The sequence below is a fragment of the Marinobacter adhaerens HP15 genome, assembly GCF_000166295.1.
GTDB classification, from domain to species: Bacteria; Pseudomonadota; Gammaproteobacteria; order Pseudomonadales; family Oleiphilaceae; genus Marinobacter; species Marinobacter adhaerens.
Window position 1 is genome coordinate 4,062,947 of the sequence record NC_017506.1, and the last position, 229,862, is coordinate 4,292,808.

At 58.8% G+C, this 229,862-nt stretch carries 214 protein-coding genes and 1 riboswitch (2 of these 215 running past the window's edge); of the genes, 121 read left to right on the plus strand and 93 right to left on the minus strand.

Annotated features, from left to right (window positions below; all coding sequences use genetic code 11):
* A protein-coding gene (locus HP15_RS18965; protein ID WP_014578958.1) for an LOG family protein crosses the window boundary here: on the plus strand, positions 1-384 show its 3' portion. It extends 177 nt beyond the left edge of the window; only the last 384 of its 561 coding nucleotides appear in the window; its start codon lies off the left edge, out of view; the stop codon is at positions 382-384.
* A gap of 31 nt (positions 385-415) precedes the next feature.
* On the opposite strand, the gene HP15_RS22040 is transcribed toward HP15_RS18965, so the two are convergent.
* The 3 genes from HP15_RS22040 to HP15_RS18975 all read right to left on the minus strand — a co-directional run bounded on the left by HP15_RS22040 (position 416) and on the right by HP15_RS18975 (position 1,774).
* Positions 416-589: a hypothetical protein gene (locus HP15_RS22040; RefSeq protein ID WP_169702187.1), complete on the minus strand. Its 174-nt coding sequence runs from the start codon at positions 587-589 to the stop codon at positions 416-418.
* A gap of 102 nt (positions 590-691) precedes the next feature.
* Positions 692-1,435 (minus strand): spermidine synthase, encoded by a 744-nt coding sequence (locus tag HP15_RS18970; protein ID WP_014578960.1) that lies wholly within the window; start codon positions 1,433-1,435, stop codon positions 692-694.
* Positions 1,436-1,441: 6 nt separating this feature from the next.
* On the minus strand, positions 1,442-1,774 hold the full coding sequence (locus tag HP15_RS18975; protein WP_014578961.1) for an ankyrin repeat domain-containing protein: 333 nt from the start codon (positions 1,772-1,774) through the stop codon (positions 1,442-1,444).
* 114 nt (positions 1,775-1,888) lie between these two features.
* On the opposite strand from HP15_RS18975, the gene HP15_RS18980 reads away from it, so the two are divergent.
* The 3 genes from HP15_RS18980 to HP15_RS18990 all read left to right on the plus strand — a co-directional run bounded on the left by HP15_RS18980 (position 1,889) and on the right by HP15_RS18990 (position 5,401).
* A complete protein-coding gene (locus tag HP15_RS18980) occupies positions 1,889-2,512 on the plus strand; it encodes a YbhB/YbcL family Raf kinase inhibitor-like protein (RefSeq protein WP_014578962.1) in 624 nt (207 codons plus the stop codon).
* Between the two features lie 177 nt (positions 2,513-2,689).
* Positions 2,690-3,541: a UDP-2,3-diacylglucosamine diphosphatase gene (locus HP15_RS18985; protein WP_014578963.1), complete on the plus strand. Its 852-nt coding sequence runs from the start codon at positions 2,690-2,692 to the stop codon at positions 3,539-3,541.
* Between the two features lie 180 nt (positions 3,542-3,721).
* The gene (locus HP15_RS18990; RefSeq protein ID WP_041645897.1) at positions 3,722-5,401 is read left to right on the plus strand and encodes an ABC transporter permease; all 1,680 of its coding nucleotides are present in this window, start codon (positions 3,722-3,724) and stop codon (positions 5,399-5,401) included.
* Between the two features lie 7 nt (positions 5,402-5,408).
* Here HP15_RS18990 and HP15_RS18995 read toward each other — a convergent pair whose 3' ends face one another.
* On the minus strand, positions 5,409-6,524 hold the full coding sequence (locus HP15_RS18995; RefSeq protein WP_014578965.1) for an ABC transporter ATP-binding protein: 1,116 nt from the start codon (positions 6,522-6,524) through the stop codon (positions 5,409-5,411).
* A 193-nt stretch (positions 6,525-6,717) separates the two neighbouring features.
* Here HP15_RS18995 and HP15_RS19000 point away from each other — a divergent pair, with 193 nt between their 5' ends.
* Both HP15_RS19000 and HP15_RS19005 read left to right on the plus strand, forming a co-directional pair.
* On the plus strand, positions 6,718-7,740 hold the full coding sequence (locus HP15_RS19000) for a Fe(3+) ABC transporter substrate-binding protein (protein ID WP_014578966.1): 1,023 nt from the start codon (positions 6,718-6,720) through the stop codon (positions 7,738-7,740).
* A 143-nt stretch (positions 7,741-7,883) separates the two neighbouring features.
* Positions 7,884-8,576 carry a TVP38/TMEM64 family protein gene (locus HP15_RS19005; RefSeq protein ID WP_014578967.1) on the plus strand — a complete coding sequence of 231 codons (693 nt, stop codon included), beginning with the start codon at positions 7,884-7,886 and terminating at the stop codon, positions 8,574-8,576.
* Positions 8,577-8,592: 16 nt separating this feature from the next.
* Here the strand turns inward: HP15_RS19005 and HP15_RS19010 are convergent, their stop codons facing one another.
* The 4 genes from HP15_RS19010 to HP15_RS19025 are packed head-to-tail and all read right to left on the minus strand — an operon-like array spanning position 8,593 to position 10,994.
* Positions 8,593-9,765, minus strand: coding sequence for an ADP-ribosylglycohydrolase family protein (locus HP15_RS19010; protein WP_014578968.1), 1,173 nt, complete (start codon positions 9,763-9,765; stop codon positions 8,593-8,595).
* 43 nt (positions 9,766-9,808) lie between these two features.
* The gene (locus HP15_RS19015) at positions 9,809-10,120 is read right to left on the minus strand and encodes an EthD family reductase (RefSeq protein WP_014578969.1); all 312 of its coding nucleotides are present in this window, start codon (positions 10,118-10,120) and stop codon (positions 9,809-9,811) included.
* Complete coding sequence (locus HP15_RS19020) at positions 10,117-10,383, minus strand: zf-HC2 domain-containing protein (RefSeq protein ID WP_008176876.1); 267 nt, start codon at positions 10,381-10,383, stop codon at positions 10,117-10,119. Before HP15_RS19020 ends, HP15_RS19015 begins: the two co-directional genes overlap by 4 nt.
* The gene (locus HP15_RS19025) at positions 10,377-10,994 is read right to left on the minus strand and encodes an RNA polymerase sigma factor (RefSeq protein WP_014578970.1); all 618 of its coding nucleotides are present in this window, start codon (positions 10,992-10,994) and stop codon (positions 10,377-10,379) included. The genes HP15_RS19020 and HP15_RS19025 overlap by 7 nt, the downstream gene beginning before the upstream one ends.
* Before the next feature lie 254 nt (positions 10,995-11,248).
* On the opposite strand from HP15_RS19025, the gene HP15_RS19030 reads away from it, so the two are divergent.
* The 8 genes from HP15_RS19030 to HP15_RS19065 all read left to right on the plus strand — a co-directional run bounded on the left by HP15_RS19030 (position 11,249) and on the right by HP15_RS19065 (position 21,961).
* A complete protein-coding gene (locus tag HP15_RS19030) occupies positions 11,249-13,438 on the plus strand; it encodes an FAD-dependent oxidoreductase (RefSeq protein WP_014578971.1) in 2,190 nt (729 codons plus the stop codon).
* Positions 13,425-14,396 (plus strand): radical SAM protein, encoded by a 972-nt coding sequence (locus HP15_RS19035; RefSeq protein ID WP_014578972.1) that lies wholly within the window; start codon positions 13,425-13,427, stop codon positions 14,394-14,396. Before HP15_RS19030 ends, HP15_RS19035 begins: the two co-directional genes overlap by 14 nt.
* 436 nt (positions 14,397-14,832) lie before the next feature.
* Entirely contained in the window at positions 14,833-16,236 is a 1,404-nt protein-coding gene (locus HP15_RS19040; protein ID WP_014578974.1) for a sodium:solute symporter family transporter, read from the plus strand.
* A gap of 4 nt (positions 16,237-16,240) precedes the next feature.
* The gene (locus HP15_RS19045; protein WP_014578975.1) at positions 16,241-17,191 is read left to right on the plus strand and encodes a metallophosphoesterase family protein; all 951 of its coding nucleotides are present in this window, start codon (positions 16,241-16,243) and stop codon (positions 17,189-17,191) included.
* A 148-nt stretch (positions 17,192-17,339) separates the two neighbouring features.
* Complete coding sequence (gene ectA, locus HP15_RS19050) at positions 17,340-17,855, plus strand: diaminobutyrate acetyltransferase (protein WP_014578976.1); 516 nt, start codon at positions 17,340-17,342, stop codon at positions 17,853-17,855.
* Between the two features lie 207 nt (positions 17,856-18,062).
* Complete coding sequence (ectB, locus tag HP15_RS19055) at positions 18,063-19,331, plus strand: diaminobutyrate--2-oxoglutarate transaminase (protein WP_014578977.1); 1,269 nt, start codon at positions 18,063-18,065, stop codon at positions 19,329-19,331.
* Positions 19,332-19,381: 50 nt separating this feature from the next.
* Positions 19,382-20,824: an aspartate kinase gene (locus HP15_RS19060; RefSeq protein WP_039882177.1), complete on the plus strand. Its 1,443-nt coding sequence runs from the start codon at positions 19,382-19,384 to the stop codon at positions 20,822-20,824.
* Positions 20,825-20,962: 138 nt separating this feature from the next.
* Entirely contained in the window at positions 20,963-21,961 is a 999-nt protein-coding gene (locus HP15_RS19065; RefSeq protein ID WP_008176892.1) for a sigma-70 family RNA polymerase sigma factor, read from the plus strand.
* Positions 21,962-21,994: 33 nt separating this feature from the next.
* Here the strand turns inward: HP15_RS19065 and HP15_RS19070 are convergent, their stop codons facing one another.
* The 5 genes from HP15_RS19070 to pdxH are packed head-to-tail and all read right to left on the minus strand — an operon-like array spanning position 21,995 to position 24,790.
* Positions 21,995-22,453, minus strand: coding sequence for a DUF3429 domain-containing protein (locus tag HP15_RS19070; protein ID WP_014578978.1), 459 nt, complete (start codon positions 22,451-22,453; stop codon positions 21,995-21,997).
* Entirely contained in the window at positions 22,450-22,755 is a 306-nt protein-coding gene (locus HP15_RS19075) for a DUF6482 family protein (protein WP_014578979.1), read from the minus strand. The genes HP15_RS19070 and HP15_RS19075 overlap by 4 nt, the downstream gene beginning before the upstream one ends.
* Before the next feature lie 57 nt (positions 22,756-22,812).
* Complete coding sequence (locus HP15_RS19080; protein ID WP_014578980.1) at positions 22,813-23,394, minus strand: DNA-3-methyladenine glycosylase I; 582 nt, start codon at positions 23,392-23,394, stop codon at positions 22,813-22,815.
* A 33-nt stretch (positions 23,395-23,427) separates the two neighbouring features.
* Positions 23,428-24,186, minus strand: coding sequence for a 4'-phosphopantetheinyl transferase family protein (locus HP15_RS19085; protein ID WP_041645900.1), 759 nt, complete (start codon positions 24,184-24,186; stop codon positions 23,428-23,430).
* Positions 24,155-24,790 carry a pyridoxamine 5'-phosphate oxidase gene (gene pdxH / locus HP15_RS19090; protein WP_008176900.1) on the minus strand — a complete coding sequence of 212 codons (636 nt, stop codon included), beginning with the start codon at positions 24,788-24,790 and terminating at the stop codon, positions 24,155-24,157. Before pdxH ends, HP15_RS19085 begins: the two co-directional genes overlap by 32 nt.
* Before the next feature lie 234 nt (positions 24,791-25,024).
* Here pdxH and HP15_RS19095 point away from each other — a divergent pair, with 234 nt between their 5' ends.
* Together HP15_RS19095 and HP15_RS19100 are read left to right on the plus strand one after the other, a co-directional pair.
* Positions 25,025-26,311: an MHYT domain-containing protein gene (locus tag HP15_RS19095; protein ID WP_014578983.1), complete on the plus strand. Its 1,287-nt coding sequence runs from the start codon at positions 25,025-25,027 to the stop codon at positions 26,309-26,311.
* A gap of 79 nt (positions 26,312-26,390) precedes the next feature.
* Positions 26,391-29,216, plus strand: a complete 2,826-nt coding sequence (locus tag HP15_RS19100; RefSeq protein ID WP_014578984.1) for a DUF748 domain-containing protein — start codon at positions 26,391-26,393, stop codon at positions 29,214-29,216.
* A 2-nt stretch (positions 29,217-29,218) separates the two neighbouring features.
* Here HP15_RS19100 and HP15_RS19105 read toward each other — a convergent pair whose 3' ends face one another.
* The gene (locus HP15_RS19105; protein ID WP_014578985.1) at positions 29,219-30,007 is read right to left on the minus strand and encodes a substrate-binding periplasmic protein; all 789 of its coding nucleotides are present in this window, start codon (positions 30,005-30,007) and stop codon (positions 29,219-29,221) included.
* Positions 30,008-30,150: 143 nt separating this feature from the next.
* On the opposite strand from HP15_RS19105, the gene yfbR reads away from it, so the two are divergent.
* Entirely contained in the window at positions 30,151-30,744 is a 594-nt protein-coding gene (gene yfbR / locus HP15_RS19110) for a 5'-deoxynucleotidase (protein ID WP_014578986.1), read from the plus strand.
* A 14-nt stretch (positions 30,745-30,758) separates the two neighbouring features.
* On the opposite strand, the gene HP15_RS19115 is transcribed toward yfbR, so the two are convergent.
* Both HP15_RS19115 and HP15_RS19120 read right to left on the minus strand, forming a co-directional pair.
* Positions 30,759-31,793, minus strand: coding sequence for an SPFH domain-containing protein (locus tag HP15_RS19115; RefSeq protein ID WP_014578987.1), 1,035 nt, complete (start codon positions 31,791-31,793; stop codon positions 30,759-30,761).
* Between the two features lie 2 nt (positions 31,794-31,795).
* Positions 31,796-32,254, minus strand: a complete 459-nt coding sequence (locus HP15_RS19120; protein WP_041645902.1) for an NfeD family protein — start codon at positions 32,252-32,254, stop codon at positions 31,796-31,798.
* Positions 32,255-32,458: 204 nt separating this feature from the next.
* Between HP15_RS19120 and HP15_RS19125 the strand changes: the two genes are divergently transcribed.
* The 3 genes from HP15_RS19125 (at position 32,459) to HP15_RS19135 (ending at position 35,310) form a co-directional block, all read left to right on the plus strand.
* On the plus strand, positions 32,459-33,274 hold the full coding sequence (locus tag HP15_RS19125) for an SDR family NAD(P)-dependent oxidoreductase (RefSeq protein ID WP_041645903.1): 816 nt from the start codon (positions 32,459-32,461) through the stop codon (positions 33,272-33,274).
* 101 nt (positions 33,275-33,375) lie between these two features.
* The gene (locus tag HP15_RS19130) at positions 33,376-34,476 is read left to right on the plus strand and encodes a GGDEF domain-containing protein (protein WP_014578990.1); all 1,101 of its coding nucleotides are present in this window, start codon (positions 33,376-33,378) and stop codon (positions 34,474-34,476) included.
* 48 nt (positions 34,477-34,524) lie between these two features.
* Positions 34,525-35,310, plus strand: coding sequence for a class II glutamine amidotransferase (locus HP15_RS19135; protein WP_014578991.1), 786 nt, complete (start codon positions 34,525-34,527; stop codon positions 35,308-35,310).
* A gap of 132 nt (positions 35,311-35,442) precedes the next feature.
* On the opposite strand, the gene HP15_RS19140 is transcribed toward HP15_RS19135, so the two are convergent.
* Positions 35,443-36,348 carry a metal-dependent hydrolase gene (locus tag HP15_RS19140; protein ID WP_014578992.1) on the minus strand — a complete coding sequence of 302 codons (906 nt, stop codon included), beginning with the start codon at positions 36,346-36,348 and terminating at the stop codon, positions 35,443-35,445.
* Positions 36,349-36,573: 225 nt separating this feature from the next.
* Between HP15_RS19140 and HP15_RS19145 the strand changes: the two genes are divergently transcribed.
* Positions 36,574-37,680: a helix-turn-helix domain-containing protein gene (locus HP15_RS19145; RefSeq protein ID WP_014578993.1), complete on the plus strand. Its 1,107-nt coding sequence runs from the start codon at positions 36,574-36,576 to the stop codon at positions 37,678-37,680.
* A gap of 367 nt (positions 37,681-38,047) precedes the next feature.
* Positions 38,048-38,455: an NINE protein gene (locus HP15_RS19150; RefSeq protein WP_014578994.1), complete on the plus strand. Its 408-nt coding sequence runs from the start codon at positions 38,048-38,050 to the stop codon at positions 38,453-38,455.
* A gap of 9 nt (positions 38,456-38,464) precedes the next feature.
* Here HP15_RS19150 and HP15_RS19155 read toward each other — a convergent pair whose 3' ends face one another.
* Entirely contained in the window at positions 38,465-39,832 is a 1,368-nt protein-coding gene (locus HP15_RS19155) for a WS/DGAT/MGAT family O-acyltransferase (protein WP_014578995.1), read from the minus strand.
* Between the two features lie 188 nt (positions 39,833-40,020).
* On the opposite strand from HP15_RS19155, the gene HP15_RS19160 reads away from it, so the two are divergent.
* Both HP15_RS19160 and HP15_RS19165 read left to right on the plus strand, forming a co-directional pair.
* Positions 40,021-41,097 (plus strand): efflux RND transporter periplasmic adaptor subunit, encoded by a 1,077-nt coding sequence (locus HP15_RS19160; RefSeq protein WP_227499669.1) that lies wholly within the window; start codon positions 40,021-40,023, stop codon positions 41,095-41,097.
* Positions 41,097-44,261: an efflux RND transporter permease subunit gene (locus tag HP15_RS19165; RefSeq protein WP_014578998.1), complete on the plus strand. Its 3,165-nt coding sequence runs from the start codon at positions 41,097-41,099 to the stop codon at positions 44,259-44,261. The genes HP15_RS19160 and HP15_RS19165 overlap by 1 nt, the downstream gene beginning before the upstream one ends.
* Positions 44,262-44,396: 135 nt before the next feature.
* On the opposite strand, the gene nirD is transcribed toward HP15_RS19165, so the two are convergent.
* Positions 44,397-44,765, minus strand: coding sequence for a nitrite reductase small subunit NirD (gene nirD, locus HP15_RS19170; protein WP_041645905.1), 369 nt, complete (start codon positions 44,763-44,765; stop codon positions 44,397-44,399).
* Positions 44,766-44,952: 187 nt separating this feature from the next.
* Positions 44,953-47,460 (minus strand): nitrite reductase large subunit NirB, encoded by a 2,508-nt coding sequence (gene nirB, locus HP15_RS19175; protein ID WP_014579000.1) that lies wholly within the window; start codon positions 47,458-47,460, stop codon positions 44,953-44,955.
* A gap of 362 nt (positions 47,461-47,822) precedes the next feature.
* Here nirB and HP15_RS19180 point away from each other — a divergent pair, with 362 nt between their 5' ends.
* Complete coding sequence (locus HP15_RS19180) at positions 47,823-49,121, plus strand: nitrate regulatory protein (protein ID WP_014579001.1); 1,299 nt, start codon at positions 47,823-47,825, stop codon at positions 49,119-49,121.
* 12 nt (positions 49,122-49,133) lie between these two features.
* Here the strand turns inward: HP15_RS19180 and HP15_RS19185 are convergent, their stop codons facing one another.
* The 8 genes from HP15_RS19185 to HP15_RS19220 all read right to left on the minus strand — a co-directional run bounded on the left by HP15_RS19185 (position 49,134) and on the right by HP15_RS19220 (position 55,975).
* Positions 49,134-49,832, minus strand: coding sequence for a hypothetical protein (locus tag HP15_RS19185; RefSeq protein ID WP_014579002.1), 699 nt, complete (start codon positions 49,830-49,832; stop codon positions 49,134-49,136).
* A 108-nt stretch (positions 49,833-49,940) separates the two neighbouring features.
* The gene (locus HP15_RS19190; RefSeq protein ID WP_041645909.1) at positions 49,941-50,459 is read right to left on the minus strand and encodes an Hcp family type VI secretion system effector; all 519 of its coding nucleotides are present in this window, start codon (positions 50,457-50,459) and stop codon (positions 49,941-49,943) included.
* Positions 50,460-50,673: 214 nt separating this feature from the next.
* A complete protein-coding gene (locus tag HP15_RS19195) occupies positions 50,674-52,398 on the minus strand; it encodes a bifunctional protein-serine/threonine kinase/phosphatase (protein WP_041645910.1) in 1,725 nt (574 codons plus the stop codon).
* Between the two features lie 77 nt (positions 52,399-52,475).
* Positions 52,476-53,324: a formate/nitrite transporter family protein gene (locus HP15_RS19200; protein ID WP_014579005.1), complete on the minus strand. Its 849-nt coding sequence runs from the start codon at positions 53,322-53,324 to the stop codon at positions 52,476-52,478.
* A 336-nt stretch (positions 53,325-53,660) separates the two neighbouring features.
* Positions 53,661-54,401: an energy transducer TonB gene (locus HP15_RS19205; protein WP_014579006.1), complete on the minus strand. Its 741-nt coding sequence runs from the start codon at positions 54,399-54,401 to the stop codon at positions 53,661-53,663.
* Positions 54,401-54,808, minus strand: a complete 408-nt coding sequence (locus HP15_RS19210) for an ExbD/TolR family protein (protein WP_014579007.1) — start codon at positions 54,806-54,808, stop codon at positions 54,401-54,403. Before HP15_RS19210 ends, HP15_RS19205 begins: the two co-directional genes overlap by 1 nt.
* On the minus strand, positions 54,805-55,200 hold the full coding sequence (locus HP15_RS19215; RefSeq protein WP_041645911.1) for an ExbD/TolR family protein: 396 nt from the start codon (positions 55,198-55,200) through the stop codon (positions 54,805-54,807). The genes HP15_RS19210 and HP15_RS19215 overlap by 4 nt, the downstream gene beginning before the upstream one ends.
* Complete coding sequence (locus HP15_RS19220; RefSeq protein WP_014579009.1) at positions 55,187-55,975, minus strand: MotA/TolQ/ExbB proton channel family protein; 789 nt, start codon at positions 55,973-55,975, stop codon at positions 55,187-55,189. The genes HP15_RS19215 and HP15_RS19220 overlap by 14 nt, the downstream gene beginning before the upstream one ends.
* A gap of 186 nt (positions 55,976-56,161) precedes the next feature.
* Between HP15_RS19220 and HP15_RS19225 the strand changes: the two genes are divergently transcribed.
* Complete coding sequence (locus HP15_RS19225) at positions 56,162-58,510, plus strand: sensor domain-containing diguanylate cyclase (protein WP_169702189.1); 2,349 nt, start codon at positions 56,162-56,164, stop codon at positions 58,508-58,510.
* Here the strand turns inward: HP15_RS19225 and HP15_RS19230 are convergent.
* Positions 58,493-59,263 (minus strand): sulfite exporter TauE/SafE family protein, encoded by a 771-nt coding sequence (locus HP15_RS19230; protein ID WP_014579011.1) that lies wholly within the window; start codon positions 59,261-59,263, stop codon positions 58,493-58,495. The genes HP15_RS19225 and HP15_RS19230 overlap by 18 nt on opposite strands.
* Positions 59,242-60,381: a lysozyme family protein gene (locus HP15_RS19235; RefSeq protein ID WP_014579012.1), complete on the minus strand. Its 1,140-nt coding sequence runs from the start codon at positions 60,379-60,381 to the stop codon at positions 59,242-59,244. The genes HP15_RS19230 and HP15_RS19235 overlap by 22 nt, the downstream gene beginning before the upstream one ends.
* A 52-nt stretch (positions 60,382-60,433) precedes the next feature.
* On the opposite strand from HP15_RS19235, the gene HP15_RS19240 reads away from it, so the two are divergent.
* Together HP15_RS19240 and HP15_RS19245 are read left to right on the plus strand one after the other, a co-directional pair.
* On the plus strand, positions 60,434-61,921 hold the full coding sequence (locus HP15_RS19240) for an amidase (protein ID WP_227499670.1): 1,488 nt from the start codon (positions 60,434-60,436) through the stop codon (positions 61,919-61,921).
* 131 nt (positions 61,922-62,052) lie between these two features.
* Positions 62,053-62,670, plus strand: coding sequence for a hypothetical protein (locus tag HP15_RS19245; protein WP_014579014.1), 618 nt, complete (start codon positions 62,053-62,055; stop codon positions 62,668-62,670).
* A 17-nt stretch (positions 62,671-62,687) separates the two neighbouring features.
* Here the strand turns inward: HP15_RS19245 and HP15_RS19250 are convergent, their stop codons facing one another.
* The 4 genes from HP15_RS19250 to HP15_RS19265 form a co-directional block, all read right to left on the minus strand.
* On the minus strand, positions 62,688-63,818 hold the full coding sequence (locus tag HP15_RS19250; protein ID WP_169702190.1) for a HupE/UreJ family protein: 1,131 nt from the start codon (positions 63,816-63,818) through the stop codon (positions 62,688-62,690).
* Entirely contained in the window at positions 63,815-64,933 is a 1,119-nt protein-coding gene (locus HP15_RS19255) for a tetratricopeptide repeat protein (RefSeq protein ID WP_014579016.1), read from the minus strand. Before HP15_RS19255 ends, HP15_RS19250 begins: the two co-directional genes overlap by 4 nt.
* Positions 64,934-65,009: 76 nt before the next feature.
* Positions 65,010-65,246 (minus strand): hypothetical protein, encoded by a 237-nt coding sequence (locus HP15_RS19260; protein WP_041645913.1) that lies wholly within the window; start codon positions 65,244-65,246, stop codon positions 65,010-65,012.
* 13 nt (positions 65,247-65,259) lie between these two features.
* Positions 65,260-66,744, minus strand: coding sequence for a DUF4331 domain-containing protein (locus tag HP15_RS19265; protein WP_014579018.1), 1,485 nt, complete (start codon positions 66,742-66,744; stop codon positions 65,260-65,262).
* Between the two features lie 154 nt (positions 66,745-66,898).
* Here HP15_RS19265 and HP15_RS19270 point away from each other — a divergent pair, with 154 nt between their 5' ends.
* Together HP15_RS19270 and HP15_RS19275 are read left to right on the plus strand one after the other, a co-directional pair.
* The gene (locus tag HP15_RS19270; protein ID WP_041645914.1) at positions 66,899-67,456 is read left to right on the plus strand and encodes a sigma-70 family RNA polymerase sigma factor; all 558 of its coding nucleotides are present in this window, start codon (positions 66,899-66,901) and stop codon (positions 67,454-67,456) included.
* Positions 67,453-68,154, plus strand: coding sequence for an anti-sigma factor (locus HP15_RS19275; RefSeq protein WP_014579020.1), 702 nt, complete (start codon positions 67,453-67,455; stop codon positions 68,152-68,154). The genes HP15_RS19270 and HP15_RS19275 overlap by 4 nt, the downstream gene beginning before the upstream one ends.
* Before the next feature lie 7 nt (positions 68,155-68,161).
* On the opposite strand, the gene HP15_RS19280 is transcribed toward HP15_RS19275, so the two are convergent.
* Positions 68,162-69,583 (minus strand): HDOD domain-containing protein, encoded by a 1,422-nt coding sequence (locus HP15_RS19280; RefSeq protein ID WP_014579021.1) that lies wholly within the window; start codon positions 69,581-69,583, stop codon positions 68,162-68,164.
* Between the two features lie 211 nt (positions 69,584-69,794).
* On the opposite strand from HP15_RS19280, the gene HP15_RS19285 reads away from it, so the two are divergent.
* The 3 genes from HP15_RS19285 (at position 69,795) to HP15_RS19295 (ending at position 72,438) form a co-directional block, all read left to right on the plus strand.
* Entirely contained in the window at positions 69,795-70,802 is a 1,008-nt protein-coding gene (locus HP15_RS19285; RefSeq protein ID WP_008176987.1) for a methionine ABC transporter ATP-binding protein, read from the plus strand.
* Positions 70,802-71,467: a methionine ABC transporter permease gene (locus HP15_RS19290; RefSeq protein WP_008176989.1), complete on the plus strand. Its 666-nt coding sequence runs from the start codon at positions 70,802-70,804 to the stop codon at positions 71,465-71,467. Before HP15_RS19285 ends, HP15_RS19290 begins: the two co-directional genes overlap by 1 nt.
* A gap of 188 nt (positions 71,468-71,655) precedes the next feature.
* Positions 71,656-72,438, plus strand: a complete 783-nt coding sequence (locus tag HP15_RS19295; RefSeq protein WP_014579024.1) for a MetQ/NlpA family ABC transporter substrate-binding protein — start codon at positions 71,656-71,658, stop codon at positions 72,436-72,438.
* Between the two features lie 78 nt (positions 72,439-72,516).
* On the opposite strand, the gene HP15_RS19300 is transcribed toward HP15_RS19295, so the two are convergent.
* Both HP15_RS19300 and HP15_RS19305 read right to left on the minus strand, forming a co-directional pair.
* On the minus strand, positions 72,517-73,170 hold the full coding sequence (locus HP15_RS19300; protein ID WP_014579025.1) for a peroxiredoxin: 654 nt from the start codon (positions 73,168-73,170) through the stop codon (positions 72,517-72,519).
* Between the two features lie 122 nt (positions 73,171-73,292).
* A complete protein-coding gene (locus HP15_RS19305) occupies positions 73,293-74,654 on the minus strand; it encodes an alanine/glycine:cation symporter family protein (protein ID WP_014579026.1) in 1,362 nt (453 codons plus the stop codon).
* 182 nt (positions 74,655-74,836) lie between these two features.
* Here HP15_RS19305 and HP15_RS19310 point away from each other — a divergent pair, with 182 nt between their 5' ends.
* Both HP15_RS19310 and fghA read left to right on the plus strand, forming a co-directional pair.
* Positions 74,837-75,268: a CBS domain-containing protein gene (locus HP15_RS19310; protein ID WP_041645917.1), complete on the plus strand. Its 432-nt coding sequence runs from the start codon at positions 74,837-74,839 to the stop codon at positions 75,266-75,268.
* A 29-nt stretch (positions 75,269-75,297) separates the two neighbouring features.
* Positions 75,298-76,140 (plus strand): S-formylglutathione hydrolase, encoded by an 843-nt coding sequence (fghA, locus tag HP15_RS19315; protein ID WP_014579028.1) that lies wholly within the window; start codon positions 75,298-75,300, stop codon positions 76,138-76,140.
* Positions 76,141-76,154: 14 nt separating this feature from the next.
* Here fghA and HP15_RS19320 read toward each other — a convergent pair whose 3' ends face one another.
* Positions 76,155-77,279: an HD-GYP domain-containing protein gene (locus tag HP15_RS19320; RefSeq protein WP_014579029.1), complete on the minus strand. Its 1,125-nt coding sequence runs from the start codon at positions 77,277-77,279 to the stop codon at positions 76,155-76,157.
* 5 nt (positions 77,280-77,284) lie between these two features.
* On the opposite strand from HP15_RS19320, the gene HP15_RS22415 reads away from it, so the two are divergent.
* Positions 77,285-77,509 carry a hypothetical protein gene (locus HP15_RS22415; protein ID WP_169702191.1) on the plus strand — a complete coding sequence of 75 codons (225 nt, stop codon included), beginning with the start codon at positions 77,285-77,287 and terminating at the stop codon, positions 77,507-77,509.
* Between the two features lie 47 nt (positions 77,510-77,556).
* Positions 77,557-78,567: a GGDEF domain-containing protein gene (locus HP15_RS19325; RefSeq protein ID WP_014579031.1), complete on the plus strand. Its 1,011-nt coding sequence runs from the start codon at positions 77,557-77,559 to the stop codon at positions 78,565-78,567.
* Here the strand turns inward: HP15_RS19325 and HP15_RS19330 are convergent.
* Positions 78,531-79,952 carry an MATE family efflux transporter gene (locus HP15_RS19330; protein ID WP_014579032.1) on the minus strand — a complete coding sequence of 474 codons (1,422 nt, stop codon included), beginning with the start codon at positions 79,950-79,952 and terminating at the stop codon, positions 78,531-78,533. The two genes, HP15_RS19325 and HP15_RS19330, sit on opposite strands and share 37 nt — an antisense overlap.
* An 85-nt stretch (positions 79,953-80,037) precedes the next feature.
* On the opposite strand from HP15_RS19330, the gene HP15_RS19335 reads away from it, so the two are divergent.
* The 3 genes from HP15_RS19335 (at position 80,038) to HP15_RS19345 (ending at position 84,201) form a co-directional block, all read left to right on the plus strand.
* On the plus strand, positions 80,038-80,910 hold the full coding sequence (locus HP15_RS19335) for a carboxylate/amino acid/amine transporter (RefSeq protein WP_041646450.1): 873 nt from the start codon (positions 80,038-80,040) through the stop codon (positions 80,908-80,910).
* Between the two features lie 152 nt (positions 80,911-81,062).
* A complete protein-coding gene (locus HP15_RS19340; RefSeq protein ID WP_041646451.1) occupies positions 81,063-82,637 on the plus strand; it encodes a methyl-accepting chemotaxis protein in 1,575 nt (524 codons plus the stop codon).
* Between the two features lie 166 nt (positions 82,638-82,803).
* Positions 82,804-84,201 (plus strand): sodium-dependent transporter, encoded by a 1,398-nt coding sequence (locus tag HP15_RS19345; protein ID WP_014579035.1) that lies wholly within the window; start codon positions 82,804-82,806, stop codon positions 84,199-84,201.
* Positions 84,202-84,295: 94 nt separating this feature from the next.
* Here the strand turns inward: HP15_RS19345 and HP15_RS19350 are convergent, their stop codons facing one another.
* The 4 genes from HP15_RS19350 to dctP form a co-directional block, all read right to left on the minus strand.
* Positions 84,296-84,889, minus strand: coding sequence for a hypothetical protein (locus HP15_RS19350; RefSeq protein WP_227499671.1), 594 nt, complete (start codon positions 84,887-84,889; stop codon positions 84,296-84,298).
* Positions 84,890-84,988: 99 nt separating this feature from the next.
* Positions 84,989-86,299: a TRAP transporter large permease gene (locus tag HP15_RS19355; protein ID WP_014579037.1), complete on the minus strand. Its 1,311-nt coding sequence runs from the start codon at positions 86,297-86,299 to the stop codon at positions 84,989-84,991.
* Positions 86,296-86,835, minus strand: a complete 540-nt coding sequence (locus tag HP15_RS19360; RefSeq protein WP_041646454.1) for a TRAP transporter small permease subunit — start codon at positions 86,833-86,835, stop codon at positions 86,296-86,298. Before HP15_RS19360 ends, HP15_RS19355 begins: the two co-directional genes overlap by 4 nt.
* Positions 86,836-86,929: 94 nt before the next feature.
* Positions 86,930-87,976, minus strand: a complete 1,047-nt coding sequence (dctP, locus tag HP15_RS19365; protein WP_014579040.1) for a TRAP transporter substrate-binding protein DctP — start codon at positions 87,974-87,976, stop codon at positions 86,930-86,932.
* Between the two features lie 434 nt (positions 87,977-88,410).
* Between dctP and HP15_RS19370 the strand changes: the two genes are divergently transcribed.
* The 5 genes from HP15_RS19370 (at position 88,411) to HP15_RS19390 (ending at position 93,828) form a co-directional block, all read left to right on the plus strand.
* Positions 88,411-88,851: a PaaI family thioesterase gene (locus HP15_RS19370; RefSeq protein WP_014579041.1), complete on the plus strand. Its 441-nt coding sequence runs from the start codon at positions 88,411-88,413 to the stop codon at positions 88,849-88,851.
* Between the two features lie 57 nt (positions 88,852-88,908).
* Entirely contained in the window at positions 88,909-90,111 is a 1,203-nt protein-coding gene (locus HP15_RS19375; RefSeq protein WP_014579042.1) for an acyl-CoA dehydrogenase family protein, read from the plus strand.
* Positions 90,112-90,148: 37 nt separating this feature from the next.
* Positions 90,149-90,916, plus strand: coding sequence for an SDR family NAD(P)-dependent oxidoreductase (locus HP15_RS19380; protein WP_014579043.1), 768 nt, complete (start codon positions 90,149-90,151; stop codon positions 90,914-90,916).
* Between the two features lie 152 nt (positions 90,917-91,068).
* Positions 91,069-92,133, plus strand: coding sequence for a phosphotransferase (locus HP15_RS19385; RefSeq protein ID WP_014579044.1), 1,065 nt, complete (start codon positions 91,069-91,071; stop codon positions 92,131-92,133).
* A gap of 30 nt (positions 92,134-92,163) precedes the next feature.
* Positions 92,164-93,828 carry a long-chain fatty acid--CoA ligase gene (locus tag HP15_RS19390; protein WP_014579045.1) on the plus strand — a complete coding sequence of 555 codons (1,665 nt, stop codon included), beginning with the start codon at positions 92,164-92,166 and terminating at the stop codon, positions 93,826-93,828.
* Between the two features lie 20 nt (positions 93,829-93,848).
* Here the strand turns inward: HP15_RS19390 and HP15_RS21750 are convergent, their stop codons facing one another.
* The 3 genes from HP15_RS21750 to HP15_RS19405 all read right to left on the minus strand — a co-directional run bounded on the left by HP15_RS21750 (position 93,849) and on the right by HP15_RS19405 (position 96,899).
* Complete coding sequence (locus HP15_RS21750) at positions 93,849-94,259, minus strand: helix-turn-helix domain-containing protein (RefSeq protein WP_081449856.1); 411 nt, start codon at positions 94,257-94,259, stop codon at positions 93,849-93,851.
* A 296-nt stretch (positions 94,260-94,555) separates the two neighbouring features.
* Positions 94,556-95,692, minus strand: a complete 1,137-nt coding sequence (locus HP15_RS19400) for an acyl-CoA dehydrogenase family protein (protein ID WP_014579047.1) — start codon at positions 95,690-95,692, stop codon at positions 94,556-94,558.
* A 10-nt stretch (positions 95,693-95,702) separates the two neighbouring features.
* Complete coding sequence (locus HP15_RS19405; RefSeq protein WP_014579048.1) at positions 95,703-96,899, minus strand: acyl-CoA dehydrogenase family protein; 1,197 nt, start codon at positions 96,897-96,899, stop codon at positions 95,703-95,705.
* A gap of 286 nt (positions 96,900-97,185) precedes the next feature.
* Between HP15_RS19405 and HP15_RS19410 the strand changes: the two genes are divergently transcribed.
* From HP15_RS19410 to oadA, 4 genes are all read left to right on the plus strand, one after another.
* A complete protein-coding gene (locus tag HP15_RS19410; RefSeq protein ID WP_041645919.1) occupies positions 97,186-97,512 on the plus strand; it encodes a hypothetical protein in 327 nt (108 codons plus the stop codon).
* 72 nt (positions 97,513-97,584) lie between these two features.
* On the plus strand, positions 97,585-98,184 hold the full coding sequence (locus HP15_RS19415; RefSeq protein WP_014579051.1) for a CBS domain-containing protein: 600 nt from the start codon (positions 97,585-97,587) through the stop codon (positions 98,182-98,184).
* Positions 98,185-98,735: 551 nt separating this feature from the next.
* Positions 98,736-100,157 (plus strand): acetyl-CoA carboxylase biotin carboxylase subunit, encoded by a 1,422-nt coding sequence (locus tag HP15_RS19420; protein ID WP_014579053.1) that lies wholly within the window; start codon positions 98,736-98,738, stop codon positions 100,155-100,157.
* A 21-nt stretch (positions 100,158-100,178) separates the two neighbouring features.
* Positions 100,179-101,978 (plus strand): sodium-extruding oxaloacetate decarboxylase subunit alpha, encoded by a 1,800-nt coding sequence (gene oadA, locus HP15_RS19425; RefSeq protein WP_014579054.1) that lies wholly within the window; start codon positions 100,179-100,181, stop codon positions 101,976-101,978.
* 74 nt (positions 101,979-102,052) lie between these two features.
* Here the strand turns inward: oadA and HP15_RS19430 are convergent, their stop codons facing one another.
* Positions 102,053-103,222, minus strand: coding sequence for an acyl-CoA dehydrogenase (locus HP15_RS19430; RefSeq protein WP_014579055.1), 1,170 nt, complete (start codon positions 103,220-103,222; stop codon positions 102,053-102,055).
* A 183-nt stretch (positions 103,223-103,405) separates the two neighbouring features.
* On the opposite strand from HP15_RS19430, the gene HP15_RS19435 reads away from it, so the two are divergent.
* Complete coding sequence (locus tag HP15_RS19435) at positions 103,406-104,767, plus strand: hypothetical protein (protein WP_041645921.1); 1,362 nt, start codon at positions 103,406-103,408, stop codon at positions 104,765-104,767.
* A gap of 22 nt (positions 104,768-104,789) precedes the next feature.
* Here the strand turns inward: HP15_RS19435 and HP15_RS19440 are convergent, their stop codons facing one another.
* The gene (locus HP15_RS19440) at positions 104,790-105,719 is read right to left on the minus strand and encodes a 2-hydroxyacid dehydrogenase (protein WP_014579057.1); all 930 of its coding nucleotides are present in this window, start codon (positions 105,717-105,719) and stop codon (positions 104,790-104,792) included.
* Between the two features lie 276 nt (positions 105,720-105,995).
* Between HP15_RS19440 and HP15_RS19450 the strand changes: the two genes are divergently transcribed.
* The 5 genes from HP15_RS19450 to HP15_RS19470 all read left to right on the plus strand — a co-directional run bounded on the left by HP15_RS19450 (position 105,996) and on the right by HP15_RS19470 (position 113,155).
* A complete protein-coding gene (locus tag HP15_RS19450) occupies positions 105,996-106,820 on the plus strand; it encodes an IclR family transcriptional regulator (protein ID WP_014579059.1) in 825 nt (274 codons plus the stop codon).
* A gap of 287 nt (positions 106,821-107,107) precedes the next feature.
* Positions 107,108-109,201 (plus strand): 3-hydroxyacyl-CoA dehydrogenase NAD-binding domain-containing protein, encoded by a 2,094-nt coding sequence (locus HP15_RS19455; RefSeq protein WP_041645923.1) that lies wholly within the window; start codon positions 107,108-107,110, stop codon positions 109,199-109,201.
* Between the two features lie 164 nt (positions 109,202-109,365).
* The gene (locus tag HP15_RS19460) at positions 109,366-110,550 is read left to right on the plus strand and encodes an acetyl-CoA C-acyltransferase (RefSeq protein ID WP_041645925.1); all 1,185 of its coding nucleotides are present in this window, start codon (positions 109,366-109,368) and stop codon (positions 110,548-110,550) included.
* 72 nt (positions 110,551-110,622) lie between these two features.
* Positions 110,623-111,729 carry a zinc-binding dehydrogenase gene (locus tag HP15_RS19465; RefSeq protein WP_014579063.1) on the plus strand — a complete coding sequence of 369 codons (1,107 nt, stop codon included), beginning with the start codon at positions 110,623-110,625 and terminating at the stop codon, positions 111,727-111,729.
* Positions 111,730-111,739: 10 nt separating this feature from the next.
* On the plus strand, positions 111,740-113,155 hold the full coding sequence (locus HP15_RS19470) for an aldehyde dehydrogenase family protein (protein ID WP_014579064.1): 1,416 nt from the start codon (positions 111,740-111,742) through the stop codon (positions 113,153-113,155).
* Between the two features lie 149 nt (positions 113,156-113,304).
* On the opposite strand, the gene HP15_RS19475 is transcribed toward HP15_RS19470, so the two are convergent.
* Positions 113,305-113,886: a QsdR family transcriptional regulator gene (locus HP15_RS19475; RefSeq protein ID WP_014579065.1), complete on the minus strand. Its 582-nt coding sequence runs from the start codon at positions 113,884-113,886 to the stop codon at positions 113,305-113,307.
* A gap of 160 nt (positions 113,887-114,046) precedes the next feature.
* On the opposite strand from HP15_RS19475, the gene HP15_RS19480 reads away from it, so the two are divergent.
* From HP15_RS19480 to msrB, 3 genes are all read left to right on the plus strand, one after another.
* Positions 114,047-114,748, plus strand: coding sequence for a response regulator transcription factor (locus tag HP15_RS19480; protein ID WP_014579066.1), 702 nt, complete (start codon positions 114,047-114,049; stop codon positions 114,746-114,748).
* Positions 114,749-114,750: 2 nt separating this feature from the next.
* Complete coding sequence (locus tag HP15_RS19485) at positions 114,751-116,250, plus strand: sensor histidine kinase (protein WP_014579067.1); 1,500 nt, start codon at positions 114,751-114,753, stop codon at positions 116,248-116,250.
* Between the two features lie 79 nt (positions 116,251-116,329).
* Positions 116,330-117,553 carry a peptide-methionine (R)-S-oxide reductase MsrB gene (msrB, locus tag HP15_RS23025; RefSeq protein WP_014579068.1) on the plus strand — a complete coding sequence of 408 codons (1,224 nt, stop codon included), beginning with the start codon at positions 116,330-116,332 and terminating at the stop codon, positions 117,551-117,553.
* A 1-nt stretch (position 117,554) separates the two neighbouring features.
* Here msrB and HP15_RS19495 read toward each other — a convergent pair whose 3' ends face one another.
* Positions 117,555-118,283: a 3'-5' exonuclease gene (locus tag HP15_RS19495; RefSeq protein ID WP_014579069.1), complete on the minus strand. Its 729-nt coding sequence runs from the start codon at positions 118,281-118,283 to the stop codon at positions 117,555-117,557.
* Positions 118,276-120,150, minus strand: a complete 1,875-nt coding sequence (locus HP15_RS19500; RefSeq protein WP_014579070.1) for a putative nucleotidyltransferase substrate binding domain-containing protein — start codon at positions 120,148-120,150, stop codon at positions 118,276-118,278. The genes HP15_RS19495 and HP15_RS19500 overlap by 8 nt, the downstream gene beginning before the upstream one ends.
* A gap of 122 nt (positions 120,151-120,272) precedes the next feature.
* A riboswitch (cobalamin riboswitch) is annotated at positions 120,273-120,495 on the plus strand.
* Between the two features lie 135 nt (positions 120,496-120,630).
* Between HP15_RS19500 and HP15_RS19510 the strand changes: the two genes are divergently transcribed.
* The 6 genes from HP15_RS19510 to HP15_RS19535 all read left to right on the plus strand — a co-directional run bounded on the left by HP15_RS19510 (position 120,631) and on the right by HP15_RS19535 (position 126,455).
* Positions 120,631-122,469, plus strand: a complete 1,839-nt coding sequence (locus tag HP15_RS19510; RefSeq protein WP_014579072.1) for a TonB-dependent receptor plug domain-containing protein — start codon at positions 120,631-120,633, stop codon at positions 122,467-122,469.
* 30 nt (positions 122,470-122,499) lie between these two features.
* Positions 122,500-123,384, plus strand: coding sequence for a cobalamin-binding protein (locus HP15_RS19515; protein ID WP_014579073.1), 885 nt, complete (start codon positions 122,500-122,502; stop codon positions 123,382-123,384).
* Positions 123,371-124,345, plus strand: coding sequence for a FecCD family ABC transporter permease (locus HP15_RS19520; protein ID WP_014579074.1), 975 nt, complete (start codon positions 123,371-123,373; stop codon positions 124,343-124,345). The genes HP15_RS19515 and HP15_RS19520 overlap by 14 nt, the downstream gene beginning before the upstream one ends.
* Complete coding sequence (locus HP15_RS19525) at positions 124,345-125,109, plus strand: ABC transporter ATP-binding protein (protein WP_041645928.1); 765 nt, start codon at positions 124,345-124,347, stop codon at positions 125,107-125,109. Before HP15_RS19520 ends, HP15_RS19525 begins: the two co-directional genes overlap by 1 nt.
* A 70-nt stretch (positions 125,110-125,179) precedes the next feature.
* Entirely contained in the window at positions 125,180-125,530 is a 351-nt protein-coding gene (locus HP15_RS19530) for a RidA family protein (RefSeq protein ID WP_008177087.1), read from the plus strand.
* 76 nt (positions 125,531-125,606) lie between these two features.
* Positions 125,607-126,455, plus strand: coding sequence for a sulfurtransferase (locus tag HP15_RS19535; protein ID WP_014579076.1), 849 nt, complete (start codon positions 125,607-125,609; stop codon positions 126,453-126,455).
* 29 nt (positions 126,456-126,484) lie between these two features.
* Here the strand turns inward: HP15_RS19535 and HP15_RS19540 are convergent, their stop codons facing one another.
* Positions 126,485-127,009, minus strand: coding sequence for a cytochrome b (locus tag HP15_RS19540; RefSeq protein WP_014579077.1), 525 nt, complete (start codon positions 127,007-127,009; stop codon positions 126,485-126,487).
* 63 nt (positions 127,010-127,072) lie between these two features.
* Positions 127,073-127,426 carry a hypothetical protein gene (locus tag HP15_RS19545; protein ID WP_008177093.1) on the minus strand — a complete coding sequence of 118 codons (354 nt, stop codon included), beginning with the start codon at positions 127,424-127,426 and terminating at the stop codon, positions 127,073-127,075.
* A 217-nt stretch (positions 127,427-127,643) separates the two neighbouring features.
* Between HP15_RS19545 and HP15_RS19555 the strand changes: the two genes are divergently transcribed.
* Together HP15_RS19555 and HP15_RS19560 are read left to right on the plus strand one after the other, a co-directional pair.
* Positions 127,644-128,369: a response regulator gene (locus tag HP15_RS19555; protein ID WP_014579078.1), complete on the plus strand. Its 726-nt coding sequence runs from the start codon at positions 127,644-127,646 to the stop codon at positions 128,367-128,369.
* Positions 128,366-129,784 (plus strand): sensor histidine kinase, encoded by a 1,419-nt coding sequence (locus HP15_RS19560; RefSeq protein WP_014579079.1) that lies wholly within the window; start codon positions 128,366-128,368, stop codon positions 129,782-129,784. Before HP15_RS19555 ends, HP15_RS19560 begins: the two co-directional genes overlap by 4 nt.
* 6 nt (positions 129,785-129,790) lie before the next feature.
* On the opposite strand, the gene HP15_RS19565 is transcribed toward HP15_RS19560, so the two are convergent.
* The 9 genes from HP15_RS19565 to HP15_RS19605 all read right to left on the minus strand — a co-directional run bounded on the left by HP15_RS19565 (position 129,791) and on the right by HP15_RS19605 (position 138,382).
* Positions 129,791-130,021, minus strand: coding sequence for a hypothetical protein (locus HP15_RS19565; RefSeq protein ID WP_014579080.1), 231 nt, complete (start codon positions 130,019-130,021; stop codon positions 129,791-129,793).
* 33 nt (positions 130,022-130,054) lie between these two features.
* On the minus strand, positions 130,055-131,803 hold the full coding sequence (locus tag HP15_RS19570) for an ArnT family glycosyltransferase (protein WP_014579081.1): 1,749 nt from the start codon (positions 131,801-131,803) through the stop codon (positions 130,055-130,057).
* 9 nt (positions 131,804-131,812) lie between these two features.
* Positions 131,813-132,481 carry a TVP38/TMEM64 family protein gene (locus tag HP15_RS19575; RefSeq protein WP_014579082.1) on the minus strand — a complete coding sequence of 223 codons (669 nt, stop codon included), beginning with the start codon at positions 132,479-132,481 and terminating at the stop codon, positions 131,813-131,815.
* 1 nt (position 132,482) lies between these two features.
* Positions 132,483-133,250 (minus strand): glycosyltransferase family 2 protein, encoded by a 768-nt coding sequence (locus HP15_RS19580; protein WP_014579083.1) that lies wholly within the window; start codon positions 133,248-133,250, stop codon positions 132,483-132,485.
* 93 nt (positions 133,251-133,343) lie between these two features.
* Entirely contained in the window at positions 133,344-134,756 is a 1,413-nt protein-coding gene (locus tag HP15_RS19585; protein ID WP_014579084.1) for an ATP-binding protein, read from the minus strand.
* The gene (locus HP15_RS19590; RefSeq protein WP_041645930.1) at positions 134,753-135,436 is read right to left on the minus strand and encodes a response regulator transcription factor; all 684 of its coding nucleotides are present in this window, start codon (positions 135,434-135,436) and stop codon (positions 134,753-134,755) included. The genes HP15_RS19585 and HP15_RS19590 overlap by 4 nt, the downstream gene beginning before the upstream one ends.
* 22 nt (positions 135,437-135,458) lie before the next feature.
* Positions 135,459-137,006, minus strand: a complete 1,548-nt coding sequence (locus tag HP15_RS19595; protein WP_014579086.1) for an ArnT family glycosyltransferase — start codon at positions 137,004-137,006, stop codon at positions 135,459-135,461.
* Entirely contained in the window at positions 136,990-137,964 is a 975-nt protein-coding gene (locus HP15_RS19600) for a glycosyltransferase family 2 protein (protein ID WP_014579087.1), read from the minus strand. The genes HP15_RS19595 and HP15_RS19600 overlap by 17 nt, the downstream gene beginning before the upstream one ends.
* Positions 137,965-137,968: 4 nt before the next feature.
* On the minus strand, positions 137,969-138,382 hold the full coding sequence (locus HP15_RS19605) for a GtrA family protein (RefSeq protein ID WP_049784505.1): 414 nt from the start codon (positions 138,380-138,382) through the stop codon (positions 137,969-137,971).
* Between the two features lie 218 nt (positions 138,383-138,600).
* On the opposite strand from HP15_RS19605, the gene HP15_RS19610 reads away from it, so the two are divergent.
* The 8 genes from HP15_RS19610 (at position 138,601) to HP15_RS19645 (ending at position 147,907) form a co-directional block, all read left to right on the plus strand.
* A complete protein-coding gene (locus tag HP15_RS19610) occupies positions 138,601-139,311 on the plus strand; it encodes a thermostable hemolysin (RefSeq protein WP_169702192.1) in 711 nt (236 codons plus the stop codon).
* The gene (locus HP15_RS19615; RefSeq protein WP_041645933.1) at positions 139,295-141,481 is read left to right on the plus strand and encodes an AMP-binding protein; all 2,187 of its coding nucleotides are present in this window, start codon (positions 139,295-139,297) and stop codon (positions 141,479-141,481) included. The genes HP15_RS19610 and HP15_RS19615 overlap by 17 nt, the downstream gene beginning before the upstream one ends.
* Positions 141,468-142,250, plus strand: a complete 783-nt coding sequence (locus HP15_RS19620) for an SDR family oxidoreductase (RefSeq protein ID WP_014579091.1) — start codon at positions 141,468-141,470, stop codon at positions 142,248-142,250. The genes HP15_RS19615 and HP15_RS19620 overlap by 14 nt, the downstream gene beginning before the upstream one ends.
* The gene (locus HP15_RS19625) at positions 142,247-142,867 is read left to right on the plus strand and encodes a tetratricopeptide repeat protein (RefSeq protein ID WP_014579092.1); all 621 of its coding nucleotides are present in this window, start codon (positions 142,247-142,249) and stop codon (positions 142,865-142,867) included. Before HP15_RS19620 ends, HP15_RS19625 begins: the two co-directional genes overlap by 4 nt.
* Positions 142,868-142,954: 87 nt before the next feature.
* Positions 142,955-144,475, plus strand: a complete 1,521-nt coding sequence (locus HP15_RS19630; protein WP_014579093.1) for a sensor domain-containing diguanylate cyclase — start codon at positions 142,955-142,957, stop codon at positions 144,473-144,475.
* Between the two features lie 82 nt (positions 144,476-144,557).
* Entirely contained in the window at positions 144,558-145,424 is an 867-nt protein-coding gene (locus HP15_RS19635; RefSeq protein ID WP_041645935.1) for an MBL fold metallo-hydrolase, read from the plus strand.
* An 8-nt stretch (positions 145,425-145,432) separates the two neighbouring features.
* A complete protein-coding gene (locus HP15_RS19640; protein ID WP_014579095.1) occupies positions 145,433-147,166 on the plus strand; it encodes a SulP family inorganic anion transporter in 1,734 nt (577 codons plus the stop codon).
* Between the two features lie 81 nt (positions 147,167-147,247).
* The gene (locus HP15_RS19645) at positions 147,248-147,907 is read left to right on the plus strand and encodes an energy-coupling factor ABC transporter permease (protein WP_008177124.1); all 660 of its coding nucleotides are present in this window, start codon (positions 147,248-147,250) and stop codon (positions 147,905-147,907) included.
* An 11-nt stretch (positions 147,908-147,918) separates the two neighbouring features.
* On the opposite strand, the gene HP15_RS22785 is transcribed toward HP15_RS19645, so the two are convergent.
* The 4 genes from HP15_RS22785 to HP15_RS19660 all read right to left on the minus strand — a co-directional run bounded on the left by HP15_RS22785 (position 147,919) and on the right by HP15_RS19660 (position 152,017).
* A complete protein-coding gene (locus tag HP15_RS22785) occupies positions 147,919-148,680 on the minus strand; it encodes an EAL domain-containing protein (protein WP_227499801.1) in 762 nt (253 codons plus the stop codon).
* Positions 148,638-150,050 carry a diguanylate cyclase domain-containing protein gene (locus tag HP15_RS19650; protein ID WP_227499672.1) on the minus strand — a complete coding sequence of 471 codons (1,413 nt, stop codon included), beginning with the start codon at positions 150,048-150,050 and terminating at the stop codon, positions 148,638-148,640. Before HP15_RS19650 ends, HP15_RS22785 begins: the two co-directional genes overlap by 43 nt.
* A 168-nt stretch (positions 150,051-150,218) precedes the next feature.
* Positions 150,219-150,749 (minus strand): response regulator transcription factor, encoded by a 531-nt coding sequence (locus HP15_RS19655; protein ID WP_014579097.1) that lies wholly within the window; start codon positions 150,747-150,749, stop codon positions 150,219-150,221.
* A complete protein-coding gene (locus tag HP15_RS19660) occupies positions 150,746-152,017 on the minus strand; it encodes a sensor histidine kinase (protein ID WP_014579098.1) in 1,272 nt (423 codons plus the stop codon). Before HP15_RS19660 ends, HP15_RS19655 begins: the two co-directional genes overlap by 4 nt.
* A gap of 137 nt (positions 152,018-152,154) precedes the next feature.
* On the opposite strand from HP15_RS19660, the gene HP15_RS19665 reads away from it, so the two are divergent.
* The 16 genes from HP15_RS19665 (at position 152,155) to HP15_RS19740 (ending at position 169,984) form a co-directional block, all read left to right on the plus strand.
* On the plus strand, positions 152,155-154,164 hold the full coding sequence (locus tag HP15_RS19665) for a TonB-dependent receptor domain-containing protein (protein ID WP_227499674.1): 2,010 nt from the start codon (positions 152,155-152,157) through the stop codon (positions 154,162-154,164).
* Between the two features lie 259 nt (positions 154,165-154,423).
* Entirely contained in the window at positions 154,424-155,872 is a 1,449-nt protein-coding gene (locus tag HP15_RS19670) for a YfcC family protein (protein ID WP_041645936.1), read from the plus strand.
* A 36-nt stretch (positions 155,873-155,908) separates the two neighbouring features.
* Entirely contained in the window at positions 155,909-157,138 is a 1,230-nt protein-coding gene (locus HP15_RS19675) for an arginine deiminase (RefSeq protein ID WP_014579102.1), read from the plus strand.
* Positions 157,139-157,156: 18 nt separating this feature from the next.
* The gene (locus tag HP15_RS19680) at positions 157,157-158,158 is read left to right on the plus strand and encodes an ornithine carbamoyltransferase (RefSeq protein WP_014579103.1); all 1,002 of its coding nucleotides are present in this window, start codon (positions 157,157-157,159) and stop codon (positions 158,156-158,158) included.
* A gap of 1 nt (position 158,159) precedes the next feature.
* Entirely contained in the window at positions 158,160-159,068 is a 909-nt protein-coding gene (arcC, locus tag HP15_RS19685) for a carbamate kinase (protein ID WP_014579104.1), read from the plus strand.
* Positions 159,069-159,080: 12 nt separating this feature from the next.
* Positions 159,081-160,472: a F0F1 ATP synthase subunit beta gene (atpD, locus tag HP15_RS19690; RefSeq protein WP_014579105.1), complete on the plus strand. Its 1,392-nt coding sequence runs from the start codon at positions 159,081-159,083 to the stop codon at positions 160,470-160,472.
* Entirely contained in the window at positions 160,469-160,879 is a 411-nt protein-coding gene (locus HP15_RS19695; RefSeq protein ID WP_014579106.1) for an ATPase, read from the plus strand. Before atpD ends, HP15_RS19695 begins: the two co-directional genes overlap by 4 nt.
* Positions 160,876-161,181 (plus strand): AtpZ/AtpI family protein, encoded by a 306-nt coding sequence (locus tag HP15_RS19700; protein ID WP_014579107.1) that lies wholly within the window; start codon positions 160,876-160,878, stop codon positions 161,179-161,181. The genes HP15_RS19695 and HP15_RS19700 overlap by 4 nt, the downstream gene beginning before the upstream one ends.
* Complete coding sequence (locus tag HP15_RS19705; RefSeq protein WP_041645938.1) at positions 161,171-161,464, plus strand: hypothetical protein; 294 nt, start codon at positions 161,171-161,173, stop codon at positions 161,462-161,464. Before HP15_RS19700 ends, HP15_RS19705 begins: the two co-directional genes overlap by 11 nt.
* Complete coding sequence (locus HP15_RS19710) at positions 161,464-162,153, plus strand: F0F1 ATP synthase subunit A (RefSeq protein WP_014579109.1); 690 nt, start codon at positions 161,464-161,466, stop codon at positions 162,151-162,153. The genes HP15_RS19705 and HP15_RS19710 overlap by 1 nt, the downstream gene beginning before the upstream one ends.
* Positions 162,150-162,437, plus strand: coding sequence for a F0F1 ATP synthase subunit C (locus HP15_RS19715; RefSeq protein ID WP_014579110.1), 288 nt, complete (start codon positions 162,150-162,152; stop codon positions 162,435-162,437). The genes HP15_RS19710 and HP15_RS19715 overlap by 4 nt, the downstream gene beginning before the upstream one ends.
* 3 nt (positions 162,438-162,440) lie before the next feature.
* Entirely contained in the window at positions 162,441-163,208 is a 768-nt protein-coding gene (locus HP15_RS19720) for a F0F1 ATP synthase subunit B family protein (RefSeq protein ID WP_014579111.1), read from the plus strand.
* On the plus strand, positions 163,201-164,736 hold the full coding sequence (locus HP15_RS19725; RefSeq protein WP_049784506.1) for a F0F1 ATP synthase subunit alpha: 1,536 nt from the start codon (positions 163,201-163,203) through the stop codon (positions 164,734-164,736). The genes HP15_RS19720 and HP15_RS19725 overlap by 8 nt, the downstream gene beginning before the upstream one ends.
* Positions 164,720-165,622, plus strand: a complete 903-nt coding sequence (locus HP15_RS19730; RefSeq protein WP_014579113.1) for a F0F1 ATP synthase subunit gamma — start codon at positions 164,720-164,722, stop codon at positions 165,620-165,622. The genes HP15_RS19725 and HP15_RS19730 overlap by 17 nt, the downstream gene beginning before the upstream one ends.
* 67 nt (positions 165,623-165,689) lie before the next feature.
* A complete protein-coding gene (locus HP15_RS19735) occupies positions 165,690-166,757 on the plus strand; it encodes an efflux RND transporter periplasmic adaptor subunit (protein WP_014579114.1) in 1,068 nt (355 codons plus the stop codon).
* On the plus strand, positions 166,754-169,984 hold the full coding sequence (locus tag HP15_RS19740) for an efflux RND transporter permease subunit (RefSeq protein WP_014579115.1): 3,231 nt from the start codon (positions 166,754-166,756) through the stop codon (positions 169,982-169,984). Before HP15_RS19735 ends, HP15_RS19740 begins: the two co-directional genes overlap by 4 nt.
* Positions 169,985-169,994: 10 nt before the next feature.
* Here the strand turns inward: HP15_RS19740 and HP15_RS19745 are convergent, their stop codons facing one another.
* The gene (locus tag HP15_RS19745; RefSeq protein WP_014579116.1) at positions 169,995-171,050 is read right to left on the minus strand and encodes a GGDEF domain-containing protein; all 1,056 of its coding nucleotides are present in this window, start codon (positions 171,048-171,050) and stop codon (positions 169,995-169,997) included.
* A gap of 119 nt (positions 171,051-171,169) precedes the next feature.
* Positions 171,170-171,619, minus strand: a complete 450-nt coding sequence (locus tag HP15_RS19750; protein WP_014579117.1) for a potassium channel family protein — start codon at positions 171,617-171,619, stop codon at positions 171,170-171,172.
* Positions 171,620-171,772: 153 nt separating this feature from the next.
* Here HP15_RS19750 and HP15_RS19755 point away from each other — a divergent pair, with 153 nt between their 5' ends.
* From HP15_RS19755 to HP15_RS19775, 5 genes are read left to right on the plus strand one after another with little or no spacing between them, the layout of a single operon-like run.
* On the plus strand, positions 171,773-173,011 hold the full coding sequence (locus HP15_RS19755) for an efflux RND transporter periplasmic adaptor subunit (RefSeq protein ID WP_014579118.1): 1,239 nt from the start codon (positions 171,773-171,775) through the stop codon (positions 173,009-173,011).
* The gene (locus HP15_RS19760) at positions 172,980-176,168 is read left to right on the plus strand and encodes an efflux RND transporter permease subunit (RefSeq protein WP_049784507.1); all 3,189 of its coding nucleotides are present in this window, start codon (positions 172,980-172,982) and stop codon (positions 176,166-176,168) included. Before HP15_RS19755 ends, HP15_RS19760 begins: the two co-directional genes overlap by 32 nt.
* A 10-nt stretch (positions 176,169-176,178) precedes the next feature.
* Positions 176,179-176,862, plus strand: a complete 684-nt coding sequence (locus HP15_RS19765; RefSeq protein ID WP_014579120.1) for an ABC transporter ATP-binding protein — start codon at positions 176,179-176,181, stop codon at positions 176,860-176,862.
* A 7-nt stretch (positions 176,863-176,869) separates the two neighbouring features.
* Positions 176,870-179,140, plus strand: a complete 2,271-nt coding sequence (locus HP15_RS19770) for an FtsX-like permease family protein (RefSeq protein ID WP_014579121.1) — start codon at positions 176,870-176,872, stop codon at positions 179,138-179,140.
* Positions 179,137-180,216: a lipocalin-like domain-containing protein gene (locus HP15_RS19775; RefSeq protein WP_014579122.1), complete on the plus strand. Its 1,080-nt coding sequence runs from the start codon at positions 179,137-179,139 to the stop codon at positions 180,214-180,216. Before HP15_RS19770 ends, HP15_RS19775 begins: the two co-directional genes overlap by 4 nt.
* 18 nt (positions 180,217-180,234) lie before the next feature.
* Here HP15_RS19775 and HP15_RS19780 read toward each other — a convergent pair whose 3' ends face one another.
* From HP15_RS19780 to HP15_RS19820, 9 genes are all read right to left on the minus strand, one after another.
* Positions 180,235-181,443 carry an ammonium transporter gene (locus HP15_RS19780; protein WP_014579123.1) on the minus strand — a complete coding sequence of 403 codons (1,209 nt, stop codon included), beginning with the start codon at positions 181,441-181,443 and terminating at the stop codon, positions 180,235-180,237.
* 222 nt (positions 181,444-181,665) lie between these two features.
* On the minus strand, positions 181,666-182,589 hold the full coding sequence (locus HP15_RS19785) for a flagellar motor protein MotB (RefSeq protein ID WP_014579125.1): 924 nt from the start codon (positions 182,587-182,589) through the stop codon (positions 181,666-181,668).
* A 2-nt stretch (positions 182,590-182,591) separates the two neighbouring features.
* Positions 182,592-183,362, minus strand: a complete 771-nt coding sequence (pomA, locus tag HP15_RS19790; protein WP_014579126.1) for a flagellar motor protein PomA — start codon at positions 183,360-183,362, stop codon at positions 182,592-182,594.
* Positions 183,363-183,430: 68 nt separating this feature from the next.
* Positions 183,431-183,850 (minus strand): YkvA family protein, encoded by a 420-nt coding sequence (locus HP15_RS19795; RefSeq protein ID WP_014579127.1) that lies wholly within the window; start codon positions 183,848-183,850, stop codon positions 183,431-183,433.
* Between the two features lie 78 nt (positions 183,851-183,928).
* The gene (locus HP15_RS19800; protein ID WP_008177157.1) at positions 183,929-184,186 is read right to left on the minus strand and encodes a TIGR03643 family protein; all 258 of its coding nucleotides are present in this window, start codon (positions 184,184-184,186) and stop codon (positions 183,929-183,931) included.
* Between the two features lie 70 nt (positions 184,187-184,256).
* Positions 184,257-184,850 (minus strand): tRNA-uridine aminocarboxypropyltransferase, encoded by a 594-nt coding sequence (locus tag HP15_RS19805; RefSeq protein ID WP_227499675.1) that lies wholly within the window; start codon positions 184,848-184,850, stop codon positions 184,257-184,259.
* 6 nt (positions 184,851-184,856) lie between these two features.
* Complete coding sequence (locus tag HP15_RS19810; RefSeq protein ID WP_041645940.1) at positions 184,857-186,518, minus strand: phytoene desaturase family protein; 1,662 nt, start codon at positions 186,516-186,518, stop codon at positions 184,857-184,859.
* Positions 186,509-187,015: a DUF6231 family protein gene (locus HP15_RS19815; RefSeq protein WP_014579130.1), complete on the minus strand. Its 507-nt coding sequence runs from the start codon at positions 187,013-187,015 to the stop codon at positions 186,509-186,511. Before HP15_RS19815 ends, HP15_RS19810 begins: the two co-directional genes overlap by 10 nt.
* 16 nt (positions 187,016-187,031) lie before the next feature.
* Complete coding sequence (locus HP15_RS19820; RefSeq protein ID WP_014579131.1) at positions 187,032-188,354, minus strand: DASH family cryptochrome; 1,323 nt, start codon at positions 188,352-188,354, stop codon at positions 187,032-187,034.
* A gap of 168 nt (positions 188,355-188,522) precedes the next feature.
* Between HP15_RS19820 and HP15_RS19825 the strand changes: the two genes are divergently transcribed.
* The gene (locus HP15_RS19825; RefSeq protein ID WP_014579132.1) at positions 188,523-189,635 is read left to right on the plus strand and encodes an S-(hydroxymethyl)glutathione dehydrogenase/class III alcohol dehydrogenase; all 1,113 of its coding nucleotides are present in this window, start codon (positions 188,523-188,525) and stop codon (positions 189,633-189,635) included.
* A gap of 83 nt (positions 189,636-189,718) precedes the next feature.
* On the opposite strand, the gene HP15_RS19830 is transcribed toward HP15_RS19825, so the two are convergent.
* The 6 genes from HP15_RS19830 to HP15_RS19855 form a co-directional block, all read right to left on the minus strand.
* Positions 189,719-190,315 carry an antibiotic biosynthesis monooxygenase gene (locus HP15_RS19830; protein ID WP_014579133.1) on the minus strand — a complete coding sequence of 199 codons (597 nt, stop codon included), beginning with the start codon at positions 190,313-190,315 and terminating at the stop codon, positions 189,719-189,721.
* Positions 190,316-190,390: 75 nt separating this feature from the next.
* On the minus strand, positions 190,391-191,719 hold the full coding sequence (locus HP15_RS19835) for a DUF1329 domain-containing protein (RefSeq protein ID WP_049784508.1): 1,329 nt from the start codon (positions 191,717-191,719) through the stop codon (positions 190,391-190,393).
* A 15-nt stretch (positions 191,720-191,734) separates the two neighbouring features.
* On the minus strand, positions 191,735-193,648 hold the full coding sequence (locus HP15_RS19840; protein WP_014579135.1) for a DUF1302 family protein: 1,914 nt from the start codon (positions 193,646-193,648) through the stop codon (positions 191,735-191,737).
* Between the two features lie 43 nt (positions 193,649-193,691).
* Positions 193,692-196,157 (minus strand): efflux RND transporter permease subunit, encoded by a 2,466-nt coding sequence (locus HP15_RS19845; RefSeq protein ID WP_014579136.1) that lies wholly within the window; start codon positions 196,155-196,157, stop codon positions 193,692-193,694.
* 11 nt (positions 196,158-196,168) lie between these two features.
* Positions 196,169-197,161 carry a WD40/YVTN/BNR-like repeat-containing protein gene (locus HP15_RS19850; RefSeq protein WP_014579137.1) on the minus strand — a complete coding sequence of 331 codons (993 nt, stop codon included), beginning with the start codon at positions 197,159-197,161 and terminating at the stop codon, positions 196,169-196,171.
* Between the two features lie 256 nt (positions 197,162-197,417).
* Entirely contained in the window at positions 197,418-199,124 is a 1,707-nt protein-coding gene (locus HP15_RS19855; protein WP_014579138.1) for a sigma-54-dependent Fis family transcriptional regulator, read from the minus strand.
* 382 nt (positions 199,125-199,506) lie between these two features.
* On the opposite strand from HP15_RS19855, the gene HP15_RS19860 reads away from it, so the two are divergent.
* From HP15_RS19860 to HP15_RS19940, 17 genes are all read left to right on the plus strand, one after another.
* The gene (locus HP15_RS19860; RefSeq protein WP_014579139.1) at positions 199,507-199,767 is read left to right on the plus strand and encodes a phenol hydroxylase subunit; all 261 of its coding nucleotides are present in this window, start codon (positions 199,507-199,509) and stop codon (positions 199,765-199,767) included.
* Between the two features lie 50 nt (positions 199,768-199,817).
* A complete protein-coding gene (locus HP15_RS19865) occupies positions 199,818-200,819 on the plus strand; it encodes an aromatic/alkene monooxygenase hydroxylase subunit beta (RefSeq protein WP_014579140.1) in 1,002 nt (333 codons plus the stop codon).
* Complete coding sequence (locus HP15_RS19870; protein WP_014579141.1) at positions 200,816-201,085, plus strand: MmoB/DmpM family protein; 270 nt, start codon at positions 200,816-200,818, stop codon at positions 201,083-201,085. Before HP15_RS19865 ends, HP15_RS19870 begins: the two co-directional genes overlap by 4 nt.
* A gap of 14 nt (positions 201,086-201,099) precedes the next feature.
* Positions 201,100-202,647, plus strand: a complete 1,548-nt coding sequence (locus HP15_RS19875; protein ID WP_014579142.1) for an aromatic/alkene/methane monooxygenase hydroxylase/oxygenase subunit alpha — start codon at positions 201,100-201,102, stop codon at positions 202,645-202,647.
* 65 nt (positions 202,648-202,712) lie between these two features.
* Entirely contained in the window at positions 202,713-203,072 is a 360-nt protein-coding gene (locus HP15_RS19880; protein ID WP_041645942.1) for a phenol hydroxylase subunit P4, read from the plus strand.
* A gap of 10 nt (positions 203,073-203,082) precedes the next feature.
* On the plus strand, positions 203,083-204,144 hold the full coding sequence (locus HP15_RS19885) for an NADH:ubiquinone reductase (Na(+)-transporting) subunit F (protein WP_014579144.1): 1,062 nt from the start codon (positions 203,083-203,085) through the stop codon (positions 204,142-204,144).
* A 13-nt stretch (positions 204,145-204,157) separates the two neighbouring features.
* Positions 204,158-204,493 carry a 2Fe-2S iron-sulfur cluster-binding protein gene (locus HP15_RS19890; protein ID WP_014579145.1) on the plus strand — a complete coding sequence of 112 codons (336 nt, stop codon included), beginning with the start codon at positions 204,158-204,160 and terminating at the stop codon, positions 204,491-204,493.
* A 5-nt stretch (positions 204,494-204,498) separates the two neighbouring features.
* Positions 204,499-205,422 (plus strand): catechol 2,3-dioxygenase, encoded by a 924-nt coding sequence (locus tag HP15_RS19895; RefSeq protein ID WP_014579146.1) that lies wholly within the window; start codon positions 204,499-204,501, stop codon positions 205,420-205,422.
* Between the two features lie 33 nt (positions 205,423-205,455).
* A complete protein-coding gene (locus tag HP15_RS19900) occupies positions 205,456-206,916 on the plus strand; it encodes a 2-hydroxymuconic semialdehyde dehydrogenase (RefSeq protein WP_014579147.1) in 1,461 nt (486 codons plus the stop codon).
* Between the two features lie 7 nt (positions 206,917-206,923).
* Positions 206,924-207,781 (plus strand): alpha/beta fold hydrolase, encoded by an 858-nt coding sequence (locus HP15_RS19905; RefSeq protein WP_014579148.1) that lies wholly within the window; start codon positions 206,924-206,926, stop codon positions 207,779-207,781.
* Positions 207,781-208,566, plus strand: a complete 786-nt coding sequence (gene dmpE, locus HP15_RS19910) for a 2-oxopent-4-enoate hydratase (protein ID WP_014579149.1) — start codon at positions 207,781-207,783, stop codon at positions 208,564-208,566. The genes HP15_RS19905 and dmpE overlap by 1 nt, the downstream gene beginning before the upstream one ends.
* Before the next feature lie 26 nt (positions 208,567-208,592).
* Positions 208,593-209,528: an acetaldehyde dehydrogenase (acetylating) gene (locus HP15_RS19915; protein WP_014579150.1), complete on the plus strand. Its 936-nt coding sequence runs from the start codon at positions 208,593-208,595 to the stop codon at positions 209,526-209,528.
* 13 nt (positions 209,529-209,541) lie between these two features.
* Positions 209,542-210,579, plus strand: a complete 1,038-nt coding sequence (gene dmpG / locus HP15_RS19920) for a 4-hydroxy-2-oxovalerate aldolase (RefSeq protein ID WP_014579151.1) — start codon at positions 209,542-209,544, stop codon at positions 210,577-210,579.
* Positions 210,576-211,370, plus strand: a complete 795-nt coding sequence (gene dmpH / locus HP15_RS19925) for a 2-oxo-3-hexenedioate decarboxylase (protein WP_014579152.1) — start codon at positions 210,576-210,578, stop codon at positions 211,368-211,370. Before dmpG ends, dmpH begins: the two co-directional genes overlap by 4 nt.
* Before the next feature lie 9 nt (positions 211,371-211,379).
* Positions 211,380-211,571: a 4-oxalocrotonate tautomerase gene (locus tag HP15_RS19930; RefSeq protein ID WP_014579153.1), complete on the plus strand. Its 192-nt coding sequence runs from the start codon at positions 211,380-211,382 to the stop codon at positions 211,569-211,571.
* A gap of 51 nt (positions 211,572-211,622) precedes the next feature.
* Entirely contained in the window at positions 211,623-212,318 is a 696-nt protein-coding gene (locus HP15_RS19935) for a class III extradiol ring-cleavage dioxygenase family protein (protein WP_041646471.1), read from the plus strand.
* A gap of 28 nt (positions 212,319-212,346) precedes the next feature.
* A complete protein-coding gene (locus HP15_RS19940; protein ID WP_041645945.1) occupies positions 212,347-213,288 on the plus strand; it encodes a ketopantoate reductase family protein in 942 nt (313 codons plus the stop codon).
* Here the strand turns inward: HP15_RS19940 and HP15_RS19945 are convergent.
* Together HP15_RS19945 and HP15_RS19950 are read right to left on the minus strand one after the other, a co-directional pair.
* The gene (locus HP15_RS19945) at positions 213,285-214,310 is read right to left on the minus strand and encodes a peptidoglycan -binding protein (protein WP_008177163.1); all 1,026 of its coding nucleotides are present in this window, start codon (positions 214,308-214,310) and stop codon (positions 213,285-213,287) included. The two genes, HP15_RS19940 and HP15_RS19945, sit on opposite strands and share 4 nt — an antisense overlap.
* Positions 214,307-215,035, minus strand: a complete 729-nt coding sequence (locus tag HP15_RS19950) for a MotA/TolQ/ExbB proton channel family protein (protein ID WP_014579156.1) — start codon at positions 215,033-215,035, stop codon at positions 214,307-214,309. The genes HP15_RS19945 and HP15_RS19950 overlap by 4 nt, the downstream gene beginning before the upstream one ends.
* Before the next feature lie 95 nt (positions 215,036-215,130).
* Here HP15_RS19950 and HP15_RS19955 point away from each other — a divergent pair, with 95 nt between their 5' ends.
* Positions 215,131-215,577 (plus strand): acyl-CoA thioesterase, encoded by a 447-nt coding sequence (locus tag HP15_RS19955; RefSeq protein WP_014579157.1) that lies wholly within the window; start codon positions 215,131-215,133, stop codon positions 215,575-215,577.
* Positions 215,578-215,646: 69 nt separating this feature from the next.
* On the opposite strand, the gene HP15_RS19960 is transcribed toward HP15_RS19955, so the two are convergent.
* A complete protein-coding gene (locus HP15_RS19960) occupies positions 215,647-216,330 on the minus strand; it encodes a type 1 glutamine amidotransferase domain-containing protein (RefSeq protein WP_041645947.1) in 684 nt (227 codons plus the stop codon).
* A 191-nt stretch (positions 216,331-216,521) separates the two neighbouring features.
* Between HP15_RS19960 and HP15_RS19965 the strand changes: the two genes are divergently transcribed.
* The 3 genes from HP15_RS19965 to HP15_RS19975 are packed head-to-tail and all read left to right on the plus strand — an operon-like array spanning position 216,522 to position 219,458.
* Positions 216,522-217,274, plus strand: coding sequence for a substrate-binding periplasmic protein (locus tag HP15_RS19965; RefSeq protein ID WP_041645949.1), 753 nt, complete (start codon positions 216,522-216,524; stop codon positions 217,272-217,274).
* On the plus strand, positions 217,271-218,653 hold the full coding sequence (locus HP15_RS19970; protein WP_014579161.1) for a ribonuclease J: 1,383 nt from the start codon (positions 217,271-217,273) through the stop codon (positions 218,651-218,653). Before HP15_RS19965 ends, HP15_RS19970 begins: the two co-directional genes overlap by 4 nt.
* A 40-nt stretch (positions 218,654-218,693) precedes the next feature.
* Positions 218,694-219,458, plus strand: coding sequence for a substrate-binding periplasmic protein (locus HP15_RS19975; protein ID WP_014579162.1), 765 nt, complete (start codon positions 218,694-218,696; stop codon positions 219,456-219,458).
* 21 nt (positions 219,459-219,479) lie between these two features.
* On the opposite strand, the gene HP15_RS19980 is transcribed toward HP15_RS19975, so the two are convergent.
* Positions 219,480-220,820, minus strand: coding sequence for an HD-GYP domain-containing protein (locus HP15_RS19980; RefSeq protein WP_041646472.1), 1,341 nt, complete (start codon positions 220,818-220,820; stop codon positions 219,480-219,482).
* Between the two features lie 224 nt (positions 220,821-221,044).
* Between HP15_RS19980 and HP15_RS19985 the strand changes: the two genes are divergently transcribed.
* Both HP15_RS19985 and HP15_RS19990 read left to right on the plus strand, forming a co-directional pair.
* Positions 221,045-223,312 carry a putative bifunctional diguanylate cyclase/phosphodiesterase gene (locus HP15_RS19985; protein ID WP_014579164.1) on the plus strand — a complete coding sequence of 756 codons (2,268 nt, stop codon included), beginning with the start codon at positions 221,045-221,047 and terminating at the stop codon, positions 223,310-223,312.
* A 71-nt stretch (positions 223,313-223,383) separates the two neighbouring features.
* Positions 223,384-223,812 (plus strand): hotdog fold thioesterase, encoded by a 429-nt coding sequence (locus HP15_RS19990; protein ID WP_014579165.1) that lies wholly within the window; start codon positions 223,384-223,386, stop codon positions 223,810-223,812.
* 17 nt (positions 223,813-223,829) lie between these two features.
* On the opposite strand, the gene HP15_RS19995 is transcribed toward HP15_RS19990, so the two are convergent.
* Together HP15_RS19995 and HP15_RS20000 are read right to left on the minus strand one after the other, a co-directional pair.
* Positions 223,830-224,783, minus strand: a complete 954-nt coding sequence (locus HP15_RS19995) for a GGDEF domain-containing protein (protein WP_014579166.1) — start codon at positions 224,781-224,783, stop codon at positions 223,830-223,832.
* 75 nt (positions 224,784-224,858) lie between these two features.
* Entirely contained in the window at positions 224,859-226,196 is a 1,338-nt protein-coding gene (locus HP15_RS20000) for an HD-GYP domain-containing protein (protein WP_014579167.1), read from the minus strand.
* Positions 226,197-226,359: 163 nt separating this feature from the next.
* Between HP15_RS20000 and HP15_RS20005 the strand changes: the two genes are divergently transcribed.
* Positions 226,360-227,040 carry a hypothetical protein gene (locus HP15_RS20005; protein WP_014579168.1) on the plus strand — a complete coding sequence of 227 codons (681 nt, stop codon included), beginning with the start codon at positions 226,360-226,362 and terminating at the stop codon, positions 227,038-227,040.
* On the opposite strand, the gene HP15_RS20010 is transcribed toward HP15_RS20005, so the two are convergent.
* A complete protein-coding gene (locus HP15_RS20010) occupies positions 227,037-227,759 on the minus strand; it encodes a sulfite exporter TauE/SafE family protein (RefSeq protein WP_014579169.1) in 723 nt (240 codons plus the stop codon). The genes HP15_RS20005 and HP15_RS20010 overlap by 4 nt on opposite strands.
* 109 nt (positions 227,760-227,868) lie before the next feature.
* On the opposite strand from HP15_RS20010, the gene HP15_RS20015 reads away from it, so the two are divergent.
* Entirely contained in the window at positions 227,869-228,327 is a 459-nt protein-coding gene (locus HP15_RS20015) for a YchJ family protein (protein WP_081449858.1), read from the plus strand.
* 7 nt (positions 228,328-228,334) lie between these two features.
* Here the strand turns inward: HP15_RS20015 and HP15_RS20020 are convergent, their stop codons facing one another.
* The 3 genes from HP15_RS20020 to HP15_RS20030 form a co-directional block, all read right to left on the minus strand.
* Positions 228,335-228,715, minus strand: a complete 381-nt coding sequence (locus tag HP15_RS20020; protein ID WP_008177185.1) for a rhodanese-like domain-containing protein — start codon at positions 228,713-228,715, stop codon at positions 228,335-228,337.
* Positions 228,716-228,799: 84 nt separating this feature from the next.
* On the minus strand, positions 228,800-229,174 hold the full coding sequence (locus tag HP15_RS20025) for a thiol-disulfide oxidoreductase DCC family protein (RefSeq protein WP_014579171.1): 375 nt from the start codon (positions 229,172-229,174) through the stop codon (positions 228,800-228,802).
* Positions 229,158-229,862 carry the 3' portion of a CHAD domain-containing protein gene (locus tag HP15_RS20030; RefSeq protein WP_008177188.1) on the minus strand. The gene runs 648 nt beyond the window's last position, so only the last 705 of its 1,353 coding nucleotides appear in the window; its start codon lies beyond the right edge, outside the window; the stop codon is at positions 229,158-229,160. The genes HP15_RS20025 and HP15_RS20030 overlap by 17 nt, the downstream gene beginning before the upstream one ends.

Consider the following 229,862-nt stretch of genomic DNA (forward strand, 5'->3'; position numbering starts at 1 on the left):
CACGGGGTCATCCCGGAGCATCTGCGGGACCGGGAGCTGGCCCACTCCGGCCTGACCGAGCTGCATGTGGTCAAAAACATGCACGAGCGCAAGGCCCTGATGGCGGATCTGGCTGATGGTTTCGTTGCGCTGCCAGGCGGGATTGGCACCCTGGAAGAACTGTTTGAGGCCTGGACGTGGGGCCAGTTGGGGTTGCATCAGAAACCGTGTGCCATCTACAACGTCAGCGGGTTTTTTGACCCTTTGCTGGCAATGGCAGAAAACATGGAACGTGCCGGTTTTTTGCAGCAGCAATACATCGACATGCTGATCCTGACTGACCAACCGGATCGCCTGCACAGGGCCTTCCGGGACTATCAGAGCCCCGGAGAAAAATGGACCTGATCGTGCAGGGGCCCGGCTCAGTCGGGCCCTGTTACTGCTCGTTCTTGGCTTTCTGAATGGTTTCCAGCTTCTCGTGCAGCAGGGCCTCAAGCTTTATCAGCTTTTCGCGGTTTTCCTCATTTGGCCGATTAATGTACAGATCGACGTAGGTCTTGGTGACCTCGCTCAGTACTGGATGCAGCTTTTTATAGTCTTCCTCGCTCATGGTCAGCACTCCTTTCGGACATAGTGGATTCCATACCAGTAACTATGGATCATCCCCAATAATCATCAAGGACGCAGATCAAGTCCGGGACGATTTTCCAGCTCACTCCATCCGGCTGACTTTCGCCATCAATCGACGCCAGTCTATTGGTAGCCGGTTCTCCAGTTCCTCCAGCACCGGGTCCTTCGGGTGCACCGACTGGAAGTGCTGTTTGCTGGCATAAACCACGGTGTTGTTACTTTTGCTTCGAAAGCCAAGAAGCACCGCAAAGTGCCTCTTGAGCCGCCGGAAGTAAGCCCCCTGGACATCCGGAGTCCGGTGGTAATTCAGCACCAGCCAGCCGTCCTCCGTGAGCACCCGGGCGCACTCATCCACAAACTGTTTCTGGGCCTGTGCAGGGCTCATTCGGTCTGCGTTGTACAGATCGGCCAAAATCATATCCGTGCTCGCCTCCGGCAGCTTTTCCAGGGCATCCCGGGCATCGGCAATGGTGACCTGGAGGCGTTCACTGCCGGGCAGATCAAAAAATTCCCGGGCAGTGTCCAGTACCGCCTGGCGCAGTTCGACGGCGTGTATCCGACACTCGGGATAAAGATGGTGAAAAGCGCCGGCCATCACGCCGCCGCCCAGGCCCAGAATGGTGACGTGGCGGGGGTTGGCAAAGACCGCCGGCAGCATCATGGCCCGGTTGTACTCATGGACCGGCAGATAGGGAAATCGCCGATCAATCTTGCTTTGCTCGAACACCGAATTGAAGGTAAGCACCCGGTGTTTGCGGTAATCGACCACCAGAATGCTGCCCAGGGCATCCCGGGTGTGGTGGATAATCTCGCCTTTGTTGAACATGCCGGCTTACCGGCCGGATTCTTCGAACAGGCGCTTTACGCTTTCGGTTTTTGCCAGCGACAGAGCGGTATTGCCGTTGCTGTCCTTCGCTTCGCGATCGGCGCCTTTTCCCAGCAGCAGGCGTACCGTTTCCGGGTGGCCATGCTTGCTGGCCAGGATCAGCAGGGTCTCGCCCTCGCTGGTGCGCATGTTCACCGGGACGCCGGCATCAAGCATCACGCTCAGAGGTCCGGCACCGCCGTTGCGGGCCAGTTCGAAAATACCCTGGGCGAAGGCAACCGCATCCTCGTCTTTCTGGTTCGCGGGTTGTTGCGGCTTGCCGGGCTTCTGTTGGCTCATCGGGGCTCCGTGGTCAGTTCAATCGATTTTGTGTTAAAAACGTATTATCACAGAATGAGACTGTCCCAGACACAGTCAATGAGCCCAAGGCTAAAAACGACAGGAGGCAACGCCGTGAAACTACAGGTTGAAGGCATCGAAGAAGGCCAGCCGATTCCCGAGAAATTCGCATTCGGGGTATACAGTGAAGATGACCACATGAGCTTCGGTCCCAACCGGAACCCCGAAATTGTCTGGGACGGTGCGCCCGAGGGCACGAAAAGCTTCGTGGTGATGATGTTTGATCCGGATGTGCCCAGCGTTGCGGATGATGTAAACCAGGAAGGCAAGACGGTTTCCAGGGACATCCCGAGGGTCGATTTTTTCCACTGGCTGCTGGTGGATGTGCCTGCCGGCACCACCCGGATTCCGGAAGGCGAAGACAGCGATGGCGTGATTCCCAAGGGCAAGGAGCCGGGGCCCGGTCCCATCGGTATCCGCGGCGTGAACAATTACACCCAGTTCCTGGCGGGCAATCCCGACATGAACGGCACCTACGCCGGGTACGATGGTCCCTGTCCGCCCTGGAACGATGAGATCATCCATCACTACCACTTCGAGGTGCATGCACTGGATGTGGATACCCTTGCCCTGGATGGCGAGTTCGATGGTAACGATGTGCGCGAAGCCATGGCAGGCCACGTACTGGCCAGCGCCCGGGTGACGGGTACCTACACCCTGAATCCGGACCTGCGCTAACGGATTCAGACACCGAGCAGTGATATTCCGGTAACCCAATCGGTTACCGGATAGCGATAGTTCCCTCCCCCTGATTCCTTTCTGAACGTCACAGAAGTGTCTTGTTGTTGTCATGTCCCCGTCACCCGGTCTTGCCAAGGTGTCAGCATCCGGAATGGTTGAAAGACGGGAGGCAAGATGCGGAGCTACCGGAGCGTTTTCATTTCCGATGTGCACCTGGGCACGGCTGACTGCCAGGCCGAGTATCTGCTGGATTTCCTGAACCAGGTCCGCTGCGAAACTCTGTATCTGGTGGGCGATATCATCGACCTGATTGCGATGCAGCGACGGGTTCACTTCCCGGATTCCCATCAGGCCGTCATTCACAAACTCATTGAGCTGGCTGCCAGTGGAACGCGGGTGGTCTATGTGCCCGGTAACCACGACGATTTCCTGCGCCGGTTCTGCGGCCAGACCATTGCCGGTATTGAGCTGCGCTACAAGGCCATACACACCACCGCAGATGGTCGACGCTTCATGGTCTGCCACGGCGACCAGTTTGACCAGGTGGTGCGTTGCAGCCCGCTGATGCTTCTGGTCGGTGACCGTGCCCACGGTATCCTGCTCCGCCTGAACCGCTGGTTCAACGCCTGGCGCCGGCTCAAGGGCAAGCCCTACTGGTCGCTGGCAGCCTGGGTAAAGAGCAGAATCGGCAAGGCGCGCACGTTCATCCGGCGGTTTGAACTGGCGGCGCTGACGGTCGCGGAAAAGGGCAACTACGACGGTTTTATCTGCGGCCACATCCACTCCGCCGGCTTCCTGCGCAGCGAAGATGGTCTTTACTGCAATGACGGCGATTGGGTAGAACACTGCACGGCGCTGGTGGAGCAGGAGAACGGCACACTGGAGCTGCTGCATTGGTCGGAAAACCCCAATGTTCTGGCCAGAGAGCCTGACGCCCCGCATCCGGATGTGTGTGGAGACGCCCGGCCGGTGATTGATGCCCTGCCCACAGCGTTCGTGGAGCAGGTCAACCGGCTCGTCAGCTGAGCAGAGGTGTGCGGCGACCTCGGTCGCGCGCCCTGGCACTCGCTCAGGCCGATCGAGGCTTCACTATCCCTCCTTCAGGGTGGCTATTTTTCATAACGCCATCGTATCCCTTATACTCCGTGTCCCTACCAGCCCTTCATAGGCTTTATGGCTGAACATACGACATCACAGACAAGCGGTTTGGCTGGCTCTGGTCCCGGAACCGGCGCCGCCAGTCATCGCGCGCGTCGTCTCAACGCCTGGACGGTCAGCACCCTCGTGATCGCCCTGCTGGTTGCGATGCCAGTGCTGGTTATCCTTGCCCATGTGTTTTTCCCGTCCGGTGAAGTCTGGCAACACCTTGTCAGCACGGTGCTTGGAAGATACCTCAGTAACACCGTGGTGCTCAGTGTCTCTGTGGCCGTAGGAACCACCCTGATTGGCACTGCCTGTGCCTGGCTGGTGGTTATGTGCCGGTTTCCCGGCAGGCGGCTGTTCGAGTGGGCCCTTCTGCTGCCGCTGGCGGTGCCAACCTACGTAATTGCCTATGCTTACACGGATTTCCTGCAGTTTGCGGGGCCACTACAAAGCGCCTTGCGCGACTGGTTCGGCTGGGAGTTTGGCGACTATTACTTTCCGGATATCCGGTCCCTGGGCGGAGCTGCCCTGCTGATTACCATGGTGCTCTACCCCTACGTGTACCTGCTTGCCCGGGCATCGTTCATGGAGCAGTCGGTAAGTGCACTTGATGTTGGCCGCACTCTCGGCCTGGGGCCGTGGCGTATGTTCAAACGCATTGCTCTGCCGCTGTCCCGTCCTGCGATCATCGGCGGCGTTTCGCTGGTCCTGATGGAAACACTGAACGAGTTCGGGGCAGTCCAGTTCTTTGGCGTCGATACCTTCACCACCGGAATCTACCGGACCTGGTTTGGCCTGGGTGAGCCGGTTGCAGCGGCTCAGCTCGCAGCCTGCCTGCTGGTGTTCGTGGTTCTTGTTGTTGTTCTGGAACGCGTTTCCCGCGGTGGCAAGCAATACCATACCTCGGCACGGTACCAGGCATTGCCCGAGTATTCGCTGAATTCAGGCCAGGCTGCGCTCGCCTTTGCAGTGTGTTTCCTGCCTGTTCTTATTGGTTTTATTGTTCCGGCCCTGATTCTGCTGGAAATGGCGATTACGACCGGCGACAGCCTTTTCGGGACGCGTTTTCTGGAATTCGCGTTCAACAGCCTGATACTCGCCTCAAGCGCGGCGCTGGTTGCCGTAACGCTTGCGGTAATGCTGAGTTACGGCGCACGGCTGAATCCCAGCTCCTGGGTCAGGAGTGCGAACCGGATTGCGGCCATGGGCTATGCCATCCCCGGGTCTGTCATTGCCGTGGGCATCATGATTCCGCTGGCCTGGCTGGATCAGAAGCTCAATCTCTTTCTTCGTGACAACTTTGGTTTCATGGTGGGTCTGGTACTCAGTGGCAGCGCTTTTGTCCTGATCTACGCCTACACGGTGAGATTCCTGGCCGTGTCCTTCAATACGGTTGAGGCCAGCCTGGGGAAGGTTACGCCCTCAATGGACGCAGCTGCGCGAACCCTCGGTCAAACCGCCGGTGGCACCTTGCGCAAGGTTCATACGCCGATCATGCGCAGTAGCCTGCTGGCGGCTGGTATACTGGTGTTTGTGGACGTGATGAAGGAGTTGCCGGCGACCATCATACTCCGGCCGTTCAACTTCGATACCCTGGCGGTCCGTGCCTACAGCCTGGCCTCTGACGAGCGATTGGCCGAATCGGCCATGTCCTCCCTCGCCATTGTTGTGGTCGGGATCATTCCGGTGGTCATTCTGAGCTTGGCGATGCGTCGTTCCCGCCCGGGAAGTAAAACGGGGTAGCCACGGTTTACTCGCCGAATAGAAAAACCTGCGACATATCCAGCTCAAGCGAGACAGCCTGTCCCTGTTCCGGCAGAAACACCCCGGGCACTTTTGCATGCAGGTGCATTTCCTGCCCGTCTGGCCCGTGAGCACAAATGTGCAACAGACTGGTCGGGCCGAGCAGTCGGGACATCAGAACATGGCTGGTGCGGTCATCACCGGCCTGTCCTTCAAGTTGCCTGACTTTGACCGCCTCCGGGCGTATCAGAATTCGAACGCTGCTGCCGTCCTCAAAACCTTTAGCCTCCAGGTGGCCCAATGGCGTTGTCACCACGCCGTTGTGGACAACGCCGCGATGTTCGTTCACCTGCCCGAAAAAGTTGACCACGAACGGCTCGGCAGGATTGCAGTAGAGGTCTGTAGGAGTCCCCGTTTGCACGATCTCTCCGTCTCGCATCAGTGCGATCCGATCTGCCATGAACATGGCTTCCTCCGGGTCATGAGTAACCAGAAGAGTGGCCGTGTTCAGCTCTTTCAGCACATGCAGTGTATCGTCCCGAATCTGGTCGCGCAGCCGGGCGTCGAGGCTGGAGAATGGTTCGTCCAGCAGCATGACCCGTGGCGAGGGAGCAAGGGCCCTGGCCAGGGCTACCCGCTGCTGCTGACCGCCTGAGAGGGTGTGTGGGTAAACATTGGCGGCATCGGCCATGCCCAGGCGCCCCAACAGTTCGAGTGCGCGCGTACGTTGCTGCTTTTTTGGCATGGAGCTGATGCCGAAGCAGACGTTCTCCAGCACCGTCAGATGGGGGAATAGTGCAGATTCCTGGAATGCCAGGCCCACATTCCGCTTTTCCGGGGGTACCTGCACGCCACCGGGTGCCGAGACCAGGGAGCTGCCGAGAAAGACTTTGCCGCGGGTTGGCATCTGGAGGCCTGCAGCGATACGCAGCAGCGTTGTTTTGCCGCAGCCAGAGGGGCCGAGGAGGCAGACTACTTCGCCCGCTTCCAGATGCAGGTTGATGTCTTTGACAACGCTATCGCCATGGAACTGGCAATGCACGCGGTCAAGCATCAATGACGGGCCCGACAGGCCGTTCTCGAGTTGGTCGCTGTAGGTTGGGCTTTCCTGATAAATACTCATGGTGCCGATCCAGCCTTCCGGTTCAAACTCCAGTGGAGATGCAATTGTAAGCTTGTTGCGTCTGATTGTGTATTGAATACGTAAAAGCGACTGATTCCTATTTATTGACTTCTATGTCTGGGTTCGTTTAAATCGCATCTAAATACTAATCGTTTTCACCTGCAATAGTGATTGGCAACCAAGGAGAGATCCCGTGGTATCTCATAAAGCGAAGTTGGCAGCCGCTGCCCTGGCAACAACACTGGCAGCAACGAGTGTCTCCGCGAGTGAAGTCAACCTTTACTCTGCGCGGCACTACGATTCGGACCAGGCAATTTATAACGCCTTCACCGAGGAGACCGGCATCAAGGTCAACCTGATTGAGGGCAAGTCCGATGCGTTGATCCAGCGAATCCAGCGAGAAGGTGTCGCCAGCCCGGCGGATATCCTGATCACCGTTGACGCGGGTAACCTCTGGCGAGCCGACCAGGAAGGCATCTTCCAGCCGGTGGATTCCGAGGTTCTGAACAGCCGTCTGCCGGATTCCCTGCGTCATCCGGAAGGGCATTGGTTCGGCTTCAGTCAGCGTCTGCGCGTGATCTACTACGATCGCTCAGACTTTGATCCTTCCCGGATCAGTCAGTACGAGGACCTGGCCAAGCCGGAATTCAAGGGCGAGATCTGCATCCGGTCCTCCAGCAACATCTACAACCAGTCATTGCTGGCCAGCCTTGTTGAGTACCACGGCGAAGAAGGCGCTGAGGAATGGGCGCAGGGCGTAGTCAATAACATGGCCCGTGATCCCCAGGGTGGTGACACCGATCAGATCCGCGCTGTGGCTGCCGGTGAATGCAACCTGGCGGTTGGCAACCATTACTACTACGCGCGCCTGCTGAACTCTGATGATGTTGCAGACCGTGAAGTGGCCCGTGAGGTTGGCATCATCTTCCCGAACCAGGACGGCCGTGGTGTGCACGCCAACATCGGTGGTGCGGGCGTCGTAGCGACTGCGCCGAACAAGGACAACGCAATCCGGTTCCTGGAGTTCCTGTCCTCCGATACCGCCCAGCAGATCTTCGCTGAGAGCAACCATGAGTTCCCGGCGGTAGAAGGCGTACTGAAAAACCCGGTACTGGATTCCTGGGGCAACCTGAACATTGATGACATCAATGTCAGCGTTCTGGGCACCAACAATCCGGAAGCGGTGAAGATCTTCGACCGTGTGGGCTGGCGTTAATCGAAGTATCACGAAATTGATCGCAGGTTACGCTTGAGAGAGCGTGCCCAAGGGCCGGATGTTGGTAAGACATCCGGCCCTTTTTATTTTATCGAGGCACCGGCTGTGCTTCCTGTTACCTGATGAGCGGGTAGAATAGCCGGATGACCCGATCGCCGCTGGTTTTCCGTCTCTCCTTTCTTGCCATTGTCGCGTTTTTGATGGCCACGATCTGGCTTCTGCTGCGTCAACTGGGCATGCCTGCCAGCTTTGCACCAACGGTGCTGTCCGACTGGTTTGCCAGTCAGGGGACTCTTGGACCGGTATTGCTGATGCTCCTGATGGTTCTTGCTGTCGTGGTCGGGCCAATACCCACGTTGCCGATCAGTGCGGCGTCCGGCCTGGTTTACGGAATGTTCAACGGAACGGCAATCGCGGTAGCCGGTGCCCTGGCGGGTTCGCTGATTGCCTTTTATCTGGCGCGAGTGCTTGGTCGCGATGCTGTTCAGCAGAAGCTCGAAAACAACCCGGTATTCTCGGCCAGAGGGTCACAGCGGTTCCTGTTTATTGCAGTCCTCCTCACCCGGTTAATCCCTGTGTTCTCCTTCGCCCTGATCAGCTATGCCGCCGGAGTGACGGCGATACACCTTTGGCGTTACGCCCTGGCAACGGTTATTGGAATGTTACCCATGACCTTTGTGTTTGCTGGGTTGGGGCATACCCTCGAGCTTAACCCCACCCTGACCGTTATAGCGGCAGCTACGGTATTGCTGGTCATGAGCACGTTGCCCCTTTACCTGCGGCGTCGCCCACATTCCCGTCTGGCTCGCTGGCTGCAGCTGGATGGAAGGGTCTGATGCCCGCTGCAGAATCTCAATTTCCCAAAAGCGACTCGATATCCTGATAGACGGTCGCAGCATCCGTTACCCTGGCCAGCCAGCTCAGAGGAATGCCGTTCTCACCGCCAACACCGTGCATGGCGGCCATGGCCGGGCCAATCAGCCAGGCTCGACCGCAAGAGTCACCACCACAATGAATGTTGGCGCGGATGGCTTCGGTGTAGCTCCGGGCCGTGTTCAGAATGTGAAAGCTGACCGGCATGGCTTCCTGCAGGTAACAGGTGCGGCCAAACGTGTCACCGGCAGCAACGCCGTTCAGTTCCGAGCTCTCAAGTGCCCGTTTGAGGGACGCCTGATCGGGTGCTTCGTCGATGGCCGAATTCATTGCCTTGGCAAGAGGCTCGCCCCTGAATAGCCCGTCCAGAAGCACCGCTGCACACTTTGCCCAGGCAACGGCCTCGTCGTTGTGATTGGTAACCCGCACGGCTGCTTCAACAACGTCCAGGAGGTTTGTGCTTCCGCTATGGGCGGCAACGAGTGGCGGCAGCTTGGACACCGCAGGCAACTGCATGTCGTCGGCGCCACTCGCCGGTACCAGATTGCGATCGATGGTTTCCGCCAGATGAACGCCGGCGTCCTGAATGGCCTTTTCCTTGTACGTCAGGCTGATGGCCTCCCGCACCGGCTGTGCAAGCGCGCTGCCGCTCAGACGGCGGGTGTAGGGCATGACCTTCTGCACCAGAATTCGCTTCTGTTTGTCGGAAAGATCATCCGGCATGCCGGACTGCGCCTCCTCGACAGCCTTGCGCTCAATAGCATTGAAATTCTCCAGCGTGATCCGTGTCGGGTTATCGATGAATCCCCGCCACTGGCCACCGGGCCCAAAGAACGAACGAAACCGGCGCTGGTAATCGCGGATGTCCAGATTGCCGTTGGTGGCCAGCAAGCTGTCGGTCAGCACGCCGGTGGCCGCGCCGTAGTGACTCACATCGCCAACCTGTTTCCCCTCGTGAGCGAAATAACCGAAACCCTTTGTGTAGTACTCGGCTCGTGGAGACAGGAATTCGGGCGACTGTCCACCCACCTCTAGAATGCGCTCGCTGTTGTAGAGCCAGTGTAAACCCAGGCTGGCTGCGTCTGCGACCCAGCCGCCTGCCAGAGCAGCGGTGATGGCGGCTTTTCTTCCGGGAGGGAGATTGCTGACCATGGCGGGATCCTTGATGTCCGGTTTGTGAGTCCGACCTGAAGGATTATTCGATAACGTCGCTGATCTGGACTGTTGGCTGAACGTTGGTGAAGTTCGGGATGTCGCCAAGAATTTCCTTGGCATGGGGGCCGAAGGCGGTCTGGAAATCGGCAACAGAGTCAAAATACATATGGCCCATGGCAATGTAGGTGGGGCCCTCTCCCGGGGCGCCGCCGGCCAACCCGGATTCGATGGCTGTGCGCTTGCAGGCATCGCCCAGCCTGTCGCGGACCAACGCCATGTGCGTGTCTCGGTAGTAGGCAAGGTCAAAGGTGCTTTCTTCGGTTTTCGGATACATCACACTGACTTTGATCATTTCGGGCCTCGGTTTGTGGAATCGCGGGGACCCTCTTTTAGCGCCTCGGCCACCCGTTCGTCAATCTTGCGGATAAGCTCCTCGTCTGCCTCGCCAGAGGAATGTGCTTTTAACATGTCGGTGCTTGCCCGCAGATTGCCGATAAAGGTCCGGCAGTCCTTGCACATCATCAGGTGCATTTTGACTGACATGTTCTGGAGAACAGGCAGCTCGCCATCAATATAGTCGCTGGCAATTACCGCGAGATCCCTGCACATCAGCATTCGCCGGTCTCCTGGAAATTCTCCACCATCAGAAAGATCTTTTGCCTCGCTCGATGCAAAAGTACACGCAGATTAGAGGCACTGACGTCCAGAATGTTACAGACGTCATCGGATTTGTGCTGGTGGGCCTCATAAAGCATCAGGGCAGAACGCTGGGTCTCCGGCAGCGCAGAGAGGTGCTTGTCCAGGCAATCGCTGAGGGCGCCGTTTTCCATCAGGGTGTCGGCAGAGTCGTGAAACTGCAGTTTGGGCGGCAACTCCCATCGGCCTTTGGCGTTGAATCGGTCCGACAGTGCCGGCTCCAGGGCCTCCGAAAAATCTGAAGAAACCTCTCGCTTGGCCGATCGAAGCTGATTCTTGCAACGGTTGGCAACAACCCGGTGCAACCAGGTTTTTAAACCTGAACGACCTTCAAAGCCATGGATCGCATCAATAACTTTAACCCAGCAATCCTGAACGGCTTCTTCTGCACTGGAATGATCCAGATAGAACCGGGCGACTGCTAACATGCCGGGGGTGTAGGCACGTACTGCTTCCTGAAAAGAATCATTATCACCCGTTTTCAAGCCCTGAATCAGTTCTATCTCCTTTTCCCGACTTGAGTCAGTCATGACCGTTCCCTTTTATGAGCAATTGTTCAAGAATAGCAGTAAGTTTGGAAATCGGTCGATAAGTTCCCGGCGTATTCGGTAGGCGGTGTAATCAAATTGTTAGATATTCATGAGCAATCGTTGACACAATGCGTTGCCGAACGACGTACAACAACGGTAAGCCGGTAACGAACACTGAGCCCAAGGTTTGATGTAACACTTCCGGGATTGGGGTGTCTCTTCGTTATCACGTTCAAGGTAGAAAGGATTATTTCATGACACTCAAGAAATGGATTCTGGTCGCGTTGATTGCGGCTGTGGTTGTCGGGTTTATTGCCAGTGGCGGTAGCGAGCTTCTGACTCTCGAGAACCTGAAGGAAAACCAACAGTCCCTCGGTAACTGGATCGATCAGAATCTGTTGGTTGCGGTGCTGGGCTTCGTTGTTGTTTATGTCGTGGTAACAGCGCTTTCTCTGCCAGGCGCTACCATCATGACGCTGGCCGGTGGTGCGTTTTTCGGCAATCTCTACGGTCTGGCAGCCGTCTCCGTTGCTTCAACTATCGGTGCGTCGCTTGCTTTCCTGGTGGCGCGGTTCCTGATGCGAGACACGCTTCGAAAACGGTATGGCGAAACCGTGGCGAAGATGGATCGCGGCATTGAAAAAGACGGCGCCTTCTACCTTGCAACCCTGCGGCTTGTGCCGGTGTTTCCCTTCTTCCTGATCAACCTGGCCATGGGCCTGACGGCCATGAAGCTGCGCACCTATGCGCTGGTAAGCTGGATCGCCATGTTGCCTGGCACATTTGTTTACGTGAACGCCGGCACCCAGTTGGGCCAGATCCAGTCCACCGGGGACATTGTCTCGGCGGATCTGCTGCTCTCCTTCGCGCTACTGGGTCTGTTCCCGCTGATTGCCAAATTTGTGGTGGGCTTTATCCGCCGCCGCAAAGTGTACGCCGGCTGGCAGAAGCCCGAACATTTCGATTACAACCTGCTGGTCATAGGCGGTGGCTCTGCCGGTCTGGTCTCGGCCTACATTGCCGCAGCCGTGAAAGCCAAGGTGGCTCTTATAGAGAAGCACAAGATGGGTGGCGACTGCCTGAATACCGGCTGCGTGCCCTCCAAAGCGCTTATCCGCAGCGCCAAGGCGGCGGACACCCTGCGCCATGCCAACCGGTACGGGCTGGAATCGGTGCCCGTTAAAGGCTCGTTCAAGAACATCATGAACCGGGTCAAGAATGTCATCGCGAAAGTGGAGCCCCACGATTCGCCGGAGCGATACCGCAAGCTGGGTGTGGACTGCATTGCCGGCGAAGCCAGCTTCGTGTCGCCCTGGGAGCTAGAGGTCCGGCACAATGACGGCCGCACCGAACGCCTGACCGCCCGCAGCATTGTGGTGGCCACCGGCGGCAAGCCGGCGGTACCACCGATTCCCGGCCTGAAGGACATGGAGCCGCTAACCTCGGATAACCTGTGGGAACTGCAGGAGCAGCCCGAGCGCTTGCTGGTGTTGGGCGGTGGCCCGATCGGTTCGGAGCTGGCCCATGCCTTTGCCCGACTGGGCAGCAAGGTGACCCAGGTGGAGATGGGCGAGCGCTTGCTGGCCAAGGAAGATGAGGATGTCTCTGAACTGGTTCTGAAGCAGTTCCAGGCAGACGGCGTGGATGTCCGCCTGAAACATGCTGCTGCCGAGTTCCGTATGGAGGAAGGAGAGAAAGTTGCCTACTGCGAGCACGAGGGTGAGCGGGTGCGCATTCCTTTCGACCAGGTTCTGGTTGCTGTTGGCCGTGCAGCCAACACCGCCGGCCTGAACCTGGAGCGGATTGGTGTGGATACCCTGCCGAACGGAACCGTACCGGTAGAGGAAGACATGAGCCTGAGGTACCCGAACGTATTTGCCTGCGGCGATGTGGCTGGTCCATACCAGTTCACCCACGCGGCGGCCCATCAGGCCTGGTACGCGGCGGTCAACGGTCTGTTCGGGCAGTTCAAGCGCTTCAAGGTAGACTACCGCGTAATGCCCTGGGTGACCTTTACCTCGCCGGAAGTGGCGCGGGTGGGACTCAGTGAAGCTGAGGCAACCGCGCAGGGCGTGGCCTACGAAGTGACCCGCTACGGGCTGGATGATCTGGATCGTGCCATTGCCGAGAGTGAGGATCATGGTTTTATCAAGGTGCTGACCCCGCCGGGCAAGGACAAGATCTTGGGCGCCGTGGTGGTTGGCAGCCACGCCGGGGAAATCCTGGCCGAATTCACCCTGGCCATGAAACACGGCCTGGGCCTGAACAAGATCCTGGGCACCATTCACCCGTACCCGACCTGGAACGAGTCGGCGAAATACGCTGCCGGTGAATGGAAGCGCGCTCATGCCCCCGAAGGCATCATGAAGCTGCTGGAGAAACTGCACGGCTGGCGCCGTGGGAAAAACACGAATACACCGAGGAGCATCTATGCCCCTGATTGAAACCAGAACGGCCCGGAAACAACGCATTCCGGCCGTGGAAGTCCTGGAACCCCGGGCCCGTGATAGCTGGACCCACACTCGCAACGGCGACCCCCGGGGTTACATTGATGCCGACAAGTTGAAGGAGCTTTGGATCCACACCGGCACCGCCTGCAATCTGGCGTGTCCGTTTTGCCTGGAAGGTTCGCACCCCGGCGATGGCCGGATCCCGGGCATGAAGCTCAGCGACGTGAAGCCGTTTATCCACGAAGCCATCGACATGGGGGTGGAGCAGTTTTCCTTCACCGGTGGTGAGCCCTTCGTGATCCGGGACTTCGTCAATATTCTGAATTACGCCAGCCAGCACCGGCCCTGCTTCGTGCTGACCAACGCCACCGAGCCGCTGCACAAGCGACAGCATCAGGTGCTGCCTTTGCTGGATAACCCCTACCCGATTCATTTCCGGGTCAGCCTGGACTTCCCGGACCGGGCCCGTCACGACAAGGACCGCGGCGACGGCAGCTTCGATGAGGCCTTGCAGGGCATCCGCTGGCTGGTCGATCAGGGCTTCAAGGTGTCCATTGCCCGCCAGACCGATCCGGAGGAAATTCCGGCAGATGTCCAAGCCGCGTTCCGTGACATCTTCCGGGAGTGGGGCATTCCGGAGGACCTGGCATTCACCGCATTTCCGGATCTGGGTACGCCAGGCTCGGAAGACGGCAGCCCGGAGATTACCGAGACCTGCATGGAGAAGTACCCGACCAAGGAGGCTCGTTCCCACTTCATGTGCACGTATACGCGAATGCTGGTGAAGAAGGGCGATGAGGTTCGGGTGTATGCCTGCACGCTGGTGGACGATGACCCTCAGTATGACCTGGGGGGGACGCTGGCTGAGAGTATGGATGAGCGCATTATGTTGCGGCATCACCGGTGTTTTTCCTGTTACCGCTTTGGGGCTAGTTGTTCGGCGCCTGCCTAGGCTTGGGCATTGTCGATTGCAGGACTGATGGCTGGTCATTGGCGGCCTGGGAGGTGAGGTTATTTTCCCTTGGGAAAAACAACTCGCTTCGCTCAGACATCTTTTTCCTGGCGGGAAAATAACCTCACCACCCAGACCGCGGGTACGGCTTTGCTATTCGGTTGTTGAGTGGGAAAGAAAAGAAAGAAGAAAGGTCCGTCAGAGTTCGTTGGAGCCTATTTCCGTTGCCGGGGATGCCAACACCGAGGTTAAACAAGGGACAGGCCGGTAGGGATTTCAAAAAATGTGGAGCGCCATGGACGGCGCGACCAAGCCCCCCCATGGATGGGTTCACGGGCGTTTTTTTGAAATCCCTACCGGCCTGTCCCGAAAGGCACCCAAACCAGAAACCCGGGAAAAACCCCGGATTAAACGACAAAGAACAAGGTAAGAAAACATGAACTTCACAGAGGCCTCCCTGTTCTGGGGATTCCTGCTGGTCTACGGCGTGGTGATGTATTGGCTGTCGCCCAGGAGCAAGAACGCGAATTCTTTTTATAAAGGCGCCGATGACCAGGGTAACCCGGTGGGGCAGTGGTCGCTTACGGCCAGTATTTTTATCAGCTGGATCTTTGCCAAGTCGGTGACCAATGCGGCGAACCTGGGTGCGGCTTATGGCGTGGTGGGCGGTCTGGCCTATGCCAGTTACTGGCTGTCGATTCCTGTGGCGGGGTATGTGATTTACCTGATCCGAACCCAGACCGGGGCGCGGAGTCTGCAGGATTTTCTGACCTCCCGCTTTGGCCGGCTGGCCAGTCTGGCGTTTGCGGCGGCGATTCTGATCCGGCTTTATAACGAAGTCTGGAGTAATACGGCGGTGGTGGGCGGCTATTTCGGGTTGCCCGGTGAGTGGGAGTATTACGCGGCGGCGATGCTGTTTACGGTGTTTACTCTGGCCTACAGCCTGAAGGGTGGGCTGCGGTCTTCGATTTTCACCGATGTGATTCAGGCTTTCGTGTTTGTGTTCTTTGTGGGAGCGGTGCTGTTCCTGATCATTCCGGCCAACGATACCAGCGCCTTGCTGACCAATGGTGAGTTCCGGCTCAACGCCGGTTTTGACCTGCTGTTGGTGGCTTTGCTGCAGCTGTTCAGTTATCCGTTCCACGATCCGGTGCTGACCGACCGGGGCTTTGTGAACAAGGAAAAGACCATGCTGAAGAGCTTTGTGGTGGCCGGGCTACTGGGCTTCGTGGCGGTGTTTATCTTCAGTCTGGTGGGTGTTCACGCCCGTCTTAACGGCATTGAGGCCATGGGCAACGCGCCTGCTGCCGTGGGCCAGTCTCTGGGCCTGGCAGCGTTGTTCTTCATGAGCGTGGTAATGATGACGTCGGCGGGGTCCACCCTGGATTCCACTTTCACGTCGCTGGCCAAGTCGCTGGCGGTAGATCTGCCCAGGCTGGCGCAACGTGCCTCTGACAAGCTGCCGAGCATGCGGGTGGGTGCGGTCGTGATGGTGATCTTTGCCTTCCTGGGCAACCTGCCGATGTTCGCCGGCACCGATATCCTCAAGGCCACCACCATCTCCGGGACGATGGTCATGGGGCTGGCGCCGGTGTTCCTGTTCTACGGTTTCACCAAGTGGTCGCCGTGGAGTTTCCATCTGAGTTTCTGGACCGGCCTGGGGCTCGGGGTCTTGCTTGCGGTTGGGCTGATTCCAGCAAGCTGGGCCATTGGCGATGGCAAATACGCCATGTTGCTGGGCGTGAACGCCTATGGCTTCCTGATCTGCACGGCTGGCTTCTTTACGCCTTTAGTGCTTCGTCGTCTTGCCGGACGGTCACTGGCGGCGGGGGAGGCCTGAGCCGATGAGCGAAGGCCGCAGCTGTCCGTTGGCGTACCGCTATTCTGCCGAGGATCTGTGTCAGGAGCCTCGCACGGTCTCCGAGGATGTGCTCTATATTATCGGCGGGCTGTATGGCAATCCCTGGGCCCTTGATGAAATTGAGCAGATGGCGCTGGCGGAGGAGCGGCAGGGGCATCGGGTGAAGCTGGTGTTCAATGGTGACTTCAACTGGTTCAACGCCAGCGATAGCCTGTTCCGAACCATCAACAACCGGGTGTTGGATCACACGGTCAGTCTGGGGAACGTGGATTTCGAGCTGGCCAATCCCAGTGCCGGTGCAGGGTGCGGTTGCGCCTACCCGGATTTTGTCGATCAGGGCGTGGTGGAGCGGTCGAACCTTATCATGGAGCGGCTTCAAGGGATTGCCGGGGAACATCCGGATATCCAGCGTCGCTTGTCCTTGCTGCCGCGGTATCGATGCCTGATCTTTGGAGGCCTAAAGGTTTTGGTGGTGCACGGGGATCTGGAGTCCCTGGCCGGATGGGGGTTGGCTCACGAAGCTTTTGTCGATGGTAACGATGGCAAGCTCTCGCAATGGTTCCTGGCGTCGGGGGCCGATGTCATTGCCTCAACCCACACGTGCCTGCCGGTGCTCTGGTCGGGGTTGGTGGGTGAGCAGAGTCGGGTGGTAGTGAACAATGGCTCCGCAGGCATGGGGAATCTGCAATCAGACCCGCGTGGGCTGATCACCCGGATTGGTCTGTCCAGCCCCGTCATTGAGCCGGTTGCCGGAATTGAGCGGCATGGGCTGCATGTGTCTCTGCTGCCTGTATCCTATGCACTTGAGGCCTGGTTGCCGGAGTTTGACCGGTTGTGGCCGGTCGGCTCGCCTGCCGCTGTGTCCTATCGGAACCGAATTCTGAAAGGCACCTCACTGAGTGCCGATGATGTGATTTTTCCTTCACTAATTTAACCATTTTGTCACTGGCGAATGCTTCAATCCGGTCTATTCTGAAAGAGCGAGCTGGAGCCTTGCCGTAGGCGGGTTTGAGCTGTACTTGAAATATATTTTGTGGTCTATATAATTCAACACTAACTTTTTGCCACGAATTGATCTCGTTATGACATCAGAAGGATCGAATACCACCGCCATCACGCTTCGCACACCGGTGAAAGATGATGGCTTCAGGCTCCACCAGCTGGTGGCAGAGTGCCCGCCGCTGGACCCCAACTCGATTTACTGCAACCTGTTGCAGTGCAGCCACTTTGCCGAAACCGGCGTGGCCGCGGAGAAGGACGGCGATCTGGTCGGCTTTATCTCCGGATACATCCCTCCCCAACAGCCCGAAACCGTGTTTGTCTGGCAGGTGGCCGTGCATGAGAAAGGTCGTGGACAGGGCCTGGCCAAGCGGATGCTGAAAGAAATCGTTGGCCGTGATGCGTGCAAAAACGTCACCCATATGGAGACAACCATCACCGAGGACAACGAGGCCTCATGGGCGCTGTTCCGTTCATTCGCCCGTGATATGGGAGCCGAGCTCACCTACCACGAGCATTTCGAGAAAGAGACCCACTTTGGTGGCAAGCACGATTCCGAATTCTTGCTGCGCATAGGGCCTTTCACGAAGCCAGCCTGAGGGCCGCGGTCCTGGATCAGCCCTGCAACAAGATTGCGGCGCTGTGAACGACTGTAAAGCTGTGATTTGAATTAGCCGGCGGACCACTGAGGTAGGTCTGTCACAGGGCTTTAATCAACGCACGGTAGGCCTATCGCTACCCCATCAGCAGTTTTTGATAAGCCACCGCGCATCTACCTCGAACCTGACATGCTAAGAGGCAAGACGATGGAAATTTTCAAGTCGACTGAATCCGAAGTACGTGTATACAGCCGTGCGTTTCCGGTTATCTTCAACCGTGCCAAGAACGCGCACCTGTACACTGAAGATGGCAAGGAATACCTGGATTTTCTCGCCGGCGCCGGGTCCCTGAACTACGGCCACAACAACGACACCCTGAAGAAGGCTTTGCTTGAGTACATCGAGGCAGACGGCGTGAGCCAGGGCCTTGATATGTTTACCACGGCCAAGCACGACTTCATGGAATCCTACAAGAAGCACATCCTGGATCCCCGTGGTCTGGACTACAAAATGCAGTTCACCGGTCCCACCGGCACCAACTGTGTGGAAGCGGCCCTGAAGCTGGCCCGTAAGGTGAAAGGCCGCAGCGGCATTATTTCCTTTACCAACGGTTTCCACGGCGTGACCATGGGCGCGGTTGCCACTACGGGTAACAAGCATCACCGCGGCGGTGTTGGCACGCCCCTGGGCAATGTCGACTTCATGTTCTATGACGGCTACCTGGGCGACGATGTCGATACCCTGGCGATCATGGATAAACTGCTGAGCGATGGTTCCTCCGGTTTTGAACTGCCAGCGGCGGTAATCGTCGAAGCGGTTCAGGGCGAAGGCGGTCTGAACGCCTGTCGCGCGGAATGGCTGAAAGGTCTGTCGGAGCTGTGCAAGAAGCACGATATTCTGCTGATCCTGGATGATATCCAGGCGGGCAATGGCCGCACCGGCGAGTTCTTCAGCTTTGAATTTGCCGGTATCAAGCCGGACATCGTAACGGTTTCCAAGTCCCTCAGCGGCTATGGCCTGCCGATGGCCCTGGTACTGTTCAAGCCGGAGCTGGACGTGTGGGATCCGGGCGAGCACAACGGTACCTTCCGTGGCAACAACATGGCGTTTATCACTGCCCGCGCTGCTGTCGAGAACTACTGGAAAGACGATGCCTTTGCCAATGAGGTGAAGGCCAAGACCGAGGTGCTGGGCGATGCCCTTCAGTCGATTTGCGACAAGTACCCCGGTCAGTTCAAAATGAAGGGGCGCGGTTTGATGCGTGGTATTGAAGCAAAACACGCAGACATCACAGGCCCGATCACCAAACGTGCCTTCGAGCACGGCCTGATCATCGAGACCAGTGGTCCGAATGATGAAGTCATCAAGTGCCTGATGCCGCTTACAACCAGCGAGGAAGACCTCAAGAAAGGGGCTGCTCTGCTGGCAAAAAGTGTGGACGAAATCATGCAGGAAGGGCTCAGCGAGGCGTCGTAAGACGCCTGCACCTCCGGACATTCATGCTGCAGGATAGCAAAGGCAAGATTATGACCAGCCAACTACATACCGTTGAGAAAATCGGCGGCACCTCGATGAGTAACTACGAGGCCGTTCGTGACAACATCATTATCGGTAATCGCAAGAAGGACAATCTGTACCAGCGCATTTTCGTGGTCTCTGCCTATGGCGGCGTGACCAATGAACTGCTGGAACACAAGAAGACCGGTGAGCCAGGCGTCTATGCCCTGTTTGCGGATGCAGAGTCTGACTGGGCCTGGGGTGACGATCTCACCAAGCTGGTCAAGTTCCTGACCGACATCAACGGCGAGCTGTTCGAAGACCCGATGCTGAAGCAGCAGGCGGATCAGTTCATCACCGACCGGATTGAAGGTGTTCGGGGCTGCCTCATCGATCTGCAGCGCCTGTGCTCCTATGGCCAGTTCCAGCTGGAAGAGCATCTGCTGACGGTGCGTGAAATGCTGGCGGGTATTGGTGAGGCCCACAGTGCCTTCAATACCGCCCTGAAGCTCCAGCAGGAAGGCATCAATGCCCGCTTTGTGGATTTGACCGGCTGGCGCGATAACGAGTTGCTGCCGCTGGACGAAAAGCTCAAGCAGGCTTTCGATGCGGTGGACCTCACCCGTGAGCTGCCGATCGTGACCGGTTATGCCCAGTGCAAGGAAGGTCTGATGCGTACCTTCGACCGGGGTTACAGCGAGATGACCTTCAGCCGGGTAGCGGTAATCACCGAGGCCCGAGAGGCGATTATCCACAAGGAATACCACCTGAGCTCTGCCGACCCCAACATTGTTGGCGCAGACAAGGTGGTGCCACTGGGCCGGACCAACTATGACGTGGCCGACCAGCTGGCCAATCTGGGCATGGAAGCGATCCATCCCCGTGCCGGTAAAGGCATGCGCCAGAACGAGATTCCGCTGCGTGTGATGAACACCTTTGAGCCGGAGCACACCGGTACGCTGATCACCGGCGATTACGTCAGTGAGAAGCCTCAGGTGGAGATCATCGCGGGCGCCAAAGGCGTTTTTGCCGTGGAAGTGTTCGATCAGGACATGCAGGGCGAGCCGGGCTCCGATCGCCGTATTCTGGATGTATTGAGCCGTTTCAAGGTTCGTTTCATGTCCAAGGACACAAACGCCAACACCATTACCCATTATGTGGGCAGCACGCTGAAACACGTCAAGCGGGTGGTCAAGGCGCTGAAGGAAGAGTTCCCCAATGCCGAAATCAACACCCGGAAGGTGGCGGTTGTTTCGGCCATCGGCAGCGATATGAAGGTTCCGGGTATTCTGGCCCGTTCCGTGAAGGCGCTGGCCGATGAGGAAATCAGTATTCTTGCGCTGCACCAGTGCATGCGTCAGGTGGACATCCAGTTTGTGGTGGATGAGGACGACTATGAGAAAGCCATCGTTGCTCTGCATGGCGTTCTGATCGAGCCTCACAACCATGAGTATGCGATCGTCGCAGCCTGAGTTTCTGTAACCTCCCCGCACGATACCCACAGCCGACCGTCCGTGTCGCCTGTGGGTTTTTACTGACCCTGCCCCGGTAAATCCATCAGCTACAGCACGTCGTATTCTTTGGTGTAAATTCTGACCGGTACCTAAGCCATGCGAACGACCGAAAGGCTGGGACCGTCTCCGACAACGCCCAACGATGGTGAAAGGGATTCCCTGGTCGGGCTGTACTTCAGGGATGCGTCCCGGTATGAACTGCTGACAGATGAGGCCGAACGCCGCCTCTCCCGCAAACTGACACTGTGCTACCGAATTATCAGTACCGAACTGGCCCTGCCGGAGGAGACTCCGCAGACGTTCCGGGAAGTGATTGGTAGCCTCGGAGACGCCTGTGCGTTTTCATCTCGATGTCGCCGGGCCTTTCATCTGGCGACGGCTTGTCGTCGCAAGCTGATACAGAGCAATCTGCGGCTGGCGGTGCATATTGCCCGCCGTTACGGGCAGCACGGTATCCCTATGTCTGATTTGATCCAGGACGCCAACGTCGGTCTGATCAAGGCGGTAGAGCGTTTTGATCCCACCAAGGGCTTCCGGTTCTCGACCTATGCCTACTGGTGGATAAGCGAGGAAGTCAAACGCTGCCTGCAGCGTGGGACGCGGCTGGTGCACACACCGGAAAACGTGGTGGATGAAATTCGCCAGCTGCACAAGGTGTCGCTGCGAATGCATCAGAGCCTTGGGCGGACGCCTTCCCAATCGGAGCTTGCCCGCGAAATGGAGGCAAGCCCGTCGAGGATCGGCGAGTTAAGGGCGCTGGCGACCCGGGAGATATCAACCGATGTTCCCCTTGTTGAGGACGGGTCCGTCACCCTGGGAGACAGCCTGGACGCCGGCGACCAGATGGCGCCGGATCATCCAATGTCGGACAGGGACCGGCAGCGCACCCTGAAGTCGATGCTCAGCGAGCTGAATGATCGTGAGAAAGACATTCTGTCGCGTCGTTATGGTCTGGGACTGCCGGAACCGGAAACGCTGCAGGTGATTTCCGACGATCTTGGCATCAGCAGAGAACGGGTGCGCCAGATCGAAAAAACTGCCCTGAAAAAGCTGCAGAGTCGTTACGAATCCCCCGAAGATGCGTTTGGAGCCTGACATACGTCAGGCTCCGGCATTCCCCTTCAGAATTCAGTGAGCAGTGTGCAGCAGGAGAAACCAGGCTGCCGCTGTAAGCTGACAGACCAGTACCACCGAGGTGAGGACCAGTCTCAGACGAAGATACCAGGCTGGCCAATAGACCTTCATCCAGCGGGCGTCCACCAGATAGAGGGCGAGATAGGCACTCGTATACAAAACAATCTGGCCACTGACAGGAAGCAGTAGCCCTACCCCCGCAGCCACAAAAAAGACCTGGCTGAGTAACATGGTCATCAGTGGCGACAACGGGTAGCAGCAGTTGTCCAGCTGCATGGCAATGGGCCAATAAACGCCAGCCATAAACGCCAGAATGCCTGCGCTGTACAGATAGAAGTAGCCGAGAAGCGCCACACTGTATTGCGGCATGAAAAACAGCCCCGCCAGGAGGCCGATAAACGGGATCAATCCGGCGATGCCAACAAGGATGGCAAGTCTCGCTACAGCAATCACGTTTTCTGCCTCTGCACCCGGATTCGCATCGGTTCAACGTCGGTCGGTTCCATTCCCACCATTTCGTGGTAAGCGGAGGGGTGGACCACCTGGGTCTCCCGAATGTCGAACGAGGCCAGGGTGTCCTGGATCTGCCAGGCACCCCGGAAAAGGCTGGTGGTTCCGTTCTTTTCCGAGAGGAGCAGGGTCTGATTGTCCATACTCAGGCGGGCCATGTAGTGCTGGCCCTCAAGCGAGAGGATCTCAAGCAGGTCGATAACCGGACTCTGCAGGCTTCTGAGTTGGTCAAGAGTGATTCGCACAGTAAAGCTCCGCGGTTTCAAACACTCCAGAACTTACGACCCCTCAGCCTATTGAGATCATTGGCTTAGTAAATAGCATTCCCGGTGTTGTGGGCACTGAACCAGATGATCGTTCACCATGCCGGTCGCCTGCATGAAGGCGTACACAATGGTTGGGCCGACAAAGGTGAAACCGGATCGCTTCAGAGCTTTCGACATGGCCTCGGATTCTGCGGTTGTGGTCGGTACTTCGGAGAAGGCGCGCCAATGGTTCTGGATCGGTTTATCGCCAACAAAAGACCAGAGGAAATCACTGAAACCGATACCTTGTTCCCGCAGATCCAGATAGCCCCGCGCATTCTTGATGATCGACCTGACCTTTAGCCGGTTGCGGATGATGCCCGGGTCTGACAGCAGTTCCTCGACCTTCGCTTCATCGTAACGGACGATCTTTTCCGGATTGAAGTCATCGTAAGCGGCTCGGTAATTGTGCTGTTTTCGCAAGATGGTGATCCAGCTCAGGCCGGCCTGTTGGCCGTCCAGGCAGAGTTTTTCGAAAAGGGCGAGATCGTCGTACTCCGGGCGGCCCCAGACGGTGTCGTGATAGTGCACGTAAAGCGGGTCATCCCCGCACCAGGGGCAGCGTTCAGCGTTCTCCATACAATAGCCTGTGTCATTTGTGTCTGGTTCGGGTTACGGGCTTTTTCGACGAATCGTGCGTTGGAACAGTGGCTCCCAGTAGGCCTCCATCGGCTCGGTATCCACCAGGGCGAAGTCCCGTGGCGGCGGCTCAAGTAGGGTGATTTCCGGCCATAGGGGTCGGCTTCCACGGTACACCACGGTCAACAGATAGCCTTCAATATAGCAACAGGCCGCCTGCCAGTCCTGCTCGGGCTGGTCGCCGTAGATCTCGAAATTTTTCCGCACCTCAAGCGTTTGCAGGTTGCCGGCAATGCCCCTGCCCGTGGCTTTCAGCCATGCTTCCTTCAGGGTCCAGACCTTGAGGAAAGTGTTGGAGTCGTCTTCGCGGAACAGCCACTCCTGCTCGACGGGGGAGAACCAGCGTTTTACCACTTTCTGCCATTGAGCATGGCGCTGGCAGGGTTCAAGATCCAGTCCAATGGGCGAGCCTGATAGAGTGGCGCAGGCAGACAGGCCCTGGCTGTGGCTGAGGGACAGTCGCCAGCCCTCGGGCGTGCCCGACGCGTTGGGGCGCCCGGATACCGGGCAGCAGAGGTCCGGTGCCACCTGCGCTGACTTGCCGATGGCCTGACGAATCAGCCAGCGGCTGGAAAGGTATTCTCGTTCCCGGGGACCGCTGAACTTGCTCGCTGTCTGGCGTTCGTAGTCAGTCAGCCAATGCGGGTGCGCAATTTCAGGCCCGTCGGTCTGGTGACACAGCCAGACCGACGGCCGGGATTCAGGGTTGAAGTCGCTGGATGAGCCAGCCATCGCCTTTCCTCACATATTCAAAACGGTCGTGAAGCCGGCTGGGCCTGCCCTGCCAGAATTCGATACGCTCCGGCACGATGCGATAGCCGCCCCAGAAGCTGGGAAGAGGCACTTCGCCCTCGCTGAATTTCCGCTTGATTTCGGCAACCTTCTGTTCGAGCAGGCCCCTGGACGTAATGGCCTTGCTCTGTTCGGAAACCCAGGCGCCGATCTGGCTGCCCCTGGGGCGCGATGCGAAGTAGCGCAGGGATTCGGCCTTGCTGACTTTCTCAACGGCACCCTGGATCCTTACCTGTCGGTTCAGTCCGATCCAGGGGAACAAAAGCGCCGCCTGCGGATTTTCCTCCATCTCCTTCGCTTTGCGACTGCCGTAGTTGGTGTAGAACACAAAGCCATGGTCGTCGAAGTACTTCAGCAATACCGTGCGGAGGTCTGGCATGCCGTCCTGCCCCGTGGTCGCCAGCGACATGGCGTTGGGTTCCAGAATGCCTGCTTCCCGGGCATCCTCAAACCAGTTCTGGAACTGCTGCACTGGGTTGTTGTCCAGTGCATCGCGATCCAGCCCCTCGCTCTCGAAATCACGACGCATATCGCCGATGTCCATAACCTGTCCTCTTGCCTGCGCGTAAAACGACCCGGGAGAAATACGAGCCAGAAGCATATCGGGTTCAGGGTTCACTGTCAGCGCTGCTTATGTCTGAAACGGTTACATAAACCCAACAATAAAGTGAGACCTGTATCACAGCTGGCCCGTATCTACTTCGACGCTGATGCGGGTCTGGTTTGGGCAAACTGCCTGGCTGGCCCGCGCGCACACACAAAACAAAGGTTTGCACAAATGATGTCCGAATATGATCTGCCCCTGGTTGTCGCCTCCTTTCTGGTTGCTGTATTGGCAGCTTATGCGGCTCTGTTTTTTGGTGCCAGACTCGTTAATGCGGAGTCTGGCGAACGTCGGAAATGGCTACTGGCCGGCGCCTTGCTGATGGGTACCGGAGTCTGGACGATGCATTTTGTCGGAATGCGGGCTATGCCGATGGGTGTTCCCATGTCGTTTGATGTGATGATGACGTTGGTTTCCTGGCTCGCAGCCGTGTTCGCTTCCGGTGTTGCTCTGCACATCATCGGGCGCAAACAATTGGGAGTCCCTCTGTTCGTCAGTGCGACCCTGTCCATGGCCAGCGGTATCGTAGTGATGCATTACCTGGGTATGTATGCCATGCGCATGTCAGCGCCGCCGACGTTTAACACCGTATTTTTGCTGATTTCGATCGCGATTGCCGTTGTGGCTTCGGGAGCTGCGCTTGCCCTCTGCCGGAAACTGCAGGGCATGGACGGATCCGGCACCCTGGCGGTCCAGTTCGTGGCCGCCCTGGTGATGGCCGCTGCAATCTGTGGAATGCATTACACGGGCATGATGGCGATGACCTTTCCGGAGGGCGCCGTGCCTGCAGCTGACAACGGCCTGCGGGGGAACTGGATGGGAATACCCCTGGCCGTCTTCTGCATTGCGATGCTGGCCGTGGCCCTGGTTGTGACCGTCCTGGATGTAAAACATCAGCGGGCACTAGAGGAATTCAAGGCGGAAGAGGATAAACGGGTGGCAGAGCTTGCCTTTACCGATGCCGTTACCGGCCTGCCCAACCGGTCAGCGCTGGAACAACGCCTGCTGGATATCCTTGCCCGGGACAACGACCGCGGCAACCCGTTTGCCCTGATTTACCTCGACATTGCCAACTTCCGTGAACTGGCCACCGGAATGGGTGATGAGTCGTTGAACGCGGTCGTCAGGGAAATCAGCGAGGCATTGCGTGATCAGATGTCGGACCAGGTGTTTCTCGCCCGATACTCGGCCAGCGCCTTCTTTGCCCTGGTGCCAGATCATGAAGATAGCCAGCATGCCTTCATGTACAAGCGGTTGCGGCAGATTGATCAGCGTATCGGCACGCCTTCAATGCCGGTTACCTGGCGCGCCGGCCAGGCGGCCTATCCGAAAACCGGCAATTCGACCCGCAAGCTGGTGCGGGCTGCCATGGTACCCAGAGACCTCAATGAGATCGGCGAATTTGCGAACATGGCCGCCGACCCGGAGTTAGTGATGCCGGGTCATAACCGTCACAGCTGACAAACCGCCTCTGGGCCGACTATCCTTGTGAACAGGCAGGTGGGCAATATTGCCCCGGGAATCCGCCGTTTAGAAGGAGATGTCCGTGGCCCAGAGCCGTAAACGCAGTCATATGCCCAGGAATCTGTTGATCGGATTCCTGGTGCTTCTCATGATCTATGCCCTGGCCGGTTTCCTGCTACTTCCCTGGTGGCTGGAGCGTCTGGTACCCGAGCAGCTGGACCAGCGTATGGGCTGGCAGGCAGAAATCACTGATATCCGAACCAACCCGTTCACCCTTCGAGTCGAGGCGCTGGGTCTGTCGGCAAAAGATCCCCAGGGTGAGCAGGTGGTTGCCTTTGACCGGCTAATGTTGGACATGAACTTTTTCCAGCTGGTTCGGGGTATTGCCGGGTTTGAAGCCATCCAGCTGGATGAGCCCTATGTTCGGGTGGATCTGCTGGAGGACTACAGCGTCAATTTTGCGAGAGACTGGCAGGCGGCCAACCCGGGACCTGCAGAGCCAGCGCCTGAAGCGTCGCAATCGGATGACGCGGCGGCGCCACCACGGCTGTACTTCGGGAAAATTGAACTCAACGGCGGCGAAATGTTGTTCCGGGATTTTACCCAGGCCGACATGGCCGAGTTCCGGATTACCCCGATGGATCTTACCCTGAGTGATCTGGCCACCTGGCGTCGCGAGGGGCAGGACAGCGATTACTCCCTGCTGGCGGCGCTGGGCAGTCAGACCATCGAGTGGCAGGGTGATCTGAGCGTCGCCCCGTTCTACTCGAACGGCACGCTCAAGGTGTCATCGGTGGGCTATGAAACCCTGGCTCATTTCCTGGCTCCTTTCTTTCCCTATGATCTGCGTGGTGGCAGCGTCACCCTGAGCTCCGACTATGAAATCCAGGCCGGCGACGGCTTTTTCCTGGAGACGACCAACGGTCAGCTGCAACTCGAGAATTTCGCCGTCGCGCTGGATGAACAGAGTGAGCAGGCGAGATTGACCAACGCTGAGGTTTCTGTGGATGCTGTCGGGTTCGACTTGAATGGCCGCGAAATCCGTATCGGTCAGGTCTCTCTGGACAAGCTCGATGTGGCCGTGGCCAGGAGCGCAAACGGAGAGATTGACTGGTTGGCGCCGCTGGCCACCAACAACGGTGAGACGGAGGGCGGCGGCGAAGCGTCCACCGGCGGCCAGCCATTCCGCTGGTCAGTGGCGGGCGTCGCGCTCTCCGGTGGGCGTATTCTCTGGCAGGATAGTCAACCGGCGACAGCGACTGAAATTGCCGTAGAGCAGCTTTCCGCATCCATCGGCCAACTGAGCCATCAACTTGAAGAACCGGTGTCTTACGAGATAACCGGAAGCCTGGCCAGTGGCGGCCAACTGTCACTAAACGGCCAGGTGACACCTGCACCGTTTACCCTGGAAGCCGCCATCTCCGGAAACGGCATCGCTCTCGCCGCCTTTGAGCCCTACGTTCAGGAAGGCGCCAATCTTGCCATTACCAGCGGCACGCTGGGCGTTGACGGCAACCTTGATCTGGATGGGCAGCAGGAGCCTCTCACGGGCACCTTCAGCGGCACCGCGGAAGTGGCCGGTCTGGATCTGAAGCTGCCCGACAGTTCCGGTTCGCTGGTTTCCTGGCAAACCCTGCGCCTGGCACCTATTGAATACAACGTGTATCCGGCACGCCTGGAAATAGGAACGGTGACCCTGGCCCAGCCTGTCATCAACGTTGTCCGCAATACCGACAATATCCACAACGTCGAGCGGATCGCCAAAGCGCCAGCGGCCGGTGGTCAGCAGGAGGCGACCGCAGATGCTCAGCAGGGGGAGGATTCCGAGCCGGGGTTCATTTTCCGTATTGGCCAGCTGATGCTGGAAAATGGCGAACTGGCGTATACCGACCGCACGTTGGAACCGGCGTTTACCACCTCGTTTGATGAGCTGAACGGCAGCGTAACAGGCCTCAGCAACATTTCCCCCCAACAGGGCAAGGTCTCTATCCGTGGCCGGGTCGGCGGCGTGGCGGACCTGGACTTTGAAGGCACCATTGGCACCCTTGGTACCGAGGATGTCAGCGATCTGAAACTGAATATGCAGGAATTGTCCCTGCCTGCGCTTTCGCCTTACTTTGGTCGATACCTGGGTTATGGCGTGGACAGTGGCAAGCTGAACCTGAATCTTGATTATGAAATTGCCGGATCCAGGATCGATGCGTCCAATCTGGTGGTTATGGATCGTCTCGAGCTGGGTTCGGCCATCGCCAGTGATCAGGCCGTTAATGCGCCGGTAAAACTCGGCCTCGCGCTGCTTCGGGACAGTAAGGGAGTGATTGAAGTCGACTTGCCCATCAGCGGGGACCTGTCTGACCCGGACTTCAGCGTCGGCAAAGTTGTGATGCGGGCGTTCGTGAACCTTCTGGCCAAGGCAGCGGCCTCACCGTTCAGTATGCTCGGCTCGATTGCCGAACTCGCCGGCCTGAGCGGAGAGGAGCTCGGGAAGGTGAGGTTTATCCCCGGCAGTATCCAACTGGCCGAAGGCGAGGCTGAAAAGCTGGCGGCGCTGGCAGACGCGATGCTGGAGCGCCCGGACCTGCTGCTGAATATTCGGGGTAATGTTCAGCCTCAGGCCGATGGCCTTGCCCTGCTTCGGGAAGACCTGACAGTGGGTGGTCAGAGGGATGTGTCCGAGGAGGAATGGCAAGCTGCCCGGGAGGCGTATCTTGCCGGTGAGCGTTCACTCGCTCCGGAGGCGTTGAGCAATCTGGCGTCCTCGAGAGGCGTGACCCTGCGTAATGTTCTTCAGCAGACCCACGGTGTGCCGGCTGATCAGTTGTTTCTGCTGGATCCGGCACGTAATGCGGACGTGGGCAGCGAAGGAAACGTTATCGTCGCCTTCAACCTGGACGTTCGTTGAACTCAGGGGGCCTCGAAACCGGTCAGAAAACCGGCTGGCAACTGGAGGCCCCAGTTTTCAACGAGGTGGCGGTAGCGGCCGTTGTCGACCAGTGGCGCCAGAAGCCGCAGCATCTCGTCGGCGCTTGCAGTGCCGCCTTTGCGGGCGATGATGCTGAGCTGGTAGCGCTGGTCCGGCTTCTTTGATACCAGCAATTCGTCCCAGTCTTCAGGATGCCTGGTCAGATGCCGCTGGAGGTAGGAATGGCTGACAATGGCGACTTCGGCAACGGACGGCCGGTCTGCCTTGATCAGTTTGATGTTGCGGCTGTGGCTGTCGGAGAACTCGATGTTGAATTTCTGCTCCAGCACGGAGTTGTCGGTTTCGTAACCGGTAAAACCATAGTGATAGCCTGAAATGGCGACAATCGACCGCTGTTCCAGATCGTCAAAGAACGAGTCGTCGCGGCCTGGTTTTTTGAGAGCGACGTACAGCTCCTCATCTGCCAGGATCGGTCGCGATATGTCGACGTTTCTTTTGGTCCAGCCCCAGCCGGGGCTTTCAAAGAAGATAACGTCGTACAGGCCGGCCTCGAAATCCAGGTAGCGACGCTTGGGCGAGGTATGAAAGACCCGGAAAGATACCGTTGGGTTGGCTTGCTCAAGTTCTTGCAGCAGGTCCCCGAGCAGCCCGGTGGGTTCCCCATTGTCGTCAACACTGGCAATCGGAGGGAAGTGGTAAACGCCCACGGTGATTTCGGTTTCATTGGCAAAAACCGGCGCCGCTGCCAGCATGATTGCGGCAGAAAACATGGCCAGTAGTGTCCAAATCGGTGCCTTTGTGAGCACGGTGCTCCCCGGTTGTGTAACAATTGAATACGCATTCAGAATAGCACGGGGATTTTGTGCTCCTGAAGCAAAAAATTATTAACTTATGCAAAATGGATCTGTAAGTGATGGGTAACGGTGTCAGCCATTTTTTTGCCTACGTCTCCCGCCTGCGCTGGATCAAGCGCTGGGGGCTGATGCGCAATGCCATTGAGGAAAACGTGGCCACCCACTCTTGGGAGGTGGCGACCCTCGCCCATGCGCTTGCCATCATCCGTAACCGGCATTTTGGCGGCCGGGTGAACGCCGATCGTATTGCCGCAGCAGCGCTTTATCATGACGCAACAGAGGTGATCACCGGCGATATGCCGACACCGGTGAAATACCATTCAAAGGTGATGCGAGAGGCCTTCGGAGATATTGAACACAAGGCGGAGGCCGAATTGCTGGCACTGCTGCCGGAGGATCTGCGGGAGGATTTTTCACCCTACGTTCGGGAATCGCAGCTACCGGCAGAAGACAAGGAACTCATCAAAGCCGCCGACAGGTTGTCGGCGTGGCTGAAGTGCCAGGCGGAGATCCGCGCCGGCAACAAGGAATTCGAGCCCGCCGCCCGACAGATCCGCAAGCGGTTGGACGAGGACGGGTTGCCAGAGGTTGCTTATTTTCTGAAGGTGTTTGCCCCCAGTTACGAGCAACCCCTGGATAATCTGCTGGGTTGAGAGGCCCTCAGGCTTTAGCTGTTACCGGCCGAGCCGACCAGCCCGCCACGCAGACCATCGCGCTGCAAATGCTGACGAACGGTGTCTTCCGGGCTACCGGCCAGTTCGCGGAACATGCCCATGGAGCCTAGAAGGGCCGAGGATTCGTAGGGTACAAACACCCGCTCACCTTCTTTCGCCATATTCGGCAGAACCTTGATATAGCTCTGGCCCAGCAGGTAACCAATGACGGTCTGCTTGTTTTCCTCGGAATCGCCCATGGCACTGAGTACCAGACGGATGGACTCCTGTTCCCCCTGCGCCCGGAGAATGGCCGATTCCTTGTCGCCCTGGGCGTTGAGGATGGCGGACTCCCGCTGACCCTGGGCCATGGCGATGGCTGCTGACTTTTCACCCTCGGCTTCGGTGACCGTGGCCCGGCGTTTCCGCTCGGCAGCCATCTGCAATCGCATGGCTTCTTCCACTTCTTCCGGCATGCTGATGTCCTGAACCTCCACCCGGGTGAGTTTTACACCCCACTTGGAAGCGGCCTCTTCCATCTCGGCCTGGATCGCGTTATTCACCTCGCTGCGGGATTCAAACAGCTTGTCCAGTTCCATCTTGCCGACCACCGAGCGCAGGGTGGTCTTGGCCAGCACTTCCACCGCCTGGCTCATGTTGGCCACTTCGTACACTGCCCGGCGCGGGTCGATGATCTGGTAGTAGAGGGCGCCGTTGATCTTCACCGTCACGTTGTCGGTGGTCACCACGGGCTGTCCCGGAAAGTCCATGACCGTTTCCCGGCGGTCGATGCGGGTTTCGTCGCTCATCACCGGATGATAATCCTCACCCATGCGTACGTAGCGGATCATGGTGATCGGCCGTGGGCGCTCGATGAAGGGAATAATGATGTTCACACCGCTTTCGAGGATCCGGTTGAACGACCCCAGGCGCTCAATCACCATTACCTCCGACTGGCGGACAATGACCAGACCCTTGGCAATGATGAAAATGCCAATGGCGACTACGATCAGACTGATAACCAGTCCGGGTGAAAGATACTGTTCCATGTTTACTGTTCCTTGTGTGTGATCGTCTCAACAACGGCGGTAGTGCCGTCAAACTGTTTGAAAATGACGTCGGTTCCTTCCGGAAGGTCGGTTTCCCCGGTGTCGGTGACTCGCAGGCGATAGAAATCGCCGTTGACCTTGATGCCCGTGGCACCGTCAAAGTCCCGTTTCAAGGTCTGGTAGCGCCGGCCCTGCTCGACGCCTGTGCCTGTCGTTCCATACGCCACGCCCTTGGGGGAGAAACGCGGCCGTATCCAGCGTATGGCGACGGGAACCAGGATTCCCGAGAAAATCCCCATCCCCGCCAGTTGCCACTCAAAGGGCACATCGAGGAACGCCAGCAAGGCGGTCAGGGCCGCGGCGATGCCGAGAGCGAGCAGCAAGAGCACGCCGGAGGTGAGCTCGGCCAGGCACAGCACCAGTGCCAGGATCAGCCAGAAATGCGTAAGACTCCATTCCATACAGAAAATCCACAGGTTCGGGAGAGGCGTCGGGTTGCTTTTGCGCACCGAACAACGGCATCGGATTGTACCGGAAACCGGGGGCCGAGTCAGAGGGTGGCCGGAATGCCTTGCGGCCTGGTTCACTAAAGCCATATCCCGCGGGCGGGCAATTGTTAGAGTATCTGCTTTAATTGAAAAGCCTACAACAAGAGGTCTTTGACCATGAAAAAGCTGAAAAACAAAGTGGCCGTTGTTACCGGTGCCGGCTCGGGTATCGGCCGCGCACTCGCCAAATCTCTGGCGGACCGGGGCTGCCGGCTGGCGCTGTCCGACGTCAATGAGTCAGGCCTGGCCGAAACCGCTGCTGCGCTCAGCGGCGCTGATGTAAAAACCTACCGGCTGGACGTGTCTGATCGCGATGCCATCTTTGCCCATGCCGAAGAGGTTGCGAAGGACTTTGGCCAGGTGAATCTGGTGATCAACAACGCGGGCGTTGCGCTCTCCGCCACCGTGCGGGAGATGACCGACGAGGACTTCAAATGGGTCATGGATATTGATTTCTGGGGCGTTGCCCATGGCACCCGCGCCTTCCTGCCACATCTGATTGCCTCGGGCGATGGCCATGTGGTGAACGTGTCCAGTGTGTTTGGCCTGATCGGCGTGCCCAAACAGAGTGCCTACAATGCCGCAAAGTTTGCGGTTCGCGGCTTCACCGAAGCCCTGCGTCAGGAGATGAAGCTGGAAAACCAGCCGGTTGCGGTGAGTTGTGTGCACCCTGGCGGTATCCGAACCAACATCGCCAACGCCGCCCGCATGGGTAAATCCGAGAACGCAGTGGCCCAACGCAAGGGCTTCGACAAACTGGCCATGACCACGCCCGAGAAGGCAGCGGAAACCATTGTGAAAGGCATCCTCAAGAATGAGTCCCGTATTCTGGTAGGCCCCGACGCCTGGGGAATTGACGCGATCAACCGACTGCTGGGGTCTGCGTACCAGCCGCTGGTCGAGCGCTTCTCCCGCAAGAACCTTTACATCTGACAACACCCCGCGTACACCGGGCCTGACGACCGGGCCCGCTGTACATTTTACAAACAGTGTTTCGGGGCTATACTCGGAAGCTGATCCAAGGAAGAGTCAGCATGAATACGCCTCACCATTCCGACCTGGGGGCCACTCTGGAACAGAGCCGCTCGGGTCTGCGCGACAGTCACCGCCGCTCACTGATGCGGCTGCTTTTTCTGATCACCGGCTCGGCACTGGTGGTTTTCGCATGCCTGCAGATTCTCAATGGTTTCCTCTGGGTAGGCATTGGTGAACTCTGCGCTAGTGCCTTGCTCTATTTCGGAGTCTGGCGCCTGAAATCGACGCCCTATCTGCAGCAGTGGGTCTATGCCTACCTGGTGCCGCTGTTCGCATTCTTTCTGGTCATCATGCTGTTGCCCGAAGCATCGGTATCTGCGTTCGTCTGGGTGTTGATGATGCCGGTTCTCGCCTACCTGCTGCTTGGCAAAAAAGAGGGCATGATCCTCAGCGCTCCCTTTATGATCGTCGGTGGTGTTATTTATTACATCCACCTTGGTCAGGTCGGCAACCCCCACGCGATGATCGACCTTCTCAACATGGTGCTGTGCGGCGCACTCATGCTGGCATTCATTCACCTGTACGAAGGTCGCCGGGAAGAGGCAGAGCAGCGCCTGGTGGATATGGCCCAGACCGATGCGCTCACTGGTCTGGCCAATCGCAGTAATTTCCAGGGCACGTTGAACCGAACCATTGCCGAGGGCGAGCGCAGCGGTATCGGATTTGCGCTGGTGGTGATGGATATTGACCACTTCAAGGTTGTGAACGACACCCTGGGGCACGAAGCCGGGGATTTCGTGTTGAAGAATATCAGTCGATGCCTGACCGAGCGCCTGAGAAGCACAGACTTTGTCGGCCGCCTCGGTGGCGAGGAGTTCGGGCTGATTCTGCGAGATGTGAAGCCGGCGGATGCCTTTGTCCTGATGGACGAGCTGCGTCAGCGAATCTCAGACCGCGAGCTGCCCTACGGCGATGCCCGGATCCGGGTGACCGCCTCCTTCGGGATTGCCCATTGGCCAGACCATGGTCGCGAGGCCGAGAGCCTGTTCCGGGTGGCCGACCGCTGGCTATACAGCGGCAAGCGAGCAGGGCGTAACTGCGTGGTCGGCGCCGGCCACAATCCCCGCCAGCTTGAGATTCTCACTGTCGAAGCGAGTTGATTACGTTATTCTTGTGGCAGACATCCTCCGGCAAGAATGAAGTAACCCATGTGCGAATTACTGGCCATGAGCGCCAACACCCCCACTGACCTGTGTTTCAGCTTTACCGGCCTGACCCGTCGGGGTGGACAGACCGGCCCGCACAAGGACGGTTGGGGTGTTGCGTTCTACGAAGGCAAAGGCGTTCGGGCCTTCCACGACGCCGACGCCAGCGCCAGTTCCCGCATCGCAGAAGTGGTCCAGACCCACCCGATCAAGAGCGAAGTGGCCATCTGCCACATCCGCCAGGCCAACGTCGGCGATATCTGCCTGGCCAACACCCATCCTTTCATGCGCGAACTCTGGGGCCGCTACTGGGTCTTCGCCCACAACGGCCAGCTCTCCGGTTTCCGCTCGAATCCCGGCTTCTACGAGCCGGTCGGAACCACCGACAGCGAGGCGCTGTTCTGCGATATTCTTAACCACCTTCGAACGCACTGCGATCGCAATACCGGAACCGATGAAATCATCGACCGCCTGGTCCGGTTGTCCGTCGCCTACGCCAGCCAGGGCGTGTTCAACCTCCTACTGAGTAACGGTGATTGGCTGTTCACTTACTGCACCACCAAAATGGCCAGCATCACCCGGAGAGCCCCGTTTGGTCCTGCACGTCTGAAAGACGCCGATGTAACGGTGGATTTCGAATCGGAAACGACGCCCAATGACATCGTCAGCGTGATCGTTACTGAACCTCTGACCACAGATGAAAAGTGGGATGTTTACGAGCCAGGTGAATGGCGGCTTTGGCGGAAGGGCGAGGTTATTCGCTCTGGCGTCGCCGAGCCGAATGCCTGACCCGGGAGTGGGTAATCGGGTGGGGAGGTCTTTCTTCCGGGAAAAGGCAACTCGCTGCGCTCAGACATCATTTTCCCTGCACAAAGACCCCCCCACCCGCTTCCCTTCAGGGTTGGGAGTTGCTTCCGTGGTTTACTGAAGCGTCCTGCGATTACCTTTCTTGTACTGTGGTGCGATGTGCGCCTGAATCTCCTCTTTGAAACGGGCAATCAGATCGCTATTGTCGTGATCCCAAGGGTGAAAACCCGGTTTGAAGTACTCCAGCCATGTGGGAATCAGGCTCGAGAAGGTACCGTTTACGCCCCAAAGGCGCCAGAGCCCCGTGGCCGTGTCTTTCAACGAGAAGTTCTTGCGGTCGTTCAGCATCATCCGGCTGGTGAAATAGCTGCTCATCACACCCAGGGCGGCGGTGCTGAAGGCAAGATAAAAGGTTCTTTCGGCATAGGTGCCGCCGGCCGCCTGGAACACATCGTAGGCCACCGCCTTGTGCTCGGTTTCTTCAATCGCGTGCCAGACCCATAGCGGGCGCATGGATTCATCCATGTCCTGGCGCACATCGTCACGCTCCAGCAGCATGTCGGCCATCATGGCGGTGAGGTGTTCCAGGGCACAGGTGATCGCCAGCTGGTGACGCTTGGGCAGCTTCTTGGCGATTCCCAGAACCACTTCCAGATGTTTTTCCAGTTCTTCCACCGGCATGCCCTGGTCACGAACGTGCTGGTTCATGGCGACATGCTCCAGGGAGTGCATGGCCTCCTGGCCAATGAATCCGCGTATCTCTTCCTTCAGCTTGGGATCGGAAATCTGGTCCCGGAACGCCCTTACTGAATCCACGAAGAACTGCTCGCCCTGCGGAAACAGCACCGAGAGCGCATTCATGATGTGGCTGATGGTGTAGCTGTTGTCGACCCAGTAACGGGGCACCTGGTCGCCGAACTCAAACCCCATGCGCTGGGCGGTGATGGTGACGTTGTCCGGTGTGTTGGAGACTCGGGTAACGGGAGCCGTCTTCTTTTCTGCGGTTTTGCTGCTCAGCATGTGTGTACTCCTCACTCTGGCTGATGTCATGGCTCCAGTGTGTGGCAGTCAAGCCCGGGCAGGAATGCGCAAAGGGGACGGCCGTCGATCAGGATGGGACACGGGCCGGGATTTGATTGGCCAGGCTGACGGCGAGCAAGGTGTACCGGGCCCCACTGTAGCGGCGGGAGGCATCTGATAGAGTCAATTGAAGTGCTTCAGCCCACCCAATAAGAAGGAATGCCAATGAGTGCAACCGGTCCGGACAAAGAACGGCAGATGCTGGGATTGTTCCTGGTGCCGGGCGCTTACCTGCGGGTTCTGGCCGAGACCGTCCGCCAGCTAGGCTATAACGACCGGCTACTTTACGAAGGACTGGACTTCACCCCGGACGATCTCAAGTCCAACGACAGCCGGGTATTTGTCACCGATGCCATCATCATGGCCAAACGGGCCGTGAACCTGGCCGGCCAGGACGGTCTCAGTTTTATGCTGGCTCGTGAATTACGCCTGACCATTCACGGCACCCTGGGCTTCGCGGCCCTCACCAGCCCCACCTTCGCCGATGCCCTGGATTCGGTGCGCCGTTACCTGCATCTGCGGGTGCCTTTTCTCGGCATGAGCCAGTCCGAAGCGGGCGATCAGGTGCTGGTAAAACTCTGCACCGAATTCGAAGTGCCCGGCCTCTATCCGTTTCTGGCGGAGACCGTCAGCGCCACCCTGATCCTGCTGACCGAACAGCTCCTGGATCGGGAGGACGCGGCAAAACACGGCTTTGCCCTGGAAGACGGCAAACTGCCGGGTGTTTCCGTTCGCCTGAGCGCACCGGAGCCGCCCTGGTACCGGCAGTTTGCCGATCAGCTTCCCGTTCGATTCGAATACGGCCAGCCAGACGAGATGATGGTCTTCCCGCGGGAGCTTCTGAATGTGCAGATGCGTCTTGCCGACGCCGAAGCCTCCCGAATGGCCCGCGACCAGTGCGAGTTCGAGCTGCAGAAGGCCCTAAAGGAGCAGGGCGACATTGTCCTGGCGATCCGCAACATGCTCCGAATGATGCCGGGCCCCTTGCCGTCTCTGGAAGCCATGGCCGAGCGTTTCTGCGTCTCTTCCCGAACCCTGAAACGCCGGCTGGCGGATCGGGATACCAGCTACCGGGAAATTCTCGAGTCGGTGCTGAAAGACCGGGCGATCCAGTTGCTCCGGTATACCAACCAGTCCGTTAGCGAGATTGCCTACGAATTGGGCTATGCGGACCTTTCCAACTTCAGCCGGGCGTTCCGGAAGTGGACTGGCAAGTCGGCCAGCGAGTTTCGCGAGGGTGGTCCGGATCCGGCGCCTGAGGTTGGGCCCTGATTTTTTGGGCCTCCTGGTTTGGAGCGTGGTCGCGGGGAGGGGCTTTATTTTTTCGGGTAAAAACAACTCGCTGCGCTCAGACATTTTTTCCCCGAAAAAATAAAGCTCCACCCCACGCCCTGTGGACAAAGGCGAGGGCCGTCCGGGAAATTCATTGAAGTGTTTTAATTTGTTTTTATTTCCTATGCCACAATAGTTTGACGGACGGGGGGACGGATTATTTTCCCGCCAGGAAAAAGATGTCTGAGCGAAGCGAGTTGTTTTTCCCAAGGGAAAATAATCCGTCCCCCCGGCCAGCCCCCAAACCAGCCCGGCTGGGGGCCAAAGTAGAATTCACCGACGAGACCGAAAACAGGACCCAGAAACCATGACAGAACGCCCAGACACCCACAGCAAACTGATCGGCTACCTGCTCTGGATCTTCGGATTCCTGGGCTCACACCGGTTTTACTACGGCAAACCCGTTACCGGCACCATCTGGTTCTTTACCCTGGGGTTGCTGTTTATCGGCTGGATTATCGATCTGTTCCTGATCCCGGCCATGGACCGCGAAGCGGACCTGAGGTTCCGGGAAGGCGAGGTCAGCTACAACATCGGCTGGATCCTGCTGACCTTCCTCGGTGTGTTCGGCATTCACCGGATGTACATGGGCAAGTGGATCACGGGCATCATCTACCTGTTTACCGGCGGCCTGTTCCTGATCGGTGTGCTGTATGACTTCTGGACCCTGAACAACCAGATCTCCATCCGCAACGAAGAGCGCCGCTTCGGCTGACCGATCGGATCACAGGCCGGCCGCGGTCTCCAGTTCGACCAGGGCCTCTTCCAGGTAGTCGAGCATCCGCTGCAGGCTGGGTAGCGTGCGGCGGCAGCCGATGAGGCCGAACTCCACCTGGTCGCCGTAGCTGGTCAGGGTCATGTTCAGGGCGAGGCGGTCCATGGCGATGGAGACCGGGTACATGCCATCCATCATGGCGCCGTTCCAGTAGCAGGTCTCCCGGGGCCCGGGGACGTTCGAAATGACCACGTTGAAGGTCTGCCATTTCGGTGCCATGCCGGTAAGCAGATGGAACGCCGCCGGCGCCAGGGTCAGGGCGGTGTAGTTGATAATTTCTTCCGCAGACATATGGGCGTAGCGGTCTTTGGCGGCCTTAACATCCTCGTGGATCTGCATCAGCCGGGTAACCGGGCTGGTGACGTCGGTGTGTAGCGAGGCGAGGATAACGCCCACCTGGTTTCCGCCGGAGCTGTCATCCTTGCGCAGGGACACCGGCACCATGGCGATCAGCGGCTTTTCCGGCAGGGCGTCCTGGTTCATCAGGTAGCTGCGCAGCGCGGTGGCGCACATGGCCATCACCACATCATTCACCGTGGTTCCGTAGATTTTACACACTGCCTTTATACGGCTGAGGTCATAGGACTGTGCGGCGAAGCGTCGGGAGCCGGTGATCTTCTGGTTAAGAATGCTGCGGGGCGCGTGGAATATGGAGGAGTACGCGGGGTCTTTTCGGGCGTTATTGATGGTTCGCAGCAGTTCCCGGGCGACGGTGGGCACGGTGCCCAGTTGTTTGCCGGATTCACCCAGCAGGTGGCCAATGCTTCGCCACAGCGAGGGGCCGCCATCATCCTTCTCACGCTCCGGGCGTGGTGGCATGGCCCAGATCGGCGGCATATCCCGCTCTCCGGTATCCTGACACAGCATCCGGGTAACCATCCGCATGGCCGATACACCGTCTACCAGAGCATGGTGTACCTTGATGTACACCGCAAACTGCCGCTCTCCCAGCCCTTCGATCAAATGAAATTCCCACAGCGGTCGTTCCCGATCCATCAGGTGGGAGTGTTCCGCCGAGACAAACGACAACAGCTCTCTTACCCGTCCCGGGGTCGGTAGCGCTTCGAACCGGAAGTGATGCTCCAGATCCAGGTGCTCATCCTCTACCCATACCGGCTGACCGAAACGGTAGTCCAGTCGCTGGTTGAAAGGTGGCGTCACCTTCGTGTGTTGCCTTAACCGGTCCGCCAGCTGGGCGACGTAATCATCCGGAGCGCCTTCGGGAAAAGAGAACAGTTGAAGGCCGCCCACGTGCATGGGCTGCTGCCGTTTTTCCAGCCAGAGAAAAAGCTGATCCGTGGGGCTGAGAGGTTTCACAGGGCATCCTTGTTGTCAGTATTGTGACAATAGTAGCGCAGATGGATTGGAACGGAATTGACCCCGGTATGCATTGACTTCATTGGTCGGGCCAAACGCGGTCCGAGGTCCGGACGGACGTTTTCATCGTAGGTCATACTTTAAAGTTAGCAATTGCATCCATCGCACTGATTCATGGAGAAAAGGACGTGGGTAATGCTATCAGGACCCTGCACGGGGTCTTATTGTCTGTCTGCAGTCTGTTTCCTCTGTTCGCCGCGGCTCAGGATTTACCCGGCGTTCAGTTGGAGACAGTGTCTTCCGAGGACATTGTTCAGGAAGTCACCCTGAACGGGACGGTAAACGCCCTTCGTGTCTCAGGCATGTCCGCGGCGGTAGCCGGCCTCCTGGACGAGGTTCGGGTGGAAACCGGTGATCGGGTTTCCCGGGGTGATGTGCTGGTTGCGCTGGATGATGAAATGGTGACCTGGGAGCTGGCGGCCGCCAGGGCCGAGGCTGAGGAGGCCCGAAGCCGGTTGGAGGAAGCCCGGCGGAGACTGCGCGAGGCCAGGTCTGTGGGTGCGGGCCGTAATATTGCAGCAACGGAAGTCAGTGCCCGGGAGAGTGCGGTTGCCGCCAATGAAGCCACCCTGGCCCGCCTGGAAGCTGCCCGGCAGCAGGTTGAAGTCATGGCTGGCCGTCACCGTGTGACCGCGCCCTTCGATGGCGTGGTCAGCGAGCGCTTTCGGGATCTCGGGGAATGGGTAACCCCGGGTGACCAGCTGCTGACGCTGGTGGATACCGAAAACCTGCGACTGGATTTCCAGGTGCCCCAGGCCTTTTTCAAGCGCATCGACGACAACAGCCGGCTGTTGGTGCAGAACGACGAGGAACTGAGCCAGGCCACCATCGATGTCCTGGTGCCGATCAACGACCCCCAGTCCAGAACCTTTCTTCTCCGAGCGATAAAACCGGACACCCTGAAGCTGCTTCCTGGCATGGCGGTGCAGGCGGTACTGCGGGTCACCACCGGGGAGCGAGGCTTGACGGTTTCCCGCGACGCCATCAACCGTTATCCCGAAGGACGGACCACGGTATGGATCGCCGAGCCGGCGGATGAAGAGACCTGGACCGTTAAGGAAAAGCGGGTGCGTCTCGGCACAGGTTTTGAGGGGCGGGTTGAGATAATCAGCGGTCTTGAGACCGGCCAGCGTGTCGTGGTTCGTGGTAATGAGTCCCTGAGTGAGGGTATCAGCGTGCGCATTGCCGAACGGGAGAGCCGCTGATGTTCGCCGGCATTATCCGTCATGGCACTCTGGTTACCGTTATCGCCCTGATCGTTGCCATTCTTGGAACCGCAGCGGCGCTCCGGATTCCGGTTCAGATGATTCCGGACCTGGAAGTGCGTACCGTCACCGTTGAAACCAGCTGGCCGGGTGCGACGCCCCAGGACATCGAGAAGGACATACTGATTGAGCAGGAACGGTTCCTGCGCAATGTTCCGAACCTGAGCCGGATGACTTCCACCGCATCCAGCGGAGCGGCGGAGATCGAGCTGGAGTTCCCGTTCGGGGTGAATATCACCGAGACCCTTATCCAGATCAACAATGCCCTGAGCCAGGTCCCTGATTACCCGAGAAACGTCGATGAGCCGCGCATAGTGGCGGCATCTTTCTCATCCAATGCGTTCATGTATTTCCGTGTCGCTACCCTGGAGGGCAATCCCCGCGAGCTGGACATCGAGCTTATGCGCGATTTCATCGAGGATCGCGTCCGGCCAAGGATGGAGAGTGTGCCGGGGGTTTCCGAGGTTACCGTTGGCGGTGGCGCCGACCGGCAGATGCAGATCATTGTGGACGAATCCGCCCTGGCCCAGCGCGGCCTGAGCCTGGTGGATCTGCGCAACGCAATCGTGGCCCGTAACCAGGACATTTCCGGCGGCGAGATCGACTCTGGCAAGCGCCGGTATCTGTTGCGCACGGTCGGGCGCTTTGACGACGTTGAATCCCTGGAACAGCTGGTGGTACGCCGGCAGGGTGACAGCGTGGTGCGCCTTGGTGAGGTGGCCCGGGTTCAGCAGGGCCATTCCCGGATCCGGGAGCTGTCCTTTATCAACGGACAGCGGGTGATTGGCCTGCAGGTGCGCCGTGAAAGCGGCTCCAACGTCATTGATATCAAGCGCGCGATGATGGACGAAGTGGCCGCCATCAACCAGGAGGTGCTGGAGCCGGCGGGCATGACGCTGGGCCTGACCGCAGACGATGCCCGTTACGTGGAAGCCTCGGTGGCCAATGTCTGGACCAACCTGGGGATTGGCGCCGCCTTCGCAACCCTGGTGATGTTCCTGTTTCTGAGGTCCAGCCGGGCCACGTTTGCCGGGGTGGTGGGCATACCGCTGTGTGCCATAGCCGCGTTTATCGGACTGCTGATCACCGGCCGCACCATCAACGTGATCTCTCTGGCCGGTATCGCCTTTGCCATCGGCATGACGGTGGACAACAGCATCGTGGTGCTGGAGAACATCGAGCGACACCGGCGTTTGGGGCTGGACCGTTTCGAATCGGCCCTCAAGGGCGTGCGTGAAGTCTGGCCGGCGGTGCTGGCGTCCACCACCACAACCATCCTGGTGTTCCTGCCGATCCTGTTTATCGAGGAAGAGGCGGGCCAGCTGTATTCCGACGTAGCCATTGCCATCTCTGCTGCCATTCTCGCCTCCATGTTGGTGGCAATCACCATCATACCCACCCTCTGCGCCCGGCTGGATTTCGGCCGCCGGGGCGTGACCACCGATGAATACGGCAACGAAACCTCGGGTCGCTGGAGCGGGGCCGCCATGGGGGCGGTGCGATGGCTGGTGAATGGCACGGTGCGCCGGCTTCTGGTGATGGCAGCCACCGTCGGCTTCAGCCTGTGGGTGATTTTTGTGCTGACCCCGCCCGCCGAATACCTGCCGGAAGGCGAGGAGCCCAAGACCTTTGCCGCCATGTCGGCGCCGCCGGGTTACAACCTGCAGGAGATGGAAGCCATTGCCCGCCAGGTGGAAGACTACTTCCTGCCCCACGTGAACGCGGACGGCCAGGCCTACGCCGCGGGCGAAACCGGCGTGCCGCCCATGGCCTATCTCAACATGCAGGTAACGCCTACCAGGATCCGGATCATCGCCGAGACCCTGAATCCAAGGCACATCGAAGCCCTGATGGACGAGATCACCCGGTTCTATGAACAGTTCCCGGGCATGCGCGCCTTCGCGGCCAAGGGCTCCATCATCTCCAGCAACGACGGTGGCACCCGTAGTATCAACCTGGACATTTCCGGGCCAGATCTGGTGTCGGTTTACGGCGCTGCGAACGCTGCCTATCAGCGCGCCGAGGAAATCTTCGATAACCCCCGCATCCAGAGCCAGCCCTCCACGCTGTCCCTGGCACAGCCGCTGATCCAGATCATGCCTGACTGGGATCGTGCCGCGGAACTTGGCCTTGGCGCTGAAGGCATTGGCTTTACCGTGGCCTCCCTGACCGAGGGCAGCTACGTCGACGATTTCTTCCTGGACGACGAAAAGATCGATATCTACGTCTACGGCAGCGAGGGTCGCAACCCGTCACTGGACAGTTTGCCGGATGTCATGGTGCACACCCCCCAGGGTGCTACCCTGCCGCTCTCCAGCCTGGCTACCATCGAGGAAACCGTCGATACCAGCACGGTCCGCCGGGTGGATGGTCGCCGCACCGTGACTCTGAATGTGATTCCCCCGGAAGACGTACCGCTCGAAGCCGGCGTGGAGAGGGTGCGCACGGAACTGTTGCAGTTCATGCGGGACAGCGGCGCATTGCCCGCGAATGTGAACGTGGATATCTCCGGCGCCAGCGACCAGTTGAATGCCACCCGGGAGGCACTGACCGGCAATTTCATCATTGCCATTGCCATCGTCTACCTGCTGCTGGTGGCCATCTTCGCGCACTGGGGATTCCCGCTGCTCATCATGACCGCAATACCGCTTGGCGTGGCCGGTGGCATTGTGGGCCTGGCCCTGATGAACCTGGTCGGTGGCCTGCTGCCCATGATCGGCCTCCAGCCTCTGCGACAACCCTTCGACATGATTACCATGCTGGGCTTTCTGATCCTGATGGGAACCGTGGTGAATAACCCGATCCTGGTGGTGGACCAGGCCCGGCAGAACCTGCGTCAGAAAGGCGTTACCGTAGTACAAGCCGTCACCGCCGCCGTCCAGACCCGTCTGCGCCCGATTGCCATGACCACCCTGACCACCATCTGCGGCCTCTCGCCCCTGGTGTTCCTGCCCGGCGAAGGCACCGAGCTCTATCGGGGCGTGGGAGCTATCGTTCTGTTTGGCCTGCTTGGGGCCGCGATTGTAACCGTGACCTTCCTGCCGTCACTGACCATCTTTGTTCTTGGCTGGCGGGAGCGTTGGAGTCGCTCCAGAGAGGTTTAGCCTCGGAGTATCGCCGTCACGCGCCATGGGAAGTCTTTCTTCCGGGGAAAAGCAACTCGCTTCGCTCAGACATCTTTTCCCCTGCACAAAGACTTCCCATACCACGCGCCGGCTTTCGCCGGCATTGTTAAGGGCCTAGGCCGCGATGGATTCTCGCTGGTTGGCCCGTACTTCCAAGCGGATCTGGTTGCCGTCCAGCAACACCGGATAGGTTTTGACCCGCACGGTATCGTCTTCCAGACAGACACCCGTAAGCAGACTGAAATGCTGCTTGTACAACGGCGACGCCACCACCGGCTCCCCTTTCAGATCCCCGGTAATCCCCCGGGCCAGTACATTGGCGCCGCTGAACGGGTCCGTATGGCTGATGGCAAACAGCGCCGGCAGCCTATGCGGCAGATAGAACACCGCCACCGGTCCGTCCTGTGTCCAGACGGCGATGCCGGATTCCGGCACCAAATCGTCTACGGTACAGACGGCTTCCCAACGAGTGCGTGGTTTCATGATATTTCTCCCAAACCTTCTGTGTTTGTCTCAACTAATGGTTGCCTTTGATACAACCAAATCCCAGTGAGCGAGGTGGTATGGGGGTACTTTTCTGGCGGGGAAAAGATGTCTGAGCGAAGCGAGTTGCTTTTTCCCAGAAGAAAAGTACCCCCATGGCGCCTTGCTCTAACTCCAAATTCGAAAGCTACGCAGACTCCAACACAGGCCGCCGTTGCCCCCTCTCAACGGTCCACTCCTGCACCGGATCGCTTTGCGAAGGCGCATTCACAAACTCCCGGAACCGCTTCCGCTTCTCCGGATCCTCGACGGCCGTCTTCCACTCGCATTGGTAAGTCCCAACAATCCCCTCCATGTGCTCCTCCAGCTCCGCGCCAATCCCAAGGCTGTCTTCAAGCACCACCTGCTTCAGGTACTCCAGACCACCCTCCAGATTTTCCATCCAGACACTGGTGCGCTGCAGCCGGTCGGCGGTGCGCACATAGAACATCACCACCCTGTCAATGGTGCGGATCAGCTCCTCGTCCGACAGGTCGGTGGCAAACAGATCGGCGTGGCGAGGCCGCATGCCGCCGTTGCCGCAGACATACAGGTTCCAGCCGTTCTCCGTGGCGATCACACCAAAGTCTTTGCTCTGGGCTTCGGCGCATTCGCGGGTACAGCCGGAGACCGCCATCTTTACCTTGTGGGGCGCCCGCAGGCCCTTGTAGCGGTCCTCGAGGCGAATCGCCATGCCCACGCTGTCCTGAACGCCGTACCGGCACCAGGTGTTGCCAACGCAGGACTTCACGGTACGCAGTGACTTGCCATAGGCATGGCCGGTCTCGAACCCGGCGGCAATCAGTTTTTCCCAGATCTCCGGCAGCTGGCTCAGGGTGGCACCGAACAGATCCACCCGCTGGCCGCCGGTGATCTTGGTGTACAGGTCGTACTCCTTGGCCACCTCGCCCAGCACGATCAGCTTGTCCGGGGTGATCTCGCCGCCGGGAATCCTCGGCACGATGGAATAGGTACCGTTCTTCTGCATGTTGGCCATGAAGGTGTCGTTGGTGTCCTGCAGCGGCACGTGGTCCGTGGCCAGGATGTGCTCGTTCCAGCAGGTAGCCAGAATCGAGGCCACAGCCGGTTTGCAGATATCGCAGCCGTGGCCTCTACCGTGCTGGCTGATCAGTGTGCCGAAGGTGCGTATGCCGTTTACCTTCACCAGGTGGAACAGCTCCTGGCGGCTGTAAGGGAAGTGCTCGCACAGATCCTTGCTGACTTCCACGCCGCGCTTTTCCAGTTCGCTGTCCACCACGTTCTTCAGGAGCGCCGTACAACCGCCGCAGCCGGTGCTGGCCTTGGTCTCGGCCTTGACGCTGCCAAGGTCGGAGCAGCCCGCATTAATGGCACCGCAGATATCGCCCTTGGTGACGTTGTGGCAGGAGCAGATTGAGGCGGTTTCAGGAAGAGCGTCGGGTCCCAGGGCCGGCGCCCCTCCCTGGCTTTCCGGCAGGATCAGCGTTTCCGGATTCTCCGGCAGGGTGATGCCATTGAGGGCGTATTGCAGCAGGGTGTCGTAGTGGCTGTTGTCGCCCACCAGGATGGCGCCCAGCAGGGTCTTGCCATCCTCACTGATCACCATGCGGCGATAGTGGCCGGCTTGCTCATCGTTGAAGCGGATGTTCCGGGCGCCCGGTGTCTGGGCGTGGGCGTCACCGATGGAACCCACATCCACGCCCAGCAGTTTGAGCTTGGTGCTCATGTCTGCGCCGGTGAAGGCAGTTTCACGATCGCCATTCAATGCTGCAGAGAGGGTGCGGGCCATGGTGTAGCCGGGTGCGACCAGGCCGAAAATCTTCTGTTCCCAGAGCGCACATTCGCCGATGGCGTGCACATGGGGGTCCGAGGTGGTGCAGTGATTGTTGATCACAATCCCACCTCGCTCGCCAATGGCCAGGCCACTGGCCCGGGCCAGTGCATCCTGGGGCCGGATGCCGGCGGAAAAGACGATCAGGTCGGTTTCCAGAAAGGACTCGTCGCTGAAGTTCATGCGCAGCCGGGCGTCCTCGCCCTCGGTAATCGCCGTGGTGGCCTTCTCGGTATGCACCTGGACGCCCAGCTCCTCGATCTTGTGGCGCAGTAAGGCGCCGCCATCGGCATCCAGCTGGACCGGCATCAGCCGGGGCGCAAATTCCACCACGTGGGCTTCCAGTCCCAGGCTTTTGAGCGCATTGGCGGCTTCAAGACCCAGCAGGCCGCCTCCGACCACCACGCCTGCGCGGGCACCTTCCGAGCTGGCTCGGATGGCATCCAGGTCATCCAGGGTCCGGTAAACCAGGCAGTGTGGGCGATCATTGCCCTCGATGGGGGGCACAAAGGGATAGGAACCGGTGGCCAAAACCAGTTCGTCGTACCGGTAGCTGCCCCGGGGCGTCGCCAGGGTGCGATCTTCCCGGTTGATGCCGGTCACCTGCTCGTTCAGGTGCAGCTGGATGCCCTGCTCGGTGTACCACTCCAGCGTGCCCATGGCGAGATCGGCGTGGGTGGAGCCGCCGAAATACTCCGACAGGTGAACCCGATCATAGGCCAGCTGTTTTTCCTCGCCGAATACGATGATCTCAAAATCGGCAGCGGCCGGGCTGGCGCAGAATTGTTCCAGGAAGTGATGGCCAACCATGCCATTGCCAATCACGATCAGGGTTTTCTTGCTCATTCCGGTTCTGCCTCCCACACAACAAAAAAAGCCGGAGCATCTATTCCCGAGGGTGGGAAATCGATGGTCCGGCGCCAATGCCAACAACAATGATCTGATGGTCCGGCCTGATCCGTGGCCGGGACGTTCGTCCTTGACAAATACTTAGCTATCTTCGTGCCAGGTTTTTAAAGCCATTAAAAACAAAGTCTTGAGTATTTTCGCGGGATTCGAGGGCGATTTCTGATCCGAAAACTGCCCTGTCGCAGGGCAGACTGCACGGCTTTGGCGCCTGTTTCGTGTGGCCCGGTAATTGCTCCACTGTCTCTGCGAATTGCAGAGAATCCCCATGGGGGGTAAGGGTGAAAGCGCCCGGGAGTGTAATGATGAATACCAAGCGCAATACCGTTCCGGAAATTCCCGGGGCAGGCGACTATCTGATTGCGTCCAAGACGTGCGAGCTGATGAGCCTCCAGTACTTTTTGCAGATGGGCAGGCTGGTTCAATGCATCAGTAGTCTGGTCCATGGTCTGCAGCGGGAGCGCGGTGCTTCCAATGTGTTTCTCGGTTCCTCCGGCAAGAAGTTTCAGGAGGAGCGAAAGTCGCTGGCAGTTGAATCGGACCGACTCAAACGCGAGTTTGAGCTGGCGCTGGCGGAGATCCACGAGGAACTGACAGGCCACCCTGTCAGTAGCCGTCTGCTGAACCAGATTGCCAGCGCCCTGCATGGCCTTGAGGGGTTGGGCGAATTAAGGCGTTGCGTTGTTGCCCGGAAAGTCACTGCCGAATCGGCCACTGAGGACTATAGCAGTCTCATTCATAATTTGATCGCGGTTGTATTCGAGGCCGCCGACACCGCTGTCGATCCCACCATTGCCGGGTTGTTGGTGGCGATGGTCCACCTGATGAACGGCAAAGAGCTGTGTGGGCAGGAACGGGCCGTGGGTTCTGCCGGTTTCTCGAGCGGGGCATTCGATCGTGCACTTTCCGAGCGCATGGCGCACCTCATTGAGGCGCAGGAACGCTGTTTTGAAGTATTTGCCGGTTTTGCCGATGCGGATTCCCTGTCTCTCTGGCAAAAGGTGAGTAGCCACGAGCGTGAAGGTGAGATCGAGCGAATGAGACGTCTGGCGTCTTCTGTGGGCCGGTTCAAGGACCTCGATCCCGAGCTCGCCGATCAGTGGTTCAAACTGATGACAGAGCGTATCGATGCTCTGAAACAGATTGAGGATTCTGTCGAGGGCTGCTTTCACACCCGATGTATTGAGCGCTTTGCCGCTGCCAAAAAGTCATTGGCGCATCAGGAGACACTGGTCGCATCGCTTGATACCGGTGGGGCTGCCAGTCAACCCTTGCTGGTTCTGTGCAATTCCGGAAGCGAAGGCTCAACGGGTGAGGCGTTTTCAAGTGAAGGGATGGGTCAGCAGTTCGGCCGCTCAATCTTTGAGCTCGTGCAGGAGCAGACCCGCAGTCTTCAGAAGATGACGGACGAACTCCAGAGTGCGAAGGAAGCGCTGGAAGACCGGAAAACCCAGGAAAAGGCCGTACTTTTGTTGATGAAGCATCGAAAAATCAGTAACGACGAGGCCCACCGCCTGCTCAGGAAACTGGCCATGGATCAGGGGCGGAAACTGCCCGAAGTTGCCCGGTCGCTCATTTCGATGGCGGACGTCCTGAAGTAAACGCCGGCGTCGTTAACGTGGGCTTAACCGGCTCAGCATCTGCACCGGTACCCGGTAGCGCACGCCTTTCGAGGGACCAATACCGTCAACGGTGCAGGTTTTGCGGTTGACCCGGATGATTTCCCCCTGCAGCTCCCGTCGGCCGGCACCGAAGCGAACCGTATCGCCCACCTGCCACTTGGCCAGCTGCTGCCTTGTGTCTACCGGCTCGAAGGGCGCATCGGACAGCGCCAGGCCCTGATCCCTGGCCCTCTCTGCCAGGGCCGTGCGGGTGGTTTGCGCGGCACCGCTCGCGTGCAACTCATCCAGAATGGTGTAGAAATGGCGGTTGTGCACGGAGCCCCGATATCGCTGTCCGGCACTCTGCTGCAGGAGATGGGCAAACTCGTGGCAGCAGGTATGGGCCAGCAGGTTCAGCGTACTCAGCTCCCCGCCAAAATACCCACGTTTACGGATCTCCCGGCCCGAGAGCCAGCCGCTGGCCGTCTCCGGCTGATGCTTGGCGACAATCATGCGGGCACCGTAGGTGATCAGGTGCTGCCGATCGCGGGAATCGTAACGGTGGTAGGTGGCCTGGCCGGACCCAACCCGGCAATGCAGGACGCTGCCGGGATTGCGTTCCCGGACCCACTGCTCTGCCGGTTGCCAGAGCCAGTCCCGGGTGACGGCGCACATCAGTTTGCCGATTTGCTTAATATCGTTGTTGTCCATGGATCGCACAGTAAGGGGTGTACTGCTGCGATCATACCCGTTGCCGGGGTTGGGTTAAAACAACAACGGCCGGTGAGACCGGCCGTTGACTGGAAAGCACGAGGGTGATCAGGCCTCGATCGGCGACCGCCAGTCGTCAGCACCGGAAGTACCGGCAACGGCGTGTTCCCAGGTCACCTTGCGGTAGGACAGGGAAACGGTGACCAGCTGGGTGAAGTCGGCGTTGCCGGCATCCTGGCAGTGGGGCATGTTGCAGTTGATGTCGATGATGGTGGCATCTTCGAGGACGGTGGAGAAAAAGTGCTCCTGCTTGCCCTCAACGGAGGTGCGGTACCACTTCAGTTCGACCTTCGGCAGCATCTCGCCGGAGGCGAGGGCGTTGTACATCAGCGGGGTGGCCTTGTTCAGGGCGGACGTGAACTTGAACGGCTTGTGAACGCGCTGACCGGATGGCTGACCGGACTGGGGATCGGTCGGTACGGTAACAACGTGGCTGAATTCCTGCACCAGCACTTCGTCTTCGTGGCCTTCCACGTAGATGTTGCCGACGGAATCGGAAGTGAAAGCGCCGGCGGTAATGTTGCCCTGGGTTTGGCCTTCGATGCTGATATAACAAGGAGTTGGCATAGTCTGCTCCATGACTTGTGAATGAATAGTGTCCCCGGGTGTTCCCTGGACGCCGACTTCCAGTACAAAGCCTGTGCCAGAACAGGTAATGTTATTTAAAACAGTAGGTTATCTTTTTTCTCGGAGATGCTGCGGGCGTGCCGGGCAATCCCGCGCCCGAATGCCAGGCGACGGATTGCTGGCGGGGCAAGAACTTGCTCGGGTAATTCCCGCTTCAGCCCAGGCCTAGGGCTGCCAGCAAGGCCAGGAGCAATAGCCCGGATACACCCTGCCAGAAGGCCACGGGATTGCACTCCATCAATGGCGGTCGACGACGCCTGTGCCAGTCGGTGGGAGGATGTCGGAGGTTATAGAGGTATTCCGAAAGTGCCGAATAGCGTCTGTGGGCCTGGGGATGAACCGCTTTTTCAATGGCATCGTCGACCCAGGCGGGCAGAGTCTCCCGGAACTGTCGGGCAGGTTGATATTTCAAGTTACGAAGCTGGCTCCTGCTGTGAATCTTGGGCACCTCCGGACCATAGGGGAGCCGGCCGGTGAGCAGCTGATAGGTAATCACTCCGAGGGAATACTGATCTGACAGCCAGCTTCCTGGCTCACCGAGAAAAGTCTCCGGAGCCGTGTAAAGCGCTGCCCCTCGTGGGCCAGCCTGCTCGCCGATGTCAGAATCCTCAAGGCCGGCAACCCGGGTGGCACCAAAGTCGATCAGTGTGATGGTGCCATGGGTATCGACCAGTACGTTTTCCGGTTTCAGGTCCTGGTGCACCATTTCAAGCCGGTGAAAGGCCCGCAAGCCCTTACCGATCTGCTCGACGAGGCCGCGAACCGTTTCAAGGGGCGGCGCCGGATTATCCAGCATCCATTGCCGAAGTGTGCAGCCCTCAACGAACTCCGTGGCCTGATACAGAAAGCTGTGTTTCCGGGCGGTGGTATACGGCCGAACAACATAGGGGCTGTTGATTCGCCGGGCAATCCACTGTTCCGTAGAAAACTGTTCCAGATAGACCGGATCATGCCGCTGTTCCAGTGACGGCATTTTCAGCGCCACCCTGCTTCCGGTTTCCTCATCAACCGCCAGGTAGATGTGGCTTCGACTGCTGGCGTGGATCTGTCTCAGAATTCGGTAGCCATCCAGGTGTTGTCCCGGCTGCTGTTCTGGCGCAAACGGCAGCCCGGCCAGCTCCCTGAACATCTCGCGGTTCCCGAGAGCCCGTGGCGTCGATTCGATCCTGATGATCTGGGCCGTCAGGTTATCGTCACTGCCCTGCTTCAGCGCGGCCGCGGCGAGCTGGCGGGCAGCCGCCTCCAGATCGTGCGTTGATTCCCGGATAATGCGGGCCATGGTTCGTTCATCCAGGTGTTCGTGGATGCCATCGGTGGTAAGCAGGAAGGTGTCGCCGGTTTGTACCGGCAGGCTGTGATAATCAATATCCAGTTGGTGGCCAATGCCCATGGCACGGGTGAGGCAGCTCTCTTCCCTGGAAATCCAGAGCCGATGATCGGTGCTGACCTGTTCGAGCTGTTCAGGATGGACCCGGTAAATGCGCGCATCGCCCACGTGGAACAGGTGCGCCGTGGCAGATTTCAGCACCATCACGCTCAAAGTGCAGACATAGCCCCGGTCGCGGTCATAGCGGTACTGGCTTTGCCGAGTCTGGGCATATAGCCATGCGTTGGTTGCCCTCAGAACCCGTTGCGCGGACTGTTTGACCGACCAGCTCTCCGGGGTTGAAAAGTAGTCGTTGAGAAACCCGGCGACGGCGGATTCGCTGGCAATCTGACTGACATCGCTGGAGCTGATACCGTCGGCGATGGCAACGGCAATGCCTTTGGTAACCAGCTGACGCCCCGTAGGCACTAACAGACCGTGGAAATCCTGGTTCATCGGCTTTGCGCCAGCTTCCGAGTGCTGGCCGACGGAAATGGACAAGGATGTTGTCATGGAAAACTGGGATTTCCCTGCGGGAGGAAAAAGCAACTCCGGCGGGTGCGGCAGCCGGAGTTGCAGGAAGACCCTGCTTAGTTGGAGCTGGCCAGGGCAGCATCGTTGTAGGCCGTTGCAATCTTGCGCTTCGGCGCAGTTCTTACATGGGTGGTGTAGAGCGTCAGGCCGGTAAAGGCCAGGCCGCCGACAAGGTTCCCCAGTACAGTGGGAATCTCGTTCCACCAGAGGTAGTCCATCACCGAGAACTCGCCGCCCATGATGATGGCGGACGGGAACAGGAACATGTTCACGATGGAGTGCTCGAAACCCATGAAAAAGAACAGCATGATCGGCATCCACATCGCCAGTACTTTGCCGCTGACATTGGTGGAAATCATGGCGCCGACGACGCCCATGGAAACCATCCAGTTACACAGCATTCCGCGGATAAAGATGGTGGCCCAACCGGCTGCTCCGTATTCGGCGTAACCGAGTGTGCGCGCTTCTCCGACACTGGCGATCTTGGCACCGACCGCCCCCGGATCGGTGTTGAAACCGTAGGTGAAAATAAAGGCCATCATAAAGGCTACGGTCAGTGCGCCGCCCAGATTGCCAAGAAAGACCCATCCCCAGTTCCGCAGAATGGCCGCCGGGGTTACGCCGGGGCGTTTATCAAGCAAAGCCAGGGGCGTGAGCATGAAAACGCCGGTCAACAGGTCGAAGCCCATCAGGTAGAGCATGCAAAAGCCGATCGGGAACAGGATGGCGCCGATCAGGAACACCCCGGTCTGGACCGCCACGGTAATGGCAAACGCTGCAGCCAGGGCCAGGATGGCGCCAGCCATGAAGGCCCGGATCAGAGTGTCCCGGGTTGACATGTAGATCTTGGATTCGCCGGCGTCGACCATCTTGGTGACGAATTCCGAAGGCACGATGTAAGACATAGTGTTTTCCTCTGACTTCTATCAAGTGGCCAGACTTTTTGATTGGCCATAAAAAAACGGCGTTACTCGCCGCCTGCAATCTGCAGGTACAAGTAGACGCCGTCGTCTGAATAAATCTGTCGCTGTGAACAGAACCGACATTGGTTCCGTTAAGTCCGGATCTGCAGAGACTGTGCCAGTTTGGATCGATTCAAAAAAATCAGAATTAAATCAGCTTGGTATGTAATTTCAGGTGGAAGTGCCTGAGTTCGTGCCAGGCACGAAGCCTGTTGTCACGCACTCGATCGGTGCGTGACCTCTGCGGATTGCTGCAAGCTGGCGCAGCGGTAGCCCGGTTCAGCGGAGGCGAAATCGTACGGGCAGTGCGTAACGGAATTTCTTTCCTGATATCTCATCAGGCACGGCCGGAAGAGGCTCTGCCTGCTCCAACATGGCCAGAGCCGACTCGTCCAGAAGCTGATATCCGGAGCTGGTTCTCAGGCTGTGGGCCACCAGGGATCCATCCCTCCGAAACTCGAACACGATCACGGGGGTGCCTTCCTGGCCGAGCCGTCTTGCCCGGCGGGGATATTCATAATACCCGGCAAGGTGGCGGCTGAGCCTGGACAGGTAATTATCCACCTCTGATCTGACGCCAGCGTTCTGAAGCGGAACGGTCGCCTGGGATTGCTCCAGAGTCTCCGTTTCCACGGGATCGCCAACCGGCGTCTCTGCTTCTGTAACCTGCTCGGTGACCTCAGGTTCGGGCGTCGGCTGCGTTACCGGTTCTGGCTCAGGTTCCGGCTCCGGCTCCGGCTCAGGTTCGGGGTCAGGCTCAGGCTCTGGCTCAGGTTCCGGCTTCGGCTTCGGCTTCGGCTTCGGCTGTGGCTTCGGTTCCGGTGCAGTCACAGGCTCGAGCGTGGGAGCGGGCTCGCCAGCCAGCTTTATGCGAATGGCAGGCGCGGTGTTGACCGCGGATTCGCCCAGAGTATTGAGCTCCACCGTCTTTTCGGGAGTTGCGAAGACCAGGGCAACAAAGGTGATCACAAATGCCAGCAGCAAAAGTCCCCATCGGGAGCGCGGTTGTTGCGGCATCATTAGGCTGGCTCCGTCAACAACAGGACATCCTGATACCCGGCCTTTTCCAACAAGCGGAAGAGTGCCTCCAGTTCCGCCATGCTGATTCCTTCGGAAGCGGCAATTTTCAGGGGTTGCTCTTCGTCAGGCGTTGGCAGTCTGGCAACCAGAGACTCCCTGTCGAGCAGCTCGCCATCCACTCTCCACTCGCCTTCTGCGCTGACAATCATGTCCGCATGGGGCGACTGCTGATCTTCAGCCTGCTGCGTGGCGGGCAATTCCGGAAGTGGGTCGTCGGTCAACTGGCCGGCAACGATGAAAAACATGAGAAGCAGAAATACCAGATTGATCAACGGCAGAAGTGCATCTTCCACGCGTTCCATCAAGGTTTTGCCGGAGGTGAAGGGAGGTGGAACCAGATCGCTCATGGTGTCTGTGGTTTCGCCCGCTTCCAGTGGGTGTCTATATTCTGCGCAGTCAAGCCGCTGAGGACCCTGGTGAAGGCTCCCAGAGGCGTATCACCCGTCGTCGCGAGGTTTACTTCGGTGATACCGGCGTCTCCAAGCTTGCTCACAAGCTGATCGGGGGCCATGGATTGCCCCTGCCATTGCACCTTTCCATCGGCAGTCACGGTCAGCTCAGGCAGAGGATCGCCAGTGACCGGGCTGCGGCTCGATGTGTTATTTGCAAGTTCCAGGTAGTCGACTGGCAACAGACGGGTGGTCAGCATAAAGAACACCAGGAGGATGAAGACGACGTCGATCAGGGGCGTGATCCGTATCGGGATCGGGCGACTAGGCCTTGGTTCAACCAGTTGCATGGGCGAATCGCTGACCCCGGGCAGTTGTATAGCGGTCGGGCTCGTCCCCGGCTGCCTCGCTGTGAAGCTGCTGTTCAGGAACCTGGTAGTCTGCTTCATCAGCGTCCAGGGTCTGTTCCGGCACAATATGCAGAATCGAAACCAGGGTACTGTTGATGGTCTTGTGGATGCGTCGCAGCCGGAACTCGATCCATGCAGCCAGTGCAGCAAACGGTATGGCCACGACCAGGCCCGCGGCGGTGGTGGTCAGGGCCTCGTAAATACCGCCACTGAGCTGGGTGGCATTGGCACGGCCTTCGGTAGCCGCCATGGCGCTGAAGGCCTCCATCATGCCCAGCACGGTTCCCAGCAGGCCGAGAAGAGGAGCCAGCGCGGCAATGACTTCGATGATCTTCAGGGGCGCTTCGAACGGCTCCAATGAATGCTGCGCATCCCGGGCGGCCGTTTCCCGGATCTTGCGGTCGTCCTCGCCGTTGTGTATCGCCTCAATCGTATCGGCGACAAGGCGCTGAAGCGGATTTAACCGGCCTAATCGGCCTGCCTGATATCGTATTTCGGAAGGCCGCACCGAAGCCGGATTGCTCTGCCAGTCCATTACGGTTTTTTTAAGACGGCCCGACATTCGCGGCGCATAGAGGGCGCCAAGAAGCATCAGATAGACAAAAGTGACGAGCCCGATGACGGCAAGTGCCACGAGCACAACCATTACAGGCCCTCCCATATCAACAAGTTGGGTGAGCGGGCCAGTGTTCAGGGGCAGGGTGAGGTCCGTCATTGGAAAAGGTGCTCGTTGTGCAAAATTGGATCTAAATAATAACGATTACTATTAAATGTGCAAGTGCGTAACCTGACATTGAATGCCTCTCTGGTAGACTTGGACCACGGGTCACCAGAACAGAAAGCCTGAGATTGGAGGTAAGGTCATTACGGGTCGTCGAAACCGTCCGGGAGCGTGGATGCTGTGCTGATCAAACAATGGTTCGGCAGTCTGGTGAATCGGGCCGTTGCCCTCGTGGTGGTGGCGATCATCCTTTCGGCATTGCTGGTAACCGTGGCCGGGTCTCTGCTGAGCCGGTCGGAGCTGGAACAGCAGGCCCGTGACCAGGTGGAAACGATTGCCACCCTGATTGCGGGAGAGCTGGACGACAAGCTGGCCCTGAGGCTCGGTGCACTCAACCATGTGGCCCAGAACCTCACCATGTCTCGCGATGTGCTTAATGCGCGGGCTCAGATTCTGATCCGGCGGCAAACGGCCCTGGAGCATCTTTTTGATGCTGTGTACCTGATGGATGAGGACGGCCTGGTGGTCGCCGAGCATCCGGAGGATTACCGGCAGTCGGGACTGGATGTCAGCAATCGGGAATATTTCCGCCGCGTCGCGTCCACTCTCACGCCGGTGATCAGCGAGCCCTATCTGTCCAACTATCAAGAAAAGCCGGCCATCATGGTCGCTGCGCCGATCTTCGACCACCGCCAACGGTTCATCGGCGTCATTGGCGGTGCCATCGCCCTGGATGGCAACAACTTCCTTGATCAGTTTATCAATATCCGGATTGGCACCACCGGCTATCTGGGTGTTGCCACCCGAAGTGGGTTCGTGGTGGTCAATCAGCGGGATGAAAGGGCCATGTCACCGGTTCGTGTTGCCAATCCGGTGCTCCGGGATGCCATGGAGGGCTTCGAGGGCACCGTGGACACCCGCAACAGCAGTGGTGAAAAGACCATCATGTCGGTGCAGCAGCTGACCCAGGTTCCCTGGTTTGTGTCGGCGTCCTGGCCGGCTCGTGAAGCCCTGGCCCCGATGACCCGGACGTTGGATGCGTTCGTGTGGATTCTGCTGGCGGTGATCCTGTTGATCGCGCCTCTTGCGCTCTGGCGTTTCCGGCGATTGATGGCGCCGCTAAAAACCCTGGGCGAGCAGATTCGCGAGCGCCATCTGGGTATGCGCTCGGACCCGGTGGACGTCGCCGGAGGCAAGGAGATCCGCCAGGTTGCAGAGATTTTTAACACCGTAACCGATGAACGGGACGAGGTTCTGGTATCTCTCGCTGAAAGAGAGGCGTTTTTCCGTTCCCTAACCCAAAGTGCGCCCATCGGCATCGTGCAGACCGACGTTCTGGGCCGAATTGAGTTTGCCAACCCGGCTTTTGAGGCCATCGTTGGCCATCCGGCGGAGCAACTCACCTACAGTTATCTGGCCAATCGTGTGCATGAGAGCGATCGACCGGAGGCGATTGCCGGCTGGAAGACGGCGATCAGGAACCAGAGCGTTTTCCGGGGACGGTTGAGGCTGACATCGCCCGCACCGGACCGGGTGATCTGGGGTGATGTGATGACGGCTGCAATACAGACGCCTGAAAAGGCGCTCGGCACCATCACTGTCGTTCGCGATATCTCCCACGAGCTGGAGGTGGAAGAGGCCCTCAGGGCAGAGCAGCAGCGCGCAGAGACGATACTTGGGGTGCTCCAGGAAGGGGTTCTGATGGTAGACGTCGAGGGTGTTATCCGTTTTGCCAACGATGCCGCATGTCGTCTTCTGGGAACGGAGGGTGAATGCGTGCTCAGGAACTTCTTCCAGCTGGTCACCATTGAAACGGAAGAACGCGAAATGACGGCGGAGCAGTTCCTGACCGGTGATGACCTGGACAGCCTCTATGTGACGCTCCGCAATTCCCTGGGTGTTCCCTTCCCCATAGATCTGACCATGCTGCACATTCGTCAGGGCCGTGAGGATGAACGCCTGGTGTTTGTGCTGCGGGACGACAGCGACCGGCGCCGGCAGGAGGAGCGGCTGTCCTGGGAGGCGACCCACGACAGCCTCACCCAGTTGCTGAACCGGCGCGCGTTCAACGCTTCGCTGGTTCGCAGCCTGGGTGAGGCCGGTCGACAGGACGCCCGTTCGGTACTGATGCTGATTGATCTCGACTATTTCAAACCGGTGAACGATGAAGGCGGCCACCTGCTTGGTGACGATCTGCTCAAACGGCTGGCGGATCTGTTCAAGGACGCCGTTCGCCAGTCCGACACCGTGGCCAGACTGGGCGGAGATGAGTTCGGCATCATTTTGCCTGCCTGCGGCATGACCCGGGCCGAGGCGCTGGCGGAACGGATCCGCGCCGACGTGGAGGCGCTTCGCATTGAGCATGACGGCCGCTCATTCGGCGTAACCACCAGCATCGGCCTGACGGAACTGACGGCGGAAGACAGCGGCCCCAGAGAGGTTATGGCCCGGGCGGATGAGGGTAGCTACATCGCCAAATCCCGGGGGCGTAACAGGGTTGTGGTGGTGCCTTCACCACCAGCCGGCTGAGAGGTTGGCCTGCCAGAGCAGGCGAATCGCCAGCGCTGTCAGCACGATATTGAAGATCAACGTGAACTTGCTGTTGCTCAGGGAACGAAGCACATGCAGCCCAAGCCAGGTACCGGCAAAGCCGCAGGCAATCATGGCGAGAATGAAGGGCAGCCACTCGAAGAACATGAAGCCCGCCGCCCCGAACACCAGCGCCTTGGGCGCATGCTGCAGTGTCATGGCAGTGGCAAACGTGGCCACGGTTCTGAACCGGTCGGTATGAATCTGCTTGATGAACGCTGCAACGAGTGGCCCGGTGGCGCCCACGAACAGACTGACGAAACTGGTCAGCGCCGACGCCAGGAATACCCCAGGGGCACCAAATGCACCCTTGGGTAGCGCCGGCCCCCAGCAGAGATAGAGCACGAACAGGGCGATGGTCAACTGCCAGATGTGGGCGGGAAGATTTACCAGTAGCCAGGCGCCCAGCGCAGCCCCTACGATCACGCCGGGCAGAAACGCGGCAATCACCCGCCAGTCTATGTTCCGCCACGTCAAAGCCGCCCGGCCAACGTTCGAGCCCAACTGAATCATGCCGTGCACCGGGATTATGGCCGCCGGTGGCATCCAGCTGGCCATCAGTACCAGCAGTAAAACCCCGCCACCGGCGCCGAGGCTGGCGGTGATCATCGAGGTGATGGTTGAGCTGGCAAGCAGGAAAACGGCGACAGGAAGGCTCAGGCTTTCAGGTATCAGTTGGTTGAGTACTTCCATTCACAGAATTCCGTTGATTTCAGTTTGGCCGTGCGACAGAGGGCCTCGGTTGCCAGCTGAACGTCGGCCACATAGTAGAGCGAGGCGAGCCCCAGGCGGTCTCGCCCCAGGTTGTGAAAAATCAGGCCGAAGGCAATATCACCGGCGGTGAAGCGTTCATGGTTGGCGGCAAAATACTCTGCTGGCTGCGCCAGTACCGGATCGTCCAGCAGCGCCTGCACCCGTCCGGCGCCGCCATGATACGCCTGAACAAGGAGTAGGGTGAATAATCGCTCCCTTTTGGCTTCCGGCAGATGGCCGAAGCGTTGCTGGAAAACCGGTGCCAGATTGCGGGCGTTCTGGTTCATCAGCCGCAGGGCACAGTCAATCTGCGCCAGTCGGTGCCAGAAATTGTCCGGGGCAATCTCGCAGTCCGACAGGGCGGCTGGCGACAGCTGAAGGATTCCCCTGGCGTTGGCACGGGAGTGGGCTCTCGCCTGGGCTCCGCTTTCGATCAGGATCTGGCCGGCCAGGTATCGGGGCAAGGCTTGCGGCAGGGTCAGCCTATTCTGGTTGCTGCGGTGATTGAAGACATACATGAGCGCGTCATGCAGGCTTTCAGGCGCACCACTGGTGGCAAAGATGAGGTCGTCCCAGGCGCCCCAGATCCGGTCCGCAGGCAGGGTGCCAAGATAGCGGGCAACGGCTTCATCCACGTTCACATGAGGTTGATCGCAGGAAAGGGCAAACGGATAGCCGGTCTGGCCCGTCTCGCCAGGCACCCAGTCTTCCACCTTGTTATTCTCATACAGTGATTGCCGCGTGGCATTCAGCAGGCGCTGGGTTGCCTCACGGTCATCACCGTCACTGATCCAGGCCAGAAACCGGCCGCGCATGTCATAGAGAACATGTCGATCAGCACTGGAGCAATAGCCGGATTCTTTGAGCACCCAGCGCCTGATGGTGAGAATGTTCTCGAACACCCCCTGACTGACCCAGTAGGGTGACGTCCGGACAACACGGGTCCACTCGCTGCTCTCGCCGGAGTCCGGCGGGGCCTCCTGAGCGCTCGTAGCGACCGATGCCGTCAGGATGAAAATCACGGCAAGCTGGCGTAAGCTCTTGAGAAATCTGATCATAGACGTTATACCCGTGACCTTCCTCGAACCAGAATAACAAATGGAACCTGCCATGAAGCAATCCGAGTACCTCCGTTACGATGCAACCGCTCTCGCTGATCTTATCCGCCGCGGCGAAGTCACTTCCGGTGAAGTATGCGAGGCCGCGGTGGAGCGGGCAACCCGCGTAAACGGCAAGCTCAATGCGATCTGTTATCCCCAGTTCTCCGAAGCGCCAGCCCAGCCCTTTCCCGAGCAGGGTGTTTTTGCGGGCGTCCCCTTGCTGCTCAAGGACCTTGCCCAGGAACAGGCAGACCATCCGTGTACCTACGGAAGCCGCGGTATGACCAAGAATATAGCCCCTCGGGACTCGGAGTTTGTTCGCCGGGCCCGGAATGGCGGCCTGGTATTCCTGGGGCGCACCGCCACGCCCGAGTTTGGTCTGAAAGCGGTCACCGAGTCCGAGCTCTGGGGACCTACCCGTAACCCCTGGAACACCCAGCTCACCCCCGGCGGCTCCAGTGGTGGCTCTGGCGCGGCGGCGGCAGCGGGCATCGTGCCAATGGCGGGCGCCAACGATGGTGGCGGCTCTATCCGTATTCCTGCCGCCTACAACGGGTTGTTCGGACTGAAACCCTCCCGTGGACGGATTTCTTCGGGGCCATTCATGGGCGAAGCCTGGACAGGCGCCTCGACCGATCATGTGGTCAGCCGAACGGTCAGAGACAGTGCCGCGATGTTGGATGTGCTCAGTGGCCCGGCACCGGGCGATCCCTTTGTGATTCCACAGCCGCCGGCGCCTTACGCTGAACTGGTACAGCGGTCCCCCGGCAGTCTGAAAATCGGTGTCTTTACCTCGTCGCCCTATAACACGGAGGTGGCCCCCGAGTGCGTTGCTGCCGTCGAGGAAACCGCCCGGGTTCTCGAGAGTCTCGGTCACAGGGTTGAATACGCGGCGCCGGAGTTCGATGGCATGGCCCTGGCCCGATGTTATCTGGGACTTTACTTTGGCGAAGTGTCTGCCCTGATGGCGAAGGCGAAAGAGCAGTTCGGTGCCGCCGACAGTGATTTCGAGCTGGATACCCGGTTAATTGGCATGCTGGGCAACACCATGCCGCTCTCCGATTACGTTCGCCGCCGCCAGCAGTGGAACGAGTTTGCCCGGGCCCTTGGCGTGTTCTTCGGCCGTTATGATCTTTACCTGAGCCCCACTACCGGGCAGTTGCCTGCGGCCATCGGCGAGCTGGAAACACCAGCCCATCTCAAGTTCGCCGCCCGCCTGATGCTGAAACTCAATGCCGGTAAACTGGTGCATCGAACCGGTCAGGTGGACCAGATGGCGCTGGAAAGCCTGGCGCGAACGCCCTTCACCCAACTGGCCAATCTCACCGGAACGCCGGCCATGTCCGTGCCCATGCACTGGACCGCCGAAGGTTTGCCGGTGGGTGTGCAATTGGGCGGTCCCCACGGCGCCGAGGCGACCCTGCTGCAGCTGGCGGGGCAGTTGGAAGAGGCGAACCCCTGGTTCGGCAACTACGAAAGGCTTGAGGATGCGTTCTGATTAATGCGGGGGTTGTGATCCGGCAGGTTAAACTCCACGTTTATCTTTGTAGCCGGAACAGGCTATGCTGTTAGTCAGGAAGACCCCTTCTTCCTGATAGATCCTGATGGCATCGAGGAGGCGAGCGTATTATGAACCAACCGATGGCAATCGATGAACTGGTATCAGTAGCACAAGCCGAGGCCATGGGGGAGCTAGACGCCCCGATGATGGCCATCGTCCTGTCCAGTGAACAAAGCTACGACTTGCCCATCAATTCCCTTGAAACCGATGCCGACAAGGCCCGCTGGGGTTTGATCCTCCGCGCTGCCCGCGAGCATGTGGAAGCGGATGCCGTGGCAGTGCTCTATCCGGCCTGGACCACCATCCGTCACAAGAAACCAGAGGTGGAGGCCGAAGCGGCTCCCGAAACTCTTGCGGAGGAATCTGAAGGCTCTGATGATTCAGACGGACCTATAGACACCCTGTTTGTGCAGCTGCACACCAGGGACCACGTTTACTGGCGGGGTTTTGAACAGATTCGGGATCCCAAGCACCAGCGCATTATCGGCTTCCGCCGGATCAAGGCGCTGTCCACCGATTACAAGCGAGACGAAGCGCCTTCCGTCGCCTCCTGGCTGAGCACCCTGTTCGAGCCGCTGCCGGAAGAAGGTGAAGAGACCACGGTAGACCGCGAACTGGCCGACCTGCTGGAAGAGCCGGAAGTCAGTGCAGCGCTCTATCCGCGTCAGATGCGGGCCCTGCACTAAGGTCATCCGGCGCGCGCTCAGAACAAGGGCGCGCGCTGGACAACCCAGAACAGGCTGATCGCACCAATGCCTGCCAGCATCACTGGCACGGCGCCCTTTTGGTACATCCGATTTTTGCCCAGATAAACCAGTACCGGGAACCCCACCACCAACAAGGCCAGCTGACCGAGTTCCACTCCGAGGTTGAAACCTGCCAGCGCCACCGCCAAGCCGGATATGCCACTGGTGAGATCGCCCAGAACACTGGCGAAGCCAAAACCGTGTACCAGACCGAATCCGAACGCGAGCTTCCAGGTTTTGCGTCCAAAAATAGGCCAGGCCACATTCAATGCTGCCAATCCGATGGACAGCGCAATAACCGTTTCCACCCATGCAATGGGCAGTGAAACGATATCAAGGGCGGCCAGCGCCAGAGTGATGGAGTGCGCCACGGTAAAGGCCGTGATTATGCCGGCCAGTCCGAGGAGTCGCCCTCGTAGGCCTGTCGACTGGTCGCTGGGCCCCTGGGTTTTGGCCGTGGACAGCGTTGCCGGAATAATCAGAACCAGCAGGAAAAGCATGTGGTCCAGGCCGATCAGCAGGTGGACGATACCTTCATAGACAAACGTTTTGAAGACACTGAAATAACCTGGTGTGTCGGTACCTGCCAGATCCAGAGTCCGGGAGTCAGGCCCTAATACGGCCAGACGCGTCTGCCCGTTATAGTCCAGGCTCACCAGACCCCGATGCAATGCATCCTGCTTAAACAGTAAGTTATACTCTAGCGCTTCGGGCGGCTCACCGTCGGGGCAACGAATGGCGTAACGGGCGGCAGAATAGACGCCGTCACTGTGCTCGCTGATACCCCATTTCTTGCCGGCCAGATTGCAGTTGCCACTGCTGTTCGAAAAGGTGAGCGCGGATTCCACGGTTCGCGTGATTTCTGGTCTCGACTGGCGCAGTTCCCGACCGGATACTTCGTTATCGCCGTTGCTATCAATGCTCATCAGCAGCGCGAGGTCCCGCAGCGCAACATCCATTCGAAGCTCGGTCGGACCGCTGTCGAGGTACAGAAAACTGTCGCTTGCCTTGTGTGCCGCTGTCATCCCACTGAATGTTGCCAGCGCTACTGTGATCAAGGCGAGCCATATTCTTCTTGTGATCGTCATTGTTTGAACTCCGGAAAGCGGGCATCGCTTTGACCCTGCTGACTGAGCCATTCGCTCACTCTTTGATACTGGGGCCTGTCACCTGAAGTCTGCGCGGATCTCAGTAAAAGCCGGGTGTCCAGGGGTTCCCTCTGACTCTCCCAGTTTTCGATGGCCTGTCTCAGGGCATCGTGCGGCTGGTTTTCTACATCCAGCTGGAAACGGGCAACATCCCTGGCGTGCAGTAAAGTGCCTCGCCAGCGAGCCTCTTCAAATCGTTGCCTTAAACGACGGTTCAGTTCGTCACTGCCAGGGTGGCCCATGCGTTTCATGGCGATGGCCCGAATCACGGCAAGTGTGTCAACGGCCTCGAATCCGTGAGTGAGTGTCAAAACGCGCTCGAGCTGGTCCTGCTCAAGGAGCCAGTCGGCAAGTTGGGCTCGGGTATACAGGTCGCTCGGAGATGCCTGCAAAACCCTTCGCCAATGCAGTTCGGCTTCGGACAGCCCTGCCTGGGCCGCGATATCGCCGAGGGTGCCCTCGGTCCAGAGTCGACTGGTGGAATCAGCCTGCTGGCGGCCTGTCGACTTGGCGAGTTGTTGAGCAAGATTCCGGTAGGCTTTTTGAGGGTCGGATGTCCTCGCCTGCACGGAAGCCAGGCAACTCTTCGCTATCAGGCCGGGATAGGCCGACTGAAGTGCCTGACAATGCCGCCCGGCCTCGGTGTAACGACCTTGAACCAGCTCGAGATTGGCAAGGGTCAGACGAGCCTGGATACGTTGTTGATTGTCCGAAGAGCTTGAAATTACCTGTTCAAGATCGGCGCGGGCGGAATCAAATTGATGCAGGCTCTGGCGCAGAGTCGCCCGGAGGACCCTCAGCCGGTGGGTCAGCTGCTCTTCCGGCCAGCGATTAATCAATGTCTGGGCGTACCCCAGATATCTCGGATCACCACTGGCCCTGGCCTGTGTGATCAGCATTTGCAGACGGTCCCCAGCCTCTTTGGGTGAGTCCGTCTCCCGGAATATTTCGGTAGCGGTGTTGGGTAACCTGGTCAGTATTTCATCGTCCCTGAACTCCGTGATGATGGCATCCGGGGCGGCTTGGATCTGGAAGGGCGCGAAAATCGCAATCAACCAAAAAGTCCTGCCCCGAAGGGCAGGCAAAGAAAAGACCGGCCCGAGAAAGCGGGAAAACCGGCCATGTGGAGTTTTATTGAAGGAGGTCATCGAAAGCCTGTGGATTGTTCTGGTCATTGAAACTCAGGTCGACTCCGTTGACGTTCTCCGGCTGGGCCTCGTCGGTAGTCCGGTCGAACTGGGTCTTAACAAACTCCGTGAAATCAATGGTCGGAGCCGGCGCCTCCGCCCGGCTGTTCGACCCATCGAAGCAGCCGGCCATGAATAGCGACATCGCGCAGATCGCCGTGAGCTTTGTGAGTAATTTCATAGCCATCTCCCGGTTATTCGTTAGGTGAACCGGCGATAGGTGTCGCCAGGTAAGGGAACGACTCGTAGTCCGCAGACAGGCTGGCAGGATCTGCTGCCAACTGGACGCCGTCGGTGTACTCGAGGCTGCCATCGGGCGCATCGGCGGGGTCTGCCAGTACACCCATGGCGACGCGAAGCGCAATGTCGACGGTGTCATCGTAGGGCCGGCGGCCATTCGGGAAGCCGGCGTTGTCACCCGCCAGAACACCAAGATCGCTCTGGCTGTCCAGCGGCGTTGGCGCAACGGCGGGCGTCAGTCGCAACATTTCGGAGGCAGTTACGCCCTCGGGCATGTTGACTCCCGGTACGCCAGTGAGGAATGCCGTGACAAGATCGTTGCGCGGAAAGTTGTTCGGTGCAGTCACGGGGAACAGCACTTCCAGCAGCTCCGGCAGTGTCGGGTGTGTCACATAGGCGGCGAACTGACCATCATCCTTGGGTTCGCTGGCGTTGAAACGGTCTTTGTCCTTGAGTCCGATAACTACCTCATTTACCAGCGGCATGCCCAGGCGGGAAACCTGGGTGTAGGCTCCGCCTTCAACGGTTGCACCACGGCTTTCACTGCTGGGGGCAGGGTTGATGATGCGTGCCTGACGAACGCTCGCCGTTGTCCAGGCACCGATGACCGGCTGGCCGTTGGAGTTCATGGCGGTGCCGGTCAGGCACTCTGTAGGTACCTCCAGGGCAAAGGAGGTCACGTTCTTGTCGGCCAGATCACCGGGACCTTCTCCATCCCGGGCGCCCAGGGGGTTGGTGTTCACCAGGTCAAAAATTTCACCCAGGTTCACTGCAAACGCCTCCTGGCGCTGGCCGACAAATACCCGGCCGTTGGTGCCGCAGCCGGGAATGGCGATATCAAACACGTGTTGGCTGGCGTAGCCGGCGTAATCACCAAAGGACTTCGCACCAATGTTATCCAGGGGTTTGTCAAAGACTTCAGTACCGGTGCTTACGTTGGTGGCGGCTTGCACGGCCCCCGTGCGGCGATCGCCGGAAATGACATCCACTGTGTAGGTTTGCCGCAACTGGACGTTGGTGTCGTCACTTGCATCGCCAATGTTCTTGAGGGGAACGGACACCATCCGCTGGTCGCCATCCGGCCCGACCGGCAACTGAAGGTCGTTCAGGTTGTCTTCCAGTTGGAAGCGGAACGTCAGGTCCTCAATGGCATCGCCGTCATTGTCGACGTGAATTTCATAGATGGCATCGTCATCCAGATCAAAATAGTTGGGACCGCCATAGGCGTCCTGCAGTGGCAGGTAATTGGCAATCAGGGTCACGAAATCGCTTCGGCCACTCTCGTAGCTCCGGAACATATAGAAGTCCGTTCCGTCGACTTTAGGAATTTCGGTGATGAAGGGTGCTTCACGGTGACTTGAAGCCTGGACCAGGCCAGTGGCGAGGCAGGTTCCGGCCACGGCGATAGCGAGGCTGGACCGTTTCAGAATTGTTTTCATGTCGCTTTCCTCTTTGTGTTTTGTGCGTCGGAGGAAGGAACGAGCGGGCCCGTTGAAAAGTTGCAGTCGCTGGGAAAATTCTTTTCGGCATAAGCGCAACTTCCGCTTCCGTGCGCCCGTACCTGGGGCATAAACCATAACAACGAGGGTGTTTATGGCTTCTGTCGAGGTAAATCAGGATGAGTTGATGCGACTGCTGCGTTCCGTAGCCAGGAAGGATCGACAAGCGTTCCAACAACTCTACAGTCAGGTGGCGGCGAGAATGTTTGGCCTGTGCGTCAAGCTCGCGAACCATCGTGAATTGGCGGAAGAAGCGATGCAGGAGAGCTTCATCCAGATCTGGCATCACGCGGGCGAATACCACCGGGATCGGGGCGCGCCTCTGGCCTGGATGATGACCATTGCCCGCTACCGAACTCTTGATCTGATGCGCGCCCGGAAAGTACGGCAGACGGCCGGCGATGAGCACCTTGAACAGGTTGAGGACAAGCGGGGTGGGCCTATGGATGATTCGTTGCGCACCTCCGGCGAGGCACAGCTGACCGGCTGCCTGGAAGAACTCAGCGATGTTCAGCGGGATAGCATCCTGCTCGCCTATTACCGGGGCTTTACTCACGATGAGTTGTCGGAAACTTTCAATTCTCCGGTAGGCACCGTTAAGAGCTGGATTCGAAGGGGGCTTATGGCGCTTAAGAGGTGTCTTGAACGATGAGAAAATCACCTGAGCGCGTAGAGATTCTCGCAGCGGAATATGTTCTGGGATCCCTCAAAGGCCCCGCCCGTCTCCGCTTTGAAGGATGGATGATGGAGTCAGGCCGGGTACGCCAGGAAGTGTGGTTCTGGGAACAGCAGTTGGGCGCGTTATCGACGGCCGCACCGCAGGAAACCCCGCCGCCCCGAGTATGGTCAGACATTCAAAAGCGCTTGTGGCCGGAACAGGCCACAACGACAGCCGAGTCCCCGGCAAAAACCGGTTGGTTCTGGCCAGGCTGGGGCTTGATGGCAACGGCTGCGGCGGTTCTTTTCGCAGTACTGTTGCTGCAGCAGCCGACCCCGGGTGTGGAGCGACCCTTGTTGGCCGGGGCAATTATCAAGGCCGATATGGGCGATCCGCTGTGGCTATTGAGTGAAACCGGTAGTGGTAACCTGCTGAAGTTGCGCTCTGTTGCCGCAGGCACCGCCGAGTCAGGCAAAGATTATGAGCTCTGGGTTGTTCCGGAGGATGGTGAGCCACTTTCTCTCGGGGTCCTCCCGGCGGGTGACACTCATGAGGTGGCGCTGTCGGATGAAGCCCAAAGCTCCTTGACCCGCAGCCGGACCCTGGCAATCAGTCTTGAACCCGAAGGCGGTTCACCGACCGGATCGCCAACCGGGCCGGTTTTGCACGTCACCAGGCTCTACGAGCTCTGAGTCAATGCTAATGGGTAGAGAGTAAGGTCAGGCACAGCTGCGCGTTCTGGATGAAGTGGCCGAACGCTGATAGCTGCTCTTTTGAGGGCAGGTAAGCACCGGCTGCATTGTCGGCATAGAACAGACCGACCAGCCTTCCATTTGCCTTGATCGGGCCAATCAACGCCGGCACTTTGCCCAGCCAGCGATCATACGCCACGCCTTCGGCGTTTGGTTTTGGTTCGTAGATGCTGCAGTGGGCATGAGGCAGAAGCGGGCCCAGTGGCCCGGTGCCGTCCTTGGGAATCACGAAGTGTTCACGCCATTCCTCGGTGCCGCGGCCGCCGAGTTTTCTGGGCACCAGTTCGTTGCCGGTGCGGTCACTCATCAACAGGGCGACTCGCTGCATACCAATAGCCCGGTGTATGCCTTCAATTACCAGCTGACAGACTTCGTTGATATCCGGTTTCTCGGCGAGGCAATGGCTTAATTCGCGCAGGATTTCCAGCTGCAGCTCCGCATCCATGTCCGGCGCCCTTGCGCCGGTGTCGCCTGATTTGCCCTCGGCGCCCGGCATCATGGCAGTGACTTGCGGAATGCCCAGGGAAACGGCCACGCGGGTAGCCTCCGATGCGTTCACCTTGAGCTGGTCGCGAACCACCGCCGGGGGCTCACCAATATCCCTGCCCAGGCGTTCCAGTACCTTGTCCATGTCCGGACCGCTCCAGCCCTGTTCTGACAGTCGGGCCATTTCCACGGAATTCCGCACCAGGCTCGAAGCCATGGAATTGGCCTGACCCGGAGACACAACATCCCTGATAAATGGCCCGAGGGACCAGGCCTCCACAAGACCGCGGGTGATTTCGGTAAACGTTGAGTGCAGAACGGCTTTCTGGGCCTCAACCGGCGGTTCCTCAAGCCGCAGTCGTTCCTCGAGTTCCGTCGCCTGTTCTGTCTCGCAGGACCAGAACGCCAGCTCGCCGATGTTCATCAGCAAGGCCCCGATAAAAACCTCCTCCAGGGCCGTTTCATTCCGTTTGGGCATCAGACACCGGGCCTGAACCGCGGCGTGAATGGCTCGTGCCAGGCAGCGCAAGAGGTGCGGGCGGTCGTTGCGTTTCAGGAGCGCGTCGACGATCAGCGAGGAAATGGCCATGGATTTCACGGCATCGAAGCCGATCAGGGTAATGGCCCGACTGACCGTGCTGACCTGCGTCCGCGTCTGGTTGTAGAACACGGTGTTGGACAGTCTCAGCACCTGGGAGGTGAGCTGGGCATCGTTGAGGATGACGTTGGCCAGTTCGTTGACCGTGCTGTTTCGGCTGTCCGTCAACTCGTTGATACGCTTGAGAGTATTGGCCAGAACCGGCAGCTCGACCTTGCTGAGATAAGTGACCCATGCCTGGGTAGAGTTCATCCGTGAGGGCGTTGGCTGTTTTTCAATGGTCACGTTTTGGCATCTCTGGGTGGCGCGGCTCTCGAAACGGAGGGAAATTAAGGTTCTTGTGACATCCAAGTTTAGTTCAGGGCTGTGGCGGATGTCAGGTAACCGTTTGTGTAGGGATATCTACCCACACTGAGAATCATTCCGGAATTCGGGTTTGCCAACCGAATGGGCTATAATCGCCGGTTTTTAACGCTGCACCCACAAGGCGCTGATCGTGATTGTATTTGACCAGGTACAGAAGTCGTATCAGGTAGGCGGCCGGGCGATCCCCGCGCTTCATCCCACCGATATGACCATTGAAACCGGCGAGGTATTCGGCATCGTTGGCCATTCCGGCGCCGGTAAATCGACGCTGGTGCGTCTGATCAACCTGCTGGAACCACCCACCGGCGGTCGTATTCTGATCGACGACGAGAACATCACCGACTACGACGCTGCCGAACTCCGTGCCTTTCGCCGCAAGGTGGGAATGATCTTCCAGCACTTCAACCTGCTGTCGTCGAAAACCGTGGCGGACAACATTGCCTTCCCCATGAAGCTGGCGGGCATCTACTCGAAGACCGAGATCCGTGACCGGGTTGAGGAACTGCTGGCCCGGGTGAGCCTTACCGATCACGCCAACAAATACCCGTCGCAGCTCTCCGGCGGGCAGAAACAGCGAGTGGGCATTGCCCGCGCCCTGGCCTGCCGGCCCACGATCCTGCTGTGCGACGAAGCGACCAGCGCCCTCGACCCGCAAACGACCCAGTCGGTGCTGAAGCTACTTGCCGACATCAACCGTGAGCTGGGCCTGACCATCGTACTGATCACCCATGAAATGGACGTGGTGCGCCGGGTCTGCGATCGCGTGGCAGTGATGGACGCTGGTGAAGTGGTCGAAATGGGACCGGTCAGCGAGGTGTTCCTGCACCCGAAGCACCCGACCACACGAGACTTTGTCTTCGAGAGCGAAAGCATTGACCGGGACGAACTCCAGGAAGACCTGAGCAAGGCCAGCGGCCGGATCCTCCGCCTGACCTTCAAGGGCGAATCCACCTATAAACCGCTGCTGGGCAGCGTTGCCCGGGAATCCGGCGTGGATTTCAGCATTCTTTCCGGCCGAATCGACCACATCAAGGACACACCCTACGGCCAGCTGACCCTGTCACTGGTGGGCGGTGATCTTGAGGTGGCCATGCAGGCGCTCAAGGCTGCCGACGTTCACGTGGAGGTGCTGCGCTGATGGAAGACCTGTTAAGCAATGTAGACTGGACCGAAATCGGCTGGGCCAGCTGGGATACCCTGGTCATGGTGGGTATGTCCCTGCTGTTCAGCGTCCTGATCGGCCTGCCCATCGGCGTTCTTCTGTTCCTGTTCGGCAAACGCCAGCTGCTGGAACAGCCGGTGGCCTATGCGGTGCTGTCGTTCGTGGTGAACGTGCTCCGTTCGGTGCCATTCATCATCCTGCTGATCGTTATGATCCCCTTCACCGTAATGCTGATCGGCACGTCCCTGGGCGTGGCCGGAGCAATCCCGCCGCTGGTGGCTGGCGGTGCGCCGTTCTTTGCACGGTTGGTGGAAACTTCCCTGCGAGAAGTGGACCGCGGCATCATCGAGGCCACCCAGGCCATGGGCGCCAGCGTTAAACAGATCATCTTCGGTGCTCTGTTACCAGAAGCGCTGCCAGGCATCATTGCCGGTATCACCGTTACTGCGATCACTCTGGTTTCCTACGCGGCCATGTCCGGCGTTATTGGTGGCGGTGGCTTGGGCGACCTCGCCATCCGCTTCGGCTATCAACGATTCCAGACCGACGTAATGGTCATTACAGTCGCGCTACTGGTTATTTTCGTACAGGTGCTGCAGATGGTCGGCGACCGTCTGGTTCTGTACTTCAGCAGAAAGTAGAAAAGCTGGATATAGGCCGGTGGGCGGTCGGAGTACCCTTCCGAAAACGTGGAGCGCCAGGGATGGCGCGACCGAGCCCTACACGGACGTATTCACGGGCGTTTTTCGGAAGGGTACTCCGACCGACCGCCGGCCGTACTCCGAACCCGAACTCATTTGTTCAAGATGCTCAACAGGAGAATCGATCTATGAATCTGAAGAAAACACTCGCAGCACTGGCTGCCGCAGCCACGTTCTCCGGCGCCGTTGCTGCCGAAGAACTCTCCGTAGCTGCCACCCCGGTTCCCCATGCCGAGATCCTGGAATTCGTGAAGCCTCAGCTGGCCGAGCAGGGCGTGGAACTGGACGTGAAGGTATTCACCGATTACATCCAGCCGAATATCCAGGTGGACCAGAAGCGGATGGACGCCAATTTCTTCCAGCACCAGCCGTACCTGGATGAATTCAACGAAGGCCGTGGTACGAACCTGGTAACCGTGACCGGCGTTCACGTTGAGCCGTTTGGCGCCTACTCCAGCAAGATTGAGTCGCTGGACGAGCTGAAAGAAGGTGCCGTGGTTGCCATTCCGAACGACCCGACCAACGGTGGCCGTGCGCTGCTGCTCCTGCAGAAGGCCGGCGTGATCACCCTGAAAGACGAGAGCAAGATCACTGCAACACCCCGTGATATCGCCGATAACCCGAAAGATCTCGACTTCAAGGAACTGGAAGCTGCCACCCTGCCCCGTATCCTGAACCAGGTCGACCTTGCGCTGATCAATACCAACTATGCGCTGGAAGCCGGTCTGAACCCGTCTGAAGACGCGCTGGTGATCGAGGGCTCCGAGTCACCTTATGTGAACATCCTGGTCGCCCGTCCGGACAACAAGGACAGCGAGGCTATGCAGAAACTGGCCGCGGCCCTGAAGTCTGATGCGGTTCGCGACTTCATCATGGAAAAGTATGAGGGTGCAGTGGTTCCGGCATTCTGATTGCCTGATCCACGACCATGAAAAAGGCCGGACAGCGAATGCTGCCCGGCCTTTTTTATAGGCTTAAGAGGCTAGTGATCAGTCACCGCTCCAGTTGGCTTTCGGGTCTGGTGTCATCCGCAGGTAGGATTTGACAGCCTTGTAGCCTTTCGGGAAGCGTTGCTTGATTTCTTCCTCGTCCTGAAGGGACGGAACGATAACCACATCTCCACCACGCTCCCAGTTGCCCGGGGTCGCGACCTTGTGTTCGTCGGTCAGCTGCAGCGAATCGATCACCCGCAGAACTTCGTTGAAGTTACGACCGGTGCTGGCCGGGTAGGTAATCATCAAGCGAACCTTCTTGTTCGGGTCGATCACGAACAGCGAGCGCACGGTAAGGCTGCTGTCGGCATTCGGGTGAATCATGTCGTACAGCTGGGACACCTTGCGATCATGGTCTGCAATGATCGGGAAGTTTACCGCGCAGCCCTGGGTTTCATTGATGTCCTTGATCCACTCGTGGTGGGAATCGACCGGATCAACGCTCAGTGCGATGGCCTTGACGCCGCGCTTGGCGAACTCGTCCTTCAGTTTGGCGGTCAGGCCCAGCTCGGTCGTGCAGACCGGGGTGAAATCCGCCGGGTGCGAGAACAGCACGCCCCAGCTGTCGCCCAGCCAGTCGTAAAACGAAACCTTCCCTTCACTGGAGTCCTGTTCAAAATCAGGGGCGGTATCTCCGAGACGTAAAGTCATGTGTACTCTCCTTTGATCATGTTAGTGACAATTTCGTTTGTTATTCCGGCCCTGAAACGGCCGGGTTGTGTTCTGAGTGTATACGACAAACCTTGGTGCCAGATGAAGCAATTACAAGGGGCTCAGACCCCCAGCGCTTTCTCCTTCTCAAAATGCTCACGGGTGAGCTTGAACACAATGGGGCTTAGCATCAGCAGGGCAATCAGGTTCGGCAACGCCATCATGGCATTCAGGGTGTCTGCCACCAGCCAGACAAAGCCCAGATTCAGGGTGGCACCCACCGGGATAGCCAGAATCCATGCAATGCGGTACGGCACGATGGCCTTTACGCCGAACAGGAACTCAATGCAGCGCTCACCATAGAACGACCAGCCCAGAATGGTTGTGAACGCAAAAACCGCGAGGGCAATGGCTACAAGATAGTTGCCAACGCCGGGCAGCGCCTCCTGGAATGCCATGGAGGTCAGTGCCGCCCCGGATTCCCCGGAGGTCCAGGTGCCGGAGGTGATAATCACCAGTCCGGTAATCGTGCAGATGATAATGGTATCGATGAAGGTGCCGAGCATGGCCACCATGCCCTGATTGATCGGGTTTCGGGTTTGTGCGGCGGCATGGGCAATGGGCGCGGAGCCCAGGCCGGCTTCATTGGAGAAGATGCCACGGGCCACCCCGAAGCGGATGGCTGCCCAGACTGCCGCACCGGCAAACCCACCCTCGGCGGCGATGGGGCTGAAGGCATGTTTGATCACCAGGGCAAAAGCGGCAGGAATATCAGCGGCATTGATAGCCAACACCACAAGCCCGGCGAGCAGATAGGAAACTGCCATCAACGGCACCAGGGCGCTGGCGACATGGCCAATCCTGCGGATACCGCCGATCAGGACCATACCCACCAGAACCATTAGAACGAGGCCGGTCACCCAGTGCGGCAGCCCAAAGTTGGTCTCCATGACATCGGCAACCGAATTTGCCTGCACAGTATTCCCGATGCCGAAACCGGCGATGGCGGCAAAGACGGCAAACAGGACGCCAAGCCAGGCCCACTTGCGACCCAGGCCGTTGCGGATGTAATACATCGGGCCGCCCACGTGGGCACCGCGTTCGTCGACTTCGCGGAAACGCACCGCCAGGACCGCCTCGGAGTACTTGGTGGCCATGCCCACAAGGGCCGTAAGCCACATCCAGAAAAGCGCGCCGGGGCCCCCAAGGAACACGGCTGTGGCAACCCCGGCAATGTTGCCTGTGCCAACGGTGGCTGAGAGCGCTGTCATCAACGCCTGGAACGGCGGGATTTCACCCTCGGATTCAGATCCCGCGGCGGAGCGGCCTTTCCACATCAACCGGAAACCGGCGCCCAGCTTCAGCACCGGCATCAGCTTCAGGCCTAGGCTGAGGAATAGCCCGACGCCCAGAATCAGAACCAGCATGGGTGGGCCCCAGACCAGCCCGTTTATCTGCCCTACGAATTCAGAAATAGCTTCCATGGGATCTCCCTCTGTCTGCCATGGATTGGTTTGGATTTTTGACCCGGATTGGGTATAACCGGCTGAGTTTAGTCAGAAATTTTCCCATGTAAACCGATGGCCCGGTAAAAGTGGTGGATTCAGGGGTGATTGCCTATGCTCATTACAATGGCGACCATCCACCGAGGAGAGAGATTCTGCCCATGCGTTCACTCAAAGTTTCAGATGTCATGTGGAACCACATCGAGCCGGTCCGTTGCGGCACGCAGCTCACCAAAGTGGTGAAGACGCTGCTCCACAACCACGTAACTGGTCTGCCGGTCGTTGATGACCAGCGCCATGTGATCGGTTTTATCTCCGAGCAGGATTGCATCCATGCACTGCTGGTCAGCGGCTATCATCGAGAGGGCGACCCGCTTGTTGACGATGTCATGTTCCGGAAACCGGTCACGATTTCGGCAGAGATGTCGGTGGTCGATCTCGCCCAGAACCTCGGTGCCGGCAAGCCAAAGGTGTACCCTGTTGTGGATCACGGCAAACTGATCGGTATTGTCACGCGTACTGCTATCCTGGCCGAGCTGGCTCGCACCGGCTTTGGTCTGGAGCCGCCGAAGCACGCCAGTGCCGAATACTGAAACACACTTTTCCCAAAATTGAGGACACTATGGAACTCCTATCCACGAACGTCAGTTTCGAAGGCGAGCACCGCCGCTACCGGCATACCTCCGCTACCCTCGAATGCGACATGGAATTTGCGGTGTATCTGCCGCCCGTGGCTGTGGGCTCCAACCCGAAGAAGGTGCCAGTCCTCTACTGGCTGTCGGGGCTGACCTGCACCGACCAGAATTTCATGCAGAAAGCCGGAGCCCAGAAACGGGCCGCTCAGCTGGGGATGGCGATCGTCTGTCCTGACACCAGCCCCCGTGGAGTGAACCTGCCGGGCGAGGATGACAGTTATGACTTTGGCTCCGGCGCCGGCTTCTACATCAACGCCACAGAGCAACCCTGGGCACCCCATTACCGGATGTACGACTATGTGGTGAAGGAATTGCCGCAGTTGATCGAGAATGCATTGCCGGTAACAGACAAGCGCTCCGTCAGCGGCCACTCCATGGGCGGCCACGGCGCTCTGATCTGCGCCCTGAAGAATCCGGGCCGCTACGCCTCGGTGTCGGCGTTTGCGCCCATCGCCAACCCAACCGAGTGCCCCTGGGGCCAGAAAGCCTTCAAGGGCTATCTTGGAGACGATCCGCGAAGTTGGGAAGAATGGGATGCCACATTGCTCATTCCCACCGCTCGGGAGCGGTTGCCGCTACTGGTGGACCAGGGCACGGCGGACGAGTTTCTGGACAGCCAGCTGAACCCGGATGCGCTGGCGGACGCATGTGAGAAGTTCCACCATCACATCAACCTGCGCATGCACCGGGGCTATGATCACAGCTATTTCTTCATTGCCTCATTCATTGATGATCACCTTGATCATCATGCAAAAGCACTGGGTTTATAGCATGGTGACGTTGGTCAGGAGCGGAAGCCCCAGACCAGGCTGAAGTCCATGGAAGGCATGACTTCCGGCTCTTCCAGGGACTGGATGCCGAAATCCGGCTCGCTGGTGTCCCGCTCGAAGGTGCCGGTGTAACGGTTGCCACGGGGACCGAAAATGGCTTTGACGAAAGGTCCCCGGGCTCGCACCGGCCGGCGGGTAACCACGCCCACTTCGTTGTTTTCCAGACGAACCAGAATGCCGGGCGGATATTCCCCGAGAATCTGCAGCAGGGCCTTGGGGATGGCCGGTCGGAACTTGCCGTCGGCCAGGTTGGCAATCAGCTTCCGGGCGTCGGCCACATTCATGCGCTGCCGGTAGGCCCGTTTGGTGATCATGGCCACGTAACGCTCTGCCAGCGCCAGGATCTCCGCTTCCGGCCGTATTTCGGTGCCACTCAGACCTTTCGGATAGCCGCTTCCGTCGGCCTGCTCGTGGTGTTGCGCAATGATGGTCAGCAGCAGCTTGTTGTCGATACCGGCGGCCTGCAGGGCCTGGATGCTGCGCTCGGGGTGTTTGCGAATGACGCCGCGCTGTTCATCGTTCAGCACTGTATTGGACGCATTCAGCTTGTCGGCGATGGGCACGAGGGCAAGATTGGCGGTAAGAGCAGCGGTAGTCAGTACAGCTACTCGTTTCTCCTCCAGGCCGAATTGCCGGCCAATGAACTGGCAAAGAATGGCGTAAAACAGGATCTGTTCGTATATGACCGGACCGATCGAGTAGAGGTGAACCAGTGCCAGGGTTGCATCGGGTGATTCCGTGCAGGTGCGCTCAATCATTCGGGCGAGACCGAGGAGCCGTTTTTGGGCCGAAGGATCAGAATCGGTAATGGCTTTCAGGGTTGCTTCGAGGGAATGGAGCAGGTCCGGGTAATCGGCAAACGGGTTCCTGTCCCGGGTATCCTCGAACACTTCTTCCTGAGGGCGTTCGATCTTGCGAGGTTTGAATCGGCCGCGCTCGAACAATTGTTCCAGCTGGGAATCTGTCTGAATCACATAGCCCTGGCGCAGAAGTATATTACCGTCTGCATCGTAGACGTCCCAGGGCAGGGGCCGGCCGATGGTCAGCGCCCCGGGCGCAATTCGGACAAGTTCGGTCAAATCAGGTGTCTCTGGTACAGGTTAATTGTGTCGCCAGTGTAACCCCGAATGCGGCTGGGGCTCCACTGGCGCAGGCTGGCTCTGGCCAGGAAGCAGTGTGGTTTTACCTGATTTTACCGCTGCCCCTGTTTTGGGAGGAAGAAAAAATGAGCAAGCGTTCACACTTTGTCTTTTTTGATAGAGAATATGTAAAGAATCGTTGTCCTTTAACGATCATTCAAATTGGTTGAGCTATTCTGGAATTCTGGATAGTACTTTTGTCGGACGAAAACGCTAAATGCTCCATCGCCTCAAGACCGATTTCCGATTATCGATCATCACCCTGCTGGGGGTGAGCGCGTTTCTGGGGATTACTCCATTTGCCGTGATGCGCTACCTGCAGGGCAATCTGCTGGCCGGACTGGTGGATACAACGATTCTTCTCGGTATCTGCTCTGCGCTGGTCTATGCATGGGTAACCGGGGACACGCGACGAAGTGGCGTGGTTGTCGCCAGTGTTGCTTGTGGCGGCGCGGTCGTCGTGGGCATTGTGGTAGGCGAGCCGGGACTGTTCTGGTTATACCCGTGTCTTGTCACTACCTTCTTTCTTGTTAATCCCAGGATTGCGGTAGCCCTGAACATTGTCTCGGTCATTGCTCTGATGGTTCATGGTGGGGCTTTCCGCTCTGATGTCCAGATGTGGTCGTTTGCTTCAACGGCCTTTGTGGTCAGTGCCTGCGCCTACGTCTTTGCCCACAGGAACCACGATCAGCGGGAGCGTCTGGAGCATCTGGCAACGATCGATCCGCTGACCGGCATCAAGAACCGGCGCTCAATGGATCAGGAGCTGGATCTGGCGGCAGCGAATGCCGAGCGTACCGGTTTGCCCTATGCCCTGGTCATGCTGGATATCGATCATTTCAAGAAGATCAACGATGAGCATGGCCATGGCGTGGGCGATGGTGTCTTGACCGATCTGGTGGCGCTGCTGAAACAGAACACCCGCAAGTCAGACCAGCTGTTCCGGTACGGTGGCGAAGAATTCGTACTGCTCCTGCCGGGTGTCGATGGCATTGGCCTCAAGGCCGTGATGAACAACCTGCAACAGGTGCTGCGCAAATACATGAAGCACCCCGGCGGTTCGGTGACGGCGTCGTTCGGCGTGGCACTGCTCGAGCATGGCGAGAGCGTTGATAGCTGGCTGGCCCGGGCGGATGCGGCACTCTATGAGGCCAAGGAAGCTGGCCGGGATTGTGTCGTATTTGCCGATGCTCAGCGCACGCCGGAGCTTGCAGCCGAAACGGCCTGACCGCTATTGGGAGCAAACAGAAAGAGTCTGCACCCCAGCAGAATGCTGGCAGAGGCTAGGCCCCCTGTGAGGCCTACCCAGAAGCCGGCTGCGCCCATGGCCGGCACCAGCCAGTCCATGAACGTCAGTACATACCCCAGTGGCATGCCGACGCCCCAGAATGAAAACAGCATGATAAACATCGGAATCCGGGTGTCCTTGTAACCCCGCAAGGCGCTGATGCAGGTTACCTGGATAACATCGGCAATCTGGAACAGGGCCGCAAACATCAGAAGCCTCACGGTGACCGCCTGTACCTCGGTATCACTGGTATAGAGCGCAGCGATCTCCCGGGAGAACACAAACAGTAGTATTGCAAAAACCAGCGCTGTAGCAGCCGCCAGAATCAGTGAACTTCGGGAGATGAGGCGTGCGGTGGCGGGCGCCCGGGCACCGATAAGGAAGCTGACCCGGAGAGTCAGCGCCATACCGATGCTCAACGGCAGCATGAACAGTAGAGATACCACGTTCAGGGCAATCTGGTGCCCGGCCACCACCACCGGGCCAAGGGGTGCCAGAAACAGAGCAATGACCGAGAACAGGCTGGCCTCGACAAAGATGGTGAAGCCGATGGGCACGCCGATGCCGAGGATGTAGCGCATGCCTGCCAGGTCCGGCTTCACCCAATCGGCAATCAGGTGAAACTGACGGTAAACCCGGCTTCGGTTCAGATACACGAGCAGTGCCGCTGCCGCGACACCGTTGGAAATGGATGTGGCCCAGCCACAACCGACACCGCCCATCGCAGGTAGCCCCAACTTGCCGTAGATGAAGATGTAGTTCATCGGCAGATTGATCAGTGTGCTGAGTACAGAGAATGCCATGATCACGCGGGTGTGCCCGAGGCCATCGGTCAGGCCCCGTAGTGCCGTCATTAACAGCAGCGCCGGGATGCCCCAGGCGAAGGCGTTGAGGTAGCCCTGGGTGATACGTGCGGTATTGGCCTCCAGGTTCAGAAGCGCCAGCACCGGGTGCACGTGGGTCAGCAGCAGGATCATGATCACGGATCCGGCGGCGGCCAGGTAGAGCCCCTGCCAGGTTGCAGGCATGATTTTCCCCACCTCCCGGGCACCGTTGTAGCCGGAAATAATGGGCTGCAGTGCCCCCAGCATGCCCATGAAAAACAGGAACAGGGGCATCCACAGGCTGCTACCAATACCCACTGCCGCAAGATCCTCGGCACTCGCGTGGCCGGCCATGATGGTATCGATCACGCCGTTGGCCATCTGGGCCAGTTGGGCGATCAGGATCGGCCCGCCCAGAATGGCGAGGGTTCGCCACTCTGTCAGTGTTCTGGTGACCAGCGGCTGGCGGGGTTCCGGTAATGGCTGGTGGATCTCATCCATGGGGTTTTATCCCGTGTTTCTGCACTGCAAGTTTCTCCGAAAACCGTTAAAGTACGCGCCTTGATCACAACAGATGGCAGTGGCGATGGGACTTCTGGTTTTTGTTACCGTTCTGTGGGCGTTTTCATTCAGTCTGATCGGCGAATTTCTGGCCGGCCAGGTGGACAGCGATTTTGCGGTGCTCAGCCGTGTGCTGCTCGGTGCCCTGGTCTTTCTGCCGTTCACCCGTTGGCGGGGCGTGGCTTCCGGACAGAAGCTGGGTATTCTGGTTACCGGCATGCTACAGTTCGGGATTACCTACCTCTGTCTGTACCGGTCCTTTAGCTACCTGACCGTCCCGGAAGTCCTGCTGTTCACGATTTTCACTCCGCTGTATGTGACCCTGCTTGATGACGCCCTGTTTCGCCGGTTTTCACCGGTGGCGCTCCTGGCTGCAGCCATCGCAACTGTCGGGGCGGGTATCATACGCTACGACGGGCTCAGTGAGGACTTCATTACCGGCTTCCTTTTGCTGCAGGTGGCGAATTTTACCTTTGCAGCCGGCCAGGTAGGTTACAAGCACGTGATGCAACACTACCAGAGTGATCTGCCGGGCTACCGAACCTTCGGCTATTTCTTCTTTGGCGCCCTGATTATTGCGTTGCCGTCCTTCCTGATATTCGGCAATGCCGAGAAGCTGCCGACCACACCGGTACAGTGGGGCATCCTGGCATGGCTGGGGCTTGCTGCCTCCGGCCTGGGTCTGTTCCTGTGGAATCGCGGTGCCTGTGTGGTTGACGCCGGCACCCTGGCTATCATGAACAATGCGTTGGTGCCTGCAGGCCTGATCGTCAACCTGCTGATCTGGAATCGCGATGCCGATTTGCTGAGGCTGGCGATTGGCGGTGGCGTGATTGCCTTCTCCCTCTGGGTAAACGCCCGCTTCCATCCCCGGGCCCGGCTGGCGGTTACGACATAAGTAACTGCACGCACTAAGGTTCCGCGAACCTCTGCCGTTACACTCCACATACGCAAGGTAACCTTTGATGAATATCAATGATATTCATCGGGGCTTACCCTTGTTTGCCCATGTTTATCCCCGTGGTCAGCCCCGAGTCAGAAGGTCCGTTTATGCGCAAGAATCTCCCGGTAACCCAGCGTGAAGTAAAAATGCGGAAAGGCGGTCGGTTGATTACCACCACGGACCTGAGAGGGGTGATCACCTACTGCAACGAAGAGTTTGTGGAAATCAGCGGTTTCTCCCGGGAAGAACTGGTTGGCCAGGCTCACAACATAATCCGCCATCCGGACATGCCCCAGGCCGTATTCAAGGATATGTGGGATTACCTGAAGGCCGGCAAGGCCTGGATGGGTGTGGTGAAGAACCGGGCGAAGAGCGGCGACCATTACTGGGTCAGTGCTTACGTTACGCCGATCCGTGAGAACGGCCAGATGGTGGGCTTCGAGTCGGTTCGGGTCGAGCCGACCCGCGAGCAGATCGCCAGGGCCGAACGGCTGTATTCCAAGATCTCTGCCGGGAAGATGACCTCATCCTTCAGCAATCGTGCCTTGTCGATGCTCCGTTCCGGCTGGCCATTCCTGGTGTCGCTGGTACTCAGCCTTGGTGCCCTCAAGATCAACCAACCCTGGTTGGCAGCAGGCCTGATTGTTATGGGTCACGCGCTAGGGTTCGGCCTCGTGTTCAACTCCCTGGCCGCTCGCTTGCGCAAGCTGCTGGACCTTCGCCCAGATGCCTTCCGGGATCCCATTGTTGCCCGTACCTACAGCGACGAACGCGGACTGTTCTCGCAGCTGTCGCTGTTGCTGGTCAGTGAAGAGGCCCGGGTTCGTACGGCCCTGGCGCGGATTGATGACCAGGCAGAACTGCTCTACGAGCAGGCGCGGGCTTCTCACGGCTATATCAGCGATGGCGCGGCGGCAATCGCCCGGCAGCGGGCGGAAACCGACCAGACGGCCTCGGCCATCAATGAAATGACCGCCTCAATCCAGGAAGTGGCCGAGTCGGTGACCAGTAACGCCCGTGAAGCCGAGGAGGCCAATCGTCTTGCGGGTGTGGGCAGCGACCGGAGCGCCGAAGCGCTGGTTGCGATTGAAGAGCTGGTAACCCGCGTAAATGGTATTGGTTCGACGATCAGCAAGCTGGGTGAGTCCACCAACAGCATCGGTGAAGCCGCCAACCTGATTTCCGAGATTGCCGAGCAAACCAACCTTCTGGCATTGAACGCGGCTATCGAAGCGGCGCGTGCCGGTGAGCAGGGCCGGGGTTTTGCGGTGGTAGCGGATGAGGTGCGCTCACTGGCCCGCCGGACCCGGGAATCCACCGTGCGAATCCAGAACGTGATCGATGATTTCCGTCAGCAGGTGGACTCGGCGGTCCAGGCAACCCGGGACGGTGAGGCTGTTGCCGGTCAGGGCCTTGAAAAGGTGCGGGAGGCCGAGAACTCGCTGCGCGATATCGTGACCTCGATCCAGACCATTTCCGACAGCTTTATCAGTATGTCTGCGGCCTTTGAGGAGCAGAGCCAGGTGTCCGACGAGATCAATCGCCAGATCACCAATATTGCCGAGCTGGCCGATCACAGTGATGCCCAGGCCGACTCCGCCAAGCAGAGCAGTGACCGCCTCAGCGCCATGTCCCGCGGCCTGAAAGACCTGATAGCCAGGTTTATCAGCAAAAACGGCTAGTTAGCTTTAGCTTCCTTTTCCTCCCGCCGGACCAATCCGGACCGGGAGGGCGCCAGCACTGGCATCGACGCGCCAGTGCTGGCAGAATCCCGCCCCAATTGCCCCGGCAACGCCGTGGCTATCCCTTTTTGAAGACATTCCTCAGCCAAAAGCACAGGAACACAACATGACTCAGTCCAACTCGGTTTCGGGCAACGGTTCAGTGGCCGCTCGTGGTCTCTGGTCTTCCCGGTTGGCGTTTATTCTGGCGGCAACCGGTTCGGCCGTCGGTCTCGGTAATATCTGGAAGTTCCCCTACGTTACCGGCGAAAACGGTGGTGGCGCCTTCGTGCTGGTTTATCTGCTGTGTATCGCAGTGATCGGTATCCCCATCATGATGGCGGAAGTGTTTATCGGCCGGAATGGCCGACATAACCCCATCACCAGCATGCGCCTGGTGGCAGAGCGCAACCTCAGCGCGCCGGGCTGGCGGATCTCGGCCATCATCGGGATGATCGCGGCCTTTGTGATCCTCTCTTTCTACTCGGTGATCGGCGGCTGGGCGGCGTCCTATGTGGGACATGCCGCCATGGGCGACTTTACGGGTGGCACCGCAGACTCCATCGGTGAGTTGTTCGGCGGCCTGCTGGCCAGCCCCGGGCAGCTGCTGCTCTGGCACACGATCTTCATGGCGCTGGTTATTCTGGTGGTGTCCCAGGGACTGAAAGGAGGCCTGGAACGGGCCGTTACCATCCTGATGCCGGCCCTGTTTCTGTTGCTTCTGGTGGCGGTAGGTTATGCCACCACGACAGGCCATTTTGGTGAGGCCGTCAGCTTCCTGTTTACGCCGGATTTTGGTGCCCTGACCATCAACGGGGTTCTGATCGCCCTTGGCCACGCCTTCTTTACCTTGAGCCTCGGTATGGCCATCATGATGGCTTACGGTTCCTATCTGGGGCGGGATGTGTCCATTGGCCGCACCGCTGTCAGCGTGGCCATCATGGATACCGTTGTCGCGCTCCTGGCCGGCCTGGCCATTTTCCCGGTGGTGTTTGCCAACGGCCTGGAAGCCGGTGCCGGCCCCGGACTGATTTTCCAGACCCTGCCGCTGGCATTTGGCAATATGCCCATGGGCGGCCTGTTTGGCACCCTGTTCTTTATCCTGCTGTTGTTCGCCGCCTGGACCTCCGGTATTTCCCTGCTGGAGCCGGTAGTTGAGTGGGTTGAGGAAAAAACCAGCCTGGCCCGTACAGGCAGTTCCATCCTTGTCGGTGTGCTCTGCTGGGCGCTGGGCATTGCTTCGATTCTGTCGCTGAATGTCTGGGCCGACGTCGCGCCGCTCGCTATGTTTGAGCGCTTCGAAGGCAAGACCATCTTTGACCTGCTGGACTTCTTCACAGCCAACGTACTGCTGCCGCTCTCCGGTTTGCTGACGGCAGTATTTGTCGGCTGGTTCGTGGCCAAAGAGTCGCTGAAATCCGATCTGGCACTTCAGGGAGGAGCCTTTACCCTCTGGTACAACCTGATCCGGTTCGTGACTCCTATCGCAGTTGCCATCGTCTTTTTCTACAACCTGATGTCCTGAGCAAAGGTATCCACATCACGGTTGAATGAAACCTGGCAATGAAAAAGCCCGGCAAGTGATCTTGCCGGGCTTTCTGTTTTCCGGTGGCTGCTTCCTACTCCTCGCCTAGCTGTCTCAGCGCCTCTACGTGGGGACGCACCGCCTCGATATCTGCCGCCGGAGCGTTGCTCGCGCTTTGCATGGCGCCCATCGCACCCTCCATCATGGCCCGCATCTGGGCTTTCTGTTCGGCCGTCATGTGAGGGCTGTTTTCCATCTCGGCGAGCGCGGCTTCCATCTCCTGCCTGGCGGCCGGCTTCTGCTCTGCCATTTCGATGGCCATCCAGGCCTGGAACACCCGGTCTCCGGTGGCACCCCAGGATTCCAGGCTGTCGAAGCCGTGATCCTGCACCACGTCTTCGAGGCGGCCATAGGCTTCATGGCCCTTCATCTGCTCCAGGGATTCCGACACGATCCGGGAGAAATCCGGCATGGTGCTTTCGTTCTGGTTGTCCATCTGACGCTCCAGCTCCTCGAATTCCGGTGCCAGTGTTTGTGCAGCCCGAACGCTTTCGATAAACGAGGCCACTCGCTGATCGGAAAGGGTGTCGGCCTGGCTTTGGGCAGGGAGTAGAGGAAGCAGGAAGAAAAAGACTGTGAGGATGACGCTGTTCAATGCCAGCATCGGCTCTCGTTGCGGGTTATGCATGGCTGTTCTCCTTGTGTGGGCTTCCGGTTCCTTTGTCCGGAAGTCCCACGAGATTAGCGCTTACCCGCTTTGGCTGGCAACTTTGCTTTCAGGTCATGTTCAGAACAACAGGTCCGGCAGCCAGGTGGCAATCTCCGGAAACACCATGATCAGAATGATGCCGACAATCTCCACAATCACGAAGGGGATGATCGACTTGTAGATGTCCTTCATGGTGATTGACGGTGGCACGATGCCCTTCAGATAGAACAGGTTGAAGCCGAAGGGTGGCGTCATATAGCCGATTTCCATGTTGATCACGAACAGGATGCCGAACCAGATCGGATCGAAGCCCAGGGACTCCACAATCGGCATGAACACCGGCAGGGTGATCAGCATGATGCCTACCGGATCCAGCACCATGGCCAGCAGGAACACGATCACCATCATGGCGATGATGATGCCCCAGGGGCCACCGGGGACCATGTTCATCAGGCCTTCGATCAGTTCCTGGGCGCCCATGCTCTGGTAGGCGGCGCTGAAGGCATGGGCGGCAAACAGGATCCACATGATCATGCCGGTAAGCTTGAACGTGCGGATGGCAGCTTCCTTCAGGATGCTCCACTTGAACTGCCGGTACACCGCCGCCGATATCAGGGCGCCCAGAACACCCATGGCAGCGGCTTCCGTCGGGGTAGTGATACCGCCGATAATGGAGCCCAGAACCATCACGACGACGCCGATTGGCAGCAACACCGCGCGCAGGGCACGGAATTTTTCCGGCCAGGTGCCCCGGTCTTCTTTTGGCAGCGCCGGGGCCAGTTCCGGCTGCAGGTGGCAGCGCACAATGATGTAGATAGCGGTCAGCACCATCAGAAGCACGCCCGGCATGATACCGGCGGCGAACATCTTGCCAACGGAAACACCAGTGATCAGGGCGTAGAGAATCATAAGGATGCTGGGAGGAATCAGGATGCCCCAGCCACCGCCGGTATTGATAACGCCCAGAGCCATGCTCTTGTCATAGCCCCGCTCAAGCATCGACGGCAGTGCGATGGTGCCCATGGCAACCACAGCCGCACCGCTAATGCCCACCATGGCAGCAAACACCGCGCAGATTCCAAGGGTGCCGAGGGCCAGGCCGCCTCTCAGTCCGCCACACCAGAGATGCATCATGCGGTACAGGTCCCGGGCTACGCCTGTGCGCTCCAGGATCATGGCCATGAAGACGAACAGTGGAATGGCGACCAGCGTAAAGCTGCCCATGGTGCCCCAGATCTGGGAGGCGACCATGTAGAAGGAGTCGAAGCCCCAGGTGAAATACAGGAACACCACCGAAACACCGCCCAGGACGAACGCCAGCGGCAGGCCCAGCAGCAGGAAAAACAGCAGCGAACCGAAGAACAGGAGCGTCAGGGCTTCAATGCTCACAGCTGCTCTCCTTCTGACTCGGACTCTTCGGGCGTGTAGTAATCCAGGTTGAACGCCACGGCTATGTCTTCAAGCAGTTTCACCAGCCCCTGCAGAACCAGCAGTGCGGTGCCGATGGGGATGGCCAGTTTTACTGGCCAGATGGGCGGGTTCCAGGCCGAATAGGAGGTTTCCCAGCTGGACATGGATTCCTGGGCCATGTCGATTCCGAACCACAGCAGGGCCAGCGTGAAAATAAAGAACACCAGGGAGGTCACAATATCCAGGACTGCGCGCTTGCGTGGTCTCAGGTGTGAATGCAGCAGGTCCACGTTGACGTGGCCCCGGTGGGCCATGATGTAGCCGCCCGACATCACGGCATATATGCCGAAGAGCATCTGGGTCAGTTCATTGGTCCAGACCGTCGGGGAATTGAACAGGTAACGGAACCCCACTTCCAGCAGCAGGAACGCGAACATCGCGAAGATCAGAAGGGCGACCCACCGGCCGATAAAATCATTGAGACGGGTAACCCCTCTCATGAATGCGGCGATCATCACACTCACGGCAATCTCCCACGGGATACTGGTTTGGTTCCGGGACAGAAAGGCCGGGGTCAAGAACCCCGGCCTTGGTCAGAGCAACGGCTGATCAGAGGTAGCCGAGGTCGGCCAGGTAGCCTTTCAGCATGTCCAATGCCTTCTTGGCGTTTTCGCTACGTTTGCCTTCCTCGTCCCACATCGCCTGGGCCGTGGCAACCAGCTTGTCCTGGACTTCGTCCGGCAGCACATTGAGCTGCACACCCTGTTCTTCGATGGCCTTGGCCAGGGTAATGCGCTCCTTGTACTGGTACTCGTTGGTGCGGATCCAGAACTGCTCATTGAGGGCATCCTTGACGATGTCCTGCATGTCTTCGGGCAGCTTGTCCAGAGCCTTCTGGCTAACGATGATCACGTCAGTGCCGGCAATGTTCAGGGCAGGCTGCACATGGTATTTGGCAACTTCATACAGGCCCATGCTGTAGGCACCCTGCGCCGCACCCCAGTGCGCCCCGTCCACAATGCCGGAGTCCAGAGCCGAGTAAAGTTCGCTGCCCGGAATGTAAGAGGCGGCTGCGCCTGCTTCGGTCAGGAAGGTTTGCAAAGCGCCGGAGGAGCGGATCTTGAGGCTGGTGAAGTCCTCCCAGCTCTCGATCGGCTTCTTGACCACCATTTCCGTCGGATACACCTTGTCGGTGGCCCAGTAAACGCCATGCTCTGCGGCCTCGTCACGGAGCATCTGCTCGAAACCCATGTTCTGGTGGAAGTAGGCGGCTTCCCAGACATTGCGGAAGGCAAATGGCAGACCGGAGGCAATGCCTGCGAGGGAAACCTTGTCCTGGGCGTAGGATGGCGAAATCGTGCCCATTTCCAGGATGCCTCGGCTGACGGCGTTGAAGGTTTCCTTGGCCTTGAACAGGGCGCCCGCCTCGTAAAGCTGTAGTTTCAGGCGGCCATCAGTACGCTCTTCCAGAACACGTTTGATGCGGCCAAGGCTGTCTGTGTAGGAGCTGCTGGAGCCGGGCCAGTGGGACTGGACCTTCCAGGTAAAGGTGTCCTGGGCGGCAGCGGGTGCTGCTGATAGCGCGGCGCTAATACCGAGGGTAAGTGCTGACGCATACACCGTCAGAGTCTTGCGAGCAGTAGCAAAGAGTTTCATGAGCTTGCCTCGTTCATTGTTGTAGTGGCTTTGCTTTTTGTTTCACTGTGCAGAACTCATAACTGCAGGGTGAATTTTATTCTCTGAATCTATCACAACATCGGGGCTTTGCAATAGGATGTTTGTCGTTCGAATTTGCAGTGGCCCGTGGTTCAAGGGTAGTTCACAAGACCGGTTTCCACCGCCGCCAGGAGCTGCGTTATCAGTGCCTGACGTCTGCTCACGGGGGGTGGTGAGCGGCGTTGGTAGCGAGAAAGTTCGGCCCGCTACTCGTTGTCTTTTTCATTTTTCGTCGATCTTCATCCATCCTGTTTTACTAGATGAAACAACCTTTCAAATATATTGACTCAAAACCGTAAGGCGTGACAAATTACGAAAACAACAGTACTACAAAGACCACATGAGCCGCCTGGCCCACCTGGAATGAATGTCTGATGAGTGAGGAAAACCGCCATATTATCCACGGGCAGGATCTGCCCGGCTTCCACAGCCTGCTTGGCTACCGCCAGGCCTCCTGGGAAGAAAACGAAGCGGTCATCGAGCTTGAGCTTCTGCCCGGGCATCTGAATCTTGGCGGTGTTATTCATGGTGGTGTGTTGACGTCTCTGTTGGACATCACCATGGCGCAGGCAGGTACCTACTGTCCCTTTCCGGGCCGGATGCGCAAGGCAGTCACCCTTTCGCTTTCCACCACGTTTACCGGCCAGTGTTCCGAGGGCGTGATTCGGGTAACCGGCCGAAAACGCGCCGGAGGGCGCCGGATCTTTAACAGTACCGGTGAGGTGCATGACGACAAGGGCAACCTTCTGGCAATTGCCGAGGCCACGTTCCGCATTCGCTCCGGCAGCGAAGGGCCGGAAGGCGTCCCGATCTGAACGGGTGATTGCCGGTTTGATGGCGGTCACGAACCACAACAACAAGAGGAAACGGCAATGTTCGAGCTGTCTGACAGGGCAAAACAGCTGCAGTCTGAGCTAAACGAATTCATGGCTGCCCACATCTACCCGAACGAAGAGGCCCACCATCGACAGATCGAAGATGCCGAGGACCGGTGGGCGCCGGTCCCCATTATTGAAGAACTGAAGCAGAAGGCCAAAGCCGCCGGCCTGTGGAACCTGTTTCTGCCTGACAGCGAATTCGGTGCAGGCCTCAGCAATTTCGAATACGCCCACCTCTGCGAAATCATGGGCCGTTCGGCCATGGCCCCCGAGGTCTTCAATTGCTCGGCGCCCGATACCGGCAACATGGAGACGATTGCCCGCTACGGCAATGCGGAGCAGCAGGAACAATGGCTGAAGCCGCTCCTTGATGGCGAAATCCGCTCCTGCTTCTCCATGACCGAGCCGGACGTGGCATCTTCAGACGCCACCAACATCGCCTGCGAAATCCGCCGCGAGGGTAACGAGTACGTGGTCAACGGTCGTAAATGGTGGTCTTCCGGCGCCATGACCCGGGATTCGAAAATTGCCATTGTCATGGGCAAAACCGATCCTGATGCCGAGAAGCACAAGCAGCAGTCCATGATTCTTGTGCCCCTGGATGCGCCCGGTGTGAAGATGATCCGCCCGCTGCATGTGTTTGGCTACGATCATGCGCCACACGGCCACGCGGAAATTCACTACGACAACGTGCGGGTGCCGGCCAGCAACATGCTGCTGGGCGAAGGCCGTGGTTTCGAGATTGCCCAGGGCCGGCTCGGGCCGGGCCGTATTCATCACTGCATGCGAACCATCGGCGTTGCGGAACGTGCCCTGGAGCTCATGTGCAAACGCGCCAACGCCCGTGAGGCCTTTGGCCGGAAGCTCTCGGAGTTCGACTCCATCCGCAAGGACATCGCCCGCAGCCGTATGGAGATCGAACAGGCCCGCCTGATGACCCTGAAAGCCGCGCACATGATGGACACCGTCGGCAACAAGGTGGCCCGTCAGGAAATCGCCATGATCAAGGTGATTGCACCGAGCATGGCCTTGAAGGTCATCGATCGGGCCATTCAGGTGCACGGTGGTGCAGGGGTTTCCCAGGACACCTTCCTGGCCGAGGCCTGGGCCAAGGTTCGGACGCTTCGGCTGGCGGACGGGCCGGACGAAGTGCACATGGATTCCATCGCCAAGATGGAGCTTCGGCAGTATCGCTGAATCGATCACCTCTGAGACAGTGCGCGAGGACCCGACGATGAACAATCCATTGTTTGATATGACCGGCAAAGTCGCGGTGATTACCGGTTCCACCAAAGGAATCGGCCGCGCCATCGCCGGGGAAATGGCCGTGTGTGGCGCGAAAGTGGTTATCTCCAGCCGAAAGGCCGAGGCCTGTGAGCAGATGGCGGAGGAACTCAAGGCGCAGGGCTTCGAGGCCATGGCCATTCCCTGTCACGTGGGCAGGAAAGAAGACCTGCAGAACCTGGTAAAGAAGACCAACGAAGCCTGGGGCAGCATCGATGTACTGGTGTGCAACGCCGCCACCAACCCGGTCTACGGACCCACGGCAGAAATGACCGACGACGCCTGGGACAAGATCATGGACACCAACGTCAAAAGCACCTTCTGGCTGACCAACATGGTGCTGCCCCAGATGGCGGAAAAAGGCGAGGGTGCGGTCGTTCTGCTCTCCAGCATTGCAGGCCTCCGAGGCAACACGGTGATTGGCACCTACGGTGTATCCAAGGCCGCCGAAGCGGCTCTGGCCCGTAATCTGGCGGTGGAGTGGGGACCAAAGGGAATTCGCATCAACAGCATCGCGCCGGGTCTGATCAAAACGGACTTCGCCAGAGCACTCTGGGAAGACCCGGAACGCGCAAAACAAGCGGAAGATAGAACCCCACTACGCAGAATTGGTGATCCGGTGGATATCGCCGGCCTGGCCGTGTTTTTGTCTACTAAAGCCAGTGCCTACATCACCGGACAGGTAATCGTCGCTGATGGCGGAGAAACCATTTGTTAGGGCAAGCCCAACGAAGGTATGCCGAGGCCGGTGGGTTGGGGTGGTCTTTCTGCAGGAAAAAAGATGTCTGAGCGAAGCGAGTTGCTTTTTTCCGGAAGAAAGATCACCCCTGCCCGCCGGCCGCTGCCCCAAAAACGAAGGCCATTGATGTTATGACAACAAGACCAGAGCTGGTAGATGTTCTCCCGGCCCACAAGTTCGACGAGCCCCGGCTCTTGGCCTGGCTACAGAAGTCGCTGCCGGAATTTGGTAGTCGAATGGAGGTCAGGCAATTCCAGGGTGGCCAGTCCAACCCCACGTTCCTGCTGAAAACCGACAGCGGACGCTATGTACTGCGCAAAAAGCCGCCGGGGAAAACCTTGCCGTCAGCTCACATGGTCGAGCGGGAATACAAGGTCATGCACGCTCTGGGCGAACACACAGACATGCCGGTGCCCAACGTTCGGGTGCTGTGTGAAGACACCGAGGTGATCGGCACACCGTTTTACGTGATGGACTATCTGGACGGGCGCATCATCACCCATTCAGCGTTGCGGGATCTGAACCATCGCGATCGGCTGCCGGCGTATTACTCTGCCATCGATACCCTGGCGGTGCTGCATTCAGTGGACGTGACCGCCGTTGGCCTGGGTGACTACGGAAGGCCGGAAGGCTACGTGGCGCGTCAGGTAGCGCGCTGGAGCAAACAGTACCTGGCCTCGAAAACCGATGACCTGCCCGCCATGGACAAACTGATGGCGTGGTTGCCGGAACACCTCCCGGCGAAGGATGAAACTGCCATCGCCCACGGAGATTACCGCTTCGGCAACCTGATGCTGGCACCAGACCGACCGGCGGTGATCGCCATTCTGGACTGGGAGCTGTCCACCCTGGGTCATCCTCTGGCCGATCTGGCCTATTTTTGCCTGCCCTTTTACCTGCCCGCCGACATGGAGGGTATGCGCGGATTACAGGGTGAAAACCTTGAGGCGCTGGGCCTTCCGGACGAGCAGGCCATTATCCGCCGCTACTGCGAGAAGACGGGACGAGAAGGCATTGAAGACTGGCATGTGTATCTGGCGTTTTCGTTGTTCCGCCTCGCGGCGATTTTGCAGGGCGTCTACAAGCGGGCGCTGGATGGCAATGCCGCAAACGCCAACGCCCTGGAAGTTGGCAAGCGGGCGAGCCTGCTGGCGGACACCGGGTGGAAGATTGCCTGCGAAGGTGCGACGTCCTGAGATATCAGATTTACCCTGGAGAATAACAAGATGTTTGATCGTCACTACAAGGTCTGGCCCAAAGAACTGCCGAAAACCATGACGCTTCCGAAAACCAGTGTTTACACCAACCTGGAGATTTCGGCGCGGCGCTACCCGGACCATACCGCCATTATTTTCTACGACGCGCCGATCACCTACCGGCGTCTCAATGAGGAAGTCGAGACGTTGGCGGGTTACCTGCAGGAGCAGGGCGTGAAGAAAGGGGACCGGGTGCTGCTGTACATGCAGAACTCTCCCCAGTATGTGATCTCCTACTACGCCATCCTGCGGGCCGATGCCGTGGTGATACCGGTGAATCCGATGAACCGCTCGGCGGAACTCGAGCACTTTATTGCCGATACCGGAGCCACGGTTTGTTTGGCGGGGCAGGAATTGGCTGGCTTTATTGCGCCCATGATCGGCGACAGCAATCTTGACCAGGTGGTGGTGGCTTCCTACAGCACCTACATTGATCCCGAGACAGATCTGGACCTTCCTGCGGAAGTGGCGGCGCCGGTCTGGTCTCGGGACCTGCCTGGCGTTGTTACCTGGGAAGTGGCCATGGCGGCCGGATACGCACCGGGCCCTCACACGGCCACGCCGGATGACCTGGCGGTGATTCCCTACAGTTCCGGCACAACCGGTGCGCCGAAAGGGTGTATGCACACCCACCGGTCGGTGATGGCCACGGCTATCCACCGGATATTCTGGAACCTGACCACACCGGACAGCGTTCAGCTCGCCACCCTGCCGTTTTTCCACGTTACCGGCATGACGGGTTCGATGAATGGCCCCATAGCCGCGGGCGCGGCCTCCGTGATCATGACGCGCTGGGACCGAACCACCGCATCACGGCTGATCGAACGCTACAAAGTGACCGGCTGGACCAACATCGTCACCATGGCGGTGGATTTTCTCTCAAACCCCGATATTGGCCAATACGATCTGAGCAGCCTCAACATGATTGGCGGCGGCGGGGCCACAATGCCTTCTGCCGTGGCCGAAAAGCTCAAGCGGATGACCGGGCTGGACTACATCGAGGGCTACGGCCTCTCGGAAACCATGGCAGCCACGCATATTAATCCCAATGCCCACCCCAAATCCCAGTGCCTGGGCATTCCCGTTTTCGATGTCGATAGCCGGATTATTGATGTCGATACGCTGGAGGAGAAAGGTCCGGGCGAGACCGGGGAGATTGTTTCCTGTGGGCCCCAGGTAACCAGGGGGTACTGGAACCGGCCGTCGGAAACCGAGGCGGCGTTTGTGGAAATCGACGGCAAGCAATTCTTCCGGACCGGCGATCTGGGCTATTACGACGAAGACGGCTATTTCTTCATGGTTGATCGCGTCAAGCGGATGATCAACGCCTCGGGCTACAAGGTATGGCCATCAGAAGTTGAAGGGATGATGTACCGGCATCCGGCGATACACGAGGTCTGTATCATTTCCGCGCCGGACCCCAAGCGGGGTGAGACGGTGAAGGCTTGCATTGTTCTGACGCCGGAAGCCGAGGGCCAGACCTCGGCTGGGGACATCATTGCCTGGTGCAAGGAACAGATGGCGACCTACAAGGTGCCGACCATGATCGACTTTGTAGACCAGTTGCCGAAGTCACCGACGGGCAAGCTGATGTGGCGGGCCTTGCAGGAGGAGGAATGGAAGGAAAAGAGCTGACTGTTCTGGTTGTAACTCACTCAGCCTGAGGGTTGTTCCTCGTCACTTTCCGTTGCATTGGAGCGGGCACTATCGGCCGGTAACGGGTCCCGGTTAACATACACCGAGCCCATAGGCTGAGAAGCCCGGCGCTGGAGCAGTTGCGCAAACTCCAGCAGCAGCTGTCTATCCTGTTCGAGCAGCGAAATGAACGTTGCGTTCAGGGCGACCTGCTCGGAATCCAGTTGCTTCTTCTCGGCAACCGAGAAAATGTCGGTGAGTGACAGGCTTAACGCTTGGGCGAGGCGGTAGAGCAGCTCAAGGCTTGGCCTTGCCTGGTCCCGTTCAATGCGGGAAAGGTTACCGACATGAGAGTCGCAACGCTCTGCCAGATCCGCAAGCGTCATTCCCCGCTCTTTTCTCAAACGCCTGATTGCCTGACCTAAACTCATCGTGTGCCTCGGTTTCCAAGACAATGATATTACAGAGAAAATTCCCAACAGACAAAGTTTCTAAATGCACATAAAATCGCTTATAAATAAGCTTTCAAGGCATTAATTCGGTCTGCTCGGTCTCAATGAGTGGTCAGTTATTATCCTATTCCTATCGCTTCAGGTTGTAACCTGTTTTCCTCGTCTCTCAAGAATAGGGGGCAGGAGGATCAGCCTCCCGCCGTTTACTGTCTGTTCAACGGGGGAGGCAGATCGGTTTGAGGGGTCCGGATCTCCGCTTCGTGGCGGTATCCGCTTTACTTTAACAACGCTGCATAACGCTCAAGATGGAAGTCGTCGTCGCCGAGCTGATGATTGATCATCACCAGGCGCTTGGCATAGTGGGCGAAGTTGTACTCCCAGGTCATGCCGATACCGCCATGGGACTGGATGCCCTGTTCAGAGATGAACTGGCCGCTGCGGCCGATCACGTTCTTGGCGGCAGCGAGAATCCGGCGCCGTTCGTCGCTCTGGGGCTCGTCGGCAACACTCGCGGCCAGGATGGCCATGGAGCGGGCCTGTTCCAGCTCGGACATCATGTCGACCATCCGGTGCTGTAGCACCTGAAATTTGCCGATGGGCACGCCAAATTGCTTCCGCTGCTTGAGATACTCCAGAGTGAGGTCGCAGGCCACTTCCATGGCGCCCACGGCTTCGCCGCACAGCGCGGAAATAGCGCGCCCACTCTGGTATTCGATGACTTCGGCCGCCTTGCCTTCGTCTCCGAGCAGGGCGTCGGTGCCCAGTTGGACATTGTTCAGGAACAGGTCACAGCCTTTGGAGCCATCAATCGTCGGGTAGGTCCGGCGCTCCACGCCTTCCGCGTCAGCCGGAATCAGGAACAGGCTGATGCCTTCGGCATCGCGGCTGTCGCCGGAGGTTCGGGCCGACACCACCAGCACGTCGGCACAATGCCCGCCAATCACCACCGCCTTGCGGCCATTCAGCACGTAACCGTCATCAGACTTCTCGGCCCGGGTGTCGACGTCGTTCAGGTTGTAGAAGCTCTGAGGCTCTTGCAGCCCGACAGCCGCTCGAATCTCGCCGCTGGCAATGCCACCAAGCCACTGTTCCTGCTGGGCGCTGTTGCCGGCCTGGCTGATAAGCCCGCCACCCAGAACGACCGATTGCAGGTAGGGCTCTACGCAAAGGCCGCGTCCCAGTTCGGTCATCACGCTCTGCACTTCAACGCCAGTTCCGCCAAAGCCCCCGAGTTCTTCCGGGAATGGCACGGCCGTCAGTCCCAGCTCACCCAGCTGTTTCCAGAAATCCGCGCTGAAGCCCAGCCCGGATTCACTGTACTCCAGGCGCTTTTCAAAACTGTACTCACCGCGCACCAGGCGGGCCACGGTGTCCTGCAGCATCTGCTGCTCTTCGTTCAGTCGGAAATCCATGGTCGCCTCCTTAAAGCCCGAGTATCATTTTCGACACGATGTTCTTCTGGATCTCGTTGGACCCGCCGAAAATCGACAATTTGCGGTTATTAAAGTACTGGGGCGCTACCGGAGCGGCGTTCTCGTCCGACAGGAAGTCGCCGTCATAGTCCAGATCCAGTTCTTCTTCCACGAAGGGGATGGCGTAGGGGCCAATTGCCCGGCGGGCCAGATCATTGATGGTCTGTCGGATTTCGGTGCCGCGGACCTTCAGCATGGAGCTTTCCGCTCCCGGCATGCCGCCGCCCTCCACGGATGCGATGATGCGCAGATTGCTGATTGCCGCGGCCATCAGATCAATCTCGACCTGGGCAATACGCTGGCCAAACGACGCATCCTCAATCAGTGGACGACCGTTCTTCACCCGCCGGGTGGCCAGTTCCTTCAGGTGCTGCAGTGCAGCCTTGGAAATGCCAATGCCTGCCAGACCGGTGCGTTCGTAGGTCAGCAGATATTTGGCGTAGGTCCAGCCCTTGTCTTCCTCGCCCACCAGGTTCTCTGCTGGCACTTTCACGTCTTCGAAGAACACCTCATTCACTTCGTGCTCACCATCCAGGGTAATGATGGGACGCACGGTAATGCCCGGGGTGTCCATGTCGATCAGCAGGAACGAGATGCCTTCCTGGGCCTTCACTTCGGTGTTGGTGCGCACGAGGCAGAAAATCATGTTGGCGTGCTGGCCCAGGGTGGTCCAGGTTTTCTGGCCATTCACAATATAATGATCGCCGTCGCGGACGGCCCGGGTCTTGAGCGAGGCCAGGTCTGAACCGGCCCCCGGCTCGGAATAGCCCTGGCACCACCAGTCTTCTCCGCTCAGGATTCTTGGCAGGTATCTCTGCTTCTGCTCTTCGGTGCCAAACTTGATAATGACCGGCGCCACCATGTTGACGCCGAAAGGCACGGAACGCGGCGCGCCATAGCGAGAGGATTCTTCATCCCAGATGTGTTTCTGGACCGGGCTCCAGTTCACTCCGCCGTATTCTTCCGGCCAGTGGGTGGCGTACCAGCCCTGTTCGCTGAGAATCTTCTGCCAGCGCTGGTGGTCTTCCTTTGAAAGCCGGCGGAACCCCTTGACCTTGGCGGCAATATCCCCGGGCAGCTTTTTATCCAGGAACGCGCGGACCTCATCACGGAAGGCGAGCTCCTCGGTGGTGTAATTCAAGTTCATGAATAGCCTCTCTTGCTGGAAAGCGAAAACATATACCGCATGGCAGAATATCCCCATATTCGAAGAAAAGGCGGGTATATGTCAATAAAAATGCAAAAGCGTGTACCGCTAGGCGAAACCAAAAAGCTTGAAAGTGGAGGAACGTTCGAACGTTGCCGAAGGAGTTTCTCCCGGAACCCGGCATTACATTGCGTAGTTTTAACCCGGTTTGGAGCTTGCATTGGGCACAAAAGCCTATATGTTTGTAAAAGGCGAGTCGTTCAGCTAACAACAGCAGACACCGAATATGCCGAGTTATTCCATTAACAGAAGCACCCTGCAATTCAGCCTCATGGCAGTGCTGATCACAGGCCTGTTTGTGGTGTTTCTCAATGGCTCGTCCCACCCGGCACTGGATCCTCAACTAGACGATCACCTGACGCCCACGCTGATCTCGGTTGACGGGACCGGCGACCCCTCGTCGCCGGATGCATCTGTTTCGATCACCTCACCCCTTCTGTTCCCAGGGGGGGATTTCCGGGCTGTCTTCTCGGCCAGCCTCGATTTCATTCAGCCACCGCTCCGGCTGCTTAGCTACCCGGTGCTGCCCCAGGGCCCGCCCAGCCTCGTTTAACTCTGACCATTACGGATTTGTCCCTGTGTACACAGGGAACTCCAACCTGAATTCAGATTCACGAGGTTTACCATGAACAGTGTATTCAACGCATTGCCAGTACAGGATCTGGGACGCACCGGCGCGTTACCCACCGCCAAACCCCTGTCTCATATAGGAAGCGAGGATTCGGCAGTCCACTTGCTGACAGACTTCTCCGAGCAGCGCCTGTCCGTTTTGAGTTCCGATATGTCCGTTTCGGAGGCGAGGTTGTGGATGAGACTTGCCGATACGTCTTTCAAGGTGGTGGAAAACCAGGCGGGGGATTGTCTGGGCATTCTGGCCATCGAAGATGTGAACGGCGAGAAGGCCATGAGTGTCGCCCATCGACAGGGAGTGCCCCTCAAGGACGTTCGGGTTCGCGATATCATGCGCCCGATAAGTGAGCTGCCGGCTATCCATTATCAGGATTTGCGGGCGGCAACCGTGGGCGACCTGGTCAGCACATTCCGTGAGGTTCATGAAGGGTATCTGCTTGTGCTGGATGACGACCGGCATCAGCCTTCCCGTTCCTATCTCCGGGGACTGGTCTGTGCCGAAGAGCTTCTGCAGCGGCTGGACCTGGCGATCGATCTGGAGCATCGGGCAACCAAGTTCTATGAGATCGTCCACGTGGTGAAAGGCGGCTTCTAGTCTGGCAGCTGCCATCGGCGCTCCCCGGGGCGCCGATGATTCCCATGGAACCGGGAAAGCATCGAAAAAAACGATGTTTATTACCCAGAAAACCGTATTGAACCGATGCCGTAATCACGTGACACTCTCTACGACTTTAGTCACATCAAAGGACGCCCATGCAGGACGCCCAACAAAAATGCCGGACGCAGGTGTTAAGCCTCTTCATAATTCTGGCATTGGGCCTGGTTTCATTGCCTACCCATTCTTCGGACACTGCGCCAGCCCCCCTGTCCTGTGATGCGGCTTTCTGCCCGTTATTGTCGGATGTGACAAGCGACGGTGGTCAGGAGGGAGGGCTTTCCCATGGCAACCGCATGCGGGATTTCAGTCTTCACCCGGCCGGAGTCCTTCCGGGCATCAGGGGCTATTCGGGCGTGGTGCATTGCGCCAGCTTTCCGGTCCTGCCGCAGGCGCCACCTGGCATCTGAGCTTTTGCTGACTGAAGGGCGTGCCTGCCCTTCGAACCAACCTTTCGATTTAAACGACTTCCATCACCTGGAGGATTTTCCATGGCTATTCGGAAGCTGCTGATCGCCAATCGCGGAGAGATTGCGGTCAGGATTGCCCGGGCCTGCAGCGAACTGGGCATCCGCTCGGTCGCTATTCATTCGGAGGCTGACGAGTACTCCCTGCACGTCAAAAAAGCCGACGAAGCTTATCAGATCAGCAAGGACCCCCTGTCGGGATACCTGAACCCCCACCATATTGTGAATATGGCGGTGGAAACCGGCTGCGATGCACTGCATCCCGGCTATGGTTTCCTGTCGGAGAATGCGGAACTGGCTGCGATTTGTGAGCAGCGAGGTATTACGTTCGTGGGACCGTCGGCGAATGCTATTTCATCCATGGGCGACAAAACCCAGGCCCGCCAGACGGCCCTTGCCGCGGGTGTCCCGGTAACGCCGGGTTCTGAAGGCAACCTGGCCGATGTCGAGGATGCCGTCGTCCAGGCCGCCGATATCGGCTATCCGGTGATGCTGAAGGCCACCTCCGGTGGGGGTGGGCGAGGCATTCGCCGGTGCGATAATGAAAAAGAGCTTCGCCAGAACTTCGAGCGGGTAATCTCCGAGGCCACCAAAGCCTTTGGCAGTGCCGAGGTGTTCCTTGAGAAGTGCATCATCGAGCCCCGTCACATCGAGGTCCAGATTCTTGCCGATACCCATGGCAATGTTGTCCACCTCTACGAGCGGGATTGCTCGATCCAGCGCCGCAACCAGAAGCTGATTGAGCTGGCGCCGTCGCCGCAGCTTGAGGAAAGTCAGCGCGAATACATCGGCGATCTGGCCAAACGGGTGGCGAAGCAGTGTGGTTACGTAAATGCCGGCACCGTCGAGTTCCTGCTGGACCACGATGGCAGCTTTTACTTCATGGAAATGAATACCCGGGTTCAGGTTGAGCACACAATCACCGAGGAAATCACCGGGGTGGATATCATCAAGGCGCAGATACGGATCGCTGCCGGCGAACCACTGGGCCTCAAGCAGGAAGACATCTCCTATCGGGGCTTTGCTGCCCAGTTCCGCATCAACGCCGAAGATCCGAAGAACGGCTTTCTGCCGAGTTTCGGCCGCATCAGCCGCTACTATTCCGCCGGCGGTCCGGGCGTGCGCACCGATGCCAATATGTATACCGGTTACGAGATTCCCCCGTATTACGACTCCATGTGCGCCAAGCTGATTGTCTGGGCCATGGACTGGGACGAGCTGATTGCCCGCTCCCGCCGTGCTCTCGGCGATATGGGCATTTACGGCGTCCAGACCACCATCCCCTATTACAAGCAGATTCTCGAGCACCCGGATTTCCAGGCCGCTGACTTCAATACCGGCTTTGTGGAACGTAACCCCCAATTGCTTGAGTACAGCAGCAAAACCCGCCCGGAATCCATCGCCACAGCCATTGCCGCAGCCATTGCGGCGCAGGCGGGCCTGTAAAAGAACATCGGAGAGATCCCAATGACCAAGCGCAAGATTCATATTACCGACGTTATTCTCAGGGACGCCCACCAGTCTCTGATCGCCACCCGGATGCGCACGGAAGACATGCTTCCGGCCTGCGAGTGGCTAGACCAGGCCGGCTACTGGTCCCTGGAGTGCTGGGGGGGTGCCACGTTTGACGCCTGTGTGCGTTTCCTGAAGGAAGATCCCTGGGAGCGCCTGCGGACCCTGAGAAAGGCCCTGCCCAATACCCGCCTGCAGATGTTGCTGCGCGGCCAGAACCTGCTGGGCTATCGCCATTATGGCGATGACGTGGTTGAGGCATTCGTGGCCAAGGCTGCCGAAAATGGCATGGATGTGTTCCGCATTTTTGATGCCCTGAACGATGTGCGCAATCTCGAAACCAGCATCAAGGCGGTCAAGAAGGCTGGCAAGCATGCACAGGGCACCATCTGCTACACCGTGAGTCCGGTACATGGCACTGATGCCTACCTGGAGCAGGCCAAGGCCATGGCTGACATGGGTGCGGACAGTATCGCGATCAAGGACATGGCAGGGCTGCTCACGCCGGCGGTAACTGCTGAGCTGGTCGGTAAGTTGAAGCAGACCCTCAATCTGCCCGTTTTCCTGCACTCCCACGCCACCTCGGGCATGGCGCCCATGTGTCAGTGGGCGGCCATGGAAGCAGGCGTTGACCATATTGATACCGCGCTGTCGGCCTTTGCCGGCGGCACCAGCCATCCGCCCACGGAATCACTGGTGGCGGCGCTGCACGATGCCGGTCTGGAGACCGGGCTGAACCTGGAGCTGCTGGACAAGGCCACACGCCATTTCCGGGAAGTGCGCAAGAAGTATCACCAGTTCGAGAGCGCCTATAACGGTGTTGATACCTCGGTGCTCCTGTCCCAGGTGCCCGGTGGCATGATGTCCAATCTCGCCAACCAATTGAAGGAACAGGGCGCGCTGGATCGCATCCAGGACGTATTCGAGGAAATTCCGCGGGTTCGAAAGGATCTTGGTTACCCGCCGCTGGTAACACCCACCTCCCAGATCGTGGGTACCCAGGCGGTGATCAACGTGCTTGCCGGCAAGCGCTACGAGTCCATCACGAACGAGGTGAAGAAGTACCTCCAGGGCTGGTACGGCAAGGCGCCGGCTGCGGTTGATAAATCGCTTCAGCAGCGCGCCGTCGGCAAGGAGGATCTGATTGAAGAACGCCCCGCTAACCTGATCCCCCGTGAACTCGACGAGTTGCGCAAACAGGTGGGCGAACTGGCCACCAGCGAAGAGGATGTGCTCACGTACGCCATGTTCCCGGATCAGGCCAAAGCGTATCTTGAGCAGCGGCGTGACGGTACGCTGCAGCCGGAGCCCCTGGAGCCGATTCCCACCGGTTCGTCGGGCGGCTCGGTCTCCAGCAAATTCAAGATCACGGTTCATGGTGAGAGCTACGATATTCACGTCACCGGCGCCAATCCCTCCGGTGAGAATGAGCGTCGTTTCTACATGACCGTCGATGGGGTGCCGGAGGAAATCCACCTGGCTTCGCTGGGAGAAGACGGCGAGGGCGCGCGGTCCAGTGGTGGCCGGGCCACCGCCACCAAGGAAGGTCATGTAACCACAAGCATGCCCGGCAACATCGTGGATGTGCTGGTGAAGGAAGGTGACGAGGTTCAGGCCGGCGATCCGGTGCTGATCATCGAGGCCATGAAGATGGAAACCGAAGTAAAGGCGACCACGGCCGGAAAGGTTTCCGGCGTGTTTATTGCCAAGGGTGATCGTGTGGTGCCCGGAGAAGTTCTGGTCGAGATCGATTAGGTTCGCCAGAGCGTGATGCAGAACGGCCCCTCATCTTGAGGGGCCGTTTTCGTTTGGGGGTTAACCGGGCGAGATCAACTGAAAGCCTGAATGCCTGTCTGGCCTCGGCCCAGAATCAGGGCGTGGACATCGTGGGTGCCTTCATAGGTGTTCACGGCCTCCAGATTCATCACGTGACGGATCACATGGTACTCGTCGGCGATGCCGTTGCCACCGTGCATGTCCCGGGCAACCCGGGCGATATCCAGTGCCTTGCCACAGTTGTTGCGCTTGAGCAACGAGATGGCATCCGGCGTTACGGTGCCGGCATCCATCATGCGGCCCAGTTGCAGAACAGCCTGCAGGCCGATGGTGATCTCGGTCTGCATATCCACCAGCTTTTTCTGGATCAGCTGGTTGGCGGCCAGGGGCTTGCCAAACTGCTTGCGCTCCAGGGTGTAGTTGCGGGCCGCGTGCCAGCAGAATTCAGCGGCGCCCAGAGACCCCCAACTGATGCCGAAGCGGGCCTTGTTGAGGCAGCTGAACGGACCTTTCAGCCCTTCCACCTCAAGATGATTTTCGTCCGGAACGAACACCTCGTCCATAAAGATGGAGCCGGTTTCCGAGGCCCGCAGGGAAAACTTGCCCTGGATCTTCGGCGTTTCCAGGCCCGTGGCACCCTCACGCTCAATCACAAAACCGTTCACCTTGCCGTCCAGTTTGGCCCAGACCACGCAGACATCTGCAATCGGAGAGTTGGTGATCCAGGTTTTTGAACCGCTCAGCAGGTACCCGCCGTCGACCTTTTTGGCTCGGGTTTCCATGCCGCTGGGGTCGGACCCGTGATTGGGTTCGGTCAGACCAAAGCAGCCAACGTACTCGCCGGAGGCCAGCTTGGGCAGGATGCGTTTTTTCATCGCTTCCTTGCCGTAGGAATAGATCGGGTACATGACCAGGGAAGACTGAACGCTCAGGGCCGAGCGGTAGGCCGAGTCCACTCTCTCCACTTCCCGGGCAATCAGGCCGTAGCAGACATGGTTCAGCCCGGGCCCACCGTATTCTTCCGGTAGGGTCGCGCCCAGCATGCCGAGTTCACCCATCTGGTTGAAGATAGAGCGATCGAACTTTTCGTGCCGGTTGGCCTCGGTGATTCCGGGCATCAGTTGCTCGTCACAGAAGCTGCGGATGCTGTCTCGTACCTGACGCTCGGTTTCGTCCAGTTGGGCGTCGAAACCCAGCAGATCATTCCAGGGTGCGGAAGCCATTGTGTACTCTCCTGAAAGCGAATATCGAAGGCCCGACGCTAGGGGCGAGAGGCCAATCTGTGCTATCTTTGTGTCAACGGTGTTTCATTCAGCGAAACACAGTTTTGTAATTTGCTTCCGAAAGACTAATCCGGGTGTTATGGAAATGCAAGCAGTGTTCAAGGCTGACCAGGTGCCCCCGTGTTGAGTGGCATGCTCCAGTGGTTGGTGTCCCTGGCGGTGGTTACCGAGCTGGTGGCCATTTGCCTGGAGAGCCGCGAGCTCAGTGCTGTGGCGGGCGTTATGTTTGTCTCTGCCTTTCTGGCAGGGGCCGGTCGTCTGCAGGGGTACGCCCGGATGCTGCTGGTAATCGCCCTGCTGGTCCTCGGCGGTTTTGCATGGCGCGGATCTCTCGACGCCGGGCAGTTGCTGAAAGCGGCGTCTGACGCGGCCTTCTACTCTGCGTTTCTGGGTAGCCTGGGCATGATGCAGTGCCTTGTTCGCCGGTTCGAGGTATTGCGCCGGATTCACGATGTACTACTGGGTGGAAAGCCTATACTGCTTTATCCCAAGTACGCCCTGGTCAGTTGTGGCGTAGCCACGGTTCTGAGCTTTGGCATGATGAACCTGTTGTGCGGAAGCCTCTCTGAAACACTGCGTGAGCGCGGTATCAGCGGCGAGTCGCGCCTGCAGTGGTTACGGAGCGTTCTGATCAGTGCCCTCAGGGGCTTTGCCCTGGTGCCGCTGGTGGCGCCCACCAGTGTGGCGGTGGCGATTCTTACCCGCGAACTGCCGCAACTCAGCTGGTCACAGCTGCTGCCATTCGGTCTGGTTGCGGCGCTTCTGATGGTGCTGATTGGCTGGGTGCTGGAACAGCGGCGCTTCCGCAAGGTCAGCAGTGAGCGCATCGCCGTTGAAGGCTGGTTGCCGGGCACCGGGCGCCTGCTTGCGCTGATCCTGGTGGTATTCACGGTGATGGCGGGCCTGGTGGCGACGACCGGTTTCAAGGTGTCGGTGGCGGCCATGTTGTCGGTGCCCACCGTAACGCTGCTGTACATGCTCTCGCAGGAGCGGGCGCTAATGCCGGTTTTGAAGGAGGGTGCGGGCCAGGTATGGGCCATGCAGAATGAAATGGCCATTTTTGCCGCCTCTGCCATCCTGGGAGTTGCCCTGTCTGCGGTCATTCCGGCGGATGCGCTTGCTGGCCTTGTCGCCACTGGTGGCGGCGTGTTCCTGGTCGCCGTTGTGGGCATGCTGATGCTGCCCATGTTCTCCATGATCGGCATCATTCCCATCACGGTTCTGAGTGTCCAGGCGGGCTTGCTGCCCCAGCTGGTAGCGGAGGGGATGGATTTGCTGCCAGTCGCCGTGGCTCTGGTCATCGGCTTTTCCCTGGCCATGATGCTCTCGCCCTTTGGCCCCTCCGTCATGCTGCTGTCCCGGTTCGGGCAGATCTCCCGGTGGGTTGTGGCGTTTCGGTGGAACGGCCTGTTTGCGCTGATCGCGTTGCCTGTACTGCTGGTTCTTACGGCGCTGGTGGCCTGGCTGGCGCCGGCCCTGACCTGACCGACGCTGCACATGGCGTGGATCAGTAGCCCCGTTCGGTGTCCACGATTCCCGTAATGGCAAGGCCCTGGGCATGATCGCGTATCTTGCCGGTGATCTGCTCGATGGTGGCATCCCGCAGGGTTCGCGCAGAGATGTGCGGGGTAATGGTGATTTCTTTCCGCTGCCAGAACGGGTGTCCCTCCGGAAGGGGCTCTTTCCGGAATACATCCAGGGATGCGCGCAGCAAGGTACCGTCGTCCAGGGCCCGAAGCAGGTCGTCCTCGACCAGGTGTTCACCCCGGCCTACGTTGATTAGCACGGCGCCGGGTTGAAGCTGACTCAGTAGTTCATAGTCGATGATGTTCCGGGTGTTGTCGGTCAGGGGCAGGGTGTTGACCAGAACCCGGGTGGCTTTCAGAAAGTCACCGAGCTCGTCCGGACCGGCATAGGTGCTAACCCCTTCCAGGCTATGCTCTCCGCGGGCCCAGCCGCTCACCCGATAGTCCAGATTGGCCAGCGTGCTAGCAACCCGCTTGCCGATATGGCCCAGTCCCATGACACCCACCGGCCACTCGCTGCGTTTGATAGGCCGATGGATTTTCCAGACCCCCTGACGCTGTTGCTCACGGTAGGTTTCCATCTCGCGGCTGGCTTCCAGCAGTTGATGCAGCACGTATTCTGCCATCTGCACAGACATGCCCGCGTCTTCCAGACGCACAACCGTCAGTGCCTCAGGCAGGTTGGCAACCTTGAGCAGTCCGTCAATGCCCGCCCCCAGATTGAATACGGCCTTCAGATGCTTTTCCCGCTCGAACAGGGCCTCGGGTGGCTGCCACACGATGGCGTAATCCGCATCAACAGCGGGCCCTTCCGGATCCCAGACGTAAACCTTGGCTTCCGGCAGCAGTTCCTTGATGGGCACTGTCCAGCGCTCGGGTTTCGGGTCGCCTGCCACAAAAAGAATCTTCATTTTGCCTCCGGGGGTCGTCACAGGGTTCGATGGCTGCTAGTTTGTTTTGCAATGCAGAACAGTAAATCGGATAAATTCGGAAAAGTCGGTACACAATACCGCCTTGCGATTCCAAATTTGAAACATAAGTAATAAGTGTTTCATATTTGGTACGGATTTTGAAAAGACTTTCTGGTACTTGATTTCTGCAGCGATTAAAATGATGAATTCTTGATTATTCACCATATTAATACACCGGTTACCGGAGCGGGCGACGCGGTTGGAGGACGTCCCATTATGGCAGGAAAAAAGCAGATCTCACCCGAACTGAAAGTGGCATCCACTGACGGTGAGCCCGTGAAGCCGGAGAAAGACCGCAAGTTCGTCGAGGCCCTGTCCCGCGGCCTGGACGTGCTCCGCGCCTTCAGCCAGGGGCCTGTCATCCTGGGAAATCAGGACATCGCCCGCATCACCGGGCTGCCGAAGCCGACCGTGTCGCGCATGACCTACACCCTTACCAAGCTGGGTTACCTCAGCTACAACACCCAGCTGGAAAAGTATCAGTTGAGTTCCGGGGTGCTTGCACTGGGTTATGCCTACGTGTCCAACCTCAAGGTTCGCCAACTGGCCAAGCCCTACATGGACGAGTTTGCTCGCCAGACCAACATGTCGGTCGGCCTTACCTGCCGTGACAGGTTGCACATGATCTATGTGGAAAACCGCCTGCCACCGGAAGCCTCCCTGCTGCGCATGGACATCGGCCTGAAGCTCCCCATGGCCACCACCTCTGCCGGCCGCGCCTACTACTGTGCCATCAGCGACAAGGCCCGCCTGGTGATCGACGACGCCATGGCCGCCAAATTCGGAGATGACTGGCCCGAGAAAAAGGCCGGCCTGGACCAGGCCATGAAGGATTACAAGGAACACGGCTTCTGCCTGTCCATCGGCGAGTGGGACCGCAATATCAACTCCGCCGGCGTGCCCATACACCTGCAGGACGGCACCATCATGGCCCTGACCTGTGCCGCGCCGTCCTACCTGGTGCCGGCCGAAAAGCTTCGCGGTTCCATTGCCCACCAGCTGGCCATGCTGGCAGGCGATATAGAATCTTTGGGTGTTTGATAACAGCCGTGAAGTAACGAAGGGAGGTGGCGAGTAGGCCCTACAGAAACCGTGCGGAGCCATGGATGGCGGAGCCGAGCGTACAAGGATGTATTCACAGCGTGTTTCTGTAGGGCCTACTCGCCACCTCCCGACAAACTCCAAACCAAGAAACCGCAGAAGAACCCCTGCGGTTTTTTTGTGCCTGTAGTTTAATGGGTGGTTGAAACCACAAACGAACTTGTATTAAATCGTACGCATGTTTCGCTAGTTAAAACCATATTTCAGAACGAATGCGAGGAGAAATCATGTCTGAGGTCGTTAGCTATAACCGGGAAGGCAACATCGGCGTTATTACCGTGAACTACCCGCCGGTAAACGCCCTCGGCCAGGCTGTTCGTTCCGGTCTGCTCGCGGCCCTGGAGCAGGGCCAGAAAGATACAGAGGCCAGGGCGCTCCTGCTGGTTTGTGAAGGACGCACCTTTATTGCCGGTGCCGACATCCGTGAATTCGGTAAACCCATGCAGGAGCCCACGCTGCCGACACTGGTCAACACTTTTGAAAACAGCGACAAGCCGCTGGTTGCCGCGATCCATGGCACCGCCTTGGGTGGTGGCCTGGAAACCGCTTTGAGCTGTCACTACCGGGTTGCGATCAGCAGCGCCAAGGTAGGCCTGCCTGAAGTGAAGTTAGGCCTTCTGCCGGGTGCTGGCGGCACCCAGCGGCTGCCGCGCCTGACCGGCGCCCGCAAAGCCCTGGAAATGATCACCACCGGTGAATTTGTCGGCGCCAAGGATGCCCTGGCACTGGGCATTCTCGATGCCGTCGAAGAAGGCGACGATATCCGCGCAGTGGGCATGGCCTATGCGCAGAAAGTAGTCGACGAAGGCAAGCCGGTACGTCGTGTTCGGGATATCACCGACAAAATCGAGGCGGACAAGGGCAGCGATGTCTTTGACCAGTTCCGTGACGAGCTGAAGAAACGGGCCCGGGGTCTTTTCTCCCCGTTCAAGTGTGTCGACGCTGTGGAAGCGGCGTTCAATCTGCCTTTTGACGAAGGCATGAAGCGCGAGCGGGAACTGTTCATGGAATGCATGGAATCGCCCCAGCGCGCCGGTCTGATCCATTCGTTCTTTGGGGAGCGTGAAGTCTCCAAGGTCAAGGGACTGTCCAAGGATACGCCGGTTCGTGACGTGAAGAGCGTTGGCATAATTGGTGCCGGCACCATGGGTGGCGGTATTGCCATGAACTTCGTCAACGTGGGTATTCCGGTCACCATCGTCGAGGTCAAACAGGAGGCCCTCGACAAGGGCCTGGCTATCATTCGTCGCAACTATGAGAACTCCGCGAAGAAGGGCAAATTGACCCAGGAGCAGGTGGAACAGCGGATGGCGCTGATCACCCCGAGCCTGACCTACGACGATTTCCGGGACGTTGACCTGGTCATCGAGGCGGTGTTCGAGAACATGGCCATCAAGAAAGAAATCTTTGCCAAGCTCGATGAGGTCTGCAAGCCGGGTGCGATTCTGGCGTCCAATACCTCAACCCTGGATATCGACGAGATTGCGTCTGCCACCAAGCGACCGGAAGACGTGGTGGGCATGCACTTCTTCAGCCCGGCCAATGTGATGAAGCTTCTGGAGAACGTGCGTGGCAGCAAGACCTCCGACGAGGTCAAAGCCACGGTGATGGCGGTTGCCAAGAAGATCAAGAAAGTCGGTGTCATGGTTGGCAACTGCTACGGCTTTGTCGGCAACCGGATGCTCCACAAGCGCGGCACCGAGGCTATGTCCCTGGTGGACGAGGGCGCCACCCCGCAGCAGGTCGACAAGGTGCTGACCGATCTCGGTTTCCCCATGGGCCAGTTCGCGATGTCCGATCTGGCCGGGATTGATGTGGGTTACCGGATTCGCGAAGAGCGCCGCAAGGCTGGCGAAGACATTCCCGCCAGCTGGATGGATAAGCTTGCCGAACAGGGCCGCCTTGGTCAGAAGACCCAGGCAGGTGTATACAAGTATGAGGAAGGCAGCCGCAAGCCGATTCCCGACCCGGAAGTGGAGCAGCTGATCGAGCAGTTCCGCAAGGAACAGGGGATTACGCCCCGGGAGATTACCAATCAGGAAATCCTCGAGCGCTGCGTGTATGTGATGATCAATGAGGGCGCGAAGATCCTGGAGGAAGGCATCGCCGATCGTCCTCTGGATATCGACATTGTCTGGATCTACGGCTATGGCTTCCCGGCCTATCGCGGTGGCCCCATGTTCTGGGCCGATCAGGAAGGTCTGGATACGATTCTTTCAGCGGTTAAGAAGTACCAGGATACCGTTGGTGGCGAGCAGTGGGAGCCGGCGGCTCTGCTCGAGAAGCTGGTTGCTGAAGGCCGTAAGTTCGCTGACCTGTAACTTGGCGGGCGGGTCGCAGGGCGGGGTGTCTTTTCCTTTGGGAAAAGCAACTCGCTTTGCTCAGACATCTTTTCCCGGCGGAAAAGACACCCCGCCCCACGACCGGCTTAGCTGAGTGTTTAGGCCAACCCGACCTACATGTTTCAAAAATTGAGGGCATTGTTATGTCTGATGCAGTAATCGTCTCCACCGCGCGCACCGGCCTTGCGAAATCCTACCGGGGCTCTTTGAACAACACGCACAGCGTGGATATGGCAGGTCACGTTATCAAGCATGCTGTTGAGCGCGCAGGTATTGATCCGTCTATTGTTGAGGATGTGATCATGGGCGCGGCCTACCAGGAGGGCGCCCAGGGCCGGAATATTGCCCGTCTGGCGGCCATCCGCGCCGGTCTTCCGGTGACCACTGCCGGGTTCTCCATCAACCGGTTCTGCAGCTCGGGGTTGCAGTCCATTGCCCTGGCGGCACAGCGGGTGGTGTCCGAGAAAGTACCCGCCATGGTGGCCGGGGGCGTTGAGTCCATTTCCCTGGTGCAGAACGAGAAGATCAACAGCTTCCACGCCACCAACGAGTGGCTGATGAAGAACAAGCCCGAGCTGTACCTTTCGATGATTGAGACGGCGGATATTGTCGCCAAGCGCTACAACGTCAGCCGTGAAGCCCAGGATGAGTATTCGCTGATTTCCCAGCAGCGCACGGCGGCGGCCCAGCAGGCTGGCAAGTTTGACGATGAGATCGTGCCGTTCGATGCCACCATGCTGGTCAAGGACAAGGAAACCGGTGAGGTCAGTGAAAAGCAGGTGACCCTGAAAGGTGACGAGTGTAATCGCCCGAATACGACCCTTGAGGGCCTGGCGGGTCTGGAGCCGGTGCGTGGTCCGGAGCAGTTCATCACGGCGGGCAACGCCAGCCAGCTGTCGGACGGCGCCTCCGTGTGCACGGTGATGAACAGTACCTATGCCGAGAAGCACAACATTGAACCCATGGGTATTTTCCGTGGCTTCGCTGTGGCGGGTTGTGAGCCGGATGAGATGGGCATCGGCCCGGTGTATGCGATTCCGCGCTTGCTTGAGCGCAATGGTCTGACCATGGATGACATTGATCTGTGGGAACTGAACGAAGCCTTCGCGTCGCAGGTGATTTACTGTCGTGACCGCCTGGGCATTCCCATGGAGAAGCTGAATGTAAACGGCGGCTCAATTTCCATCGGCCACCCCTTTGGTGTTACCGGCGCCCGCCAGACAGGCCACGCCCTGATCGAAGGCAAGCGCCGTGGGGCGAAATACGTGGTGATCACCATGTGCATCGGCGGTGGCCAGGGTGCTGCTGGCCTGTTCGAGGTGGCTTGAAGCCGGCCTGTATGAGATCGGGGTCAGAAGAATGCTTTCTTCTGACCCCTTGTTGACCAAAAGGGGAAATGCATGGACAGACAAGCAAAAGCCGTCGTCTGCCGGGAATGGGGGCAGCCTGTTCAGGTGGAAACCATCACGGTAGAAGGCCCCAAGCGGGATGAAATCACCATCAAGATCGCGGCCTGCGGTGTTTGCCACAGCGATCTGTCCGCCACCACGGGTAAGATTCCCTACCCGCCTCCCCTTGTATTGGGGCACGAAGCCGCCGGCGTGGTTGTCGAAGTCGGTGAGGGCGTCACGGCCTTCAAGGAAGGCGACCATGTGGTGAGTACCTTCATATCCATGTGCGGCAAATGCAGCCAGTGTGTTCGTGGCCGCCCGGTGCTCTGTGAGAACGCCCGCAAGGCCATGTTCAACCTGCCGGATGGCACGGTCAGAACCAAAGGCGCGGACGGCGAGCCCCTGAACGTCTTCGGCGCCTGCGGCGTGATGGCCGAGTTCGCCACCATGCACGTCGACAACTGCGTAAAAGTGGATGAAACCGTGCCGATGCAGAACGCCGCCCTGGTGGGTTGCGCTGTGATGACCGGTGTCGGCGCTGTCTTCAATACGGCAAAGCTGGAGCCCGGCTCCCGAGCCGCCGTGTTTGGCATCGGTGGCGTTGGCCTCAACGCCATCCAGGGCTGTGTGACCGCCGGCGCCGAGATGGTCGTGGCGGTGGACAGCAACCCCGCCAAGCTGGCGATGGCGAAAGAGTTTGGTGCCACCCACACCGTGAATATCAACGAGGTAGAGGACGCCGCCAAGGCTGTGAAGAAAATGACCGGCGGCGTTGACTACGCCTTCGAATGCGTCGGTGCCGGGCCGGTGGTGGAACAGGCCTACAAGAGTCTGGGCCGTGGCGGTACCGCCGTGGTCGTGGGTGTGGCAGACCCGAAGGACAAGACCTCGCTGACCACCCTCACCCTGCCGGCGGACGAGCGAACCTTGAAAGGCAGCTGGCTGGGTTCGGCAAGGCCGCAGCATGATTTCCCCAGGATCCTGGGTCTTTACAAGGCTGGTAAACTCAAGCTGGATGAACTGGTTACCCGGACCTACCCCATAGAAGAAGCCGCACAGGCGTTCGATGATATGGTGGCAGGCAAGAACGCCCGTGGCGTTATCGTATTTGAATGAAGGGGGAAGCATGAACGAGCTGAACAGGAACTACATCAACGGCCAATGGGTTAGCTGGGCCGGTGACATGATCGACGTTCACGAAGCTGGCACCGGTGACGTGATTGCCCGCGTTCCCGCCGCCGGCGCGGATGAGATGGAACAGGCCATTGCTGCCGCCGATGCGGCGTTTGAAAGCTGGTCGGAAAGCACCCTGGAAGAACGGATCAAGGTGCTGGAACAGCTGCACGCGGGCCTGAAAGAGCGCGCGCCGGAAATCGCCGAGACCGTCTGCCGGGAAGTGGGCATGCCCATCAAACTGGCCACGCCGATCCAGGCTGGTATGCCGGCAGCCGTGACCAAGAGCTACCTGAAACTGCTGCCCGACTTCCCGTTCACCGAACAGTCCGGCAACTCCGAGGTGCAATATGCGCCGGTCGGTGTGGTTGGTTGCATTACCCCCTGGAACTACCCGCTGCACCAGGTGATCCTGAAAATCGTTCCGGCGATTGCGGCCGGTTGCACCGTGGTGCTCAAGCCTTCGGAGATCGCTCCCCAGACGGCGTTTATCCTTGCCGAGATCCTCGATGGCACCGACCTGCCCAAGGGCGTGTTCAACATGGTGTGCGGCTATGGTCATACCGTGGGTGATACCCTGATCAAGCATCCGGATGTGCGCATGGTGTCCTTCACCGGCTCCACCCGCACCGGCAACCTGATTGCCCACGCCGCAGCCGATGACTTCAAACGCTTCGCCCTGGAGATGGGCGGCAAATCCGCCTCCGTGATCCTCCCGGACGCCGACCTGGCGGCTGCCGTTAAAGGTACCATCAACAACTGCCTGCTGAACTCCGGCCAGACCTGCACCGCGCTCACCCGCATGTTGGTTCCGGCCGACAAGCACGACGAGGCCTGTGAACTGGCCGCCGCTGCCGTGGCTAAAATGACCCCGGGTAATCCGCTGGAAGAAACCACACGGTTGGGCCCGCTGTCGTCTGCCCAGCAGCGTGACAAGGTGATCGACTACATCAAACTGGGTGTCCAGGAAGGCGCCAAGCTCATCGCCGGTGGGCCGGAAGCGCCCGAGGGATGCGAGAAAGGTTACTTCGTCAAGGCGACCGTCTTCGGCAACGTAAAACCGGACAGCCGCATCGCCCAGGAGGAAATTTTCGGGCCGGTGCTGTGCGTGATCCCATACAACGACGAAGCCGAAGCGGTGAAAATCGCCAACGGCACCCAGTACGGGCTATCCGGTGCAGTCTGGTCCGGCGACGACGCCAAGGCCAAGAAAATTGCCAGCAAGCTGCGCACTGGCCAGGTATTCGTGAACGGTGGTGCGTTTAACCCGATGGCACCGTTTGGCGGCTTCGGCCATTCCGGTATCGGCCGCGAATTTGGCAAGTGGGGACTGGAGGAGTTTCTGGAAGTTCGCTCGCTTCAGCTGTAAACGCTAATTGCCTGGCCTGCTGAGATGCGGGCTGGGCCCGAGGTGGGGTACCTTTTCTTCTGGGAAAAACAACTCGCTGCGCTCAGACATTTTTTCCCGCCAGAAAAGGTACCCCACCCCGGACCTGAGCGAGTTCTGAGTGATCCGCTCTACGCTTTTCCTCCCAGCAAAATCCGCACGGCCGTACAGGCATCCTCCAATTCTGCCTCCCTGGGTTCCCGCCCGGCGATGATGTCGCTGTAAAGGCAGGACTCTGCCAGTCGGATCATGAAGTAAGACAGGCTGAAGATGTTCATTGGTGGCTTGATATGCCCGGCCGCAACCTGGTCTTTCAGCATCCGCGTGTTGGTTTCCACCGTGCGGGTGTGGAGAATGGATTGCGACGAGGTGAGGATTTTCAGGGCATATTCCGGATCCTGGTTGATGAATCGCCGCAGCGGCTCGAAGTGCAGGATCGCGGAGTTGGTGCGGCGGTACACGCCGACAATGTAGTCCACGCCAGTGCCGGGCGTTTCGGCCATGGCCTGTCGCCAGAGGGGTTCGTACAGGGACCAGAGAATCTCGCCGATCAGTAGATCCTTGTTGCCGACCCAGCGAAACAGGGTGGCGCGGCCAATTCCAAGCTCATCAGCCAGCGGCGCCAGGTGAATGCGCTCACCCTTGAGCCACATGCGACGTGCTCGCTTGAACGCCTCGGCCGGTGTTGCCCTGGTTACGGTTTTGTCTGCCACTGAAACCTCATGCCCGAATTTGGATTCATTTTAACGGCTAAACCCGGAGCCGGCTATGCGCGCGGTTCTGAGGGCTTGTGATGGTTTTGTGAACTTTTCCGCCTACACTCTGCCATGAAAGCATCGAAAGCCACCGGCAAATTCAGCGAAGCCCATCACCATGACGCGAACGGTACTGATTATTGAAGACAACCCCGGCATCGGTGAGCTGGTCCGTATGCAGGTTTCAGATCTGGGAATGAAGCCTGTGCTCGTGGACCGGGGGGATACCGGCCTGGAACGGTTCCGTGAGGGCGGCGTCGACCTGGTTATTCTGGATCTGATGTTGCCTGGCCTGGATGGTTTGGCGGTGTGCCGCGAGATTCGTGCCTGTCCGGGCTACGTACCAGTTCTGATGTTGACGGCAAAGAGCACAGAGCTGGATCGGGTCCTGGGCCTGGAGATGGGCGCGGACGATTACCTGACGAAGCCGTTCAGCGTGGCGGAGCTGGCAGCCCGCATCAAAGCGCTTTTCCGACGGGTAGACGCACTCTCTCAGGCAGCGCCTGCCGGCGATCAGGCTGATGAGATTGAGGTGGACGGGCTTCGGATTGATCCGGTTCGCCGGCGAGTGTTTGTGGATGATCGGGAAGTGGACCTGACCGCCCGCGAGTTCGACCTGCTCTGGCACTTTGCCTCCCATCGGGGCCGGGTGTTCAGCCGGGCGCAATTGCTCGATTCTGTGTGGGGTTACAACCATGAGGGCTACGAGCATACCGTGAACACCCACATCAACCGACTGCGCAACAAGATTGAAGCCGATCCCGCCGACCCACGATACGTCCAGACGGTCTGGGGTGTTGGCTATCGGTTCATGGATTAGCGATGGCCCTGTCTGTCTTCCGCACCCTTTATGCCCGGCTGGCGATCGGTCTGTTCCTGCTGCTGCTTGTGGTGGGTGGGCTCTTTACCTTTCTGAGTCTGGCTTCGGTGAGGGAATACTCGGCTGCGGTCAACCAGCAGCTGAACCGCGACCTCGCCCGTAACCTGGTGTCTGACCGCAACCTCGTAACCGATGGCAAGCTCAACCGCGATGCCCTGAAGCAGCTCTTCGAGCTGTACATGACCATCAACCCCAGTATCGAAATCTACCTGCTGGATACCGAAGGTAATATCCTTTCCTACTCCGCCGACCCGAACAAGATCAAGCGCAACCGGGTATCCCTGGAACCGGTACGCACGCTGCTTGAAAACCCGGGCGCTTACCCGCTGCCCGGCGATGATCCGCGCAGTCATGACCGGCGGAAGGTGTTCTCGGTAACGCCGGTGCCTTCGGCTGCGGATCCAACGGGTTATCTGTACGTGGTTCTGCGCGGCGAGGAGTACGACCTGGCCGAGAGCATGGTGCACAGTAACCGGCTCCTCCAGTTAGGCGCGGGCGCGCTGGCGGTGAGCCTGTTCGTGGGCCTGCTGGCCGGGCTGGTGTTCTTCCGATTGCTGACGCGTCGGCTGTCGCGGCTGACCGAGCGGGTGGAATCCTTCGAGCGCGGCATGTCGCCGGAGCGCGCCGCCGCGGTGGCGGGCAAAGGCGATGACATTGATTACCTGGCCGCCCGGTTCGATCAGATGGCCCAGCGAATTGTTGCCCAGCTGGACCTTCTGAAACACAAGGATGCCCAGCGCCGGCAGCTGGTTGCCCAGGTCTCCCACGATCTGAGAACGCCACTGGCATCCATCCAGGGTTATATCGAAGCCTTGCGCATGAAACAGGACACGCTCGCCGCCGAGGAGCGGGCACGTTTCCTGGATGTGGCCCTGACCGAAAGCCACCGGCTTGGTCGCCTTGTGGAGGAACTGTTTGAACTTGCCGCACTGGATGCCCGGGAGAAACAGCCGAAGACGGAACCGTTTGTGGTTGCCGAACTGCTGCATGACGTGGTGCAGAAGCACCAACCCGAGGCGGAGCGCGCAGGCGTTGCCCTGTCGATTGTTTCCGTCGCTCCGGTCCAGGTGCTGGCGGATATCGCCATGACCGAGCGGGTATTGGATAACCTGATCAGCAACGCCATCAGCCATTCGCCGAAAGATACGGAGATCACACTGGGCGTTGTCGAACAGGCCGGGGGTGCGCAAATTACCGTCGCCGACGCTGGCCCCGGTATCGATGATGAGGACCTGGAGCACGTCTTCGAACCCTTTTATCAGGCCGCAGGTGCGTCCAGGACGGGCCATGCCGGTCTGGGGCTCGCGATTGCCCAGCGAATGGTGACGCTGCAGCAGGGAAAACTCTCGGTACGCAATGCCGATGGCGCCGTTTTCAGTGTCTGGCTGCCCCTGGCCCGCGACAGCTCGGTCGCGGGCGGCGAAAAATCCACAGCGTTATGAATTCGTAATACCTGGTGAACGTTTTCGTGAATCCACCGCCCTACGCTGTAGGTATGGAATCACGTGAAGGAGATATCTGATGAAACGCAAGATTATGGGTCTGTTTTCCGCAGTGGCATTTGTCTCTGCAGTTGGTCTGTTCACCACCTACGCGGTTGCCGAAAAGTCGGAGTCGCAGATGAGCAAATACGCACCGGATCAACCGGGTCTGGCCGTGGCGACCTTTGCTGGCGGTTGTTTCTGGTGTGTTGAGGCCGGGTACGAAAAGCGGGTGCCGGGCGTGGTGGAAGTAGTCTCGGGCTATTCTGGTGGGAAAGAGGCAAGCCCCTCCTACAAGCAGGTTGCCTCGGGGCAGACTGGCCATACCGAAGCGGTACAGGTCTATTACGACCCCAACGAAATGACATACGAGGGCTTGTTGCAGGCGCTCTGGCGGATGATGGACCCGACCGATAATCAGGGTCAGTTTGTGGACCGCGGCCAGCAGTATCGTCCTGCTATTTTCTACCATAACGCTGAGCAGAAGCGCCTGGCCGAGGCGGCCGTTGCAGAATTGGAGGCATCCGGAGTTTACGAGAAACCCGTGGTGATCGAAATCGTGCCGTTTGAGAAATTTTACCCGGCGGAGGAATACCACCAGGATTATTACGACAAAAACCCCGTGCGCTACAACTTCTACACCTTCAACTCTGGACGCTATCAGTTTATCGAGAAGGTGTATGGCGAAGATTACGAGCTCGATTACACCCGGTTCCAGGAGAATGCCACAGTGGACGCCAGTGACGATCTGGTGGGCGATGAAAGCGCCAGCACAGAGCCCGGCCAGATGGGCGTTGGCTTCGATCCGGCAAGCTTTGAAAAGCCGGCCCAGGATGTCCTGAAGCAGCGCCTGACGGATATGCAGTACGAGGTGACCCAGGAAGACGGCACCGAGCCGGCGTTTAACAACAAATACTGGGACAACAAGAAGCCAGGACTCTACGTGGATATTGTCTCCGGCGAGCCGCTGTTTTCTTCACGGGACAAGTACAAATCCGGTACCGGCTGGCCCAGCTTTACCCGGCCGATCACACCAGACGCGGTGGTGGAACGTGAGGACAACTCGTTCTTCATGACCCGTACGGAAATCCGCAGCAGCCACGCGGATTCCCACCTTGGCCATGTCTTCAACGATGGCCCTGCGCCAACCGGACTACGCTACTGCATGAACTCCGCGTCTATGGACTTTATCCCGCTGGAGAAGATGGAAGAGGCCGGTTATGGCAAATGGGTTGATGACGTCAGATCAGAGAGCGACGCCTGACTCACAACCACAAATCCGCCACCCGGGTGTCCCGGCTGAAATGGTGCAACACCTGGGCCTGCAGGAGTTCAGCCGTGGCAACCGCATCAATCAGGGCGTTGTGGGCGGCATAGTGAGGCAGCCCATAACGCAGCCGGCTATCAGCCAAGCGAATCGACACGGGCTTCTTCCCCAGCAGTTGTTGCCAGCGTGACGGGTTTCGGTCCGGGTGCAGGTGAGCCTCAATGGCCATGGTATCGATCAACGGAAACCGGATTCCTTCCCCCAGGCGCCATTGCAGGGCAACGTCGAAGAACGATCTCTCGATGTTGCGGTAGTGAACCACGGGGATACGCCCGTTCAGGCAGGCAAACAGATCCTTCAGGATATCGTTCAAATCCGGGGCCTGGTCGATATCACTGTGGGTAATGCCGTGGATAGTAATCGAGGTCTGGTGTAGCGGGAGCTTGGGCCGCACGATCCAGTGGCGGGCTTTGCCCAGCTGGATGCCGTCGAGCGTAAACGGCACCAGACCGATACTGACAATCGAATGTTGATTGGCGTCCAACCCGGTGGTCTCGAAATCGAGCGCGACAAAGGGCACCTCGGATAAGGGCGTCTCCGGCGACACACACCCACTCTCGTAATAGGCTTTAAGAATCGGGGACTTGCTCTGCTCCGCCAGGGCCTTGAATTGCTCGGGCCATGGCAGGCGTGTAACAGAATTCTCGGCCTGCTCCTCACTAGACATTACGGGCCACCCCGGCGTGATACCGGAATTTCAGGAACTTCTGGGCACCGCTGACTACCTGGAACGCATCCTTGAGATGGCTGCGCTCAAACGGTGAAAGGTCTTCGGGCCGTACGTTGTTGTCCGGCTGCCGGTCAGCCTCGATTGCCAGGGCCTGGTGTCGGATACGAACGATGGAGATAAACTCAAGCGCATCCCTCAGGTTGCCCAGATCGTCGTCCAGCAGGAGCTTGGTGTTGCCAATGGCTTTCAGTCGTTCGAACGAGTTCTGTGCACGGGAGCCGCAGGCCAGGGCGTGCACCCGGATCAGATCCGACAGGGGCGCTGTTCCGCGACGTTTCAGGTTGAAGGTCTTCTGGTGCTTGCCATCCTCTTCCAGCACGAAGGTCCGGAAAAAGCCGATCGGCGGCGTGCGGTTCAGGGCGTTGCGCGCCAGCATTGCCAGGAACCGCTGGCTGTTGCTGGCTTTGTCCGCCACCAGTGTCTTTAGCTGTTCGGCAAAGTCGGTCTCGCCGTAGATGCCATCCAGATCAAAGAAAATATTGCTGTTTAACAGAGCCTCGGCTTTCGGATTATCAATCCAGTCGGTGAAGTAGTCCTTCCAGACGCGTAGTGGCTGCCGCCATTTCTGGTTGGTGGCCATGATGTCGCCGGTGCAGTAGGTATAGCCGCACTCCGCAAGGCCATCGCTGACGAATTTCGCCAGCGCCAGGAAGTATTCGTCGTGTTCTTCGGGCACAAAGCTGTCGTCCAGGATCATGGCGTTATCCTGGTCCGTGACCACCAGTTGCTCGTCCCGCGCCATGGAGCCAAGGGCCATAAAGCAGTAGGGCACGGGTGGGGGGCCGAGTTTCTCTTCGCCCAGTGTCAGCAGGCGCTGTGTAAAGCTGCGCCCGATACCGGCCATGGCACTGCCAATCATGTGGGAGTTGGCATCTTCGTTCACCATGCGAACAAAGCTGTCCCGCACATCCAGGCTGATCTTCTTCAGCCCTTTTACATCCTGCTGATGGTAGATGTTGCTGACCAGGTATAGGCTGCTCTGACTCTCGTACTTTACGATGTCAGACAGCGCAATCACGCCGCGAACCTCATCCCGATCCATCACCGGAAGATGGTGCACATTGTTGTGCAGCATGGTGAGCATGGCCTCGAATATGAACATGTTCGAGCGGATGGTGATCAGATCCTCCGACATGATCTCGCTGATCGGAGTTTCCGAGGCCAGGGCTTCGCTAAGGGCCCGGGTGCGCAGGTCCCGGTCGGTAATGATGCCCTTGAGCAGGGGCTTTTCACCTTCCTCGTCCATCAGTAGCAGTGCGGAGACGCCGTTTTCGGTCATGATCCGCGCCGCTTCCTGCAGGCGAACGGTGTGGGGCGCTGATACCGGCTCCCGGGCAATCAACCGGGTAACCTTGGACGTCATCAGCTGGTTGGACTTTTCGCGACGGGAAACGGCGGATCGCAGGCGGCTTCGGTCTTCAATTTCAACGAAATCGGCGAAGTTGTCGTCATTTTCCCAGAGGTACTGGAACGTATCGTAAGGAATCTTGTAAAGCAGGACGTCTTCCAGGGCTTTGGCTGGGAAGCGCACTTTCCGATTCATCAGCAGGCCAAACTGGCCGAAGACTTCGCCCTCGCTGATGCGGTTGTACAGCTCCCCGGTGCGCCGATAGATCTCGACGGCGCCACTGCGCACGTAATACAGCCAGCTGCTCGGGTCACCCAGTTCGAGGATCTGGCTCCCGGCCTTGAAGTACACAATCTCGATGTCGCCAACCACTCTGTCGAGCAGCTCCTCGGCCATCTCGTCAAACGGCGGGTATTGAGCCATGTGATTGCGGATGTCGACCAGCTCGGCCTGCATAAAACTCCCTGTTCTGGCGAAGAATAAGTGATTGTCAGTCATGGAATATAGCAGTGGCAGAGGTCTGCGGCCATGTCGACCTTTGATGGATTTCATTGACCGCTTACCCGGGTGTTGCTAGCCTTGCCACACTTTTTTCAGGTGTCCGTCGCAAAGCGCGACGGGTGAAACGGGAAATCGGTGAGCCTGGTAATGCCAGTGCAAGGCCGATGCTGCCCCCGCAACGGTAAGCAGGACAACGGCAATCTGTGCGCCACTGTGTCGCCACGACATGGGAAGGTGATTGCCCGGGAACCCAGGGTTCCGCCTGCCAGCCCGGAGACCGGCCTGGAAAAACACCCGATGTTGCGGTGGGCAACCTGGGTGGGTGATATGCCGGTTCCGCTCTCCTGACACCTGTCTACCGCCTGCCCTCATTCCCTGTTCCGCAACAAAACCCAGATTCCCGTGCGGGTGCGCGCGGAGTGCGGAGCAAGTTTCATGTTCAGAATTCAAAGCCCTGTTTTACTGGCCGGCCTTTCCCTGGCTGCCTTGCCGTTGGCCGCTTCGGCCCAGTCTGCCCCAGAAACCGATGCCCTTGACCCGATCGTGGTTACCGCGACACTGGGGCCGAAGACCGTTGGAGAGAGTCTGTCTTCGGTTACCGTCATCGACAAAGAGGATATTGATCGGCAACAGCCCGCGGAATTCCGCGACCTGCTGCGCGCGCAGCCGGGGATCAACGTGGTGTCGGACGGCAGCTACGGCAAGACTACCAGCGTATTCCTGCGTGGCGCGGGGAGCTCTGGTACGGTGCTGCTTCTCGATGGTATCCGACTGCGCTCTGCCTCTGCGGGCATCCCTCCCTGGCAGTTTTTGCCTCCGGAATTGATGGAACGGGTTGAACTGGTGCGGGGCGCGAAGAGCTCCCTCTACGGTGCCGATGCGGTGGGCGGTGTCATCCAGGCGTTCACTCTGGAACCGGAGGCCGGACGCCAGGGTTGGGGCGAGCTAAAAGGAGGCTCCCATGAAACCCGCGAGGTTAACGCTGGATTGGCTGGCCGGGAGGGCCGTTCCTCGTTCCTGGCCAGTGGCGTCTATTCGGACACCGATGGCACCAATCTGAGAGATGGCGGTGAAGACAAGGGCTTTCGGAACACCGGCGGCCTGGCGAAGCTGAGCCACAGTTTTGATCTGGGCGGTGGCGCAGGGCTGACCGTGTTCCAGTCTGAAGGCAACACCGAGTTTGAAGGCGGTGATACCGATTTCCTGATCCGTGCCATGGGTCTGCATCTGGAGGCTGTTGCCAGTGACTACTGGCGCACAAGGATCCAGTTCTCGGAAGCCCGCGATGAACAGGATACCTTCGGAGCCAATCCCAGTACTTTCGACACACTGTCTCGCTCAGCGCGCTGGGAAAACACCCTGACGGCCGGTGTTCATGAGCTGGTTCTGGGTACGGAGGTCATGATTGATGAAGTGGATGGCACCAGCAACTTTACAGAAGATAGCCGGACCAACAGCGCAGTCTTTGGGCAGGGCCGTCTGAACTTTGATGCCACCGATCTGATGCTCAGTCTGCGTCTTGATGACAACGAGGCCTACGGGAAAGAGGAGACTGGCGGCGTGGCCTTTGGTCATCAGCTGGACCGCGCCCATCGTTTTCGCCTCAGCTATGCGACCTCGTTCCGGGCGCCAACCTTTAACGATCTTTACCTGACGGTGCCGTTCTACACCGGTAATCCCGACCTCGACGCAGAAGAGGGGCAGATGGTCGAGGCCGGTTTCTCCGGACGATATGACCAATGGTACTGGGATGTTGCCCTCTATCAGAACGATGTGAAGGACCTGATTACCTATGTTTCTGACCCGGCGACGTTTGAGGGCACCATGGAAAATGTCGAAACGGCCAGAATCCGTGGCGTTGAGGTTTCGTCCGGTATTGAGACGGCTGACTGGAATCTGGCGGCAGCGGTAACCTACGCGGATACCGAGAATCGTGATACCGGCGCACGTCTACCACGCCGTGCGGAAAAGAATGTGCGTTTGGATGTCGATCGTCTGTTCTCTCAGTGGTCCGTGGGCGCCAGCTTTATCGCCGAGAGTGACCGCTATAACGATGCAGCGAATACCAGCCTGCTGCCAGGCTATGGCACTGTGGACTTGAGGGCGGCCTGGAACTTCCAGCCTGGCTGGTCGGCATCGTTCAAGGTGGATAACGTATTGGACCGTCGCTATGCCACAAGCATCGGATATGACAGTGCCACCTTCGCGCCTTTCGACTATCTGGCCGCAGGCCGAACCTTCATGGCCTCGGTGCGCTATGATTTCCAGCAGTAAATTCACCGATCTGAGAGGCTCACTCCGTCGATGAGGCGCCCCTGGCTCGCTGCATTGTTTGTGCTGTCTCTGCTTGTGCCCTCGCTGGCACAGGCGGAGAGGCCCTGCGTAAGCGACGCGCTGGACCAGCGTGTATGCCTGGCCGAGCCCGCGCAACGCGTTGTTTCCCTGTCGCCGGGTGCCACCGAGCTGCTGTTCTCCGCAGGGGCCGGTGACAGGCTCGTTGCCGTGAGTGCCTGGAGCGATTATCCCGCAGAAGCTGCGGACTTGCCGCAGGTGGGCGACAGCAATCGCCTGGACCTGGAAGCCATTGTCTCGCTGGCGCCAGACCTGGTGGTGGCCTGGGTGGATGGCAATTCCCGCAGCCAGCTGGAACGCCTGTCAGATCTTGGCATTCACGTTTTCTGGCTTGCTCCGCGGACGTTTGACGACATTGCCGCGGCGGTATCGGATCTGGCGTTGCTGACAGGATTACCGGATCTGGGCAATGAGCGGGCCGAAGCGTTTCGTGCAGATATGGCCGCGCTTGAATCTCAGTATGCCGATGCCAGACCAGTTAAGGTGTTCTACCAGATATGGGATCAGCCACTGATGACCGTGAACCGGGAAGAGCTGATCAGCAAGGCCATAAGCCTGTGCGGCGGCGTTAATGTGTTCGGCGAGTTGCCACGGCTGGTGCCCCGGATCAGTCGGGAGGCGGTTCTGGAAGCCAACCCCGAGGCCATTATTACCGCCGGATCGTCAGACGACAGGCAGTGGCTGGAGGCCTGGCGTGAGTTTCCGGGCCTGGCAGCGGTAGCCGCGGGCAACCTCTTCCTTGAACCACCTGACCTGCTGGCACGCCCGACGCTACGTATGGCAGAGGGTGCCATGCACCTGTGTCAGACCCTGGAGCAGGCCCGTGCCAATCTCTAGCCCTTCCAAGCCCCTCCTGATTCTGCTGCTGGCGGGCTTTCTGGCGGCACTGCTCTCCGTCAGCATTGGCAGTACGTCCATCGGTTTTGGTGACACTCTGAGGGTGATCACCGGCAGTGGCACCGAGTTGCAGCAAACGCTGATTCTGGAGCTGCGCCTGCCTCGCACCCTGAGCGCGTTCGCAACTGGCGGATTGCTGGCCGTGGCCGGAGCACTTATGCAGGTATTGTTGCGAAATCCCCTGGCCGATCCTTATGTGTTGGGGCTTTCTGGTGGCGCGGCAGTGGGTGCGTTATTGGCCATGCTGGCCGGCGCTGCCGGTTTTCTGATATCCGGCTCCGCGTTTGCAGGTGCCATGCTGGCCACCCTGCTGGTGTTTGGTTTGGCTCACGGCAGTGGCAGCTGGACCCCATCGCGGCTGTTGCTTACCGGTGTGGTGGTCGCCGCCGGCTGGGGCGCCATGATTACCCTGATCCTCTCGATGACCCCGGCCAGCCGATTGCCGGGCATGCTGTATTGGTTGATGGGCGATCTTTCCCACGCCGCCACTCCGTGGCCGGGACTGATCATTCTTGTGCTCGTATGCCTGATGGTGTTTCCTCTGGGCCGGGCCCTGAACGTGCTGGCACGGGGCTCCCTGCAGGCGGCGGCGCTGGGCGTTTCGGTGCGGCCACTGGAATGGTCGATCTACCTGATGGCCAGCCTGCTGACCGCAGCCGCCGTCACCATGGCCGGTTCGGTTGGTTTCGTTGGCCTGGTGATACCGCACATGTTGCGGCTGGTGCTGGGCAACGACCAGCGCCTGATTCTGCCGGCCTGCGCACTGGCGGGCGGTACGCTGCTGGTGCTGGCGGATACCCTGGCGCGGGTGGTGATTGCGCCGGAGCAGTTGCCGGTTGGGGTGATCACCGCGCTGATCGGCGTCCCGACCTTCCTGTACCTGCTGTATAGGAGCCGATGATGACACGCCTGGCAACCGAAGCGCTGATTATCGACATTCCGGGCCGCAGCTCAGGCGTTCCCCTGAATCTGGCCATCGAACCGGGACAGGTCTGGGGCGTGCTGGGCCCTAACGGTGTGGGTAAAACCACCTTGCTCCATACTCTCGCAGGATTGCGGGAGCCCAGAAGCGGAAAGCTGCTGCTTGATGGAACGCCGTTGGACGGCATCCGCCGCAAGACCGTATCGCAACGCATGGGCCTGGTATTTCAGGACCGGCAGGATGGATTCCCGGCAACGGCACTGGAAACCGCCCTGATCGGCCGCCACCCCTGGTTATCGCCTTGGCAGATGGAGAGTGGTGATGACCTCGCGATTGCTGAAAGGGCTCTAATAGAGCTGGACGTGATCCACCTGAAAGATCGCCTGGTAAACACCCTCTCCGGCGGTGAACGCCAGCGGGTAGCCATTGCTACCCTCATGACCCAAAGCCCCGAAATCTGGCTCCTGGACGAACCCACCAATCACCTGGATTTACAGCACCAGACCGCCGTTATGAAGCTGCTGCGCCAGCAGGCAGCGTGCGACCGGGGCGTGTTCATGTGCCTCCACGACCTCAACCTGGCTGCGCGATGGTGCGACCAGATCCTCCTTCTGTACCCCGACGGTCAGGCCTGCTGGGGACCGGCCCGCGACATGCTGGTGACTTCTGCACTCGAAAGCCTGTTTGGCCAGCGTTTGCTATCTGCCGAACTGGATGGTTTTCCGGTGTTTGTGCCGGGCTGAAGTGTGAGGCTTTATCCTCGAGCCCGTTATTGGTTATATAGTCACTCAAATCCCCAACAAGGCCATCACCATGACCATTGAACGTATTTCCACCAACAGCCGAATGAGCAAGATCGTAAAACACAACGGCACTGCTTACCTTTGCGGTCAGGTTGCCAAGGACCGTAACGCCGATATTCATACCCAGGTAACCGGGATGCTGGAGAAAGTGGACGAGCTGCTCGAGACCGCCGGCTCCAGCCGCGATCGAATCCTTTCGGCAACCATTTACCTGGCAGACATGGCCGATTTCAAAGCCCTGAACGAGGTGTGGGACAACTGGGTGCCTGAAGGTACGGCGCCGGCCCGGGCCTGTGTTCAGGCTCAGATGGCGTCGCCGGAGTTGCTGGTGGAAATCTCGGTGATTGCCGCAACGTCCTGACGGCAGCCGGGAAGGTCTGGCGATTTGTCGGCCTGAGAAGTCGGCCGTTTATTTCTGGTAGGAACAGGAGCACACCATGGCGTCCCCACTCGTAACCACCGACTGGTTGCAGGAAAACCTCGATAACGAACGGTTGGTTCTTATCGACGCGAGTATGGCCACGGTTATTGGCAAGGAGCCGATCGTTTATGATCACCCGGTGTGGATACCGGGGAGTTTCCAGATTGATCTGGAGGGAACGCTCTGCAATACGGAATCGTCCCAGCTCCATGCGTTTCCTACCGAGGAACAGTTCACTCAGGAAGTTCGCAGGCTGGGCATAACGCCTGAAAGACTGGTGGTGCTTTACGACAACCAGGGAATCTATTCCGCTCCCCGGGCCTGGTGGATTCTGCGGTCGATGGGCCTCGAACAGGTTTTCGTGCTCGATGGTGGCCTGCCACAGTGGTTGGCAGAGGGGCGTGAGACGGTGTCGGCCCCGATTAATAGTGCGGCTTCCGCCGGGAACATGGCGGGCCGTCTGGACCGCGGACGGGTTCGGGATTCCGCCTTCGTGCTACAGCATTTGGACGACGAGCGAGTTTCGGTGATTGATGCGAGATCCCGGGCGCGGTTCCTGGCTCAGGCCCCGGAACCCCGCCCGGGAGTGCGCGGCGGCCATATTCCGAACTCACTCAGTCTTCCGTTTACCGAGGTGCTGGATGGTTACCGGTTTAAGCCGGTCAGTGAGCTGGAGGCAAAGTTCAGGCATCTCGGTACGAACCTTCAGCCCGGAGACGGGCATCAACTGGTGTTTTCCTGCGGTTCCGGCATCACCGCCTGCATCATTCTGCTGGCGGCCGAGCTGGCCGGGTATGACCAGCTCTCTCTTTACGATGGTTCCTGGGCGGACTGGGGCAGCGACGATTCGCTGCCGGTGGCTTGAGCCCGAGGGTTTTCCTGTATCTTGGGCCGTCAGGCCATGCGCTTCATGATCCGGTCTCCCAGCAGGTACTGATGCGCCAGGGCAGCTGCTACGTGTACGCCAATCATGAGCCACAACACGTTGGCCAGCACTTCATGAACCTCTTCCCCGCTGTCTTCCAGCCACTCGATTTCCGGGCCGTAGCCAAAGACTGTCCAGCCGAAAAAGGTAACAGGATCGCCTTCACCGAGGGAGGATGCGAGCCCTGACAGCGGCATCAGGATCATCAGGGCATAGAGCGCAATGTGCCCGAGCTTGGCCATGGTCGCCCATTGAGCCGGTGGTGTTATACGTGCGCGGTTAAGCCAGCGCCAGAGACCGCGAAAGATAACCAGCCCGAAAATGGTCAGGCCCAGGGTCTGGTGCCAGGCCATAAGCGACGCATCAGAGAGTGTGTGCTCCAGGGCTTCAAACCAGACTTCGCTGGCAAGCATTACCAGCAACATAACCGCCATTATCCAGTGCACAGCCCGGGAAACGGCACCATAGCGGTTGTCAGCGTCCATCAGTGTCATCGCGATTCTCCTTGATCAAAGGCTTGCGGGGCACCTCTCGGGCCCCGCGCTGGCTGTTGGTAATCAGCTCCGGTGTCCGCCGCGAACCGGGGCACCGTACTGGTTGAACTCCTGCTCCCGGATCAGATTCTGCTCGGCATCTCGCAGTTGGACCCGGTATGTGCCATCCGACGTTTCCTCAACGGACACATCCACGCCCGGGCCGAAGCGTCTTAGCGCCTGGCCGTAAGCCATGATGCGCATTTCGTCGGTGCTGTATTGCTTCAGATCGGAACCCATGGATTTGCCGTGGTGGCGATTCTCGTAACGATCGTCACAGTCACCTCGCCCGTAGTCGTCATCGGCAGACGCAAGCAGTGGCGTGGCGCCGAGTATCGCGGCGATGGAGAGAGCAGCAATGGTGGTCGTTTTCTTCATGGTCGAACTCCTTGGTTGGTTAAACCCATGACGGAATGTCATTGTTGGTCGGGAGTTATTCCATCAAGGAAACGTCGCAGAATTGTCTCGGTGACCCACCGACTTTGTCGCAACTTGTCGCAAGGCAGGGATTTGCGACGGTTTTTGACAAGATCGCGCCCAAGCGGGAAGTCGACTCCCCTATAATCAGGGCAGACGGTAATCAACGGAGTAACGAGTGAGCGACTCTCCCACCATCCTGGTCGTCGATGACCACCGGGACATTCGAGATCTGGTCGGCCGCTATCTTCAGGAGCATGGCCTGCGCGTGCTGCTGGCAGATGGCGGCGATGCCATGAAGCGACAGTTGCGACAGCACTCCGTCGACCTGGTTGTGCTGGACATCATGATGCCCGGGGACGATGGCCTCACGCTCTGCCGTTACCTTCGTGAGCACACCGAGTTGCCTGTTATTCTGCTTACAGCCATGAGCGAGGAAACCGATCGCATTGTCGGCCTCGAAATGGGCGCCGACGATTACCTCACCAAACCCTTTAACCCCCGGGAGTTGTTGGCCCGCATAAAAGCAGTTCTGCGCCGTACCACAGCGCTGCCACCGCAACGCAGCCCCATGGCCGGGCAGTCCCTGACGTTCGAGGGCTGGACGCTGGACGTCGACCGCCATCAACTCATCGATCCGGAAGGTGTCGAGGTGTCGTTGAGTACCGCCGAGTACAAGCTTCTGCTCGCCTTCCTTGAGCACGCCGGCCGCGTGTTGTCCCGTGATCAGCTGATGGACCTGACCCTCGGCAGAGAGGCGGATGCTTTCGATCGCAGCATTGATAATCATGTCAGCCGCCTGCGCCGAAAGATCGACCCGGATGCCCGCAGCCCCAGGCTGATCAAGACAATCTGGGGCGGTGGCTACCAGTGGATTGCTGCGGTCGAAGGGGCTGAACAATGAGACTGTGGCCACGGCGCGCCGGTGGGCAGCTGGCGCTGTTATTGATTCTGGTGCTGCTGGTGGCCCAGGTTATCACCATCGTTATTCTGGCGGGTGAGCGCCAGGGAGCGTTGCGCAGTGCCAGTCTGGAACACGTCCTCCAGCGGGTGGCCGATGGCTATACCCTGGCCGATACTACCGATCCGGAACGGCAGGAGCGCATCCTCCGGGCACTCTCCAGCCCGACCCTGCGGCTTTCCATTGATCCCGCGCCCTATCTGACCGAGGATCAGTCCTCCGACATGAGGCGCAGGCTGGCCGAGGAGCTGGGTCTGCCCATGGCGCAGGTTCGAACGGCCATGGAGGCTGATGGAGACGACTGCCTGCGGGATCGCGATGATCATCGGGACCGTGAACGGCATGACGATGAGGATGATGAACACCACGAGTATGAAGAACACCGTGATGATGACGACCATCACGATGACCGGCACGAATGCCCGCCGGTGCTGGGTGTTTCCCTGGCGCTGTCTTCCGGCCAGTGGTTCAATGCCCGGGCCCGGCCACCGGCGCCCTCCTGGCTGTGGCTAAAGGCGACGCTCACCAGCGTTGGTATTACCGCAGTGCTGCTCACGCTGACCTTATTGCTGGCGGTCCGTCGAATACTGCGGCCAATGAACGAGTTGAGTCAGGCGGCCCACGCGTTCGGGCGGGGGGAGAAAGTCCGGATTCCTGAAAAGGGACCGGAGGATGTTCGTGAGGTTACCCGCGCCTTCAACCAGATGCAGGATCAGGTTGGCCGCGCCCAGGAAGACCGGGCAAGGCTGCTGGCGGCTCTCGCTCACGACCTCAGGACACCCATTACCTCCATGCGGCTCCGAGTGGAAATGCTGCCGGAAGGTGAGGACAGGGACCGTCTTCTCGATTCCCTCAGGGAAATGCAGCATCTTGCCGAAGCCACCCTCGATTTCATCCGGGGCACCACCACCGAACAGCACCGTCGCTATGATCTGGCGACCCTGCTGGACAGCCTGTGTGGTGATCTCCAGGAAATGGGCTTGGCGGTGCACTGCGATGACAGCCCGAGATGTGTACTCCAGGGGCAGCCCGAAGCCGTCAAACGTGCCCTGCGTAATTTGATTGAGAACGCGGTTAATTATGGCGAGCAGGCGGAAGTAACACTGGCAACCACAGACACAGAAGCGGTTGTCACGATTGTTGATCAGGGGCCGGGTATTCTGGAGGCGGACCGGGAACGGGTTTTTGAACCCTTCTATCGGCTGGAACACTCACGCAGCCGCGAAACCGGTGGCGCAGGCCTGGGCCTGGCTATTGCCCGTACCCTGATTCGGGGGATGGGTGGCGATATCCGGCTGGATGCTGGCCCGGGAGGTCAGGGCCTGCAGGTTTCTGTGACTTTGCCCAAAACCAGGTAAGGTCTGTCAGAACAGCACTTCGGCACGGGCAAATCCCAGAGCGTCGAGTGCCTCGACGGTCGCATCCAGGTTTGCGTAGCTGCAAACATGATCGTCGTCGGATATCAGGAAAAAGGTCTTTCCTTCAATATCCTTAAAAAGTATGACCCATTCGTGCGCATTCGAGGGGGATCGTACGATTTTCACGGAATCAACACGGTTTTCTTCCCGACGGGCTTTAATTTCATGCTTTTTCATCGTTTCTTCTTCTTCTCTTAATCCCTCGCCAGCTCAATCCTGCCAACTGCCGGGCTCAGGCGTGGTAAACCGTTTGACCTTGTCTGGTGGTGTGCAGCTGGGGTTCATTTGTTCATCAGTCAATAATAGGTAGCTGTCCCGGTGTGCCGTGCCCACGGGAATGGCACCCTCTTTGGTGAAGCAGGGTAGCTTAATCTGATCGGCGACGAGGAGATAGCTGTCCTCGGTTTCGCTCATCCACAACCAGGCATTGCGATTTTCCTGTTCCCGACCGGTAAAGAAGCTGAAATGGGTAAAGTCGCGTTTGGAAAACAGCAGGAACTGTTCCCGGAAGTCGATCATGCCGAGCTGCCCGCCGGGCGGGATATGCTGTTCTACGGCGGCCAGCACGTTGCGAGGAGTTCGAAGCGGCTCAAGAATTCGATAGCCCCAGGTGCCCAGCAGCAGCCAGGTGATCATCATGGCCAGGAACAGACGCCCCAGCGCACGGGAGCGCCAGAACCCGAACAGCGTGATCAGCCAGGCCAGTCCTATGACGAAGACGAACGTCCCCGCCTCGTGCAGTTTGGCCGGGTCGGTGCTGTAGTCGGCCACTTTTTCAACCAGCCTGGGGTGGTCGTTCCAGGCCAGGACGCCAACCGCCATCAACGCGATACCGAGCAGGAACTGCACACCTGTCAGGAGCGGCGGAAACCACCCCGCCGGTTTCTGGCTGCTGAGCAGCGGGGCGAGAATCAGGGCCAGCATGGGCAATGCTGGCAACAGGTAAACACCGCGCTTGCCGGGGCTGAGGCTGAAAAACACGATGACCAGGGCAATCCAGCCCAGAAGTACAGGAATAATCGGTCGGTAACGGGCGGTTTCAGACAGGGGCCGGATCAAGGCCAGGAGCAACAGCGGAAGAGGAAACCAGAGCGAGGGGATGACGCTGGTGAGGTAATAGTACCAGGGCTGGATATGGCCCCATGAGTCGGCATAGCGCTCGCCGGTCTGCTTGAACAGGATATTGTTCCTATAGGCCAGGGCCTCTTCGGTGCCGAGATTGTTAACGTAAAGCACCATGGGAATCAGCCAGGCGGCAACCACTGCCAGCATGGCCAGCGGGCCCAGTGCGCAGCGCCAGGTGAGCGTGCCACGGAACAATGCGCGATCGCGAAGCTTCATGACCACGATCGGAATGAGCATCAGCGCCGGCAGGAAGCCAACCCCTTTGGTGATGATCCCGAGCCCCATAAACGCCCAGCCGACGAAGTACCAGCCCCAGGCGGGCCCGGTGAAAAAGTGTCGGATCAGGCCGTAGCAGGCAACCGCAATCCAGCAGGCGACCATGGCGTCGATCTGGGCTTTCTGGGCCTGGATCACGAACTGGGGCGCAAGCATCAGCAACATGACCGCGATGGCACCGGTTCGCTGGTTCCACAGGCGGGTGCCCAGATCAAAGACCAGTCCCAGTGTCAGCAGGCTACACAGCGCATTGGGCAGCAGGAATGCAATCTTCAGGTTGCCGGTCAGCCAGTAAAAGAAGGCAATACTCCACATGAACACCGGTGGCTTGTCCGGGTAGAACTCACCACCCCGCATGGGGATCAGCCATTGCCCGGAGGCGACCATTTCGCGGGCCACTTCCGCGAACCTCGGTTCGTCGGCAGGCCAGGGGGAACGTAGTCCGATCCCGGTAAAAATCACGACTGCGGCAAAGGCCAGCAGTAACAGCAGGAGTTGATTGCGGGACAGGTTAAACACGGTGTCCGGCAGGTGGCGGACGAAGGGTGATGCAGGCATGGTTCGGTCTCAGAGAGAGTCGGAAACGGAATCGGCCAGCGTCCTGGCCCTCTGGTTGTGATAGAGAAAAGCACCAATCAGCGAGGCGAGAATGAAAAAGCCGATGCTCACGGCAAGCTGATAGGCATTGGCATTGCCGATACCGGCACCGGCCAGGGCAAACACCAGCATCTGGGGCAGGTAGCCAAGGGTGCTGCCGAACAGGAACGGTGAGAAACGGATCCCGGAGCAGCCTGCGACAAGGTTGGTCACCAGGTTACTGCCCACCGGCAGCAAACGCACCATGAGAACCTTCAACAGCGTCTGCTCCCGGAACAGGCGATCAAACTGCTGCATGCGATGGCTGAACCGCCGGCTCAATGGCGTTCGCAGCAGCCAGCGGGCGGTCAGGAAACAGCCGGTGGCCCCGATGGCGGCGGCCAGGGTCGACAGCAGTGTCCCGTTGAGCCCGCCCAGTGCAAAACCCAGCACGAAGGCGAGCAACTGGCGTGGAGCGCCGAGGCCGGTAAACAATGCGCCGGCGAGGGTAATCACCACCAATCCGCCGACACCATGACTGTGGAGATAGTTCGCCACTTCATTCTGGTCGGCAATGAAGTCGAGCCAGCCGTTGTGGATGGTCAGATAGCCAATCAGCACCAGGGCGGCGAAGACCAGCCAGCGGGAACTGTTGATCATGTCAGGAGCGCTCCGCCACCGATCCCTGTGGATCGGCCTGACCGGCACTGCTGATAACAGGAACCCGGGTGCGGTGCAGCAACCAGAGTACACCGAGCAGATCCAGGATGCCGGCCCAGGTCCGGTTCCAGGCGTTGTATTTGGAAATCCCTGCGGTGCGTGGGCGGTGGTTTACCTCCACGATGGCAATGTCACCGCCGATCCCTCGTACCAGCGCCGGGATGAATCGGTGTCCGTGATCGAACCAGGGGAGTTTGAGGAAGGTTTCCCGGGGAAACAGCTTCAGGCCGCAACCGGTATCGGGCACGCCATCATGAAGCAGTGCATCCCGCACGCGATTGGCCAGGCGTGACTGGAAGCGCTTCCACGCAGTGTCCTTGCGATTCTTGCGATAGCCGGCAATACAGAAGTCCGGGTTCCGCATGGTGTTGGCTTTCTGCAGCATGGCGGGAATGTCGGCCGGATCATTCTGGCCATCGCCATCCATGGTAACAATCAACTTACTCCGGGCCTGTCGGATACCCGATGCCAGGGCACCGCTCTGGCCGATGCTGCGCTCGTGGCGAATGGTCAACAACCGGCCCCCGAGGGCCCGGGCTGTCCGAACGGCTGTGTCCAGCGTGCTGTCGGTGCTGCCATCATCCACCAGCACCACCTCAAAGCCGTGATAGTCACGCATTACCCCATAGGCCTCGGTCAGCAGGGTAGCGATGTTGGCTTCTTCATCCTTGGCCGGTATAACCAGCGAAAGAGTTCTTTCCTGACCCATGTAAAGACATCCTCGAAAACGGAATATCAACAGGGCCGTCTGTCGGCCCTGTTCAATTGGGCCGGAGTATCCTCCTCAAACCTTAAAACAACCTTAAACCTTCTTGAGACGAGAGGTGGCACGGGCCGGGAGCCAGATGCTGACGCACAGGCCCGAGTTGCCATCCGGCCGGTCGCCCAGGGTGAGCTGGCCACCATGAAGTTCAGCGATGCGCCTGGCGATGGCCAGCCCGAGACCCGCGCCACCACCGAGTCGCTGGTCCAGCCGGACAAAACGGCTCAAAGCCCGCTCACGTGCCTCGGCTGGGATGCCGGGGCCCTGGTCGCACACGGTTATATGGTATCCCTCACCGGCAGGCGTGAGGTGTGTTTCGATGCTTGTGTGTTCGGGGCTGTACTGGATGGCGTTCGCCAGCAGGGAGCGCATGAGGGTGTTGATCAAGGCACTGTGGCAGGAGACCAGGGCCTGACCGGCATCGTCCTGCAGCACGGGGTCGATGTCCTTTTTCAGGGCCAGCGGTGCCACATCGGCAATGCTCTGTTCCACGATGGCAGACAGGTTGTGGTATTCCGGGGTGAAATCGGCACCAGAGTCGACGCGGTTGAGCAGCAGCATCTGCTCGACCAGGTGCACCATGCGGTCCACGGACTGGATCAGATCGCCGTATTGCTCCGGGTCGTTCTCGTAGACTTTTTCCAGATTCAGGCGCAGGGCCGTGAGCGGTGTCCTCAGTTCGTGGGCGGCATCGGCAGAAAACCGCCTCTCTCGTTCCAGGGCCTGGTTGAGGCGCCGGAGCAGACCATTCACCGCCTGCACCAGACCGGCGACTTCCTTGGGCGCCTGCCGGTCGTCCAGTGGGTGTATATTTTCCGGGGCCATGTTGCGTACGGGCTTCTCGAGCTTTCTAAGTGGCTGGAAGCCCACCTGGATCGACACCAGCACTGCCAGAGCCAGCACGGGCAGCACGATCAGGAAAGGCAGTACGTTGCCGAGAGCGATTTCCTGGCTGAGTTCATCCCGGACATCTTCACGCTGGGCCGTGCGGATCCAGAAACCGGTCGCCGGATCTTCAAGGGTGAAGGTTCGCCATTGATATCCGGCTACTTCCTGCCATCCGAAACCACGCTCCAGGCCCTGCGAATCGTTGGCGCGCAGGGTGTCCAGAATCGGCTCCCGGTCCGGCGACCAGACCTCAAAGGCCAGCTTCCGTTCGTATTTGTGGCCCGCGCCGCCGGGCAGGATTTCATTCTCCTCCTCGTCGCCCTGGTACACGCCGTCTGGCAGTTGGAGCGTCTTCTCCAGGGTATGACTGATCTGCTCCATCGACTGCGTGGAAGAGAGATGCTCAACCAGGCCCTGGACAATGCGGGTGCTCTGGGCAAGCTCCGCGTCGAAAAGCTCTTCCAGTTGATGGTCGCTGACGTAGAAGCCCCAGCCGGCAGCAATCAGAGTGATGAAGAACACCGTGCTGGTGATCAGAAGGATCAGTTTTCGGGTCAGGCTCATTCGGGAGAAACCTCCGCAGCGGCCTTGCTGTCCAGCATGTAGCCAACGCCACGGACGGTGCGGATGGTCTGTTTGCCAACGCGCCGGCGCAAATGATGGACATGCACCTCAAGGGCATTACTCTCTGCGCCCTGCTCCCAACCATACAGCTGCTCTTCCAGCCGACGGCGGGTTGCCACCTGGTCGGGGTGGCGCATCAGGTAGTGCAGAATCTGGAATTCGCTGCGCGGAAGAGCCGCCGTTTCGGTCCCCAGCTTGAGCTGGCCTGAATCGGGGTCCAGAATCAGCCTGCCCACCTGCAGACCGCCTGTCCGGAAACCGGCTCCGCGCCGCGTAACGGCCCGAATTCGAGCTTTCAGTTCCGCCATGGCGAAGGGCTTCGTCAGGTAGTCGTCAGCGCCCGCATTGAGGCCCTGAAGTTTTTCGTCCAGATCGCCGCGGGCGGTGAGGATGATGACCGGCGTCTCGATACCCTGGCTGCGTACCTTTTTCACTATATCCAGCCCGTCCACGCGGGGCAGCGTCAGATCCAGGATGGCCAGATCGAAGCTATCGTTCAGGAGTGCATTGAGCGCCTGCTGGCCGTCATCCAGCCAGTCAACGGTGTTCTGCTCGTCACGCAACATACCCAGCATGGTGTTGGCCAAAAGATGATCGTCTTCAATCAGCAATATTCGCATACAGCAGGAATCCGGTTGGTTTTCAGCTAAGCGGGTGATCGTTGGATGCATTGTAATCGATACCGCCGGTTTTGCTTTTTTCCTGAAAGCTGGTCGCGGTATTTCCCGAGGATGGCTTCAACAGGAAAAGCCGGTAGCGACGGTTTTCCTCAATCGGTCTGGTGAGGTCTTCAAGGCGCCTGATCATTGCGGTGTTGCCCTTCTCTACAGCCAGAGCCATGGGTTCATGTAGGTTGCCCGATTCAATGCGATCGATAACGTCTTCCTGGGCAATGGCATGAGCATCGCCACGGCTGTAGAAGCGTGCCGAGAACGGGGCCTTGCCCAGGTAAAACAGATTGTCTGCGCTCATGTGGGGGAGTTGTTCGACTTGCGCGACCAGATCCCGCTCGGTTTTCAGTTGCTCCGGGTGCAGGGCAAGCCAGCCTGCGGCGGCGATCCCCATCATGGGGATTGTCAGCACTGCAGCCAGACTGGAGGCCGGCATTCGACCGGAAAGTTCCCTCGGCCAGAGGCTGGATGCCAGCACGGCAAGAAACGGCAAACCGGGAAGCACGTAGGTCCAGAGAATGTTACCGGAGAGGGTGAAAAAGACGGCAGGACTCAGCGCGGATGCCAGAACCAGCCCGCCCACGCCTTTTTCAACGGGCTGCCACTGTTGTGGTGCAGGTTGACGGCGCCAGCGGCTAACGCCAAAAGCAACAATCGCGATCAGACCCCAGGGGAAACTGGCGGCAACCAGGTACAGCCAGATGGTGCCCCGGGTAAACTCGTGTGCGTTGCCATAAAGATCACCCTGCCAGCTACTGACAAGGAATCGCTTGATGTGTTCTCCCACGATGAAGTAATCGAGAAAACCGGGTGTCTTGAGCTCGGCGAGAACGTACCAGGGGGCTGCAATGGCCATCATCAAAAGTGAACCGCGTAGCCAGGGCAGTTGCTGCCACAGGACCAGCCAGCGTCGGGTCGTCGCAACCCAGAGAAAAACCGGCAGCCCGGTCAGAACCAGAATCAGCGGGCCCTTGGCGAGCAGGCCGATGGCAAGACCGATAAAGAAGAGCCAGCCCCACACCATGGGGCCGCCCTGAAGACGAACCACAAGACTGGTCAGTACCAGCGTTGAGCCGAGGGCAAGGAACGAATCGGTCATCACCGTGCCCGCCGTCAGGAAGCCCAGGGCCGTGGTGGCGTAAATCAGGGCGGCCCAGAGGCCGGCCGACGTTGCCGCTTGGCTGTCGCGTTCGGGATGCAGGTGACGACGCAGGGTGAAGACCAGATAGACGATAATGACATTGGCCAGCCAGGATGGCAGCCTGCCCGCGAATTCAGAAACACCCAGCAACTTGAACGACAGTGCCTGCGCCCAGAACGACAGTGGTGGCTTGCCCCAGAACGGCACTCCGTAGTCGAACCATGGGGTTATCCAATCTCCGGTGTGGGCCATTATGCGGGCAATTTCGGCATAGCGCGGTTCGGTGGTGTCCGCCAGCGGCAGTATCGCCGCCAGTCCGAGCCGTGCGGCAAGCACGGCAAACAGGAGCCAGAGCAGGGTGTTAATGTTTCTGGTCATTACCGGCTACTCGCAGTTGGGTGAGAACCGGTTGGGCAATGTCTTCGCTGTCTTCCGCAACAATAAACACCGGGCGCTGTTTGGTCTCCATGTAGATCCGACCGACGTACTCCCCCAACAGGCCAACGCATAGCAGTTGGACCCCTGAAAGGAACGTGATCATGGCAATCATGGAGGCGTAACCCGGTGTGGATATGCCGAAAGCCAGTGCCCGGATAACTTCCCAGGTGCCGAAAAGGCCTCCTGCGCCGGCGGCAAAGAGGCCGAGGATCAGGGCAATCCGCAGTGGGCGCGTGGAGAACGAGGTAATCCCTTCCATCGCCAGATGCATGAGCTTCAGATAGTTCCACTTGGTTTTGCCTGCAAGACGTGGATCGCGGTCAAATTCGAGAGTGACCGTTGGCATGCCAACCCACGCGAACATGCCTTTCAGGTAGCGGTTGCGTTCGGGTAACCGGTTGAGGGCATCTACGGTGCGCCGGCTCATCAGTCGGAAGTCGCCAGTATCCACCGGTATCGATGCGTCACTTATATGGTTGATCAGGCGATAGAAAATGCTCGCAGTGGTGCGTTTCAGCCAGCTTTCACCGGCCCTTGATCGCCGTTTCATCAGAACGACGTCTGCCCCATGCTGCCATGCCTGAACCATTCTCGGGATCAACTCCGGGGGATCCTGGAGATCGGCGTCCATCAGTACCACGGCATCGCCACGGGCACTCTCAAGGCCCGCGGTAACGGCCGCTTCCTTGCCAAAGTTCCGGGAGAGCTGAACGACACGGATTCCGGTGTAACGGTCGCTGGCCCGCAGCAGCTGTGCAACAGAATCGTCCCGGCTGCCATCGTCCACGAACAGCAGCTCAACCTGGCCCGGCAGTTGGCGGCAGACCAGATCCAGCCGTTTCAACAGGGTCGGAATCACATCGGCTTCGTTGTGAACCGGGATAATGATGCTCAGCATCGGGTTACTGAACGTTGATTGTCTGTTCTTCATGGAAAACAAACCTCTGTGCAAAGAGATAGTTGGCAAAGGCAACCAGGCCGGTCGTGATTAGTTGCGAGGGGGCGACGCTGAGACCCGTAACCAGGAGTAGCGAAAAGCCCGCTAAATTGAGGGCCCAGCCCAATGCAGCCCCCGTGAGATATCGCGGGAACGCAATTCTATGAGGCAGGTTGGAACAAAAAGCGTAGCGATGCTGGCCAACATAATTTGCCAGCAATCCAGCCGTGGCACCGGTGGCGGTTGCGAGAACGGCGTTCAGTCCCCAACCGATCAAGACCAGCATGGTCAGCCAATGCAGCAGGGTGGCGGCGCCACCGGCCAGCAGGAAACGTGGCAATCTGCCCCAGCCATTTGACCGCAATAACGGGAATCTCATACAGCCTCACTTAAGAACCCGGGCGTTATCGGAAGAATCCGAATGATGGCCGGCACGTTACCGGGCCATCCTTAAGCAAGCCTTAACCGCGACCTCTGAAAAACCTTAAGCCGGACTTAAGGTTTCTCCCGGCCGTCCTTAAGCCTGGTTTAAGGCTTTGCTCCTAATCTGGTACCCGTGATCAAAGCGCCCACGGGGAGCGAAACTGGAGAGCCCATATGACAGACCCGCTGATGATGTCCACATGTTGTCCCCCGGACTCCGGGGAGGTGGTTCCGGTCATCCGTTGTGCCGGTCGCTGGTTTAACGAGATCCGTCCCGAGACGGCAATGGCCGGGACGGTCGCGGATTTTATCCGTCGGCGCTTCCTGCATGCCTATGGCGCCGAGCCTTCTCTGCGCATACCGGCATTGCTTGCCCTGACAACGGCTCAGGGCAGTCTTCTTGCCGCGGTCGGTGTTCGTAACGCCGCGCTGGAAAAACTGTTCCTGGAAGATTATCTGTCGGTGCCGGTGGAGTCGGTGATGCCGGTTGCGGGCATCGAGCGACATCGGATCGCGGAGATTGCCCATCTGGCGGGCGTTGAAGCCGGCGTCAGCCGTTTTCTGTTTGCCTCGTTGTCGGTGTGGCTGGATGGGGCCGGTTATGACTGGGTGGTGTGCACCGGCACGGATCAGCTACGCAACAGTTTTCATCGCCTGGGCATTGCCACTCAGGTCCTGGCGACTGCCGATCCCGCCATGTTGCCCGATGGCGGTGCCGGCTGGGGGCGTTATTACGACCATCATCCGGTGGTGATGGCCATTCGTGTCGCTGATGGCATGTCGGCACTGCGGACCGCCGGTTTGCTCCGGTTGATTCAGCCGGTTGAGTTCGAAGCCCCCGGGGAAGAAGCGATGGCAGGAGGTTCCTATGGCCACATTGCCTGAACTTCTGCAACGCCAGGCGGCCGTCCAACCCTCACAAACGGCGCTCCAGGGGCCGGAGTCGGCCTTTACTTACGCTCAGATGATGCAGGCGGCCGAGGCTCTCGCCGACCAGTTGACCCGCCTTGGTGTGCGCCGGGCCGGCCTGTGTGGCGACAGCTCCGTGGCGTGGATTCTTGCCGATCTGGCCTGTTTGCTTGCCGGCGTGGTGTGTGTCCCCGTGCCGGTGTTTTTTTCACGGACCCAGACGGAACACCTGACTGAACGAGCTGGCCTTGATTGCCTGTTGTCAGGGGGCGCAAGCAATGGCGGTGAGCACATTGGCCATGGTGTCTGGCTAAGGCATTTGCCGGTAACAGCGGCAGCCGCCTGGATGCCGGAGCAGACCGCGAAGATAACCTTTACGTCTGGCAGTACAGGCAACCCGAAGGGCGTCTGCCTGTCGGTGGCCCAGATGACGGCCACCACGCTGGCCTTGAAGGAGCGTCTTGAGGGCGTCGACCTTGAGCGGCACCTGTGCATCCTGCCACTGGCCACATTGCTGGAGAACATTGCCGGGGTTTATCTGCCATTGCTTATGGGCAGTACGGTAATGGTCGCACCCTTGCAGGATCTGGGCATGACCGGAAGCAGTGGGCTGGACATCGGCCGGCTGGTGCAGGGCATCAACGAACACCAGCCGCAGTCCCTGATTCTGGTGCCGGAACTGGCTATGGCGCTGGTGTCTGCGGCCGAACAGAAACATCTGGACAGTAATTCTTTCCGGTTTCTGGCGGTTGGTGGCGGACGGGTTTCGTCCGACCTGCTTGCCAGGGGCCGCGCGGTCGGCCTGCCGCTTTATGAGGGTTATGGGCTTTCCGAGTGCAGTTCCGTGGTTGCATTGAACGTGCCTGGAACCGAACGCGAAGGTGCGGTGGGTAAACCGCTCTCCCATGTTCGGGTACGGGTGGATGACCGCGGACACATTCTGGTGGCCGGGAACACCCACCTGGGTTACCTGGGGGATGAACCGGCAGGGGGTGAATGGCTGGATACCGGTGACCTGGGTTCCCGGGATGCCGGGGGTTTCCTGTCGGTGAGCGGTCGCGCGAAGAACCTTCTGATTACCAGCTTTGGTCGCAACATCAGCCCGGAATGGCTGGAGAGTGAACTCATCCAGGCGATAGGTGCCCGCCAGGCGGTGGTGTTTGGTGATGGCGATCCCCGCCCTTCCGCCCTCGTTGTGGTGCAGGATGGTCGTTCACCTGAAGCGTTGCGCTCCCAGCTGGACGCTCTGAACAACAATTTGCCGGACTACGCCCGTTTGTCCGGTGTCTATATCCGCCGTCAGCCATTGAGCCAGGCTGAGGGCTACCTGACTGCAAACGGCCGGCCTGTTCGCCAACAGATTCAGGCGGATCTGCCAACGCTGCTGGCCGGCGCATTTCCGATTTTCATGAATCTTTCGATATCCAATTCTGAACTTTCAAACCCGCCAGGAGGATCTTTCATGGCATTTTTCGATCGACTGCAGTCCGAAACTGCACAAGCCCGCGCCCACGTAACCGGTGCGCCTGTTATTGAGGCCATCCGCGAGGGCCGGTTTGACCTGAATGGCTATACCTGGTTTCTCACCCAGGCGTATCACCACGTGAAACACACCGTGCCCCTGATGATGGCCTGCGGTGGCCGCTTACCCGAGCGTCTGGAATTTGTGCGAAAGGCGTTGGTGGAATACATCGAGGAGGAGTATGGCCACCATGAGTGGATCCTCAACGATCTTGCGGCCTGCGGAGAGGACAAGGAAGCCATTCGTCATGGCAGCCCGGATACCTCTATCGAGCTGATGGTCGCCTACCTCTATGACCGCATTAACCGCGGTAACCCGGCCGCCTTTTTCGGCATGGTTCAGGTGCTTGAGGGAACGTCGATCGAGCTGGCGACGCCGCTCGGTGAAGCCATCCAGAAACAGCTTGGCCTGCCCAAGGAAGCGTTCAGCTACCTCTACTCCCATGGTGCTCTGGACCAGGAGCATTTCGAGTTCTTCCGGAACCTGATGAACGAAATCACCGATCCGGATGATCAGCAGGCCATTATCGAGGCGGCCCGTATGGTCTACCGGCTATACGGCGACATGCTGCACAGCATTCCCGTGCCCGAGAATCGCAAGGAGCGGCGCCATGAGGCTGCATGATCGGGTGTTCCTGCTTCTGGGTGGCACCGGCGGTATAGGAAAGGCGCTCGTGGAGCCGTTGGTCAGGGCAGGTGCTCGGGTGATTATCGCTTCCCGGCACCCGGAAAAGCTTGAACATCGGGAAGGTGTCTCGCTCGTACATCTGGATCTTGCGGCGCCGGACCTCGACCAGCAGCTGGTTCGGCTCGGCGATGCCTATCCGGATATTGATGGCGTTATCCACTGTGCCGGCCAGAACTGCTTTGCCAGCCTGGGCAATATGACAGTTAATGAACTGGACGCCCAGATTGCCGTCAATCTCCGGTCAGCGATGATTGTCGCCAGGCATTTTGCACCAAGGTTTGAAAAAGCCGAACAGGGAGCGCTGGTGTTCGTGGGGTCCACCTTTGGCAGCATCGGTTTCCCCGGCTACACCGCATACTGCGCCAGCAAGTTTGGTCTGCGCGGTTTCAGCGAAGCCCTGCGCAGGGAACTGGCCGATACCCCGGTTCAGGTGATCTATGTGGCCCCCCGAGCCACTGCCACGGACATGAACCCGGAGGCCGTGAACGAGCTGAACCGGGCACTTGGCAACACTATGGACGCGCCTGAAGCGGTGGCGGCGCAGATTCTGGCGGCCATGGAAAATGACGATCGCCGGCGTTTCCTGGGCTGGCCCGAGAAGTTGTTCGTGGTCATCAACGGCATCCTGCCCAAAATTGTCGACAAGGCGATGCTGAAGCAACTGCCGGTGATCCGGCGGTTTCTGAATCCGGGAGTGTTGTCATGAAACGTGTTTTATTGATGGTCTTGTGTCTGGCTGCCCAGCCGCTCTGGGCGGCTGCTCTTGAGACCGAGTTGGCCGACATCCAGCATCGCTGGGCCGAGATCCAGTACCAGGTACCGGAGGACGAAAAAGAGAAAGCCTTCGAGGGCCTGGCTGGCGAGGCGGAACAGTTTGTTGCCCATTATCCGGATCGGGCAGAGCCGCTGATCTGGCAGGGTATTGTGCTGAGCACCTACGCCGGTGCCAAAGGTGGTCTGGGTGCCCTGGGCCTGGTCAAGGACGCCCGGAAATCCCTGGAAGCGGCCCTGGCTATCGATCCTGATGCGCTGGATGGCTCGGCTTACACATCCCTTGGCAGCCTTTATTACCAGGTTCCTGGCTGGCCACTGGGCTTCGGTGATGACGACAAGGCCCGTCAGTATTTGCAGAAAGCATTGGCGATCAATCCTGATGGTATGGATGCCAATTTCTTCTTTGGCGATTTTCTGCTGGACCAGGGCGAGCCTGAAAGAGCCCGGAGCTATCTGCAGAAAGTCCTCGAAGCACCCGACAGGGCGGGCCGCGACGTCGCTGATGCCGGTCGGCGGGAAGAAGCCAGGAACCGTCTGGACTCGCTCTGATTCGTCGTCTCCGGAATCGGTTTGCTTCCTGTCAGCGTGGGCTACACTCTTTTATGAGCAGGGTGATTCGTCCGTTGGGAGGACAGGGTGTCCAAGGCGTCAAGGTCCGGCAACGGGCAGCAAACCGGTTTGTCTGCCCGTTTTTTCCAGAAACTGGCCTCAGGGGTGCCTGGCGTCCTTTTCATCTATTGGCTGGGTGCAGATCGGGAGTCCCATCGATGCCCCTTCATCAGTGAACGTGTTCAGGCACTTTTTGGCATAGCCCCGTCGGATCTGAATGACAACGCGGATCCGATTTTTGCGATGATCCACCCCGACGACGTTGAGTCCGTCATGGAGAGTATTCGTTTCTCTGCGGATACCCTGAAAACCTGGTCGTATCGCGCGCGGCTCAGACTGCAGAATGGCGACTACGAGTGGTTCGAGGTGAGCTCCGAGCCGGAGCGGCAACCCGATGGCAGTACCCTCTGGTACGGTCAGTTCCATAACATCCAGCATTACAAAAACCTGGAGCAGAGCCTCCGAGAGAGCGAGGCGGAGTTTTCCTTCCAGGCTGGTTTCCAGAGGCTCATTGCCCGCCTTTCCACCGAATTCATCAATCTGGGCTTTGGCACCATTGATCAGTGCATTGATGAGCTCCTGCGATCCATCGGCCTGTTTTTCAAGGTAGACCGGGCCTACCTGTACTGCTTTACCGACGATTACGCCGTAATGACCAATACCCATGAATGGTGCAGGGACGGTGTCCCTGCCCTGATTGAGACCCAGCAGGAGGTATCGATCGAGGATTTTCACTGGTGGCAGGAACAGATCGAGGGCATGGTCAGTGGCAGCCGCGTGGTGTTCATCGAAGATGTCGATCGACTGCCGCGGGAGGCCGCACCCGAGCGGGATCTGCTTCAGGAGCAGGGCGTATCTTCCATGTTCTGTGTGCCCATCCGGGTGCGTGGACGGGTCACCGGGTTTTTCGGCGTTGACTCCCTGCGTCGACGAAGCTGGCGTCTGGATCAGGCCGATCTGTTGATCATCGTCTCCGGCCTGTTGTCGGGTGCTCTTGAGCGCAATCGCCTGGAAGAAGAGCTGCTGAACCAGTCCATTCGTGATCCGCTGACCGGTCTGCACAATCGTCGCTACTTGATGCCAAGGCTGGATGAAATGCTGGGCCGGAGTAACCGTCGGGGAGAACGTTTTGCCCTGGCGATCTTCGACATCGATCACTTCAAGACGATCAACGACTCCATCGGACACCTCGGGGGCGATTATATCCTCCAGCGCTTTGCTGACATCCTGGTGAGCCAGACCCGCTCCATGGATGTGGTTGCCCGTTTCGGTGGCGAGGAGTTCATTGTTGTTTTCAACGCCGTGGAACACGGGGACGTGAGGCAGTTTGTGCAGCGAATTCTCGAAGCTGTGCATGAGGAAAGGTTTGTGTTCAATGACAAGGACATTCCGGTGACCGTCAGTGCGGGTGTGGCGGGGATCGAAGAGTTCGTTGACCAGCCAGCCACTCCCGATGCCCTGATTGCCGGGGCAGATGACCGGCTTTATCTGGCCAAGCAGGCAGGGCGGGACTGCCTTGTTGATGCATCAGGAACATTGCGCATATAAAAAAAGATCATTTCACCTCATATTACGAAATAGTATATGCTTAGATTAAAATTGATATTCGGATACTCCAGAGGTGACTGCCATGAGCAACCCGATCGTTCAGCATTTTTTTGATGAACCCACCAATACCTTCAGTTATGTGGTGCGCGACCCGGACAGCCAGGCCTGTGCCATTCTCGATTCGGTCCTGGATTTTGATTACGCCGCTGGCACCACCGACGTGCGTTCTGCAGACGAGATTATCGAGTACATCCGCAGCAACGATCTGAAGGTCGAGTGGATTCTGGAGACCCACGTACACGCAGATCACTTGTCGGCCGCGCCTTACCTGCATGAGAAGTTGGGCGGCAAGACCGGCATTGGTGCGCACATCCGAGACGTACAGGAAATATTTGGCAAGGCGTTTAACGCCGGCACCGAATTCCAGCGCGACGGAAGCCAGTTCGATCAGCTGTTCAGAGAGGGCGACACATTCGCCATCGGTGGTCTTGAGGGGCGCGTATTGCATACCCCGGGGCACACCCCTGCCTGCCTGACCTATGTGGTTGGCGATGCCGCCTTCGTGGGTGACACCCTGTTTATGCCGGATTTCGGCACCGCCCGTTGTGATTTCCCGGGTGGCGATGCCCGCGCCCTGTACCAGTCTATCCAGAAGGTACTGTCTCTGCCGGCAGAAACCCGTATCTTCCTGTGTCACGACTACAAGGCGCCCGGCCGTGACGAGTATCAGCATATGACCACGGTGGCCGAGCAGCGGGAAGCGAACATCCATGTCCACGAAGGTGTTTCCGAGGAAGAGTTCGTGAAGATGCGGACCGAACGGGACGCGACTCTGGATATGCCGCGGCTGATTCTGCCTTCGGTCCAGGTCAACATGCGGGCAGGCCATATGCCTCCGGCTGAAGACAATGGTCAGGTTTACCTGAAAGTACCGGTTAACCTGTTCTGAGATTCCCGATGAATCTTAAACGCTATCTGCCCATTCTGGATTGGGCCCCAAAATATGGCCGGGAACAGGCCACCAGTGATCTGGTGGCCGCGATCATCGTTACCGTCATGCTCATCCCCCAGTCGCTGGCCTACGCCTTGTTGGCCGGGTTGCCTGCCCAGGTGGGTCTGTACGCCAGTATCCTGCCCCTGGTTATTTACGCTGTCTTCGGCACCAGCCGAACACTCTCGGTGGGGCCGGTTGCTGTGGCTTCCCTGATGACCGCAGCGGCCCTGGCACCCCTTGCGGAGTCCGGTACACCGGAATATGTGGCGGGTGCCGTTTTGCTGGCGGTCATGTCTGGGTTGATGCTGACCCTGATGGGTGTCCTCAGGCTGGGTTTCCTGGCCAATTTTCTCAGCCATCCGGTGATTTCCGGCTTTATCACGGCCTCCGGCATTGTGATTGCTGCCAGTCAGCTGAAGCATATCTTCGGAATCCAGGCCTCGGGTCACAACCTTCTGGAGATTGCTCACTCGCTGTTGGGATCCATCGGTGACACCAACCTGGCAACGTTGGGGGTCGGTGCCGGAGCGCTGATTTTCCTGATGCTTGCCCGCAAACGCCTGAAGCCGCTTCTGATGGCAATGGGGTTGGCCCCGAGAATGGCGGATATTCTTACCAAAACCGCGCCGATTCTGGCGGTTCTGGTCACCACCCTGGTGGCCTGGCAGTTCCAGCTTGATGGCCAGGGTGTGCGTCTGGTCGGGGATGTGCCCCGTGGACTGCCCGATTTCACCATGCCGAGCCTGGACATGGGCTTGTGGCAGCAGCTGGCGGTCAGCGCGTTGCTGATCAGTGTTGTGGGTTTCGTGGAGTCGGTGTCTGTTGGCCAGACCCTGGCCGCGAAACGTCGCCAGCGTATTGATCCGGACCAGGAGCTGATTGGCCTGGGTACTGCCAACCTGGGCGCCGGTTTTTCCGGCGGCATGCCGGTCACCGGTGGCTTCTCCCGTTCCGTGGTCAACTTTGACGCTGGGGCCGAGACTCCCGCCGCCGGCGCCTATGCGGCTGTGGGTATCGCCATGGCAACGTTATTCCTGACGCCAGCCATTGCCTATCTGCCCCAGGCGACCCTGGCGGCGACCATCATCGTCGCCGTGGCCACGCTGATCGACCTTCCGGCCCTGGGTCGCACCTGGCGCTACTCCCGCACGGACTTTGGCGCCATGCTCGCCACCATCGTGCTGACTCTGGTGCACAGTGTCGAGGCCGGCATTATCGCCGGGGTGGCGCTTTCGATAGGCCTGTTTCTGTATCGAACCAGCCGCCCCCACAGCGCGGTGGTTGGTCGGGTACCGGGAACCGAGCACTTCCGTAACGTGCTTCGCCACGACGTGGAGCTGTGCCCGAAGGTGACCTTCCTGCGGGTGGACGAGAGCCTGTACTTCGCCAACGCACGCTTCCTTGAGGAAACGGTTATGGACCTGATGATACGGGAGCCGGAGCTTAAGGACCTGGTGCTGATGTGTCCGGCCGTGAATCTGGTGGACGCCTCGGCCCTCGAAAGTCTGGAGGCGATTAACGAGCGTATGAAGGATGCAGGAGTGAGGTTGCATCTGGCGGAAGTGAAAGGCCCCGTCATGGACAAACTGAAAGGCACGGAACTGCTTTCCCACCTGGGTGGCGAGGTTTTCCTCAGCACCTTTGAAGCCTGGCAGCGCCTCACCGACCTTGGCAAGCAAGAGAGACAGGTCGCCTGATCTATCTGGGCTCGCTTGCACCGGGGGTGGGGCGAGCCGCTAAGATGTCATACCCGACCCCGTTACTGCGGTACGTTCACTATGGGCATGACTGAAAATCTGCTATCCACCAGCCAGTGGATCATCACGCTGCTGCTTTTTCTGGTAATTCTTGTCCGGGCGGTGCGCTCCATTGACTGGCCAGCCTTACGCAAGGACAACGCGCTCCAGCATTCGTTCTTCGGCGCGGCCGTGGTGCTCGGATTCGTCTGGCAGTTGAGGGCAGGCATTTCTCCCGGCCTGGCCATCCACATTTTCGGGATCACGGTGATAACGCTGATGCTGGGGTGGGCGCTTGCGGTGCTGGCGGGATTGCTGGCGCTGGTGATCACGGTAATTACCGGACGAGAACCCCTGATCATGTTTGCGGCCAACGGGCTGATTACCGTGATGGTGCCTGCCATTGTCAGCCACGGAATCATGCTCTGGGAACGCCGGCGGGATTTCCGGAATTTCTTCGCCTATATCTTCTTCTGCGGGTTCTTCGGGGCCGGCATTTCCGTGGCAGCCGCTGGTGGTGTCATGTGCCTCATGCTATGGAGCAGTGGCGTCTACACGTTTGACCAACTGGTGCATGAGTACATCCGTTACCTGCCGTTGTTCATGATTCCCGAAGGGTTCGTGAACGGCACTTTTGTGACCGGCCTCATGGTCTTCCATCCGGACCGGTTGACCACGCTGGACCAGAGACGCTACCGGTAGAGCTTTCCGGCTCAGAGGCCCTTGCCACTGGCGACGGCGGTGCTGAGCAGGTCGCCGGCCTTGCCGGAACGGGCCCTATGCTGCCATTTCCTTGCCCAGCCCAGCACCTCGGCTGCCGGCATGGGGCGGGCGATCCCGTAGCCCTGCACGAAATTGCATCCCATCTGCCTGAGTGTCCGGGCGTGTTCCATGGTTTCAACGCCTTCGGCCAGAACCGGGTGGGCGAACCGCTGGGCCAGGAAGATCACGCTCTCAACGATGGCGCGGTCGCCGGCATCCTCAAGCATGTTGCGAACAAAACTCTGGTCGATCTTGATGATGTCCACCGGAAGCGTGCGCAGGTAGGTCAGGGATGAGAAACCGGTGCCAAAATCGTCCAGCGCCACCTGAAGACCGAGACTCTGGCAGCGCGCCAGAACGTTGCTGGCCCGCTGGGTGTCCTCCAGTGCAGTCGATTCGAGAACCTCCAGCGTGATCTGGCCGGGTGCCACCTCCGGGTGGCTGTGCAGGTAACTCTCCAGGTAGTCGGCAAATGAGCGGTCCATCAGGTGCGGAGCGCTGATGTTAATGCTGATCGCCAGATTCTCTCCCGCTTCCTTCCAGGCGTTCATCTGGTGAATGGCTTCTTTCAATACCCACTGTCCCAGTGGTACTTCAAGGTGACTGTTCTCGACAATCGGCAGAAATTCGCCCGGTGAAACCAGCCCTTTCTGGGGGTGGTTCCAGCGGATCAGCGCCTCAAAACCGAAAAGTTCGCAATCCGTGACACGGATCTGGGGCTGGAAAACAGCTCGAACTCCTCGTTTTCCAGGGCCCTGGAGATTTCCATCAACTGATTGCGCCGGTTCCGGCGATGCTCGTCCAGGCCGGGATCGAACAAGTGATACTGATTGCGGCCTTTTTCCTTGGCGGAGTACATGGCCTGATCGGCATGCCGAATCAGACCTTCGGCGTCTGATCCATCTTCCGGGTAGCGGGTAATGCCGAGGCTGGCCGTGAGTGAAACATTCTGATCGCCCACCGTTACCGGATCGCCGACGGTGGCCAGAATGCGCTGATAAACCGCTTCGTGGTTGTCATCGCCCTGCAGCAGGAGGACAAATTCGTCGCCACCGATCCGGGCAACGGTGTCGCCGCTGCGCAGCGCACGGGTCAGTCGCTCGGCCAGGGTGCGCAGGGTCTGGTCACCGGCCGACTGCCCCCATTTGTCATTGATACCCTTGAAGCCGTCGAGGTCCAGATAGCACACCGACACGCTGCGATGTTGCCGGTCGGCGTGGCTGCGGGCTGTGCGCAGTCGCTCTTCCAGCAACTGGCGGTTGGGCAGGCCGGTCAGATCGTCGTAGTTGGCCGCCCGGTCGAGTTCGCGCGCATGGTTCTTGAGTGCGGTGATGTCCGAGAAGGCCGCCACATGGTAATACTGCCCGGGTTCTTCCAGATGCACGCGGCTGATGGATAGCAGCTCCACAAACTCTTCACCGTTTTTTCGGCGGTTCCAGATTTCGCCCCGCCAGTGGTCGGTTTTCTCGATGGTGCGCCACATGGACCGGTAGTATGCCCCGGAATGTCGGCCGGAGCTGAGAATCGCCGGGTTGAGGCCCAGAACCTCCTGCCGGCTATAGCCGGTAATCCGCGAAAACGCGGGATTCACATCCAGGATCCGGTTCGACTGGTCGGTGATCAGGATGGCTTCGTGGCTGCGGTCGAACACGCTGGCCGCGATCCGCAGGCCCCGCTCGCTGTTCTTCCTGTCGGAGATGTTGTTCTGAATGGCGATATAACCGGGGGCAACGCCCTGCTCTGTACCTATCGGAACGCAATAGGTATGCACCCAGTAGGGCTGTCCGGCTTTGGTGTAGTGAAGAATGTCTTCTTCAATGATTTCGGCCCGATGCAGCTTCTGGTTAATGCGCTTGATGGTTTCGGGGTCGGTGTCCGGCCCGTAAAGCACTTCCTTTGGGAGGCATCCGCGCACCTCCTCAAGCTGATACCCCGTGTGTTCCTCAAAGCTGGGGTTAACCCATTCAATGCGGCCGGCATCATCCAGCATCACCAGAAAATTGGGCGTAGCCGCCGCAACCATGGCCAGGCGCTTGGGGTCGATGTCTGAGGGTGGTGTAATCGTCGTGGGGGATCTGGGCATGAGAGTCAGTAATTTGAGTTTCCGGTCTTTAAATTAATGAACTCTCCTCCCTGTGAGACCTGTTCGAGCGGCCGCATATGCTACCGCAATACCCCTGAAAAACCATGGGTAAATGGTCTAGGTGAATTGATAAATGTCAGTTTTGCGCCAAATACCTATGGGTACCGGTCAACGCCAGCGCGAGTGCTTCTGGAGCTTTCGTTGCAGGGTACGTCGATGCATGTTCAGGGCGCGGGCGGTGGCAGAGACGTTGCCCTCGTTTTCGTTGAGAACCCGCTGGATGTGCTCCCACTCCATTTCCTCGACCGAGGGCGGCTCCGCCCGGAGATCCGGCGGTGCATCAATCGGCTCGAATCCGGCCAGCAGCTGGTTGACCGTTACCGGTTTGCACAGATAGTTCACCGCGCCGCGGCGCATGGCTTCGACCGCCGTGGCGATACTGCCGTAACCGGTCAGCACCAGGATTTCCAGATCCGGATGCATGTCCAGAATCTCTGGCAGAAGCTGCAGGCCGCTTTCGCCTGCCAGGTTCAGATCCAGTACGCACCGGTGAAAGGTTCCCTCCAGCAGGGCGGTTTTTGCTTCCTGATGCCCGTGGGCAAGCTTCGCTTCGATGCCCTGGCGTCCGAGTGAGCGCTGAAGCACCTGCAGAAAGGCGTCATCGTCATCAATAAGCAGCCACGCCTGTTGTTTGCTCACGCCTGTTCTCCCGCTAGGCCGTTGGTCGCTGTCGTTATCGGCAGCTCTATGATGATGGTGGTACCGTCCGCACTACCCCGGGCTTTCAGTGTGCCTCCAAGACGCTGGATGGTGGCGTTGGAAAGGAAAAGGCCAACTCCGAGCCCATTCTCCGAACTGACCACCTTGTCCCCGAGCGTACCTTCCGGGGTGGATTCCAGGCCATCGCCATGGTCCTCGACAACCAGTTCCAGCCGGCCATCGGCACCCTCACTGGCTGCAACGGCGACCCAGGACGGGCTGGCTGTTACTGCGTTGGCCAACACATTCAGAACGGCCTGATCAAGGGTGGCGTCCACGGCAACCGGGCAGTCCGGCACAGGCTGACGCCATTCAATGGCGGCACCCGGCCAAAGCAGGGTAGCGGATTCCCGAAGACGTGCCACCCAGTCCCGGGCTGGCAGGGTTTCCAGTTGCGCGGTCTTGGCCTGCACGGCCGCCGAAGACAGCTGTTGCAGGTGGGTCGTGCACAGGCCCAGTTGACTTTCCATCAGTGTGAGGTCGTCGGCGATGGGGTCGCCGACCGGGGCAGCGGATTTCATTTCCTCCACCAGCAGCGTCATGGTGTTCAGCGGCGTCCCCAGGCGATGTGCCACTGCAGCAGCCGACAGTCCGAGGGCGATGATCTGCTCATCTCGCAGCCGGGTTTCCCGTATCTGTGCGAGCTGGGCCTGTTGCTGGCGCAGGCGACGTGCCAGGGCACCGACAACCAGCAGCAGGATGGCAGCGGTTGTGGCGAAGGTCACCCACATGCCGACCAGGTGTAACTGGGCCAGGTTGGCGTTGTGATGTCCATGGGTGACCGGCGTATGCCAGATCACCAGGGAGGTATAAACCGCAACGCCGGCGACGGTAACGGCAATGCTCTGGCCCAGTGGCACCAGCACAATGGCAACGGCGATAGGCAGCAGCAACAGGGAAACCAGGGGGTTGGTATAGCCGCCCGTCAGGTAAAGCCAGACTCCGATCAAAAGCAAATCGACAATCAGCACCAGGCTGACGGCCTGTGTCGAGCGCGGTGGGCGACGGGTAAACCAGAGCCAGGCCAGGGTTGCCATAACCCCATAGGCGAGGGGCAGGATAACCGCTTCAGCCCGATGGGCCAGGGTTACCATGGTTTCCGCCACGGCGATCGAAATAAGCTGCAGCGCAACAATAGCCAGACGCATGCCCAGCAGATAGCGGGCAGTCTGTTGAAATCCGGTCTGTGAGTGGGTCAGCCATTCCATAGCGGGCATTCTAGCGTTTTTTCCATCGGGATACGCGGTAATACCTCCGAGGGGATGCGGCATTTGGTCTCAGGCGCCGGCGCCGGCTGATGTTTATGATTGGCGCCAACTATCAGAGCTGGTCAGGATGAGGTTGTATGGCGACGGTAATTGGAACGCGTTTCATCGGATTGTGTGCTGCGGGATTGGTTTCCTTGCCCGCCGGAGTGTTGGCCCAGGAGAGTTCTCCCGACTTGCCGGTCATTCATGTTACTGAGGGGCAGAGCATAGAAGAGGCCTCAAGTACGTTGGCTTCAGAGCCCGTTGAACGTTTGTCCTCTGATCCCTCAGTGTCGCTCTCCCGAATGGGAGGTCGCGGCCTGGAACCGGTGATTCGTGGTCAAAGCCAGGAGCGGGTGGATGTGCTTCTGGACGGTATTCGCGTTGAAGGGGCCTGCCCGAATCGCATGGATCCCCCAACCAGTCGCCTGAGTTCTGCACTGGCGCCCTTGCTCGAGGTGCGCACCAGTAACCAGACCCTTCGCTGGGGCCCGATCACCGGTGGCCAGATTATTGCCACCACAGCAGCGCCTGTCTTCGATGATTCCGCCACCACAGGTCATTTGACGGTGGGCGGCGCGGACAACGGCAATGGCAAGCTGGTCAATGGCAGTGCTGCAGTGGGGAGTGACAGTGCCTGGCTTCGGCTCGCAGGCGGTTACGACGAGGCGGACGATTACGAGGACGGCGATGGCAACGAAGTGCGCAGCGCCTACAAGAACTCTGAGGCCCGCCTCGATGCCGCGTGGAAGGCGGATAACGGGTTTTATATCAAAGGCCTGGTAAGCCGTCAGGAGGAGCGGGACGTGAAATACGCCGGCTCCGGCATGGATGCGCCGAAAACCGATACCGACATCATGCGACTGGAGCTGGGCTCGCCCGTGGCCAACGGCAACTGGAACCTGCTGGCCTGGCAGGCCGATGTTGATCACATCATGGATAATTTCAGTCTCCGTGAGTCCATGATGAAAATGCTGACCGATTCCGAGACCGAAACCCGGGGCCTCCGTCTGACCCTGGATCAGAGTCCGGATGCCAGAACAGACTGGGCCATTGGTGCGGATGTCGAGACCAATAACTGGCACGCCGAACGGTTTGGCGGCGCGAATCTGGATATGCTGACGTCGGTACTCTGGCCCGACGTGGATCGAGACCGTTTCGGCCTCTTCGCTGAGCGTTTCTACCGGGTAACCCCGGCGTTAAAACTGGGTGGTGGCGTGCGCTACGATCGCGTGGAAATGTCCGCTGGGGCCGCCGACAAGGTGTTTGGTAGTGGCATGATGGCCATGTCTGCCGCCGATGCCTACGAGGCGATCTACGGCACTACCAACACCGATGCGACCGATGACAACTTCAGTGGCTTTGTAAGCAGCGATTGGCGGTTTTCTCCCATCCAGTCGCTGGTGGTTACGGCAAGCCATAGCGTCCGCAGCCCGGGCGTGACTGAACGCTACATTGCCAGCTGGAACAACATGGATCCGGCAAGACGCTGGGTAGGCAACCCTTCTCTCGACCCTGAGACGCATCGCAAGGTGGAAGTGGCGATGCCTGGCCAGAGCAACGGCTGGCACTGGCGCCCGGCCGTGTGGGTGGATCAGGTGGATGACTTCGTCCTGCGCACTCGCAATGTGGATCAGGTCAGCGTCTACCGCAATATCGATGCGCGGCTGATGGGTGTTGAGGCTCAGCTTGGGTGGAGCAACGGCACCTGGAGCACTAACAGCAGTCTGGCCTCGGTACGAGGTGAAAACCGTGACGAAAACAAACCCCTGCCGCAGATTCCGCCGGTGCAGTTTATTCAGACCCTTGGCTGGCAGCACATGGGCCATGGCATTGAACTGGAGTGGGTGCTGGCCCGCCGACAGGACCGGGTGGACCTGGAATCCGGCCAGGATCCCGGCACCTCGCCAGGCTACGGCGTGCTGAACCTGTCCGGGAGCCACCCGCTCGCCGACTATCTGAGCATCAGCTGGGCATTGGATAACCTGTTCGACAATACCTGGGCGCCCCATGTTAGCAGGGCCAATACTGATCCATTCAACCCCGAAGCCGTAAGAGTTAATGAGCCTGGCAGGACCCTGCGTGCCGCACTGACAGCCAGGTGGTAAGACCTTGCATGGCGGTTACCCGCTTCTCATAGCCGGCGGGTGACATTCTTGCCCCGAGTGGAACCAACTCCTCCACCCGGGGCTTTTTTATGGTTGATTAAAAATTGCGCTATCTCAATTCAGGAAGCGGCGGGCTGCACTATGCTGGCCTCATGCAGATCTGAACCAGTGGCCATCAGCCGCTGAGGCTGTGTTTGGCTTCTTGAGGTTCCCGGAAGGAACCTGTCTGCACAATGCGATTCACGAAAGGAGACGCATCGTGACTGAAGACGAAAAATTGCCAGAAAACCCTGAAACCGACCTTGCTTCCCGATTCCCCACCGCCTACACCATTCTTTTCGGCCTGATTATTCTGGTGGCCGCGCTGACCTGGCTGATTCCGGCCGGGCAGTATGAGCGCGCCATGAATGAAGAGGTTGGTCGGGAAGTGGCAGTTCCGGGCACCTACCAGACCGTTGATCCGAATCCCCAGGGGTTCGTTGATGTCCTGATGGCACCCACAGCCGGGTTCTACGACCCCGACAGTTACGTTGCCAATGCCATCGATGTCGCCATGTTTATTCTGTTCCTGGGTGGTTTCCTCGGTGTGATGAATGCGACCGGAGCTATTGATACCGGCATTCGCAGCGCGATGCGGCATCTGAAAGGCCATGAGATCTGGATGATTCCGATACTGATGGTGCTCTTCGCCATCGGTGGCACCACCTACGGGATGGCAGAGGAGACCCTGGCTTTTTACGCCATTCTGATTCCCGTGATACTTGCGGCCGGCTACGACGCCGTTACAGGCGTTGCCATCATCCTGATCGGAGCCGGGATCGGCGTGTTGGGCTCAACCATCAACCCGTTCGCCACGGTGATTGCAGCCAATGCTGCTGGAATACCGTTCACCGACGGCATCGTGCTGCGTTTCATTCTGCTGATCGGCGGCCTGTTGATCTGTATCGGCTACGTTATGCGATATGCCCATCGCGTAAAAACCGACCCCTCGCGCTCGGTGGTGGCAAAGCAATGGGCAGCGCACAAGAAACTGTTTCTGCAGGGAGGTGACCAGGAGATTCACAGCGCCACCCTGACAACCATCCAGATTATTGCACTGGTTATCTTTGCCCTGACCTTTGCCGTGATGATCTGGGGTGTGTCATCCCAGGGCTGGTGGATGGCCCGGATGGGCTCTCTGTTCTTTGGTGCCGCCATTGTGATCGGCATCATCGCACGGCTGGGCGAGAAGAAACTGACCGGCAGTTTTGTCGATGGTGCCCGGGATCTCCTCGGGGTTGCGCTGGTGGTCGGCCTGGCCCGCGGCATTGTGGTGATCATGGAACAGGGCATGATCGCCGATACCATCCTGCACAGCGCCGAAACCTCGCTGGGTGGCCTGCCGGAACTGGCCTTTATCAACCTGATGTTCTGGATCGAGGTGGGCATGAGTTTCTTCGTGCCGTCGTCCTCTGGCCTGGCCGTCCTGTCCATGCCGATCCTCGCGCCGCTGGCGGATTTTGCCAACGTCGGGCGGGATCTGGTGGTAACTGCCTACCAGTCTGCCAACGGCCTGGTGAACCTGATCAATCCCACCTTCGCGGTGGTGGTTGGCGGCCTTGCCATCGGGCGGGTCTCCTACGATCGCTGGCTGGCCTTTATCTGGCCCTTACTGCTCATTCTGACCGTGTTTATCACTGTGGTTATCAGCGTCGGCACACTTTTGTGACCCCCGCTGTAACCCTGCGACAAAAGGAGTTTTGTCATGTCTGAACAAACACTTGGAGTGCACTCTGAGACCGGGACTCTGCGCCAGGTCATCATCTGCCGGCCGGGGCTGGCGCACCGGCGGTTGACGCCGTCCAACTGCGATGCCCTGTTGTTCGATGATGTGTTCTGGGTCAAGCAGGCCCAGAAAGATCATGACGTGTTTGCCAGCGTGATGCGTGGTCGGGGCGTGGAGGTGCTGGATGTCAACGAGTTGCTGGCGGAAACGCTGGCCATTCCCGAGGGCCGGGCCTGGATTCTCGATCATCGGATCAACTGGAACCACATTGGCGTGGGCATGGTGTCGGACCTGCGGGCCTGGATGGATGAACTGCCCGAAAAGGCACTCGCCGAATTCCTTATTGGTGGTCTGGAGGTGGGGGATCTGCCATTCGATCCCGTCGGTCTGTTTGGCAACCACCTCGGGCGTTTCGGATTCGTGCTGCCGCCGCTGCCCAACTTCCTGTTCACCCGGGATAACAGCGCCTGGGTGTATGGCGGGGTTACTCTCAACCCGATGTATTGGGTTGCCCGCAAGCCTGAGACCCTGCTGATGGCCGCTATCTACCGATTCCACCCGAAATTCGCCGGCAAGGTGAACGTGCACTGGGGCGATCCTCTGGAAGATCATGGACTGGCAACCCTGGAGGGTGGGGACATCATGCCACTGGGGAACAGAACGGTTCTGGTAGGCATGGGCGAGCGATCCTCTCCCCAGGCCATCGGGCAACTGTCAAAAGCACTCTTTGATGGCGGAATGGTGGATCGGGTAATCGCCTGTCAACTGCCCAAAACCCGGTCGGCCATGCACCTGGACACCGTGTTTACCTTCTGTGGTGGCAACGTGGTCACGGCCTTCAAGGAAGTGGCGGATGCCGTGATCTGCTACGACCTGCGCCCCGGTGAGGGAGCAAAAACACTGGCGTTCAATCAGGACTCGCGGCATCTGTTTGAGGTGGTCGCGGAGATTCTCGGTTACCCGGCCCTGGAGGTCGTGCCAACCGGCGGTGACACGCCGGAAGAGCGCGAGCGGGAGCAGTGGAACGACGGCAACAATGTGCTGGCCCTGAGCCCGGGTGTTGTTGTCGGTTACGACCGCAACGACGATACCAACGCGGCGCTTTCGGCGGCGGGCATCGAAGTTCTGGCCATACCCGGCGCCGAGCTGGGCCGTGGCCGGGGCGGCGGTCGGTGCATGAGTTGCCCGACCATCCGGGACGCTATCTGACAGCCAGGGAGAAACGCTATGGCATTCAATCTCAAGAACCGACACTTCCTTACCCTGCGGGATTTCAGCCCCAGGGAAATCGCTTTTTTGCTGAAGCTGTCTGCGGATCTGAAGACGGCCAAGTACGCGGGCACAGAAGTGCCCAAGCTCGAAGGCAAGGACATCGCCCTGATCTTCGAGAAGAATTCCACGCGGACCCGGGTCGGGTTTGAAGTTGCTGCCTTCGACCAGGGGGCGCGGGTAACCTACCTGGGGCCGACCGGAACCCACATTGGCCATAAGGAATCGGTTAAGGACACCGCCCGGGTTCTTGGCCGGGTTTACGATGCCATTGAGTATCGGGGGTTCGGACAATCGGTTGTGGATGAGCTGGCACAGTACGCCGGCGTGCCGGTCTACAACGGGCTCACCAATGAATTTCACCCCACCCAGATACTGGCGGATTTCCTGACCATGCAGGAGCATGTGGAAAAGCCGTTGCGGGATGTGGCCTATGTGTTCATTGGCGATGCCGCCAACAACATGGGCGACAGCCTGCTGATTGGTGGCGCCAAGATGGGCATGGACGTGCGCTTGTGCGCACCAAAAGCCTGCTGGCCTGGCCAGGCCGTTCAGGAAGAGGCCCAGGCGCTGGCGGCTGAAACCGGAGCCCGCATCACCATCACGGAGGATGTTGACGCCGCCGTTGCGGGAGTCGATTTCGTCTATACCGATGTCTGGGTCTCGATGGGCGAGCCAAAGGAAAAATGGGCCGAACGGATCAAACTGCTGATGCCTTACCAGGTGAATGCGGCCCTGATGGCCAAGACCGGCAATCCGCGGGCGCGTTTCATGCACTGTCTGCCGGCCTTTCACAACACCGAAACAGTGGTGGGCAAGGAGATTCAGGAGACCTATGGCATTGACGCCATGGAGGTGACTGAAGAGGTTTTCGAAAGCCCCGCTTCGATTGTTTTCGATCAGGCCGAGAACCGCATGCACACCATCAAGGCCGTCCTCGTGGCGACCCTGGGAGGCTGACATGCTGGTTGTGGCAGCGTTGGGGGGGAATGCCCTTCTGAAACGCGGGGAGCCGCTGACTGCAGAGGTTCAGCGCAACAATGTGCAGATTGCGGCCCGATCGCTGGCCGCGGTTGTCCGGGCCGGCCACAACCTGGTGGTTACCCATGGCAACGGGCCCCAGGTGGGGCTGCTGGCTTTACAGGGCGCCTCCTACAAACCGGATGAGGCTTACCCGCTGGATGTCCTGGGAGCGGAAACCGAGGGCATGATCGGCTACATGATCGAACAGGAGCTGGAGAACGCCCTGGGACATGACCGGCCTGTCGCAACCTTGCTGACCCAGGTCGTGGTGGATCCCAGAGACCCGGCTTTTGAAAAGCCGACCAAGTTTGTGGGCCCGGTCTATGACCGTGAAGAAGGAGAGCGCCGGGCAGCCGCTGCGGGCTGGAGCATTGCGCCGGACGGCGACAAATGGCGCCGGGTGGTGCCTTCTCCTAAGCCCCTGGAAATACCGGACATGCGCGTACTGAAGTTGCTGCTCGACCAGGGCGTGGTTGTGGTGTGTGCCGGGGGTGGCGGAATACCGGTGCTGCGCAGGGACGACGGCAGCATGGTCGGCATTGAGGCGGTCATCGACAAGGATGCCGCCAGTGCCTTGTTGGCCAGGCAACTGGGTGCGGACGCGTTGCTCCTGCTAACGGATGTTGAGGCGGTCTACCGGGATTTCGGGACCGACCGGTCGACGGCGCTTTCGGAATTGACAGTGTCAGAGGCACGGGCCCTGGAGATGCCTGCCGGCTCCATGGGTCCGAAACTGCAGGCCGCCTGCGATTTTGCCCAGGCTGGCGGGATCAGCGGCATCGGGCGCCTCCAGGATGCCGTGGCTATACTTGAGGGATCGGCGGGCACTCGAGTGTCGGCCAAATAAAAGGCATTTGTCATGAGCCACAACGAGTCTCTGGATACCTTGCAGGATGCCGGTAAAGGTACCGTGGTGGCCATCCGTGGTGGTGTGGTGAGCGTCAGGTTTCCGGAGCCGGTACCCCAGATACGCGAGCTTCTCTATGCCGGCAAGATTGCGCTTGAGGTGGCCGCGCTTGAAGACCGGGGTGTGGTCCGCTGCATGGCACTGGCGCCGGTAAAGGGGCTCGGCCTGGGGATGCCGGTTCGGGCAACCGGCTCACCGATCACGGTGCCGGTGGGTGATGCCATTCTCGGAAGGATGCTGAATGTGTTTGGTGCGCCGGTCGACAATCAGCCTGTGCCGGCTACCAGCGAGCGCCGCGCGATTCATCAGCTCCCACCCCTGCTGGAAGATCGCGTGGTTCGTAGCCAGATCCTCGAAACCGGCATCAAGGCCATTGATCTGTTATCGCCTATAGAGCGTGGCGGCAAAACCGGTCTGTTCGGGGGTGCCGGTGTCGGCAAGACGGTGCTGATTACCGAACTGATCAACAACACCGTTCAGCAGCACAAGGGCGTCAGCCTGTTTTGCGGCATTGGTGAGCGTTCCAGGGAAGCGGAGGAGCTTTATCGGGAAATGGGTGAGGCTGGCGTGCTCGAGAACACCGTCATGCTGTTCGGCCAGATGAACGAGGTTCCAGGGGTCCGGTTCCTGATCGGCAAGACCGCTCTGACCATGGCGGAATATTTCCGCGATGAACAGCATCGGGATGTGCTTTTGCTGATCGACAATATTTTCCGCTTTGTCCAGGCGGGCTCGGAAGTCTCCGGGCTGCTCGGGCGTATGCCTTCCAGGGTTGGCTATCAGCCCACCCTGGCGACCGAGTTGGCCGAGCTGGAGGAACGAATCACCTCCACCCACAGTGCCGCGATTACCTCGGTTCAGGCGGTGTATGTGCCAGCGGACGACTTCACGGACCCTGCCGCCGCCCATATCTTCTCGCACTTGTCCGGCTCTGTGGTGCTGTCCCGCAAACGGGCCAGTGAGGGGCTTTACCCGGCGATTGATCCCCTGGCGTCTTCATCGGTCATGCTCACACCGTCGGTGGTCGGCCAACGGCATTACGACATTGCGCGGGCGGTGCGAAGAACCCTGGCCGAGTACGAAGAGTTGCGGGACATCATTGCCATGCTGGGCATCGAGGAACTCTCGGCGGCTGACCGAACCACCGTAGCCCGTGCCCGACGGCTGGAGCGCTTCCTGACCCAGCCGTTTTTTACCACCGCCGCGTTTACCGGTGCCGAAGGCAAGCGGGTGACCATTGCCGAGACCCTCGATGGTTGTGAAGCGATTCTGGAGCAGACCGAATTCGATCGGGATGAGAGTGAGTACTACATGATTGGCGCTTTGCCAGAGGTGGTCGCATGACGCTGGCTGAAGCAATGGACGTCACTATCCGGCTGCCGACCCGAATGCTCTTTGAGGGCAGGGCCCGCAAGCTGTTCGCGGTGGCCGAAAATGGGGCCTTCGGAATGCTGCCCAATCACATCGATTTTGTCACCTCGTTGGTGCCGTCGGTGCTGATTCTGACCCTGGAGGACGGCCATGAGCAAATCTTCGGTATCGACGAGGGCATTCTTGTGAAACAGGGGCACAAGGTGGATGTTGCGATCCGGCGCGGCGCTCCGGGCACGGATCTGGCGACCCTGCAGGAGAGTGTCCGCAAGAACTTCATTGAGGTGGATGAAGACGAACGGGTGGCCCGGTCAGCTCTGTCCAGGCTGGAGGCTGGCATGGTCAGGCGGTTCGCAGACCTGCAGCGGCCCATGCCATGACTCAGAAGCGGAGAACGCCGGAAGATGAGATCGGGCGCCGGGCCCGGCGCCTGAAGAAAGCCCGGGAAAACCCCGGGGCAAGCCCGCTGCGCGGTCTGGGTGCCTTCGGGATGATCGGCTGGTCGATCGCTGTCCCGACTGTTGGCGGCGCGTTTCTCGGGCTTTGGCTGGATCGCACCATGCCCCAGGATTTCCCATGGGTGCTTGCGCTGATTCTGGGTGGCGTCACTCTGGGCGGTTTCATCGCCTGGGCGTGGATCGGAAGAGAAAGCAGGGAAGAGGAGGATGGTCATGATGATTGATTGGCAGGGTGTGCTTTGGGGCTTCGGGGCCGGCCTCGTCGTGAGTTTTGTTTATTTTGCGGGCCTCGCAGCGAGTGTGCGTTTTGCCCTGGGCGCATCACGGCCAGTGGCGGTGCTTTTGCCCAGTGCCGCAGTCCGAATTGCACTGCTGTTGAGCGTCGGGTGGCTGGTTACAGCGGGGGCGACCGAGGTCTGGGCGTTCGTGGGCTACGGTGCCGCGTTTTTCGTGGTGCGTTACCTGGCCACTCTTCTTGCGCGAACACCGCATCCGGAGAAAGTCTGATGGAACTGACGCCCGATGAAGCAACGCTCTTCACAATCTGGGGCCTGGATATCAGCGAGACAATCGGCTTCACCTGGATCGTTATGATCCTGCTGACCGTCACGTCCATTCTGATTACCCGAAATCTGCGCCCGGATGTGCCTCCGAACCGCTGGCGCACGACCCTGGAAGTCATTGTGACGGCCATCCAGAGCCAGATCGAGGACATCTCCCCGCGGGCCTCTCGACATGTGCTCTACTTCTCCGGAACCCTGTTTTTGTTCATCGCCTTTTCAAACCTTCTGCTCGTTGTGCCGGGCTTCACACCACCGACGGCCTCGCTGTCGACCACCGCAGCGCTGGCGCTGTCGGTGCTGATTGCGGTGCCACTGTTCGGCATTACCCGGCAAGGCATTGGCGGTTATCTGAAGACCTATATAGAACCCTCCGTGGTGATGCTGCCGTTTAATATCATCAGCGAATTCTCGCGCGGCATATCCCTGGCCATCCGGCTATACGGCAACGTTATGAGCGGTGCGGTGATCGCCGGCATCCTGTTGGGTGTGGCGCCGTTCTTTTTCCCTGTGGTGATGGACATGCTCGGACTGCTCACGGGCCTGATTCAGGCCTATATATTCGCCATCCTGGCGACGGTTTATATCTCATCGGCGACAGCGACAAAGCCTTTGAAGAAGGAGAAAGATAAATGACAGATCTCGCACTCATTGCCATGGTGTCCATCCTGACCGCCGGGCTGACTGTGTCCTTTGGTGCTCTGGGCCCGGCGCTTGGGGAGGGGCGGGCTGCCGCTGCGGCGCTTTCTGCCATCGCGCAGCAGCCGGATTCCGCCTCTACCCTGTCGCGGACCCTGTTCGTGAGCCTGGCCATGATCGAGTCCACGGCCATCTACTGTTTTGTCGTGGCGATGATTGTCCTGTTTGCCAATCCGTTCTGGGATCAGGCGCTGCAGGCTGCCCAGTCGGCGGCAGGTTGAATCATGTCCATTGACTGGATCACGGTGCTTGCCCAGATCGGTAATTTCCTGGTGCTGGTATGGCTGCTCAAACGTTTTCTGTACAAGCCCATCCTGAACGGTATCGATGCCCGTGAAACCGAAATCGCGACTCGGATGGGTGAAGCCGAGGTCGCGCGAAAAAAAGCGGCCGCAGCAGAGGCTGCCTTTGTCCAACAGAAACAGGCATTGTTGGTCGACAACTCCGAGCAGGCCGAGCGGATTCGCGAGCAGGCAGAAAAGGAGAAAGATGCCCTGCTTGCAGCCACACGGGAGAGCCTTGAACGGGAAAAGCAGGAGTGGCAGGCCCATCTGGAGGCCGAGCGGGACCGGTTTATCAGTGAGCTGCACTGTGCCAGCGCCGAAACGCTCTATCAGCTTGTGCGTCGGGCCCTGCACGATCTGGCGGATGAAGACCTGGAAGAACGGATTGGCCTGCATGTCATCAGCAAGCTGAAGCCCCTGGCCCACGAACTGGTCTCCGCAGGTGCCAACGCGGAACAGGCTGTCGCGACCACTCACAAATCGCTCCCGGACAGCACTCAGGAAACCATTCGGGACGCATTGGCCGGCATGGCCCCGGGCCTTGATCTGAAGTTTTCGGTGGATCCGCGTCAGGCTCCGGGGATGATCCTGCGGATCGGCAGTGTCCAGATGGCCTGGACAGTCGACAGTTACACCGACGAGCTGACGGGGATGCTCTCTGAGCGATTGGCGTCGGGTGGCACGGGCTGGGTGCAGAACCATGGCTGAGAGACCCGCGTTGACCCCGGCCGAAGACTTTCTGGATGCCTTGCTGGACGTTCCGGCGCCATCCCCGGCACTGACCGAAGTAGGAACCGTGGCCGAAGTTGGTGATGGTATTGCAGTTGTCGCTGGCCTGGCCCGGGCCCTGGCGGACGAGCTGCTGGTGTTCGCTTCAGGCGTGCGCGGCGTGGTGCTGGATCTGGAACCGGACCGGCTGGGCGTGATTCTGCTGGGACCGTCCGATCGGATAACGGCTGGGGAGGATGTCTGGCGAACCCACAAGGTATTCAGTGTGCCGGTCGGCAATGGCCTGCTTGGCCGCATTCTCGATGCCACCGGGGGCCCGCGGGACGGCAACGGGAGTGTCGCGTCGACCGCTGAGCGGCCGGTGGAGGCCAGCGCACCGGGTATACTCAGCCGGGCGCCGGTCAACCGGCCCCTGGCCACGGGCATCAAGGTCATCGATGGCGCGGTCCCTATCGGATTGGGGCAGCGGGAGCTCATCATTGGGGACCGCCAGACAGGGAAAACGTCCATTGCGATCGATACGATTCTTAACCAGGCCCGCTCGGATGTCGTGAGTATTTATTGCGCCATCGGCCAGCGCGGAGACGCGGTTGCCCGTGTTATCGAAACCCTGCGCAAAAGTGGCCAGCTCGCAAACACCGTCGTGGTTGCAGCCGGTGATGAGGATGCCCCAGGGTTAGCCTACGTTGCGCCCTATGCCGCGATGACTATGGCCGAATACTTTGCGGACCAGGGGCGTGACGTGCTGGTGGTTTTCGACGACCTGACTCACCACGCCCGCTCCTATCGCGAGCTCTCCCTGTTGCTGCGACGCCCGCCGGGGAGGGAGGCTTTTCCCGGGGATATATTCTACGTACATGCCCGGCTGCTCGAGCGGGCCGGACAGTTCACACCAGAAGCCGGGGGTGGTTCCATTACCGCCTTGCCCGTTGTCGAAACCCAGGCGGAGAATCTCTCCGCCTACATTCCGACGAATCTCATTTCGATTACCGACGGACAGATCTACCTGTCCCCCAGGCTGGTGCGAAAAAACCAGTTCCCTGCGGTGGATATCGGGCTTTCCGTGTCGAGGGTCGGAGGCAAGGCCCAGCATCGGGCGTTCCGGGAGGTGGCAGGAAATCTACGTGTCACCCTGTCCCAGTTCGAGGAGCTGGAGGATTTTGCCCGATTCGGAACCCGGCTGGACGACAACACCAGGGCCCGTCTGACCCGCGGGGCAGCGGTCCGGACCGCATTGCGGCAGCCCGAGCGGGATCCCATGCCGGCTGTCGAGCAGCTTCTGGTATTGATGGCTGCCCTGGAAGGGCTGCTCGATGGTCTTTCAGAGAACGAAGTTGCCGAGACCATGATCAGGATGCGCAACAGTGTGGGTGACTCCCTGAAAGATGTAGACGAGAGTATTCGACAGAATCGTTCGCTGGAGGAAGCGGAAAAGCAAAGCCTGTTGCGGGTGGCCAGGGCAGCCCTGGCAGTTTCCGGAGAGGATCGTCATGGCCCAGACGCTTGAAACCCTGTCCAGGCGGACGGACACCCTTGGCAGCATTCGCAGCATTGTTCATACCATGAAAACCATGTCTGCGATCAATGCAGTGCCCTATGAGCATGCCGCCCGATCCATTGAGTCCTATCACCAGACTGTGCTGGACGGTCTGCGGGCATTTGTCGCGAAAACCGGGCCTGTGTCGGTGCCGGACGTGGCGCAGGCCGAACGGCTGTTGGTGGTGTTCGGTTCCGATCACGGTTTGTGCGGCAACTACAACGAAATACTCGCAGAAAGCGCAAGGTCGGAGTCATTGAAGGCCGGTAGCCCCGCCCGTGTTCTTTGCGTGGGTGCGCGTATGGGCGATGCGCTCGGCGATCAGGGCATCCGCCCTGAGTTTACCTTCCTGCCGCCGGCATCGGCCGATGGCATCGGACGCCTGGCCAGCGACATAGTGACGCGACTGGACGAAATCGGGGGTGGCGATGTGCATAACAGGATCGCTGTGACCCTGGTGTTCACCCGACGAGCCGACAAAGGACAACGTGAACCGGAAATAAGCCAGTTGCTGCCGCTGGAGCCCACGTTGTTGTCAGATTCCGGGGCGTCTGGCTGGCACTCCCGCTCCCTTGCCGATTACACGATGCCGCCAGCCCCATTGTTCGCGGCGCTGCTGCGTAACCACATATTTGCCAGCGTTTTCCGCGCGTCGGCCGAAGCGATGGTTACGGAGAACGCGGCCCGCCTGGCCCTGATGCAACAGGCGGAGCAGGCAGTTGATGACCGGCTTGAGGAGGTGGGCGGTCAGTTCCGATTGGTACGGCAGGACGAAATAACCAACGAACTGATGGACATTATTGTTGGCTTTGAGGCCCTCAAGAAGCCATCCGTTGTGCATTCCAGCAGTTCGTAGAATGCTCTCGGCTCCCATTTTTGATAACCTTTAGGTATTACCTAATAACCTGAATTGGAGGTGCGCAATGGGTCGGCTGGTCGCTGCAGGCGTGATGGTCTCCCTGGCGTTGCTGTCCGCGATGGCTCAGGCCCAAAGCAGTGAACGGGCGTTGATGTCAGAAGCGGTCGAACGCAGCATGTTGCAGGAGACCGTGCATCTTGACGGCGTCATCGAAGCGGTACAGCAAAGTACGGTGTCCGCCCAGACCAGCGGTATTGTCCGGAGTCTCCCCTTCGATGTTGATGATTCCGTGGCTGCCGGCGACCTGATTGTCCAGCTGGAAGACAGTGAACAGCGGTCCCGTCTGCGCCAGGCCGAGGCCGGGCTTGAGGAGGCCGAGGCGGCATTGGCGGATGCTGGGCAGCGCTTTGAGCGTATTGAAGCGGTACACGAGCGTGGCCTTGTGTCCCGGCAGGAATTCGACCAGGCCCGCAACAACCTCGCTGCTGCCAGGGCCCGGGTCGAGCGCGCCCGGGCTTCGGTTTCCGAGGCGCAGGAGCAACTCTCCTATACCCGTGTGCTGGCACCCTACGGTGGCATTCTTACCGAACGACATGTCGAAGTCGGAGAAGCGGTCAACCCCGGCCAGCCGCTGCTCAGCGGCTTGTCCCTGGAGCAGCTCCGGGTTGTGGTGGATCTACCCCAGAAGTATGCCGAACTGGCCCGCATGGAGCGTCAGGCCCAGGTCACCCTGGCTGATGGCCGGGTGATGGAAACCGGTGAGATGACCTTCTACCCCTATGCCGATCCGCAAACTCACACCTTCCGTCTGCGGATGCGGCTGAGTGAGCCCAATGGCTCGCTGTTTCCCGGCATGCTGGTGAAGGTCAGTGTGCCGGTTGCCAGCCGCGAGACCCTGTGGGTCCCGTTCAGCAGCCTGATTCAACGCAGCGAGCTCCGGGCGGTATTTGTGCTCGATGATCAGGATCAGCCCAGGCTGAGGCAGGTTCGCACCGGGGTGCGGGACAATGGCCGGCTGGAGATTCTTGCGGGCCTGAGCGAGGGCGAGCGGGTAGTCACAAACCCGTCTGTCCTGGTGGGCAGCGAGCGCCTGAATCCGCTTGAAAGAACGGGCGAGGAGTCGAGCCCGTGAGCCGTGATTTGCCGCCCGTTGGCCCCTCCGGCGCCATTGCCCGAGTCTTCCAGGACAACCACCTGACACCGTTGCTGGCCATTCTGGCGATCATTCTTGGCGTGCTGGCTGTGGTGGTCACACCCAAAGAGGAAGAACCCCAGATTGACGTCACCATGGCCGATATCATGGTGGCGTTTCCGGGCGCCAGCACCCGGGAGGTGGAAAGCGCGATCGCCACGCCGGCAGAACAGGTGATGAGCGAGATCAAGGGCGTCGAGCATGTCTATTCCGTGTCCCGCCAGGGCCAGGCGGTGATCACGGTGCAGTTCGAGGTGGGCATCCCGCGGCAGGAAGCCCTGGTCAGGCTCTACAATCAGGTGTATTCCAACCAGGACTGGTTGCCGCCCAACCTGGGCGCTGCCCAGCCGGTGGTCAAGCCCAAGGGCATTGATGATGTCCCGGTGATGACACTCACTCTCTACGATCCGGTCAACGGGCATACGGGGGAGGAACTGACTCGCCTGGCGCACATGCTGGAAGTCGCCCTGAAACGGGTCCCCGGCACCCGGGATGTCTATACCACCGGCGGGATCCCGGATCGGGTCGATATCCGGTTCGATCCGGCGTTGCTGGCGGGGTTCAACCTCACCATCGATAACATCCGGAACGCCCTGATGGCGGCCAACACCAGCAGCCAGGAGGCACGGATTGCCCGGGACAACCTGTCGATACCGGTCCAGGCCGGAACGCTGCTGGAAACCGTGGAGGATGTCCGGCGCCTTGTTGTGGGCATGCACAATGGCTCCGCGGTGTACCTGGAGGACGTGGCGCAGGTCCGCCGGGGAGGCACCGTGGCGGACCAGAGTGTAATGACCGGATTCGGGCCGGCCCGGGAAGCCGGCGTGGCTGGCCAGCCCGGCGAGGTTTATCCGGCAGTTACCCTGGCCATCGCCAAGAAGCCGGGCGAGAACGCCATCAATATCACCACGGCCATTGAAGAGCGTCTGGACCAGCTGCGCAACCGGGCCCTGCCGGAATCGGTGGAAGTGCTGGTCACCCGGGACTATGGCGTAACCGCCTCCCAGAAAGCCCGCAAACTGATTACCGATCTGATCTCCGCCACTTTGTGCGTTGTGCTGCTGGTGCTGGCGGCCATGGGCTGGCGCCAGGCCGTGATTGTCGGCATCGCGGTTCTGATTACTCTGCTGCTGACCCTGGTGTTCTCCTGGGCATGGGGATTTACCTTGAACCGGGTGTCCCTGTTCGCGCTGATATTCTCCATCGGCATCCTGGTGGACGACGGCATCGTCATCACCGAGAACATCAATCGCCGGATCCAGAACTCCCGTCGTGCGGTCAAGGACATCATCCCGGTGGCCGTGGATGAAGTGGGCACGCCTACCATCATGGCCAGTCTCACCATCATGGCGGCGCTGATTCCGATGGCGTTTGTCAGTGGCCTGATGGGCCCCTACATGAGCCCGATTCCGATCAATGCCTCCGCGGGTATGGTGCTGTCCCAGATTGTCGCCTTCGTGGTGGCCCCCTGGCTGGCCTTCAGGCTTCTTAAACACAAGAAGGGGGAACAGGCTGCCGAAGCCGAGGAGGCGTCCAGCTCTGCGGATGGCGTCAGCCCGTTATCCCTGCGAATTTTCCGGACCATGCTCGGGCCATTTCTGGGTGATCATCCCTGGCGCCGCCGTTTGCTGGCACTGGGGGTGGTGGGTCTTACCCTCGTGGCTTCGTCATTGCCGGTGTTTCAGGCGGTGATCCTGAAGATGCTGCCCTTCGACAACAAGTCGGAACTTCAGGTTGTGGTCGACATGCCCGAGCGCACGCCCATGGAACAGACCCAGCGGGTGTTGCTGGATATGGGCAGCTACCTGGAAACGGTGGACGAAGTGGCCAACTGGCAAACCTACGCCGGCACCGCCTCACCCATCAATTTCAATGGCCTGGTGCGGCAGTATTACCTGCGTGGCGATCCCTACCACGGGGATATACAGATCAATCTCATGGATGAAGAGAGTCGGGACCGGTCGTCCCATACGATTGCACAATCCCTCCGGGACCCACTGACCGAAATCGGTGACCGGTACGGAGCCAGTGTGAAAATCGTCGAAGTGCCACCCGGGCCGCCGGTACTCTCACCCGTGGTGGCCGAGATCTATGCGGTGGATGAAACCCGCCGGGCAGAGCTGGCCCGGCAAGTGGCCGAAGGCATGACCAGCGTCGATGGCCTGGTGGATATCGACACCACCCTGGAGGCACCCACACGGCAGTGGGAAGTGGTGGTGGATCGGGACCGTGCGGCACGCCTTGGTGTTTCCCAGGCCCAGGTGGTCGGTGCCCTGCAGACCGCCCTGGGGGGAACCGGGGTCAGCTTCCTGCATGATGATCATGCCAAATACCCTGTTCCGATACGGGTGATTCTGGGTGAAGGCGACAAGGCCCAGCCATCGGTGCTGTTATCGCTGAAGGTGCGGAGCCGCAGCGGCGCACTGGTTCCTCTGGCAAGCATTGCGGACGTACGCGAAGCCGACTGGATGGGGGCGATCTACCACAAGGATCTGCTACCGGTAACCTACGTGACAGCAGACATGGCGGGGGAGATCGATTCGCCGCTGTACGGCATGTTTGCCATGGTCGAGCGCCTGAACCAGCAAGCGGGGGCCCCGGAGCAGTATTTCATCGACCAGCCCCCATTGCCGGAAAAGGGCACGCTCAAATGGGACGGCGAATGGCAGATTACCTACGAAACCTTCCGGGACATGGGCGCGGCTTACAGCGTGGGTGTGTTCATGATCTTCGTTCTGCTGGTGGCGCAGTTCCGTTCCTATATTCTGCCGCTGGTGATCATGGCGCCCATCCCGCTGACCCTGATCGGCATCATGCCCGGCCATGCGCTGCTGGGGCGCGAGTTCACGGCCACCAGCATGATTGGCATGATTGCCCTGGCCGGGATCATCGTGCGCAACTCGATCCTGCTGGTGGTGTTTATCCGGCAGCTGATTGAGGAGGGCGTCGAGCTTGATGAAGCGGTGGTCCTGGCGGGCGCGGTGCGCATCAAACCCATCGCGTTGACGGCGATCTCGGCGATGGTGGGTGCTTACTTTATTCTGAACGATCCGATTTTTAACGGCCTGGCGATATCGCTGGTATTTGGCCTGGCCATGTCCACCTTGTTGACCGTTCTGGTGGTGCCATTGCTTTATTACACACTGGCGCGTTGCAAGTGGGTGTGAGCTAAATTGATTACGCCTGGCAGGGAACCAGGGCGCTGTCGGAGCTGATGATCCGGTTACGTCCGGAATCCTTGGCGTGATAGAGGTATTGGTCGGCCCGGCCGATCAGGCTGCGCAGATCGCCACCGTCCGGACCAAACTGGGCAATGCCGCCGCTGATAGTCAGGCCAATGGATTGATCCTGATAGGGCACGGGGTGAGATTCAATCGCACCCCGGATCTTGTCTGCCACCCGATGAGCCTGGTCTGCGGTGGTGTTGGTGAGCAGAATGGCGAACTCCTCGCCACCCAGCCGGGTGGCCAGATCGGTTGCTCTGAGCGAAGCGCGCAGGGTGCTGGCGACATGCCTGAGCGCCAGGTCTCCGGCCTCGTGACCATGCTGATCATTGACCTGTTTGAAATGGTCCAGATCCAGTACCAGCACGGATAGTGGGGTTCCGTTACGGAGGCTGCGTTTGCGCTCCTGTTCAAACACATCGCTGAGGCGCGCCCGGTTGGCGAGGCCGGTGAGTGCGTCAGTTTGAGCCATTTTAAGCAGGCGTGATTCGGATTGCTCCCGAGTGATCTCGTAAATGTGAGAGAACGCGAGGATGGTCAGTGACATCAGCCCCATATTGGCAATAGGAAGGGGCTGTATCATGTCCGGAGCATCCTGGTATTTGAAAAAGAAGATCACGGCTGCCGTGCCCATGAACACGGCAGATACCAGCAGGCCCAGGCGCCGGCCCATCAGAAGGTGGGAAAGGATGGGAATCAACAGGACCCAGGCGAAGACCGTGGTGGTTGCCCGGGGTGATGTGAGTGCGAACATCATGGTGATGCAGAACGGCAGGATAAAGGCGAGAATCCAGCGTTCCAGGTGTCTCGTGTTGCCAATGGCCCAGAGGATGAAAACCGAGTAGCAGGCCATGCCAAGCTCGGCAAAGGCCAGGGGGTAATTCTCTCTCTGGACGTTGAGGGTAAAAAACAGCAGGCCGCTGATGGCGGTAAAGATCAGCAGCGTCTTCAGTACCGCTTTGCGGTAAGGACGGGCAAGGTGCTTCTGTGATTCCCTGTAGCTTTCCATGGGTCTGGTCTGAATGTCCGGCGCTCTGGGGCGATATGTACAAAGACAGTGCACATGCCGCAAGATCCGGGTATTAGATCAGAATCTATGCAAAGTAACCGTCGATCTTAGACTAAAGTCTAGCGGGTGGGCCAGTAACGCTGCATTTCCACGAACAGGAAGGAGGCGCTCCAGGTGATCAGAACCAGCCCGGAAAGCGCTTCTATGCCGGTGAGGAAACGCAGGATGCCGAAGGGTTCGACATCCCCGTAGCCGACGGTGGTAAATGTGGTGAAGGAGAAGTAGACGCAGTCCAGGATGCTGCCGCTGAAATTGCCGCCAAGTTCGCCCCAGCCCTCGGCGTGGTGCATAAGATAAAAAGCACCGGCAAAGATCCAGACTTGCAGGGTGTGTGCGGCGAGAACGCCGAATACGGCGGCAATCAACCGGAACCGATGGCTCTGCCGCATTTTCGACAGGAGTCCACTCAAATTAATCAGTACTTCGTGGTGGATCAGGACCACGACGGCAACGATCAACCCGTTGATCAGCGTTGCGTTCAGGAGATTGACATGATGTTCTACTGCCAAGACAGATACTCTCCGTTGCCATGAATGGAGGATACACCGCGTAAAATTGACGCAGGACCCAGGCTTGTCCGATCCGAAAACGAGCCTTGATTGTATAGTAGTCTGAACCTAACAGCCCGACGGGCTTTTTTTACCTTAGCTGGCCAGCAAGTAATGTCCAAACGACTCATTCCCGTATTGATTCTCGCCGTCGGTATCGCCGGTTTCATGATTCTCAAGATGACACGCCCGGAGCCTGCAGAGGTCAGTGCCACCGAGCGGAGTTGGCGTGTTCAGGTTCAGCAGATTGAGCCGGGGACCCACACGCCGGTTTTGCCCCTTTACGGAGAGGTTCTTGCGCCTGAGCAACTGACGGTAACCGCCACCCTGGCGGGCCGTATCGGTGCCAGACCGGTAACGGAGGGGCAGCGTGTCAGTGAGGGAGAGCTTCTGGTGGCTCTGGATGAGGCCGATATCCAACCCGCCCTGGCTCAGGCCGAGGCTCAGGTAAACGATCTGAAAGCCCAGATCCGATCGGAGCAGGTGCGCTATCGGAATGACCAGGCAGCGCTGGCCAGCGAGCAGGCGATTCTCGAGAACGCCCGCCGACAGCTGGAGCGAACCCGATCGCTGGTTAGCCGGAACCTGGCCTCCCGCGAAGCGCTGGAGGCGGCTACCGATGCTGCCGCACGAGCCGAGCTGACGGTGAATACCCGGCAGCGCGCGATTGAAGAGCACCCGGCTCGGCTGCAGAGCCTCGAAGCAAAATTGGCCCAGGCCGAGGCAAACCTGCTCAGCACGCGGCGGGATGCCGAACGAGCCCGTATGGTTGCGCCTTTCGACGGCATGGTGACCGATATCCGGGTTGCCGAGGGAGATCAGGTAAGCCGAAACGAACCGCTGCTGTCGCTCTATCCCGTGGATGGTCTTGAACTCAGGGCCCGGGTCCCGGAGATGTTCCGTGGCGAGCTCCTGGATGCGCTGGCCCGCGGGGAAACCCTGACGGCCACCAGCGAGGGGGATCAGCACCAGTTCCGGCTCACCCGCTTCGCCGGCACCAGCGATGCCTCCGGTACTGAAGCCATTCTTGAACTTGAGGGCGAGGCCGGTGGAATACGGCCGGGGGGCCTGTTGCCCGTGACCCTGGAGCGGGCCGCCCGCAGCAATACCGTGTCGATTCCGTTCAGCGCCCTCTACGGTGCCGACAGCGTCTACCTGATGTCCTCAGATGGCCGGATGGAGCGCGCCCGGATCGAGCGCATTGGCGAAGCCCGGGGTAGCAATGGCGAGCGTCGCCTTCTGGTGTCTGGCGAAGCCCTGGTGTCTGGCGCGCAACTGATCACCACACACCTGCCCAATGCGGTGACCGGCCTCAAGGTGGATGTCGCGGATTCCGGAGCTTCGGCACAATGAGGCGGAAAAGGGCGTCATCGGTTTTTTTGTTCACCATCGGGTCGCTGCCAACCTGGTGATGCTGGTCATGCTGCTGGGTGGCGTACTGGCACTCACCCGCATGAATATCCAGTTTTTCCCGACCTTTGCCCTGGACGTGGTCAGTGTCCGCGTGGTCTGGAGTGGGGCCTCCGCCGAGGACGTCGAGCAGGGCATCACCAACCCCCTTGAGCAGCGACTGCGAAGCGTCGATGGTCTGAAGAAAATGACCTCCACCTCGGCCCAGAGTGTCTCGTCCATCACGCTTGAGTTCGAGGAGGGCACCAACCCGATCCAGGCCCTGGATGACGTGCGCCAGCAGGTGGACGAATTCACCAACTTCCCGGCCGAGGCGGAGGAGCCCCAGGTCACCCGGATTGAACGTTATGAACCGGTGGCCCGGTTGCTGGTTTACGGGGATGTCGATCGCAGTGAGTTGCGGCAGATGGCGTACCGGTTTGAAGATGAACTGCTCCAGCGCGGCATTGACCGGGTGTCGATCCGGGGCCTGCCGGAACAGCAGATCAGCATTGATGTACCGGTGGAGCGGCTCGAGACACTGGGGCTTTCACTGGAACAGATAGCCGAACGTGTGGCGGCCATTTCCCGCGACCTGCCCGCCGGCATGATGGCGCAGCAGGACGCCACCCGGGAATTGCGCGCGGTTGAGCAGCGACGCAGCCCGCAGGAATTTGAAAACATTCCGGTGCTCAGTGGTGAGCGGGTTCAGCTCCATCTTGGCGATGTCGCCATCATTCGTCAGGAGGCCCGTGAGAGCCAGGTAACGCTGGAAAAGGACGGCAAGCCGGCGGTTGAGCTGCAGTTGCAGCGATCGGAAAACGGCAATTCGCTGGAAGCGGCCAAAGTCCTGGAAAACTGGCTGACGGATACTCGGCCGGTGCTGCCGCCAACGGTGGAACTGGAGGTGTACGATGAGACCTGGCAACTGCTGGATGATCGTATTTCCCTGCTGGTGAAAAACGGTCTGGGCGGTCTGGTGCTGGTGATCTGTCTGTTGTACCTGTTTCTGCCGGGTCGGGTGGCCCTGTGGGTGGCCGTCGGGATACCCACTGCCTTTCTGGCGGCCATGGCAGTGCTCTGGCTGATCGGTGGTTCCATCAACATGATTTCCCTGTTTGCACTGATCATGGCACTGGGGGTGATCGTCGACGATGCCATTGTGGTGGGCGAGGATGCCGATGCCCATGCCCGGATGGGGGAGGAATCCATCTATGCCTCGGAAGGTGCAGCGAAACGCATGGTCTGGCCGGTACTGGCCTCGTCGCTGACCACCGTTGCGGCCTTCATGCCTCTTTTGGTGGTGGGCGGAGTCATCGGCAATATCCTGGGTGATATACCACTGGTGATGATCTGTGTTCTGGTCGCTTCGCTGCTTGAGTGTTTTATCGTGTTGCCCGCGCACCTGCGCCATGCCTTTGTACCCCGGCGCAAGAAAAAATCTCAGGCGTCGGAGCCGAAAAAGCCGGGCCCGATTGAACGTTTCCGGCAGGGCTTTGAACAGCGGTTCGACCGGTTCCGGGAAGGCCGGTTCCGGCGCTTCTCCCGATACAGTCTTCAGCATCGGGGCGCCACGGTCGCCAGTGCCCTGGCCCTGGCCATCGTGACCATCGGCCTGCTGGCCGGCGGTCGGCTGGGTTTCAACTTCTTCCCGACCCCGGAGCCCTCGGTTTTCTATGCCAACGCAAGCTTTGTGGCCGGGACCGATCGCGGCACGGTGGATGATTTCCTGACCCAGATGCAGACGACGCTTAATGAGACTGAAGAAGCCCTGGGTGGCGATTTCATCCTTCACGCCGTAACGACACGGGGTGCAACCCAGGGCGCCGAGGGCAGCTCCCGAAGTGGTGACGAACTGGGCTCAATGATGATTGAACTGGTGCCTTCCGACCGCCGTTCGGTGCGCAACCCGGAATTCATCACCGAGTGGCGCAGCCGGCTGGAGACCCCCGCCGGGCTGGACAACCTGACGATTTCCGAGCGCCAGGCCGGGCCTCCTGGCCGCGACGTCAACGTGCGGCTGACCGGTGAGAACGCTGAACGCCTAAAGCAGGCCGCCGACGAACTGGGGCAGGCGCTGTCGACGCTGCCTGGCGTACTTGATGTGGAAGATGACATGCCCTGGGGGCGGGAGCAGCTGATTTACCAGGTGAGTGCCTATGGTGAGGCGTTGGGGCTGACCACGTCGGATCTGGGTCGCCAGCTCCGGGCGGCCTTTGATGGTCGCATTGCCCAGATCTACCAGGATGGCCGGGATGAAGTGGAAGTTCGTGTACAGCTGCCACAGGATCAGCGCGAGCGGCTTTCGACCCTGTCTCGTATCACGATCCGGGTTCCGGACGGTCGTTTTGTGCCCCTGACCCAGGTTATGAACCTGGATCACCGACAGGGCTTCCAGGCCCTGCGACACGCTGAAGGGCGACTGGCCGTTGAGGTGACGTCCGGGCTGAACACCCGGGTCAGCACCACTGACCAGATCCTCACCAGCCTCGAGGCCGAGGCCCTCCCCGACATCGCCAGTCGTTATAACGTGCGTTACAGCTTCGAGGGCCGGGCGGCCGACCAGCGGGAAACCCTGGGTGATATGCAAACCGGCCTGGTTATCGGTCTGGCGCTTATGTACGTGGTGCTGGCCTGGGTGTTTGCGTCCTGGAGCCTGCCGCTGATTGTCATGGCCATCATTCCCTTTGCCCTGGTGGGCGCATTGTTGGGCCACTGGCTGATGGGGTTGCAGCTGACCATTCTCTCCCTGTTTGGCCTGTTCGGTCTGTCCGGGATTGTGGTCAATAACGCGATCATCCTCGTAGCCTTCTATAACCAGCAGCGGAAAAAAGGGCTGGACATCACGGATGCGCTCAACGAAGCGGCGGTACAGCGGGTTCGGGCAGTGATGCTGACATCGCTGACAACGATCGGTGGTCTTCTGCCCCTGTTGTTCGAGACGTCCCTGCAGGCCCAGTTCCTGATTCCCATGGCCACGTCCATCGCGTTTGGTCTGGGGCTTTCGACCCTTCTGGTGTTGCTGGTGGTTCCTGCCTTGCTTTCTTGGCTGGAGCAATTCCGGGAATGGCGCGCACGGCGGCATGGCGAGATGGCAGAGCCGATCGGGGCGCCCGAGTGACAGGACAAGCATGGTGGATTCTTTGCTATCGGCCCGAGGCCTGAACAAGCAGTTTCGCAGCGGCGATGAGCCGGTGCCGGTGCTTACCGATTTCTCGTTGCAACTCGGTGCGGGTGAATCGCTGGCGCTGACAGGCCGATCGGGGTCCGGCAAAAGCACCCTGTTGAACATCCTGTGCGGCCTGGAAAAGCCTGATTCAGGTACCGTTCAGGTGCTCGGAGAAACATTTGATGCCCGGTCAACGGAGGCCGCAAGCAAGGCCGACGCGCGCTGGGGCGGTCTACGCCGACAACAGATCGGTGTGGTGTTCCAGGAAGCCAATCTGATGCCCGCCCTGTCGCTGCTGGACAATGTGCGTTTTCGGGCCCGGCTTGCCGGTCAATCCGAGGACGATTGCCGGGACTGGCTGGAGCGACTGGGCATTGGCGAGCTTGCGGACCGCTTTCCGGATCAGGTGTCCGGCGGGCAGCGCCAGCGTGCCTCGCTTGCCATGGTCTTTGCCATGAAGCCGGCCCTGATTCTTGCCGATGAACCGACAGGCAGTCTTGACCGGCATACCGCTGAGGCCGTGATCGGGCAGCTTTTCGAGCTGCAGGCCCGTCACGGTTGCGGACTGATCCTCGCCACCCACGATCCCGAACTGGCGACCCGCTGCAGCCAGCACCTGGATCTGGGCCATCTGCCGGAAACCTGAGCCCGCGATGAATCTCCCGGCCGCCCTGTTCAGCCACTACCGTCGCCATCCTCTCCAGTTGCTGGCCCTGGCCGCCATGATTGTGCTTGCCACTATGCTCTGGACGGGCGTCCACCATCTCACCAGTCAGGCCCGGGCCAGTCTCGACCAGAGCGAGTCGGCGGTGGCCGAGCGCCAGCAGGTGGCTCGCACAGATGTTAGCCCCGTAACTGTGGACGACTTCGTGGAGCTGCGCCGAGCCGGGCTTTGTGTCATGCCCTGGCTGGAGGTCTCCGAGCCGGAAGGCGGTCGAGTCGTGGGTGTTGACCCTCTGGCAGCGGGCTGCTTCCAGGCCCCCGGCGGGCAGGAGTCGCCCTGGGACGGGGAGCTGGATGGCCGGCCTTTTGTGGATATCAGTGAAGCGGCGGAGCTGGCCCGTGAGCAGGGCAGCGAATTGTCGCTGCTGGTATCCGATGACCACAGCAAGGGCGATCTACCACCCGGCTATCAGCTGGTGCCGTTCAGCGTTGGCCCGGCTACCGGTGAACTGGGTGACAGTTTCCTGTTGAATCTGGATGCCCTCGGGGTCCTGGTTCTCCTCATTACCGCTTTGCTGGTGCGAAGTGTTTACCTGCTCGGCCTGGCCCAACGTCGCGACAGCTTTGCCCTGTTGCATCGGTTTGGCGTTCCCCATGGCCGGGTGAACCGCCTGCTGGTTGTCGAGATCCTCTTGCTGGCTGCGGTTTGTGTCCTGCCCGGAATCTGGCTTGGCCGCTGGTTGGCGGCTGGTCTGGGCAGCGGCTTCGGACAGGCGCTTGAGGGGCTGTTCGATCAGCCGTTATATGCAGGCCAGGGCGGGAGCTGGCTGGTGCCGCTTGTCACCATGATGGCCGTGATTCTGGTTGCTTGTCTGGCGGATTTCCTCCGGCCAATTTTCCGGGGGCTTGTGGGAGGCAACCGCCGATACGGCGGCCTGGTGTTGTTGGTTCTGGTCGCAGGCCTCGCCTTGACGGTTTGGGTCACCGATCTGCTCTGGCTTTTCATTGCCGTGGCCATGGTATTCGTGGCGGCGGGAATTCTCGCGCCCAGGTTGATTGCCTCGCTTGCAGACTGGCGGTCCGGCCACGACAGGGATCTGCAGGCACGCTGGCGCCATCGGGAGCTTGCCGTGCTGGCTCGTCGCCTGGCCTTGCCATTGGTAGCCCTACAGTTCGCCATGGCGATGGTCCTTGCGGTACAGGCACTGGTTACGACTTTTGAGAGCACGTTTGACCGGTGGCTGGCGCAGAGACTGGAAGCGGACTATTACGTCGAAGTCCCGGAATCAGCAGATGCGGCCCTGGCACTCGACTGGCTCGCTGAACAGCCGGGCCTCTCGGCTTCCGGGCTGTGGCATCGGGTCATTCGCGGTCGGGCAACCCTGCCGGGCGGCGAGCATGAGGGAGATACCAGGGTAGACGTCTTTGCCATCGGCCCCGTTGGCCCGCTGGTGACCGGTTGGGAGTTGTTTGAATCAGCGCCGCAGCCCTGGCAGCGACTGCAACAGGGCCAGGGCGTGATGGTGAATGAACAGCTGGCGCGCCGGCAGGATATAGCGGTCGGCCAGACATTGACGGTACTTTTCGGAAGCCAGTCCTTCGAACTTCCGGTTCTGGCCATTTACCCGGACTACGGCCGTCCAGCCGGCGAGATCCTGATTCATCCGTCGGTTCTTCCAACGGAGTTCGAAACCGGCTTCCAGAGCCTGTCAGTTTCGCCGGGCAATCTCTCCATTGAGGCACTGACCGAAGGACTGAAAGGGGTATGGCAGGTCGAGGCGTTGACGGTCCGGGATAACCGGGCGATTGAAGAGCTCGCCTCTGCCATTTTCGACCAGACCTTTCTGCTGACCCGGGCCATGACCACCCTGACCCTGATACTGGCGGCTATCGCCCTTCTGATGATGGGCTGGGTCTTTTTCTCGACCCGTGCCTGGTATTTCCGGCTGCTTGTGGTGTGGGGGCTGTCACGAAGGCAGGCTTCGGCCCAACTGGTCCGATTGTCAGTGTCGTTGACCGGTGCCATTACCCTGCTGGCCCTGCCATTGGGTGTCTGGTTGACCTGGGTGCTGGTGCATCGGATCAATCCCATCGCGTTTGGATGGTCCCTGCCCATGGCCGTCTATCCGGGGTTCTGGCTGGAGCTTGGTGTGCTCAGCATGCTGATCGGTCTCAGCATCGCCTTACTGATGAGCCGCCAGTTGAAATCGCCAACGGTCGCACCCGCAAACGCTAATGCCCTGGCAGGAGGTGAGCGATGAGGCGCTGGATCTTCCTCTGGTTCGCCGTGGTTCTGGCCGGCTGTTCGGAGCCACAGCAAGAGTCAGGCTTTGCCGGACTGGCCGGCATCGCGGATAACGAATCCGGTGTGCCCTTTCTGCAGCCTGGCCCGGGAGACCGGCTGTCGTTTCCCGAGGATTATGGCCCCCACCCGCAGCACAGGATCGAATGGTGGTACCTGACCGCCAATTTGAAGACTCAGGATGGCGAGCCCCTTGGCTTGCAATGGACCCAGTTCCGCCAGGCAATCGAGCCGAGGCAGGCAGACGCTGAGCCTCCGGATGCAAATAACTGGCCTTTGGAAGCCGCCTGGATGGCCCACGCCGCAGTAAGCTTTGATACCCGGCACTACTTCGCAGAGAAGCTGGCCCGGGGAGACGTTGGCCACGCCGGAGCCCGGGCAGAGCCGATCGCCGTGTGGCTGGACGACTGGCAGCTTGAGGCTGAACCCGGGCAGAGTTCATGGCGGTTGCAGGTCGCGGCGGATAACTGGTCCTACGATTTGACCCTGAGCATCACCGGAAAGCCTGTAGCCCATGGCGATCAGGGTTTCAGCGCCAAATCCGCCGATGGCGAGGGTTCCATGTATTTCAGTCTGGTGGACCTTCAGATCAACGGCAGGGTCACCCTGGGCGATCAGACGTTGGACGTCAGTGGGAAGGGTTGGTTTGACCGGGAGTGGAGCAGCCAGTTTCTGAAATCCGGCCAGCAGGGCTGGGACTGGTTTGCGTTGCACCTGGATTCGGGCGACAAACTTATGGCTTTCCAGCTCAGGGAAGAAGACGGTGGCTTTCGTGCCGGAACCTGGATTCCAGCTGATGGCGAGCCCATCGCTCTTGGTGCCGGTCAGCTCAACCTGAAGCCATTAACCCAAGACGAAGGTTATCCCCGTGCATGGCGTCTGGAAGTGCCAGACTTTGGCCTGAACCTGGAGGTGGCTGCGCCAGCGGGGGACTATCGAAACACCGGGCTCTACCCGTACTGGGAGAGCCCGGTGTCAGTATCCGGCAGCCATGGTGGCGTGGGCTACATGGAGCTGACCGGATACGGAGAGTGAACTGCACCGTAACCGGTGTTACTCGACCGCGGTCGCCCCAATCCGGTGGATGCTCAGGTCCGCTCCGTTGAATTCTTCCTCTTCGGTCAGGCGCAGGCCTGAGATGGCGTTGATTGCGCCATAGACAATCAGGCCGCCGACAAAGGCCACAACCACGCCGGCCACTGAGCCGATGATCTGCGACACCAGGCTGACGCCGCCAAGGCCTCCCAGCGCTTCCTGGCCGAAAATGCCGCAGGCAATCGCGCCCCAGACACCACAGACACCGTGCAGGGGCCAGACACCCAGAACATCGTCGAGCCGTTCGATCTTGGCCTGTGCCCATTCAAACAGGTATACGAAGATGGCGCCTGCTACGCCGCCAGTCACGAGAGCGCCTACCGGATGCATCAGGTCAGAGCCGGCACATACCGCCACCAGTCCCGCTAGCGGGCCGTTGTGGATAAAGCCCGGGTCCTTGCGGCCCAGCAGCATGGAGACGAGGATGCCGCCGACCATGGCCATCAGGCTGTTCACGGCCACCAGGCCGCTGATGCCGTCCAGGGTCTGGGCCGACATGACGTTGAAGCCAAACCAGCCGACGGTCAGAATCCAGGCGCCCAGGGCGAGGAAGGGGATGTTGGAGGGGGCAAAGGCCACCACCTTGCCGTTGCGGTAGCGCCCATTTCGTGCACCCAGAACCAATACGGCCGCCAGGGCGATCCAGCCGCCCACCGCGTGCACTACAACGGAGCCGGCAAAGTCGTGGAAGGATGCACCAAACTGGTTCTCCAGCCAGCCCTGGAAACCATAGTTGCCGTTCCAGATCAGCCCCTCAAAGAAGGGATAGATAAAGGCGACAATCAGGCCTGAGGCAATCAGCATCGGGTAGAACTTGGCGCGTTCGGCAATACCGCCGGACACGATGGCGGGAATGGCCGCGGCGAACGTCATCAGGAAGAAAAACTTCACCAGATCATAGCCGTTGGCAGCGGTGAGCTCGGCGGCGCCGCTCATGAAATGGCTGCCGTAGGCGATGTAATAGCCGATAAAGAAGTAGGCCACGGCGGAGATGCCGAAGTCGGTCATGATCTTGACGAGGGCATTGACCTGGTTCTTGTGGCGAACCGTGCCAACTTCCAGGAAGGCAAAGCCGGCATGCATGGCCAGCACCATAATGGCGCCGATAAGGATGAATAGCGTGTTGGCGCTTTCGGTCAGGGTATGTACTGCACTCGTGATGTCCACGGGTTTTCGCTCCTGATGTTGTGTGTCCGGCCTCTATCGGACCGTTTACGTTGGCTTGTGCATTGTTGAGGTGCAGCTGAAGCAAGAGCTGTTCCAAAACAAGGCATATCAAGAGCTGAAGGGCAGTTGAGGGGGCTTTCAGAAATGTGAGGTACTATTTTCACTCTAATAATGCACTATTGCTGTGCGTTTTAGCGTGTAGCGCACCAAAATAGAGTGCGCTTACCAACTGATTTCGTTTGGTGTCGAGCTGTCGGATTCGGATTCGATCCCGAGGCTGGATTCGGTATCATCCGATTCGGACTGGATCAGTTCCCGAAGGCGTACTTCCTGTTCCTGCATCGGGCCGGAGAGATCAATGATGATTTCCACGCGCCGGTTCTTGGCGCGGTTTTCTGCAGAGGTGTTGGGTACCCGCGGCTTGGTATCCGCCAGACCGGTGACGGACAGACGCGTGGGTTCCACCTGGTCCCGGGCAACCAGAACGTTGGCAACGGCGGCTGAACGGGCGGCGGAGAGGTCCCAGTTACTGTAAAAACGGTCGGTCCGGATAGGCACGTTGTCGGTGTGCCCCTCGATCGTCAGGTCACCGGGAATGCCTTCAATCACCTCCGCCATATCCAGCAGCAGGCCCTCGAATTCCCAGGTCAGCTGAGCCGAGCCGGAAGGGAAAGAACCTTTTTCCTCAACCCGAATCACGATTCGCCGCTGATCCTCGCTCACATTGATGCGCCCATCCGCGATCGCCGGCTCCAGGACTTTCAGGATATCGTCCATGGTTTCCTGCATCTGTTCCTCCATGGCGGCTTCAACGGCCATGTCGGTGGGGCTTTTCAGGGTCTGGAGTTCCGGCGCTTCGTCCGTGGTGGTCTGTTTGACTTCGTTGACAACGGTGGGCTCTGGCGGCGCCGGGGAAAACTTGTCAAAAATGGGGCTGGTGCCCTTCGGGATCTCCAGAGCCGGCACATCCCGCTGGACGCCAAAGGCTTTGGAGAGTTCACCGGCAATCTGCTTGAACTTCTGGGCGTCGATCTCGGAAAAGGACAGCAGCAGAACAAAGAAGCACATCAGCAGGGACATGAGATCGGCGAAGGTGACAACCCAGGCGGGAATTCCCGGTTTTTCCTCTTCTGGCAACTCGTCCATGATTACGCGCCTTCCGGTTCAGCCACTTTTTCACGTTCCTTGGGCGGCAGGTAGCTGGAGAGCATCTGCTCGATGATGCGCGGGTTGGTACCCTCCTGGATGGCAACCAGGGCATCAATATAAAGCGACTGCATGCGCGCTTCCTCGGTCATGCGCAGAGAGAGCTTGTCGGCAATCGGGGTGGCAATCATGGTGGCAATCATGGCGCCATAAAGCGTGGTCAGCAGGGCAACGGCCATGGCCGGGCCGATGGATTTCGGGTCTTCCATGTTCGACAGCATCTGAACCAGACCTATCAGCGTACCGATCATGCCCATGGCCGGCGCCACGTCCGCCATGGCCGTGAAGACCTTGGCGCCGGAGCGGTTGTGGTCGAGAGTCATCAGGCGCTCCTTGTTCAGAAGCTCCTTGATGGTTTTCCCGTCCTGCCCGTCCACCAGCATCTGGATACCCTGTCCAAGGAACGGGCTGCTGATCTCTCTGTCTTCCAGCCCCAGAACCCCTTCTTTCCGGGCCACATTGGCAATATCCACCAGCTCCTCAATGCTCGCCTGGGTTTCCGGCAACTTGAACTTGAAGGCGCGGGCAGCAGCTTTGAAGGCACCCAGGAACTGGGCAAAGCTGAACTTGGCGAGAACAACCAGCATGGTACCGCCGACAACGATCAGCAGGGATGCGGGATTGATAAATACCAACGGAGAGGTGCCAAGAATAACTGCCGAAGCAATGAGTAAACTAGCGCCAACAAGACCGATAAGAGTGGCGAAATCCACGGTATCTCCAGGTTTGGTTTGAGCAAGGCTGAGAAGGGGTGTGAGATTACCTTCAGATCAGAATTTAATCAATTCGTCTGATGGGTTCTTTCCTGTTCTTCCTGCTGTTCTTTCCAGGCAGCATAGCGGTGAATATCGGACTCCACCAGCTTCAGGCACAGCGCAACAACGCCGGCGTCGTCCACCAGACCGAAGCCGAAAATCAGGTCGGGAATGACATCGAGGGGGTTCATCACATAGATCAGCGCACCGGCCACCGCTGCGATCGTTTTCCACGGAACGCTCCGGTAATTGCCGTACCAGTAATCGCGGATCATCGAAAACATCAGCTTGATGTCGGCACTGAAGCGAGACAGTTTGCCGCTTTCTTTCACTTTCTCTTCAATACTGCGCTGGCGGTCGAGCAGCGTTTCCAGATCCGCCCGATGCACCTTGCTCGCCTCGGCGTCCAGTTGTTTCCGGGCGTTTTTCTGGTTGAACAATGCCATCGAGAGGGTTCCTCACTTGCTTGATGCCTGAGTGCTCATGATCGCGCAGCTTCGCCGTCAATGCCAATGACAAGGCGTTTATCGGTGCTTGTACTGGGTCGGACAATAGCCGCGGTCTACACCCTCGGGTCGTAGCTGGCGATGTTTGGTGTTGCGCCCGGTTACCCGCTTGCGCCATAGCCGGAAGCTACCGGGCTTGAGCTCACGACGCATCAGGCGAATAACATCTTTTTCGCGAAGGCCATAGAGGGCTTCGATGGCCTCGAAGGGTGTGCGGTCCTCCCACGCCATCTCGATGATGCGGGAGAGGTCCGCCGGTTCAAACTGCTCTGACATGGGGTTTCTCTGTTTGACTTACGTGTTCCCAAAGTACGTTTGAGCTGGCCAGTCGTCTCACCCGGCTGGTTTATTGGTAGTGCCTGTGCAGCCGGGCCGGGATCTGGGCCAGCTGTTTGTCGACCAGTGTGCGCATGGCGTGGGCGATTGGCCGGGTATCCAGCTCTGGCTCAAGCACATTGAGCAGATAGGCAACGGCCTCTGCCGTGGCCAGGCGGTGTTCTCCGGGCGCCTTTCGGATGGCGTAGGCGGAGGCCGGCGGATTGGCGAAATGGAAACGCGGCAATGCAGAGAGTTCCGGGTTCTGGTGAAGGATTTTGGCGGCCTTGCGCCAGGTGCCGTCGAGAATCATCCAGTGATCGAACTGGCGTACGTCTGAGGTTTCGAGCGCCTCACTGCCGGGCCCCGGAAACAGCAGGGCCGGGTGATGACTGCCGGCGACGGAATCAAACCCGGCCTGATGGAAATCGCTCGGCATTTCGCCTGTGAAGAGCCTGAGATTTGCGAGGCACCGGGTGAGGATACGAACGGTACCCTTGGCATGGCCGACCTCGGTCGGGTGCTGCAGTATCGTCACCCCCGTGCGGTTTCGCACGGGGGCACACGCTTCGCAAACACAGATATTCGGATGCATGCCGCAATCGGCGCAAATCGGTCTGGGCAACCCCTGTTACCCCACGAAAATACGCTTCGCCAGACCGGCCCCGCGCAAGCCCTGAATGGCCAGGGTGCTGACCAGTCCACCGATCATTGCGCCCACGACACCGCAGGTGAGGATATCCTGGCCGGTAAGGTAGAGCCCAGGGATGTCGGTCTTGGGTTTCAGCCACTCCTGTTCGAAGCGCTCGGGGTTGTGGTCCAGGCCGTAGAGCTCGCCCCGGCCGTAACGGCAGAACCAGGCGGTGGAAAGCGGGGTAGAGGTTTCCACGTAATCCACTTTTCCGCGCAGCTGGGGCAGTTTCTCGTACATCACTTCCAGCAACTGGTCGGTGATTTTTTGCTTCAGGGCCTCATAGTCGTCGCCCCGCTTGCCCCAGATGGTGCCCTGCCAGGGCTCGAACATCTCCCAGGTCGTCGGGGCGACGATCTCGATGGTGGAGGTGCCAGGCCAGCGGTTCTGGTAATCCGGATCCTTGGCTGCCGGAAAGGAGATGTAAACCACCGGGAACTCGGTGTTGTCCGGGTCATCCAGAAACTGTTGCACGTTGCCGTCGTGGTCCGCGCTGGGATAGATCCAGAAATTGGTCCGCGGCAGGCCAAGTGCCTCCGGTGTGCCCTTCAGGCCGATGTAGAGGCCGATGTGGGGCATGGAGGGAATGATGTGCTGGCGTTTGCTCTTGTAGCCGATCTTTTCGGCGGACTCGGCGGGCAGCAGTTTTTCGAAAGTGTTGATAACTCCGGCGTTGCTGATGACCAGCGGTGCCCGGATTTCTTCGCCATCTGCCATGCGAACGCCGGTTGCCCTGCCTTTCTCCACCAGGATGTCGGTGACGTCGGCGTAGGTAAAGACTTCACCGCCGGGCTGCTGGATAACAGGGATAATAGTTTTGGCAATTTCCGACGCGCCGCCGACGGGGTAAAAGCCACCGTAGAGGTAATGTTTGGCAATCAGCGCATGGACCATAAAGCTGGACTGCATCGGCGTGACGCCGCAGTCGCCCCACTGGCCGGTGATAGCGCCGATCAGTTCCTGATTGTTGGTGAGCTCGCTCAGCACCTCCCACGTGGTCTTGTTGAAACAGTCAGGCAGGGCGACATCCAGTCCTTTGTTGATAACCGGGCTCAATATGCCGGGGGCGAGCTTGGAGAGTGTGTACCACTGCATGCCGTCTGCCACCTTGCCCAGCAGCTTTACATACTGGTCGATGGCTTCTTGTTCATCGGGAAAGGCATCGAGCAGGGAGAGACGCAGCCCTTCCTTGCCGGCGCGCAGATTCACGACCATTTCGCCCAGGAAGAAGCGGTCGTAGTTCTCGTCCATGGGGGCCCATTCCAGCTTGCCGTCGGTGATGTAATCGAACAGCCTGCGGCCCAGGGTGTGGGGAGAGCCCATGTCGCCGATGTAATGGACGCCTACGTCCCATTCGTAGCCGTTGCGAGCGTAACTGTGGGTATAGCCGCCGGCCGTGTAATGCTGCTCAAGCACGAGGACTTTCTTGCCCGCCTTGGCCAGGCAGGCTGCGGTGGTCAGGCCGCCGATGCCGGAGCCAATTACGATGGCGTCGTAGGGGCCTTTCAGGCGATTGGCCCGGTAACGGGTACCGATCCTGATCGTACTGGGCTTCAGTTTCTGAGAAGACGGACTGTTCACTTCAGTGCTTTTTACCACCATGCCTTGCCCCACATTTCCGGATTGGCCCAGTTCTCTGGATTGTTCCAGGCCCGTTTGTGGTTGTAAGTATCCAGATTGTAGGTGTACAGCGTGAGTGCGCCGTTATCATTTTCCAGTTCGGCATGGCGACGGAAGCCAAGGCCGATGAAATCAGTAAAGGCCCAGCCTGGCGCTTCGCCAACCAGCACCGCGATCTGATGGGTTCCATAGTTTCTTAGCTGGCCCAGCAGCAGGGCGCCTTCATCATGAGGCAGGTGCTCCAGGGTGCCGGTTATCAGCGCCAGGTCTGCAACCCGGTCGATGTGCAGCCTGGCGTTGGGGTCGATGGTGTCGAGAGTTCGAACATCGACGCCATCCTGGTGGTTCTGCCACATCCGCGATATTTCGGTTGCGAGGCTGCCGCAACTCACCAGGGTTGCCGGTGAGCTGGTTTCGATGATGCGGGCCAGTGTCTCCCGTGCTGCATCCGAGTTGCTGTTGTCCGTCATTTCCGCCATGGCGATTCGCCTTTTACTACAGGGGCCAGTCTGCCGCATCCACTGTGTGTAAGCCTACGGGCTGATCCGCATGCCCGCCCCAGCGGTCAATAAAGGTGCCGGTGGGATCGTACTGCTGCGTCTGTTTTTCGAGGTTGAACTGCCGCAGGCCTCTCGGGTCCGCCCCTACGCCAGCCAGGTACTGCCAGTTGCCGTAGTTGCTTCCTACATCATAGTCGATCAACTGCTCCTCAAACCATGCCGCTCCGTAGCGCCAGTCCAACCCGAGTTCGTTGATGAAGCAACTGGCGACCAGCTGTCTGGCCCGGTTGCTCATGTAACCGGTTTCCCGCAGCTGGTTCATTGCGGCGTTCACGATCGGATATTCGGTGTTGCCCTGGCACCAGGCCTTGAAACGATGGCCGTAGAAGGTGCCATGCCGGCGTTTGCGCTGGACGCCGTCCCGGCGGAACAGGTTGGCGCCATGTTTCAGGGCGTACCAGTAGAAGTATTCGCGCCAGAGGAGCTCGAACCAGAGCCAGTAGGTGGATTCGTTTTTAGTCTCGCTGGCTTCGTATTCGGTGATGGTTTCTGCTACTTCCCGGACCGAGAGACAGCCGTTGGCCAGCCAGGGTGAGAACTTGGAGGAGGCATCCCAGGTGTCCAGGGCGTTCCGGGTTTCCTTGTAGCGGTCAATGCTGTGGTTGCCATAGAGGAATTCCTGCAGCCGCGCCAGGCCGGCGGCTTCACCACCCATAAACTGTAACGGATGAACCGGTTCCGGTATCGGCGGGCAGTCGCCGCGATTGTCCTCCGGGAATCCCGGCGGTGGCGGTAGGGCCGTCAGGGTGCGGATTCGCAAGCGCTCTGAACAGCGATCTCCGGTTTTCTCAACTTGCTTGCGGAACTGGGAGAAGGTATCCGGCAACTCCTCGAGCGCCATCGGCAGGGAACCCTCGGTGAACAGGCTCAGAGTCTCGAATTGCTGGAATACTGCCTTGGGCAGCCTGTCCTTGATGGCTTGCCACTGACCGGCCTCCTGGGTGCCCGGAAGCCGGGAGCGGACAACCCGTTCAATGCTGTGGGCGTGCGCAAGTTGCGGAATGACCGTTTCCGGCTCACCAAAGGCGATGTGGAGCCGCTGGCCCAGTGGTCGAAGGCTGCGTTCCAACGCCATCAGGCTCTGCCAAAGAAAGCGCCACCGATGATCCCCCATAGCCTTGCTCTGCAGGGGACCGGGCGCAAACCAGCGCGGATCGACCACATAGAGGCAGAGCAGCATGTCGGACTTCGAGGCCGCCAGCAACGAAGCGTTGTCGTGCAGGCGAAGATCCCGCGTAAACCAGTAAAGCGTGCGCAACGTAAGAGCTCCTCTCTCGGTATCTGTCAGCTGTGAGAAGATACGAGCCAGTTCCGAAAAAGATTTCGCCGCCCATCTGGTTGCGCACTTCGTATAGAATGAACGAACAGCCGGCACATCGTGGCGTGAAATCCAAAACACAGATCCGAATTCAACAGGAGTCCGACAGTGATTAAATCCCGTGCAGCGGTGGCTTTTGAGGCCAACAAGCCGCTAGAAATTGTCGAAGTCGATGTGGCGCCGCCCCAGGAGGGCGAGGTTCTGGTGCGCATCGTTGCCACCGGTGTTTGTCATACCGACGCCTACACCCTGTCTGGTGCTGACCCTGAAGGCCTGTTCCCGACCATTCTGGGCCACGAAGGTGGCGGTATTGTCGAGGCGGTCGGACCCGGCGTCAAAAACCTGGAAGTGGGTGACCACGTGATTCCGCTTTACACGGCCGAATGCGGCGAGTGCAAGTTCTGCACCTCTGGCAAGACCAATCTGTGTGGTGCCGTGCGTGCGACCCAGGGCAAGGGCGTGATGCCCGACGGTACCTCCCGTTTCTCCTACAACGGTCAGCCACTTTATCATTACATGGGCTGCTCCACGTTTTCCGAATACACGGTACTGCCGGAAATCTCCCTGGCCAAGATTCCCAAGGACGCGCCTCTGGACAAGGTGTGCCTGCTTGGCTGCGGCGTCACCACCGGCATCGGCGCGGTACTGAACACTGCCAAGGTCGAGGAGGGCGCCACTGTGGCCATCTTCGGTCTGGGTGGCATCGGCCTGGCGGCGATCATCGGAGCCAAGATGGCCAAGGCGGGCCGGATTATCGGCGTCGACATCAACCCGGGCAAATTCGACATCGCCAAACAGCTGGGCGCTACCGACGTGGTCAATCCCAACGACTACGACAAGCCGATTCAGGAAGTGATTGTCGACATGACCGACGGCGGAGCCGACTACACCTTCGAATGCGTAGGCAACGTGAAACTGATGCGTGCAGCGCTTGAGGCCTGCCACAAAGGCTGGGGTGAATCCACTATCATCGGTGTTGCCGGTGCCGGCGAGGAAATCAGCACCCGTCCGTTCCAGCTGGTGACCGGTCGGGTCTGGCGTGGTTCAGCCTTTGGCGGTGTAAAAGGTCGTACCGAGCTGCCGGGCTATGTGGAAAAAGCCGAAAAGGGTGAAATTCCGCTGGATGTGTTCATTACCCATGAAATGCCGTTGGAAGACATCAACAAGGCGTTTGACCTGATGCATGAGGGTAAGAGCATCCGGACGGTTATTCATTTCTAAACTGATGCAGTCGTGAGCAGGTCAGGCCGGTTTGGCCTGCTCCATTCCCATTGCTGGCCGATGTGGTTCAAGAGGTCGTTTGCTCATCGGGATGAGTCGCCTTTCTTGGGAAACAACCAGAATGCGAACCAGCGAGTCATTCTCGGCATGAGCACATAACTCATCAACAGCATCACCACCGCGGTGACCAGCAGTGTTCTTACAAAAAGCGGTATCTGTGCCAACCAGTCTCCGAACATGACGAAGACGAGCGTGACAGCCGGATAGAGTGCCAGCCAACTGACAAGGGTCATCTTCCATTTGGGTGGTGGCGTCACCGGATTCTGGCCTGGCAGAGTGAACCAGGTGACGATTCCCGAAGTCACTTCCCGTTCACTGGGTTGAACCAGCAAACTTTCTATCTGCTCCAGCAGCTCCGCTCTCTCATTGGAAGCTTCCCATGCAGCAAGGGATTCCCGGTCTCGGAACTTGAACACGATGCGGTATTCGGGATCGTCGGGTGACGCCGGCCGGAACATGGCAGTACCGAGATATCCCGGAAAACGCGATGCTCGTTCGGTCATTTTGCTGCTCAGAGCCTCGAACTCTTCCTGATTGCCTTTTTTGACCCGTCGAGAGACGACAACTGTCAGAGGATCTGTTGGACCTTGTTGGCTGGCAGTTGATTGGCTATCCATCATGTTCAATATCCTCAATGATCCAAAAAAGGGGCCCGCAGAAGCGGGCCCAATGGAGAAGCAACAAAGATCCGTGGATCAGCTTCCGGTTGCCCGGAGGTGTTGAACGTTGAACATCTGGGGCGGCGACAGTTCCGGATCAACCTGTCCCTTGAACTGGCCGGTGGTGCAGTGGCTGGCCTGGACGTCAATCATGCTGAAGCTGTCGTCAATGGACACACCGCTGCCCTTGTTTTTCGGCAGGTGGTGATCGGGGTGTGCCTGGCCAATGGTAAAGGTCTTCCAGAGGCTACCCTTGCGGTCGTAGGACACGGTTCGGGGAATGGTGAAGGTTTGTGCGTCCATGAAATGAACACGCTTTGAGAGCGGGTGGCTCTCGTCCACAGGAACGGATTCAACTTCGTAGACCTTGCGCAGCTGCCAGGTGATATCCGGGAAACAGCCACCCTGGCCACTGAAGGACACAACCTGATAACCATCACTGTCGCTGTGGGTTTCGGCATCCAGCGTCAGATCATTGTGGTTGTAAAAGGGCATCAGCATGTAGCGAGTGCCTTTGTAGGTCCAGTTCATGTCTGAAATCCGGCCGTTATAGCCCTCAAAGTCCTCGATCATCAGATCAGAGCCGAGGAACGCGTCGGTGACCTGGCCAGTTGCCAGACGACGGACCCGACGCTGGAAGCCCAGGTACAACCAGGAGTTGTCCCGCTTCAGATCGTCCGCTGCACGATGGATCAGGAGCTGGGTGTTCCGGACATCAGCCGGGTCCAGTACCTGCACATAAATCGCCCGGAACAGGTCAGACGGGTTCGGCGTGATTTCTGGCGTCGGTTCCTGGATGACCCGGCCTTTATAGTTCAGGAAGTGGAAGTTGAACTTGATAGTGCGTTCCACCTTGCCAGAGTCCATGTCCCGGTATTTCCAGTAGAACGGGTAGATAGCCGCGCTGTCGCCCCAGTTGTAGCCATACTTGTAGTTCCAGGCCAGCTTCTCGCCGGCTCGTGGATCGTTGGCGTCAGGTTCTTCGGGGAAGGGGCGGCCCGCACTCCAGCCACTGATCTCGCCTACCTCGTTTCCAAGAGACACCTGTCCCAGCGAAACCCGTGTAGCTTCGACATAGTTCGGATGCAGATCAAAGGAGGTGGTCTCGCCTACGGTGATGGTGGTCATGCCCTGCTCGATAAAACCGTAGAATGCGGGATCGATGGCGTCCTTGAACTGGGCAACGTTGCTCTGGTCAATGACCATTCCGGCTTTTAGTCCATCAAAGCTCGGTGTCTCTGTGTTGTAGGGATAGAAGGAGTTGGTAATAACTGCTTCATCGGCCATTAGCGCTGTCGACATCAGGCCTGCCGTGCAGCCAGCCATCAGCCATCTAAAAACGGATTTGTTCTTTGTCGTAGTCATTTTGGTTCCTCGTTATCAGAAGCTGTAACGTGCGGTCAGCTGGATTTCGTCTTCTTTCTGGGCCATGCCGATCGGTCCTGACTGGAAGCGGCCAAGGGGTTCGTATCCGGAAAGACCGGCAGATTCACCCGCAGGCTGGCCAGGATAGGCGGCAGTGAACGGATCCCAGGGGTTACAGGTGCGGCAGTCATCGAACTTGCGGGCACCATCGCCGACCTTGAAGTTGGCGCCGGCTGTGAGCCTGAAGTTGTCGTTAACCAGCCACTCCACTGACGGTGCAACTGCAGTTGCCTGGGCACGGACGTCGTGGGCGGTAATGATTTGTGGGCTGAGACGGCCATTCATGTAGAAACCCTTGATCAACAGGGTCGCAATCCAGTTCTGTTCCCAGTCCGGAATGCCGGCTTCGCCCAGCAGACGCTGCTCGCGCTCGTGGTCAAGAATGTGCTGGCCAAAGATCTGACCGGAAAACAGGAACGCCTGGGACTCGTTCAGGGCAGGGATAAATATGTTCTTGTCGGCCCCCACGACGTAGCGAACGACATCAGACTCGGAATACAGCTTTTCGCGCAGGGTGTTGGCAAACTCTTCACCAGAGGTGTAGGCAGTTTCAACCCGGAACACGGTGTCGATGCCCTGGGAGTAGTAGTCCAGTGAGCCGCCGACCAGGTTTACTCTCGGGAAGTGGATATCGAACGCGATCAGGCTTGGCCAAACGGCGGTATCGCCGGTGAATGCGTTCTCAGCCGGAATGCCACCGCGGAGGGAAGGGAGCTGGGAACGGTAGGTCAGAGCGTTCAGAGAGAAGCCGAGATCGCCGTATACACCTTCCAGTTTCAAACCCAGCTGGGTGTTGGAAAGGCTCCAGCTCGGCAGATGCGCCTCACGGATACCGATCTGCCCGGGGCCAAAGTCTGTTGCTATGCTGCCGTTGGCAAAGTTGGCAACGGTGCCGCCGTTTTCCCATAGATTATTCATACCACGGAAGAAGCAGCCTGCATCCAGGATAACGTTCGGCTGCCCACACTGGCCGATATCATGGGGACGGAACTGATCGAAGTTCCAGACCACCTGGAAGTTCAGGTCGTCGAAGGCCAGGCCATCGAATACCTCGGTGGGGCCCATGCGATAGTCTGACTTCAGGATCCACATGGGGATTCGGATGTCTTCCAACTCGTCGTAGATGTTGTTGCGGGAGAAATCCACCGGGTTGATAACATCCAGTACCCGGAACAAGTCCGTGCGGCCCCAGATGACCTGCTGTTTACCCAGGCGGGTGCTCAGCACGTTGCCGCTGTCGAAGTTCAGGTCAAAATCGACATAAAGTTCACGGATGAAATCCGCCCGGTCGTTGAACTCCTGGAAACGAAGCTCGTTCAGATCCTTGTCCAGGTAGTCATCAATACAGCCCCGGCTGTCGACATCGCAGGGGCGCACCGGAACACCAAATCCGACACCACCATCCTGAGGGTGCAGGTTTTCACCCAGGACGATCATGCCGTCGTTGGGGTTCTGGTTGATGTCGAAACCGAAGTTGGGTGTCGGAGCGATACCGCCACCATGGGGTACGAATGGGTCAGGATTGGGCGCCAGTGCGGTGTCTTCGAGAAGAATGGCACCACCAGCGGTACGTCCATATTCATCCTTGTTCAGGTCGTACACCCCGTCATAGGTGCCGCGCAATGTGCCGTTGATGGAAACGTTGCTGAAAATGCCCACGTCGCCAATTCGTTTCTCGCCTTCCAGTTGCAGCGTATTCCGGAACTTGGATAGACCGACGCCCTCTCGCCCGTAGGTTGCGTTTTCGTAGAAACCGTTGACGCGGGCATCTTCCGCAGCAACGGCTGTAGTCATTGGAACCAGCGCCAGGGTGGCACTACCCGCAAGGGTGCAGCACCAGAACCTCAGGCCTTTTATTGTTGTTTGCATGGCATGTCCTCGTTACAGGTTTTAGTGGGGCTTGGTACCGGGTTCAGGCCCGGTACGGCGCTCCCGTCACAAACCCATCGTCCTGTCTTGAATCCAACACAGGGGATGGAGCTGATTTCGTTTCCTTGTGGTCCGAATGCAGGATTCCGTCTTCATCGGCATAGACGTCGGTGATGAATCGCGGTTTGAAGGCCAGTACCCAGGAAGGCACCAGCAGCATGGCGGCCATGCCGTTGATGACGATCATCACGCACAGCAGCAACGCAGCGTCGGACTGGAATCGAAGATTGGAGAAGATGACCCACATGATGATCCCGGCCATCAGGGTCAGTGCGGTAAAACTGATGGCCATGCCTGTGGTTGAAATGGCACGTCTGACGGATTCGCGCAGGTCCCCGCACTTGGCCATTTCCTCGCGAATGCGGTCCATCATGTAGATGGAGTAATCGATACCTACGCCGATTCCCACAGCGATGACCGGAACGGTATTGATGTCGATGCTCAGACCGTTCAGGCCCATGTAGGCGTAGGTGAGGGTGGTGGCGAACAGCATTGCCAGGAGCATCATCAGGCCGGCGTGCCAGGAGGTGTAGAACAGCATCACGAAGGCGAAGATGAGCAGAAAGACCAGTGGCAGAACGATCACATTGGTTTCAAAGGCTGATTCGTTCATGGCAGCTGCGACACCAAGCGTGCCGCCCGCCAGTCGAATGGTCAGGCCGTCAACGCTGTCTCCGTTTTCAGCGATCCATTCCTTGGCCATATGAATCGCACGACGGATGGTTTCGCCCTGACGGTCCTTGTAATAGAACACCAGGTTGGCGACTCGATCGTCGGTGTCGTTGAACTCATCCAGGGCGCCAGGCACCGGGCTCGATGCCATGTACGTGAACATCAACCCACCCACGTAGCCGGCATCGTGGGGGATCTGGTACCAGCGCGGGTCATCGTTGTGCATCAGACGATTCACTTGCTTGACCAGGTCGGGTAATCCCTTGCTGCCGCCCACTTCCGGATCCAGCAGCATATGGGCCTGAAGATCAGACAGGGCCTCAAGCACCTCGGGACGCTTCAGTCCGCCTTTTTCACTGGTTTCGGCAACAATGTAGAGCTCCTCGGAACCCGGGAAACGGTCATTAACCACGCGGGAAGAGATGTTGTAATCGTGGTCGGGGTAAAGGATCGGCGAGCCGGGCTCGGAATCACCAATCTGTACATTGGATGCGGCCAGCAAACCACCCAGCATGGATATAGCTGCCACGGCGAGAATGACTCGGGCCGCTCCGGGTCGAGTGACGGTTCGAGAGCAGCTGGCACCGATGTGGCGCAAGGCAGTTTCGCGAATTTCCGGATTCTTGGGCGTAGGCAGAATGGAGAGCAGTAGCGGAACACCGATCAGGACGGTAAAAACAACGGTGATCGCCCAGAGTGACGCGTAGATGCCAAGATGGGTGTTCAGGGGGATCGAGCCAATGGCGATCAACGACAGACCAATGGCGTCGGAGACCACCCCCAGAGAGCCTGGCCGGAAAAGGCTGTCGAAGGTTGCTTTCGCCGCCTTTGGGCCGCTACCCAGTACCAGGGTCTCTGCATAGTAGCGCTCGACCAGTTGCACACCGTGGCTCATGGCTCGCGCTGCAATCAAAAAGGGGATTACCAGACCTAAGGGGTCCAGGTTGTAGCCGAGTACACTGATAATCCCAAGTCCCCACACGGTGGAGATGAGAACGCCTCCAAGGGGGATTAGCACACCGTACGCTTTACGGAAGTGGAAGATGAGCAGTGCCAGCATGGTCAGCACTGTGAAAATGAAGATCTGAAGGATCTGGTCCATGTAAGTGTAGGCCCAGCCCACCAGCACCGGCTGACCGGTGGCGTAGATGGTGACACCCTCGCCAGCCTCATTGGCGCGCAGTTCCTGAAGTTGGGCAAAGGTTGCTTCGTAATCCAGTTTGCCTTCAATGAGCTGCGCCTTGACCAGCGCCATCTTCAGATCGGGGGAAACCAGCGGCCCGTAAACCCGCGGATTGGCGGCTACATCGGCGCGCATGGCATCCAGTGCCTGCTGGGAATATTCGCCGCTGGTAGAGTCGTAATAGGGCTCGGAGTTGATGCTGCCGACTTCCGTCAGCCAGATTTTCCGGGAATTGCGGTGGGTGACGCTGGAAACCAGGTTGTGGTTGACGCCCGGCAGGCTGTCGACCGCCTGGGTGATTCGATCGATTCTGGCCAGGTTGTCGTTAGTGAAGATATCACCGTCGGAAAACTCGACCCCGACCACAAGAACATTGGCACCACCGAAACTGTCCTTGATGCTGTTATGCAGCTGGATGTAAGGGTGTTGCTGAGGCAAAAGATCCGCGAAATCCGTGTAGATTTTCAGGCCTGGGATACGCAGGGCGAAGATCAGTGTCAGTATCGCGATCACTGAAAGCACCTTGCGGGGGTTGTTGAATATCCACACTTCCAGCAGATGCAGCAGATGTGTGAAACGATGCAATCCGGGCATGGTTGATATCCTCAGTCTTTGCTGGCGGCGTTCGCCGCAGGAAGTTCAAGGTCGAAAAGCAGGCCACGACCTCCGGCAACAAGCAGTCTTTGCTCGGGCATGAGCAGGCCGGTTCGCAGATACAGCGGCTGGTCAGATTCCGAGATTTTTTTCCAGGCGGGCCCCTGCAACTGAAGAACGGTGGCATTGTCGGCAACCGCATAGAGTTCGGGGCTGCCGGGGATGAAACCGAATACCGGAGCATTGGTCTCAGTAGGCATCTGCTCCCAGCTCTCACCACCGTCTGTGGTGTGGTAGATGAACCCGTTCAGGCCGCCAACCCAACCCTCCTCCATGGAGCGGAAGTAGCTGGTATGGGCGTAGAACTCATCCGGCAGATAACCGGCGTAATCCCAGTTAAAGCCACCATCATCGCTGCGAAGCACCATGCCGTACTCGCCGGTGGCGATGGCCTGATCCTCGTTAATGAACTGCAGGTTGTTGATGATGGCGTCTTCGTAAAGAGAGGTTTCATCCCAGTTCTGGCCCAGATCAGAGCTGTACTGGATGGTGGTAAAGCTGCCTGCTGCCCACCAACTTCCGTCAGGGGCACAAGCCACGGTCAACATTTGTTCCTGGCTCGGCAACGGGTGCGGGGTCCAGAGGCTTCCCTGGACATTGCCTTGCCATACCTGGTTGTCGAAGGTCAGTCCGATAAATGAGTTGTCCGGGCAGACATCCAGAGCCAAAAAGCTTGCTGTGGAATTCAGTGCCTGTCTCTTCCAGGTTTCGCCGTTATCCCGGCTGGTAAGCAGTACACCGTCGTTGCCAGTAACGACAATGACCTGATCGTTCCGGACCATGGACTGGTAGAAGTCTGTGCGCTTGGAGGATTGTTCGGAAACCTGGCGTACCGCCTCGAGATTGAGGGGCGCTTCGCAACCCGTCAGCAGCAGCGATGAACTACTGGCTATTGCGATCGCTGTACCGACAGTGCGCCATGAGCGCAGAGGGGTATTTTGCATTTTCTGTCACCGTCTTTGTTTTTGTGAAAAAGCGACTGACGGTGAGAGAGCAACCGGTATGCCATGTCCTTTAAGGCTTTTTTAACTATCTGAAAATAAATAATTAATTCAGAATTTAACTGGTCGTTTGGACGCGCTATCAGGCCGATAGAAAAGTTTGATTTTAATCAAATGATCAAACCAAGAGGCGGATTGCTTATTTCATAAGGTGGGATTCGGTCGTCGCAACATCCCTGTTGCCCGATGGGGTTTGCTTTCAGTTTTCGGCGAGGATGCCGGATTTTTTAAGCCGGTAGGCCAGGGCCGGGCGGGTAAGTCCGAGTATGCGTGCAGCACCAGAGACATTTTGGTTGGCCTGCTCCATGGCGCGGCGCATGAGTGTCTCTTCAACTTCATCCAGACTGATGGAGTCGCCCAGAATCTGATCCGCCCAGCCCCCGGAATTTCCTGGTGAACCTTCGTGTACCACATGACCCTCGCCATCCACGACTTCATGGGGTTTTTCCGAATGATTGTCCGGGAAGACGGCGAACAAGGATTCCTGACTGATAGATTCGTTGTTATCAGTAAGAATCACGCCCCGCTCGATCACGTTTTCAAGCTCTCGAATATTTCCGGGCCAACGATAATTCATACACAGAGCCAGTGCCTTGTCCGAAAGACCCAGGGTTCTTTTGTTGTATTCCGAATGGAACTTCTTTAGAAAATGCTCCACCAGTAGAGGCAGATCTTCCAGCCGGTCCCGAAGGGGTGGGATTTTTACCGGGAACACATTCAGTCGGTAGTACAGGTCCGCGCGGAACTTACCGGATTCAACGGCTTCGGCGAGGCTTTCGTTCGTGGCAGCAATCACTCGAACATTGACCGACCGGGTGCGATTGTCACCCACCCGTTCGAGTTCACCTTCCTGCAGTACCCTTAACAGCGTGGCCTGCGCTCGAGCCGTAAGTTCGACCACCTCATCCAGAAAAATGGTGCCACCGTTAGCCCGCTCGAAGCGGCCCGGACGTGACTGATTCGCGCCGGTGTAGGCGCCCTTTTCGACACCAAAGAGTTCGGCTTCAATCAGGTCGGGAGGTATGGCTGCACAGTTCACGGCGACAAACGGCTGCTCCGCCCGCTCGCTGCGGAGGTGGACGCTTCTGGCGATGACCTCTTTGCCGACGCCGGTTTCACCCAGAAGGAGGACCGAGACCTTGCCCATGGCGGCCTTGTCGATCATCTTGCAGACCTTGTTATAAGACGCGGACTGGCCAATGCCGTAATACTGCCCCTGTTGATTCTCAAGGCTGCTGCGAAGTGAGCTCACCTGAGACTGCAAGTCGTAGAGCTCTTCGATCATGGGGTCTGCTTTGAAGTATTTGATGAACTCCTCTGAGTCTTCCCACTCTTCGGCCGGTTTCCCGACGATGTGGCATTTCTCGTCGCCGCAGCCCCGGCAGGTGACCTCCTTGAAAATGATCTGGCGTCCCATAAACGAGGAGGTATATGCGCAGGCATAGCCGAGCAGCGACCAGCAGGCAGGCTCGTCCATCTGGCCGAGTTCGGTCTGACAGATCTCCACCTCGAAAGAGTCAAACCAGTCAAGTTCCCCGTAAAAGCCCCCAGTGTCCTGATCGATATCAATCTCAATCGGGATGACTTTCACCATGCCCTTCAGAGAATGGAGCTGGGGCCCGGCCAGGAATATGTCCAGTTCGCTGCAGTGCGGGCGAAGCTTGCGGGCAAGTTCTGCATCCCGAAGTCCGGACTGATAGCCAAGGCGCAGGAAAAACCCTTTTGCCCGTTCAATGCCGATGGTATTGACCATCTCACGGCGGAATGCAGCCATGGCGGAGACCTGCATGAGGAGCATCCGCTGTTCGCCAAACCAGATTTTGCCTTCCGTGCTTTGAAACCGGATCTGTTCCGTAAGATCCTGAAAGTCCGCGTATTGCAGCTGTGGCTTGTAGCTGATTGCCATGTCAGGAGCCCCGTTTGTTGTTGTGTGGGGTTGGGGTTGTGCCCTGGTTGAGAGTCCGAGTGCGGGCACGAAATTGCTGCTCTATATAACACCTGATGAAAGTCAAAAATCAATCAAATGATAAAAATCTGGCCATTTGTCTGATGATTTTCTGTGCATCTGAGCATTTGCTGAGATAGCTTTCCCGAGTTGATCAAATAATGAAAATCCGCCCGTTCCAACCCTCGTTGTGTTCCCTGAAACATCCTTGCCTGCGACTCCTGATAACAAAATAAAGCTAATAAAAACAGTAGATTGAAAACTTTGATTGTCGCCCGCTCAGGGTTTGGCACACCCGTTGCTCCTCTCTCACCAGCCAACAACAAAGACAATGGGGCAAACAATGACGACCCAGAACGACATCAAATCCTTCGACGAGCTGACGCGATACATCCGGGTGCGGAGTGAGCCGGGCGACAAGTTCGTGGAATTCGACTTCGCCATTGGTTACCCGGAGCTGTTCGTTGAACTCGTTCTTCCCCGCGAGGCCTTCGAAATCTTCTGCAGGCACAACAAGGTTGTCCACATGGATTCCGAGATGATCCGCGAGATCGATGAAGACATGGTCAAGTGGCGCTTCGGGGAGCGTGGGCAGCGTTACTGAGCGAAGCGCATCAGCATCCATATTCACAACAACAAGACGGTAAGGTTGATATGAGTATCGAAATCAAGACCAATTCGGTGGAACCCATCCGCCACACCTATGGCCACATTGCCCGTCGCTTTGGCGACAAGCCGGCAACCCGCTATCAGGAAGCCAGTTACGACATTGAGGCCAAGACCAACTTCCACTATCGGCCGCAATGGGATTCCGAGCATACCCTGAACGATCCGACGCGCACCGCGATCCGCATGGAAGACTGGTATGCGGTTACCGATCCGCGCCAGTTCTATTACGGCGCCTATGTAGGCAATCGCGCCAAGATGCAGGAGGCGGCCGAGACCAGCTTTGGTTTCTGCGAGAAGCGTAATCTGCTGACCCGCCTTCCCCAGGAAACCCAGAAACAGCTACTACGCCTGCTGGTGCCCCTGCGTCATGTTGAGCTTGGTGCCAACATGAATAACAGCAAGATCGCCGGTGATGCGACCGCCACAACTGTCTCCCAGATGCATATCTACACCGGGATGGATCGACTGGGGATTGGCCAGTACCTCTCCCGGATTGCCCTGATGATTGACGGCAGCACCGGGGCTGGACTCGATGAATCCAAGGGCTACTGGATGGATGACGAGCTCTGGCAGCCCATGCGCAAACTGGTCGAAGACTCCCTGGTGATTGATGACTGGTTCGAGCTGACCCTGGTTCAGAACATCCTCATGGACGGCCTGATGTATCCCCTGGTCTACGACAAGATCGACACCTGGTTCGAGAGCCAGGGTGCGGAGGATGTCTCCATGCTCACCGAGTTCATGCGCGACTGGTACAAGGAGTCGCTTCGCTGGACCAACGCCATGCTGAAAGTTGTTGCGGGTGAAAGCGACGACAACCGTGAACTGCTTCAGAAGTGGATCGATCACTGGGAGCCCCAGGCCTACAACGCCCTGAAACCGTTGGCGCAAGCCTCAGCTGGCATCGACGCGCTAGACGAAGCCCGCGCCGAACTCGCCACCCGTCTCAAAAAATGTGGCTTGCAGAGCCAGGGAGTATCCGCATGAGCCAGCTCGTATTCATTGCCTTTCAGGACAACGACAACGCCCGGTATCTGGCGGAAGCCATTATGGAGGACAACCCGGAAGCGGAGCTCCAGCACCAGCCAGCAATGATCCGGATCCAGGCCGAGAAGCGCCTGGTCATCAACCGGGAAACAATGGAAGAAAAGCTTGGCCGGGACTGGGACGTTCAGGAAATGCTCATCGATGTAATCAGTATCGGCGGCAATGTCGATGAAGACGATGACCACTTCATTCTTCAGTGGAACTAATCGGGAGACCTATCATGGCTGTTAAAAACAAGAAATTGAACCTTAAAGACAAGTACCAGTACCTGACCCGGGATATGTCCTGGGAGCCGACCTACCAGAAGAAAGAAGACATCTACCCGGACGAGCGGTTCGAAGGCATCAAGATTACCGACTGGTCCCAGTGGGAGGATCCGTTCCGGCTGACCATGGATGCCTACTGGAAGTACCAGGCCGAGAAAGAGAAGAAGCTGTACGCGATTTTTGATGCGTTCGCCCAGAACAATGGTCACCAGAACATTTCAGATGCCCGTTACGTCAACGCGCTGAAGCTGTTTCTCAGTGGTGTGTCGCCGCTGGAGCATGCGGCGTACCAGGGTTATGCCAAGGTTGGCCGCCAGTTCAGCGGTGCCGGTGCGCGGGTCGCCTGTCAGATGCAGGCCATTGACGAGCTGCGTCATTCCCAGACCCAGCAGCACGCGATGAGCCACTACAACAAACACTTCAACGGGTTGCATGATGCGGCGCACATGCACGACCGGGTGTGGTTCCTCTCGGTGCCGAAGTCGTTCTTTGACGACGCTCGCTCTGCCGGCCCGTTCGAGTTCCTGACGGCGATTTCGTTCTCGTTCGAGTATGTGCTGACGAACCTTTTGTTCGTGCCGTTCATGTCCGGCGCAGCCTACAACGGCGATATGGCAACCGTTACCTTCGGTTTCTCCGCCCAGTCAGACGAAGCCCGGCACATGACTCTTGGTCTTGAGGTGATCAAGTTCATTCTGGAGCAGCACGAAGACAACGTGCCCATCGTCCAGCAGTGGATCGACAAGTGGTTCTGGCGTGGTTTCCGCCTGCTGAGCCTGGTGGGGATGATGATGGACTACATGCTGCCGAACAAGGTCATGTCCTGGGCGGAAGCCTGGGAGGTGTACTACGAGCAGAACGGGGGCGCGCTGTTCAAGGACCTGGAGCGTTATGGCATTCGTCCGCCCAAGTACCAGGACATCGCCAATGACGCGAAGAACCATGTAAGCCATCAGGCGTGGGCCACCTTCTACCAGTACGGCCATGCCACCAACTTCCACACCTGGATGCCTGAAAAGGAAGAGCTGGACTGGCTGTCCGAGAAGTATCCGGACACCTTCGACAAGTACTACCGTCCACGCTTCGAGCATTGGGCGAAGGAGCACGCCGAAGGCCGTCGCTTCTACAACAACACGCTGCCCCAGCTGTGTCAGGTGTGCCAGATCCCGACCATTTTCACCGAGAAAGACGATCCGAGCATGCTCAGCCACCGCCAGATCGAGCATGAGGGCGAACGTTATCACTTCTGCTCGGACGGATGCTGCGACATCTTCAAGAACGAGCCCGAGAAATACGTCCAGGCATGGCTGCCCGTGCACCAGATCTACCAGGGCAACTGTGAAGGCGGCGACGTCGAGACGGTGGTTTCGAAGTACTACCACATCAATATCGGCGAAGACAATTTCGACTATGTGGGGTCCCCGGACCAGAAGCGCTGGCTCGCCATAAAGGGCAAGTCATCCGAGGAGAAGACCGAGAGCGCCAAGCAAGACGCAGCCTGATCCGGGATTCGCCCGGTGTCATTGGCACCGGGCGTTTCACCCACAAAAACAACAAGGTGACCATCATGAGTGTGAACGCTTTATACGATTACAAGTTTGAACCCCGGGACAAGGTAGAGAACTTTCATGGCATGCAGTTGCTGTATCTCTACTGGCCCCACCATCTGATGTACTGCTCACCGTTTGCCTTCCTGGTGCAGCCAGACATGACCTTTGGAGCCTTCATCGAGGAGGTGCTGAAGCCGGCGGTCGAGGCTCACCCGGACTCGGCCAGAGCCAGATTCCTGGACGCCCAGTGGCAACTCAACGGCGAGCCTTTCACGCCGGACCCATCGGCCACCCTTAAGAGCAGTGGCATTGACCACAAGAGCATGCTGACTGTGATCACTCCAGAACTGAACGGCATTGCCGGCTCTGCATCCTGAGGTAAGCGCCATGAGTCACACCGTAACGATCGAGCCCATAGGCGAGCAGATTGAAGTGGAGGATGGGCAGACCATCCTTCAAGCCGCACTGCGCCAGGGTGTCTGGTTGCCGTTTGCCTGCGGGCATGGCACCTGCGCCACCTGTAAGGTCCAGGTACTGGAAGGTGATGTCGAAATTGGTGACGCCTCGCCCTTCGCCCTGATGGATATCGAACGTGACGAGGGCAAGGTATTGGCCTGCTGCGCCACTGTTGAAAGCGATGTCACCATCGAAGCGGATATCGATGTGGATCCGGATTTCGAGGGCTACCCGGTTGAGGACTATACCGCCACTGTGACGGGCATCGTGGAGCTTTCTCCAACCATCAGAGGTGTGCATTTGAAGCTGGACCGCCCCATGACGTTCCAGGCGGGCCAGTACATCAATATCGAGTTGCCTGGTGTCGATGGCGCCCGGGCATTCTCTCTGGCTAATCCACCCGGCAAAGCCGATGAAGTGGAGCTGCATGTTCGTCTCGTTGAGGGCGGTGCTGCCACTACTTACATCCACGAACAACTGAAAACCGGTGATGCGCTGAATCTTTCAGGCCCCTACGGCCAGTTCTTCGTACGCAGTTCCCAGCCTGGCGACCTGATCTTCATCGCTGGCGGTTCAGGGCTGTCCAGCCCCCAATCGATGATCCTGGATCTTCTGGAACAGAACGACGAACGCAAGATTGTCCTGTTCCAGGGCGCCAGAAACCTTGCCGAGCTCTACAACCGGGAGTTATTCGAGGCTCTGGATCGCGATCACGACAACTTCACCTATGTACCGGCTCTCAGTCAGGCGGAAGAAGACGCTGAATGGCAGGGTTTCCGTGGCTATGTCCATGACGCCGCCAAAGCCCATTTCGATGGCCGTTTTGCTGGCAACAAGGCCTACCTGTGTGGCCCCCCTCCGATGATTGATGCGGCTATCACGGCACTGATGCAGGGGCGGCTGTTCGAGCGTGACATCTTTATGGAGAAGTTCCTGACAGCGGCGGACGGGGCGGAAGACACCCAGCGTTCGGCCCTGTTCAAGAAGATATAACCGGAGGTGCGCCATGGGTATCGGATGCCAGGTAACCAACCGGACAACCGGGGACAGCTTTACTTGCGGTGAAGGGCAAAGCGTTCTCAAAGCGATGGAGCAATGGGGTGTGAAGTGCGTTCCCGTCGGCTGCCGTGGCGGTGGCTGCGGCTTCTGCAAGATCCGGGTGGTCGAGGGTGAATACGAGTGCGGAAAGATGAGCCGCGCACACGCACCGCCGGAAGCCATTGAGCAAGGGGAGGTCCTGGCCTGCCGGATCTATCCGGTCACCGATCTGACTATTGAGTGCCTGGAGCCATCCGCGCCGGGCGAAACGAGCGAGCAAACAACAACAAGAGCGTTGAGGTAACTGTCATGAAAAAAGGTGTAATGCGTCCCGGCCACGTCCAGATCCGCGTACTCGATATGGATGAGGCCCTCAAACACTACACAGACCTTCTGGGTCTGATTGAAACCGACCGGGACGATCACGGTCGCGTGTATCTGAAAGCCTGGACGGAGGTGGACAAGTTCTCGGTTGTGCTCCGACCTGCTGATGAGCCTGGCATGGACTTTATGGCCTTCAAGGTGGTGGATGAAGCCTCCCTGCAGCAACTCGAAAAAGATCTGGCAGATCATGGCGTGGAGGTTGAACAGGTTCCGGAAGGGGAACTGAAAGATTGCGGTCGGCGGGTTCGGTTCAACGCCCCCTCGGGTCACACGTTCGAACTTTACGCTGACAAGAAGTACACCGGCAAATGGGGCATTACCGAAGTAAACCCGGAAGCCTGGCCGCGTGGCCTGGATGGCATGAAAGCGGTCCGCTTCGACCACTGTCTTCTTTATGGGCCAGAGTTGGCTGCCACCTACGACCTGTTCGTTAACGTGCTCGGATTCTATCTGGCCGAACAGGTGCTCGACGGCGACGGAACCCGAATCGCGCAGTTCCTCACTCTGTCCACCAAGGCTCATGACATTGCCTTTATTCATCATGAAGAGAAAGGCAAGTTCCACCACGCTTCGTTCTACCTGGAAACCTGGGAAGACGTGCTCAGGGCGGCCGATCTGATCTCTATGACCGACACCTCCATTGATATCGGTCCCACCCGACATGGCCTGACCCATGGCAAGACGATCTATTTCTTCGATCCTTCCGGCAACCGCAACGAAGTGTTCTGTGGCGGAGATTACAACTACCCCGATCACAAGCCGGTTACCTGGCAGGCAGAGCAACTGGGCAAAGCCATCTTCTACCACGACCGGGTATTGAACGAACGGTTCCTGACGGTACTGACCTGACAACCGACACTGGCGCAACAGGATTTAGCAGCAATGAAAGACATCAAACACTACATCAATGGGCAGTACGTTGGTTCGGCCAGTGGCAGGCTGTTCGACAACGTTAATCCTGCGAACGGCAAAGTGATCAGCAAGGTTCACGAAGCCGGCCGGGAAGAGGTGGACGCAGCAGTGAAGGCGGCAAGAGCCGCGCTGCGGGGTCCCTGGGGCAAAATGACCCTGGAACAGCGTACCGCCATCCTTCACAAAGTGGCGGATGGTATCAACGCCCGTTTTGATGAGTTCCTGGAGGCAGAGTGTCTCGATACCGGCAAGCCGAAATCTCTGGCCAGCCATATCGACATCCCCCGGGGGGCCGCCAACTTCAAAGTGTTCGCGGACATGATCAAGAACGTGCCCACCGAATCCTTTGAAATGCCGACTCCGGATGGTACCGGTGCCCTGAACTATGCGGTCCGTCGTCCGAAAGGCGTCATTGGCGTCATCAGTCCCTGGAACCTGCCTTTGCTGCTGATGACCTGGAAGGTCGGACCGGCCCTGGCCTGCGGCAATACAGTGGTGGTCAAGCCGTCGGAAGAGACACCGACCACCACAGCCCTTTTGGGCGAGGTGATGAAAGAGGCCGGCGTTCCGGACGGTGTCTACAACGTGGTGCATGGCTTCGGCGGTGATTCTGCCGGTGCGTATCTGACCGAGCATCCACAGGTAGACGGCTTTACCTTCACCGGCGAGACCGGTACTGGCGAGGTCATTATGAAGGCCGCTGCTAAAGGTATCCGCGACATTTCCCTGGAGCTGGGAGGCAAGAATGCCGGTCTGGTATTCGCAGACTGTGACATGGAAAAGGCGATTGAGGGCACCATGCGTTCCGCCTTCGCGAACTGTGGTCAGGTCTGCCTGGGTACCGAGCGGGTCTACGTTGAGCGTTCGATCTTCGACGAGTTCGTCGGCCGTCTGAAGGAAGCGGCGGAGGGCCTGAAGATCGGTCCCCCCGATGATGCCGACGCCAACCTTGGGCCACTGGTGAGTCTCAAGCACCGTGAGAAAGTCCTCTCCTACTACCAGAAAGCGGTTGATGACGGCGCTACCGTGGTCACCGGCGGCGGTGTTCCGGACATGCCTGCAGAGCTGGCGGGCGGCGCCTGGGTTGAGCCGACCATCTGGACCGGTCTCCCGGACGACTCGGCGGTGGTGACGGACGAAATCTTCGGCCCCTGTTGCCACATTCGCCCCTTCGACACCGAAGAGGAGGCCATTGAGCTGGCCAACAGCCTGCCGTACGGGCTGGCCTCTGCGATCTGGAGCGAAAACATCACCCGTGCGCACCGCGTTGCTGGCCAGATTGAGGCGGGCATTATCTGGGTGAATAGCTGGTTCCTGCGGGACCTTCGGACCCCCTTCGGCGGGAGCAAACAATCGGGTGTTGGCCGCGAGGGTGGCGTTCATTCGCTGGAGTTCTACACCGAGATGAAGAACATCTGCGTGAAACTGTGAGGCAGCCATGAACGCTCCTGTAGAGAGTCCGGAAATCGGGCGAGAGATTAACGCCGCTGGCTACAGCACCAACCTGCACGACCTGGGAGAGGGATTTCCGGTCATGATGATTCACGGGTCAGGTCCAGGCGTTACAGCCTGGGCCAATTGGCGACTGGTGATGCCTGAGCTGGCTCGAAATCGGCGCGTGATTGCGCCAGACATGCTTGGTTTTGGATACAGCGAGCGGCCTGCGGACCAAACCTACAACCGGGAACGCTGGGTGAAGCACGCAATTGGCGTTCTGGACGAGTTGGGCCTGGAACAGGTTGATCTCGTGGGTAACTCGTTCGGCGGCGGACTGGCCCTCGCCCTGGCCATTGAACATCCGCAAAGGGTGCGTCGGCTGGTGCTGATGGGGTCGGTGGGTGTGAGCTTTCCGATCACCCAGGGTCTGGATGAAGTCTGGGGTTACGAGCCCTCGCTGGACACCATGCGCCGGCTGATGGATGTGTTCGCCTACGACAAGAGTCTGCTGACCGAAGAGCTGGCACAGATGCGTTACCAGGCCAGTGTCCGTGCAGGTTTCCAGGAGTCGTTTTCCGCCATGTTCCCGGCGCCGCGCCAGCGTTGGGTCGACAACCTTGCGAGCAAGGAAGAGGACATTCGGGCGCTACCCCACGAAACCCTGATACTCCATGGCCGCGAGGATGAAGTGATCCCGCTGGAGGCGTCACTGAAGCTGGCCGAACTGATCAACCGGGCCCAGCTTCATGTTTTTGGACGTTGCGGACACTGGACACAAATTGAACATGCCAGCCGTTTTGCACGACTGGTCAACGATTTCCTGAGCGAAGCCGACCAGGCCGCCACCGGAGGTAATTAATGGAACAGTCAAAAATTCAGGCGCTTGGCGACGAGTTATACCAGGCCATGTTGAGCCGGGAAGCAGTTGCGCCGCTGACCAGTCGTGGTCAAGAAATCAGTATCGACGATGCCTACCACATTTCCCTGCGCATGCTGGAGCGTCGTCTTGCCGATGGGGCCTCCATCATTGGCAAGAAGATCGGTGTAACCAGCAAGGCGGTGCAGAACATGCTGAACGTACACCAGCCGGATTTCGGGTACCTCACCGACGACATGGTGTTCAACAGTGGCGAGGTGATGCCCATCAGTGATCGGCTGATTGCCCCCCGGGCGGAGGGCGAAATTGCCTTCATCCTGAAAAAGGATCTGACCGGACCAGGGATCACCAATGCAGACGTGCTGGCGGCAACCGAGTGTGTGATGCCCTGTTTCGAAATCGTCGATTCCCGCATCCAGGACTGGAAGATCGCCATCCAGGACACCATTGCCGACAACGCCTCCTGTGGTTTGTTTGTTCTGGGGGATCAGGCGGTGTCTCCGCGCAAGGTGGATCTGGTGACTTGCGGCATGGTGGTGGAGAAGAACGGCAGTGTTCTCAGTGCCGGGGCCGGAGCGGCAGCACTCGGTTCTCCGGTGAATTGCGTGACCTGGCTGGCTAATACCCTGGGCGAGTTCGGTATTTCCCTGAGGGCAGGGGAGGTCATCCTTTCCGGTTCTCTGGTGCCACTGGAGCCGGTCAAGGCCGGTGACTATATGCGGGTTGATATCGGTGGCATCGGTAGCGCCTCGGTGCGTTTTGCCTGATTGAAAAGAACAACGAGGACTAGGCTATGAGCAAGAAAATAAAGGCAGCCATCATCGGCTCGGGCAACATCGGCACCGACCTGATGATCAAGATTCTGCGCAATGGCAAGAACATTGAAATGGGCGCCATGGTCGGGATCGATCCGGAATCGGACGGTCTGGCCCGTGCTGCCCGGATGGGCGTGGCCACCACCCACGAAGGGGTGGATGGACTGGTGAAGATGCCGGAATTCGCCGACATCGACATTGTATTCGATGCAACCTCCGCAAAGGCCCACATGCACAACGAGGTTTTTCTGCGCGGCCACAAGGAGAGCATCAAGATTATTGATATGACGCCTGCGGCGATCGGCCCCTACTGCGTGCCGGTGGTGAACCTTGAGCAGCAGCTTCAGGAAGGCAACGTCAACATGGTTACCTGCGGCGGCCAGGCCACCATTCCCATGGTTGCGGCGGTTTCACGAGTGGCCAAGGCCCACTACGCCGAAATCGTTGCCTCGATTTCCTCGAAGTCCGCCGGCCCCGGTACCCGCGCCAATATCGACGAGTTTACCCAAACCACGTCCCGGGCCATTGAGGTGGTGGGCGGTGCCCAGAAGGGCAAGGCCATCATCATCCTGAATCCGGCCGAGCCGCCCCTCCTGATGCGCGATACCGTGTACGTGCTCTCCGACGCGGCAGACAAGGCTGAAGTGGAGGCCTCGGTGGAAGAAATGGTCCAGGCCGTAAACAGCTATGTGCCAGGCTACCGCCTGAAGCAGAAAGTGCAGTTTGATGACATCCCCGAAGACCAGCCCATGAACGTTCCAGGCCTGGGTCGCTTCAGCGGCCTGAAGACCTCCATCTTCCTGGAAGTGGAGGGCGCGGCCCACTACCTGCCGGCCTATGCAGGCAATCTGGACATCATGACCTCCGCCGCTCTCGGTACCGCCGAGCGCATCGCCGAATCGCTGGTCAACTGAGGAGGATATTCCCATGACATTCAACCCCGGCAAAAAACTCTACATCTCCGACGTCACCCTGCGCGACGGCAGCCACGCCATCCGCCACCAGTACTCCATCAAGAACGTGCAGGACATCGCACGGGCACTGGACAAGGCGAAGGTCGACAGTATTGAAGTGGCCCACGGTGATGGCCTTCAGGGCTCAAGCTTCAATTACGGCTTCGGCGCCCACACTGATCTGGAGTGGATCGAGGCGGTGGCGGAAGTGATCGAGCACGCCAAAATCGCCACCCTGCTGTTGCCCGGCATCGGTACCGTCCATGACCTGGACAACGCCTATAACGCCGGTGCCCGCATCGTACGTGTGGCCACTCATTGCACCGAAGCGGATGTCTCGAAACAGCACATTGAACACGCCCGCAAGCTGGGCATGGACACCGTTGGCTTTCTGATGATGAGCCACATGCAGACACCAAAAGGGTTGGCAGAGCAGGCCAAGCTGATGGAAGACTACGGAGCCACCTGCCTGTACGTCGTCGACTCCGGCGGAGCCATGAACATGAACGACATCCGGGACCGGTTCCGGGCACTCAAGGATGTGCTCAAGCCGGAGACCCAGACGGGCATGCATGCTCATCACAATCTCGCGCTGGGCGTGGCCAATTCCATTGTTGCCGTTGAGGAAGGTTGTGACCGGATTGATGCTTCCCTGGCCGGCATGGGTGCTGGCGCCGGCAACGCACCGCTGGAAGTGTGCATTGCGGCCTTTGACAAGATGGGCTGGGAGCATGGCACGGACGTGTACGCCCTGATGGACGCGGCCGATGACATTGTGCGCCCCTTGCAGGACCGCCCGGTGCGGGTGGACCGCGAAACCCTGGCCCTGGGCTATGCCGGTGTCTATTCCAGCTTCCTGCGCCACTCCGAAGTGGCGGCGCAGAAGTACGGTCTGAAGGCCGTGGATATTCTGGTTGAGTTGGGTAAGCGCCGCATGGTTGGCGGCCAGGAAGACATGATCGTGGACGTGGCGCTGGATCTGCTGGCGGCCCAAAAGGAGCAAAACGCATGAGCAAAACACTAAACCAAGAGCAGGTTCTGGCTCTGGCCGAGCATGTGGAAAACGCCGAACTTCAGGCCCACGACATCACCAAGGTCACCAACGACTTCCCGGATATGACCTTCGAGGATGCCTATGACGTGCAGTGGGAGATCCGTCGTCGCAAGGAAGCCCGTGGTAACAAGATTGTGGGTATGAAAATGGGCCTGACTTCCTGGGCCAAGATGGCGCAGATGGGCGTCGAGACTCCGATTTACGGATTTCTGGCGGATTACTTCAGCGTGCCCGATGGAGGGGTGGTCAACACCAAAGAGCTCATCCACCCGAAAATCGAAGCGGAGATAGCCTTTGTTACCAAGGCACCCCTGAAAGGCCCGGGCTGCCATATCGGCCAGGTTCTGGCAGCCACCGACTTTGTCATACCAGCTGTCGAAGTCATCGATTCCCGCTATGAGAACTTCAAGTTCGACCTGGTAAGCGTTGTAGCAGACAACGCCTCGTCCACCCGTTTTATCACCGGTGGCCAGATGGCCGATGTTGCCGATGTTGACCTGAAAACGTTGGGTGTTGTGGTTGAGAAGAATGGCGAGGTTGTTGATGTGGGCGCGGGTGCCGCGGTGCTTGGACACCCAGCTTCCAGTGTTGCCATGCTGGCCAACCTGCTCGCCGAGCGAGGAGAGCACATTCCGGCCGGCACCTTCATCATGACTGGAGGCATTACGGCTGCGATTGCTGTTGAACCCGGTGACAACATCACGGTTCGCTACCAGGGGTTGGGTACCGTGTCTGCCCGCTTCGAATAAGGAGATCACATGCCTGTCGCGCAAATCAATATTCTTGAAGGGCGGTCGGATGAGCAAAAGGAAATGCTTATCCGTGAGGTGACCGATGCGATTTCACGGTCGTTGGGGGCGCCGGTGGAAAGTGTCCGGATCATTATTACCGAAATGCCCAAGCAGCATTTTGGAATTGGCGGCCAGTCGGCTAAAAAACTGGGGCGTTGACGCCCCGGTTCGCCGATCGATTCGCCCGTTAATCGCTTGATGGGAGGCTTCGTGCCGAGATTGCCAGTGTTTTACCTGTCCTGTGACAGAGATGCATATTCAGCTCCGATAAGCCAACCCCGGCTCCGTCGTCTGATCAAGCGAGACATGCAGGTTGGCAATGTCACCTTTATCACTTCTCGAGAGGGCGGCGACAAACCCGAGATTTTTCACCAATGCGGCAAAGGCCTTCTTGCCGAGCGTCTGCAATCGCTGATGGCCGATAGGGGATTTCAGGCCACTATTGAGGGTGGCCGGGACCCCGGACTGGAATCGCTGGCGGCGAGCATGACCGGTGTGGCGCCGGAAGAAGTCATTGAATTGAGGCTGAATACCGGTATGACCAGCGACGACTACAGGCAGATTGGTCACTGTCTGGAGGCGCTCCGGGAGCAGGGTATTCTGCTTATCTGCCTGGATCAGAAAGAGCAGGGCGCGAGTGAGATAAATCACCAACCGCACGATGCCTACATTCGCAACCTGATACAGCAGTGGGAGCATGAGCAACTTTGGCGTCAAGCCATGTCAGAGGGAAGTCTGGCCGGGCGCCGAGCCAGGCGTGGGCAGGATGTCCCTGTTGCCGACCCCACCCTGTGCGTGCTGAATACTGCGTTCAGTCTGGGGGGGCTGAAAGCCCCCCAGCGGGTATTCGGCTTTGCATTGGATGAGGACAGTCATTCACTCGCCGGCTATGGCTGGATGCAATAGACTGCGGAAAACATTGGGGATTCCGTAAATGCTCAGATTATTGATAGTGGGTGCCGGTGGCATCGGCGGTTACTATGCCGCCAGGCTGCTGCACGCCGGACATGAGGTGGTTCTGACCGCACGTGGTGCGCATCTGGCAGCTCTGGAGGAGCAGGGGCTGACGGTTCAGTATGGGGATGAGGTGTGGTCATTTCCGGTTCAGTCGATGGACCATTCCGCGGTGGTTGCCCGTTTCCGTCCGGATGATTTTGATGTCGTACTGGTCACGCTCAAATCCACGGCGACTGAAGCGATGCTGGCCGAGTTGGGTCCCTGGCTCTATCACGGCAAGGTGCCGGTCCTCTCGCTTCAGAACGGGGTGGATAACGAGCCCGCCTTGGCCTCATTGCTGGGGGAGCACAGGGTTCTGGGTGGCCTGGCTGTCCGAATTGGTGGTCATATTGTCCAGCCGGGCGTAGTGCAAGCCGAGGGCCCTGCCCAAATTGTCATGGGTGAATGGCCTATGGCCCTGGGATCTGATCTTCGCGGCCAGTTGCTGCAGCAATTACAGGAAGACTTCGAGGCGGCCGGTATTCCAACAACCGTCTCTGACAACATCCGTTACGAGCTCTGGCGCAAGCTGGTGATCAACAACGGCGTGAACCCGCTCTCGGCCCTGACCGGCCTTGATACCCGGAGCCTTACTCACCATCCCGAGTTCCGGAAGATTGTCCACGGAATGATGGCGGAAACCGTAGCAGCGTCGAAGGCCGATGACGTGAACCTTGGGCCTGAGGATCTGGCCGAGATGTTCGACCTGATCAGCAACTTCAACGCCATCAAGACGTCCATGCTGGTCGACAAGGAAAAGGGGCGGCCCCTCGAACTCGACAGTATCGCCGGTGCGGTCCTGAGACGCTGCGAGCGCCTGGGCATTGAGGCGCCATACACCAGGACAGTGAGCGCCCTGTTAACCCATTCGCAGAGTTAGCGATCTGTAAGCTTCAGCTCAATCCTCCGGTTTCTCTGCAACGCCTCCGGAGAGGTGCCTTCCGCTACCGGGAAGAACTCGCCAAATCCGGCCGCCGCCATGCGCCGTTCCGGTACACCCTGCGCTGCAAGGTAGCGCACGACTGCGACGGCTCGGGCAGTGGACAGCTCCCAGTTCGAGGGGAATCTCGGGGTATTGATAGGTATGACATCGGTATGACCATCAATCCTCAGGATCCAGTCAACGTCCTCTGGAATCTTTGCGGATACATCCAGCAGTAGTTTGGCTAGCTTGTCGAGCTCCTGCCGGCCTTCCTCACCCAGTTCCGCCGAGGCGGAAGCAAACAACAGTTCGGAAGGTAGCAAGAAACGGTCGCCGACGATCCGGACATTCTCGTTGCCTGCCAGAATATCCCGCAACCGGGCAAAGAACTCGGACTGATACTGTTCGAGTTGGTTGACGCGCTCGGCCAGTAGGGTGTTCAGCCGTCTGCTGACCTGTTCCAGTTCCTGCTCCTTGTCGGCGGTCATCTGTTCCTGGAGCTCCAGCGCCGAGGCAATCTGCCTGAGTTGCTCTCGCAAGGAGGCTATCTGATTCGACAGCCTCAGGATCATCGCCTGCTGGCTGGCCGATATATCGTCTTTCTCGTCAATCGACTCTTCCATGCTGGCCAGTCGCTCCGATTGCGCATCGGCCATGGCGGTTTGCCGCATCAGTTGTTCACGGGTGGATTCCAGCTGACCGACCAGACTGTTGTTCCGCTCCTGAAGGCTGGTTAACTGATTTTCCAGTGCCTCGCTTCTGTTTTCTTCCAGGCCGAGCAATTCCGAGAGCTCGTTCAACTGGGCATTGAGTCGGGCGAGCTGGGTATCCCGGTCAGAGAGTGTCTGGGACAGGTAGAGCTGGCTGACCACATAGACCAGCAGCATGAATATGACCAGCATCAGCAGAGCCGACAGGGCATCCACATATCCCGGCCAGACGTTGGTGGTGCTTCGGCTTCGGCGCCTGGAACCGATCATGACAGGTCTTTCTCGTCGTCTATCCGGTCCACGAGGTTGGTCACACCTGTCAGCCACTCCTCCAGACCGTCATAAAAGCGGTTCTGGGCATGGCCGGCCTGGATATCCAGGAAGCCCAGTATCAGTGAGCCGCCCAATCCCAGCAGAGAGGAGCTGAACGCGGTGCCCATACCCTCAAGCGGCGTAAGCAGGCCTTCCTGAAGCTCCGCAAACACCTTGCCGAAGTCTTCCTGGCTCATATCCAGTCCGGTGATGACCTGGCCGACCGAGTTGATGGTGCCCAGCAGGCCCCAGAAAGTACCCAGCAGGCCGAGGAAGACCAGCAGGCTGATGAAATAGCGCGTGATTTCCCGCTGTTCGTCCATGCGGGAGTGGATACCATCGAGCACGGTTCGAAGGGAAAGGGTAGACAGTGTGAACCGGTCCTTGGTTGCGTCCTCGCCGAGCTGTCTTGCCAGCGGCTTCAGCAACTTGGGCTCCTGAACCACCGAAAGGCCGGCGTGTCCGGTTCTGAACTGGGCGATCCACTTCAGTTCCGGAAACAGCACGAACACCTGCCTGTAGGTGAGGGCGATGCCGATGATCAGAACCCCGAGAATCAGCAGATTGAAAACCCAGTTGGCCATAAAGGCCGAAATCAGGGGCTTGTGGATCAGGGCGCCGACGATGACGACCACGCCGAGGAACAGCGTCATCCAGAAAAGGGTGTGCTTGGGGTTGCTCATAGCGATGGCCAGCTTTTTTGAGATATTCCTCAAAACGTTAGCACAGATATGAGAAGCTGTTGGCGACAGTAACTGAACTTTAATCGGAGCGCGTCATGGCTGGTGAATTGCCTTTCCGTTTTCGCTTCCGGGTTCGCTATGGTGAATGCGATGCCCAGGGCGTGGTGTTCAACGCACGTTATGCGGATTTCGTTGATATTGCTGTCAACGAATATATTCGCACCCTGTTTGGCGATTATCAGCACCTGCTGGATCAGGACCTGGATATCCAGGTGGTGAGCCTGACGGTGAACTGGAAGGCCCCGGCGAAGTTTGACGATGTTCTGGAAGCCCGCATTCGCGCCGGGCGAATCGGAAACACTTCATTTACCCTGCATCTGGAGTTTTTCCGGTATGGGGATGACGGATTTATCGCCGATGCGGACGTCACCTATGTGCTGATTCAGCCTTCGGTGATGGGCAAGGTGGCGATACCGGATCACATTCGTCAATTGCTGGAGCTGGGCGCTCCGGGCGAGTTGATCAGTCACGCAGGGGAGTAGGCTGGAAGCAAAAAAGAAGGCCAGATGAAATTCATCTGGCCCTGGATTCATCCTGCAGTTACTGCCGGATCAGGCCTCTTGAAGAGCCTGCACAACGGCCTTCGCTGCCCCCTCGGAAGAGGCCGGGTTTTGCCCGGTAATCAGCTTGCCGTCCACCACGATGTGCGGTGCCCAGTCGTCACCGCGGGTGTAGGTGGCGGTGTTTTCCTTCAGCATGTCTTCCAGCAGGAAAGGCACCACGCCGCTCAGACCAACCGCTTCTTCCTCGCTGTTGGTGAAGCCTGTTACTTCCCGGCCGCCAACGATGTTCTGGCCCGGTTTCACTTCCACGTTTTTGAACACGGCTGGTGCGTGGCAAACTGCACCAATCACCTTGTCCTGCTCGTAGGCTGTCTTGATCAGGGCAATGGACTTGTCGTCGTTAACCAGGTCCCAGAGCGGGCCGTGACCACCTGGATAGAAAATCGCGTCGTATTCGTTCATGTCCACGTCGCTCAGCTTTTTAGTGCTGGCGAGGGATTCCTTGGCATGGGCATCCTGCTGGAACCGACGCGTGGTCTCGGTCAGCGCTTCCTCGGCCTCGCTGTTGGGATCGACTGGCGGCTGGCCGCCCTTCGGTGACGCAATGGTGATGTCTGCGCCGGCATCCCGGAAAACGTAGTAAGGCGCGGTGAACTCTTCGAGCCAGAAGCCGGTCTTATGGCCGGTGTCGCCCATCTGGTCATGGGATGTAAGAACCATCAGAATCTTCATGGTGTCCGTCCTTTTCATTGACGAATGAATGGCGCTTCTTGATTGCTGTGATAATGAAGTTGTGCCATCAGTGACTGAATTCAACCGTCAGTACGTAAATCCGACGATCCCGGATCTTGAACCGTCTATACTGGAGACAGATGGCCAGACCTCATAAGAATCTGAAAACCTCACAGGCAAGGATGACTGGAATGCGAGTGTTCGCCACCGCTGTTCTGATGGCGTTAGTGTTTCCTGTTTCGGCCCAGCAGGGCACGGAAACCGTGGAAGCGCTGACCGTAACCGTGGGTGCCAATCATGCGCCCCCCTACCGGATTATCGAGGGTGGGGAGCCAACGGGCCTATATGTGGATATCTTCCAGGAAATCGCTGATCGGTTGGGTTGGAAAGTGCATTATCGGGAGGCGCCTTTCCGGCGGGTCTTGAGGATGGTGCAGCAGGGTGAGGTGGATGTCATGCTGGGGCCCCTGGAGACCGCCGAACGGACCGAGCTCATGGAGTTCGTGGCGCCGGCATTTCCTCCGGAACGGCGATTGTTTTTTTACCTTAACGCAGAAAATCGCATTGAGCGCTACGCCGATCTGTATGGACGAGCCATTGGTATTCTGGAAGGGGCGTCGTATTTCTCCCGGTTTGATACTGATGACAAACTTCTCAAGGAGCCTGCGCCCCGTTACGAAAACCTGATGCTGATGATGCAGAAAGGCCGGGTAGATGTCGTGATCGCCCCAGAGCTTGTCGGTTTGTACGCGGTCGAAAAGTTGGGGCTGGATGTTAAGGTTTCACCGTTCTTTGTGCCTGGAGAGCGCTCCTACATCGCTGTTGCGAAGAACTCGCCCGTGCTGAAGTATGCCGATGACATTCGGGCGGCGCTGAAACTGATTGAATTGGAAGGCATACACGAGGACCTGGTGTTGAAGTACATGGACCGATTTGCTGAATGATTCCCGAACAGTCTGACCTCTGGTTCCTACCCCTGGGTGGAACCGGTGAAATTGGTATGAACCTCAACCTCTATGGCCACGATGGTGCCTGGTTGATGGTGGATTGTGGTGTTACCTTTCCAAAGCCTGGTCGCATTGCTGCTGATGGCACGGTGCATCATCGTGGCGAGCCGCCGGTTCAAATGGCGGATCCTGCGTTCATTGCTGACCGCCGTGAACGGCTGGCGGGCCTCGTAATTACCCACGCCCACGAAGATCATGTCGGAGCTGTACCCTACCTCTGGCCGCTGCTGCAGTGTCCGATATACACCAGCCGGTTCACGGCCGAGATTCTGCGTCGCAAGCTCGCGGAGTTCGACCTGCTGCACCGGGTGCCGATCATCGAAGTGGAGACCGGCCAGAGCAAACAGGTCGGGCCATTCAGCGTGCAGTGGCTGGCGCTGACTCACTCCATCCCGGACCCTAACGCGCTGATGATTCGCACCGCCGCCGGTAACATCTTCCACAGCGGTGACTGGAAGCTGGATGAGCAGCCGCTGGTAGGCCACGGCTATTCGCCAAAAACCTTCACCGATCTGGCAAACGAGGGCGTGAACGCCATGGTGTGTGACTCCACCAACGCCACAGTCTCGGGGCACTCGGTATCCGAGGCGGCCTTGCATGAAGGATTGCTCAGAGCGACCCGCTCCGCCGAAGGCCGCGTTGTAGTGACCTGTTTTGGCAGTAATATCGCCCGATTATATACTCTGGCCTCAATCGCGAGGGAAACCGGCCGTTATATGGGTTTATTGGGCCGGTCTTTGATCAATATGAGTGGCGCCGCCAGGGCTGCAGGGCTGTGGGATTCGGCTGACCAGTTGATCAATCCGGCACATCTGGGGTATCTCCCGCGGGACGAAGTACTGGCCGTGGCCACGGGCAGTCAGGGCGAGCCGCGAACGGCTCTGCGCAGACTGGCCTCTGGTACCCATCCGGATTTTGAGCTGGAGGCGGGCGACACGGTAATCTTCAGCGCTCGTGCCATCCCCGGCAACGAGGAATCCATCGAGGCGCTGGTGACCAGATTGCAAGAGTTGGGGGTGAGGGTAATCACGGCCGAGGATGCTGATTTGCCAATTCATGCTTCAGGTCATCCCGCACAGGAAGAACTGGAGTTAATGTATAAATGGGTAAAGCCTGCCATTGCCATTCCGGTCCATGGTGAGGCTGAACACATGGAAACGCATGCTGACATAGCCAAAGCAACTGGTGTACCCCGTGCCATGGTGGGCCGAAACGGCGATCTTTTCATGATCCGGCCGGTGCCGGGAATTCGTCGTCAGGTTGTCGAAACTGGCCGTCTGGGCTGGCACAAAGAGGGTCTTGTGAGAGTTGAATAAGTCATTTTCTTCTGTTGTCGGTAGGTCACTTGTATTCGCAGTGGCCGCCTTGTTTCTGGCCCCGGTTCACGCATTGCCAGACCCTTCCTGCAATACGCTCATCGTGAGCGGGAATCCGGAGTATCCACCCCTGCTCTGGCGCGACCAGGAGCGCCCGGGCTATCTGATTGGCGCGGTGCCTGCTTTGCTCAAGGAAATCACGGAGCCATTGGGCGTCAATGTTGAAGTGAAAGACACAGGCTCTTGGGCCCGGGTCCAGCGCATGGCACGCCAGGGCGATATCGACATGGTGGCGGGCGCGTTCATTACTTCGGAACGCATTGGCTACATGGATTATTTGCTGCCGCCAATAACGCATCTGCCGACCGCGGTCTGGGTCCCCAAAGGCCGGGAGTTTGTCTACCGCCACTGGCCGGACCTGGTGGGTAAGCGGGGCAGCACATTGATCAACAACAGTTTTGGCCAGAATTTCGACCGGTATGCGGAACAAAACCTCCTCATTGAGGGAGTCAGGTCGATTGAACAATCCTTCCAGATGGCGCTCGTTGACCGGGTGGATTATGTCCTCTATGAAGTTTTGCAGGGTGAGGTGAAACTGGAGTACCTGGGTATCGCCGATCAATTTGTTCCCCTGCCGACCCCGGTGAGCCGAGAGGGTCTGTTTTTTACCTTCTCCAAGGCAGCGCCATGCAACTCCTTCGAGCTTCGGGAGCGACTTGCCGAGCGCCTCTATGAGCTCGTGAACTCTGGCCGCGTGGAAGAACTGATCAGGCGCTACAAGGCTATGTACTCCGCCTCCAGTTGAAGTATGTTGATTGGGCAGGTGTCAAACCGATGCGTCGTTTAGTTCCAGAGTGAGCCCGTTATCGATGAATCGCTGCAAGACGATTCCGTAGGTGCCGTCAGGAACCTCTTTAATGATTTCGAACGGTTCTCCGACACTGTTAAGAGGCTCCGTCTGCAAGTCCAGAAGACGGTATTTTGCAGGCCGCTGTTTGTTTTCATCCCGGACCAAAACCACCTTTGGCTTTCGTCGATTCTTCGGGTTTGAGCCAATCACGATGGCTACCTCGCCCGATTTCATTTCAACAATGGCGCCGGGTGGGTAGATCCCGATCAGCAGGACGAACTCCCGGGCAAGCTCGGGATCAAACTGAATGCCTCTGAAGCGGTGGATGATTTCCAGCGCTTCCCGGGAGGAGCGCGCGCGGTCATAAGCTCGATTGCTGGTGATTGCGTCGTAGGTATCGACGATGGCCACAATTTTGGCGAAATAGGGAATCTGGGAATCAACGAGGCCCCGGGGGTAGCCCCTGCCGTCAAGGCGTTCATGGTGGTTGTAGGCTACGTCGACGGCCGCATGCACGACGCGGGGAAGGGCCATGAGCATGTCACGGCCCCAGTTGGCGTGGTTCTGCATGATTCCGTGTTCTTCGGGGGTCAAGGGTCCCGGTTTTTGCAGCAGATCGACAGGGACTTTGGCTTTGCCTATGTCGTGGAGTAGGCCGGCCAGCCCCAACGACCGAATCTCTTCTTCCAGCAAGCCCAGCTTTTTGCCGAACGCCGCCGACAGTATCGAAACGTTGAGGGAATGCTCTGCGGTATATTTGTCCTTGTTTTTCAACTTTGTAAGCAGTAACAGTGCGTCTTCATTTCTGAGGATGCTGTCTACGCAGTTATCTACGACCTCACGAGCCTTGTTGAGATCAAGTGTGCGACCAACGCGTAGACCGGACATGATGCTGTCGGCAAAGGACTTCGCCTCGGCGTAATGTCCAGATGCTTTTCGTATTTCCCTGTCAACACTGACCTTGTTGATGTAAGTAATCCGTTGACGCGACCGGGAATTGCCGGTTTCCGCAATGGGCTCTTGCGGGCGATTCGATATTTCCTGTTCGGATGTCGGTCCATGGAACATGGAAAAACGGGACTTCGCCGATGTCCGTGACTTTCGTTGGGAAATGTCCGGCTCAGTGTTCTTGACTTTGCCTTCAATCACGACGCGTCGGCATTGGGACTGAAGGGCATCGATATCCTCTTGTCGCTGGACCACAAAGCCCTGGATCAGGAAATCAGTGTCTTCCCAGGGACGGTCCAGCCGGACGACGTGCATTCCGACCCGCAGTTCCGAGACATCAATTTCAAGTTCGACCGTTTCGTATCGCATACCAATCAACCTGGCTGTCTGGAGTTCATCATACGGTCTCATTATTCCGGGGTCACAGGTTGTCGGCGGTTTTTTGTAGCAGAAATCTAAAATCCTGTAATACGTAATGAAAGGATACGCATCAGTATGAACTTACCGAAGCTTGGCTTCGTAAATGTGTGGAGAAGCTCTTCTCAACTATCATAAATAAACAGTGGAGCTGTCTAGGGAAGGAGGCCGTAGGAATGGTAAGCGCAGTTACCCGGGAGCAAAAGGAATTTGTTTACAGGCTCTCTCTGGGCCTGGCCCGGTCCAAGATCGACCAATTGGATACCAGCGTTCACAGCTTCATCGCCGAGCTTGGCGATAGGCTCTGTTCAGATCGCGCCTACCTGATCACGTTTGAAGAAGCCACCCAGACCATTTCCATCACGCATGAAGCCTGCAGAAACGGCGTGACACCTCAGAGAGATGCAATCCAGAACGTGCCGATGGCCCGCTTTCAATGGCTGATGGGCCAGTTGCAAACTCTCCCGGTGCTTGTCATCCCCGAAGTCGAAGAACTGCCTTCTGAAGCTGAAGAGGAGAAACTGGAATTCCAACGGGAGGGTATCCGGAGCCTGGTCCTTGTCGGTTTGAAGCTTGAAGGTCAGGTCCGTGGCATCCTGGGTTTCGATTTTCTTCAACAGTCTCGAGTGCTGGATTCCGAAACCGAAGAATTCGTGCTTCAGGTTGGGGAAGTTTTAGGTGCATCTGTCCACCGACAGATCCTGGCCAGTCGTAACGTGAGGTTCGAGAATAGCCTTTATCGTTATTCCGACCAGTTCCCGGGCGTCATCTTTCAGTTCAGGATGTATCCAGGCGGGCATGTAACCTTTCCTTTCATCAGCGAAAAAGTTGAAGATATATTCGGGCTTTCGGCTGATCAGCTGAGTAAGGATGCTCAGCCGTTACTGAACCTGATCAAGGATGAAGACAAGGCATCCTTTTTGGAAAAGGTCGATGAATCTCGTCGGTGCATGACGCCGTTCGAAACGAGCTTCCGAGCTTGCAAGAGCGATGGCACGATGGCCTGGGTGGAAGCCAGGTCGGTGCCCGCCCGATTGGCCGACGACAGCATGACCTGGCACGGCTATTTTTTTGACGTGACGGATCGCAAGCAATCGGAATCCGAGATCGAGAAGCTTGCCTTTTACGACCCACTGACCGGCCTGCCCAACCGGCGCCTGCTCAGGGATCGCCTGGCGCAGGCGTTAACCGGGAGCAATCGGGATCATAATCATGGTGCTCTGGTATTTATTGATCTTGATAACTTCAAGAACATCAATGATTCCGCGGGTCATCTGACCGGCGATGAGCTGTTGGTCCAGGTGGGGGAGAGGTTGAAAAACACGGTCCGGGACTGGGATACCGTTGCCCGGCTCGGTGGGGACGAGTTTGTTCTCATTCTGAAGGGGTTTCCCGCCGAGCCGGCCGATGCTGCTGCCAAGGTCGAGAAAGTCTGCGAGAAAATCCGCGATGCCCTCAACGAGCCCTATGATCTCAACGGCATAGAGTACACAGGCACTCCCAGCATCGGCATTACCCTGTTCTATGATCACGACACTTCCCTTGAAGAGCTTCTGAGCCAGGCCGATATGGCCATGTTCCGCGCCAAGGAGGATGGCCGTAACTGCATCCGCTTCTATGACTGCATGATGCAGAAGAAAGTGTCCGAGCGCCTGGCTCTCGAGTCGGACCTCAGGGTGGCACTGCGGAAGAATCAGTTGGCAGTTCACTATCAGGTACTGGTGAATGAGAAAGGTGAGCCTGTGGGCGCCGAGGCACTGCTTCGGTGGCATTGCCCGGGGCGCGGCATGGTGTCTCCCGCCGAGTTCATTCCTCTGGCCGAGGAAACCGGACTCATTGAATCGGTCGGCTACTGGGTTCTGGAAGACGTTCTCTCGCGGATCGCCAGTTGGAAAGAGCGAGGCGGACCGCTATCAAAGCTCCAGGTTTCGGTCAACGTGAGTGCCAGGCAGTTCCACCTCCCCTCTTTCTGTTCGACTGTGATGGCGCTATTGAGAAAAACCGGTGCGTCCCCGAGAAATCTTAAGGTGGAAATTACCGAAAGCGCTCTTGCCTACGATCTCGAGTTGGTGGAGGAAACACTTCGAACCCTGAGAAGCATGGGAATACGGATCTCCCTCGATGATTTCGGCACGGGTTATTCGTCCCTCGGCTACTTGAAGCGCCTATCTCTGGATGAGCTGAAAATTGATCAGGGGTTTGTGCGAGACATCCTGGATGATCCCAATGATGCGGCTATCGCAGAGACCATCCTGGCCCTGGCCTCTGCGCTCAAACTGTCAGCGGTGGCCGAAGGTGTGGAAACCAAAGGGCAGCTGGAACGCCTTGTTCGCATGGGGTGCACCCGCTTTCAGGGCTACCATTTCAGCCGCCCGCTTCCGGCGCTGGAGTTCGAGAGGTTGATTGAGCAAGCAAGCGGAGATCGAAAGAGAAGGGCTTGGTAGTTCGCATCCTATCTGTATAAACTGGTGCCTTGCTTCTAATCCATTTCAAACAACATTGAGACCAGTCTCTTATGGCAATCTGGACCAGCACCCCGAACCTTGAACACCTTGCCAAAGCCAGCGAAAACACCGCGGTCAGCTACATGGGTATCGAGTACCTTGAAATTGGCGACGACTATGTCAAAGGCCGCATGCCTGTTGATGAGCGTACCGTGCAGCCTTTTGGCATTTTGCATGGAGGCGCATCGGTGCTGCTGGCGGAAACCCTTGGCAGTATGGCGGCCAATTGCTGCCTGAAGAACCCGGACACTGTCGCTGTTGGACTGGATATCAACGCCAATCACATCCGCCCGGTCACCAAGGGCTGGGTGTATGGCACGGCGAGGCCAGTTCACATCGGTAGTGCCACTCAGGTATGGGAAATTCTGCTTGAGAACGAAGAGGGGAAGACAACCTGTATTTCCCGGCTGACCATGGCGGTCACGAAGCGGCCGGGGTGAGTTGCTACGGGTGCGTTTCAGGGCTTGACGCGCACCCGACCCCTGCCAAGGGCCTTTGACTCATACATCGCGCTGTCCGCCCTTGCCATAAGATTCTCGAGGTTTGGCTCGTCCGGGTGAAGGGATGAAATGCCGAAACTGGCGGTTGGCCGGATACGAACATCATGATATCGGACTGGTGTTTCATGCATGACGCCCAGTAGACGTTCTGCCAGTTCCGAAGCCTGAGCCGCATGAGCATCGCCGAGTAGGATCGCGAACTCTTCGCCACCAATGCGCGCCGCAATATCCGCCTCACGAACGTTGCTCATCAGAACCCGCCCCACGTGCCGCAATACTTCATCTCCGGCATCGTGGCCGTGGTTATCATTGATCTTTTTGAAGTGGTCCAGATCAAACATGATGATCGCCAGAGGCGAGCCGTTTCTTCGGGTCTGTTTCAACAGCTGATTGCCCAGTTCGAAAAAGGCTCTTCTGTTGTGAAGCCCGGTAAGGTCGTCCTCCAGAGCAGCGGCCCGGGCCTTTGCATGGGCCTCCTTTAGCGCCAGCTCCATCTCCTTCCGGTCGGTGATGTCTGTAGCAATTTCGAGGCGGACCAGTCGGCCGTCTATCCAGGGAATTGCCTGATCCCGGCATTGGTACCAACGGTTGTCCAGTCGATTCTGGAATTCCCAGATATGCGGGGGAGATGGATTGCCTTCAGAATCAATCAGCAGGTGATTGGTGCAGAAGTCGCAGGGGCTGGCGTTATTCTGCAGGACTTCCCAGCACTTTTTCCCATCTATAGAGCCCCAGATTCTTCGGCCATAAGCGTTCATGTAAAGGAGCTCATGGGTTTCGAAATCAGAGACGTAAACCAGGGCGTCCAGATTGTCGAGTACGGCCCTGAGACCTTCGGCCGGAGTAATCTCCGAAATGCCAGAACCTTCTGGAGCGGCCGGAATGTTGAGAGAGGGAATGCCGGAGTTCATGTTTTGATGTGCCGGAATCTGTTTGAAAAGCAGTATAGCAGGGCATTCCGGGTTAGAAAGTAACAGACTGTCCCTTTATGTGGCGCCAGTACTAAGGCGTGGAGTGGTTACAATCAGCCCCTGATCGACAAACTCCTGGAGTACTATGTTGTAGGTACCATCCGGGACCTCCCGGGCAATGCGGTAGATTTCGCCTGAGGCATCTTCGGGACTGACCTTAAGGTCTACCGTCCGATAGGGGGCCATCACGCTTTTGTCAGACTCCCTGACCAGCAGAACGCAAGGCTTGAGTTTATGCTCCGGCCGGCTCTCCACAACGATGCCAACCTCGCCGTTGACCATCTCGACGATGGACCCTGGCGGGTACACCCCGATCATCTGGATGAAGGCATCCGCCAGCTCTTCATCGAACTGGGTGCCGCGGTGCTTGTGAATAATTTCCAGCGCCTGCATTGAGGCCCGCCCCTTGTCGTAGACCCGGTTGCTGGTAATGGCATCGTAGGTGTCCACCAATCCTATGATCTTGGCAAAGTAGGGGATTTGCTGGGCGTAAAGGCCCCGGGGATAGCCTGAACCATCCATCCGCTCGTGGTGGCTGAATGCCACATCCACGGCGGTGTTCAGGGAATTGCTGGTCCCCATCAGTATGGTGCGGCCGTGGGTGGTGTGGTGACGCATAACGTCGAACTCTTTCGGTGTCAGTGCTCCCGGCTTGTTGAGGATCTCATCGGGAATCCGGGTCTTGCCGACATCATGGAGCAGGCCACACAGGGCCAGATTGCGGATTTCTCCTTCAAGCAATCCAAGGTGTTTGCCAAAGGCAGCGGCCAAAATGGACACATTGATGCAGTGCTCGGCGGTGTACTCATCCTGGTGCTTGATCTTGGTGAGCAGCAACAGGGCGTTTTCATTGCGGAGTACGCTCTCCACACAGTGGTTCACCACTGTCCGGGCATTGTTCAGATCCAGGGTACGGCCAACCCTGAGTCCGGACATGATCGATTTGGCGGTTTTCTGGGCCTCCTCGAAGCGTATGATCGCCGTTTCCATCTCCTGTCCGGCGTCGATTTTGTTGATGTACCTGACACGCTTGCGGGGCGGTACAGGTTTATGGGCATCCTGCTCGGATTCGGTGACCTGTTTTCTGCGGAAAAGCCCCATCAGACCTGAAGACTTGCGGCCGTTGCCATTTCCGTACTTCGGCAACGGTGCGCCATCGATACGACCTTCGATGAACACGAAATCACACTGTGCCCGCAGCGCATCAATGTCCGCCTGGTCACGAATAACAAAGCCCTGAATCAGGAAGTTGGTATCTTCCCAGGGGCGGTCCAGTCGGATGACATGCATGCCGATGGCAAGTTCTGATACGTCGACCTGGCTTTCAACAATTTCCTGATGCGGTGCACTCATACTCTGATCCTGAATCCCTGGAGCACTATTTTGAGGCAAAAAACCTCTGACAGGATGGACCGGATTGCAAAATCTGGTCAAATAATGTTCATTCAACAGGTTGGCGGCCGGTTTCGTCGGGGTTGTGTTTCCGGGCTCGGCGTCGCTCAGAGGGGGTCTTCCAATGACTGACCATCGTTCCTTTCATCTCTGGTGGCTTGCACTGGCTGCGGCGCTTATCCCGCTGTTAACCATCCATATCACGTTTTCCGTTTCAGTGCTGGAAGGGCATGTGGAGCTATGCAATCCATACTGGGACAGCTGCACCAGCATCAGCCGGACTGGTCGTCACGGCACCTCCTACTTCATTTTCAAAGGTACCATGCTGCCGGCGGCTCTGTTGGGCATTCTGTTCTGGTGGCTTAACGGTCGGTGGCTGCGCCAGCTCGGCGTTCATTCCAGCGGTGTGGCCTGGGTCCCCTGGCTGGGCCTGGTGGCCAGCGTCTCGCTCGGCGCCTATACCCTGGCTCTGGGACACGCCGGGGACGGCTTCAACCTGATCCGCCGTATTGGCGTGGTTCTGTATTTCTCGCTCACGTTCATCTGTGAGCTGCTGGTCAGTTCCGGATTGCGCAGCCATCCGTTGTGGAAGAACACGGGCATGAGGCTGCTGAATCTTTGCCAGCTTATTCTGGCGGTAGGCATTCTTTCAGTCATCCTGAATGGCGTGGCGCCCGAGTTCTACAGCCGCAAGGACGATGCATTCGAGTGGATTCTGGCGTTCCTGATCAATGCTCACGCGCTCTGGCTGGCTTTGCTGTGGAAGAAAAACCGATTCCGCGTGCGCCTCTGGGCCGATTCCTAGAGTGAGATCAGCCCGCGAATCAGCGCCGCCGTTCCGGCGATGGCAGCGATACCGAGAATTACCGGGCGAAGCCCCTCGAAGGGCATACGGTGGACCAGCTTGCCTGACAGCCAGAAGCCCAGGAATACTCCAGGAAAAGTAACGGCGAACAGGAAAAGCTCTCGGGTTCCCAGGTAGCCAGAAGCGAGCAGGCCTGACAGGCTCAGCACGCTGGCAGCCAGGAAGAAAGCCGACATGTTGGCCCTGACCAACGGTCCCTTTTCATTCTGGTAAATCAGCGCAATTGGCGGTCCACCCACGGCGGTAATCGTACCCATGTAGGTGGAAGCGGCTCCGGCCAGCACGCTGTTCCGTGCGTTGAGCGCCGGCTTGAGACCGCCAACACTGAGCGCTACGCCGGCAAGAATGAGAATGCCGAAGGTCAGTTCGAAGCCTTTGGTCGAAATCACCAGCAACGTCAGTGCTGCCAGGACTGCCCCGGCAACGCCGCCACCGATGGCAAAACGCACTTCCCTGACCTGCAATGCGCCGCGATTGCGGATCAGCATGAATACAGTGAGCAGAGTGGCATTCAGGATCAGGGGGCCGGGCACTAACACCGGGCTGATCAGGAATAGCAATGGCGCGGCCAGTGTGCCAATGCCATAGCCGGCCACGCCTTGCAGGCAGGCTCCGGCAAGAATGGCAAGGTTGGCCAGAAGAATCTGTAACAGCGACACATCTGTCAAAGGAAATCACCAAAAAGGTCAGGAGAGTAGGCCGGAGCAACGCCGGTTTGATATTGATACACTGCCGGATTACGAGCATAGCCGAAACGATCGAAGCCCGATGATTCTACAGACTGAAAATCGAAACTGCCCCTGCGGAAGCGGTAAATCCTACAGCGAATGCTGCCAGCCTCTCCATCAGGGCGAAGCAGCGTCTACTCCGGAAGCGCTGATGCGATCCCGGTATGCGGCCTTCGTTCTGAAGCTGCCGGATTATCTGAGGGCCACCTGGCACGAGAGTTCACGGCCAGAGACGCTTAGCCTGGAAGACTCACCAGACTGGACCTCCTTGCAGATCCTGGACACCAGCCAGTCCGGCGATCGTGGCACGGTGCTTTTTCGTGCGGTCTACCGCCTGGGCAAGGGCTGGGGGTTTCTCGAAGAAAACTCCGATTTTGTCCGTGAGCAGGGCCGCTGGTATTACCTTCGTGGTGACACCAGCGAGGGCCAGTTGAAGCCCGGTCGCAACGAACCCTGCCCCTGCGGGAGTGGCCGAAAGCACAAGGCCTGCTGCCTGTAAACGCCCGTTACTCGAAGGACGGCAGTTCGGGTTTGGCAACCGGTTTGTTGGCTTCCTGCCAGGCATCAAATCCTCCGGCGATGGACTGCACGTGCATGTAGCCCATTTCTTTCAGGGCTTTGGCACTCAACGCGGCTCGCCCAGATGTCTTGCAGTAACACACGATGTTCATGTCGCGGCTCTCGAACGCCGGATCATTGGTGAACTTGAACTCCAGCAAACCACGGGAAATGTTGACCGCGCCGGGTATGTGGCCGGCCCGGTACTCATCCGCATCACGCACATCGAGGAGTAAGTCAGCGTTCTTGATGGCGTCTTCCGCCTGATCAAGAGGTACTTCCTGAATCTCTTTCCTGGCGGCTTCTACCAGATCATGGGCAGTTTTCATGGTTAAGCTCCTCATACTGATGGAATAAGGTTATACCTCAGGATAAGGGTTTGGGGCGCCAGGCGACACCCCGTACATGCATGATTAAGCGGTTTCGTTATCTCCGATGGCGCAGGCGTATTTGCGCTCATAGCGTTTGTCTGCCCATTTCCCGTAGATGCGCGAGGCAATCTGGAAGATACCTGGCCACAGCAGGGGTTTGAACAGAAAACCAAAGGGCGTGTGGGACCAGGCGCGAACATTTGCGGGCAGGCCGATGACCCATTCGCCGGTCCAGGTCATCAGGTGCAGGCGTCTGAGCAGAGCTTCGTGACTTGGCAGGTTGGCGCTGCCGTCGCGCTGTTCATGGATGTCTGCAAAGATCAGATCGCCACGCTGGAGTTTGCGCAGGGTGCGGATCTCTTTGGCGCAAAGTGGGCATTGTCCGTCGTAAAACAGGGTGTCATAACGGGGCTCCATCGAGTCCTCCAAGGGTCAGAATCTGTTTCCGGGCGTTCGCTTTGTGGTTTCCCAGCGTTTCCACGATTCCATTGAGCGCGGCTGGCAGTACCTCTGGCGCCGCCTGGCGGAACTGGTCGAGAAGCAAAATCTGAACGTGCAGATCCTGGAACCGGCCATAGAGCTCTTGCCGCTCCTTTAACGTTTTCAGGTTGCGCTTCCAGGTTTTTGCATCCAGTTCCATCAGGTAACGGATTCGTTTGAGTTGCTTGCGCAGCCGATGGATATCTTCATCCGGTGAAGTATGCATCAGCTCGGCAGTGCGTTTATTGAACTCCTTGATACGACGTTCCACGGCCCTTCGGATGTCTTTCGGCCGGAGTGTTGCGGCCAATTTCTGAAACTTTCGCGAATCAATCAGATTGCGCCAGTGTTCCAGGCTGTCCTGGTAGCGCTTGCTTTTCAGTCGCTTTGCCAGCTTTTTATGATGGCTGGCGGCTTCGCGCTCGAACCAGATCTGCAAGGCTGCCCGAATTTCCGCGTCATCTGCGCAAAGTTCCGGCAGGTCCTGAAGAAACACGTGAAGGTCGCGCAGTGGGCCCGTTGCCCTTGCATGGCGCTTCAGGGTTTTAACCCCCTTGGCCAGCGACTTGTCACCAGTCACGTCCTGAACCGATTCGGCGATGGCCCGGCTGCGTCGAATCGCAAT

Bases quoted from the DNA above. Each gene is read 5' to 3' on its own strand.
- HP15_RS19625 (WP_014579092.1), top strand. From the start codon at position 142,247: ATGAAACGTGTTTTATTGATGGTCTTGTGTCTGGCTGCCCAGCCGCTC.
- HP15_RS19080 (WP_014578980.1), bottom strand. From the start codon at position 23,394: ATGGAGAACGCTGAACGCTGCCCCTGGTGCGGGGATGACCCGCTTTAC.
- HP15_RS19730 (WP_014579113.1), top strand. From the start codon at position 164,720: ATGGCCCAGACGCTTGAAACCCTGTCCAGGCGGACGGACACCCTTGGC.
- HP15_RS19455 (WP_041645923.1), top strand. From the start codon at position 107,108: ATGTCTGAGGTCGTTAGCTATAACCGGGAAGGCAACATCGGCGTTATT.
- HP15_RS19385 (WP_014579044.1), top strand. From the start codon at position 91,069: ATGACAACAAGACCAGAGCTGGTAGATGTTCTCCCGGCCCACAAGTTC.
- HP15_RS19195 (WP_041645910.1), bottom strand. From the start codon at position 52,398: ATGACAACATCCTTGTCCATTTCCGTCGGCCAGCACTCGGAAGCTGGC.
- HP15_RS19020 (WP_008176876.1), bottom strand. From the start codon at position 10,383: ATGCTGATGTGCAGGGATCTCGCGGTAATTGCCAGCGACTATATTGAT.
- HP15_RS18970 (WP_014578960.1), bottom strand. From the start codon at position 1,435: ATGTTCAACAAAGGCGAGATTATCCACCACACCCGGGATGCCCTGGGC.
- HP15_RS19045 (WP_014578975.1), top strand. From the start codon at position 16,241: ATGAGCGAAGGCCGCAGCTGTCCGTTGGCGTACCGCTATTCTGCCGAG.
- HP15_RS19810 (WP_041645940.1), bottom strand. From the start codon at position 186,518: ATGGTGGTAAAAAGCACTGAAGTGAACAGTCCGTCTTCTCAGAAACTG.
- HP15_RS19830 (WP_014579133.1), bottom strand. From the start codon at position 190,315: ATGATGGATAGCCAATCAACTGCCAGCCAACAAGGTCCAACAGATCCT.
- HP15_RS19965 (WP_041645949.1), top strand. From the start codon at position 216,522: ATGCGAGTGTTCGCCACCGCTGTTCTGATGGCGTTAGTGTTTCCTGTT.
- HP15_RS19220 (WP_014579009.1), bottom strand. From the start codon at position 55,975: ATGACGGACCTCACCCTGCCCCTGAACACTGGCCCGCTCACCCAACTT.
- HP15_RS19600 (WP_014579087.1), bottom strand. From the start codon at position 137,964: ATGCTGAGCATCATTATCCCGGTTCACAACGAAGCCGATGTGATTCCG.
- HP15_RS19460 (WP_041645925.1), top strand. From the start codon at position 109,366: ATGTCTGATGCAGTAATCGTCTCCACCGCGCGCACCGGCCTTGCGAAA.
- HP15_RS19745 (WP_014579116.1), bottom strand. From the start codon at position 171,050: ATGGAAAGCTACAGGGAATCACAGAAGCACCTTGCCCGTCCTTACCGC.
- HP15_RS19905 (WP_014579148.1), top strand. From the start codon at position 206,924: ATGAACGCTCCTGTAGAGAGTCCGGAAATCGGGCGAGAGATTAACGCC.
- HP15_RS20000 (WP_014579167.1), bottom strand. From the start codon at position 226,196: ATGAGTGCACCGCATCAGGAAATTGTTGAAAGCCAGGTCGACGTATCA.
- HP15_RS19715 (WP_014579110.1), top strand. From the start codon at position 162,150: ATGACAGATCTCGCACTCATTGCCATGGTGTCCATCCTGACCGCCGGG.
- HP15_RS19960 (WP_041645947.1), bottom strand. From the start codon at position 216,330: ATGAAGATTCTGATGGTTCTTACATCCCATGACCAGATGGGCGACACC.
- HP15_RS19180 (WP_014579001.1), top strand. From the start codon at position 47,823: ATGATGAATACCAAGCGCAATACCGTTCCGGAAATTCCCGGGGCAGGC.
- HP15_RS19030 (WP_014578971.1), top strand. From the start codon at position 11,249: ATGACACTCAAGAAATGGATTCTGGTCGCGTTGATTGCGGCTGTGGTT.
- HP15_RS19865 (WP_014579140.1), top strand. From the start codon at position 199,818: ATGAGTATCGAAATCAAGACCAATTCGGTGGAACCCATCCGCCACACC.
- HP15_RS19735 (WP_014579114.1), top strand. From the start codon at position 165,690: ATGGGTCGGCTGGTCGCTGCAGGCGTGATGGTCTCCCTGGCGTTGCTG.
- HP15_RS19525 (WP_041645928.1), top strand. From the start codon at position 124,345: ATGACACGCCTGGCAACCGAAGCGCTGATTATCGACATTCCGGGCCGC.
- HP15_RS19135 (WP_014578991.1), top strand. From the start codon at position 34,525: ATGTGCGAATTACTGGCCATGAGCGCCAACACCCCCACTGACCTGTGT.
- HP15_RS18995 (WP_014578965.1), bottom strand. From the start codon at position 6,524: ATGAGTATTTATCAGGAAAGCCCAACCTACAGCGACCAACTCGAGAAC.
- HP15_RS20005 (WP_014579168.1), top strand. From the start codon at position 226,360: ATGACTGACCATCGTTCCTTTCATCTCTGGTGGCTTGCACTGGCTGCG.
- HP15_RS19480 (WP_014579066.1), top strand. From the start codon at position 114,047: ATGACGCGAACGGTACTGATTATTGAAGACAACCCCGGCATCGGTGAG.
- HP15_RS19190 (WP_041645909.1), bottom strand. From the start codon at position 50,459: ATGCCAACTCCTTGTTATATCAGCATCGAAGGCCAAACCCAGGGCAAC.
- HP15_RS19875 (WP_014579142.1), top strand. From the start codon at position 201,100: ATGGCTGTTAAAAACAAGAAATTGAACCTTAAAGACAAGTACCAGTAC.
- HP15_RS19840 (WP_014579135.1), bottom strand. From the start codon at position 193,648: ATGCAAACAACAATAAAAGGCCTGAGGTTCTGGTGCTGCACCCTTGCG.
- HP15_RS19380 (WP_014579043.1), top strand. From the start codon at position 90,149: ATGAACAATCCATTGTTTGATATGACCGGCAAAGTCGCGGTGATTACC.
- HP15_RS19575 (WP_014579082.1), bottom strand. From the start codon at position 132,481: ATGATCAACAGTTCCCGCTGGCTGGTCTTCGCCGCCCTGGTGCTGATT.
- HP15_RS19650 (WP_227499672.1), bottom strand. From the start codon at position 150,050: ATGCCCAGATCCCCCACGACGATTACACCACCCTCAGACATCGACCCC.
- HP15_RS19215 (WP_041645911.1), bottom strand. From the start codon at position 55,200: ATGCAACTGGTTGAACCAAGGCCTAGTCGCCCGATCCCGATACGGATC.
- HP15_RS19615 (WP_041645933.1), top strand. From the start codon at position 139,295: ATGGCCACATTGCCTGAACTTCTGCAACGCCAGGCGGCCGTCCAACCC.
- HP15_RS19585 (WP_014579084.1), bottom strand. From the start codon at position 134,756: ATGAGCCTGACCCGAAAACTGATCCTTCTGATCACCAGCACGGTGTTC.
- HP15_RS19510 (WP_014579072.1), top strand. From the start codon at position 120,631: ATGTTCAGAATTCAAAGCCCTGTTTTACTGGCCGGCCTTTCCCTGGCT.
- HP15_RS19770 (WP_014579121.1), top strand. From the start codon at position 176,870: ATGAATCTCCCGGCCGCCCTGTTCAGCCACTACCGTCGCCATCCTCTC.
- HP15_RS20020 (WP_008177185.1), bottom strand. From the start codon at position 228,715: ATGAAAACTGCCCATGATCTGGTAGAAGCCGCCAGGAAAGAGATTCAG.
- HP15_RS19985 (WP_014579164.1), top strand. From the start codon at position 221,045: ATGGTAAGCGCAGTTACCCGGGAGCAAAAGGAATTTGTTTACAGGCTC.
- HP15_RS19645 (WP_008177124.1), top strand. From the start codon at position 147,248: ATGGGCATGACTGAAAATCTGCTATCCACCAGCCAGTGGATCATCACG.
- HP15_RS19570 (WP_014579081.1), bottom strand. From the start codon at position 131,803: ATGCCTGCATCACCCTTCGTCCGCCACCTGCCGGACACCGTGTTTAAC.
- HP15_RS19300 (WP_014579025.1), bottom strand. From the start codon at position 73,170: ATGACTTTACGTCTCGGAGATACCGCCCCTGATTTTGAACAGGACTCC.
- HP15_RS19235 (WP_014579012.1), bottom strand. From the start codon at position 60,381: ATGATCAGATTTCTCAAGAGCTTACGCCAGCTTGCCGTGATTTTCATC.
- HP15_RS19725 (WP_049784506.1), top strand. From the start codon at position 163,201: ATGGCTGAGAGACCCGCGTTGACCCCGGCCGAAGACTTTCTGGATGCC.
- HP15_RS19515 (WP_014579073.1), top strand. From the start codon at position 122,500: ATGAGGCGCCCCTGGCTCGCTGCATTGTTTGTGCTGTCTCTGCTTGTG.
- pdxH (WP_008176900.1), bottom strand. From the start codon at position 24,790: ATGGACATCGGCGATATGCGTCGTGATTTCGAGAGCGAGGGGCTGGAT.
- dctP (WP_014579040.1), bottom strand. From the start codon at position 87,976: ATGAAACTCTTTGCTACTGCTCGCAAGACTCTGACGGTGTATGCGTCA.
- HP15_RS19755 (WP_014579118.1), top strand. From the start codon at position 171,773: ATGTCCAAACGACTCATTCCCGTATTGATTCTCGCCGTCGGTATCGCC.
- atpD (WP_014579105.1), top strand. From the start codon at position 159,081: ATGAGCCACAACGAGTCTCTGGATACCTTGCAGGATGCCGGTAAAGGT.
- HP15_RS19240 (WP_227499670.1), top strand. From the start codon at position 60,434: ATGAAGCAATCCGAGTACCTCCGTTACGATGCAACCGCTCTCGCTGAT.
- HP15_RS19345 (WP_014579035.1), top strand. From the start codon at position 82,804: ATGACTCAGTCCAACTCGGTTTCGGGCAACGGTTCAGTGGCCGCTCGT.
- HP15_RS19125 (WP_041645903.1), top strand. From the start codon at position 32,459: ATGAAAAAGCTGAAAAACAAAGTGGCCGTTGTTACCGGTGCCGGCTCG.
- HP15_RS19605 (WP_049784505.1), bottom strand. From the start codon at position 138,382: ATGAGATTCCCGTTATTGCGGTCAAATGGCTGGGGCAGATTGCCACGT.
- dmpE (WP_014579149.1), top strand. From the start codon at position 207,781: ATGGAACAGTCAAAAATTCAGGCGCTTGGCGACGAGTTATACCAGGCC.
- HP15_RS19535 (WP_014579076.1), top strand. From the start codon at position 125,607: ATGGCGTCCCCACTCGTAACCACCGACTGGTTGCAGGAAAACCTCGAT.
- HP15_RS19015 (WP_014578969.1), bottom strand. From the start codon at position 10,120: ATGATCAAAGTCAGTGTGATGTATCCGAAAACCGAAGAAAGCACCTTT.
- HP15_RS19470 (WP_014579064.1), top strand. From the start codon at position 111,740: ATGAACGAGCTGAACAGGAACTACATCAACGGCCAATGGGTTAGCTGG.
- HP15_RS19305 (WP_014579026.1), bottom strand. From the start codon at position 74,654: ATGGAAGCTATTTCTGAATTCGTAGGGCAGATAAACGGGCTGGTCTGG.
- HP15_RS20015 (WP_081449858.1), top strand. From the start codon at position 227,869: ATGATTCTACAGACTGAAAATCGAAACTGCCCCTGCGGAAGCGGTAAA.
- HP15_RS19010 (WP_014578968.1), bottom strand. From the start codon at position 9,765: ATGGTCAGCAATCTCCCTCCCGGAAGAAAAGCCGCCATCACCGCTGCT.
- HP15_RS19895 (WP_014579146.1), top strand. From the start codon at position 204,499: ATGAAAAAAGGTGTAATGCGTCCCGGCCACGTCCAGATCCGCGTACTC.
- HP15_RS19880 (WP_041645942.1), top strand. From the start codon at position 202,713: ATGAGTGTGAACGCTTTATACGATTACAAGTTTGAACCCCGGGACAAG.
- HP15_RS19230 (WP_014579011.1), bottom strand. From the start codon at position 59,263: ATGGAAGTACTCAACCAACTGATACCTGAAAGCCTGAGCCTTCCTGTC.
- HP15_RS19205 (WP_014579006.1), bottom strand. From the start codon at position 54,401: ATGATGCCGCAACAACCGCGCTCCCGATGGGGACTTTTGCTGCTGGCA.
- HP15_RS19350 (WP_227499671.1), bottom strand. From the start codon at position 84,889: ATGCATAACCCGCAACGAGAGCCGATGCTGGCATTGAACAGCGTCATC.
- HP15_RS19710 (WP_014579109.1), top strand. From the start codon at position 161,464: ATGGAACTGACGCCCGATGAAGCAACGCTCTTCACAATCTGGGGCCTG.
- HP15_RS19930 (WP_014579153.1), top strand. From the start codon at position 211,380: ATGCCTGTCGCGCAAATCAATATTCTTGAAGGGCGGTCGGATGAGCAA.
- HP15_RS19800 (WP_008177157.1), bottom strand. From the start codon at position 184,186: ATGTCAGAGCAGTTTGAACCGGCGGACCTCTCCCGCATCATCGAGATG.
- ectA (WP_014578976.1), top strand. From the start codon at position 17,340: ATGACATCAGAAGGATCGAATACCACCGCCATCACGCTTCGCACACCG.
- HP15_RS19295 (WP_014579024.1), top strand. From the start codon at position 71,656: ATGAATCTGAAGAAAACACTCGCAGCACTGGCTGCCGCAGCCACGTTC.
- HP15_RS19980 (WP_041646472.1), bottom strand. From the start codon at position 220,820: ATGCGATACGAAACGGTCGAACTTGAAATTGATGTCTCGGAACTGCGG.
- HP15_RS21750 (WP_081449856.1), bottom strand. From the start codon at position 94,259: ATGAGTTTAGGTCAGGCAATCAGGCGTTTGAGAAAAGAGCGGGGAATG.
- HP15_RS19325 (WP_014579031.1), top strand. From the start codon at position 77,557: ATGCTCCATCGCCTCAAGACCGATTTCCGATTATCGATCATCACCCTG.
- HP15_RS19165 (WP_014578998.1), top strand. From the start codon at position 41,097: ATGTTCGCCGGCATTATCCGTCATGGCACTCTGGTTACCGTTATCGCC.
- HP15_RS19485 (WP_014579067.1), top strand. From the start codon at position 114,751: ATGGCCCTGTCTGTCTTCCGCACCCTTTATGCCCGGCTGGCGATCGGT.
- oadA (WP_014579054.1), top strand. From the start codon at position 100,179: ATGACCAAGCGCAAGATTCATATTACCGACGTTATTCTCAGGGACGCC.
- HP15_RS19270 (WP_041645914.1), top strand. From the start codon at position 66,899: ATGGCTTCTGTCGAGGTAAATCAGGATGAGTTGATGCGACTGCTGCGT.
- HP15_RS19500 (WP_014579070.1), bottom strand. From the start codon at position 120,150: ATGCAGGCCGAGCTGGTCGACATCCGCAATCACATGGCTCAATACCCG.
- HP15_RS19335 (WP_041646450.1), top strand. From the start codon at position 80,038: ATGGGACTTCTGGTTTTTGTTACCGTTCTGTGGGCGTTTTCATTCAGT.
- HP15_RS19940 (WP_041645945.1), top strand. From the start codon at position 212,347: ATGCTCAGATTATTGATAGTGGGTGCCGGTGGCATCGGCGGTTACTAT.
- HP15_RS19400 (WP_014579047.1), bottom strand. From the start codon at position 95,692: ATGGATTTCCGACTGAACGAAGAGCAGCAGATGCTGCAGGACACCGTG.
- HP15_RS19085 (WP_041645900.1), bottom strand. From the start codon at position 24,186: ATGGCTGGCTCATCCAGCGACTTCAACCCTGAATCCCGGCCGTCGGTC.
- msrB (WP_014579068.1), top strand. From the start codon at position 116,330: ATGAAACGCAAGATTATGGGTCTGTTTTCCGCAGTGGCATTTGTCTCT.
- HP15_RS19545 (WP_008177093.1), bottom strand. From the start codon at position 127,426: ATGAAGAAAACGACCACCATTGCTGCTCTCTCCATCGCCGCGATACTC.
- HP15_RS19465 (WP_014579063.1), top strand. From the start codon at position 110,623: ATGGACAGACAAGCAAAAGCCGTCGTCTGCCGGGAATGGGGGCAGCCT.
- HP15_RS19290 (WP_008176989.1), top strand. From the start codon at position 70,802: ATGGAAGACCTGTTAAGCAATGTAGACTGGACCGAAATCGGCTGGGCC.
- HP15_RS19250 (WP_169702190.1), bottom strand. From the start codon at position 63,818: ATGACGATCACAAGAAGAATATGGCTCGCCTTGATCACAGTAGCGCTG.
- HP15_RS19580 (WP_014579083.1), bottom strand. From the start codon at position 133,250: ATGGGTCAGGAAAGAACTCTTTCGCTGGTTATACCGGCCAAGGATGAA.
- HP15_RS19415 (WP_014579051.1), top strand. From the start codon at position 97,585: ATGAACAGTGTATTCAACGCATTGCCAGTACAGGATCTGGGACGCACC.
- HP15_RS19635 (WP_041645935.1), top strand. From the start codon at position 144,558: ATGAGCAACCCGATCGTTCAGCATTTTTTTGATGAACCCACCAATACC.
- HP15_RS19005 (WP_014578967.1), top strand. From the start codon at position 7,884: ATGACCCGATCGCCGCTGGTTTTCCGTCTCTCCTTTCTTGCCATTGTC.
- HP15_RS19675 (WP_014579102.1), top strand. From the start codon at position 155,909: ATGTCTGAACAAACACTTGGAGTGCACTCTGAGACCGGGACTCTGCGC.
- HP15_RS19530 (WP_008177087.1), top strand. From the start codon at position 125,180: ATGACCATTGAACGTATTTCCACCAACAGCCGAATGAGCAAGATCGTA.
- HP15_RS19945 (WP_008177163.1), bottom strand. From the start codon at position 214,310: ATGATCGGTTCCAGGCGCCGAAGCCGAAGCACCACCAACGTCTGGCCG.
- ectB (WP_014578977.1), top strand. From the start codon at position 18,063: ATGGAAATTTTCAAGTCGACTGAATCCGAAGTACGTGTATACAGCCGT.
- nirD (WP_041645905.1), bottom strand. From the start codon at position 44,765: ATGAAACCACGCACTCGTTGGGAAGCCGTCTGTACCGTAGACGATTTG.
- HP15_RS19995 (WP_014579166.1), bottom strand. From the start codon at position 224,783: ATGAACTCCGGCATTCCCTCTCTCAACATTCCGGCCGCTCCAGAAGGT.
- HP15_RS19200 (WP_014579005.1), bottom strand. From the start codon at position 53,324: ATGTCTTACATCGTGCCTTCGGAATTCGTCACCAAGATGGTCGACGCC.
- HP15_RS19765 (WP_014579120.1), top strand. From the start codon at position 176,179: ATGGTGGATTCTTTGCTATCGGCCCGAGGCCTGAACAAGCAGTTTCGC.
- HP15_RS19185 (WP_014579002.1), bottom strand. From the start codon at position 49,832: ATGGACAACAACGATATTAAGCAAATCGGCAAACTGATGTGCGCCGTC.
- HP15_RS19390 (WP_014579045.1), top strand. From the start codon at position 92,164: ATGTTTGATCGTCACTACAAGGTCTGGCCCAAAGAACTGCCGAAAACC.
- HP15_RS19855 (WP_014579138.1), bottom strand. From the start codon at position 199,124: ATGGCAATCAGCTACAAGCCACAGCTGCAATACGCGGACTTTCAGGAT.
- HP15_RS18985 (WP_014578963.1), top strand. From the start codon at position 2,690: ATGCGGAGCTACCGGAGCGTTTTCATTTCCGATGTGCACCTGGGCACG.
- HP15_RS19040 (WP_014578974.1), top strand. From the start codon at position 14,833: ATGAACTTCACAGAGGCCTCCCTGTTCTGGGGATTCCTGCTGGTCTAC.
- HP15_RS19095 (WP_014578983.1), top strand. From the start codon at position 25,025: ATGATGTCCGAATATGATCTGCCCCTGGTTGTCGCCTCCTTTCTGGTT.
- HP15_RS19705 (WP_041645938.1), top strand. From the start codon at position 161,171: ATGATGATTGATTGGCAGGGTGTGCTTTGGGGCTTCGGGGCCGGCCTC.
- HP15_RS19405 (WP_014579048.1), bottom strand. From the start codon at position 96,899: ATGAACTTGAATTACACCACCGAGGAGCTCGCCTTCCGTGATGAGGTC.
- HP15_RS19915 (WP_014579150.1), top strand. From the start codon at position 208,593: ATGAGCAAGAAAATAAAGGCAGCCATCATCGGCTCGGGCAACATCGGC.
- HP15_RS19640 (WP_014579095.1), top strand. From the start codon at position 145,433: ATGAATCTTAAACGCTATCTGCCCATTCTGGATTGGGCCCCAAAATAT.
- HP15_RS19450 (WP_014579059.1), top strand. From the start codon at position 105,996: ATGGCAGGAAAAAAGCAGATCTCACCCGAACTGAAAGTGGCATCCACT.
- HP15_RS19680 (WP_014579103.1), top strand. From the start codon at position 157,157: ATGGCATTCAATCTCAAGAACCGACACTTCCTTACCCTGCGGGATTTC.
- HP15_RS19495 (WP_014579069.1), bottom strand. From the start codon at position 118,283: ATGTCTAGTGAGGAGCAGGCCGAGAATTCTGTTACACGCCTGCCATGG.
- HP15_RS19660 (WP_014579098.1), bottom strand. From the start codon at position 152,017: ATGGAATGGCTGACCCACTCACAGACCGGATTTCAACAGACTGCCCGC.
- HP15_RS19890 (WP_014579145.1), top strand. From the start codon at position 204,158: ATGGGTATCGGATGCCAGGTAACCAACCGGACAACCGGGGACAGCTTT.
- HP15_RS19850 (WP_014579137.1), bottom strand. From the start codon at position 197,161: ATGCAAAATACCCCTCTGCGCTCATGGCGCACTGTCGGTACAGCGATC.
- HP15_RS19590 (WP_041645930.1), bottom strand. From the start codon at position 135,436: ATGCGAATATTGCTGATTGAAGACGATCATCTTTTGGCCAACACCATG.
- yfbR (WP_014578986.1), top strand. From the start codon at position 30,151: ATGGGTAACGGTGTCAGCCATTTTTTTGCCTACGTCTCCCGCCTGCGC.
- HP15_RS19540 (WP_014579077.1), bottom strand. From the start codon at position 127,009: ATGACACTGATGGACGCTGACAACCGCTATGGTGCCGTTTCCCGGGCT.
- HP15_RS19835 (WP_049784508.1), bottom strand. From the start codon at position 191,719: ATGACTACGACAAAGAACAAATCCGTTTTTAGATGGCTGATGGCTGGC.
- HP15_RS19145 (WP_014578993.1), top strand. From the start codon at position 36,574: ATGAGTGCAACCGGTCCGGACAAAGAACGGCAGATGCTGGGATTGTTC.
- HP15_RS19970 (WP_014579161.1), top strand. From the start codon at position 217,271: ATGATTCCCGAACAGTCTGACCTCTGGTTCCTACCCCTGGGTGGAACC.
- HP15_RS19870 (WP_014579141.1), top strand. From the start codon at position 200,816: ATGAGCCAGCTCGTATTCATTGCCTTTCAGGACAACGACAACGCCCGG.
- HP15_RS19665 (WP_227499674.1), top strand. From the start codon at position 152,155: ATGGCGACGGTAATTGGAACGCGTTTCATCGGATTGTGTGCTGCGGGA.
- HP15_RS19130 (WP_014578990.1), top strand. From the start codon at position 33,376: ATGAATACGCCTCACCATTCCGACCTGGGGGCCACTCTGGAACAGAGC.
- HP15_RS19885 (WP_014579144.1), top strand. From the start codon at position 203,083: ATGAGTCACACCGTAACGATCGAGCCCATAGGCGAGCAGATTGAAGTG.
- HP15_RS19260 (WP_041645913.1), bottom strand. From the start codon at position 65,246: ATGAAATTACTCACAAAGCTCACGGCGATCTGCGCGATGTCGCTATTC.
- HP15_RS22040 (WP_169702187.1), bottom strand. From the start codon at position 589: ATGAGCGAGGAAGACTATAAAAAGCTGCATCCAGTACTGAGCGAGGTC.
- HP15_RS19775 (WP_014579122.1), top strand. From the start codon at position 179,137: ATGAGGCGCTGGATCTTCCTCTGGTTCGCCGTGGTTCTGGCCGGCTGT.
- HP15_RS19760 (WP_049784507.1), top strand. From the start codon at position 172,980: ATGTCGCGGATTCCGGAGCTTCGGCACAATGAGGCGGAAAAGGGCGTC.
- HP15_RS18975 (WP_014578961.1), bottom strand. From the start codon at position 1,774: ATGAGCCAACAGAAGCCCGGCAAGCCGCAACAACCCGCGAACCAGAAA.
- fghA (WP_014579028.1), top strand. From the start codon at position 75,298: ATGGAACTCCTATCCACGAACGTCAGTTTCGAAGGCGAGCACCGCCGC.
- HP15_RS19795 (WP_014579127.1), bottom strand. From the start codon at position 183,850: ATGGCATTGTTCAACCAGAAAAACGCCCGGAAACAACTGGACGCCGAG.
- arcC (WP_014579104.1), top strand. From the start codon at position 158,160: ATGCTGGTTGTGGCAGCGTTGGGGGGGAATGCCCTTCTGAAACGCGGG.
- HP15_RS19115 (WP_014578987.1), bottom strand. From the start codon at position 31,793: ATGGAACAGTATCTTTCACCCGGACTGGTTATCAGTCTGATCGTAGTC.
- HP15_RS19210 (WP_014579007.1), bottom strand. From the start codon at position 54,808: ATGAGCGATCTGGTTCCACCTCCCTTCACCTCCGGCAAAACCTTGATG.
- HP15_RS19065 (WP_008176892.1), top strand. From the start codon at position 20,963: ATGCGAACGACCGAAAGGCTGGGACCGTCTCCGACAACGCCCAACGAT.
- HP15_RS19310 (WP_041645917.1), top strand. From the start codon at position 74,837: ATGCGTTCACTCAAAGTTTCAGATGTCATGTGGAACCACATCGAGCCG.
- HP15_RS19120 (WP_041645902.1), bottom strand. From the start codon at position 32,254: ATGGAATGGAGTCTTACGCATTTCTGGCTGATCCTGGCACTGGTGCTG.
- HP15_RS19990 (WP_014579165.1), top strand. From the start codon at position 223,384: ATGGCAATCTGGACCAGCACCCCGAACCTTGAACACCTTGCCAAAGCC.
- HP15_RS19700 (WP_014579107.1), top strand. From the start codon at position 160,876: ATGACTCAGAAGCGGAGAACGCCGGAAGATGAGATCGGGCGCCGGGCC.
- HP15_RS19410 (WP_041645919.1), top strand. From the start codon at position 97,186: ATGCCGAGTTATTCCATTAACAGAAGCACCCTGCAATTCAGCCTCATG.
- HP15_RS19370 (WP_014579041.1), top strand. From the start codon at position 88,411: ATGAGTGAGGAAAACCGCCATATTATCCACGGGCAGGATCTGCCCGGC.
- HP15_RS19900 (WP_014579147.1), top strand. From the start codon at position 205,456: ATGAAAGACATCAAACACTACATCAATGGGCAGTACGTTGGTTCGGCC.
- HP15_RS19440 (WP_014579057.1), bottom strand. From the start codon at position 105,719: ATGAAGATTCTTTTTGTGGCAGGCGACCCGAAACCCGAGCGCTGGACA.
- HP15_RS19695 (WP_014579106.1), top strand. From the start codon at position 160,469: ATGACGCTGGCTGAAGCAATGGACGTCACTATCCGGCTGCCGACCCGA.
- HP15_RS19785 (WP_014579125.1), bottom strand. From the start codon at position 182,589: ATGGACGAGTTGCCAGAAGAGGAAAAACCGGGAATTCCCGCCTGGGTT.
- HP15_RS19620 (WP_014579091.1), top strand. From the start codon at position 141,468: ATGAGGCTGCATGATCGGGTGTTCCTGCTTCTGGGTGGCACCGGCGGT.
- HP15_RS19330 (WP_014579032.1), bottom strand. From the start codon at position 79,952: ATGGATGAGATCCACCAGCCATTACCGGAACCCCGCCAGCCGCTGGTC.
- HP15_RS19360 (WP_041646454.1), bottom strand. From the start codon at position 86,835: ATGATCGCCGCATTCATGAGAGGGGTTACCCGTCTCAATGATTTTATC.
- HP15_RS19035 (WP_014578972.1), top strand. From the start codon at position 13,425: ATGCCCCTGATTGAAACCAGAACGGCCCGGAAACAACGCATTCCGGCC.
- HP15_RS19245 (WP_014579014.1), top strand. From the start codon at position 62,053: ATGAACCAACCGATGGCAATCGATGAACTGGTATCAGTAGCACAAGCC.
- HP15_RS19140 (WP_014578992.1), bottom strand. From the start codon at position 36,348: ATGCTGAGCAGCAAAACCGCAGAAAAGAAGACGGCTCCCGTTACCCGA.
- HP15_RS19720 (WP_014579111.1), top strand. From the start codon at position 162,441: ATGTCCATTGACTGGATCACGGTGCTTGCCCAGATCGGTAATTTCCTG.
- HP15_RS19420 (WP_014579053.1), top strand. From the start codon at position 98,736: ATGGCTATTCGGAAGCTGCTGATCGCCAATCGCGGAGAGATTGCGGTC.
- nirB (WP_014579000.1), bottom strand. From the start codon at position 47,460: ATGAGCAAGAAAACCCTGATCGTGATTGGCAATGGCATGGTTGGCCAT.
- HP15_RS19340 (WP_041646451.1), top strand. From the start codon at position 81,063: ATGCGCAAGAATCTCCCGGTAACCCAGCGTGAAGTAAAAATGCGGAAA.
- dmpH (WP_014579152.1), top strand. From the start codon at position 210,576: ATGAGCAAAACACTAAACCAAGAGCAGGTTCTGGCTCTGGCCGAGCAT.
- HP15_RS19595 (WP_014579086.1), bottom strand. From the start codon at position 137,006: ATGACCAGAAACATTAACACCCTGCTCTGGCTCCTGTTTGCCGTGCTT.
- HP15_RS19265 (WP_014579018.1), bottom strand. From the start codon at position 66,744: ATGAAAACAATTCTGAAACGGTCCAGCCTCGCTATCGCCGTGGCCGGA.
- HP15_RS19150 (WP_014578994.1), top strand. From the start codon at position 38,048: ATGACAGAACGCCCAGACACCCACAGCAAACTGATCGGCTACCTGCTC.
- HP15_RS19430 (WP_014579055.1), bottom strand. From the start codon at position 103,222: ATGGCTTCCGCACCCTGGAATGATCTGCTGGGTTTCGACGCCCAACTG.
- HP15_RS19955 (WP_014579157.1), top strand. From the start codon at position 215,131: ATGGCTGGTGAATTGCCTTTCCGTTTTCGCTTCCGGGTTCGCTATGGT.
- HP15_RS19815 (WP_014579130.1), bottom strand. From the start codon at position 187,015: ATGGCGGAAATGACGGACAACAGCAACTCGGATGCAGCACGGGAGACA.
- HP15_RS19060 (WP_039882177.1), top strand. From the start codon at position 19,382: ATGACCAGCCAACTACATACCGTTGAGAAAATCGGCGGCACCTCGATG.
- HP15_RS19105 (WP_014578985.1), bottom strand. From the start codon at position 30,007: ATGTTTTCTGCCGCAATCATGCTGGCAGCGGCGCCGGTTTTTGCCAAT.
- HP15_RS19860 (WP_014579139.1), top strand. From the start codon at position 199,507: ATGACGACCCAGAACGACATCAAATCCTTCGACGAGCTGACGCGATAC.
- HP15_RS19275 (WP_014579020.1), top strand. From the start codon at position 67,453: ATGAGAAAATCACCTGAGCGCGTAGAGATTCTCGCAGCGGAATATGTT.
- HP15_RS19950 (WP_014579156.1), bottom strand. From the start codon at position 215,035: ATGAGCAACCCCAAGCACACCCTTTTCTGGATGACGCTGTTCCTCGGC.
- HP15_RS19565 (WP_014579080.1), bottom strand. From the start codon at position 130,021: ATGAAAAAGCATGAAATTAAAGCCCGTCGGGAAGAAAACCGTGTTGAT.
- HP15_RS19100 (WP_014578984.1), top strand. From the start codon at position 26,391: ATGTCCGTGGCCCAGAGCCGTAAACGCAGTCATATGCCCAGGAATCTG.
- HP15_RS19610 (WP_169702192.1), top strand. From the start codon at position 138,601: ATGACAGACCCGCTGATGATGTCCACATGTTGTCCCCCGGACTCCGGG.
- dmpG (WP_014579151.1), top strand. From the start codon at position 209,542: ATGACATTCAACCCCGGCAAAAAACTCTACATCTCCGACGTCACCCTG.
- HP15_RS19845 (WP_014579136.1), bottom strand. From the start codon at position 196,157: ATGCCCGGATTGCATCGTTTCACACATCTGCTGCATCTGCTGGAAGTG.
- HP15_RS19375 (WP_014579042.1), top strand. From the start codon at position 88,909: ATGTTCGAGCTGTCTGACAGGGCAAAACAGCTGCAGTCTGAGCTAAAC.
- HP15_RS20025 (WP_014579171.1), bottom strand. From the start codon at position 229,174: ATGGAGCCCCGTTATGACACCCTGTTTTACGACGGACAATGCCCACTT.
- HP15_RS19025 (WP_014578970.1), bottom strand. From the start codon at position 10,994: ATGACTGACTCAAGTCGGGAAAAGGAGATAGAACTGATTCAGGGCTTG.
- HP15_RS19560 (WP_014579079.1), top strand. From the start codon at position 128,366: ATGAGACTGTGGCCACGGCGCGCCGGTGGGCAGCTGGCGCTGTTATTG.